At 67.9% G+C, this 196,381-nt stretch carries 147 protein-coding genes and 13 pseudogenes; 77 read left to right on the top strand and 83 right to left on the bottom strand.

From position 1 onward, the window contains the following. Positions 1 to 572 precede the first annotated feature (572 nt). The 9 genes from rpmH (at position 573) to JX552_RS30650 (ending at position 7,172) form a co-directional block, all read left to right on the top strand. Complete coding sequence (gene rpmH / locus JX552_RS30690; RefSeq protein WP_082986523.1) at positions 573 to 716, top strand: 50S ribosomal protein L34; 144 nt, start codon at positions 573 to 575, stop codon at positions 714 to 716. 22 nt (positions 717 to 738) lie between these two features. Further along, the gene (rnpA, locus tag JX552_RS30685) at positions 739 to 1,101 is read left to right on the top strand and encodes a ribonuclease P protein component (protein ID WP_205875523.1); all 363 of its coding nucleotides are present in this window, start codon (positions 739 to 741) and stop codon (positions 1,099 to 1,101) included. An 8-nt stretch (positions 1,102 to 1,109) separates the two neighbouring features. Further along, complete coding sequence (gene yidD / locus JX552_RS30680; RefSeq protein WP_431196023.1) at positions 1,110 to 1,460, top strand: membrane protein insertion efficiency factor YidD; 351 nt, start codon at positions 1,110 to 1,112, stop codon at positions 1,458 to 1,460. Continuing rightward, positions 1,444 to 2,583: a membrane protein insertase YidC gene (yidC, locus tag JX552_RS30675; RefSeq protein WP_205875522.1), complete on the top strand. Its 1,140-nt coding sequence runs from the start codon at positions 1,444 to 1,446 to the stop codon at positions 2,581 to 2,583. Before yidD ends, yidC begins: the two co-directional genes overlap by 17 nt. 117 nt (positions 2,584 to 2,700) lie before the next feature. Beyond that, entirely contained in the window at positions 2,701 to 3,258 is a 558-nt protein-coding gene (locus tag JX552_RS30670) for a Jag family protein (protein ID WP_205875521.1), read from the top strand. A 108-nt stretch (positions 3,259 to 3,366) separates the two neighbouring features. Next, positions 3,367 to 4,065: a 16S rRNA (guanine(527)-N(7))-methyltransferase RsmG gene (gene rsmG / locus JX552_RS30665; RefSeq protein WP_205875520.1), complete on the top strand. Its 699-nt coding sequence runs from the start codon at positions 3,367 to 3,369 to the stop codon at positions 4,063 to 4,065. A gap of 77 nt (positions 4,066 to 4,142) precedes the next feature. After that, the gene (locus JX552_RS30660) at positions 4,143 to 5,075 is read left to right on the top strand and encodes a ParA family protein (RefSeq protein ID WP_241011237.1); all 933 of its coding nucleotides are present in this window, start codon (positions 4,143 to 4,145) and stop codon (positions 5,073 to 5,075) included. A 3-nt stretch (positions 5,076 to 5,078) separates the two neighbouring features. Further along, complete coding sequence (locus tag JX552_RS30655; RefSeq protein ID WP_205875519.1) at positions 5,079 to 6,056, top strand: ParB/RepB/Spo0J family partition protein; 978 nt, start codon at positions 5,079 to 5,081, stop codon at positions 6,054 to 6,056. Between the two features lie 363 nt (positions 6,057 to 6,419). Then, positions 6,420 to 7,172, top strand: coding sequence for an acetyltransferase (locus JX552_RS30650; protein ID WP_205875518.1), 753 nt, complete (start codon positions 6,420 to 6,422; stop codon positions 7,170 to 7,172). Here JX552_RS30650 and JX552_RS30645 read toward each other — a convergent pair. The 8 genes and pseudogenes from JX552_RS30645 to JX552_RS30610 all read right to left on the bottom strand — a co-directional run bounded on the left by JX552_RS30645 (position 7,159) and on the right by JX552_RS30610 (position 18,067). Further along, the gene (locus JX552_RS30645; RefSeq protein WP_205875517.1) at positions 7,159 to 8,385 is read right to left on the bottom strand and encodes an N-acetylmuramoyl-L-alanine amidase; all 1,227 of its coding nucleotides are present in this window, start codon (positions 8,383 to 8,385) and stop codon (positions 7,159 to 7,161) included. The genes JX552_RS30650 and JX552_RS30645 overlap by 14 nt on opposite strands. A gap of 144 nt (positions 8,386 to 8,529) precedes the next feature. Continuing rightward, entirely contained in the window at positions 8,530 to 8,880 is a 351-nt protein-coding gene (trxA, locus tag JX552_RS30640) for a thioredoxin (RefSeq protein ID WP_205875516.1), read from the bottom strand. Continuing rightward, complete coding sequence (trxB, locus tag JX552_RS30635) at positions 8,877 to 9,863, bottom strand: thioredoxin-disulfide reductase (protein ID WP_205875515.1); 987 nt, start codon at positions 9,861 to 9,863, stop codon at positions 8,877 to 8,879. Before trxB ends, trxA begins: the two co-directional genes overlap by 4 nt. A 111-nt stretch (positions 9,864 to 9,974) precedes the next feature. Beyond that, the gene (locus JX552_RS30630; protein WP_205875514.1) at positions 9,975 to 10,682 is read right to left on the bottom strand and encodes a hypothetical protein; all 708 of its coding nucleotides are present in this window, start codon (positions 10,680 to 10,682) and stop codon (positions 9,975 to 9,977) included. A 33-nt stretch (positions 10,683 to 10,715) separates the two neighbouring features. Further along, the gene (gene sigM / locus JX552_RS30625) at positions 10,716 to 11,285 is read right to left on the bottom strand and encodes an RNA polymerase sigma factor SigM (RefSeq protein WP_205875513.1); all 570 of its coding nucleotides are present in this window, start codon (positions 11,283 to 11,285) and stop codon (positions 10,716 to 10,718) included. 47 nt (positions 11,286 to 11,332) lie between these two features. Then, the gene (gene murJ, locus JX552_RS30620) at positions 11,333 to 14,941 is read right to left on the bottom strand and encodes a murein biosynthesis integral membrane protein MurJ (RefSeq protein WP_241010784.1); all 3,609 of its coding nucleotides are present in this window, start codon (positions 14,939 to 14,941) and stop codon (positions 11,333 to 11,335) included. Next, a pseudogene (locus tag JX552_RS30615) lies at positions 14,938 to 17,330 on the bottom strand (hypothetical protein). Before JX552_RS30615 ends, murJ begins: the two are co-directional and overlap by 4 nt. Beyond that, positions 17,327 to 18,067: pseudogene (locus JX552_RS30610) on the bottom strand (NUDIX hydrolase). Before JX552_RS30610 ends, JX552_RS30615 begins: the two co-directional pseudogenes overlap by 4 nt. A gap of 280 nt (positions 18,068 to 18,347) precedes the next feature. On the opposite strand from JX552_RS30610, the pseudogene JX552_RS30605 reads away from it, so the two are divergent. The 10 genes and pseudogenes from JX552_RS30605 (at position 18,348) to eccA (JX552_RS30560) (ending at position 29,752) form a co-directional block, all read left to right on the top strand. After that, positions 18,348 to 19,798, top strand: a pseudogene (locus JX552_RS30605) (CCA tRNA nucleotidyltransferase). 123 nt (positions 19,799 to 19,921) lie between these two features. Beyond that, positions 19,922 to 20,427 (top strand): annotated as a pseudogene (locus tag JX552_RS30600) (pullulanase). 211 nt (positions 20,428 to 20,638) lie between these two features. Further along, a complete protein-coding gene (locus JX552_RS30595) occupies positions 20,639 to 20,965 on the top strand; it encodes a WXG100 family type VII secretion target (protein ID WP_205875512.1) in 327 nt (108 codons plus the stop codon). A gap of 57 nt (positions 20,966 to 21,022) precedes the next feature. Beyond that, positions 21,023 to 21,313 (top strand): WXG100 family type VII secretion target, encoded by a 291-nt coding sequence (locus JX552_RS30590; protein ID WP_205875511.1) that lies wholly within the window; start codon positions 21,023 to 21,025, stop codon positions 21,311 to 21,313. 65 nt (positions 21,314 to 21,378) lie between these two features. After that, on the top strand, positions 21,379 to 22,212 hold the full coding sequence (locus JX552_RS30585) for an ESX secretion-associated protein EspG (RefSeq protein ID WP_205875510.1): 834 nt from the start codon (positions 21,379 to 21,381) through the stop codon (positions 22,210 to 22,212). A 35-nt stretch (positions 22,213 to 22,247) separates the two neighbouring features. Next, complete coding sequence (locus JX552_RS30580; protein ID WP_241010783.1) at positions 22,248 to 23,249, top strand: MinD/ParA family ATP-binding protein; 1,002 nt, start codon at positions 22,248 to 22,250, stop codon at positions 23,247 to 23,249. Continuing rightward, on the top strand, positions 23,249 to 24,739 hold the full coding sequence (gene eccD / locus JX552_RS30575; RefSeq protein ID WP_205875508.1) for a type VII secretion integral membrane protein EccD: 1,491 nt from the start codon (positions 23,249 to 23,251) through the stop codon (positions 24,737 to 24,739). Before JX552_RS30580 ends, eccD (JX552_RS30575) begins: the two co-directional genes overlap by 1 nt. Further along, positions 24,736 to 26,379: a type VII secretion-associated serine protease mycosin gene (mycP, locus tag JX552_RS30570; RefSeq protein WP_205875507.1), complete on the top strand. Its 1,644-nt coding sequence runs from the start codon at positions 24,736 to 24,738 to the stop codon at positions 26,377 to 26,379. Before eccD (JX552_RS30575) ends, mycP (JX552_RS30570) begins: the two co-directional genes overlap by 4 nt. Next, complete coding sequence (gene eccE / locus JX552_RS30565; protein ID WP_205875506.1) at positions 26,376 to 27,914, top strand: type VII secretion protein EccE; 1,539 nt, start codon at positions 26,376 to 26,378, stop codon at positions 27,912 to 27,914. Before mycP (JX552_RS30570) ends, eccE (JX552_RS30565) begins: the two co-directional genes overlap by 4 nt. Then, a complete protein-coding gene (gene eccA / locus JX552_RS30560) occupies positions 27,911 to 29,752 on the top strand; it encodes a type VII secretion AAA-ATPase EccA (protein ID WP_205875505.1) in 1,842 nt (613 codons plus the stop codon). Before eccE (JX552_RS30565) ends, eccA (JX552_RS30560) begins: the two co-directional genes overlap by 4 nt. 2 nt (positions 29,753 to 29,754) lie before the next feature. On the opposite strand, the gene JX552_RS30555 is transcribed toward eccA (JX552_RS30560), so the two are convergent. After that, a complete protein-coding gene (locus JX552_RS30555; protein ID WP_205875504.1) occupies positions 29,755 to 30,930 on the bottom strand; it encodes a thiolase family protein in 1,176 nt (391 codons plus the stop codon). 97 nt (positions 30,931 to 31,027) lie between these two features. Continuing rightward, on the bottom strand, positions 31,028 to 31,492 hold the full coding sequence (locus JX552_RS30550) for a hypothetical protein (RefSeq protein ID WP_205875503.1): 465 nt from the start codon (positions 31,490 to 31,492) through the stop codon (positions 31,028 to 31,030). A 405-nt stretch (positions 31,493 to 31,897) separates the two neighbouring features. Here JX552_RS30550 and mycP (JX552_RS30545) point away from each other — a divergent pair, with 405 nt between their 5' ends. The 6 genes from mycP (JX552_RS30545) to JX552_RS30520 all read left to right on the top strand — a co-directional run bounded on the left by mycP (JX552_RS30545) (position 31,898) and on the right by JX552_RS30520 (position 39,982). Further along, entirely contained in the window at positions 31,898 to 33,253 is a 1,356-nt protein-coding gene (gene mycP / locus JX552_RS30545) for a type VII secretion-associated serine protease mycosin (RefSeq protein WP_205875502.1), read from the top strand. Beyond that, positions 33,250 to 34,647, top strand: coding sequence for a type VII secretion protein EccE (eccE, locus tag JX552_RS30540; RefSeq protein ID WP_205875501.1), 1,398 nt, complete (start codon positions 33,250 to 33,252; stop codon positions 34,645 to 34,647). The genes mycP (JX552_RS30545) and eccE (JX552_RS30540) overlap by 4 nt, the downstream gene beginning before the upstream one ends. Before the next feature lie 80 nt (positions 34,648 to 34,727). Beyond that, on the top strand, positions 34,728 to 36,113 hold the full coding sequence (gene espB / locus JX552_RS30535) for an EspB family ESX-1 secretion system-associated protein (protein ID WP_205875500.1): 1,386 nt from the start codon (positions 34,728 to 34,730) through the stop codon (positions 36,111 to 36,113). A 5-nt stretch (positions 36,114 to 36,118) separates the two neighbouring features. Beyond that, complete coding sequence (locus JX552_RS30530; RefSeq protein ID WP_431196022.1) at positions 36,119 to 36,457, top strand: YbaB/EbfC family nucleoid-associated protein; 339 nt, start codon at positions 36,119 to 36,121, stop codon at positions 36,455 to 36,457. A gap of 227 nt (positions 36,458 to 36,684) precedes the next feature. Then, positions 36,685 to 39,066: a secretion protein EspK gene (locus tag JX552_RS30525; protein ID WP_205875498.1), complete on the top strand. Its 2,382-nt coding sequence runs from the start codon at positions 36,685 to 36,687 to the stop codon at positions 39,064 to 39,066. 106 nt (positions 39,067 to 39,172) lie between these two features. Further along, positions 39,173 to 39,982 carry a hypothetical protein gene (locus JX552_RS30520; protein WP_205875497.1) on the top strand — a complete coding sequence of 270 codons (810 nt, stop codon included), beginning with the start codon at positions 39,173 to 39,175 and terminating at the stop codon, positions 39,980 to 39,982. On the opposite strand, the gene eccD (JX552_RS30515) is transcribed toward JX552_RS30520, so the two are convergent. The 14 genes from eccD (JX552_RS30515) to JX552_RS30450 form a co-directional block, all read right to left on the bottom strand. Continuing rightward, on the bottom strand, positions 39,979 to 41,514 hold the full coding sequence (gene eccD, locus JX552_RS30515; RefSeq protein ID WP_205875496.1) for a type VII secretion integral membrane protein EccD: 1,536 nt from the start codon (positions 41,512 to 41,514) through the stop codon (positions 39,979 to 39,981). The two genes, JX552_RS30520 and eccD (JX552_RS30515), sit on opposite strands and share 4 nt — an antisense overlap. Continuing rightward, positions 41,511 to 43,550 (bottom strand): MinD/ParA family ATP-binding protein, encoded by a 2,040-nt coding sequence (locus JX552_RS30510; RefSeq protein ID WP_205875495.1) that lies wholly within the window; start codon positions 43,548 to 43,550, stop codon positions 41,511 to 41,513. Before JX552_RS30510 ends, eccD (JX552_RS30515) begins: the two co-directional genes overlap by 4 nt. Before the next feature lie 116 nt (positions 43,551 to 43,666). Continuing rightward, positions 43,667 to 43,954, bottom strand: coding sequence for a WXG100 family type VII secretion target (locus JX552_RS30505; RefSeq protein ID WP_069435632.1), 288 nt, complete (start codon positions 43,952 to 43,954; stop codon positions 43,667 to 43,669). A 40-nt stretch (positions 43,955 to 43,994) separates the two neighbouring features. Further along, positions 43,995 to 44,297: a WXG100 family type VII secretion target gene (locus JX552_RS30500; RefSeq protein WP_065136810.1), complete on the bottom strand. Its 303-nt coding sequence runs from the start codon at positions 44,295 to 44,297 to the stop codon at positions 43,995 to 43,997. Positions 44,298 to 44,388: 91 nt separating this feature from the next. After that, positions 44,389 to 45,486: a PPE family protein gene (locus JX552_RS30495; RefSeq protein ID WP_205875494.1), complete on the bottom strand. Its 1,098-nt coding sequence runs from the start codon at positions 45,484 to 45,486 to the stop codon at positions 44,389 to 44,391. 220 nt (positions 45,487 to 45,706) lie between these two features. Next, positions 45,707 to 47,461 carry a type VII secretion protein EccCb gene (eccCb, locus tag JX552_RS30490; protein WP_205875493.1) on the bottom strand — a complete coding sequence of 585 codons (1,755 nt, stop codon included), beginning with the start codon at positions 47,459 to 47,461 and terminating at the stop codon, positions 45,707 to 45,709. Positions 47,462 to 47,555: 94 nt separating this feature from the next. Next, positions 47,556 to 49,820, bottom strand: a complete 2,265-nt coding sequence (gene eccCa / locus JX552_RS30485) for a type VII secretion protein EccCa (protein WP_205875492.1) — start codon at positions 49,818 to 49,820, stop codon at positions 47,556 to 47,558. Positions 49,821 to 49,850: 30 nt separating this feature from the next. After that, positions 49,851 to 51,296: a type VII secretion protein EccB gene (eccB, locus tag JX552_RS30480; RefSeq protein WP_205875491.1), complete on the bottom strand. Its 1,446-nt coding sequence runs from the start codon at positions 51,294 to 51,296 to the stop codon at positions 49,851 to 49,853. 3 nt (positions 51,297 to 51,299) lie between these two features. After that, positions 51,300 to 53,021 (bottom strand): type VII secretion AAA-ATPase EccA, encoded by a 1,722-nt coding sequence (gene eccA, locus JX552_RS30475; RefSeq protein ID WP_205875490.1) that lies wholly within the window; start codon positions 53,019 to 53,021, stop codon positions 51,300 to 51,302. Further along, positions 53,018 to 53,572: a DUF2694 domain-containing protein gene (locus tag JX552_RS30470; protein ID WP_205875489.1), complete on the bottom strand. Its 555-nt coding sequence runs from the start codon at positions 53,570 to 53,572 to the stop codon at positions 53,018 to 53,020. Before JX552_RS30470 ends, eccA (JX552_RS30475) begins: the two co-directional genes overlap by 4 nt. A gap of 38 nt (positions 53,573 to 53,610) precedes the next feature. Continuing rightward, entirely contained in the window at positions 53,611 to 54,465 is an 855-nt protein-coding gene (locus JX552_RS30465) for an ESX secretion-associated protein EspG (RefSeq protein ID WP_205875488.1), read from the bottom strand. A gap of 2 nt (positions 54,466 to 54,467) precedes the next feature. Next, entirely contained in the window at positions 54,468 to 54,779 is a 312-nt protein-coding gene (locus tag JX552_RS30460; RefSeq protein WP_205875487.1) for an ESX-1 secretion-associated protein, read from the bottom strand. Positions 54,780 to 54,868: 89 nt separating this feature from the next. Then, on the bottom strand, positions 54,869 to 56,236 hold the full coding sequence (locus tag JX552_RS30455; RefSeq protein ID WP_205875486.1) for an EspA/EspE family type VII secretion system effector: 1,368 nt from the start codon (positions 56,234 to 56,236) through the stop codon (positions 54,869 to 54,871). Between the two features lie 238 nt (positions 56,237 to 56,474). Beyond that, entirely contained in the window at positions 56,475 to 57,575 is a 1,101-nt protein-coding gene (locus JX552_RS30450) for an FHA domain-containing protein (protein ID WP_205878768.1), read from the bottom strand. 445 nt (positions 57,576 to 58,020) lie between these two features. Here JX552_RS30450 and JX552_RS30445 point away from each other — a divergent pair, with 445 nt between their 5' ends. Next, positions 58,021 to 58,311, top strand: coding sequence for a WhiB family transcriptional regulator (locus JX552_RS30445; RefSeq protein WP_205875485.1), 291 nt, complete (start codon positions 58,021 to 58,023; stop codon positions 58,309 to 58,311). Between the two features lie 123 nt (positions 58,312 to 58,434). Here JX552_RS30445 and JX552_RS30440 read toward each other — a convergent pair whose 3' ends face one another. After that, on the bottom strand, positions 58,435 to 59,481 hold the full coding sequence (locus JX552_RS30440) for a MinD/ParA family ATP-binding protein (protein WP_205875484.1): 1,047 nt from the start codon (positions 59,479 to 59,481) through the stop codon (positions 58,435 to 58,437). A gap of 37 nt (positions 59,482 to 59,518) precedes the next feature. Here JX552_RS30440 and JX552_RS30435 point away from each other — a divergent pair, with 37 nt between their 5' ends. From JX552_RS30435 to JX552_RS30425, 3 genes are all read left to right on the top strand, one after another. Next, positions 59,519 to 59,815 (top strand): hypothetical protein, encoded by a 297-nt coding sequence (locus JX552_RS30435; RefSeq protein WP_205875483.1) that lies wholly within the window; start codon positions 59,519 to 59,521, stop codon positions 59,813 to 59,815. 602 nt (positions 59,816 to 60,417) lie between these two features. Continuing rightward, positions 60,418 to 65,010, top strand: coding sequence for a glutamate synthase large subunit (gene gltB / locus JX552_RS30430; protein ID WP_205875482.1), 4,593 nt, complete (start codon positions 60,418 to 60,420; stop codon positions 65,008 to 65,010). Then, positions 65,003 to 66,469 (top strand): glutamate synthase subunit beta, encoded by a 1,467-nt coding sequence (locus JX552_RS30425; RefSeq protein WP_205875481.1) that lies wholly within the window; start codon positions 65,003 to 65,005, stop codon positions 66,467 to 66,469. The genes gltB and JX552_RS30425 overlap by 8 nt, the downstream gene beginning before the upstream one ends. Before the next feature lie 361 nt (positions 66,470 to 66,830). Here JX552_RS30425 and JX552_RS30420 read toward each other — a convergent pair whose 3' ends face one another. Next, positions 66,831 to 67,679 (bottom strand): LLM class F420-dependent oxidoreductase, encoded by an 849-nt coding sequence (locus tag JX552_RS30420; protein WP_205875480.1) that lies wholly within the window; start codon positions 67,677 to 67,679, stop codon positions 66,831 to 66,833. Positions 67,680 to 67,706: 27 nt separating this feature from the next. On the opposite strand from JX552_RS30420, the gene JX552_RS30415 reads away from it, so the two are divergent. Both JX552_RS30415 and JX552_RS30410 read left to right on the top strand, forming a co-directional pair. Further along, on the top strand, positions 67,707 to 68,132 hold the full coding sequence (locus JX552_RS30415) for a hypothetical protein (RefSeq protein WP_205875479.1): 426 nt from the start codon (positions 67,707 to 67,709) through the stop codon (positions 68,130 to 68,132). Then, positions 68,132 to 69,142 carry a PHP domain-containing protein gene (locus tag JX552_RS30410; protein WP_205878767.1) on the top strand — a complete coding sequence of 337 codons (1,011 nt, stop codon included), beginning with the start codon at positions 68,132 to 68,134 and terminating at the stop codon, positions 69,140 to 69,142. The genes JX552_RS30415 and JX552_RS30410 overlap by 1 nt, the downstream gene beginning before the upstream one ends. On the opposite strand, the gene dinB is transcribed toward JX552_RS30410, so the two are convergent. From dinB to JX552_RS33610, 3 genes and pseudogenes are all read right to left on the bottom strand, one after another. Next, positions 69,131 to 70,330: a DNA polymerase IV gene (gene dinB / locus JX552_RS30405; protein ID WP_205875478.1), complete on the bottom strand. Its 1,200-nt coding sequence runs from the start codon at positions 70,328 to 70,330 to the stop codon at positions 69,131 to 69,133. The genes JX552_RS30410 and dinB overlap by 12 nt on opposite strands. 24 nt (positions 70,331 to 70,354) lie before the next feature. Next, complete coding sequence (locus tag JX552_RS30400) at positions 70,355 to 71,002, bottom strand: TetR/AcrR family transcriptional regulator (RefSeq protein ID WP_205875477.1); 648 nt, start codon at positions 71,000 to 71,002, stop codon at positions 70,355 to 70,357. A 55-nt stretch (positions 71,003 to 71,057) separates the two neighbouring features. Next, positions 71,058 to 71,327 (bottom strand): annotated as a pseudogene (locus JX552_RS33610) (PE family protein); the annotation flags it as partial. Positions 71,328 to 71,378: 51 nt separating this feature from the next. Here JX552_RS33610 and JX552_RS30390 point away from each other — a divergent pair. Then, positions 71,379 to 72,848 (top strand): flavin-containing monooxygenase, encoded by a 1,470-nt coding sequence (locus tag JX552_RS30390; RefSeq protein WP_205875476.1) that lies wholly within the window; start codon positions 71,379 to 71,381, stop codon positions 72,846 to 72,848. A 14-nt stretch (positions 72,849 to 72,862) separates the two neighbouring features. Here the strand turns inward: JX552_RS30390 and rraA are convergent, their stop codons facing one another. The 8 genes from rraA to JX552_RS30350 all read right to left on the bottom strand — a co-directional run bounded on the left by rraA (position 72,863) and on the right by JX552_RS30350 (position 77,791). Beyond that, a complete protein-coding gene (rraA, locus tag JX552_RS30385) occupies positions 72,863 to 73,348 on the bottom strand; it encodes a ribonuclease E activity regulator RraA (protein WP_205875475.1) in 486 nt (161 codons plus the stop codon). A 2-nt stretch (positions 73,349 to 73,350) separates the two neighbouring features. After that, the gene (locus JX552_RS30380) at positions 73,351 to 73,818 is read right to left on the bottom strand and encodes an Rv3852 family protein (RefSeq protein WP_205875474.1); all 468 of its coding nucleotides are present in this window, start codon (positions 73,816 to 73,818) and stop codon (positions 73,351 to 73,353) included. Positions 73,819 to 73,898: 80 nt separating this feature from the next. Beyond that, a complete protein-coding gene (locus JX552_RS30375) occupies positions 73,899 to 74,168 on the bottom strand; it encodes a hypothetical protein (RefSeq protein WP_205875473.1) in 270 nt (89 codons plus the stop codon). Positions 74,169 to 74,200: 32 nt separating this feature from the next. Then, positions 74,201 to 74,854: a DUF6474 family protein gene (locus tag JX552_RS30370; RefSeq protein ID WP_205875472.1), complete on the bottom strand. Its 654-nt coding sequence runs from the start codon at positions 74,852 to 74,854 to the stop codon at positions 74,201 to 74,203. Positions 74,855 to 74,976: 122 nt separating this feature from the next. Then, complete coding sequence (locus tag JX552_RS30365) at positions 74,977 to 75,375, bottom strand: transcriptional regulator (RefSeq protein ID WP_205875471.1); 399 nt, start codon at positions 75,373 to 75,375, stop codon at positions 74,977 to 74,979. Between the two features lie 706 nt (positions 75,376 to 76,081). Next, positions 76,082 to 76,615: a hypothetical protein gene (locus JX552_RS30360; protein WP_055576933.1), complete on the bottom strand. Its 534-nt coding sequence runs from the start codon at positions 76,613 to 76,615 to the stop codon at positions 76,082 to 76,084. 234 nt (positions 76,616 to 76,849) lie between these two features. Further along, the gene (locus JX552_RS30355; RefSeq protein ID WP_205875470.1) at positions 76,850 to 77,473 is read right to left on the bottom strand and encodes a superoxide dismutase; all 624 of its coding nucleotides are present in this window, start codon (positions 77,471 to 77,473) and stop codon (positions 76,850 to 76,852) included. Between the two features lie 165 nt (positions 77,474 to 77,638). Then, positions 77,639 to 77,791: a hypothetical protein gene (locus JX552_RS30350; RefSeq protein ID WP_167544960.1), complete on the bottom strand. Its 153-nt coding sequence runs from the start codon at positions 77,789 to 77,791 to the stop codon at positions 77,639 to 77,641. Positions 77,792 to 78,318: 527 nt separating this feature from the next. Here JX552_RS30350 and JX552_RS30345 point away from each other — a divergent pair. The 3 genes from JX552_RS30345 (at position 78,319) to JX552_RS30335 (ending at position 81,730) form a co-directional block, all read left to right on the top strand. After that, positions 78,319 to 79,359, top strand: coding sequence for a DUF4328 domain-containing protein (locus JX552_RS30345; protein ID WP_205875469.1), 1,041 nt, complete (start codon positions 78,319 to 78,321; stop codon positions 79,357 to 79,359). Positions 79,360 to 79,363: 4 nt separating this feature from the next. Continuing rightward, positions 79,364 to 80,188, top strand: a complete 825-nt coding sequence (locus tag JX552_RS30340) for a glycerophosphodiester phosphodiesterase (RefSeq protein WP_205875468.1) — start codon at positions 79,364 to 79,366, stop codon at positions 80,186 to 80,188. Between the two features lie 150 nt (positions 80,189 to 80,338). Next, positions 80,339 to 81,730, top strand: coding sequence for a PE family protein (locus JX552_RS30335; RefSeq protein WP_205875467.1), 1,392 nt, complete (start codon positions 80,339 to 80,341; stop codon positions 81,728 to 81,730). Positions 81,731 to 82,980: 1,250 nt separating this feature from the next. On the opposite strand, the gene JX552_RS30330 is transcribed toward JX552_RS30335, so the two are convergent. After that, on the bottom strand, positions 82,981 to 83,925 hold the full coding sequence (locus JX552_RS30330; protein ID WP_241010781.1) for an LCP family protein: 945 nt from the start codon (positions 83,923 to 83,925) through the stop codon (positions 82,981 to 82,983). Here JX552_RS30330 and JX552_RS33015 point away from each other — a divergent pair. Continuing rightward, positions 83,924 to 84,127, top strand: coding sequence for a hypothetical protein (locus JX552_RS33015; RefSeq protein ID WP_241010780.1), 204 nt, complete (start codon positions 83,924 to 83,926; stop codon positions 84,125 to 84,127). The genes JX552_RS30330 and JX552_RS33015 overlap by 2 nt on opposite strands. A gap of 104 nt (positions 84,128 to 84,231) precedes the next feature. On the opposite strand, the gene JX552_RS30325 is transcribed toward JX552_RS33015, so the two are convergent. Next, positions 84,232 to 85,014: a DUF2470 domain-containing protein gene (locus JX552_RS30325; protein WP_241010779.1), complete on the bottom strand. Its 783-nt coding sequence runs from the start codon at positions 85,012 to 85,014 to the stop codon at positions 84,232 to 84,234. Between the two features lie 94 nt (positions 85,015 to 85,108). Between JX552_RS30325 and pheA the strand changes: the two genes are divergently transcribed. After that, a complete protein-coding gene (gene pheA, locus JX552_RS30320; RefSeq protein WP_205875464.1) occupies positions 85,109 to 86,038 on the top strand; it encodes a prephenate dehydratase in 930 nt (309 codons plus the stop codon). After that, positions 86,035 to 86,739: a histidine phosphatase family protein gene (locus JX552_RS30315; RefSeq protein WP_205875463.1), complete on the top strand. Its 705-nt coding sequence runs from the start codon at positions 86,035 to 86,037 to the stop codon at positions 86,737 to 86,739. The genes pheA and JX552_RS30315 overlap by 4 nt, the downstream gene beginning before the upstream one ends. On the opposite strand, the gene JX552_RS33010 is transcribed toward JX552_RS30315, so the two are convergent. Next, positions 86,716 to 86,931, bottom strand: a complete 216-nt coding sequence (locus JX552_RS33010; RefSeq protein WP_241010778.1) for a hypothetical protein — start codon at positions 86,929 to 86,931, stop codon at positions 86,716 to 86,718. The two genes, JX552_RS30315 and JX552_RS33010, sit on opposite strands and share 24 nt — an antisense overlap. Further along, positions 86,928 to 87,354, bottom strand: a pseudogene (locus tag JX552_RS30310) (metallopeptidase family protein). Before JX552_RS30310 ends, JX552_RS33010 begins: the two are co-directional and overlap by 4 nt. Before the next feature lie 787 nt (positions 87,355 to 88,141). Between JX552_RS30310 and JX552_RS33605 the strand changes: the two are divergent. Both JX552_RS33605 and JX552_RS33860 read left to right on the top strand, forming a co-directional pair. Continuing rightward, a pseudogene (locus JX552_RS33605) lies at positions 88,142 to 88,938 on the top strand (PE family protein); the annotation flags it as partial. Positions 88,939 to 89,163: 225 nt separating this feature from the next. After that, positions 89,164 to 89,286 carry a hypothetical protein gene (locus JX552_RS33860; protein ID WP_346779295.1) on the top strand — a complete coding sequence of 41 codons (123 nt, stop codon included), beginning with the start codon at positions 89,164 to 89,166 and terminating at the stop codon, positions 89,284 to 89,286. Between the two features lie 78 nt (positions 89,287 to 89,364). On the opposite strand, the gene JX552_RS30300 is transcribed toward JX552_RS33860, so the two are convergent. Then, positions 89,365 to 90,747, bottom strand: coding sequence for a septum formation family protein (locus tag JX552_RS30300; protein WP_205875460.1), 1,383 nt, complete (start codon positions 90,745 to 90,747; stop codon positions 89,365 to 89,367). Between the two features lie 89 nt (positions 90,748 to 90,836). Here JX552_RS30300 and serS point away from each other — a divergent pair, with 89 nt between their 5' ends. Next, complete coding sequence (gene serS, locus JX552_RS30295) at positions 90,837 to 92,096, top strand: serine--tRNA ligase (protein WP_205875459.1); 1,260 nt, start codon at positions 90,837 to 90,839, stop codon at positions 92,094 to 92,096. 107 nt (positions 92,097 to 92,203) lie between these two features. Beyond that, positions 92,204 to 93,298: a GGDEF domain-containing protein gene (locus tag JX552_RS30290; protein ID WP_205875458.1), complete on the top strand. Its 1,095-nt coding sequence runs from the start codon at positions 92,204 to 92,206 to the stop codon at positions 93,296 to 93,298. 10 nt (positions 93,299 to 93,308) lie between these two features. On the opposite strand, the gene JX552_RS30285 is transcribed toward JX552_RS30290, so the two are convergent. Continuing rightward, entirely contained in the window at positions 93,309 to 93,803 is a 495-nt protein-coding gene (locus tag JX552_RS30285) for a DUF2834 domain-containing protein (protein WP_205875457.1), read from the bottom strand. 80 nt (positions 93,804 to 93,883) lie between these two features. Here JX552_RS30285 and JX552_RS33000 point away from each other — a divergent pair, with 80 nt between their 5' ends. Beyond that, on the top strand, positions 93,884 to 94,507 hold the full coding sequence (locus JX552_RS33000) for a TetR/AcrR family transcriptional regulator (protein ID WP_241010777.1): 624 nt from the start codon (positions 93,884 to 93,886) through the stop codon (positions 94,505 to 94,507). Between the two features lie 60 nt (positions 94,508 to 94,567). Continuing rightward, the gene (locus tag JX552_RS30280) at positions 94,568 to 96,136 is read left to right on the top strand and encodes a phytoene desaturase family protein (protein WP_241010776.1); all 1,569 of its coding nucleotides are present in this window, start codon (positions 94,568 to 94,570) and stop codon (positions 96,134 to 96,136) included. A gap of 71 nt (positions 96,137 to 96,207) precedes the next feature. On the opposite strand, the gene JX552_RS30275 is transcribed toward JX552_RS30280, so the two are convergent. The 3 genes from JX552_RS30275 to JX552_RS30265 are packed head-to-tail and all read right to left on the bottom strand — an operon-like array spanning position 96,208 to position 98,866. After that, on the bottom strand, positions 96,208 to 96,546 hold the full coding sequence (locus tag JX552_RS30275; RefSeq protein WP_205875456.1) for a hypothetical protein: 339 nt from the start codon (positions 96,544 to 96,546) through the stop codon (positions 96,208 to 96,210). Further along, a complete protein-coding gene (locus tag JX552_RS30270) occupies positions 96,543 to 98,093 on the bottom strand; it encodes an MBL fold metallo-hydrolase (RefSeq protein ID WP_205875455.1) in 1,551 nt (516 codons plus the stop codon). Before JX552_RS30270 ends, JX552_RS30275 begins: the two co-directional genes overlap by 4 nt. A gap of 47 nt (positions 98,094 to 98,140) precedes the next feature. Beyond that, on the bottom strand, positions 98,141 to 98,866 hold the full coding sequence (locus JX552_RS30265; protein WP_205875454.1) for a phosphotransferase: 726 nt from the start codon (positions 98,864 to 98,866) through the stop codon (positions 98,141 to 98,143). Positions 98,867 to 98,939: 73 nt separating this feature from the next. Between JX552_RS30265 and JX552_RS30260 the strand changes: the two genes are divergently transcribed. The 7 genes from JX552_RS30260 to JX552_RS30230 all read left to right on the top strand — a co-directional run bounded on the left by JX552_RS30260 (position 98,940) and on the right by JX552_RS30230 (position 104,592). After that, positions 98,940 to 99,719 carry a lysophospholipid acyltransferase family protein gene (locus JX552_RS30260; RefSeq protein WP_205875453.1) on the top strand — a complete coding sequence of 260 codons (780 nt, stop codon included), beginning with the start codon at positions 98,940 to 98,942 and terminating at the stop codon, positions 99,717 to 99,719. Between the two features lie 3 nt (positions 99,720 to 99,722). After that, a complete protein-coding gene (locus JX552_RS30255; protein ID WP_205875452.1) occupies positions 99,723 to 100,478 on the top strand; it encodes a lysophospholipid acyltransferase family protein in 756 nt (251 codons plus the stop codon). Positions 100,479 to 100,499: 21 nt separating this feature from the next. Next, the gene (locus JX552_RS30250; protein ID WP_205875451.1) at positions 100,500 to 101,303 is read left to right on the top strand and encodes a lysophospholipid acyltransferase family protein; all 804 of its coding nucleotides are present in this window, start codon (positions 100,500 to 100,502) and stop codon (positions 101,301 to 101,303) included. Next, positions 101,281 to 102,111 (top strand): HAD family hydrolase, encoded by an 831-nt coding sequence (locus JX552_RS30245; RefSeq protein ID WP_205878766.1) that lies wholly within the window; start codon positions 101,281 to 101,283, stop codon positions 102,109 to 102,111. The genes JX552_RS30250 and JX552_RS30245 overlap by 23 nt, the downstream gene beginning before the upstream one ends. Before the next feature lie 82 nt (positions 102,112 to 102,193). Then, entirely contained in the window at positions 102,194 to 102,946 is a 753-nt protein-coding gene (locus tag JX552_RS30240) for a hypothetical protein (protein ID WP_241010775.1), read from the top strand. Continuing rightward, positions 102,943 to 104,109: a glutathionylspermidine synthase family protein gene (locus JX552_RS30235; protein ID WP_205875450.1), complete on the top strand. Its 1,167-nt coding sequence runs from the start codon at positions 102,943 to 102,945 to the stop codon at positions 104,107 to 104,109. The genes JX552_RS30240 and JX552_RS30235 overlap by 4 nt, the downstream gene beginning before the upstream one ends. Before the next feature lie 24 nt (positions 104,110 to 104,133). Next, positions 104,134 to 104,592: a DUF350 domain-containing protein gene (locus JX552_RS30230; protein ID WP_205875449.1), complete on the top strand. Its 459-nt coding sequence runs from the start codon at positions 104,134 to 104,136 to the stop codon at positions 104,590 to 104,592. Between the two features lie 10 nt (positions 104,593 to 104,602). Here JX552_RS30230 and JX552_RS30225 read toward each other — a convergent pair whose 3' ends face one another. From JX552_RS30225 to JX552_RS30215, 3 genes are all read right to left on the bottom strand, one after another. Then, entirely contained in the window at positions 104,603 to 106,150 is a 1,548-nt protein-coding gene (locus JX552_RS30225; RefSeq protein WP_205875448.1) for a PE family protein, read from the bottom strand. A 301-nt stretch (positions 106,151 to 106,451) separates the two neighbouring features. Further along, positions 106,452 to 107,927, bottom strand: coding sequence for a PE family protein (locus JX552_RS30220; protein ID WP_205875447.1), 1,476 nt, complete (start codon positions 107,925 to 107,927; stop codon positions 106,452 to 106,454). 81 nt (positions 107,928 to 108,008) lie between these two features. Then, entirely contained in the window at positions 108,009 to 109,322 is a 1,314-nt protein-coding gene (locus JX552_RS30215) for a cytochrome P450 (protein ID WP_205875446.1), read from the bottom strand. Between JX552_RS30215 and JX552_RS30210 the strand changes: the two genes are divergently transcribed. Continuing rightward, on the top strand, positions 109,321 to 110,430 hold the full coding sequence (locus JX552_RS30210; RefSeq protein WP_205875445.1) for an AraC family transcriptional regulator: 1,110 nt from the start codon (positions 109,321 to 109,323) through the stop codon (positions 110,428 to 110,430). The genes JX552_RS30215 and JX552_RS30210 overlap by 2 nt on opposite strands. Before the next feature lie 508 nt (positions 110,431 to 110,938). Next, entirely contained in the window at positions 110,939 to 113,749 is a 2,811-nt protein-coding gene (locus tag JX552_RS30205) for a PE family protein (protein WP_205875444.1), read from the top strand. Positions 113,750 to 113,781: 32 nt separating this feature from the next. Here the strand turns inward: JX552_RS30205 and JX552_RS32995 are convergent, their stop codons facing one another. The 3 genes from JX552_RS32995 to JX552_RS30190 all read right to left on the bottom strand — a co-directional run bounded on the left by JX552_RS32995 (position 113,782) and on the right by JX552_RS30190 (position 118,509). Further along, positions 113,782 to 115,695, bottom strand: a complete 1,914-nt coding sequence (locus JX552_RS32995; protein WP_241010774.1) for a spermine/spermidine synthase domain-containing protein — start codon at positions 115,693 to 115,695, stop codon at positions 113,782 to 113,784. Positions 115,696 to 115,704: 9 nt separating this feature from the next. After that, positions 115,705 to 117,300, bottom strand: coding sequence for an N-acetylmuramoyl-L-alanine amidase (locus JX552_RS30195; RefSeq protein ID WP_431196021.1), 1,596 nt, complete (start codon positions 117,298 to 117,300; stop codon positions 115,705 to 115,707). A gap of 225 nt (positions 117,301 to 117,525) precedes the next feature. Then, positions 117,526 to 118,509 carry a hypothetical protein gene (locus JX552_RS30190; RefSeq protein WP_205875443.1) on the bottom strand — a complete coding sequence of 328 codons (984 nt, stop codon included), beginning with the start codon at positions 118,507 to 118,509 and terminating at the stop codon, positions 117,526 to 117,528. A gap of 235 nt (positions 118,510 to 118,744) precedes the next feature. Between JX552_RS30190 and glf the strand changes: the two genes are divergently transcribed. From glf to JX552_RS30130, 12 genes and pseudogenes are all read left to right on the top strand, one after another. Next, positions 118,745 to 119,938 carry a UDP-galactopyranose mutase gene (gene glf / locus JX552_RS30185; RefSeq protein ID WP_205875442.1) on the top strand — a complete coding sequence of 398 codons (1,194 nt, stop codon included), beginning with the start codon at positions 118,745 to 118,747 and terminating at the stop codon, positions 119,936 to 119,938. After that, complete coding sequence (locus tag JX552_RS30180; protein WP_205875441.1) at positions 119,935 to 121,839, top strand: glycosyltransferase; 1,905 nt, start codon at positions 119,935 to 119,937, stop codon at positions 121,837 to 121,839. The genes glf and JX552_RS30180 overlap by 4 nt, the downstream gene beginning before the upstream one ends. Beyond that, the gene (locus JX552_RS30175) at positions 121,832 to 122,371 is read left to right on the top strand and encodes a phosphatase PAP2 family protein (protein WP_205875440.1); all 540 of its coding nucleotides are present in this window, start codon (positions 121,832 to 121,834) and stop codon (positions 122,369 to 122,371) included. Before JX552_RS30180 ends, JX552_RS30175 begins: the two co-directional genes overlap by 8 nt. After that, the gene (locus JX552_RS30170; RefSeq protein ID WP_205875439.1) at positions 122,368 to 123,318 is read left to right on the top strand and encodes a decaprenyl-phosphate phosphoribosyltransferase; all 951 of its coding nucleotides are present in this window, start codon (positions 122,368 to 122,370) and stop codon (positions 123,316 to 123,318) included. Before JX552_RS30175 ends, JX552_RS30170 begins: the two co-directional genes overlap by 4 nt. After that, on the top strand, positions 123,302 to 125,284 hold the full coding sequence (gene aftB / locus JX552_RS30165) for a terminal beta-(1->2)-arabinofuranosyltransferase (RefSeq protein ID WP_431196020.1): 1,983 nt from the start codon (positions 123,302 to 123,304) through the stop codon (positions 125,282 to 125,284). Before JX552_RS30170 ends, aftB begins: the two co-directional genes overlap by 17 nt. Before the next feature lie 392 nt (positions 125,285 to 125,676). Beyond that, positions 125,677 to 126,720 carry a diacylglycerol acyltransferase/mycolyltransferase Ag85A gene (gene ag85A / locus JX552_RS30160; protein WP_205875437.1) on the top strand — a complete coding sequence of 348 codons (1,044 nt, stop codon included), beginning with the start codon at positions 125,677 to 125,679 and terminating at the stop codon, positions 126,718 to 126,720. A gap of 153 nt (positions 126,721 to 126,873) precedes the next feature. Beyond that, on the top strand, positions 126,874 to 127,779 hold the full coding sequence (locus JX552_RS30155; protein ID WP_205875436.1) for an alpha/beta hydrolase-fold protein: 906 nt from the start codon (positions 126,874 to 126,876) through the stop codon (positions 127,777 to 127,779). A 178-nt stretch (positions 127,780 to 127,957) separates the two neighbouring features. Then, positions 127,958 to 128,971 (top strand): carboxylesterase Culp6, encoded by a 1,014-nt coding sequence (gene culp6, locus JX552_RS30150; protein WP_205875435.1) that lies wholly within the window; start codon positions 127,958 to 127,960, stop codon positions 128,969 to 128,971. A 331-nt stretch (positions 128,972 to 129,302) separates the two neighbouring features. Next, on the top strand, positions 129,303 to 131,192 hold the full coding sequence (gene fadD32 / locus JX552_RS30145) for a long-chain-fatty-acid--AMP ligase FadD32 (RefSeq protein ID WP_205875434.1): 1,890 nt from the start codon (positions 129,303 to 129,305) through the stop codon (positions 131,190 to 131,192). Positions 131,193 to 131,212: 20 nt separating this feature from the next. Further along, a pseudogene (gene pks13 / locus JX552_RS30140) lies at positions 131,213 to 136,548 on the top strand (polyketide synthase Pks13). Further along, positions 136,549 to 138,132: an acyl-CoA carboxylase subunit beta gene (locus tag JX552_RS30135; RefSeq protein ID WP_205875433.1), complete on the top strand. Its 1,584-nt coding sequence runs from the start codon at positions 136,549 to 136,551 to the stop codon at positions 138,130 to 138,132. A 182-nt stretch (positions 138,133 to 138,314) separates the two neighbouring features. Continuing rightward, positions 138,315 to 141,019: pseudogene (locus tag JX552_RS30130) on the top strand (PE family protein). A 29-nt stretch (positions 141,020 to 141,048) separates the two neighbouring features. On the opposite strand, the gene JX552_RS30120 reads toward JX552_RS30130, so the two are convergent. The 3 genes from JX552_RS30120 to JX552_RS30110 form a co-directional block, all read right to left on the bottom strand. Beyond that, the gene (locus tag JX552_RS30120; protein WP_205875430.1) at positions 141,049 to 142,821 is read right to left on the bottom strand and encodes an acyl-CoA dehydrogenase family protein; all 1,773 of its coding nucleotides are present in this window, start codon (positions 142,819 to 142,821) and stop codon (positions 141,049 to 141,051) included. Between the two features lie 28 nt (positions 142,822 to 142,849). Further along, positions 142,850 to 143,350, bottom strand: coding sequence for a hypothetical protein (locus tag JX552_RS30115; RefSeq protein WP_205875429.1), 501 nt, complete (start codon positions 143,348 to 143,350; stop codon positions 142,850 to 142,852). 126 nt (positions 143,351 to 143,476) lie between these two features. Beyond that, positions 143,477 to 144,316, bottom strand: coding sequence for an SGNH/GDSL hydrolase family protein (locus JX552_RS30110; RefSeq protein WP_205875428.1), 840 nt, complete (start codon positions 144,314 to 144,316; stop codon positions 143,477 to 143,479). A gap of 335 nt (positions 144,317 to 144,651) precedes the next feature. Here JX552_RS30110 and JX552_RS30105 point away from each other — a divergent pair, with 335 nt between their 5' ends. From JX552_RS30105 to JX552_RS30085, 5 genes are all read left to right on the top strand, one after another. Beyond that, positions 144,652 to 146,448, top strand: coding sequence for a serine/threonine-protein kinase PknD (locus JX552_RS30105; protein ID WP_205875427.1), 1,797 nt, complete (start codon positions 144,652 to 144,654; stop codon positions 146,446 to 146,448). Between the two features lie 458 nt (positions 146,449 to 146,906). After that, positions 146,907 to 147,266: a YbaB/EbfC family nucleoid-associated protein gene (locus JX552_RS33600; RefSeq protein ID WP_205875426.1), complete on the top strand. Its 360-nt coding sequence runs from the start codon at positions 146,907 to 146,909 to the stop codon at positions 147,264 to 147,266. Between the two features lie 28 nt (positions 147,267 to 147,294). Continuing rightward, positions 147,295 to 148,080 (top strand): sulfotransferase family protein, encoded by a 786-nt coding sequence (locus JX552_RS30095; RefSeq protein ID WP_205875425.1) that lies wholly within the window; start codon positions 147,295 to 147,297, stop codon positions 148,078 to 148,080. Between the two features lie 34 nt (positions 148,081 to 148,114). Beyond that, a complete protein-coding gene (locus JX552_RS30090; protein ID WP_205875424.1) occupies positions 148,115 to 149,179 on the top strand; it encodes a glycosyltransferase family 9 protein in 1,065 nt (354 codons plus the stop codon). A 323-nt stretch (positions 149,180 to 149,502) separates the two neighbouring features. Further along, positions 149,503 to 150,096, top strand: coding sequence for a DUF4254 domain-containing protein (locus JX552_RS30085; RefSeq protein WP_205875423.1), 594 nt, complete (start codon positions 149,503 to 149,505; stop codon positions 150,094 to 150,096). 10 nt (positions 150,097 to 150,106) lie between these two features. On the opposite strand, the gene JX552_RS30080 is transcribed toward JX552_RS30085, so the two are convergent. Next, complete coding sequence (locus JX552_RS30080; protein WP_205875422.1) at positions 150,107 to 150,958, bottom strand: hypothetical protein; 852 nt, start codon at positions 150,956 to 150,958, stop codon at positions 150,107 to 150,109. Positions 150,959 to 151,386: 428 nt separating this feature from the next. Between JX552_RS30080 and espB (JX552_RS30075) the strand changes: the two genes are divergently transcribed. Both espB (JX552_RS30075) and JX552_RS30070 read left to right on the top strand, forming a co-directional pair. Beyond that, positions 151,387 to 152,901 (top strand): EspB family ESX-1 secretion system-associated protein, encoded by a 1,515-nt coding sequence (espB, locus tag JX552_RS30075; RefSeq protein ID WP_205875421.1) that lies wholly within the window; start codon positions 151,387 to 151,389, stop codon positions 152,899 to 152,901. Positions 152,902 to 152,978: 77 nt separating this feature from the next. Next, entirely contained in the window at positions 152,979 to 155,222 is a 2,244-nt protein-coding gene (locus JX552_RS30070; RefSeq protein WP_205875420.1) for a WXG100-like domain-containing protein, read from the top strand. A 42-nt stretch (positions 155,223 to 155,264) separates the two neighbouring features. On the opposite strand, the gene JX552_RS30065 is transcribed toward JX552_RS30070, so the two are convergent. From JX552_RS30065 to JX552_RS30025, 9 genes and pseudogenes are all read right to left on the bottom strand, one after another. Beyond that, the gene (locus JX552_RS30065; protein WP_205875419.1) at positions 155,265 to 155,831 is read right to left on the bottom strand and encodes a hypothetical protein; all 567 of its coding nucleotides are present in this window, start codon (positions 155,829 to 155,831) and stop codon (positions 155,265 to 155,267) included. A gap of 249 nt (positions 155,832 to 156,080) precedes the next feature. Continuing rightward, positions 156,081 to 156,371 carry a WXG100 family type VII secretion target gene (locus tag JX552_RS30060; RefSeq protein ID WP_205875418.1) on the bottom strand — a complete coding sequence of 97 codons (291 nt, stop codon included), beginning with the start codon at positions 156,369 to 156,371 and terminating at the stop codon, positions 156,081 to 156,083. Positions 156,372 to 156,416: 45 nt separating this feature from the next. Then, positions 156,417 to 156,722, bottom strand: a complete 306-nt coding sequence (locus JX552_RS30055; protein WP_205875417.1) for a WXG100 family type VII secretion target — start codon at positions 156,720 to 156,722, stop codon at positions 156,417 to 156,419. A 30-nt stretch (positions 156,723 to 156,752) separates the two neighbouring features. Next, positions 156,753 to 157,958, bottom strand: a complete 1,206-nt coding sequence (locus JX552_RS30050; protein ID WP_205875416.1) for a PPE family protein — start codon at positions 157,956 to 157,958, stop codon at positions 156,753 to 156,755. Positions 157,959 to 158,190: 232 nt separating this feature from the next. Continuing rightward, a complete protein-coding gene (locus tag JX552_RS30045) occupies positions 158,191 to 158,811 on the bottom strand; it encodes a hypothetical protein (RefSeq protein ID WP_205875415.1) in 621 nt (206 codons plus the stop codon). Positions 158,812 to 158,906: 95 nt separating this feature from the next. Then, positions 158,907 to 159,721: pseudogene (locus JX552_RS30040) on the bottom strand (ESX secretion-associated protein EspG). Positions 159,722 to 159,723: 2 nt separating this feature from the next. Continuing rightward, positions 159,724 to 160,038, bottom strand: a complete 315-nt coding sequence (locus JX552_RS30035; protein WP_205875414.1) for a type VII secretion target — start codon at positions 160,036 to 160,038, stop codon at positions 159,724 to 159,726. A gap of 230 nt (positions 160,039 to 160,268) precedes the next feature. After that, positions 160,269 to 161,411: an EspA/EspE family type VII secretion system effector gene (locus tag JX552_RS30030; RefSeq protein ID WP_205875413.1), complete on the bottom strand. Its 1,143-nt coding sequence runs from the start codon at positions 161,409 to 161,411 to the stop codon at positions 160,269 to 160,271. A gap of 250 nt (positions 161,412 to 161,661) precedes the next feature. Beyond that, positions 161,662 to 161,982 carry a hypothetical protein gene (locus tag JX552_RS30025; RefSeq protein ID WP_205875412.1) on the bottom strand — a complete coding sequence of 107 codons (321 nt, stop codon included), beginning with the start codon at positions 161,980 to 161,982 and terminating at the stop codon, positions 161,662 to 161,664. Positions 161,983 to 162,111: 129 nt separating this feature from the next. Here JX552_RS30025 and JX552_RS30020 point away from each other — a divergent pair. After that, a pseudogene (locus JX552_RS30020) lies at positions 162,112 to 162,597 on the top strand (transposase); the annotation flags it as partial. Positions 162,598 to 162,800: 203 nt separating this feature from the next. Here JX552_RS30020 and embB read toward each other — a convergent pair. From embB to JX552_RS33595, 3 genes and pseudogenes are all read right to left on the bottom strand, one after another. Further along, positions 162,801 to 166,043: an arabinosyltransferase EmbB gene (embB, locus tag JX552_RS30015; RefSeq protein WP_205875411.1), complete on the bottom strand. Its 3,243-nt coding sequence runs from the start codon at positions 166,041 to 166,043 to the stop codon at positions 162,801 to 162,803. After that, positions 166,040 to 169,318: an arabinosyltransferase domain-containing protein gene (locus tag JX552_RS30010; protein WP_205875410.1), complete on the bottom strand. Its 3,279-nt coding sequence runs from the start codon at positions 169,316 to 169,318 to the stop codon at positions 166,040 to 166,042. The genes embB and JX552_RS30010 overlap by 4 nt, the downstream gene beginning before the upstream one ends. A gap of 102 nt (positions 169,319 to 169,420) precedes the next feature. Continuing rightward, positions 169,421 to 172,698: pseudogene (locus JX552_RS33595) on the bottom strand (PE family protein). A gap of 264 nt (positions 172,699 to 172,962) precedes the next feature. Between JX552_RS33595 and JX552_RS30000 the strand changes: the two are divergent. Continuing rightward, on the top strand, positions 172,963 to 176,118 hold the full coding sequence (locus tag JX552_RS30000; protein WP_205875409.1) for a PE family protein: 3,156 nt from the start codon (positions 172,963 to 172,965) through the stop codon (positions 176,116 to 176,118). A 396-nt stretch (positions 176,119 to 176,514) separates the two neighbouring features. Further along, on the top strand, positions 176,515 to 177,639 hold the full coding sequence (locus tag JX552_RS29995) for a BTAD domain-containing putative transcriptional regulator (RefSeq protein ID WP_205875408.1): 1,125 nt from the start codon (positions 176,515 to 176,517) through the stop codon (positions 177,637 to 177,639). A 313-nt stretch (positions 177,640 to 177,952) separates the two neighbouring features. Here the strand turns inward: JX552_RS29995 and JX552_RS33590 are convergent, their stop codons facing one another. The 6 genes from JX552_RS33590 to dprE1 all read right to left on the bottom strand — a co-directional run bounded on the left by JX552_RS33590 (position 177,953) and on the right by dprE1 (position 186,825). Further along, complete coding sequence (locus JX552_RS33590; RefSeq protein WP_205875407.1) at positions 177,953 to 178,951, bottom strand: hypothetical protein; 999 nt, start codon at positions 178,949 to 178,951, stop codon at positions 177,953 to 177,955. Further along, on the bottom strand, positions 178,948 to 179,184 hold the full coding sequence (locus tag JX552_RS29985; RefSeq protein WP_205875406.1) for a PE domain-containing protein: 237 nt from the start codon (positions 179,182 to 179,184) through the stop codon (positions 178,948 to 178,950). Before JX552_RS29985 ends, JX552_RS33590 begins: the two co-directional genes overlap by 4 nt. 326 nt (positions 179,185 to 179,510) lie before the next feature. Then, a complete protein-coding gene (locus JX552_RS29980) occupies positions 179,511 to 182,783 on the bottom strand; it encodes an arabinosyltransferase domain-containing protein (protein ID WP_205875405.1) in 3,273 nt (1,090 codons plus the stop codon). Further along, on the bottom strand, positions 182,783 to 184,675 hold the full coding sequence (locus JX552_RS29975; RefSeq protein ID WP_205875404.1) for a galactan 5-O-arabinofuranosyltransferase: 1,893 nt from the start codon (positions 184,673 to 184,675) through the stop codon (positions 182,783 to 182,785). Before JX552_RS29975 ends, JX552_RS29980 begins: the two co-directional genes overlap by 1 nt. 2 nt (positions 184,676 to 184,677) lie before the next feature. Beyond that, the gene (gene dprE2, locus JX552_RS29970; RefSeq protein ID WP_205875403.1) at positions 184,678 to 185,442 is read right to left on the bottom strand and encodes a decaprenylphospho-beta-D-erythro-pentofuranosid-2-ulose 2-reductase; all 765 of its coding nucleotides are present in this window, start codon (positions 185,440 to 185,442) and stop codon (positions 184,678 to 184,680) included. After that, positions 185,443 to 186,825 (bottom strand): decaprenylphosphoryl-beta-D-ribose oxidase, encoded by a 1,383-nt coding sequence (gene dprE1, locus JX552_RS29965; protein WP_205875402.1) that lies wholly within the window; start codon positions 186,823 to 186,825, stop codon positions 185,443 to 185,445. It abuts the gene before it with no gap. Between the two features lie 528 nt (positions 186,826 to 187,353). Between dprE1 and JX552_RS29960 the strand changes: the two genes are divergently transcribed. Then, positions 187,354 to 188,865 (top strand): PE family protein, encoded by a 1,512-nt coding sequence (locus tag JX552_RS29960; RefSeq protein ID WP_205875401.1) that lies wholly within the window; start codon positions 187,354 to 187,356, stop codon positions 188,863 to 188,865. A gap of 64 nt (positions 188,866 to 188,929) precedes the next feature. Here JX552_RS29960 and JX552_RS29955 read toward each other — a convergent pair whose 3' ends face one another. The 7 genes from JX552_RS29955 to JX552_RS29925 form a co-directional block, all read right to left on the bottom strand. Beyond that, positions 188,930 to 189,295: a GtrA family protein gene (locus tag JX552_RS29955; RefSeq protein WP_205878763.1), complete on the bottom strand. Its 366-nt coding sequence runs from the start codon at positions 189,293 to 189,295 to the stop codon at positions 188,930 to 188,932. A gap of 83 nt (positions 189,296 to 189,378) precedes the next feature. Continuing rightward, positions 189,379 to 189,864 (bottom strand): GreA/GreB family elongation factor, encoded by a 486-nt coding sequence (locus JX552_RS29950; protein WP_205875400.1) that lies wholly within the window; start codon positions 189,862 to 189,864, stop codon positions 189,379 to 189,381. A gap of 96 nt (positions 189,865 to 189,960) precedes the next feature. Further along, positions 189,961 to 191,061, bottom strand: a complete 1,101-nt coding sequence (locus JX552_RS29945; protein ID WP_205875399.1) for an SPFH domain-containing protein — start codon at positions 191,059 to 191,061, stop codon at positions 189,961 to 189,963. Positions 191,062 to 191,072: 11 nt separating this feature from the next. Beyond that, positions 191,073 to 191,306, bottom strand: a complete 234-nt coding sequence (locus tag JX552_RS29940) for a hypothetical protein (RefSeq protein WP_205875398.1) — start codon at positions 191,304 to 191,306, stop codon at positions 191,073 to 191,075. A 32-nt stretch (positions 191,307 to 191,338) separates the two neighbouring features. Beyond that, the gene (locus tag JX552_RS29935) at positions 191,339 to 191,839 is read right to left on the bottom strand and encodes a hypothetical protein (protein ID WP_205875397.1); all 501 of its coding nucleotides are present in this window, start codon (positions 191,837 to 191,839) and stop codon (positions 191,339 to 191,341) included. Beyond that, positions 191,836 to 192,366 (bottom strand): 6-carboxytetrahydropterin synthase, encoded by a 531-nt coding sequence (locus JX552_RS29930; protein WP_205875396.1) that lies wholly within the window; start codon positions 192,364 to 192,366, stop codon positions 191,836 to 191,838. The genes JX552_RS29935 and JX552_RS29930 overlap by 4 nt, the downstream gene beginning before the upstream one ends. After that, on the bottom strand, positions 192,359 to 192,805 hold the full coding sequence (locus tag JX552_RS29925; protein WP_205875395.1) for a GTP cyclohydrolase I: 447 nt from the start codon (positions 192,803 to 192,805) through the stop codon (positions 192,359 to 192,361). Before JX552_RS29925 ends, JX552_RS29930 begins: the two co-directional genes overlap by 8 nt. A gap of 153 nt (positions 192,806 to 192,958) precedes the next feature. Here JX552_RS29925 and JX552_RS29920 point away from each other — a divergent pair, with 153 nt between their 5' ends. Beyond that, complete coding sequence (locus tag JX552_RS29920) at positions 192,959 to 193,660, top strand: C39 family peptidase (RefSeq protein ID WP_205875394.1); 702 nt, start codon at positions 192,959 to 192,961, stop codon at positions 193,658 to 193,660. A gap of 3 nt (positions 193,661 to 193,663) precedes the next feature. Here JX552_RS29920 and JX552_RS29915 read toward each other — a convergent pair whose 3' ends face one another. Together JX552_RS29915 and JX552_RS34360 are read right to left on the bottom strand one after the other, a co-directional pair. Further along, a complete protein-coding gene (locus JX552_RS29915) occupies positions 193,664 to 194,503 on the bottom strand; it encodes a class I SAM-dependent methyltransferase (protein ID WP_205875393.1) in 840 nt (279 codons plus the stop codon). A gap of 1,301 nt (positions 194,504 to 195,804) precedes the next feature. Then, positions 195,805 to 196,326 (bottom strand): annotated as a pseudogene (locus tag JX552_RS34360) (PE family protein); the annotation flags it as partial. Positions 196,327 to 196,381: the final 55 nt, after the last annotated feature.

Here is a 196,381-nt window from a genome sequence, read left to right as displayed (position 1 = left end):
CGACGCATCTCCCTGGTCCGACGGTCGGAGTACAACGTTTTCGGTAGCAACAGCGCACCTATCCACATAGTTATCCACAAATGTGGAAAGGAGGGTCAATAGCAAGCCGCAGCCTACCGGCAACGGCTCGCGATCTTCGTGCTGGAGACAACCATGCGGTCGTCCGAACAGCTAGTCGATCCGCCATCCTCGCTTCGGTGTCTTTGTTGACCAAGTCCCAAATCCGTACCGGCTTGGAAACTACCCCGCCCGAAGCTAACAGTTTTCGCTCCGGCTGCCAACAGTTCTTTGTATTCTGCTGGCGTTCTTCATGATCCTGCTATCCGGTAAGCAGGGGGGCACCGTGTTCGGGCCCGCCGCGACGATTGTCCTGGGTCTGCTGAGACGGGCGAGGTTTGACCAGGCGAAGCCTCGTCAGTACCCTCAAACAGTCGCCCGAAAGTCGGCGATACGGCTGCGACCCGAATCAACACCCCGGGGACCGCGCCGGCCAGCAAGCGAGACACTGCCGCCCACGAGTTGCCGAGCATCAGCGGGCGGACTGTTATGCCATACACAGCGAGGAGAACGCGGTGGCCAAGGGCAAGAGGACGTTCCAGCCGAACAACCGGCGTCGAGCCCGCGTTCACGGCTTCCGCCTGCGCATGCGCACCCGTGCCGGCCGGGCGATTGTCTCCAACCGGCGTGCTAAGGGTCGCCGCGCTTTAACTGCCTGATCGCAATTCGGGTTTCCCAGCGGTGCTTTCCGCACGGAACCGCATGAGGCGGTCGACCGAGTTTGACGCGACGGTGAAGTACGGGATGCGCACGGTGCAGCCCGACGTCATCGTGCACGTTCGGCGGGCAAGCGAGCGCGAAGACGCCGAGGGTCCGCGGGTGGGCCTGATCATCGCCAAGCGAGTGGGTACCGCCGTGGAACGACACCGGGTGGCGCGACGGCTGCGGCACGTGGCGCGCCCGATGTTGGAAGGTCTGCATCCACGTGACCAGGTCGTGATCCGTGCCCTGCCCAGCAGTCGGAATGTGTCATCGGCGTGGTTGGAGCAACAGCTGCGCAGCGGGTTGCGGCGGGCATTCCACGTCGCGGGTACCGAGCGGTGACCACTTCGCTGTCCAACTCTGCGCGCGTGGTCCCGTCCGCCCGCGGGCTCGGCGCCCCGATCGCGGGTGCACTGATTTACCTCATTCAGCTTTACCGGCACATGGTTTCGCCGTTGCGACCGGCAACGTGTCGGTTCATGCCCACCTGCAGTCAATACGCCGTTGAAGCTCTCACTGAATATGGATTGATTCGGGGGAGCTGGCTGGCCGTGGTCAGACTGGGCAAGTGTGGTCCCTGGCATCGGGGAGGATGGGATCCGATTCCGGAGCGCTGTGGGTGCCCGGCCGACGTGGACGTCTCGCGCGGGGCGGTCGAGGACCGCTCGGCGAAGCAAGGGGAGAGTGAATCTGTTGTTTGATTTTTTCAGCTTGGACTTCGTCTACTACCCGGTGTCCTGGATTATGTGGCTCTGGTACAAGGCGTTCGCGTTCCTGTTGGGCCCGGACAACTTCTTCGCCTGGGCGCTGTCGGTGATGTTCCTGGTGTTCACCCTGCGTGCCTTGTTGTACAAGCCGTTCGTTCGGCAGATCCGCACCACACGGCAGATGCAGGAACTGCAACCGCAGATCAAGGCGCTGCAGAAGAAGTACGGCAAAGACCGCCAACGCATGGCGCTCGAGATGCAGAAGCTACAACGCGAACACGGCTTCAACCCGATCCTGGGCTGCCTGCCGATGCTGGCCCAGATCCCAGTGTTCCTCGGGCTGTACCACGTGCTGCGATCCTTCAACCGCACCACCGGGGGCATCGGTTTGCAGTCGATGTCGGTCGAGCAGAACAAGCTCATCGGTAACTACGTCTTCACCGCGGTCGACGTGCAGAACTTCTTGAAGGCAAATCTGTTCGGTGCCCCGATTGGCGCCTCGATGACCCAGCGCGGCGGGTTGGACGCCTTCGAACACTTCAGTCGTCCGGCTGTGATCGCGGTGGGCGTGCCGGTGATGATCCTGGCCGGTGTGGCCACCTACTTCAACAGCCGCGCATCGGTGGCCAGACAGAGCCCAGAAGCCGCGGCGAACCCGCAGACCGCGATGATGAACAAGCTGGCGCTCTACGTCTTCCCGCTGGGCGTGGTGGTCGGTGGTCCGTTCCTGCCGCTGGCGATCATCCTGTACTGGTTCGCCAATAACATCTGGACATTTGGTCAGCAGCACTACGTCTTCGGGATGATCGAGAAAGAGGACGAAGCCAAGAAGCAGGAGGCGCTGGCACGCAGGGCGGCGAACGCGCCTGCGCCGGGTGCTAAGCCCAAACGAGCCAAGCCGGCGTCGGCGCCCGGCGCGGGTTCGGCCTTGGAGACCGAGGCCACCGAGTCCGATGCGCCCGACGGGGCCGGAACCCAGGTGGACGCAGCCTCAGATGAGAAGCCGACCGGGAAGAGCTCGCAGGCTCCGTCGACCAAGCCGAACGCCGCGAACCGAACGACTGGCCCAGGCCGCACCCCGCGGCCCGGGGCACGGCCGAAGAAGCGCAAACGCTAGTACGCGCCTGAACTTGCCGGGGTTGACCTGCCAGCGCGGACAGCTCCAAGAAACCAATGCAAGAGACCGCGGCGTGAGGCCGCGAACACCAACCCGGGAATGAGGGGAGAGAAAGCCATGACGGACGCTGACACCACCGAGCTGGAATCGGATGCCGTGGCGGGCACGCCAGATGCAGAGGGTGCGGATTCTGCGGAGGATTCCGATGACCTTGAAGAGCGCTTGGTAGCCGAGGGCGAGATCGCCGGCGACTACCTCGAAGAACTCTTGGACCTGTTGGATTTCGACGGTGACATCGACCTGGACGTCGAGGGCAACCGCGCCGTGGTGAGCATCGACGGTAGCGATGATCTGAATAAGTTGGTCGGCCGCGGTGGCGAGGTTCTCGACGCGCTACAGGAGTTGACGCGCTTGGCGGTGCACCAGAAGACGGGCGTGCGTAGCCGGTTGATGCTGGACATCGCGAGCTGGCGCCGGCGTCGCCGCGAGGAGCTGGCGTCGCTGGGCGACAAGGTGGCGCGGCGGGTGGCGGAGACCGGCGAGCGCGAGGCGCTGTCGCCGATGACACCCTTCGAGCGCAAGATCGTGCACGACGCGGTCGCCGCGGTGCCTGGTGTGCACAGTGAGAGCGAGGGCGTCGAGCCGTCGCGGCGTGTCGTCGTGTTGCGTGACTGAGTCGTGACCGTCTGTGACCCGACCGTGATGGTCGGAGTTACAGAGATGTAGTTCGAGCGGACTCGGCTGCATGGGCGAGGATTCAACCGGGCCGGAAGAGCGGAGGGAATGTTTCACGTGAAACATGTCGATTCGCACGAGCCGGAAGCCACCCCGCCAATCGAAGCCGGGTCGGTTCCCGACGTCGTGTTTGGTGTCCGACGCGGAGTAGCTGAACGTTATGCGGAGATCCTGGCCACGGTCGGGGTGGAGCGTGGACTGATCGGCCCACGCGAATCCGATCGAATCTGGGACAGGCACATGCTGAACTCAGCCGTCGTCGGCGAACTGCTCGACCGGGATGCGCGAGTAGTCGACATCGGGAGCGGTGCGGGCCTCCCCGGGATACCCCTGGCGATTGCCCGACCGGATCTCGACGTGGTCTTGCTCGAACCGCTGTTACGGCGCAGTGAGTTCCTGACCGAGGTCGTCGACGAGCTCGGTTTGGCTGTGCGCGTGGTGCGGGGCCGTGCAGAGGAGCGTGCGGTGCGGGACGAACTAGGCGGCGCCGATGCCGTGGTATCCCGAGCGGTAGCAGCGTTGGACAAATTGACGAAGTGGAGTATGCCCTTGTTGAGGCAAGACGGACTGATGGCGGCAATGAAAGGCGAACGCGCTCCTGACGAAGTCGCGGAGCACCGGCGTGTAATGGTGGTATCGGGTGCCGTGGATGTCAGGGTGGTGAGGTGTGGCGTGAACATCGTGGAACACCCGGCGACCGTGGTTGCAGCGCGGCGCGCCCGGTCGGCCCGGAGGGCGGACCAGTGACCGCCACGAGGCGTGTCCGCGTCGACGCCGGCGTTTCGGCCGGCGACAACCAGTTCGCAGCGAGCTACGACGTGGTGATGACTACCGCGGGTGCGCCCAGCCCCTCGGTGAATGTTTCACGTGAAACATCCTCCGAATTCGACACCCCGATTGGCGCAGCGGCTGAACGCGCGGTGCGGGTTCTGCACGCCACTCACGACCCACTGCCACGGCCTCCGCAGCGGCGGCTGTTCACCATCGCCAACCAGAAGGGCGGGGTGGGGAAGACGACGACTGCAGTCAACCTCGCCGCGGCCCTGGCGGTGCAGGGGCTCAAGACGCTCGTCATCGATCTCGACCCCCAGGGCAACGCCAGCACCGCACTCGGAATCGCCGACCGCCAGTCCGGGACACCCTCGTCCTACGAAGTGCTCATTGGCGAGGTCACCCTGCGGGAGGCCCTGCGTCGCAGCCCGCACAGCGAGCGGCTGTTCTGCGTCCCGGCCACTATCGATCTGGCGGGTGCCGAAATCGAGTTGGTGAGCATGGTGGCGCGCGAGAACCGCTTGCGCAACGCACTGGCCCAACTGGACGACTTCGATTTCGACTACGTCTTCATCGACTGCCCGCCGTCGCTGGGACTGCTCACGATTAACGCGTTGGTGGCGGCCCCGGAGGTGCTGATTCCCATCCAGTGCGAGTACTACGCCCTCGAAGGTGTGTCGCAGCTGATGCGCAATATCGACATGGTGAAGGCACACCTGAATCCTCAGCTGGACGTCACCACTGTCATTCTCACCATGTACGACGGTCGGACGAAGCTCGCCGACCAGGTGGCCGAGGAAGTGCGTCGCTACTTCGGCGACAAGGTCCTGCGGACGGTGATCCCGCGCAGTGTGAAAGTCTCCGAGGCTCCCGGCTATAGCATGACAATCATCGATTACGATCCCGGTTCGCGTGGCGCGATGAGTTACCTCGACGCCAGTCGCGAACTCGCTCAACGCGATCGACCAGCCGCCGGGAGGGGATAAGCAATGACCAATCCGTCACGCAGGAAGGGCGGCCTCGGTCGCGGTCTGGCGTCGTTGATTCCCACCGGTCCGGTCGAAGGAGACGCCTCGACATTCGGGCCACGGATGGGTTCGGCGGCGGCCGATGTCGTGATCGGCGGTCCGCTGCCTGATGCCGCTGCGATGGGGGCGGTGTATCGGGAGATCGCGCCGTCGGATATCGAGCCCAATCCCCGTCAGCCGCGCCAGGTGTTCGACGACGAGGCTCTCTCGGAGTTGGTCCATTCGATCCGCGAGTTCGGTCTACTGCAGCCGATCGTGGTTCGTGCGGTCCAGGGATCGCAAGGCGGTGCGCACTATCAGATCGTGATGGGGGAGCGGCGGTGGCGGGCGGCCCAGGAAGCGGGCCTGTCGACCATCCCGGCCATCGTCCGCGAAACCGGCGACGACAACCTGCTGCGCGACGCCTTACTGGAAAACATCCACCGCGTTCAACTGAACCCGTTGGAAGAGGCGGCGGCCTACCAGCAGCTGCTCGACGAGTTCGGCGTCACCCACGATGAACTGGCCGCGCGCATCGGCCGCTCGCGTCCACTTATCACCAACATGATCCGCTTGCTGAAATTGCCGATCCCGGTGCAGCGCCGAGTGGCCGCGGGGGTGCTGTCGGCCGGCCACGCCCGCGCCCTACTGTCGTTAGATGCCGGGCCCGAAGCACAGGAGGAGCTGGCGAGCCGAATCGTGGCGGAGGGCCTTTCGGTGCGCGCCACCGAAGAGGCGGTCACCCTGGCAAACCGTGGCGATGGCGCGGCGCCCGCGCCGCCGCGCCGCAAGCCGATCCAGATGCCGGGCCTGCAGGACGTTGCTGAGAGGTTGTCGACCGCCTTCGACACTCGCGTGACGGTGGCCCTTGGCAAACGAAAAGGCAAGATCGTGGTGGAGTTCGGCTCGGTCGACGACCTCCAGCGAATCATCGATCTGATGACCGCGCAGCAGGCCTGAACAGGCATGACCCGACATATTCTGTAATTACGTCACTGTGACACTCAGCCGTTCCAGAGCCGTCTCGCGTCCGGCTGCGGGTGCCGCGATTCAACGGAGAAGTGGTGTGCATCAAGCGATTTCGTCTTCTTCCCGGCGGTCGCAACCGTCCGGTAGGCGCCCTCGAGCGCAACCGGCGGACAGCGTGCGCGCCACGGAGGAGTCGCAGCGCCAACACTGGCCGGACGGCGACCGACTCTCCTATTCTGGAAGGGTTGCCGGTGCGCATCCGCCTCACGACCGTCGGGCAGATAGCACTGCGGGCGGCCGCCCGCGCAAGAGTGAAGCCTTGGGCTCGGGTACCGCACGGAGGCTAGGAGACCAGTGTCAGCTCGGATTACAGCGCTGCGGCTCGAAGCCTTCGAGCAGCTCCCCAAGCATGCGCGCCGCTGCGTCTTCTGGGAAGTCGATCCGGCGACCCTCGGCAAGGACGAACACCTCGCCGACCCGGAATTCGAAAAGGAAGCATGGCTGTCCATGGTCATGCTGGAGTGGGGATCTTGCGGCCAGGTGGCGACGGCGGTACCCGACGAACGCAGCCAGACGGATCCGCCGTGTCTGGGATACGTCCTGTATGCCCCGCCGCGTGCCGTGCCGCGCGCCGGCCGCTTTCCCACCGCGCCGGTCTCGGCGGACGCGGTGTTGTTGACGTCCATGGGGATCGAACGCGGGCAGGCCGACGACGATCTGCCACATCAGCTGATCACCCGAGTCATCGAGGAGCTGATGCGCCGGGGTGTGCGGGCGCTGGAAGCATTCGGACGCACGCAGGCGGCGACCGAGCTACAGGAACCGGTGGATGCCGACGTGCGACCGGTGCTCGATGCCCTCGGCGACTGCTCGGTCGAACACTGCATCATCGACGCCGACTTCCTGATCGACGCGGGGTTCGTGGTGGTCGCGCCGCACCCGTATTTTCCGCGGTTGCGTCTCGAGCTGGAACAGGGGCTGGGGTGGAAGGCCGAAGTCGAGGCGGCCCTGGAGCGACTGCTGGAGAACGCTCAGTTGCAGCAGCCGGTCGGAGCGGCCTCTGCCGCTTCCGCGGGCAGCCACACCGCAGAGATCAGGAACCGCTGAGCCGGCTGGCCCGCTCGCGCTCCACGGACAATTCGTGGGCGAGCAGTTCGGCGAAGGTGAAAGTGCCCGTGGGACGGTCGTTCTTGCCCAACAGGTACAGCCGCTTGACCGCGGCAAGAATACCTTCGGCCACGGCGTCCCGGGTCTGCGTTGAGACGAGCATCTCCCGGTCACCCGGGTTGGTGATGTAACCGACGTCGACCTGGACGGTGGGCATCCTGGTCAACCGCAGCAGATCCCACGTCCGGCCGTGTACCCGGCAGTCACGTAATCCGGTGCGAGCCACCACTTCCCGCTGAATGAAATCGGCGAGGTTGCGCCCGATGGTGGATACCGAGCCGTGCGAATTGCCGAAGTGGAAGGACGCAACGCCGTTGGCCGACGGGCTGGTCTGGGTTTCGCAACGCAGGCTGATCATCAGGTCTGCGCCAACGGAATTGGCCGTGGCCGCGCGTTCGGCGTCAGACGGACTTCGGTTGGTCGGCCGGGACAGGAAGGTCTCCATGCCGATGGCATTCATCCGGCCCTCGAGCCGACTTGCCAAATCCCACAACACGTCTGCCTCGCTGATCGGGCCGGCCGGACCCTGGGTGATCAAACCGTGGTCGCCACCGCCGCGGCCCGGATCGATAATGATCCGCTTACCCGACAATTTGGGACCGGAGCTGCGCACCAGCTCTTCCTCGCGAATCGCGTGCGGCGAACCACCGCTGACCCGAGAACTCAGAAAGTACAGAGACCGCAACGTTTCCGGGCCGCAGATGCCGTCCGCGGACAAGCCGTACTCGCGTTGATAGGACATCAGCGCATTGTGCGTCTGCAAGCCGAAATGTCCGTCGACCAAACCGGTGTAGAAACCGAGGTCCTGCAACCGGGCCTGCAGCGTCGCCACGTCGTCGCCGTAGAGGGGGGCACCGAACTGGTGATACAGCGTGCGCGCACCAAGGCGGTAGGACGCTTCCTTCAGCGCGCGGTAGGTGGCCTCGCCGACGACGCCGTCGACCAGCAGCCCACGATGTTGCTGAAAGGCCCGCACCGCATGGTCGAGTTCGCCGTCGAACACGTCGACCGCCACGTGCCTGCCGGTGGTCAGGTCGTCGTCGGCGCTTTCCAGCATTCCCAGCGCGGCCAGCGCCGCCCGGATCTCGGTGACAGCGGACCCGCGGTCGCCGCAGCGCAGCGCGTCGCCGTCTTCGCGGCGCGGACTCGGCATACCAAGGGCCCTCCGGGACTCATTGACATCGCTGACAAAAGCAGCGCAGTTAATCGCTATTGTCGCAGATCCTCGCCGATATCGGGAAAAGCCCAGGCCAGTCCGGGGCTCGTTTCTGCAAGGAGAAGCGCGCGACAGCGGTACTCAGGACAGGTTGGGAACGGCGTCGGCGAGCTCGCGCAGCAACGCCGCCTTGCCCTTGGCGCCGACGATTCGTTTCACCGGCTCGCCGTCCTTGAACAGGATCAGCGTGGGGATGGAGACGACCTGGAAGTCGCGTGCGGTCTCGGGGTTGGCGTCCACGTCGATCTTGGCGACTGTGAGCGCGTCCGACCGTTCGGCCGCTATCTCTTCCAGCACTGGGGCCACCATCTTGCATGGCCCGCACCAGGTGGCCCAAAAGTCCACCAGCACAGGCTTATTGCTGGACAACACGTCGGTGCCGAAAGAGGCGTCGGAAACCTCGATCGTGGCGGACTTGCCGGAATCGCTCATCGTTGTGCTCCAATCAATTCGGTACTGTCGGCGGGTCCGGTCGCTTCGTGGTCGGCCAGCCACCGCTCGGCGTCGATGGCCGCCGCACAGCCGCTGCCGGCCGCGGTGATGGCTTGCCGGTAGGTGCGGTCCACCAGGTCGCCGGCGGCGAACACCCCATCCAGGGAGGTGCTGGTGGTGCGTCCTTGCACGAGCACGTAACCGTCCGGGTCCACCTCGACGGCGTCGCGGACCAGTGCCGAGCGCGGTTCGTGGCCGATCGCGACGAACACGCCGGTGACCGGCAGCGTCGTCTCCTCCCCGGTCACGGTGTCGCGCAGGCGCAGCCCGGTGACCGAGGTGTCGCCGTCGACCCCCAGGACGGCCTTATTGGTCAAGATGGTGATCTTCTCGTTGGCCTGCGCCCGGGCGAGCATGATCTTGGAGGCGCGGAACTCCTCGCGGCGGTGCACCAGGGTGACGCTGCGGGCGAACCGGGTGAGGAAGGTGGCTTCCTCCATCGCGGAGTCGCCGCCGCCGATGACGGCGATGTCCTGGTCGCGGAAGAAGAAGCCGTCGCAGGTGGCGCAGGAGCTGACCCCCCGGCCGAGTAGTTCCTGCTCGCCCGGCACCTGCAGGTAGCGGGCGGCCGCCCCCATGGCGAGGATCACGGCGCGCGCCCGGAACGTGTCGCCTTCGGCGGTCACGACGGTCTTGACCGGCCCCTCCAGCGACACCGATTCGACGTCCTCCATGCGCAGGTCCGCGCCGAACCGCAGCGCCTGCTCGCGCATCTGGTCCATCAGTTCGGGGCCGGTGATGCCGTCTCGGAACCCCGGGTAGTTCTCCACCTCGGTCGTGGTCATCAGCGCACCGCCGAACGAGATGCCCTCGAAGACCAGCGGCTTGAGTTGCGCGCGGGCGGTGTAGAGGGCTGCGGTGTATCCGGCCGGACCGGAACCGATGACGATGACATCGTGGATGGTGTCTGAGGAAGCGGTCATGCGTGCCTTTCGGAACGGAGGCTGATCAGTGAACGTGATCTGCAAATCCTACGAACGCCAGCGTAGGCGCGGGTGTTCCCGCCTGCGACGCACGACACTGACGCGTGCCGGCTAGGCGCGGGGGATCGCGGTCGTGGCCAGTAATCCGGTGTCGGCGGCGCTGCAGTTCAGCGCCACCGCGTAGGCCACCAGGGTGTCGGCGGTGTCGCCGCGCAGCACCAGCAGCACTCCGGGCCGGGCGTTGACTTCGACCGGCCGGGCGCCGAGCACCCGTTCGGTCGCGGGATAGCCCAGCCCGCCGAGGCAGGATGCGCGCTGGGAGGCGTTGCCCAGTGCGCCGAAATCGGGCGGGCGATGCGTCAGATCACGGATCTCCACATCGGACAGCGGGATCACCGGTACCGGAGTCGACACGGTGATGTGATCAGCGGTGACGGCCGTACTGGGCGCCGATTCCGGCTCGTTGAGCAGGGACGCGGTTCCGACGGCGATCGCCGCCACCGCCGCGCACAGGCCGGCGACGGCGGCGACGACACGAGCGGGGCGCAGGGGCGGTCGGGCGGCATGAGCGGCGCGCTGACCCCGCGGTGACTCGGCAACGGCGGCGACGACTTCCGGCGGAGCGTCGGGTGCCGGGGCCGTTGCGGCGGCGGCCACATCGCCGCGCACCCGCTGCAGTGCCTGCAGCGTGGCCGCCGCCTGCGGGTCGTGACGGATCCGCCGGCGCACGCGGGTCGCGGTGTCGTCATCGAGGAGCCCCGCCTGCAGATCGGCGAGGACCTCGACCGTCAGTGGCGGATCGTCCTCGGCGGCAGTCATCCGCACCAGTGTCCGCCATCGGCGGATCAGGGGCTAACTCGCCCCGACGGCGTTGGCACCGGCGCCGAGGTACCCCAGCAGATAGGCGAGCCTGGTGCGCCCGCGAGCGCACCGGCTCTTGACCGTGCCCTCGGGCACCCCCAACAGCCGCGCCGTCTCGGCGACGGTGTAGCCCTGCATATCGACGGCGACCAGCGCGGCGCGCTGCTGGATCGGAAGTCGCAGCAGTGCCCGCTGCACGACGATCGCCGTGTCCACCTGGGACGTGCGGTCGGCGACCGGGTGCACGTCCTGGAACTCGACGGTGGGTCGGGCTTGACTACGACGAAGCCGGTCCAGGCAGGCGTTGAGCACGATGCGGTGCAGCCAGGTGCCGACCGTGGCGTCGCAACGGAACGAGCTGGCACTGCGGTGCGCCGAGAGCATCGCCTCCTGGACCACGTCGTCGGCGTCTTCGCGGCTCAGGCTGGTCAGCCGGGCCAGCCGATAGAGCTGCCGGTGATGGCGGCGGAACAATTCGGCGAAGGCGTGGCAGTCGCCGGCCACATGTGCGGCCAGCAGTTCGGCGTCCGTGTGCTGTCGTCCCGCTCTGCAGAAACCCACCGCCGGACGGTAACCAATCGGTGGGCGCCCGGCACTTCACCCGAAGGTCAGGAGGCGGCCTGGATCGTGATGTCGGAGACGTCGGCGCGACTCTTACCGTCGGTGGTGCCCAGGGTGGAGATCCACACCAGCAGGTTCGACGTCGGCGCCGACGCGTTGACCTGAATGGTGTTGTGCCCGGGCTTGAGCGTGGTGGCCGGGGTCAGCACGGTGGTGTCCTCCAGCTTCGACGGACTCGGCGAGGAGGACGATCGGATCTCAACCTTGGTCCCGGTGCTGGAGATGTCGATGCCGACCACGCCGACCACCGTCGGCTTGGGCAGTTGCAACATCAAGCCGACCCCGTTCTTGAAGCCAGGGAAGGGCACGGCGTCGGAGTAGGTGTCGGTCTGCCACACGGTGGTCGGGTTGCCGTCGATCGCGTTACCCGCATCGCCGGGGTTGTCGGCGTCGCCGCCGGGGGAGAAAACGGTGGCTTTGGTGGGCTTGACGAAGCTGCCGGACGGCGTCGAGTTGCCGGGTGACTCCGAGGCTGCCGACGACGTCGGGTTGTTCAGGCCGAGCTGATCGCCCTTGAGGCCGCTGCCGACATCACCGAAGATCTCGCTGACCACCGAGGCGAGCACCAGCAGTGCCACCAGCAGGACGGCCGCTCCCGCACCGAGGCCGATCAGGATGTTGCGACGCCGGCGGGAGTAAATTTCCCCGCCGCGCTCGGCGGCGCGTCGCGGGGATGCCGGGGCCGGGGGTTCGGCGATCGGGCCGATCACCTCGGTGCGGTCAGCCACCGCGGTGGCTTGCTGTAGCAGGTTCAAAAGCGTTGAGGCGCTGCGTATTCCGCCGTCTTCCTGGACTGAGCGGACAGCCACCGCGGAGATCTGGAACGGGATGTCACGGTCGACCACGGTCGGTTCGACGGGGTGGCCGCCGGCGTCGCGGTCGGCCGGCGCCAGCCCGCTGCGTGTCCCGGACTCGGGCAGCGGCCAGCGGTTGACCAGCAACGCGTACAGCGAGGCCCCGATACCGCGGATGTCGTCTTGCGGGTTGGCGTCGGGCATGGTGGCGGGGTAGGCCAGCACCACGTCGCCGTCGATGCTCACCCGGACCCGGCCGGGATGGTCGATGGACAGCGCGACCCCGGCACGGTGTGCGGCGTCGGCGGCGGCCGCCAGCGACTGCATCGCCCGGATGGCCCCCACCGGCGACGGCGAGGTGTCGGCGACTTCCTGCAGGGACCCGCCGCGGATCCATTCCGAGACCACCAGACCGCCGGATCCGGTGTGCACGACGTCGAGGATGCGGGCGATACCGGGCTTGTCGATCCGGCTGAGCCGCAGGGTGCGGGACAGGATTTCCTGCAGCACGTCGTCGGGCAACGAGCCTTCGGGATCGATGAAGGTGAGGGCGACCTGCCGGTCCAGCGCGGTGTCCAGGGCCTGCCAGAAGTGCAGGGGCGGCGTGCCGCCGTGGGAGATGAGCAGCCGGTAGCGGCCGTTGGCGATGCGGGCCCCGGGCACCAGGTTGAGGTCGTCCTGCGGCGGGTCGGCGTCGCGTTCGCGGGGTGCATCGAACGGGATGGGTCCGCGCGGGTCCACCTCGCGGTGGAGTTGATCCCGTGACGTCGTGCCCCGACTCGGGATGTCGGGCTGGAAGTCGTCGCCCGCCATCGAACTCGGTGCTGCGTTATCCGAAGTGCGGTCGGTCACCTCCGGTCCTTTCCCTAGCCCGGCCCTGGCTACCGGAGGTCTGCGCCGGATCGGCTCCTGGACCGCATGTTCCCCCGGCAGGGACGAATTTCTTTGCTCAGGGTACGTGACGGGGCGACCCGCGGACGACACCGTCGCCTTGGCCGAGGGCGGCTGTCCGCGTCGGATTCGGCGGCGGACAGCTGCGGCGGCCGCCTGCGCTTCGGGGACACGCGCGCCCACCATCACCGCCGCCAGTATCGGCACCATGATCACGCCGAGCACGAACAGTCGCAGCAGTGAGCCCACGCCGCCGTGCTCGGTCCACCGGTGCAACCCGAGCAGTCGGTCGGCGACGTGGGCGACCAGCCCGGCCAGCAGCGACGCCGAGATCGCCACCAGGATCGTGCGCACCGTGCCGAGGTCGACCAGCGGACCGCCCTTGGGGCGTAGGCTGCGGCGCAGCAGGAAGTGCCCGACCACGGCGCCGGCCAGAAAGCCCAGCCCGTTGGCCGTTCCGAGGTAACCGGCGACCAGATCCTTGTTGTCGGTGACACGCGGGGCGAGCAACGAGCCGCCGATCTTCACCGCGGTGATCACCATGATGATCACGATCGGCGTCCACGGCTGCTCGCGGGCGTAGAAGACGCGCAGTTGCAGCAGCACCAGCGCGTAGGGGATCAAGGTGAACGCCGACAGCGCGATCGCCGCGCCCAGGTATCCGGCGTCCACCTGTCCGAAGTGCCCGTAGGCGAACAGCGCGCTGCCCATCGCCGGTCCGCCGACGGTCATGAACGCCACCGCCGGGATCAGCGTGATCATGGTCAGCCGGGTGGCCAGCGACAGGTCGGCCAGTACCGCCGGGATGTCGTCGGCGGCGGCGTTGCGGCTCAGCCGGGGCATCACCACCGTCAGGATCGTGACGCCGATCATGCCGAACGGCAGCATCAGCACCAGCCAGGTGTAGTTGTAGATCGCCGGACCGGACGCGGCGGCCGAGCTGGCGATCTGGTTGCCCACCACCAGGCCGAGCTGGCTGATCAACACGTAGAGCACCATGGCCGCGGCCATGGTGCCGAAGCGTTTGAGCCGATCGTCGAGTCCCCACAGTGGGCGCAGGCTGATGTGCTCGCGTCCGATGGCCACCAGCAACACCGCGGTTTGCGCGAAGACGCCCAGGGTGGTGCCGACGCCGAGCACCAGCAGCTTGGTGTTGCCCATCTCGACGGGATCTACCGACAGTTCGCCGGGAACGCCGAGATAGATGCCCAGCGTGGCGATCGCCACGACGTTGTTGACGACCGGCGCCCAGGCCGGCGGCCCGAAGACATTGCGGGTGTTCAGGATCGCCATGAACACCGAAGACAGGCCGTAGACCAGCACCTGGGGAAGCAGCAGATAGGCGAACGCGGTCGTCAGGGGTTCGTTGACCTCGGGGTTGCGGCCCAGCATCAGCCGCACCAGTAACGGGGCCGCGGCCACCGACAACACGGTGGCCACGATGAGCAGGGTGGTGGCCAAGGTGACCAGCCGGCGTACGAAGGCCGCACCGCCGTCGGGGTCGTCCTGCTCGGCGCGCGCCAGCACCGGTACGAAGATGGCGGTGAACGTCGCCTCCAAGACCAGGGCGGCCACCAGGTTGGGCAGCTGGTTGGCCACCGAGAACGAGCTGGACAGTGCCGCACCGAGAATCGCGGCCAGCAGGACGATCCGCGCGAAACCGGTGAGTCTGCTGATCAGTGTGGCGAAGGCCATGCCCCAGGACCGTGACACCACCGCGGCGTCGGACAGTTCTTCCTGGCGCGGCCGCTTGGGCGGGGCGGGTTGGCGTTGTTGCGGTGTCCAGCCCGGGCGCGGCGGCAGACCCGGCGGCGGCACCGTGCTTCGCGGTTGGGACAGCTGATGTCGGGGCGGTTGCGACGTCGGCCGCTGCGCGGCCGCCGGCTGCACCCCCCGGGGTGCGGGGTTCATACGCGATGCTCTTCGTGGACCCGTCGCTCGATCGCCGGCGGACCCGGCGCCCGCGTAGCCGGTCCTGCGGGCGGGGGGTCGGGACGGTCGAGGTCGGCGCGGTCCGGCTGGCCGCGGAAGCGGTGCCACAGTCGCCGCCCGGCCAGGGCGACCAGCACCGCCGCCGCGGCGAGCGTGATCGCGAACAGCACCTTGCCGTAGGCGTTGGAGTGCACCGACAATCGGACCGGCTCGCCCAGCACCGTCCCGTCGGGGGTCCGCAGGCCCACGTCGATGGCGACCCGCTGGGTGAAGTTGACCTCGATGGGGACCCGCAGCGGCAGGTAGCCCGGCGGCAATTCGATCTCACCAAGATCGGTGACCGTCATGCCGGGCGGCGCGTTGACCTGCAGCCGCACCCGGATGGGCACCGCAAGGCCGTTGTGCAACGCCAGCGGCAGCGGGCTGTGCTCGGTGGCCAGCGTGTAGGAGCCGCCCGGGTTGACGATCGTGACCGAGCCGAAGAAGTCGTTGATCGTGGTGCCCACCACCGCCAGACGTTGCTGGGCCAGGCCGTTGCGGGTGTCGGGTGGTACCGACTCGCTCAGCGCACGCAGCATGTCCTCGCGCAGCGGGGCGGTGTACTGCGGCCCGGTCAGGCCGGTGCGCTCATCGGTCATCAGGGCCGAGGTGAGCTTCCACAGCCGGCCCACCTGGCCGGCGATCTGCCCGGTGACGTCATCGCTGAACCTGCCCCGCTCCGACGGGTAGGCGCCGGGCGGCACCGGGGGTTCGATCCGGGCGGCGGCGTCGGCGACCAGCGCCGGCAGGGGCGGGGCACGGCCAGGCCGGAATGGATGGAGGTGGCCAGCGCGGTCAGGATGAACTGCGCGTCGTCGCTCTGCAGCGACCAGACTGCCGGCGGCACCAGGATCTGGGTGCGCGGAGCGGCTTCCGGGTTGAGGCTGCGCCACAGCATGGCCCCCAGTGCGTCCTGGCGCCGGGCGGTGACCGAATCGTGATTGACCCGGATGGACAGCGACGGGTCCAGATAGGTCGGGACGGTCGGGTTGGTCCCCGCCGCGGCCAGCGCGGCCCCGACGGCCGGGTCGAACGGCGCCGCCACGACCTGCGGTGAGAGCCGGCGCGGCGTGACGTTGGCGCTGCCGGCGTCGGCGGCGTCCTGGGCGGTCAGGTCGGCGGCGGCCACCGCGACCGTGTCGTCGTTGGCGTTGAGCAGGGTGACGGCGCGGCCGGTCAGCGGGCCGTCGGGCAGCAGCGCCGTGCCGCGGACGGAGGTCACGTCGAGGATGCGGTCGATGATCTCGCCGTTGCTGACAGTCGCGGTGGAGCTCAGCCCGGGGTCGTTGACGCGCTGCAGGGCGTCCAGGTCGGCCTGGGCATACGGCAGCGGTGCCACGCAGGTGCGGTGGGCCAGGGCACGCAACCGGTTGAGCCATGTCGTTGCGGCGGCCTGGCCGGTGCCCGGGTGGGTGGGGGTGCCAGGGAGTTGCGCGGGCCCGTCAGCTGAATTGGAGACCACGTAGCCGCCGGTCATCGCGTTGACGGTGACCATCAGGTCGGGGTCGACCGCCAGGCACAGCGCGCGCCCGACGGCGCCGTCGGGGTCGACGTCCCTGCTGGTCGCCAGTTCGGCCGCCGACAGCAGGGTGTCGAGGCGGCCGCCGTTGGCCAGGGAGTTGGCCAGGTCGTCGTCGACCAGTCGGACCGGGATGGTGCCGCCGGGGACACCCGGCGCGAGGCGGGGACGGTCGGCCAGGGGCCACAACATGGTGATCCACACCGGCTTGGTGGTCTCGGGAGCGACGGCGGGGGCGGCCTCGGCGCCGCCGGCTTTGTCCGGGGGGACACCCACCACCGGCAGCAGGAATCGCGCGTTATCCAGTCGTGCGGGCGCGCCATAGTCGGGAGTGCCGTTGACGTTGACCAGGACGGGGAAGATGCCGGGCTTGTCGACGGCCAGCGACGGCGTGGTGAGCGAGCGCAGCGGCGCGGACAGGGTGAACCCGGCTTGCTGACCGCGCTGCAGTTCGGGAGAGACGGTGAGGAAGTCCGCCGCGGCCTCGTACTGGTCCGTGCTGCCGTCCAGTGAGGTCCGCAGACCGGTCGAGGCGGAAACGGCGGAGGCGTGCTCGAGGCGGACCATCACGTCGCGGACTGGGCGGTCGCCGATGTTGGTGACCATGCCGCTGACGGTGACGACGGGGTCGCTGGTGGTGGTGACGACGTCCGGCGACACCTGATCGATGCGGACCTGGACGAAGGGGGTCGCGGTGGGTTCGCCCGCGCCGGCACGCGGTGCGGTGAGCAGCATCCCGAAACCGGCCAGGATGCCGATCACTGCGGCGAGACGCACCAACCTGGCCCAGCGGGAGAACGGCGCCGTCACGGCCCCCGCCCGTGACCGTTCTTCTTGCCCGGTTCCGGGTCGTTGGCGTGACGGGTGCGCGAGTGGGTCTGGGGCCGCCGAGGGGCGCTCGGCGGGAGCGGCGGAAGCGCCTGCTCGCCGTCGTTCTGCAGCTTGTCGATCAGTTCGTCGGCCCGTTCGGCCAGGCGGCGTTCGTCGGCGTAGGCCAGCCGGACGGCAGTTCCCGAATCGGCACCCACGCCACCTCGGCCACCTCCAGGTCTTCGTCGCACAACTCCCCACCCAAGAACCGCATCAGATAGTGGTGCACGGTCTTGTGCACCCGTCGTCCGTCGGTGACGAACCAGTAGTCGATGCGCCCCAGCGCGGCAAGCACGCCGCCGCGGATCCCGGTCTCCTCGGCGACCTCACGGATGGCGGTCTGCTCGGCAGTCTCACCCATCTCAATGTGGCCCTTGGGCAGCGACCACAGCATCCTGCCACGCCGGTCGATGCGCCCGATGAGGGCGGCCACCTGTGTTTCGCGGGGCCCGTCGATGCCGTCGATGACCAGCCGCCGCGGCGGAGGTTTCATGCACGGTGCGCATCCGGTCGGGGGCTCGACGGGGCCGGGGGCGCCGCTTGGCAGCGGCGGCCGGGGTGGGTACCGTGTCGGCGGCCGGCGGGCTTTCCGTATTGTTCTCAGCCGGACGTGCGCCGCCACGACCGCGACGCCGGCCCCGGCGTCTACGTGGTTTGGCTTGTTCGCCCTCCGACACCCAAGCGATATTAGCTGGCACGGGCCGGTGTTCCTGATGCACTCGCCGTCAGTGGGCACCTTTGGTCACCTGAGTCACGTCTGGCTCAGGCGTCACTCTGATCTCCGGATTGGTCGGTCGGGTGTTTGCCCGTGTTTGCCCATAGCGCTTCGAGTGTGCCGTGACGGCGGGATTCTGCCTGCCTGGGCGCCGTGGACGCACACCCGAAGCCGTGGACGCACACTCCAAGCGCCAGGACGTGCGCTGAGTCACCACGGCATTCCTATTAGGCTCACCGAACGTGGCCGAAACCATCCCGGATGCCGAACTGCTGACCGCCGCCGCGGTCGCGTTGCATCAATACGCGCCCCAGTTGCGCGAGCTGGGTGCGGCATTCGCGGCGGCCGGTCACGAGTTGTACCTGGTCGGCGGGTCGGTGCGCGATGCCGTGCTGGGCCGGCTGAGCCCGGATCTGGACTTCACGACCAACGCGCGGCCCGAGCAGATTCAGGCGGTGGTGCGCCCGTTCGCCGACGCGCTGTGGGACACCGGCATCGAGTTCGGCACCGTCGGTGTCGGCAAGGACGGGCACCGGCTCGAGATCACCACGTTCCGGGCGGATACCTACGACCAGGTGACGCGCCATCCCGAGGTGCGCTTCGGCGATCGGCTGGAAGACGACCTGGTGCGCCGCGACTTCACCGTCAACGCGATGGCGGTACGCATCACCGCCGAGGGCCTCGGGGAGTTCCTCGATCCCCTCGGCGGCCTGGTGGCTCTGCGGGCCAAGGTGCTCGACACTCCGATGCCCCCGGAGGTGTCTTTCGGCGATGACCCGCTGCGGATGCTGCGCGCGGCGCGGTTCGTCTCCCAACTCGGCGTCATCGTGGCGCCGCGGGTGCTGGTGGCGATCGAGCAGATGGCTCCGCAGCTGGCCCGGATCAGCGTGGAGCGGGTGGCGGTCGAGCTGGACAAGATGCTGCTGGGGGGCACCCGGTAGCCGGCATCGACCTGCTGGTGCAGACCGGGATGGGTGAGGTGGTGCTGCCCGAGATCGGCGGCATGCAGATGGCCATCGACGAGCACCACCAGCACAAGGACGTCTACCAGCATTCGCTGACCGTGCTGCGCCAGGCGATCGAACTCGAGGATGAGGGGCCCGATCTCGTGTTGCGGTGGGCGGCGGTGCTGCACGACATCGGCAAGCCCGCCACCCGGCGCCACGAACCCGACGGCGGGGTGAGCTTCCACCACCACGAGGTGGTCGGGGCCAAGATGGTGCGCAAGCGGATGCGGGCGCTGAAGTACTCCAAGCAGATGGTCGACGACGTCTCGCAGCTGGTGTACCTGCACCTACGGTTCCATGGCTACGGCGAGGGCAAGTGGACCGATTCGGCGGTGCGCCGGTACGTCACCGACGCCGGGCCGCTGCTGCCCCAATTGCACAAGCTGGTGCGGGCGGACTGCACGACCCGCAACAAGCGCCGGGCCGCCAGGCTGCGGGCGTCCTATGACCGGCTGGAGGAGCGGATCGCCGAGCTGGCCGCTCAGGAGGATCTGGACCGGGTGCGTCCGGACCTGGACGGCAACGAGATCATGAGGCTGCTCGACATCCCGGCCGGGCCGCAAGTGGGGGAGGCGTGGCGGTTCCTCAAGGAGCTGCGGCTGGACCGGGGGCCGCTGTCGAACGAGGAGGCGACGGCGGAGTTGTTGGCGTGGTGGACGACGCGCAAGTCCGACCGAACGCAGTAGTGCAGTAGTGCGACTCCGCTGAATACGTGAAGTCTTTCGCCGGCACCGGCCAGCGCGGCACCGACCGGGATCAGCACGGCATAGGCAGGGAACCTGTCGCCGCGGATTCCCGTCAAAACCGGCATGGATTACTGCTTGGGCGGAGAAGACGGTGCGGCATCCATCTGGAGTCGGATACCGGATCTGGACCTCGACAGCGATGGCACCCTCGACGCGATCGGGCTGGATCTGGACGGTGACGGTCTACGGGACGATGCACTGGCCGATTTCGATGGCGACGGCCTGGCCGACCATGCGGTGCTCGACGTCGACGACGACGGCACCCCGGAGAGCCATTTCGTAGACGACGGGTCGGGAACGTGGGCGGTCGCGGTCGACCGCGAGGGGCAGGTCCGGTGGTTCGGCCTGGATGGAGTGGAACACCACGGTGGTCCATTGGTCGACTTCGACGGGCACGGGCGTCCCGACGATCGGCTCTTCGACACGGACGGCGACGGGATGGCCGACCGGGTGGTCTGCGCCGGGGGGGAGTGACCGGATATCTCGATACCGATGGCGACGGGACCTGGGACCTTCGTCTGTCGGATACCGACGGTGACGGTTCAGCCGACGGCGCCGCGGCGGTATGAATTCATTTGAAATGGAGAACGGCTAATGATTCGGCACCAATAATTCGGTCGCTCCACGGTTTGACAGGCTCGCATTTCTCGTGTGCACTAAACCACCTGGTTAATGCCTGTGTATCAACGGCATTGAGTGAAGTGACAGCCCGCCGACGCTGGTCTACTTTTACGCAGACCCGAGCTCGGGGAGTGCAATTAATTGAGGGAGACGTAAATAATGGCAAACGCGACCGTTGTCACTCCGGAACTGCTGCGTAGTACTCAGCAGCGAATTGAAACACGATTGCAGGAGGCTGTGGCGATCGCCAATCAGTACCTCAGTGGTCACGAAAACATCATCAGCGCCACCGGGTGGGCGGGCGACGCCGGCTCGACCTCGCTGAACACGGCGGGTCAAATCCACCACGATCTGCAGCAGATCATGTCGGGTGGTCAGCGGCTGGCGCACGGACTCGGCCAGGCCGCGGTGCTGATGGAGAACCACGAGGCAGACGCGGCGCACGACCTCAACGGCGTCTTCGGCGGAGGAGCCCAAGCGGTCTGAATCGCATCGTTGTTTCGCTCCGGAATTGCTGAACCACCCACGTAAGGAATCACCGTCATGACAGATCAGATCGTTTACAACCACGGCGCCGTCATCGGCTTCGCCGGTGAAGTCGGTAGCCAGGCCGCGCAGCTGATGGAAATCCACGCCGACGTCCTGCACATGACCCAGGCGCTCGGCGACTTCTTCCAGGGCCACGGCGCGACGGCTTTCTTCGACGCCCAGCAACAGATGTTGCACGGGCTGGAAGACCTTATCCAGACCGTCAGCCGACACGCGCACACCGTGCAGAACGTGGACGAAATGGCCCAGGCTACCGATGCCCAGCTGGGCACCTTGTTCACCTAGCAGGTTTGAGCGGGCCGACGGGGCGCATGCATAGCGTGCGCCCTTGGCCTGCATTGAGGGACAACGTGTTAACGACCACCGTCGACGGGCTATGGGCCCTGCAAGTGCTCACCGGGATCGAGACGATCGCGCCTGAGCTGGGTCTGCGGCCGCATCTGCCCAGCGTGGAGCCCAGGCCACTCGCCCTGCACCATCCGGTCGCGGCCGAGTTGCGTGACGCCGGTGTCATCGACGGCGTCGATGCGGTGGATCCGGCGGTGGTGGAGTGGCTGACGGTCCTGTCACGCCGCGATGTCGCGCTGATCATGCAAGTCCGTGCGCCCGGTGACGGGGAACCGGCCCGGGTTTTGCTTGCCAGGTTCGCGCAGTGGTGGGTCACCCTGGAGCGGTCCGCGGATTTGATCCGCATCCGCGGCGCGGGTGTGGCGACCGCCGAGGCAACGGCGAGCACGGTGCTCAACAGAGAAATCGAGCGGCTGTGCGGCCAACACGAGCCGGCGCCGCTGCGGCCCGTAACCCTTGACGCCGCCGCGATGCGGGCCGCGGCGGCCGGCGGGCAGACACTGCACGATTTCCTGGCTGGACAGCGCCTCGACGCCGACCAGCTGCGACTGCTGACCCTGGCCGCAGACTCGAACCGGTCGGCACAAGCCTCGATCGTCGCCACCCAGTCGGGAGTGGAAACGGGGCGTTTCGGACGAACCCATATCGACCCGGGCGCGGTGACCATCGCCGACACCGAACAGGGGCGGTTGGTTGCCGAGGATGTCGAATCCGGAGGACAGCCGTGGATCATCATCGGCCCCGGCACCACCGGCAATATCGCCGCCGCGATCACCCGCATGATGCGGCGCCTGCCGGCTCATCAGGACTGGCACTCCTACCGCAAAGTTGTGTAGTCGAGAGGGATCACCGACGTGTTAGTAATTGCGCTGTGACGAATACGTGGAACGCAGGTCCGAACGCCGCCGAACCGACCGGGCGTTACCAGCACCAAGAATCCGTCTCGGGAACGCTACGCATTTCCGATATGGTGGCACCCCGCAAAGTCCCGCCCGGCTCGGGTTGGCGCAAATTCCTTTACGCAGTGTCGTTCCAGACCATCAATCTCGGGGAGTCGCCCGCCGAACGGCACTACCGGGAACTGCAGACGCGCATCCGGCGCCACATCCGCAAGCAGTACGTCATCGGAGTGATCTCCGGCAAAGGTGGCGTCGGCAAGACCACGATGACCGCCTGTATCGGTGGAGTGTTCCGGGAATGCCGCCCGGACAATGTGGTCGCGATCGACGCCGCCCCCGGGTTCGGGACGCTGGCCGGCCGCATCGACGAGTCTCCACCCGGGGACTATTCCGCTGTCCTGAACGACACCGACGTCCAGGGCTACGCTGACATCCGGGAACACCTGGGGCAGAACAGCATCGGGCTCGACGTGCTGGCCGGCAACCGCGCGTCGGACCAACCGCGGCCGTTGGTGCCGTCGATGTTCACCGGAGTGCTGTCCCGACTGCGCCGTACCCACACCGTCATCGTGGTCGACACCTCCGACGACCTGGAGCACCCGGTGATGAAGGCGGTGCTCGACGCGTGCGATGCGCTCGTGTTCGTCTCGGGTTTGACCGCCGACACCTCGCTGCCGGTGACACGCGCTATCGACCTGCTCCGCTCGATGGGTTTTCACGAATTGGTGTCCCGCAGCACCGTCATCCTCAACGACAGCCGAAATAAATACGATCCGGATGCCCGCAAATACCTCACCGAGCGCTTCCGGCAATCCGGGGCGACGGTCGAATTCATGCCTTACGACCCGTATCTGGCCAAGGGCGGCATCATCGACACCCGCCATGAACTCAGAAAGCAATCACGACTTCGGTTGTTCGAGATCACCGCTGGGTTGGCCGACAAATACATTCCGGACGCCGACAGGCCACGTTAATGGCGAAGGTTTCATTTCCGGCACGGTGTGCGGTTGCCGTCGTCTGCGGTGAGCACCTGCTGTCCCAGGTCTACCCGGCTTCGGTGCCGATCGAGGTGTTCCTCGACAATGCCGTGGAACTGCTCAACGACGAGCTCAAGCGCCGTGGGCTAAGCGGGCTGGACGCCGGCACCGGCTACGAGTTGCACAAGGCCAACGGGGTGCGGCTGGATGTGACCAAGACGCTCGACGAACTCGGCGTCGAGGATGGTGCCACGCTGACGCTGGTGCCCGCGGTTGACGGGGAGTCCTTCGAGCCGCAATACGAGTCGCTGTCCACCGGGCTGGCCCGGGTGGGTAAGAGGCTCTTCGAACCGGTCACGGTGCGAACCGCTGTCCATACGGCGCTGGCCATCACCGCGGCCGCCGCCGCCACGCTTGCGGGCCTGGCTGTGCGGCAACGCATTTCGACGGACGCGCTGACGCCCAGCATCCTCTCCGGAGGTGCCGGGCTGTTGACGGCCGGAGGGGCTGTCGTGGTGTGGCGGTGGTGGCCGCACCGAACGGACATGATCGACGGGCTGGGGTGGCTGGCCGTACCGCTGTTCGCGGTTGCCCTGGCCGGCGGCGCGCCGGGGCATCTCGGAGCGGCCCACATCTTCATCGCCGCGTTGACCGCCGCGGTCTCGACCTGGGCAATCACCGCCGCGACCGGACGGTACCTGAGTTCGGCAGCGGCGGTGGTGACGCTGTGCACCTTGGCGGGAACAGTCGCAGCCGTGCGGATGTGGTGCCCCGTTCCCGGCCAGTGGTTGGGCATGTGCACCCTGATCGCCCTGCTGTTCCTGCTGACCGTGGCACCGACGATCGCGCTGTGGATTGCGCGGATCCGCCCGCCGTACTTCGGCTCGATCACCGGGCGCGACCTATTCCGGCGCGGCTCGGGACTTCCTGCCGATGCCGTCTCTCCGGTGAGCGAGGGCAGCGAGGGCGCCGACGAGGACGCGAACCCCGACACCACTCCGCGGGGCGCGCAGATCGCCGCGGCCGCGATCCGGGCCAACCACGTGTTGACCGGAATCTGCGTGGGTGCCGCGGCAGCGTTGCCCGCCGCGGTGTGGTCCTCGCTGATGCCGGGCCGTCACCGCGCCACGGCCGCCGCGGTGCTCGCCGCGCTTTTCGTGGTGATCTTCATCAGCCGGGGGCGGGCCTTTGCCGACAAACGCCAAGCCGTTGCGCTGGTATCCGGGGCGGCGACCGCGACCTGTGCCGGTGTCGTCAAATATGTCGTGCACGAGCCGGCGTCGTCGGCCCAGGCACTCCTCGCGGCGGCCGTGTTGCTGGTTGCCTTCGCGAGTGCCGGGCTGTTGGCGGCGTTGCTCGTTCCGGTAACGAGGTTCACCCCGCTGGTCCGGATGGCCGCCGAATGGGTTGAGATCGCGGCCATTATCGCCGCACTGCCGATGGCAGCCTGGATCGGCGGCCTGTTCAACTGGGTACGGATGCGATGACCCGGCCAACTGCGACCGGTCGGCGGCTGTGCGCCGTTGCGCTGGCCGGTCTCGTCGTCAGCGTCTCCACGAGTTGTCCCGTCGCACAGGCGATTCCACCGCCGACGATCGACCCTTCCCGGGTCCCCGCGGACGGCAGGCCAGCCGCTGACCAGCCGATGCGACAAAGCAATATGTGCGCGCGAACGATCACCGTGGCCGATCCCAATGTTGCGGTCACGGCGCCGGGTTTCACGATGCTCAACATCGGCAAGGCCTGGCAGTATTCGACCGGTAACGGGGTGCCGGTGGCGGTCATCGACACCGGGATCAATCCCAGCCCGCGGCTTCGGGTGGTCGCCGGCGGCGATTACATCATGGGCGGCGACGGCCTGATGGACTGCGACGCCCACGGCACCATCGTCGCGTCGCTGATCGGTGCGGCGCCGCAGGGCAGCCCGATGCCCGCCCCGATGCCGGCCACCCCGGCCTTCCGGCCGCCGGCCGGACCGCCGCCGGTGGACAGCGCGCCGCCGCCGCCCGGGGGCCCGCCGGCGCCACCCGCGCCGCCGCCGGCGCCCACCCCCGTCACCGTCACCGAAACCAGACCGGCACCACCGCCACCGCCCGGTGATGAACCGTCCAACGCGCCCGGGGACCCCGGCGTCGGGGGGACCGACGTTGCGGAGGTGCCAGCCCCGCCGCCGGGAGCACCCGACGGCGTCGTGGGGGTCGCACCGCATGCCGTGATCATCTCGATCCGCCAGTCCTCGCGGGCGTATGAGCCGGTCAATCCCGGACCGGGCGACACGGAGGTCCGCAAGAAGGCGGGCTCCATCGCCACGCTGGCCAGCGCCATCGTGCACGCCGCCAACATGGGCGCCAAGGTGATCAACATCAGCGTGACATCCTGCGTGCCTGCCGCCGACCCGCTGGATCAGGCGGCAATCGGCGCGGCCGTGTGGTACGCCGCCACGGTGAAGGACGCGGTGATCGTCTCCGCCGCCGGCAACGACAGCGAAGACGGTTGTGCCCAGAACCCGTCGTTCGACCCGTTGGATGCCTCCGATCCCCGCGACTGGCACCAAGTGAAAACCGTGTCCTCGCCGTCGTGGTTCTCCGACTATGTGTTGGCGGTGGGGGCGGTCGACAACACCGGAGCGGTCATCGCCAAGAGCCTGGCCGGGCCCTGGGTGGCCGCGGCAGCGCCCGGTGTCGGCATCATGGGGCTGTCTCCGCAATCCGGTGGTCCCGTCAACGCCTACCCGCCGATCCGGCCGGGCGAGAAGAACATGCCGATCTGGGGCACCAGCTTCTCCGCCGCCTATGTCAGTGGCGTCGCCGCCCTGGTGCGGGCCAAGTATCCGGGTCTGTCCGCCCACCAGATCATCAACCGCATCATCCAGACGGCACACAATCCACCGCGTGGAGTCGATAACCAGGTCGGCTACGGAGTCGTCGATCCGGTGGCCGCGCTGACCTTCGACGTGCCTGCGGGGGAACGACTTCCGCCCGCGTCGCACAGCAGGATCGTCACGCCGGCGGCCCCGCCGCCCCCGCCCGATCACCGCGCCCGCACCGTCGCGTCGATCTTCGGGGCGCTCGTCGTCGCTGTCGTGGCGGCAGCGGCGCTGATCACCCGGGCACGGCGGGCACGATGACGCACCGCAGCGGGCCGGCCGTCATCGCCGGCATCTTCCTCGCCACTCTGATCGGCTGGGCCGGCGGCGGATATATCGGCGCCGCAACGGGTTTGGCACTCGGACTGGGTTTCGCAGTGGTGCCCTGGCGGGGCCAGACCGGCTGTTCGTGGCTCACCTTGTGGTGGCGGCGCCGCCGTACGTTTCGGTGGACCGACCCGCATACGGTGGCCAACGACCGGGCCGGCGGGGGCGTGCGCTTCCAGGACGGCATCGCGGTCGCCGCGGTGCAACTGCTGGGCAAGGCTCACACGCCCACCGTCTTCACCGGCTCCACCTCGACCCACACTGACAACGCGGTTGACATCGCCGAGTTGGCACCGCTGCTGCGGCAGAACCTGGGGCTACAGGTCCAGTCGCTCAGTGTCGTGAGCACCGGTGCCCGGCGGCGAGCCACCGGGGACTATCCCCGGGTCTACGACACGTTGATCGGCACCCCACCGTACGCCGGGCAGCGCGAAACGTGGCTCGTCGTAAGAGTTTCGGCGCTGGCCAACGTGGATGCGTTGCGGTCCAGAACCTCGGTGGGCACCGCGACGCTGGCCGCCGCGCAGCGGATCAGTGCGGCGATGCGGCAGCGGGGCATTCGCGCCAAGGTGGCAACAGCCACCGACATCGTCGAGCTGGAGCGCCGACTGGGCGCCTCGGCGCTAGACGTGCTGAACCGCCGGTGGGGTTCGGTGCGAGGAGAAGGGGGCTGGCTGACCACGTACTGGTACCGGCCGGCGGATATCAACTCCGAGAACCTGGCACAGGCGTGGGCGACCCGAGCCGACGGAATCACGCAGAACGTCACACTTTTCGACGACGGAAGCCTCACCGCTACGGTCACCATCCGCAGCGCGCAACCGCCGACGGCGCCGCCGGGCATGTTGTTGCAGACATTGCCGGGCGAGCAGGCCACGGCTCTGGCTGCCAACCTGTGCAGGCCGCTGCCGCAGCTGCGCGGCATCCGGCACGGGCCCTTGGCCGGCCCGCTTGTCATGCCGATCGGCCCCTCCGGAGTCCTGCTGGGCAAAGTTGAGGCCGGGAACAGGATGATGTTGCCGCTGGATGATCCGGGCGAATTCAGCCGGGTCCACATCGCCGCCCACGATGCACTTGCCAAACGCATCGTGGTGAGGTTGGCCGGAGCGGGCGAGCGAATCACGGTACACACTCGAAACACTAAGCGCTGGAACAGTGTTCGGACACCGGATATCGCCGTCACCGAACTGGCCAAACCGATGACGGGTACCACGGTCAGCGTGGTCGACGGAACCGTCACTCCCGCGCCCCGCCCGAATACGGTTGTTTCCGTGGGGGAGCCGGGTGCCCAGTACCGTGGCTCGGCGAATGTGCTGATCACCGAGGTCGGCCCGGCGACCCTGTCGGTCGTGGCCGGCGGCCGGGTTCACACTGTCGAGGTAGAGTTGTTTCGCGCCGAGAATCGTTATGTGTCAACCGAGCCCGGCAGTCTGCGCAGCGGGGACCTGGCAGCCGCGGATGCGCCATGACCAGCAGCACCATGACCGCCGCCGCACGCAAGCGGTTCGACCAGGGAATGGCCTTGCTGGACAGGGATCCGGTGGAGGCGGGGACCCGGTTCCGCGAGGCGACGGAGATCGATCCGTCGATGGCCGACGCCTGGCTGGGCCGGATCGCCGCGGGCGACGAGTCGTTGACGACGGTGCAGCAACTGTACAGCTACGGGTCGCGACTGCACCGGGAGACGAACCGGCTCGGAGTACGACTCGCTGCCCCGATCAAAGCCGGCCCTTATCTGTCGATTTCGGTGACGGAGGCGTCGCACGCGGGGTTGTCGTTGGCCAGCGCTCTGGTCGATGCGGGCCGGTACGGGGAGGCGGACACGCTGCTGGGTGATGCCGCCCTGCTGGACACTTGGGAAAATCACCAGTGGCAGCAGTACATTCAGGCGTATCTCATGTTCGCCACACAACGGTGGCCGGACGTGATTTCAGTGGCGGCAACGGTTCTCCCGCCACAAGCCATCATCATGTCCGCGGTCACCGCCGCCACCTGCACGCTGGCTGCGCACGCGGCGGCCCATCTGGGCCAGGCACGTGTTGCGCTCAGCTGGACCGATCGGGTGGAGGTACATCCGATTGCCGCCGGCCCGCGCCGTACCCGCAACGAGAACGCCATCACCGCAATCGATCCCGGAGACTATCCGCTGATCGCCGCCGACCTGGCTTATGTGCGGGGGATGGCCCACCGCCAGCTCGGCGATGAAGCACAGGCGCAGGAGTGGCTGTCCAGGGCCACTGTCAACGGTGCGTTGATGGTGTCCGCCAAGCAGGCGCTGGCCGACACCAGTCTGCAGCTGCTGATTACCGACGAGGAGACCATCGGCACCCGTACGGACAAGTGGGATTTCAGAACCCAGCGATCGGCACAGCAGCGCACCGATGCCGAACACGAGGAGCGGCGAAACCAACTGCTGCAAGAGGGTCGGGCGCTGCTCGACAACCAGGTCGGACTGGCCGAAGTCAAGCGTGCGGTCGCCGAGTTGGAGGACCAGATCGAGGTGCGGGCATTGCGCCTGGCCGCCGGATTGCCGGTGGCCAATCAGACCAACCACATGTTGCTGGTCGGTCCACCGGGTACCGGAAAGACGACCACCGCCGAAGCGCTGGGAAAAATCTACGCTGGCCTGGGCATCGTCCGTCACCCCGAGATCGTCGAAGTGAAGCGGGCCGACTTCTGCGGCGAGCACATCGGGGCTTCCGGACCGAAAACCAATGAGCTGATTGACCGTTCATTGGGGCGCGTGTTGTTCATGGACGAGTTCTATTCACTGGTGGAACGCCACCAGGACGGGCGGCCGGACATGATCGGCATGGAGGCAGTCAACCAGTTGCTGGTGGCACTGGAGGTGCACCGGTTCGACTTCTGCTTCATCGGTGCCGGGTACGAGAAGGAAGTCGACGAATTCCTCACGGTGAACCCGGGTTTGGCCGGACGGTTCAACCGCAAGCTGCGCTTCGAGTCGTACACGCCGCAGGAGCTGGTGGAAATCGCGGTGCGCTACGGCAACCCGAGAGCAACGGTGATCGAACCGGCCGCGGCCGAGGCGCTGGCGGCGGCCTGCGCGACCTTGCGTTCGTATCAGGCCCCGGATGGCACGCACGGCGTCGACCTCATGCAGAACGGTCGGTTCTCCCGCAACGTCGTGGAACGCGCTGAGCGGCTTCGGGATTCGCGGGTGGCCGCCCAACACCGCAGCGCCAGGGGATCGGTGACGGTCGATGACCTACGGACCCTGCGCACCCGGGATGTGATCACCGCAGTGCGCGAGGCCTGCGCCGAAAAGCACGTGCCGATCGAGCTGTAGGGCTACACCTCGACGACGACCGCCCCGCCCTGACCGCCGCCCGCGCACATCGCGGCTACGCCGATCCCGCCGCCGCGGCGCATCAGTTCATAGGTCAGCGTGGTCACCATCCGCGCGCCGGACGCCGCGATCGGGTGACCGAGACTGCAGCCGCTGCCGGAGAAGTTCACCTTCTTCTCGTCGATGCCGTACTCCCGGCAGGCGGCGATCGGGACCGAGGCGAACGCTTCGTTGATCTCCCACAACGCCACGTCGTCGACTGAGAGCCCGGCTCGCTGCAGCACCGTGCCGATCACCTTGACCGCGCCCAACCCACAGTCCCGGGGCGCCACACCGGCGGCAGCCCAGGCGCGCACGGTGCCCATCACGGTCAAGCCCTGCGCGGCGGCATAGTCGGCGTCCACCAACGCCACCGCCGCGGCGGCGTCATTGGTCCCGCTGCTGTTGCCGGCGGTGATCGAGAAGCCCTCGATCTCCGGGTGCAGCACCTTCAGGGCGGCCAGCTTCTCCACCGTGGTATCGCGGCGAGGGTGCTCGTCGACGGCGAACTCGGTTACCGAGCCGTCGAACTGGGTGATCTTCAGCGGCAGGATCTCGTCGGCGAACTTGCCGGCGTCCTGCGCGGCTACGGCACGTTGGTGCGAGCGGGCCGCCCAGGCGTCCATCTCCTCGCGGCTGATGCCGACCGACTGCGCGGTGTTCCACCCGACGGTGATCGACATGTCCTTGGCGGGGGCGTCCGGCGTCTCGACGTGGGTGGGTGGCATCCAGCGCTCCTCGAATTTCAGCTCGGGGCCGGGGATGCGCCAGTTGGTCAGCGGCGTCATGGACAGCGACTGCACGCCCCCGGCGATCAGCACCCGCTCCATTCCGGAGCCGATCTGCGCCGCGGCGTTGCCGATCGCGGTCAGGCTGCCGGCGCAGTGCCGGTTCACCGACTGGCCGGGCACGTGCTCGAGGCCGGTGGCGCTGGCCGCGTAGCGGGCGAGATCACCGCCGCCGTAGTGGGATTCGGCGAAGATAAGGTCGTCGATGTCGGCGGGGTCGACGCCGGAGCGGCGCACCACCTCGGGCAGCACCGCGGTGATCAGCGTCTCTGGCGGGGTGTTGACGAGCGTGCCCTTGAAGGACCGGCCGATGGCCGTCCGGACGGCGCCGACGATTACGGGTGTGGCCATGGTCTAACCTCGCACTTCCTGCCGGGGGATCAGGCCCTATCGTAGCAAGTACGGTATTTACAATAGTAATCTGTGATGTAACGCAGTCGCGCCGAAGTCAGCCGGCCCGTATTACCGGGGCGGCCGGGGGTGGCCCGGGCGGCGGGTAGCCCGGCGGTGGGTACTGCGGCGGCGGATAGTAGGGCTGGCCGCGAGGGAGTGGCGGGTACTGCTGCGGAGTGCCCTGCGGCGGGTAAGACCCGCCGGGCGGCGGGCATGGCCCGGGGCGGGCTGGCGGCAGGTAGTTCCGCGGTGCCGCGGGACGGTGTGGGGTGCCCTTGATCGCGCGGACGATCGCCCCGATCGTCACGCCCGAGCCGATTGCGATGAGGATCCAACCCATGCTGTGTTGGACGCTTCGTACGCGTTCGTACGACCGGGTGCCGTTCCGGTAGTCCCTGCAGTTCTCGCCGGGGTGGACCACCTTTTGGTGGCACGTCACCGGGGCCACGGTGATGTAGTACGCGCCGCCCAGGATTGCGGCCAAGCCGATGACCATCGCCAGCACGTGCGTGATTTTCATCGGGACCCTCCTGCACCGTTGATCCCGCCGATATCGTCGGCTGGTCATCGATACTGCGCCCGATGTGTCGGAGTGTCGGCTTTGCTGGCCCGCACTGCCCTCGTCACACCCGGCAGGGGCGCCGCTTGGATCCATCCGTGCGCTGAGTAGGACGCGGCGCTGCCGCGAAAGGCTATGTTGGACAATAACTTTAACCGCAAGGCGGCGCTTCGTCCGTACCCGGCCCGGTGCCGGCGACGGGCCGGGGGCACCCACGCGGGCCAGGCCGCAGGCCACCCCCGCCGCCTTTCGCCCAGCGCGCCCCGACCCGACAGCTCGATTAGTGCCGTTTACGCACCCGTTACGTCTAAACTGCTGCCAGGGTTTGACACGCCGCACGAACTCAATGAACGGAGTGATTCGGGGGTGCACCGGATCTTGCTGATGACGGTGGCGTTGGCCGTCGCTACGGCACCATTCACCGCGCCTCCTGCCCTGGCAATCACTCCGCCCCCGATCGACCCGGGAGCGCTGCCGCCGGACGTGACCGGACCCGATCAGCCCACCGAACAGCGCGTCCAATGCTCGGGCCCCACGGTCCTGCCGGATTCCACCTTCCACGATCCGCCGTGGAGCAACTCCTACATCGGTGTCGCCGAAGCCCACAAGTTCGCCACCGGTGCGGGGGTCACCGTCGCCGTGATCGACACCGGCGTCAACGCCTCGCCCCGCGTGCCGGCCGAGCCCGGCGGCGACTTCGTCGACCAGGCCGGCAACGGACTGTCCGACTGTGACGCCCACGGCACCCTCACCGCGGCCATCATTGGCGGCCGACCCGCCCCCACCGACGGGTTCATCGGCGTCGCGCCGGACGTTCGGCTGCTCTCCATTCGCCAGACCTCAGAGGCCTTCGAACCCGTTGGCACGCAATCGAATCCGAACGATCCCAACGCCACCCCGGCCGCCGGTTCGATCCGCAGCCTGGCCCGGGCGGTGGTGCACGCCGCCAACCTGGGCGCCAACGTGATCAACATCAGCGAAGCCGCCTGCTACAAGGTGACCAAGCCGATCGACGAGGCCAGCCTGGGTGCCGCGATCGACTACGCGGTGAACGTCAAAAACGCGGTGGTCGTCGTCGCGGCCGGCAACACCGGCGGCGACTGCGCGCAGAACCCGCTTCCTGATGCGGCCAATCCCGGCGACCCGCGCGGGTGGAACAAGGTGCAGACCGTCGTCACCCCGGCGTGGTACGCCGGATCGGTGATCGCTGTCGGTGGGATCGGTCAAACGGGCGTCCCCAGTACCTTCTCGATGCATGGACCGTGGGTCGACGTGGCGGCTCCCGCGGAGAACATCGAATCACTCGGCGACCGTGGCGACCCGGTCAACGCGCTGCAGGGCAAGGAAGGCCCAGTGCCGATCGCCGGCACGTCGTTCGCCGCGGCCTTCGTCTCGGGGGTGGCGGCGCTGGTGCGGCAACGGTTTCCGGAATTGACCGCACCCCAGGTGATGCAGCGGATCGAGGCTACCGCGCGACACCCGGGTGGGGGGGTGGACGACCTGGTCGGTAACGGCGTCGTCAACGCGCTCGCGGCGTTGACCTGGGACATCGTGCCTGGCCGCGGCACCATGCCCTACAACGTTCGCCGGATGCCCCCGCCGGTGTTGGCGCCCGCCCCGGACCGGCTGCCGATCACCGTGGTCACCCTGGCGATCGGTGGTCTGCTAGTGGCTCTGGCGCTCGGCTCACTGGCCGCGCGGGCGTTGAGGCGCCGGCGATGACGAGCCCGGTCCGCCTCAAGTTCACCACCGGGCACACACTGGTGTTGGCGGTGCTGGCACCGGCGGCCATCTTGTGGTTCCTGCCGACGAGATATTGGTGGACCGGCATTGCGCTGGCCTCGTTGGGTGCCGTCATCGCGTTCGTCACGTTCTTCGGACGCCGCATGACCGGTTGGGTGGCAACGGTTTTCGCGTGGCTGCGCCGTCGCCGCAAACCACCGGACATTCCGTCCGAGCCCGAGGTCGGGGCCACCGTGAAACCGGGCGATCACGTCGCGGTCCGGTGGCGACGCAGCCACCTGATCGCCGTCATCGAGCTCAAGCCGCGACCGTTCACCCCGACGGTGATCGTCGACGGGAAGGCCCACACCGATGACGTGCTGGACACCCGACTGCTGGAACACCTGCTGGAAGTGCACTGCCCGGATCTCGAGGCCGATATCGTCTCGGCCGGCTTCCGGGTCGGCAGAGCCGCCAGCCCGGACGTGGTGAATCTGTATCAGCAGGTGATCGGCGCCGATCCGGCCCCGGCGCATCGCCGGAGCTGGATCATGCTGCGTGCCCACCCGGAACTCACTCGCAAGTCTGCTCAGCGCCGGGACGAGGGCGTCGCCGGCCTGGCGCGCTACTTGGTGGCCTCGGCGACCCGCATCGCCGACAACCTGGCCAGCCACGGCGTGGACGCGGTGTGCGGGCGCAGCTTCGATGACTATGACCACGCCATCGACATCGGCTTCGAGGGCTTCGTGCGGGAGAAGTGGTCGATGATCAAGGGACGCGACTCCTACACCGCGGCTTACACCGCCCCGGGCGGCCCGGACCTGTGGTGGTCGGCGCGGGCCGACCGCACGGTTACCCGGGTGCGCATCAGGCCCGGCATGCCGCCGCGGGCGACGGTGCTGCTCACCACGACGGGCAAACCCAAGACACCACGCGGCTTCACCCGGCTGTACGGCGGCCAGCGCCCGGCCCTGACCGGCCAGAACCTCGTCGCCGACCGGCACTGTCAGCTTCCGATCGGGTCGGCCGGCGTGCTGGTCGGCGAAACGGTGAACCGGTGCCACGTGTACCTGCCCTTTGACGACATCGACGCCAGCCTCAACCTGGGTGACGCCCAGACGTTCACCCAGTTCGTGGTGCGCGCTGCGGCGGCGGGGGCGCACGTGACCGTCGGGCCGCACTTCGAGGAGTTCGCGCGGCTGATCGGCGCGCAGGTGGGTCCGGTGGCCAAAGTGGTTTGGCCGAACGCGACCACCTATCTCGGCCCGCACCCCGGGGTGGACAAAGTCGTCCTGCGCCACAACATGGTCAGCACGCCGCGTCACCGTCAGTTGCCGATCCGCCGTGTTTCCCCGCCCGAGGAAAGCCGCTACCAACTGGCCTTACCGACGTAGCGATCGTTGACGATTATTGGTGCAAGAACCTCGAATTTTAGCGACGATAATGGTTAGAGCATTAAGGAGGACGATCCGATATGACTCAGCCGCAGACCGTCAACGTGGATCAGCAGGAGATTCTGTCGCGGGCAAACGAGGTCGAAGCGCCGATGGCCACCCCGCCCAACAACGCACCGACGGCACCGTGCGGTCTCACCGCTGCCAAGAACGCGGCCCAACAACTCTCGTTGTCGGCCGGCAATATGGTGGACTTTCTTGGTGCAGGGCACCGGGAGCGGCAGCGTCTGGCGACGTCCTTGCGCAACGCGGCCAAGGCTTACGGGGACGTCGATGAAGAAAGTGCGCAGGCTCTGGACAGCGACGGCGGAGAGGTGGCCGGAGAGTCCGCGGGCGGCGCGGGCGGCGACAGCTCGGCCAGCCTGCAGGACACCGCGCAGGTAGCCGGCGCCGGTGACGACGGTTTCACCGACCTCAAGGCCGCCGCTACGAAACTCGAGTCCGGTGACCAGGGTGCGTCGCTGGCCGGCTTTGCCGACGCATGGAACCAACTCAGCTTCGCCCTGCAGGGCGACACCAAGCGATTCCGCGTCTTCGAGAACTGGACGGGTGACGCCGCCACGGCGTGCGAGGCATCGCTGGATCAGCAGCGGGAGTGGATCACCCACATGGCCAAATTGGCGACCTCGCTGGCCAAGCAGGGACAGTACATCGCCCAGCTACAGGTGTGGGCCAGGCGGTCGCATCCGACGTTGGCCGACATCGCGAAACTTGAAGAGCTGTCCAAGGATCCGGCCTACAAGGACCAGGCCATCAAGCTGTACGCGGAGTACCAGACCAAGTCCGAAGAGGTGCTCAACGAGTACAACACCAAGGCGCAACTGGAAGCGGTGAACCCGCCCAAGCCACCGGCCGCCGTCAAGATCGACCCGCCACCGCCGCCGCAGACACCGGGCCTGATTCCCAACCAGGTGATGCAGGCCGCCGCCATGGCCGGCGGCGGCGCCGGATCCGGTATGCAGGCGCCGATGATTCCGCCCACCGGAGGTGGTGCCGGTGGCGGCATGCCGTCAGGCGTGGGCGCGGACCTGGCCTCCGCTCGGGAAGCCGCTGCCAGCTTGGGCAAAGAGCCTGGGATGAAACCGATGTCGCTCGGCGGCGGCGGTGGCGGTGGGATGCCGTCGATGCCGCTGGCGCCGGCGACTGGTGGCCTGGATGCCGGCGAATCGGTGCGGCCCGCGGGCGCAGGCGAGCTCGGCGGCGTCGGTCAGAGCGGTGCCGCGGGTCGTGGCGCGGCCTCCGGCGGCGGCATGGGCATGCCGATGGGTGGGCACGGCCAGGGCGGGGGAGGGTCCAAATCCAAAGGCGCACAACAGGATGACGAAGCGCTCTACACCGAAGACAGGGCGTGGACCGAAGCTGTTATCGGTCAACGCCGCCGGCAAGACATGAAGGAGTCGAAGTGACCGACATGGAGATGGAACCGCATGTCGCGGCGGCCCTGGCGCTGGCAGCGCGGTTTCAGCAGGCCCTGGAGGGCACGCTGAACCGGATGAACAACGGCAACTTCCGGGGCGAAGACGAAGCCGAGACGGTCGAGGTGACCATCAACGGGCACCAGTGGCTCACCGGTGTGCGCATCAACGAGGGCCTGATCAAGGAGCTGGGCGCCGAGGTCGTCGGGGCGCGGATCAACGAGGCCCTGCAGAACGCGCAGCAGGCGGCGATGCAGTACAACTCGGCCGCCGGCGAACAGCTCACCGCGGCGCTTGAGGCCATGACCAAGGCCGCGGGGAATAACCACGGCTGAAATGCGCGTGAGTGTCCGCGTTTGTACAGCGACACGCCGTGGCATTGTGCGTACCTTCGCGCCAAGTCGGCGCCGGATCAATTGGCGAATGTGTACTGCCGATTAACCGGCCATCGAAGCCCGAAATTGCCGCAGCCAGCACACTTTAGCCTCAGTTAGGCTTGGTAATCAGATACCTAATCGGCAGTCGCGGCGACGTGCGGCCGCCGTTGCAAGGAGAGTAGGCAATGGGCATTCCCCGACCGACAGGCGAATATGCCAGTCAGATGCTGGAGGGCGGCTGGCCCGAGGCCGACGAGGACACCTTCTACGACCGCGCCCAATCCTTCAACGCGATGCTGCACAAGGTCACCGACGTCATCGACGCCGCCCGCCACCAGCAGGTCGAGGTGTTCCACGGCGGCGTCTGGACCGGCGGCGCCGCCGGGGCCGCCAACGGCGCCCTCGGCACGAATCTCAACGAAATGGGCACGCTGCAGGATTACCTCGCCACCGTTATCACCTGGCACCAGCACGTCGGCAATTTGATCGCAGCAGCGAAATCGGAAATCGGCAACAATGTCGACGGCACCCACCGGGAAATCTCCATCCTGGAGAATGACACCGAGCTCGAGCCCGAGGAGCGGCAGAACGCAATCAATGCACTCGTCCGGGCGGCCCGCCAGGCGAATGCCACTTTGATCGCCGAAGCCGCCGAGCAGGTGCTGGAGTCCAGGAATTGGAAGCCGCCGCACAATGCGCTCGAGGAATTGCTGCGCCAGGTGACCCCGCCGACGCCGGAAGTGCCGACCCTGGTGGTGCCCACGCCGGGCACGCCGACTCCGGTCGGCCCGGCCCCCACGCCGTTCGAGCCGGTGCCGGCCAACCCGTACGACCCGCTGAACCCCCGAACACCGGTGAACCCGATAACGCCCAGGCCGTTCGAGCCGGTGCCGGCCAACCCGTACGACCCGCTGAACCCCCGAACACCGGTGAACCCGATAACGCCCAGGCCGTTCGAGCCGGTGCCGGCCAACCCGTACGACCCGCTGAACCCGGCGCTGCCGGTGAACCCGGCGAACCCGTCGACGCCTATCACGCCCATCCCGCCGCTCAACCCGTCGACGCCCGTGACCCCGGTCAATCCGTCGATTCCGGCTAATCCGGTCACTCCGGTCAATCCGAAGCCCGACGACAAGCCCGCCAACCCGACCACGCCTACTCCGAGGCCGGCACCGGCGCCCGCGCCGTCCCCGGGTAGCCCGGCCACGGAAGTGACCCCGGCACCCGCACCCGCACCCGCACCCGCACCCGCGCCGGCTCCCGCACCGGTCGGTCCGCCGTCCCCAGGCCAGCCGTCGTTGCCCACCGATCCGGGCACGCCGTCGACGCCGTCCACCCCGGGTACCGACACCCCGCACGTCAAGCCCGCCGCCGCCGTGGACGCGCCGGCGCATCCCGGACAGGCGGCCGGCTCTGGCCCGTCGCATCGCGGTGACGATGCCTCCCCGGCCATGGCACCGGCGGCGGCGACCGGCATTCCGGCGGCGGCGCGTTCCTCCTCGACCGGGCTGGGAATGGGAGCCGCATCCTCGGGTGCGGCGCCCACCGCGGGCGCGGGAGCAGCATCAGGCGTCGGATCGCGTGCCGCGAGCGGGCGGGCGCCGTTGGGTGCGGCCGGCCGAGCACCGGGGACCGCGACACCTCGCGCGGCGTCGGCCCACTCCGCCGCACCGGCCCGCCCGGCTCCGCCCGAGCGCAAGGACGACACGCAGAAAGACAAGAACCCGCCGGCCGACGACGTCACGGCGTTGCCGTCGGTTCCGGTTTCGGCGGCCCGGGCCGCGCGCGACGCGGTGGCCGCAGCTTCGGCTCGCGGCGCCAAAAAGGACCCGCTGCGGTTGGCGCGCCGGGTCGCGGCGGCGCTCAACGCCCGAGACAGCGGCGGTGACGATGACTACGGCTTCTTCTGGGTCACCGCTGTCACGACCGACGGGGAGATCGTGGTGGCCAACAGCTACGGTCTGGCCTACATCCCGGAAGGTGTCGAGCTGCCTGCCAAGGTGCACTTGGCCAGTGCCGACCGCAATGTGCCCGTCGACGAAAAGGCCCGCAGCGCAACCTATCCGGCGATGGCGATTCAGTGCTGGGCCGCGTTCCACGACCTCAAGCTGCGCGCCGTGATCGGCACCGCCGAACAGTTGGCGAACACCGACGTGGGTGCGGCCAAGGTCATCCTCGAAGACGACGACATCCCGGAGAGCGGCAAGATGGTCGGCCGGCCGCGGTTGGAAGTCGTGGACCCCTCGGCCGCGGCTCAGCTGCAGGAGACCGATGATCTACATCTGGTGGACCTGCTGCCGCCCGCGCCGGCGGATGCCAAAGCACCCGACGACGAGCGGCACATGCTCTGGTTCGACCTGATGAAGCCGATGACCAGCACGGCAACCGGGCGTGAAGTCGCACACCTGCGAGCCTTCCATGCCTACGCCGCGCACAGCCGGGATCTGGCGCTGCACCAGGCCTACGCCGCGGCGGACCCGGAGGCGCAACGTCCGGCGGTCGTCGACTTCCTGTACTGGCGCTACGTGGCCGGACTGCTCGACAGCGCATTGACCGACATGTCCTGAGCGCCCGCGGCGCACGGCTGGCAAACCTCGACAAATTGCCGCACTGAGCGCTCCGGCAGAGCGGGTAAAATTTTCCCGATGGGAAACGTAGAGAAGGGACGCTGTGATGGCGGAACCGCTTGCCGTTGATCCCGGCCGCTTGATCGCCGCAGCGAGCAAACTCGGTGAACTGGTTTTCCCGGCTCCGCCGGCGCCGATGACCGTGACGGGCTCGGACGCGATGTCGGCGGCGATCAACCAGACCATGCCCGGCATCGAGTCACTCGTCAGCGAGGGCCTGCCCGGAGTCACCGCCTCCCTGAAGCGCACCGCGAGCAGCATGAGCGCTGCTGCCGACATCTACACCCGGGCCGATCAATCACTGGGACAGGCGCTTGCTCAGTACGGGTTCGGCGAGGAGGGGCAGTCGCTGAGCGCCAACGTGGCGACAGCCATGACCGGCCAGTCCAGTGGAGCGCTCGGTGCCGGCGCGGGTGCGGCCGCCGCAATGCTCGGCGGCCCGGCCGGCGCGGCGCAGCAATTGGTCGGTGCCGCCGCCTCCGGGGGGGCGGTGTCGCAAGTCGGCGCGGCGGCCAGTGCTCAGGCCGCAGCGCTGTCCCCGCAGATCGCCGCGACCATCCCGCAGCTGGTGCAACTCGCGCCGCTGGCACAGCAGATGGCGCCTATGGGCCAGCAGGTAGGCCAGAGCATCCAGCAGGCCGCATCGCAGGCGGGCCAGAGCGGCGGCAGCTCCGCTCAGCTCGCGAGTGACACCAAGCCCGCAGACGAAGAGACGAAAGACGACGACGGCAAGGGTGAGGGCGACGCTCCGGCAGCGGACGGCGCCGCAGCGGGCAGCGCCACGTTGGTCAGCGCGCCGGTGCAGGCCGCTGGGGGCGGCACGCCGGCGGCGGGTTCGGTCGCAGCCCCGATCTAGAAGCGCAGGTTGCGCACCATGTCGTAGACGCCGGTGATCCACAGCAGCAGCGGGATGATCGAGGCGACCACCGCACCGTCGATCAGCTCGGAGATGCGCTTCATCACCGGAGACAGCCGGCGAACCGGGGCCATGGCGCTGGTGATCAGCAACGCGATCACGAACAGCGCCAGGTAGCCGGCCAAAATCAGCCATGCCCACTGCGGGTACCAGAGGCTGAGCCGGACGGTCAGGCCGGTCGGAATCGCGACGGTCGCCGCCAGCAACGCCCAGGCGCACCAACGGTCGACGTAGAGCCGCGATCGGAATCCGGACAGCACAGTGAGCAGACCGGCCACCACCAGGCTGTGCGGGAAGAAGTGTCCGTGGACCACTACCGCGATCGCGCCGCAGGCCAGAATCACCGCACCCGCGGTCACGTAGCCGATCAGCAGTTGCTTAGCGAGCTTGCTCCGCTCGGTCAGACGCGTCGCGGATGCCGGCACCGACGCAATGATGGCCTGCCAGGTGGGCGTCTCGTCGTTGGTGGACTCGTCGGCGGTCACCGGGTCGAGCAGTTCCTCGTTGTCGACGGTCTCGCCCGGCACCGGGATCGGCGGCAACGCTATGCGGGCGACAGCGACGGTCAGCTTGGCCGCGGTGGTGATTACGAACAGCCCCAACGCGATGGCCCCCGCCGGCACCCACCGCTGGTAGCCGTAGCCGGTAGCCACCGAGGCGGCGATCACCGCGATCGTCGCGATGACGACGAACGAGCCCACCTCGTGACGATGGCGCGGACCGCCGCGCACCGCCAAAGTCAGGAACAACACCGCGGTGGCGGCCGCGGCCAGCTGCGGCGCCCCGAGCGTGCCGGCGCCCCGCGGCAACGGGACGGCGATGGCGGCAGCGGTGGCCAGCAGAGGGTATGCCGCGATCAGCAGGCATTCGGAGAGGTCGGCACGCTGGTAGAACCGCTTTGCCACGAAGGAGGCCACCAGAATCAGGACCGCGACCACCGCCATCGCCACCGGCCAATACCAGTGGCGCCCGGTGACCCACCAGGCCCGCATCGCGACGGCGGTGATGGGCAGGGTCAAGATCGGGATCGCGACGGCGATGAAGCGATCGACAGCCGTCCGGTCGAATTCGGGTGATTCGTCGAGTACCGCGATCGCGTCGATGACGTCTTCGACCAGCGGGCGGTATCGCTCGGTCCGGCTGGCTGAGACCAGCGTCAGTAACGATCCGTCGACCACTCCGGCCTCGTCGAGTGACTGGTCGAGCTTCAGTGGCGGGGAACCGGGCCGGGCGAAAGTCCAGACTCCCTGCGCGTCGAAGTCGAACCCGGCCAGTACATCGGCCGGGGTGTCTTCCAGCAGATCGGCCAGCACCGAGACGGTTTCGTCGATGTAGATGCCCATCGGCGTCGTGGCCGGCAGCACCAGATCGGTCATCCGTCTACCGGTGAGGATGGTGACGCGTGTGGTCGCGGGCCGGGCGGGGGCAGCCCCCGCGGCGGTCGAGCCGGCAGCTACAGCAGGTGCGCTCAACGACGTCCAGCCCTTTCAAAATCGTCGGACAGAGCCGCGGCCAGCTCGAGCACCCGCCGTTTGTAGACGGGGCTGAGCCGGTCGAGGTGAATCTCAGTACCTTCCGCGATGTGCTTGTCCCAGGGCAGCAGCACTACCCGGTTCGGTTTGACCAGCTGTTGGAACTGTCTCACCAACTTCTTCTCCGCGACGTTGGTTTCGCCAACCGCGACGTGATTGACGACGACGACGACACGGCTGAGTAGATCCTGGTAGCCGTTGTTACGCAACCATTCGAGGGCGCTCTCGGCTTGCCGCGCACTGTCCAGGGACACATTCGTCACGATCACGATCGCCGACGCCGTCTCCAGTACGCCCCGCGTTACCGGGTCGAACAGGCCGGGCCCGCAGTCTGCCAGCACCAGGTTGTAGAACTTCGAGACGGTGTCGACCGCGAAACGCAGGTCCTCGCCGCTGAGTCCGCGCTGGGCGGTGGTGTACTCCGCGGTCGGCAGGATCTCGAGGTTGTGGGCATTGACGCTGGTATGTGCCCGGACATCGTTGTAATGCGACAGATTCTCGTCGGCCACCAGGTCCACGATGGACGACGACGAGGTGCGACCCGCGCGCTCGGCCAGGTTGCCGCAGCCGGGGTCGGCGTCAAGGACCAGGATCCGGTCGCCGCGTACTTGGGCCAGCATCGTGCCCAGGGTGACCGTCGTGGTCGTCTTGCCGACGCCGCCCTTGAGGCCGAGCATTCCGATCTGATACGAGCCACGGGGCTGGCGGCTGACCCGCGCCCGCAACTCCAGTTCGTACTTCTCCTCGCGGGAGAGTCCGGCGTTGATCCGGGTGAATTTGTAGAGCGCGCGTCGCCAACCCCGCTGCGGCACATGTTTGGTTGGCCTGGGCGGGGGCTGTCTCGGCTCGGGCACCGCGACGGGCGCCATCGGCGGTTGTACCGGCGCCGGAGCAGTAGGTCGAGCCGGGGCCGGCGGCGCTCCCGCGGGCATCGGTGCCGCTGGTGTGGGTTGCGCGGGTGCTGGTACCGGTCTGGGTTCGACGAACCCGGGTGCCGGCCGCGGCCGCACCGGGATCGGACCAGAGGGAGCCCGGCGCCGGCCGCCCTGCCGGGGTGGCTGCGCCGTCGGCGGATGTCCCGGTTTCGGTTTGGGCGCGGCCGGCATCGGGACTCGGAAGTAGGTGCCGGCCTGCGGATCGGCTTCTCCGGACTCCGGGTCAGGAAGATAACGGTGACGGCGGCGCCCGGTGGCCGGTGGCGCTTCGGCCGCCGGCGGGGGCGGCGGGGGTTGTGGAGGCGGTCCTGGCGGGGGTACTCGGCGAACTGTCTCGGGCCGCCCGGGTGGCGCGTTACGAGTTGGTGCGTTGACCGGCATCGGGGTGGAGGAGCGGTCTCGCGGCCTCGGCGCGGACGCGGTGGGCGGGGGCGGTGGTGCGGGTTCACGCGGGGGCGGTGGTGCGGGTTCGCGCGGCGCGGGCGGTGCGGGCGGTGCGGGCGGTGCCGGTGGCGCCGGTGGCGCGGGTGGTGGTCCGCCGATCGGCATCGGGGGCCGGGCCGGCTTGGGCGTCGGTTCAGGGATAACCGGTTCAGGCTCGGTCGCAGCCGGCGGCGCGACGGACGGTGGCTCCGGGGTGAACTCCGGGAGTGCAGGCGGGGGCGGCGGCGGCGGACCGCCGATGGGCATCGGCGGCAGGGGAGACTTGGGCCCCGCCGCGGTGGGCCCGCTCGCCGGAGCCGCGGCCGGCGGCGGCTCGACGTCGACCCGCGGTGGCAACGGCGGCGGCTCGGGCGGCGCAGGAGTTGGGCCGCCGATGGGCATCGGCGGTAGCACGGGTGGTGGGGGAGGAGGCGGCTCTAGCGCAACGGGGGGAGGTGGCGGCGGCTGCGACCAATCGGGGGCAGCCCCGGCGTCGCCGTTGACGGCAGGTGGGCCGGCGAACGACGCATTCGGGTCGAAGAAGCTTTGTCCGGCATCGTCGTCGGGAAGGTCGGAATCCTCGGCGGGCCGAAAGAGCTTGTCATAGTCGGCCGGCATGAGAACCTCTCAGAAGTTCGCCAAATGAGGGAAGCACGAGAAGGGGCGAGATCCCCCGGATGGGTTGAACTCGCCCGATCTCGTGCTTCGAGATTCTACGCGTATAGAGACGCTTCTTATGCGAACAATCCGGTCACGCTGCCCTCGGTCGACTGCATGGCCTGGCTGGCCTCGCTGATCGTCCGGGCCAGGTTCTGCAGGGAGGTGTTGAGCTCCTGAGCGGTGCCGTCCCACTTCTGCTGAACGCTCTGGTAGGACTCCGAACCGCTACCACCCCACGCCGCGGCGAGCTTGGTCAGCGACTGCTTACCCTCGTCGAGCAGGGAGTGAATGCTGGACACGTTTCCCTGGATGGTGCTGGCCGCGGCCTCGATGCCGGCGAAATTCCACTGCTGTTCTGTCATGTCGTTGCTCCGTTTTCTGGTGGTATTTGGGGGATTTCTGTCAGATGCCCATTTGCGAGGACAGCGCCTGCTGCTGCTCCTCGTCGGCACGCTGGTACTGAACGCCGGCCTGACGGATGTTGGTCGAGATCTCGTCGAGCTCGGCCTTCTGCTTGTTGGCGGCTTCCTGGAAGCGCACGACGGCGGCCTGGGCTGCCTGGCCGGCGACACCGCGCCACTGAGCCTGCAGTGAACCCGCGGTGGACTCGATCTGGTCGATCTGGGTCTTCAGATCGCTGGAGATTCGCTCGAAGTTACCTGCCTCTTGCGCGAGGGCAGCGGCATCAGTCTTCATCTCTGCCATGCTGGACTACTTTCTCTCTTTCCATTCCTCGCCGTGGTTGGCAAGTCTTCCGGCCCGGTTGGCCGGGAAGTCTGTTGTGGCTGTGGGCCGGTCACCAGTCGTCCTCGTCGTCCCACAGGTCGTCTTCTTGTTCCTCGCGGTCCTGGGCGAGCGGCGCGGGGGCCGCCAGGCCCGGTCGGGAGCTACCGCCACCGCCATGCGCGCCCTGGCCCATGGCGCCCGCACCCACTGGGGCAGCACCGCTGGTGGCGGACTCGCCGGCGGCTGCCGCCGGCATCATCGCGGGGCCGACGGGCTTGTCGATCAGGCCGGTCATCAAGGGCGTGCGGGCCAAGGTGCCACCGGCACCGGGCAGCGCGTCGCCGCGCAGCAGTCCCGCGCCGACACTCGCGCCTGACCCACCCGCCAGGGGGTGGTTGGACAGCGGGCTAGCGCCGAGCAGGCCCATCTGAGCTCCGTCGTCGCCGAGTCCGGCTCCGGGGCCACCTGAGCTGCTGCCCATCTGGCCGAACATCGAGGTCATTTGCTGCGCCGGCTGGGCGAGTTGCTGCATCGGGCCGCTCAGTTCCGCGACCTGCCCCGCCGTGGCCTGCAGCTGGCTCGCGGTGAGGCTGCTCGGCATCGCCAACATCGGGGTCGACCCCATGCTCTGACTCATCCCCGGGTCGAGGATCGCCGCCATCGGCTCGATCTGGTCGAACATCGTGTTGGCCAGCGTCTCGGCCTGGTAGACGTCCATTGCGAGCGCGGCCTGCAGCCACATGCGCACGAAGTAGTCGATCTCGTTCAGCGCGATCGGGATCGTGTTGATGCCGAAGAAGTTGGTGGCCGTCAGCACCGCGGTGGTGACGTGGTTCATCGCGATCTCCGGCAACGACGGCGTGGTCGCCATCGCCTGGGTATAGGAGGCGGCCTGCGCGGTCGCCTGCATACCCCGGGTCTTCGCCTGCGTCGACGCGGTCTGCAGCCACGGAATCATCTGCTGGGCATTGGCGATCGCCTTGTCGCTGCTCCCGCCGGTCCACGCCTCGCCAAGTGAGTTCAGCCGCGCGGTCAACTCGACGGCCTGGGCGTCCAGTGCCGCGGAGAGTGCCTGCCAGCCCATGGCGGCGGCCAGCATGGGAGCGGGACCTGCTCCGGCCATCAGCCGTGCGGTATTCAGCTCCGGAGGCATGGCGTGCCAAAACATGTGATCAACTCCCCTCTGGTTCCTGTTCGGCGTTTACACCGGTGCGGGAAACGCTTTCCCATTTGTTCAGTTATGTCCGGTGTATTTGTCGTCCGGATTTAAACTTCGCCGTTTATAGCCGGAATAGCCGGTGGCTTAGCGTCCCCCTGGGGCTGGATTCCTCAGCTCCCGATCTGGCGCTGAAATAATCCTAACCGCGGGTGGGGGGTGGTCCGTGCACTTATTCTTGGAGCTCGTCAGGGGGCTCGATGTAGGGCGCCTGGATGACCTCCTTTCCGTCGGGTGACACGAGAAACGCCTGGCCAGGAGGCCGCCGCTTCACTTTGAACTCGCTGGAGGGGAACTCCTGTTTCTCGCCGGAGAGGAACATCGTCGGGGCGCCGGACCCGAAAGCGGCGCCGACGAACTTGTCCATCGTGGCCTTGTACGCCTGGCTCATCTGGCAGGTGACAATGATGTGCAGTCCGATATCCGCCGCGGCCGGTAATAGCGGAGCCAGCGGAGCCATCGGCGGCATGCCGCTGGCGGCGCCGACGATCATGTGCCAGTCGTCCACTAACAGCACAATGTCGGGTCCATTCCACCACGAACGCGAGCGCAGTTGCGCGGTCGTCAGATCGGGAGGCGGCAGCCGCTTTTTGAGATTGACCGCCAGCGCTTGCACGGCCTCGTCCAGGCTCTGGCTGTTGCGGTTGATGGCGCCGGCCTTCAGCAGGTGCGATTGCGGCACCGCGTCCAGCAGGCCGGAGCGGTAGTCGGCGAGCATGAACCGCACCTGGTCGGGACTGTTGCGGGCGCAGATCGCACGCGCGACGGCGTGGGCGATGGTGGTCTTGCCGGATTTCGCCGCCCCGAAGATCAGCAGATGCGGGTTGGAGTGCATGTGGCTGTAGGCCGGCGTCAGATCCGTCTCTCGCAGCCCGATCGGAACCTCCCAGCGGGTGCGGTAGTCCGACTCGGGGCCGGGCGGGTTCGGGTCGAGTTCGAAGAGGTGGATGCGCTCGGGCAACACCCGGACCGGGGGTGCTTTCTCGGTGGTCTGCGACGCGATGTGGTTGACCCCCGCGGTGATGGCGTCCACCAGGTTTTCGGTGCTGTGCACGCCGTCGAATCGGGGCACGCCGATCATCAGGTGGTGTTTCTCCATCGAGACCGCACGGCCCGGACGGTTCGCGGGGATCTCCCTGGTGATCCGGTCGATCTGGGTTTCGTTGACGTCGCCGAGCCGGAACTCGATCTTGGTGCCGAGGTAGTCGCGGATGCGTGACTTCAGCTCCGTCCATCGCGGCGTGGAGATGACGACGTGTACGCCGAAGGCCAGACCCTGCGCGGCCAGGTCCTGCACCGCGCCCTCGAGTTCGCTGAACTCGCTGACGAACCCCGGCCAGCCGTCGATGACGAGAAAAACGTCGCCGTAGGGGTCGGCCGCGACCGGTTGGTTCGGGTCGTCCCGCAGCTGGCGGTACATCGCCATCGAGCCCACCCGGTGCTCCTTGAACATCTGCTCCCGTTGCCGCATGACGGTCTGCATCTCGGCGACCACCCGCTGGACCTTGTCGGGCTCGGAGCGGTTGGCGATGCCCCCGACGTGCGGCAGGTTCTCCAGGTAGATCAGGCCGCCGCCGCCGAGGTCGATGCAGTAGAACTGCACGTTGCGTGGCGAGTGGGTGGCTGCCGCCGACATGATGAGTGTCTGCAGCAGCGTCGACTTGCCAGTCTGGGGCGCGCCCCCGATGGCGATATTGCCGCCCGCTCCCGAGACGTCGACGCCCCACACGTCCTGCAGGTGTCGGCGCGGCTCGTCCATGATCCCGAGCGGAAACCGCAACGGTTGCCGGCGGTCGCGGGCGACGAGCTCGTTGAGCGGCGTCGGGTCGGCCAGCGGGGGCAGCCACATCTTGTAGGCCCGCGATTCGCCGGTGCCGAGCTGGTCGAGCACCACCTCACGCAGGGCGCGTACCTCGGTATCGGTCATCTGCGCCGCTCCTCCTGATCGCTGCGTCCTCCGCAAGCGGGTGGGGGTACCTCCCACTTGCGGGGGCGTGCCCCCACCGCACCGTCGCCGGCGGTCATGGAATCAGCGCTCCGTCACCGTTCGGGGGTGTTGCCGCCTCGATTACCGGAGCTGCGGTGAACTGGTGGATCTTCACGGATTGCTTGACGGCCTGACCGCTGCGCTTACTGCCGTCACCGTTGGTTTGGGCCTTCGCTGGCGGGATGTAGGGGCCCCCGATGTAGAAGGTGCTGAACTTCACCGGGTCCTCCATGCCGACTCGCAGGAATCCGACGCCGCTTTCCTTATTGGTGATGTACTGCGCCTCCGGCGTCCCGATGACCGCCTTGGACTCGTGAGAGCTGGTGGTACGCAGCGCGATTCGGTAAGTCAGGTTGGGTTCGAGTTTGTCGATGCGGGCACCGCCGGTCTGCAGCGACTGGGTGGCTAGAAGCAGATGCACCCGAAGCGACCGGCCCACCCGGCAGATCCGGTCGAACAGCCCGATGAAGTCCGGGTGGCTCTGCAATAGTTCGGCGAACTCGTCGACCACCACGAAAAGCGTTGGCAATGGCGCCAAGTCGGCCCCACGCTCGCGGTACTTCTCGTATTCGGCGACACCGGACAGGGCACCGGCGGCACCGACCTGCATACCGGCCTGCCGAAGGATGTTCTGACGCCGGTCGAGTTCGCCGGTCAGCACTTCACCCATGCGGCTGACCAGTTCGGCTTCCTCGGCCATGTTGGTGACGACGGCGGCGGTATGCGGAAGCTTCTCCATGCCCAGGAACGTCGAACCGCCCTTGAAGTCGGTGAGCAGCAGGTTGACCTGATCGGGGTGCGTCATGGCGACCAAAGACAGGATCAGGGTGCGCAGGAATTCGGACTTGCCCGACCCCGTGGTGCCGATCAGCATGCCGTGCGGTCCGGCGCCGAACTCCGCACCCTCCTTGATGTCGAGATACATGATGTTGCCGGTCTTGAGCTCGTGACCGAACGGGATCTTGAGGCGGTCCCGGTCGGTGTCGGTGTACATCCGCCAGCGGCTGGGCACGATCTCCTCGACGCTCTTGGCGCCGACCATCTGGTGCCACTCGGTGACGACCTTCTTCTGCACCCGCTGCGTCTTGTCGAGAATGGTGCCGGTGATGGACCAGCCGGCCAGTTTGCGCGCGACGCGGGTGGCTTCCAGCGGCGTCATGCTGTCCGCGGTCGAGGTCACCAACCGGAACTGCTGGCCGGGCAGCCGGTCTTCGGCGGACCCGTCCTCGTTGGCCCGGATGCGGTAGGCCGACCCGCGGTGGTTGCCCAGGGTGACCACCGTGACGCCGGCCCGCCCGTCGGGTGGGAAACCGGCCTTGCCGCCGGTGAGGTCGACGACGACGACATAGGGCCCGGTGGGCAGGGTGTCGGGTGCGTGCGGACCGCGGGCGGCCAGATCGGCCAGGCCGTCCGGCCGGGTGTAGATCATCCGGACCGGCCCCGCGGCGTCGGTTTCGGTCTGGTGCTGAACGTGCGGGAGCCATTTGAGCCAGGACCAGTCGGGGTCATCCGGGTTCTCGGTGAGCACCCGGATCTGCAGCAGGTCCGGTGGATGAAAAACCGCCAGGTGGCAGATCATCGCGGCCAGCATCCGGTCGGCATTGGGCCGGTGACCACCCAGCGCGATCGTCGGAAAGGTGCGCAGCTGAAGCAGTTTCGGGCAGTCGTGAATAAGGCCGTGGGTGCGCAGGAACTTGACCACCCACATATGGCTGACCGGCTCCAGATACGGCTGCGGCGCCGCCGCCGAGGCCGCGAGTTCACCGCCGACGGCGGGCTTCAGCAGACGGTCCACCGCCGGCTGGTCGCCGATCCCGATGCGGGTGGCCGCGTAGAAGTCGCTGTTGGCCGGGCGCGACCACTGTCGTTGCGTCCCGACGATCGACAGCAGATCGTCCGGATGCGGTGCGTGGTAGCTGAAGAAGGCGACCTGAGAGGTGGCCGAGGAGGTCACCCGGCCACGCAGCCCGGCCAGGTAGCGCAGGTATTCCTTGCGGTCGGCGTTGATCTCCGGCACCTTCTTGCCGCCGCCGCCGGTGCCGCCGGCCATGCCACCGACCATCATCACGACCATCATCAGCGGCATCATCAGCATGTAGGGCGACAGCTGCTTGGTGCCGCCGGCCAGCATGATCGCGATCATGCCGACCATCGCTCCACCCATCACATAGGGAAGCGCCTTCTGGACGCCCGAGGGCGGGATGTCGACGCCGAGGTCATCCGGCGGGGTGAGGCTGATCTCGCCCGGCGTCAGTCGCGGTCCGCGGGTGATCGTCGGGGTGAACTTCTTCGTTGTCATCGTTCGTCCAATGTCGTCATCGTTGCGATGTCATTGCGGCGCTCCGGGTGTGCCGCCCGGGACCTTTCGCGGGGTCGGGTCGGCGGGCAGCGTCTCGTGCTCGAGCATCGCCGCCTCCTTGGAGAGCACCGGGCCGTCCACCAGCAGCCGGATGATTTCCCACGGCGCGGTTTTCGGCCCACTCAGACCCAGCGCCTTGGCCGAATCGGCGTTCGGCACCCCGTAGCGCACTCCCTCCGGGTCGATGTAGTACATCGATTCGCCGTACCGCGGGTCCGGCGACTGCAGCTGCACGAACTTACCGCCGTCAATGTAAACCGTTGCGCTGCCCTGGATTTGCTTGATTCCGTTGTTCATCAACGACGCCGGGATCGGGAGGTGACGCCCGGACAGGACGGTGGTCTTGGGTGCCTGGTCACCGGCCGAGCGTTCCCAGCTCCAGCACAGTGTCGGTTCGTCCGGTCGCGACAAGATCTTCAGCGGCTCGTTCGGCAGCGGCGAGGGGTACACCCGTTCCGGTATCCGCACGACCAGGCTCGGCACCACCGCGGGGGGCGCGACCAGACCGTGAGATTGGGTGGCGCGCAGGGCCGCTGCGGTGGTCGAGTTCACCATGGCGATGCCGTCGGGCAACACGACGTAGTACTGCGGGCCCTTTTCGGCGTGGATCTGGAATACCGAACCGATCACCAGATCGTCCGACAGGCCGAGGCTGTTGGGCGCGCCAGCAAAGGGTATCGGGGGCAGTTGCCAGGCCCCCTGGCTGGGCAAAGCGTTGAACATGCCCTCGGAGATGGGAACCGCCTTGGCGGTGACTGGTATGCCCATCGCCGACGTCAGCGCGCGATCAGCGAGATCGATGGAGTGGCGACCCTTTTCGGTGACGATCCATTCCTGGCCCTGATAGCTCGCCAGCATGGCCTCGTTGGACTCGACCGGGTCGATCGAGGGGTCGATCTGCAGCGGCATCGCGATCACCGAGGTCTGGATCGCCGGGGACGCGGTGTCGGCCCGGGCAACGGTGTCACACAATGTCCAGATCGAGGCGCTGCCGCCGGCTACCGGAGTGGCGTAGGGCGCACCCGGTATTCCGAGTGTCTGGCCGAGGGGTAGCTTGCTCAGTTCGGAAGACTTCACGGTGGCCGGACTCGACGGGCTGCCCAGCACCAGTCGCGCGGAGGTCAGGTTGTAGACCGGGTGCAGTTGTCCCGAGATGATCACGTACAGCTCGTTGGTCGCACGATCGGTGAGCAGCGTGGTGCCGCCGAGTTTGCCCTGGGGTTTGAAGAACGCCAACAGTCCGGCGCCCGCCAAGACGATGACGGCGATGACCACACCGAGCCACACCGAGCGGCTGTAGAACTGAAGGGGATCGTCGAACATGCGGGTGTCGCGCCGCACGATGGCGTGCTCGACTCGGCGAAGCAGGAATCGCCAGCCGCTAACCTGAACCTTGGTGGTCAGGCGAAGCCCCATGTCTCACTCTCTCATGTTGAGGTGTGCATGAACCGCGGCGATCGCCTCGGCCATGTCCGTGCCGTTGATCTCCTGTAGACGGTCCACGTCGAGAGCCTCGATGTCGAGACCCTGAGCCAAACGCATATCGCGGCTCTGCTCGGCGGCTTCGACCAATTGCCGCGCGTAGCGGCCGTTCCCGGCGATGTCCAGGGCCGGGCGGCCGCGCAGCGTCCGGTCGTGCAGTGTCTTCGCCGCGCCCAGCAGTTCGTCGGAGGCCTGCGGGCTCAGCGTCGAATCATTGGCAGCGGCAATGACTCTGGCGATCTCGAGAATTTCTTCGGGGCTGTAGGTGTCGAACTCGATACGGGTGGCGAAGCGGGAGCGCAGACCCTCGTTGGTCTCCAGCAGCCGGTCGATGTCGTTGCTGTAGCCGGCGATGATCACCACCAACCGGTCACGGTCGTTCTCCATCCGGGCCAGCAGGGTGTCCATCGCCTCCTGCCCGAACGGGTCGGTGCGCCCATCCCGTTCTTGGACCAGCGCATAGGCCTCGTCGATGAACAGCACACCGCCCAGCGCGGCATCGATCGTCTTGGCGGTCTTGACCGCGGACTGCCCCTCGTACTCGGCGACGAAATCCTTGCGGGACGTCTCGACGAGTTTCGGTTCGGCGATGACGCCCAGCCCGGCCAGGATGTTGGCCACCACGCGGGCGATCGTCGTCTTCCCGGTGCCGGGGGGGCCGGTGAAAATCATGTGCTTACTGGGCTGGGCGACCTTCATGCCCTTGGCGGCGCGAACCCGTGCCATCAGCGTGGCCGCCCGGTAGCGCTCGATCTGCGTCTTGACCCGGCTGAGCCCGATCTGGCGTTGCAGCTCGGCCTGGGCTTCCTCCAGCAGCCGGTCGCGCGCGGAGTTGTCGGTCACCACACTGCCCGGATCCCACGGATCCGACCGGGAGGTAATCTGCTCAGCCGTCGTCGTCTTCAACCGGTACGACGGGTCCTTCAGCGCCGCAGACACTTTCGGCTCCGGATGGGTGGTCTGCAACCATTCCAGCAGCGCGACGGCGGCATCCTCGTTGCCCTGGCTGCGCCGCGCCATCGCCAGGAACCAGGCGATGGCCCTTGCGCAGGCCTCGCCGGCCGGTGAGTCGTTGGCTTCGGTGAGTCGGCGTTCGGCTTCGGTGAACAGCCCGAGGTTGGCGGCGGCGACGCCGTGTGCGACGCCGGCGGCACCGGTGAGGAACTTGTCCGGCCATTTCCCGGCGCCCTTGACCTCGTCGATCACGTCGGTCCACCGTTCCGCGGCGCCGTAGATGACCGCCTTGAGCCAGGAGACCAGATGCTCGGAGCCCGACACCGCGCTGGCGTCCATGGCTTCCAGCGCGTCGGCGTAGTTGCCCTGCGCGGCTTCCGACGACGCGAAGCCCATGGTGACTGCCAGCGGGGAGGTGATCGGGTAGGTGATGTCGCCGTAGATCCCACCGATGGGGACCCGCGCGTTCAGGGTGCTCATCGAGATCTGGGCGGCACCGGAAAGTTGCCCGAAGTTGCGGCGCGAGTACCAGGCGCGGAACAGCGTCACCCGGTCGGTGTCCCCGCACCGGATCCGCCCCACCCAGGCGTCGCAGGCCGTCTCGTCGTAATTGGTGATCTCGGTGAATAGGTCGAGTGAGCGTGCCTCCGACAACGGCAGCATGCCGACGGCACTGTCGAACAGACCGGCCAGGCGATCAGTCATTTATCACCGTTGTAGCGGGCCGTGTAGTCCACCTCGTACCGGGTTGCGAACACCTCGGCCTCGCGTGCGGCCGCCTCTTCAGGTGTCGGCAGGTGCAGGGTGCTCTCGACGAACTCGTGCAGCAGCGCGCTCTGCTGGGGGTTGTCGCCGGCGATCTCACTCATGCTCTCGACCATGAAGGTGTGCTGAGCGGCCCGCGCTTTCTGCCGGGCCAGGTCGGCGATGACGAAGATCTCCTCCGCGAGCGCCGGCTCGGACATGCTGGACGCCTTGTCGGTGATGGTGATGTTCTGAACCCTGCCGTCCATCAGCGCTGTCACCGAGACCGACCCCTGTGGGTTGGTCACTGTGAACAAGGCCAACTCTTCTTCCTCGTCCTGCTCGGTCAGCCCCTCCAGGGCATCGAGCTCGGTACCGCTGTCCTCGGCCTCGGCTGGTGGCGCATAGTCGCCCAGCGCGTCCAGAGACGACTCCTCGACGTCGGTGCCGCCGCCGGAGAAGTCCAGCGCGCTGAGATCGTCGCTGTCGTAGTCGTTCCCGGGCAGTTCCACTGTCGGGTCCCTTTCTCGTATCGGAAGTAGGCAGCCTCTCAGGCGGAGGCTTGGGCGTGATCCAACCAGGAGCCGGCAGGTAGCAGCTCCAGCAAGCTGTCCAGGGCACGTTGCAGATTCTGCGGGGTGCCGGAAAGGAAGCTGCCGTACAACTCGCCGCCGACGCGACGGGGCAGCGAGACGAGTCGGCCGTGCTTGGAGTCGAGAACGCCTGCGGCAGCAGAGGTGTGGGTGGTGGTACCGCCGGGGTGGCGCTGGGTCGCGATGATCTCGACCCAGCCGGTGGGGTCGCTGACGATCTCGGTATAGATGCGCGCCTGGGTGGCCGAAATGCCGTGCCGCATGAGCTGCGCCGCCGTCGTGCATTCGGCCAGTTCGCTGGCGACGCCGGTCAGCGGTTCGACGCTCGCCGGGTCGGCCGATCCCAGCACGGTGTTCACCATTCCGGCGAGTCCGATCTGCGGCGCCACCATTTGCAGCACCAGCATGTCCTCGTCGCGCGCCGCGACTACATGGGTATCGTCCTTGCGGCACACCACAAATCGCACCATCAGACCGCCGGCGTCACCACCTCGGTCGCGGCGCCACCACCGGCATTCCAAGGTCCGGTCCGCCCGGCTGACCGTTTCGACCATCTTGGCGACCCCGGGGTGGGGCTGCCCGTTGTGGTCCAGGACGCCCTGTGCGGTGAGGTCGCGCTGGACTTGCTCCCAAACGATGTCCCGCAGGTCCTCTTGCGGAATATTGGGCCGGATCCCAAGGGCTACGGGGAAATCCACCAGGTGCAACCGGTCGGCGATGACCAGCATGCCGTCGATGGTCACCTCGACGCCGACCACGTCGTCGACCGGGCCCGCGAAGCCCGCGCGACCGGGAGCGAGCGGACCGGTCATGATCAGCCGAAGATCTTGTCGATGATGCCGCCGAGCCCCTGGTCGGAATTGAGGTACGCGGTGGCGGCCTGGACCAGGTTGGTGGCCAGGCCATTGCTGACGCCCTGCACGCCTTTGCCCGTGCTGTTGCGGTTGGTCTCCACGTCGCGAAGCGCATTGTTGAACTTCGACGTGAACGAACCGTGGGTCATCGAGACTTTGCCGCTGATCCCGTTGACCGTGTTGGTCGCGGTTCCGAATTGGCCGGCTATTTCGGTCTGCATGCCTGACAGCACCTTCAGGAACGAAGGTACGACTTCCAGAATTCCGGACATGGGGTAGACCCTCCTCTACGTCTAACTTTTTACTCGCTACGGCTTTGGCTGGCTATGGGTTTGGCCGTTTAGTGGCCGACTGTTTGCAATCAGAGGACGGTGCCCTGCTGGCCCTGCTGGCCGCCGGCTCCCGCTTGAACTGGCGCGCGCTCCCCGTTGGAGCCGGCCGCGGCGCCCTGTTGGTCGGACTGGTCGTCCTTCTGACCCACCTGCTGTACCTGCGAGGACACCATCTGGACCTGTTGGCCGGCCATGCTGCCCAGCTGTCCCGGACCGCCGCCCGCCGCCAAGAGCTGCTGCAACTGGCCCATCGTCGACGTGATCTCTCCGACCCCCGGCAATTGGGCGAAGCTGAGCAGGTTGCTGAAACTCAACGCCGGCATCCCGGCGAAGCCTCCCAAAAAGTCCGGGAGAGCGGCCAATTCGACCCAGGTGGGCAGCTTGCCCAGGTTGCCGACGCCGGGGAACAGGTCGCCGAGGCCCGGCAGGCCGGGGAACAGGTTGGGAATGCTGGGCATCCCCGGCAACGCAGGGAAACCGGGGATGAGTCCGCCGCCGCCACCGAAGCCGGGGAAGCCCGGGATGAGTCCGCCGCCGCCACCGAAGCCGGGGAAGCCCGGGATGAGTCCGCCGCCGCCACCGAAGCCGGGGAAGCCCGGAATGAGTCCGCCGCCGCCACCGAAGTCGGGGAAGCCCGGGAGGAGTCCGCCGAAGTCCGGCAGACCCGGGATGGTCGGCCACTGGAAGTCAGGCAGGCCCGGGATCGGCAGGTTGAAGTCCGGAATGCCGGGGGTGGGGGGCCAGGTGAACTCGGGCAGGCCCGGGATGCTGGGGAAGCCGGGGATCGGGATGTCCGGCAGCTTCGGCGGCCAGATGGTGTCGATGATCCCGTCGATGATCCCGGGGATCAGACCCGCGAGGGCCGGGAGGTTGGTCAGGATGTCGAGCAGTCGTCCGCCCAGTCCGATCATGCTGGCCGCGTTCATCGCGGTCATGATCGTCAGGTAGAGCAGCGCGCCGCCGGTGACGGCCATCGCGAGCGCGCAGGCCGGGATCGCGATGGCGATCGACAGGGCATCGCCGATCAGCCAGACCTTCTCCAGCTTCTTGCAGGCCTTGTAGCAGCCGTCGACCATGTTCTTCATGGCGCGCAGCACGCTGCGGGTGTCCTCAACGTGCTCGGCCTGGTTGGAGATCAGGTTGCCGGTCAGATTGTCGATGTCACCCATCAACTTGGCGCGGAGTTGCTGGGCGGTGTTCTGGTTCAAATAGGCATCCGCGGCCTGGCCGATCCAGTTGGTGCCCGGAATTGCCAGGCCGATCTTGTCGGCGACGCCTTTGAACAAGGATGAGCCGGCATTGAAAATGTCGCCCGGGTCGGGAATTCCTTCACCCAGCAGAAACAGCTGTGCGTAGATGAAGTTGCTCGTGGTCTTGCACATCGCGCTACCCGACATTTTCGTGATTCCTTACGTTGGCTTGTTGGTGTGCACGGTCAGTTGTTTATGCACCTTCGCACCGTATGTCGAGCTTAACAGCGCTCCGGCGGGGCTAGATGCACGAATTTTCGGGCGCGCCTGGCCTTTTCGGGCGCACGGCACGGGCAACTTCATAGCGGAATGGCCGGGCGGCGCAAGCCTTCCCCGGACGTTCAGACCCGAGCGCGCCAGCGTGTGATGCCGCCCGGGTTCCATGTCAATTGATCTGACTTATCAGTGCTTCGATCGCCGCGGCAGTTTCGGCCGGCAAGACTTCTTCGGCCTCCGCCTTGACGATCATTTCTTCGCTGACGCCAGCCGCTTGTGCGGTTTCCAGCGTGGAGAGATTCGCGCGGCGGCGCGCGGCATATAACCGTTGTGCCAGGGTCGCACCGGGTGCGGTGGCGCCCAAGGTCATCAATTGGTCGTGGTATCGCCGCACGGAACCCATTGCCTTGATGAGTTCCGGGGTGATTCGACTGATCCGCGTCGCCTGAACGGCGATCGCCTCGAGCTGGCGCAGGTCGGCCAGGATCGGTGCCGCCCGTTCGGTGAACTCCGGATCCTCCGGGGAGGGCAACGCGGCGATGGCCAGGCTGCAGGTGTCGACGGCGGCGGCTACGGCCTGGGCGATCAGCGAGGCCGGACCGTCGGCGGCCGAGGGTGCCTCGGCGACAGGCTCGACAGCCGGCGCCGGCGCCGACTGCTGATTGGCGGCGGCGTCGCCCTCGCGAATCCGGGCGATCGTGCCAGCGGGCCACTGCAGCACTTCCTCGAGCTTGGCGCGGGTCCGTTCCCGTGGCCAACTGCGGCCCTTCTCGAAGGAGATGAGCGCTCCGGCGTTGATGATGCCGTCGGCGGCCAGGCTGCGCTGGCTGATGTCGAGTTCCCGGCGGCGTGCCGCGGCGGCCGCGCCAGCGCGGACCACCCCGGGGTCGGCGTCAGCGGGCAGGTCGTCCGGACGGGGCTCTTCAGGCGCATTCGTCGGCCTGACGACTTCGAACGTCAACGCCTTGCCTCCAGGGGGATCGCCGAACGGGACGTCTTTCTTGTCGCTGACGGACGGGCTTCCACGCAGTCCGTCGACGAACATACCGCTCTCGCGCTCGCCGACGCGCTCGTCGGACAAGCGCCACTTTCCATCGTCGGGCACCGCCCGCAGGTTTGCCCCGGCGGCCCGCTGGTCATCGGGGCGCCTACCGGACCGGTGGCGGCGACCTATGTCCACGATGCTGTAGCCGGGGACGGTCCCACCGGCCGTCACGCCACTGAGTGCGGCCAGCGCAGCCGGCGTCACCGTCGATTCGGCGTTGGGCATCAGGGCGGAATCCTCGCTCATGGTGGTCGGGGCGGGCAGCGCGGAGGGCCATGAGGCACACCATTCGCTGACCAACATTCTAACCGTTGCACCCTTCTATTGCTATACCTTCGCTACGTTTTCCCCGCGGATGGCGGATGCGGCAAGCGCCGGCCCAAACCGGCCAACCGCTACGGTTAGTAGAGCGGCCAGCGCTTCCGCTGGGAGCATGTTGTCCAAAAGCTGTGGATGAAACCAGCTGATCAGCAGGCGATACACAGCCCATTGACAGGGTATAGACCCTGTTAATCGCAGGTTTGGTGGGTAGGCTCGCCGTTCGCGCTGCAAAGCTGTAGCACCCATTGTCAACCGCTGCAGAACGAACTGTTGCACTGCGATGGTTAGTGCGCTAGCCTTCTGGGCAGAGGGACAGAACGCGCAACGCTTTATGGAGGAATGCAGAGACATGACCGCAACAACTCTTTACGAGATCCCGCAGCTGGGCGTGTGCACGCAAGACCCCGACCGTTGGACGACGACCCCTGATGACGAGGCCAAGACGTTGTGCCGGGCCTGCCCGCGCCGCTGGCTGTGCGCCAAGGAAGCCGTGGAATCTCCTGGCGCTGAGGGCCTTTGGGCCGGTGTGGTCATTCCCGACTCGGGTCGCCCACGGGCGTTCGCCCTCGCTCAGCTGCGGTCTCTGGCCGAGCGCAACGGCTTCGCCGTGCGTGAGCGGGTGACTGCCCAGTCGGCGTGAGCCGCGAACCGCGTCGAACAGCGCGAGAAATCCTTCGATTTCTCGCGCTGTCTTGTGTTCGGCGCCTGCGTCGTTTCAATCCGATCGCAGCGCAGCGCAGCACGGCCGGCGCGCCCGACCGGGTCAAGCCGGCGTGTGGCCGCGCGGCCCTTCGGCACGGGAGGCGAAGTATCCGGTGATGGTCGCCGCTACCTGCAGAAACTTCAGCCGCGTCGCCGGTGCCATCTCGTGGGTGACGTCGATGACACCACCCGGTCGCAAGTGCGGATCGAACGGCACCTCGACGACCGGTTGCCCGTGGTCGATGAACTCACGAGCCAGTAGCGAGCGGGTTCGCTTGTCGGCGTGGCCGTCGGAATCGTTCAGGACGACGACGCTGCGTTGCAGCAGATTGCCGAGGTCGTGATCCGACAACCACTCGACCGTCTTGGCGGCGGCCGCGGCGCCGTCCGCCCACGGCGAGGAGACCACGATCAGAGCATCCAGATCACGCAGCACCTCGCGGGTGACCGCGGCGTCCATCGTCGATCCGCAGTCGATGACCGAGATCGCGAAATGCCGATCCAGCCGCAACGCGGCCTCGCGGTAGATCGCCGGATCGAGCACCCGGCGCGGACCAGACACGGGTTCGCCGCCCAGCACGTAGAGCCCGGTGGAGTTCCTGCCGATCCGAGAGGTCACGTCGGCAAAGGACTGCTGATTCTTGTCCGCGGTCAATTCCCAGAACGAACCGGTGGTCCGGGGATCGATCCTGCTGCTGAGTCGGCCGAACGCGGTGTCGGCGTCGATGGCCACGACGCGGTCCTGCTGACGCAGTTCGGCCAGGATCGAGCCCACGCTGGCGGCCACCGACGTCTTGCCTACGCCGCCCTTGCCGAGGACGCCGACCTTGTGGTTGCCACGCAGCGGAGTTCGGATCGTCGTCTCGAACTGCGCCGCGTCGCGTTGCGCCGCGGACGGGCCCGGCTTGACCAGGCCGAACGTCGCGGCCCGGACCATACGTCGCCAGCCGCGCTCGACGGGCCGGGCAGCGGCGGCCGGGCCGGCCGTCGCACCCGGCCAAGGGCCCGCCGGACCGGCGGGTCGCCGCGGCGGTGGACCGGATTGGTGCGGTGGTGACGGTTGCTGCGGCGCGTCCCGGTGCGGTGGTGGAGGTGCCACGGGCCGCATCGCGCGCTGCGGTGGTGGCGCGACCGGCGGGGCAGGAGTGGAGGGAGCCGGTGGGGCGGCCGCGGGGGGCGGGATCTTGGCGGCCGCCGGTGGGGGAGGCGTCTTGGGAGCCGCTGGCGGCGCTTGGGTCGCGGGCGGCGGGGGAGTGGTCTTGGGGGCCGGCGACGGCGGAGACTGCGATGGTTGGGGCGTCCGCTCGGCCGCGGGTGCGGGCGGCACCGGGTGCGAAACCGGTTGCTCAGGGCGCATTCGGTTGCGCAGAAATTCTGGGGGCTGGTTCATGGGCTCCTCGGGTGCACAGGCCTGTCGGCCAACGCCGGACGCTGACGTCTAGTATCGGTCACCGACTCGACCGCGCCAGCCGGGTCTGAAGCGCGCAAACTCAGCCGAGCCGTGGCCGTGGAGCCGGCGGCATGACATCCCGCGGCGCCGACGCCGGTTCCCTTGACTTTGCTGCCACGTCATATGACGCGCCGTGGTGCCGGTGTGACTGTCCGCCGTGATTCTTAGATTCACGGCAGATGCGGGTAGACGTCGCTTGCAGCAAACTCTACCGACCGGATCAGCGGCCACTGCCGCGCCATGCGATCCTCACCACAGTGCCGGACGATCTGCCGTGGTCGCAGGTCAGGTCGCAAGGCTGTCGATCGCTGGTAACAGCGAATTTACGGAGCTGCCAGCACAGAGGTTAGTATTGGTAAGTTGGCATGTCAGGCGGGTTTTGTCATATCGTTTTACGACTTGTCGAAATAGGTACGGGGCAACCGTTCAACGCTGCACGGACGAATCCCTGACCGGATTATCTCCGCTTGGCGGACAGCCAGTCGATGAGACCGAGGGGGTTCAGCCCCGCAACCTTCGGGTGCGGTCCCACGACCGGAGAACGTCGATTCGCAAAGCGGCCGTGCAGGAAGTCTGCTGAAGGGTTAGGTGGGAATGACGCCCAGGCGCGTCGGGCTGTATAACCCCGCATACGAACACGATTCATGCGGTGTGGCCATGGTCGTCGACATGCACGGCCGGCGAAGCCGCGACATTGTGGACAAGGCCATCACCGCGCTGCTCAACCTCGAGCACCGCGGTGCCGCTGGCGCCGAGCCGCGCAGTGGCGACGGCGCGGGCATCCTGATTCAGGTCCCGGACGCTTTCCTGCGTGAGGTCGTGGATTTCGACCTGCCCGAAGCGGGTAGCTACGCCACCGGCATCGCGTTCCTGCCGCAGTCGTCCAAGGACGCCGCCGCAGCGTGTGCCGCCGTCGAGAAGATCGCCGAATCCGAAGGCCTGCAGGTGCTCGGCTGGCGCAACGTTCCCACCGACGACTCTTCGCTGGGCGCGCTGTCGCGTGACGCGATGCCCACCTTCCGTCAGGTCTTCATGGCCGGCGCCTCCGGAATGGCGCTGGAACGCCGCGCGTATGTGGTCCGCAAGCGGGCCGAGCACGAACTCGGTACCAAGGGCCCGGGGCAGGACGGACCCGGCCGCGAGACCGTGTACTTCCCGAGCCTGTCCGGGCAGACGTTCGTCTACAAGGGCATGCTCACCACCCCGCAGCTCAAGGCCTTCTACCTCGACCTGCAGGACAACCGGATAACCAGCGCGCTGGGCATCGTGCACTCCCGGTTCTCGACGAACACCTTCCCGTCCTGGCCGCTGGCGCACCCCTTCCGCCGCGTCGCGCACAACGGTGAGATCAACACCGTCACCGGGAACGAGAACTGGATGCGCGCCCGCGAGGCGCTGATCAAGACCGATATCTTCGGATCGCACGAGGACGTCGAGAAGCTGTACCCGATCTGTACCCCTGGGGCCTCCGACACCGCGCGCTTCGACGAGGTGGTCGAGTTGCTGCACCTGGGCGGTCGCAGTCTGGCCCACGCGGTGCTGATGATGATCCCCGAGGCGTGGGAACGCCATGAGTCGATGGACCCGGCGCGGCGGGCGTTCTACGAGTACCACGCGTCTTTGATGGAGCCCTGGGACGGCCCGGCGTCCATCACGTTCACCGACGGCACCATCGTGGGAGCTGTGCTGGACCGCAACGGCCTGCGGCCCTCCCGGATCTGGGTGACAGAAGACGGCTTGGTTGTGATGGCCTCGGAGGCCGGCGTGCTGGACCTGGACCCGTCCACCGTGGTCAAGCGGATGCGGCTGCAGCCCGGCCGGATGTTCCTGGTGGACACCACCCAGGGCCGCATCGTCGCCGACGAGGAGATCAAGGCCGAACTGGCCGCCGAGCACCCGTACCAGGAGTGGCTCGACAACGGGTTGGTTCCGTTGGACAAGCTGCCCGCCAACAAGTACGTCCGGATGCCGCATCACCGGCTGGTCGTGCGGCAACAGACATTCGGTTACACCTACGAGGAACTCAACCTGCTGGTGGCTCCGATGGCCCGCACCGGCGCGGAGCCGCTCGGGTCGATGGGCACCGACACGCCGATCGCAGTGCTGTCCAAGCGTCCCCGGATGCTTTTCGACTACTTCCACCAGCTGTTTGCCCAGGTGACCAATCCGCCACTGGACGCCATCCGTGAAGAGGTGGTCACCAGCTTGCAGGGCACTACCGGCGGGGAGCGCGACCTGCTCAACCCGGATGAGTACTCCTGTCACCAGATCTCGCTGCCCCAGCCGATCCTGCGCAACTTCGAGCTGGCCAAGCTGATCAACCTCAATCCCGAGGACGAGGTCAACGGACGGCCACATGGCATGCGGTCCAAGGTGATTCACTGCCTGTACCCGGTCGCCGAGGGCGGCGCCGGGCTGGCGGCCGCGCTGGATGACGTGCGAGCGCAAGCGTCGGCGGCGATCGCCGACGGGGCGCGGCTGATCATCCTGTCCGACCGCAACTCCGACCAGACGATGGCGCCCATTCCGTCGCTGCTGGCGGTCTCGGGTGTGCACCACCACCTGGTTCGCGATCGCACGCGTACTCACGTGGGCCTGGTGGTCGAGTCGGGCGATGCCCGCGAGGTGCACCACATGGCCTTGCTGATCGGGTGCGGCGCGGCCGCGATCAACCCCTACCTGGCGTTCGAGTCGATCGAGGACATGCTCGACCGCAATGTCTTGGATGTCGGGGACGGCATCGAACGCAGCAAGGCGCTGAACAACTACGTCAAGGCCGCGGGTAAGGGTGTGCTGAAGGTGATGTCCAAGATGGGCATCTCGACGCTGGCCTCCTACACCGGCGCGCAGCTTTTCCAGGCCGTCGGTATCTCCGAAGACGTGCTGGACGAGTACTTCACCGGGTTGGCTTGTCCCACTGGCGGTATCACCCTGGATGACATTGCGGCCGACGTCGCGGCGCGGCACGCCCTCGCTTATCTGGACCGGCCGGACGAGCGGGCGCACCGCGAGCTCGAGGTGGGTGGGGAGTACCAGTGGCGCCGCGAGGGCGAGTACCACCTGTTCAACCCGGAGACCGTCTTCAAGCTGCAGCACTCCACCCGCACCGGTCAGTACAAGATCTTCAAGGAGTACACCCAGCTGGTCGATGACCAGAGCGAGCGAATGGCCTCCCTGCGCGGGTTGCTCAAATTCCGTGCCGGCCTGCGGCCGCCGGTGCCGATCGAGGAGGTCGAGCCGGCCAGCGAGATCGTCAAGCGCTTCTCCACCGGAGCGATGAGCTACGGCTCCATCTCTGCCGAAGCACACGAGACGCTGGCCATCGCGATGAACCGGTTGGGTGCCCGATCAAACAGCGGTGAGGGCGGCGAAGACGTCAAGCGGTTCGACGCCGACCCGAACGGCGACTGGCGGCGCAGCGCGATCAAGCAGGTGGCCTCGGGTCGCTTCGGTGTCACGTCGCACTACCTGACCAACTGCACGGACATCCAGATCAAGATGGCCCAGGGCGCCAAACCTGGTGAAGGCGGCCAGCTTCCGGGTCACAAGGTGTATCCGTGGGTGGCCTCGGTGCGGCATTCCACACCTGGCGTCGGGTTGATCTCACCGCCGCCGCACCACGACATCTACTCGATCGAGGATCTCGCGCAGCTGATCCACGATCTGAAGAATGCCAACCCATCCGCGCGCGTGCACGTCAAGCTGGTGTCCGAGAACGGGGTCGGGACGGTGGCCGCCGGTGTGTCCAAGGCGCACGCCGACGTGGTGCTCATCTCCGGTCACGACGGCGGCACCGGCGCGACGCCGCTGACGTCGATGAAGCACGCGGGCGCGCCCTGGGAGCTGGGGCTGGCCGAGACGCAGCAGACCTTGTTGCTCAACGGTTTACGTGACCGCATTGTCGTCCAGGTGGACGGCCAGCTCAAGACCGGCCGTGACGTCATGATCGCGACGCTGCTCGGTGCCGAGGAATTCGGTTTCGCCACCGCGCCGTTGGTGGTGGCCGGCTGCATCATGATGCGGGTTTGTCACCTGGACACCTGCCCCGTCGGGGTGGCCACCCAGAACCCGCTGCTGCGGGAACGGTTCGCCGGTAAGCCGGAATTCGTCGAGAACTTCTTCATGTTCATCGCCGAAGAAATGCGAGAGTACATGGCGCAGTTGGGCTTCCGCACCGTCAACGAGGCGGTCGGGCAGGCTGGCGCGCTGGACACCACGCTGGCGCGCGCACACTGGAAAGCGCATCGCCTGGACCTGGCTCCGGTGCTGCACGAACCGGAGTCGGCGTTCATGAACCAGGATCTGTACTGCAGTTCGCGGCAGGATCACGGCTTGGACAAGGCGCTCGACCAGCAGTTGATCGTGATGAGCCGCGAGGCGCTGGATTCCCAGAAGCCGGTGCGGTTCTCGACCACGATCAGCAACGTCAACCGCACCGTCGGCACCATGCTCGGCCATGAGGTGACGAAGGCTTATGGCGGACAGGGGTTGCCGGACGGCACCATCGACATCACGTTCGAGGGATCGGCGGGCAACAGCTTCGGCGCCTTCGTGCCCCAAGGCATCACCCTGCGTATCTACGGCGACGCCAACGACTATGTGGGCAAGGGCCTGTCCGGCGGCCGGATCGTGGTGCGGCCCTCCGACAATGCGCCGGAAGGCTATGTCGCCGAGGACAACATCATCGGCGGCAACGTCATTCTGTTCGGCGCCACCAGCGGCGAGGTCTACCTGCGTGGCGTGGTCGGCGAGCGGTTCGCGGTGCGCAACTCCGGAGCACACGCGGTGGTCGAGGGTGTGGGTGACCATGGGTGTGAATACATGACCGGTGGCCGGGTGGTCATCCTGGGCAGCACGGGGCGCAACTTCGCCGCGGGCATGTCCGGTGGTGTGGCCTACGTCTATGACCCCGACGAGCAACTGCCCAACAACCTCAACATCGAGATGGTGGACGCCGAGGCACTGGACTCCGACGACGCGGAGTTCCTGCACGGCATCGTCACGGCACACGTCGACGCCACCGATTCTGCTGTCGGCAAACGTATTCTGGCCGATTGGCGTAACCAGCAGCGGCACTTCGTGAAGGTGATGCCGCGTGACTACAAGAAGGTGCTGCAGGCGATCGCTGACGCCGAACGCGATGGCACCGATGTCGATAAGGCGATTATGGCGGCGGCACATGGCTGATCCAACTGGCTTTCTGAAGTACACCCACCGGGAGTTGCCGCAACGGCGGCCTGTTCCCTTGCGGCTCAAGGATTGGAAAGAGGTCTACGAAGACTTCGACACCGAGACCCTGCGCGAGCAGGCGACCCGCTGCATGGACTGCGGTATCCCCTTCTGCCACAACGGCTGTCCGCTGGGCAACCTGATTCCGGAATGGAATGACCTGGTGCGCCGGGGCCGTTTCCGTGAAGCGATCGAGCGGCTGCACGCGACCAACAACTTTCCCGACTTCACCGGCCGGCTGTGTCCGGCACCGTGTGAGCCGGCCTGCGTACTGGGGATCAACCAGGATCCGGTGACGATCAAGCAGATCGAGCTCGAGATCATCGACAAAGCATTCGACGAAGGGTGGGTGGAACCCGTACTGCCGCACTGCGACACCGGAAAGACGGTGGCCGTGGTGGGCTCGGGCCCGGCCGGTCTGGCCGCGGCGCAACAACTTACGCGTGCCGGACACCAGGTCACGGTCTTCGAGCGAGAGGACCGGATTGGCGGACTGCTGCGGTACGGCATCCCGGAGTTCAAGATGGAAAAGCGGGTGCTGGACCGCCGGCTGGCGCAGATGACCGCCGAGGGCACCCAGTTCCGAGCCGGTGTGAACGTCGGCGAGGACATCACCGCCGAGCAGTTGCTGGCCGACTTCGACGCCATCGTGCTGGCCGGGGGTGCCACCGCGTGGCGCGAGCTGCCGATTCCGGGTCGCGATCTCGACGGCATCCACCAGGCGATGGAGTACCTGCCCTGGGGCAACCGGGTCCAGGAAGGTGACGACGTGGTGGGGCAGGACGGCGAGCCGCCGATCACCGCCAAAGGCAAAAAGGTCGTGATCATCGGCGGTGGTGACACCGGAGCGGACTGCCTGGGCACCGCGCACCGTCAGGGCGCGGCCCGCATCCACCAGTTCGAGATCATGCCCCGGCCGCCGGAGACCCGCGCCGCGTCCACCCCGTGGCCGACCTACCCGCTGATGTACCGCATTGCCTCGGCGCACGAGGAGGGCGGTGAGCGGGTGTTCTCGGTCAACACCGAGGAGTTCCTCGGCGAGGACGGGCGAGTGACGGCGCTGAAGGTCCACGAAGTGACGATGCAGGACGGGAAGTTCGTCAAGGTCGAGGGCACCGACTTCGAGTTGGAGGCCGACCTGGTGTTGCTGGCGATGGGATTCGTCGGGCCGGAGAAGCCCGGCTTGCTCACCGAGCTGGGGGTGAAATTCACCGAGCGCGGAAACGTGGCACGGGGCGATGACTACGAGACCTCCGTTCCCGGCGTGTTCGTCGCCGGCGACATGGGGCGTGGCCAGTCGCTGATCGTCTGGGCGATTGCCGAAGGCCGCTCCGCGGCCGCGGCGGTGGACCGCCACCTGATGGGTGCCAGCGCCCTGCCGGCGCCGATCAAGCCCACCGCGGCGCCGCTGACGTAACCACACCAGTCACATCTGAAACATTTGATAAACCTTCGGCGCGCCGCCGAAGGTTTGCCAGAGCGGGGGTGTCTAATAACTTCCTGTGGGCTCCGTCACACAGAGGCACGCTCGGGCCGCCTAGGAGCCACGGTTGCGTTAGTTCGATCGCAGGAGTGATCACCGTGCACATGAACCCAGTTCCCCGGTCAAGGATGGGGCGAATCGCCTGGTCTCTGGTCCGTCACCCGGTGAAGAGCCGCGAGTTCCCGGCGCGGAACGAGCGTCTGGTGACGGCCGAAGAGATGTTGCGATTCGCCATTTGACCCTGGCGGGTCAGCGTAGGCCGCCCCTCGCCGTAATCCGCAGTTTGTTTGCTCAGCTAGCTCAGCAGGCCCGAGTCCCGGATCGCCTCGGCCAACGGCTCCAACACGGCAGGGTCATGTGGCGGGGCGATGTAGACGATTCCCAAGTCGAGGCCCTCGGCCCCCAGCGCCGCCGCGTTGTCGATGACTTGCCCGTAGCCGCGATCGGGTCCAAGCCCCAAGTGGGCCGACAAAGTGATTTCCTTCGGGTCGCGCCCGATGTCGTGGCAGCGGGCGGCCAGCACGTCGCGCTTGCGCGCGAACTCCTCCGGTGTGCCCCCGGCGAAGTTCCAGTGTTGCGCGTAGCGCGCGGTTAGCGGCAGAGTCCGTTTCTCGCCACTACCGCCGATGGCGATCGGCGGATGCGGCCGCTGCGGGCCCTTGGGCTCATTGCGGGCGTCCCTGAGTTGGTAGTACTTGCCCTCGAAGGTAGTGGTCTCGTCGCTGAGCAGGCCGACCAGCACCTGGCAGGCTTCCTCGAACCGGTCGAATCGTTCCCTGATGCTGCCCAGCTCGATGCCGTAGGCGCCGGATTCCTCTTCGTTCCAACCGGCGCCGATGCCGAGTTCGAGGCGCCCGTTGGAGACGACGTCGAGCGTGGCCGCCATGTTCGCCAGGACCGCGGGGTGGCGGTAGTGGATGCCGGTGACCAGAGTGCCGAGCCGCAGCCGCTTGGTGGCCTGCGCCAGGGCCGCAAGCGTCGTCCAGCCCTCCAGGCAGGGTCCGGTCGAGTCGGAGAAGATCGGATAGAAGTGGTCGAAGGTCCAGCCGGATTCGAAGAGGTCGATGTCGTCGGCGGCCTGCCAAACGGCCAGCATGTCGGCCCAGGTGGTGTTCTGAGGTGAGGTCTTGAATGCAAAGCGCATGAACTCGACACTAGACTCGGCCAGACAATGGTTCTCGGACTCGATACCAAACTGACCCTGCTGGCGACGGGGCTGATCTTTCTGCTGGCGCTGGCGCTCGGCGTCTGGAAGTACCGCCAGATCATGGTCGCCGAAGATCATCGCGCGCACGTCTATGTGGACATCGCCCATCGGGCGGCATTGTTGTACGCATTCGCCACGCTGTTGTTCGCGCCGTTCGTCGAACTCAGTGTGTGGCCGGCCTGGGTCAATCTGACCGCGACAGCCGTGGCGGTGTTCTTCTTCGTCGGAGCGATCGTCGGCTACATCGTGCACGGGGCTCGCCGCGACACCGAGAACCAATTCGACCCACCAGTGCGGGGAACCGGCTTCTTCATGGCCCTGCTCATCATTGGCGAGATGGGCGGTTTCGGCGTCGTGTTCGCCGGGTTCATCGCCGGTCAGTTGCTGTGATAGATCCGGTCTTCGCGCTGCGCCAGATCGCGTACTACAAGGACCGCAGCCGCCAGGATTCCCGGCGGGTGATGGCGTACCGCAACGCCGCCGACATCATCGAGCGTCTCGACGAAGCCGCGCTGGAGCGCCACGGCCAGGCCAACAGCTGGCAGTCGATCCCAGGCATCGGCCCCAAGACCGCGATGGTGATCGCGCAGGCGTGGGCCGGGCAGGAGCCGGATCAACTGGCCGAATTGCGTGCCGGCGCGGAGGATCTCGGCGGGGGTGAGCTCCGCGCGGCCTTACGTGGTGATCTGCACCTGCATTCGAACTGGTCCGACGGGTCGGCGCCGATCGCGGAGATGATGGCCACCGCGGCAGCACTCGGGCACGAGTACTGCGCGCTGACCGATCACTCGCCGAGGCTGACGATCGCCAACGGCCTGTCTCCGGACCGGCTGCGCAAGCAGCTTGACGTGATCGACGAGTTGCGGGAGAAGTTCGCGCCGTTGCACATCCTCACCGGGATAGAGGTCGACATTCTCGACGACGGCGCGCTGGACCAGGAGAGCGAGCTGCTAGACCGCCTCGACATCGTGGTCGCCAGCGTGCACTCGAAGCTGTCGATGGAACCCGCGGCGATGACCCGACGGATGGTGCGGGCGGTCTCCGACGGTCACGTCGACGTACTGGGTCACTGCACCGGACGCCTGGTCTCGGGGAATCGCGGCATCCGGGCGGAGTCGAAGTTCGATGCGGAGAAGGTTTTCACCGCGTGCCGCGACCACGGCACTGCGGTAGAGATCAACTCTCGCCCCGAACGCCGGGACCCGCCCACCCGACTGCTGAATCTGGCGCGTGACATCGGCTGCGTGTTCAGCATCGACACCGACGCGCACGCGCCGGGCCAGCTGGACTTCCTGGGCTACGGCGCGCAGCGGGCGCTGGACGCCGGCATCGACGTGGACCGCATCGTCAACACCTGGCCGGCGGAACGCCTGGTGGAGTGGGCCGGCTCAGTCGGGTAGCCGCGGCATCTCCGGTCCCGGGTCGCGACCGACGAGCACGGCCCGCGTCAAAGCGGACTTGCCGTAACGGCGATGCACCTCGTCGATCGCTTCGTCGACCGCCGGCGTCTGCCCGTCGAACGGCAACATCAACTGCTGGGCGCCGCTGCGATCGATACCCGAGACAGCGAAGCCCACCAGCGTCAGGCCCCGTTCGTCGATCAGCGGCGCCGCCGACGCCACCAGTCGGCGGGCGGTGGCCAGGATGGGGGCCGTCGAGGAGGTGGCCCGCGGCATCGTCTGGGATCGGGTGGCCCGGGTGAAGTCGTCGAAGCGCAGCCGCAGCACCACGGTGCGCCCGGTGCGTCCCGCGGCCCGCATCCGGCCGGTGATCCGGTCGATCAGATTCACCACCACCGCGTCGATCTCGGTGGCTGACATCGCGGTGCCGGCGCGGCCCAACGCGCGCTGGGCTCCCACCGAGCGTCGCCGTACCCCGGTGGTCACGCGCCGGCGGTCGATGTTGCGGGACAGGGCATACAGTTGGCGGCCCATCGCTGGACCCACCATGGACGCCAGCATCGACTCACCGAGTTCGGCGACCTCGGCGACGGTGGTGATGCCGTGGCTGTGCAGCTTCTCGGCGGTCACCCCACCTACGCCCCACAGCCGGCGCACCGGCAGCGGATGCAGGAACTCCAGCTCGCGATCGGGTGGCACCAGCAGCAGACCGTCGGGCTTGGCCTCCTGGCTGGCGACTTTGGCCAGGAACTTGGTCCGGGCGATACCGACGGTGATGGGTAGGCCGACGCGGGCGCGCACGTCCCGGCGCAGCCGCGCGCCGATCTCGGTGGGCGTGCCGGACACCCGGCGCAGGCCGGCGACGTCGAGGAACGCCTCGTCCACCGACAGCGGCTCGACTTGCGGCGTGCAGTCGCGGAACACCTCGAACACGGCGTCGCTGGCTTTGGAGTAGGCGCTCATCCGCGGCGGGACCACCACCGCGTGTGGGCACAGCCGGCGCGCCTGCGCACCACCCATCGCGGTGCGCACCCCGTACGCCTTGGCCTCGTAGCTCGCGGCCAGCACGACCCCGCCGCCGACGATCACCGGGCGGCCCCGTAACCCGGGGTCGTCCCGCTGTTCGACGGAGGCGTAGAACGAATCCAGGTCCGCGTGCAGAACGGACGCCTCACAGCGCACGAACATATGTTCGCATGCGGTGCCGACAGGTCAGCGTCGTTCGCCGTAGATGGCGCTGACCCAGATATGCACCAGGGTGTCCAGCACGGTGGCCTCCGGCACCGAGGGTTCCTCGGCCAGGAAGGACGCCGACAGTGCGCGCTCGTTCATCAGGTTCAGCGCCGTGGCCAGTTCCCCGGCGGGCAAGGTGTCGGGCGCGGCTCCCCGCTCTCGCTCGGCCTCGATGATGGACGCGGTGTGGGCGATCCACTTCTGCATGAACGCCGACCACAACTCTCGGGCTTCAACATTGATGGCCCGGACGCCCTGACCGCCGCGGATGACGGCGCGGTGCGCTCCGAACGTCTGCACGAACACGTTGATCCCGGTGCGCCACATGTCGTCGCGGCCGGCCTCCAGCCGGTCGGTGAGGGCCTGCAGGGCCGAGTCGGCCTCGTTGACCACCCGGTCCAGCAGGGTCAACAGCACCGCTTCCTTGGACGGGAAGTAGAAGTAGAACGTAGGCCGGGAGATGCCGGCGCCTTTGGCCAGGTCGTCGACCGAGATGTCAGCCAGCGGGCGATCTTCCAACAGCTTTTCCGCGGTGGCCAGGATGGCCAGCTCCCGCTCGTCCCCGGACGGACGTGCGCTGCGCCGTCCCCGTGGGAGCGAAGCCTTGTTCGCCGGGGAGGTGGTCACGCAGGCAGCTTACACCGCGTTGAGACTCTCGACAGTATGTCGACAAGTAGCCCCGGCCGTGCGCGGAGAATGGCGCCGCGATCGCTGCCGAGACCTCGTTCCCGGCTGCCGCCACCAGCCGAATCGTGCCGGCGGCCGCGACGAAGGTGGCCTCCGCCAGGCTCGAACCAAGAGTCACCAGGCCTGCGCCGAACGAATCCAGGGCCTCCGGCAGCGATAACGAAGGACACGTGCCGTACCCGCTGGCATGTCGCTCGGCGGAACACAACGTCGCCGCTGCGTGGGCAACAGCGTATCCCCAGCTCTCGTGCGGTTCTACTGCCATGCGTCGACACCTCGTTGACCGACTCGACACGGCGTTGATAACCTGGCCGGCATGACTGAGCACCTTGACGTCGTCATCGTCGGCGCCGGCATCTCGGGGGTAAGCGCGGCCTGGCATCTGCAAGACCGCTGCCCGACGAAGAGCTACGCCATCCTGGAAAAGCGGGCCGATATGGGCGGCACCTGGGACCTGTTCCGCTACCCCGGCATCCGCTCGGACTCCGACATGTACACATTGGGCTTCCGCTTCCGGCCCTGGACCGAACGCCAGGCCATCGCGGACGGCAAGCCGATCCTCGACTACGTCAAGAGCACCGCCGCCATGTACGGCATCGACAGGCACATCCGCTTCCAGCAGCGGGTGGTCGGCGCGGACTGGTCCAGTGCCGACAACCAGTGGACCCTGCATGTGGACAACGGTGGCGCGCGAAGCGTGGTGACCTGCTCGTTTTTGTTCCTGTGCAGCGGCTACTACAACTACGAAGAAGGCTATGCACCCAAGTTCGCCGGTGCCGAGGAGTTCACCGGCCCGATCATCCACCCGCAACACTGGCCCGAGGATCTCGACTACCAGGGCAAGAACGTCGTCGTGATCGGAAGTGGCGCAACGGCTGTCACTCTGGTTCCGGCACTGGCGAATTCGGGTGCCAAGCGGGTCACCATGCTGCAGCGCTCGCCGACCTACATCGTGTCGCAGCCGGAGGCAGATGGCATTGCCGACAAGCTCAACCGCTACCTGCCGGAGAAGGCCGCCTACACCGCGATCCGGTGGAAGAACGTGGTGCGCCAGGCGGCGGTATACGGGGCCTGTCAGAAGTGGCCGCGACGGATGCGGAAGATGCTGATGGGTTTGGCCCAGCGCCAGCTGCCCGAAGGCTATGACGTCCGGAAGCATTTCGGGCCGCACTACAGCCCGTGGGATCAGCGGTTGTGCCTGGTGCCCAACGGCGACCTGTTCCGCGCGATCCGCCACGGCAAGGCCGAGGTGGTGACCGACACCATCGAACGGTTCACCGCGACCGGTATCCGGCTCAATTCCGGCACCGAGCTGCCGGCCGACATCATCGTCACCGCAACGGGTTTGAACCTACAATTGTTCGGCGGCGCGACCACCAGCATCGATGGCGAGCCGCTGGATCTGACGAAGACGATGGCCTACAAGGGCATGATGCTGTCCGGCATTCCGAACATGGTCTATACGATCGGCTACACCAATGCCTCGTGGACGCTGAAGGCCGACCTGGTTTCCGAGTTCGCCTGCCGTCTAATGAATTACATGGACGGCAACGGCTACGACACCGTGGTGGTCGACGAGCCGGCTCCCGACGTCGAGGACCGCCCGTTCATGGAGTTCACTCCGGGATATGTGTTGCGTTCATTGGACGAGTTGCCCAAGCAGGGCTCGCGTACTCCGTGGCGGCTCAACCAGAACTATCTGCGGGACATCCATTTGATCCGGCGCGGCAAAATCGCCGGCGAGGGTCTGCGATTCGCGAAAAAGCCCGCGCCGGTAACTGTCTAGTAGCTGGATGCGGCTCAATCTCCTGCAGCGACGACGACAACGCCGTCGTCGTCGCTGTAGGCCACCTCGCCCGGCGCGAAAGTGACACCGCCCAGAGCGATTTCGACGTCCCGGTCTCCTTCGCCGGTCTTGGTGCTCTTGCGGGGGTTGGTGCCCAGCGCTTTGATGCCGATATCGATGCCGCGCAGTGCCGCGGCGTCGCGCACCGCCCCGTTGACGATCAGTCCCGCCCAGCCGTTGGAGCGGGCCAGTTCGGCGATCAGATCGCCGATAAGCGCCGTGTGCAGTGAGCCGCCGCCGTCGACGACCAGGACCCCGCCCGCACCGGGTTCGGACAGGATCGACTTCAGCAGCGCGTTGTCCTGAAAGCAGCGGACAGTGGTGATCGGCCCGGCGAATTGGGTGCGGGCGCCGAACTGGCGCAACTGCAGATCGCAGCTGCGCACCGCGGGGCCGATGTCGTCGACCAGGTCGGCCGTCGGGCGGAACGTCACCGCCATCGTCAGTGGCGACGCAATTGTCGGACCAGCAGCATGGCCAGCACGCTCAGCGCGACCGCGACCAGCCACGGGCCGGGGGATTGCAGCGGCGACGATTCGGGCGGCTCCTGCGGGAGCGGATTCTGCGCCCGCTCGACAGTCGATTTCGCCTGTGCGGCAGCATCTTTCGCGGCGGCGAGTTGTCCGTTGGTTTCCGCGTGCTGCCGCAGGTCGGCGGGCGCCTCGACGGGCTGCTCGACCAGGTTCGGGGCGGGGGGTTCCGCCTTCTTGGCGGGAACCTTCTTGGCCGGCGCCTTCTTCGCGGGCGCCTTCTTGGCCGGCGCTTTGGCGGGCGCTTTTGCGGAGGCGGCCTTTTTCACCGGTGCCTTCTTGCCCGGCGCCTTACCGGTGGCAGCCTTCTTCGCGGGTGCCTTCTTGGCCGGCGGGCCGGATTGCGGCTCGCCGACGGGTCGATCCTGCGGGTCTGCCATGCGGCCGCTCCTTTGCAGCTTGGGTAGTCGCTAGTAGGTCGCTCGAGGCTCGGGTCCCATCATGCCAGCACGGCCGCGGGCTACGGCCTGCGCCGTACGGACCAGATCGCGACGACGGCGACCGCGGCGATGGCTCCCACCGCGAACGGCCAGGCGGGTAGCTCGCCGTCCGGATCCGGCGGTTTGGCTGTCGGCTCCGTTGTGCCCGCGCCGGCCTCGCTGAGCAGTAACGACCCTGGCACCGCGGTCGTCACCACCGAAGTGTCCGGCGAGACCCGCGGGGTATCTGCCGACGCGGCCCCGGCCGTCAGGACGGCGGTCGCGGTGGCGACGGCCCACAGCAGAGCCACCGGCGCGAGGAATGCAGACCGACGGGCTGCCATCACAGGCCGAGACGGGCCAACAGATCGCCCTCGATCCCGTCGAGTTGCGCCGAGATCGCGGCATGAGCTGCCCGTCGCCGCTGGGTCGGCATGTTCTCGGCGGCGGTGATGGCCGCGGACAGGTCGCCAAGGCGCTCACTGATGGCCGCTACGAATTGTTTGGTCTCGGGGTCCTTCGGTCTTTTCTCCTGAACCGCGCGCAGCGACTGCTCGGCACCGGCTACCCGGGCCGACATTCGGGCGCCGTGCCCGGAGAACTGGCCGATCTGGGCCAACGGAATGCCGAGTTGATCGGCCCGGCGCTGGTCGATGAATCCGCGGGCGGCGATGGCTGCCCGGTAGATCAGCGGGGTCAGCACCGGTGCCAACAGCCGGGACACCGTCAACGTCCGGCGGATCCGGGTGGGTGACAGGAGCTTGCCTTCACGGGCCGCCTTGAGTTCGGTCTCGGCAACCTTCAGCGCGACCCGGTCACTGTCCTTCTGCGCCTTGAGCTGTGCAGCGAACGCCTTGTCGGCCGCCTTCTGGGCGGACTTGATGCGGCGCCTCTCGTTCTTGGCCGACAGGCGGGCCTCCAGCTTGGCGCGGGCCTTGATCGCCCGGGCTTCGGCGCGACGGGTCGCACGGCTCTTTCGCTTGCGGAACAGGCCCATTCCCGGCTGCCCTCCCGGTTTCTCGTGAACTGACGCGATGCGTGTGCGAGCGCTGGGCCAACCCTAATCCGAGCAGGCCGCGGACGGCCCGCCAGGTCACGTGTGGACCGACGGGCCGTGGGTCAGGCGTCGAGTCCTTCGGTGCGGCGCAGCTCGTCGATGCGATCCAGCACCTTCTGCTGAGCCTCCGGGGACAGTCCGTGTGCCCGCGCGGCAATGCGCCGGACGCCGTCGTCGCGCACGGTTGCGTAAAACTGCAATTCCTTATCGAGCTTCTCGTAGTACTCGTCGTCGGTGAAGTACGCCGACCTGATCCGGAAGAAGTTCGCGAGCGCGGCCATGGTTGCTGTCGACGGGTTCGTGCGGTTACCGGAACGTAGCTGCGAGAGGTAGGGAGCCGACATCGTGACGCCCTCCGCCTTGAGCGCGGCGATCACCTCCGCGGAGGTGTGCGGGCCGCGCCCCGGCGGATACACCGTGTCGAACAGGCGGTTCAGGCGGGCAGCGAACGTCGTGCTCATCGATATGACCTCCACCGGGGCTAGAAGAGCAAACGGTCCAAATAGGTATTTGCTGATCATGGTAGCGACTGATGCTGTACACCACCAAGTGCAAACCTGATCGTAACCGGTTGCAGCATGCAGGGCGACCGGGCTCGGTGCCCCCGACGAGCATCCGAACGAATCGGGCGGGTGTCCACAAATCGACCGGATTTCACAGGTTATCCGCAGAATACACGGTCTGATCGCGCGTTGGGTTGCGCTGTAGGCGTCGCGCCCAGCCGCAGCCGTCGGCGCTGACGAAGCTTGGCCGGATGACTTCGGGCAACCAGCGGCCAGCTGAAAAGCGACCACCGGTCACTTTGCTGTCCGGTTCTGGTGACGCGGCCTTTGCAGATCACCGGCCTGGCCGGAACCCCTCGCCGACGGTGGCGCGGGCGCAGTCGGAGCGCCAGAGGGGCGTTGGGTGGCGCCGACTCGGGAAATGCGGCGCCCGGGGTTTCGGGAGTCGGTGTCCGGCTCGGGGCGCCCCTGAGATCCCCGCTCGGCGGAGTTTGCGCCGCGGCCACTCGCGTCGCCACCACCGTGGCCGTCGTGGTTAGCAGCAGGCGGGGCCGGGTCGCGGTCGAGCCGCTCTCGGGCAGCCCGTGGGGCGACTCGCGTGCGATGACACCGCGCGGAAAACGATTCGGCCGCCCCGCGGGTATCAAGAGTGGCCGAGCACGTCCTACGCGGCCAGCAGCATCGCCAGAATGGCGGTGTCGGGGTGGCTGATCGGGTCCACACCGACGCGGCTCACCATCGATGTGATGGTGCCGTCGGCTTCCGCCTCCACCCACGCGGCCCGGTGTTCCAGACCCAGGTACGGCAAGCCGGGCAGCAGTACGCACCCTGATGCGGCACCGGTGCATTCCGGAAGTGACGGCGTGGTCTCCGACGGCGGATGCAGCATCAGCAGTGCGGGAGGCTGGTGGTCGGCGAAATACCCTGGCTGGATCGCGGTTTCACCGAAAACGGTGCCCTCAGCCAGGACCAATCCGACGGTGCCGGGCTCGGGCTCGTCCGGAAGCTCCTCCCGGGCGCCGAACACCGTTGTGGTGGACAGCAATCCAGGCAGTGATGCGACCCGCACGGCGACCATCAACAGCTGCGCCCATTCCTTGGTGGAATCGGGCCAACGGCCGGAGATCACAAACCCTTTCAGGGCACCGCGAGCATGAAAAGGGGACACCCCTATAGGCCGACCTGACCCAGCATCCATCTTGCCCTCCGTGACGCCTTCATCCGAAGTAACCACGCTGGTAGCTCGAACAAATGGTAGCTCGAATGATCAAGCATGCGCGGGGTTTTGGCTCCGCGCAACTCGACACGGGCGTTTGCGGGTGGCGTCATTGGTAAACCCCGATGCCCGCGGTGCGTTCCGCACCAATGGACCGCCAAAGGACAAGGGCGCCGCGCGATATCGCGCGACGCCCTCGTTCTTCGAGACAGACGGTCAGGGGAAGATCAACCCGGAGGTCTTGGATGTGGCCGCCTGATAGCGGGATTGGACGTCCGCCCAGTTGACGACGTTCCAGAAGGCTTTGACGTAGTCGGCCTTGACGTTCTTGTACTGCAGGTAGAAGGCGTGCTCCCACATGTCGACCTGCAACAGGGGAATAACGCCGAGCGGGACATTGGCCTGCTGGTCGTAGAGCTGGAAGGTCAGCAGTCGCCCGCCCAGAGTGTCGTAGCCGAGCACGGCCCAGCCCGAGCCCTGCAGACCATTGGCGGCGGCGCTGAACTGAGCCTGAAACTTGTCGAACGAACCGAACTGGTCGTCGATCGCGGCGGCCAGGTCACCGGTCGGCTTGTCGCCGCCGTCCGGCGAGAGGTTCTTCCACCAGATCGAGTGGTTGACGTGACCGCCCAGGTGGAAGGCCAGGTTCTTCTCGTTCAAGAAGATCGCCGAGTGGTCGCCCTTGGCGCGGGCCTCCTCGAGTTTGGCGACCGCGTCGTTGACGCCTTTGACGTACGTGGCGTGGTGCTTGCTGTGGTGGATCTCGTTGATCTGACCAGAGATATGCGGCTCTAGTGCTGCGTAGTCCCAGTCCAAGTCGGGCAGGGTGTATTCAGCCACGGCTTTCCTTCCTTCGATGAGCGGATCGTCTGTCATGTCATTCGCGGGGTCCCGCCACGCGGCAACCTGGCATGTTCAACCCTGCTCCATGACCGCGCGTGCCGCAAGGACGACCCCCTGCTTACCCGCCCCGAGTACCCCGAGTCTGGGGCGATCAAGCTGGAATTAGGACAGTGCAATGAGGGCGAGGATGGCCAGCAGGGCAAGTGCGATCAGTCCGGCACGCAACGCGGCGACGACATAGGCCTGGTTCCAGGCGGGTGATCCCGAGTACGAGTTCGACGGTGTCGAACCCGGGCCGAACGAATGAGTGGCCATCAAATGCCTTCCGACTGCACGTCCACCTCGCCGCGCCGACAGGTCGAGTGAGGTGAGTCACAATGAAGCTGCGCGTGTCCGCGATCATAACGCTAGAAACTCTGCTTGGAAAACCGGACGCGAACGCGCCCGGGCGGCGGGGCCCTGCGACGCCGGACCGGGCGTTTGCCGTGGTCGGCGGCCGTCTCGGTGGCAACGAATTGGATGCCGATGGTGCGTTTCGACGGCCCGGACGGTGGGTATTCACTCGATGCCGGTATGCATTCGCTCGGAGCGCGTTGAGGCTGTCGATCGGCAGACCTGGTTACCCCGGCGTTATCCACAGTTCTGTCGAGATCTGGCCGATAGACGCTGCATCCACCACCCCTCCTATCTGTGGATAAACCTGTGGAAATTGTGGATAGCTCGGTTTGACTGTGGCCTACGTCACGCTTACCGACGGTGTGGCGCCGGTCGGGCTCCGCAGCGAGTGTGGTAGGGGGCCGCCGATCCCCGGCATTCCGGTCGGCACCCATTAGGCTGGTCCGGTGATTCAGGTGTGCTCCCAGTGCGGCACGCGGTGGAATGTGCGCGAACGCCAGCGCAGCTGGTGTCCCCGCTGCCGGGGTGCCCTCATGGCGCCCCTGGCCGACTCGCCCCCGGGTGATCCTCGGTGGAGCCCGCAAGCCGGACCGCAGCTGCCGGTTGGCCCTGTCGCGCCACGCACGCCGCCGCGGCTCCCACCGGGATTCCGGTGGATAGCGGTGCGTCCCGGTGCCGCACCGCCGATACGCCGCATGCGGCGGCCGCTCGGCCCGACACCGCGCTATACGGCGATACCGCGCTGGGGTCTGGTCGACCGTGTCAGTCCGGCGGCGATCACGACGCCGGACGCCGCGGTCAAGCCGGGACCCGCGCCCGAACTTGTGCGTGTGGCGATGTTCGCGACCCAATTGGTCCTCGCTATCGCCGCGTTGGTGTACGTGGTGCGCTACGGGCTGCTCATCTACAACCGCAATTCGCTGCTGAACAACGTGGTCGCCATCGCGGCGGACTGGCTGGGGGTTGCCGCCAGTGTGGCCGCGCTGGCGGCTCTGCTGGGATGCTTCATTGTGCTCGTCAATTGGTTGATCGCTCGACGCGCTGCCGCCTTCAGTTACCACGGGCTGCCCGAACATCGCTCGACCCGCCGGTTGTGGGCCGGTTGCCTGCTGCCGTTCGCGAACCTGGTGATGGCGCCCGTCTACGTCATCGAACTCGCGCTCGTCGAAGATCATTACGAGCGGGCGCGCAAACCGATCTACCTGTGGTGGCTCGCGTGGGTCGTCAGCTACACGGTGTCGCTGTTCGCCATCGCGACCAGCTTGTCCAGCGACGCCCAGGGCATCGCCAACAACACCGTGATGGTGGTGGTCGCGTACGCGGCCGCCGCGGTCACCGTCGGCGGGGTTGCACGGGTCTTCGAGGGATTCGAACGCAAGCCGGTCGAGCGGCCGGCGCACCGCTGGCTCGTGGTGGAATCGGATCGGCCTGCGCCCCCAGTACCTGCCGCTCCGGTTGAGCCGGAGGGACAGGAACCGGCAGCATAGGCCTATGACGCGGGTGGATGAGGTCCTCGCCGGGCATCCTTTCGTGGTTGCCCACCGGGGCGCGTCGTCATCCCGCCCCGAACACACCCTGGCCGCGTATGACCTCGCGCTGAAAGAGGGCGCCGACGGTGTGGAATGCGACGTCCGACTGACCCGCGACGGCCACCTGGTGTGCGTGCATGACCGCCGCTTGGACCGAACCTCGACCGGAGAGGGACCGGTCAGCACCACGACGCTGGCAGAGTTGCGGGAACTGGAATACGGAGTGTGGCACGACAGCTGGCGTCCGGACGGCGCGCACGGCGATACCGGTCTGCTGACCCTGGACGCACTCGTGGAAATGGTGCTCGACTGGCACCGTCCAGTGAAGATCTTCGTCGAGACCAAGCATCCGGTCAGGTACGGCTCCCTGGTGGAAAGCAAATTGCTGGCGCTGCTGCACCGCTTCGGCATCGCCGCACCCCCGTCCGCGGATCGGTCACGGGCGGTGGTGATGTCGTTTTCCGCTGCCGCCGTCTGGCGGATCCGCAGGGCCGCGCCGATGCTGCCCACCGTGTTGCTGGGCAAGACCGGCCGATACCTGACCAGCAGCGCCGCCACCGCCGTCGGGGCCACCGCGGTGGGGCCTTCGCTGGCTGCGCTGAGGGACTACCCGCAACTGGTGGACCGTTCGGCCGCCCAGGGCAGATCGGTGTACTGCTGGACCGTCGACGAGTATGACGACATCGATTTCTGCCGTGAGGTGGGCGTGGCGTGGATCGCCACCAATCATCCGGGCCGCACCAAGGCATGGCTGGAAAAGCGGAAGGCCAGCGAAAACAGCGGCTGATCGCAGGGCCTTTCGCGCCGTTGCACCCTTGCGTGCCACGCAAAACAGCATTCGCAAATTTCTGCTGGTTCCACACATCTGAGCTGCTTACTTTCATCGCAGACGCGAACACGCGCGGGTTATCGACCTCGTATCGCCCGGAGGTGCAGGATGTCGTTCGTCACCGTAATGCCCGAAGCCTTTGTCGCCGCAGTGTCGGATTTGACCGGCGTTGCAACGGTGGTCGAACAGGCCAACGCCGCCGCGGCCGGTGCAACAACCACTTTGCTGGCCGCCGGTGCTGATGAGGTATCGGTGGTCGTCGCGACACTGTTCGGCAGCCACGCCGAGCAGTACCAGGTCCTTAGCAGCCGGGCCGCCGCGTTCCACGATGAGTTCGTGCGCTCGTTGGCGCAGGCAGCGGGCTCATATGCCGGCGTCGACGCGGCGAACGCGACCGCGTTGGCGCTCGCAGGCCGCCCCCTGATCGGCAACGGGGCCGACGGCACGGCTCCCGGACAGGCCGGTAAACCCGGCGGACTGCTGTATGGAAACGGCGGCAAGGGGGCAGCCGGGCTGAATCCCGGTGTCGCCGGCGGTGCGGGCGGCGCCGCGGGATTGATCGGAAACGGTGGCGCCGGAGGTGCCGGCGGAGCCGGTGCCAACGGCGGTGCGGGCGGTACCGGCGGCTGGTTGCGGGGCAGCGGCGGCAGCGGCGGTGCCGGCGGGTCCGCCGGTGCGCTCGGCATGGCAGGAGGTGCCGGCGGGGCCGGGGGAAACGCCGGTCTGTCGGGCAACGGCGGTGCGGGCGGCGCCGGTGGCAGCGGCTACCTCGGTGCCCAAGGTGCGGCAGGGACCAACGCGTCCGGCGGCGGCGCGGGCGGCACCGGCCAGGCGGGTGGCGCCGGCGGGGACGGCGGAGCCGGCGGACGCGGTGGGCTGTACGGGGGAGACGGCGGCGCGGGCGGTGACGGCGGGGCCGGCGGAGCGGGCGGCACCGGGGGTACCGGCGCCACCGGCGCCACCGGACAAAGCGCCGGCGCCGATGGGGGTCGCGGTGGCGACGGAGGCACCGGGGGTGCGGGCGGGGCCGGAGGTAAGGGGGGTCTGGGTGGGTCGGCCAGCAAGGGCCACGTCGGCACCACAGGTGCGGGCGGGGCCGGTGGCCACGGTGGCGACGGAGGTGCCCAGGAAACGGTGGCAACGGTGCCGACGGCAGCGTCATCGCGCCACACGGCGGCGTCGGCGGCACTGGTGGCAATCCGGGCGCCGGGGGCACGGGCGGAGTCGGCGGCGCGGGTTCGATCGCCGGCGCTACCGGCGCCGGCGGCAGCACGCCGATGTCTGCTGCCGGTCATGGTGGTAACGGCGGCAATGGCTACAGCCCGGTGGTCTGGGGAGCTAGCGGTGGAAATGGTGGTGCCGGCGGTAACGGTGGGCTCTACGGCAATGGCGGCAATGGCGGCAACGGCGGCGCCGGCGTGGCGGGGTCGTCCGCTATGGGCGCTACCAACAACGGCGGCAGCGGCGGCGACGGCGGTGCCGGCGGCAGCAGCGGCTTGATCGGCGACGGCGGGGCCGGCGGGTCCGGAGGAGCCGGCGCCAACGGAGCGGTCGGCAGTGCCGGCATCAGCGGGGTCAACGCGGGAGCCGGCGGGTCCGGCGGCAGCGGCGGCAACGGCGGCAACGGCGGCGCCGGCGGCAGTAGCGGAGGGTCCGGTAAGGGCGGCGCCGGTGGCGTTGGCGGTGCGGCCGGCGCCGGCGCCCGCGGCGGTGACGGTGCGGCCGCCAGCGGTGACGGTGGACTGACTGGCGACGGCGGCGACGGCGGGGTTGGCGGTGCGGGTGGAACCGGCGGCAGCGGTGGTGCCGGGGGTGCTGGCCGAGACGCGGTGGGTGACACCGGCAATGGCAGCAATGGCGGCAACGGCGGTACGGCGGGCTCCGGAGGAGCCGGCGCGGCGGGTGGCGCCGGTGGCAGCGGTGGCTCCGTCTCAGGTAACGGCGGAGCCGGTGGAGCCGGCGGCAAGGGGGGTGACGCAGGCGCCCTCGGCCAGGGCGGCAGGGGAGGCGACGGCGGCTCGATCTCTGGTGACGGCGGCAACGGCGGCACCGGCGCCGGCGCCGACTACCGCTCTAATTCCGCCGCGGGCGGGGCAGGTGGCGCAGGCGGCGCCGGCGGCGCGGCACCCGGGACGGTGGGGCATGGGGTTGCCGGGTCGGGCGGTGCCGGAGGCAACGGCGGCGACGGGGCCGCGGGTGGCGCCGGTGGCAGCGGCGGCAACTCCGGGTCGACTGCCGGTAAAGGCGGTTTGGGCGGCTGGGGTGGCGCCGGTGGCAACGGCGGTAAACGCGGCTGGGGAGGGGCCGGCGGAACCGGCAGTACCACGAACGCGGGAGGGAACGGCGGTAACGGCGGTACCAGTGGAAATGGCGGCGCCGGCGGTAACGGCGGTAACGCCGGTCATGGCGCGACCCTCAACGGCTTCCCCGGTCCGGGCAGAGAAGGGGGGCACGCCGGCAATTTCCTCGACAATCTCACTAAGAGCGGCGGAGATGGCGGAGCGGGCAATGCTGGTGGGAACGGCGGCAAGGGCGGCAACGGAGGCAATGGCGGGGCAGGGGGCAGAGCGGGGATACGAGCACCCTTCGGTGCCGGTACCAACGGCGGAGCCGGTGGCGCTCGCGGTCTTGCTGGTTCGGGTGGAGCCGGCGGAGCTGGTCTTGGCGGAGGCAACACCGGAAGCACCGGAAGTGCTGGCAGCAACGGAATCTGGGGAGCTAACAACAACTACTCATGATCGGTGCCGTCGTCACGGCTGGTCCTGCAGAGCAGCGGTCGGCACCGGCGCATCCACGGCCAGCGCTTCGAACAGTTCCCGGGCGGCGTCGTGATTCCACACCACCACCGAGCCCACGCCGGTGTCGGTGAACTCCCCGATGGGAACCGTCATTGGCGTCGTCGCACCATGCAGCGCCCAGCCGAGGCGGGCCAGATCCCAGGCATGGTCTCCGCTGTCGACGGTCAACGCGCTTGCAGCGGCGTGCGGGACCGCGTACCAACGCCACGGGTTGAGCCATACCGCCGGGCTGGTCGCACGCTGCAGTAGCGCTGACATGAACTGCCGTTGGTGGATCATCCGGTCCAGGTCCGCTCGCGGGGTAGCCCGCGTTCGGACGTAGCCCAGCGCGCTGCGCCCGTCGAGTTGCTGGCACCCGGCAGGCAGATCCAAGCCCGCCAACGGATCGCGAATCGGCTCGGTGGGGCACACGGTAACCCCGCCCAGAGCGTCGACCAGAACGGCGAAGCCGCCGAATCCCACCTCGGCGTAGTGGTCCAGACGCAAGCCGGTTGCCTGTTCCACGGTCTGTGCCAGCAACGGCGCGCCGCCCATGGAGAACGCGGCGTTGATCTTGTCGCGGTCGTGCCCGGGAATCGGCACATAGGAGTCGCGCGGTATTGAGACCAGCGTGGTCCGCGCATTGGATCCGAGCCCCGGAATGTGCACCAGCATGATCGTGTCGGTACGGCCGGTCCCGGCATCGCCACCGGTGGACAGTTGCTCCTGCTGTTCGGGGGACAGGTCCTGGCGGCTGTCGGAGCCGACGAGCAGCCAGTTGGTGCCGCGGCCAGCGGCCGGCCGGTCCGCGTAGCCGGTCAGCACCGCCTGGCGGTGCACGGCGGAGTCGAACCACAACATGCCGCCCAGTGCGCCCGCTGTCGCCAGTAGCAGCAGAACCACCAGGCTCAGGGACATGGTGCGTAGCCAGCGGCGCTTGCCGCGCTTTTTTCGGCGCGGCTTCGGCGGGGGCGGCGCCTGGGTGCGGGGTGGTGGCGCGGGGGTGCGGGGTGGTGGCGCGGGGGTGCGGGGTGGTGGCGCGGGGGTGCGGGGTGGGGGTGGCGGCATCGCGGCTCGTCCCGGTGCGTGCGGCGGCCGCGGATCCCGGCGAATGACCTGAGAGGGTTCCGGTGGAACTGCCGGCCGCGGCTGCGGCCTGCGCGATCCGGGCGGCTCGGGTGGTCGATCGCCGTTCACCCGGCTAACTTACGTCGCCGGAGCCGGTTAGTGGCGCGCGCGCAACCCATTGACGAAGGGACATCCCATCAGAACGCGAATCGCTTGGCGCAGACCGTGCATATCGTCGACCGGCTTGTGGAACGGCAGCCGGACGTCGCGGTCGCCGTCGTCGCCTTCGACGCGGAACCGTACGCCGTAGCGGTCCAGTCCGAGCGGGCGTACTTGGCCGCGGCGCAGCGGCGCGGGCAGGCGTGAGACGAGCCGGGCAATCACATCGTTGTGCGCGGTAGCGAGGTGCCACAGCAACGTCGACTCGATCTCGCAGAAGGGATCGGGGCGCGCCGCGAGCAGGTCGCCGACCGGGACGGGCTCGGCGCCGGTGGCGTCGGTTACCACCACGGATTCGATCATCAAGCGCAGGAGGTTATAGCGCGGTTCATCGCTGTCCTGTGGCACGGAGCTGGGCGTATCAATCTGGAGCAGCACCGGATCGGGGTCCTCGGTGGCGATCAGATCCAGGATTTTGGACACCGCGCCGGGCGGGATCCGGTGCAGCCGGCCGCGCACCCAGACCAGCGAGCGGACGGGTTCGCGCACCGGCAGCGGTGCGTAGTCGGTGAGCTCCAGCAACGCTTGAGTGTCACATCTGAGGCCGTCGGCACCGGCGCTGGGGACCGCGACGGCGAAGGTGCCGTCATGGAGCAGATGGTGCACCGGCGTGGCGACCGGTTCCTGGCCTTCCACCGCCAGCAGGGCACCGTCCGCGCGCGAGCAGGCGCTGCGAATGCGTTCTGCGGTCGTAGGCGTCGGATATGTCGCCAGGGGCACCCAACCCACCTCCTTATTAGGTAAGCCTAAGATAACTTGGTGGCGGCTTGATGGCAAGGGCGGGCGGGGCCGCCGCGCCGTTAGGGTTGTGAGCGTGGCCCGCATCGCATATCTCGGTCCGGAGGGGACCTTTACCGAGGCTGCGCTGTTGCAGATGACGGCCGACGGGCTGGTCCCCGGCCACCGCGACGATGCGTTGCAGCCCTTGCCGGTGGACAGCACGCCCGCCGCCCTGGACGCCGTGCGAGACGGTGTCGCGGACTACGCATGTGCTCCGATAGAGAATTCGATCGACGGGTCGTTGGCACCCACCCTGGACAGCCTGGCGCTCGGGTCGCCGCTGCAGATTTACGCCGAGATCACGTTGGATGTGGCGTTCAGCATCGTCGTGCGGCCCGGCCACAGCGCTGCCGACCTGCGCACGCTGGCCGCCTTTCCGGTGGCCGCGGCGCAGGTGCGGCGCTGGCTCGGCGCCAACCTGCCCGACATCGAGCTGAAACCGGCCTATTCCAACGCCGACGCCGCTCAACAGGTGGCGGACGGCCTGGTCGACGCGGCGGTCACCTCTCCGCTGGCGGCGGCGCAGCGGGGCCTGGAGGTGGTAGCCGAGGGCGTGGTCGACGAATCCAACGCCCGCACCCGCTTCGTGCTGATCGGTCGGCCGGGTCCGCCGTCGGCACGCACCGGCGCAGATCGCACCGCCGCGGTGTTGCGGATCGAGAACGTTCCCGGGGCGCTGCTGCAGGCGCTGACCGAGTTCGCCATGCGCGGCATCGACCTCACCCGCATCGAGTCCCGGCCCACCCGGACCGGGCTCGGCACCTACATGTTCTTCGTGGACTGCGTCGGCCACATCGACGACGATGCCGTCGCCGAGGCACTCATGGCGCTGCACCGTCGTTGTGCCGATGTGCGTTATTTGGGTTCCTGGCCGACGGGCCATGCTGCGGGGGTGCTGCCGCCGTCATCGGCCGAAGCTTCGAGCTGGCTGGAGGGGTTGCGAAACGGGGACACGCAGCGATGAGCGGCCGGTTGGTGTTGGTGCGGCATGGACAATCGTTCGGCAACGTCGAACGCCGGTTGGACACCTTGCCTCCCGGAGCGGCGCTGACCCCACTGGGACGGGACCAGGCCCGGGCGTTCGCACGGGGCGGGCAGAGCCGGCCGGCCATCCTGGCGCACTCGGTAGCTGTCCGCGCGTCGCAAACGGCGGCGGTGATCGCCGCGGAGCTCGATCTCACGGCCCAGGAGGTGGCGGGCATCCACGAGGTCCAGGTCGGGGCGCTGGAGAACCGCAATGACGACGACGCGGTCGCCGAGTTCAACTCCATCTACAAGAGGTGGCATCTGGGAGAGTTGGACGTCGCGCTGCCCGGCGGCGAGACCGCCAACGACGTCCTGGAACGGTACGTGCCGGTGCTCACCGAACTACGGATGCGCTACCTGGATGACGATGGTTGGGACGGCGACATCGTGGTGGTCAGCCACGGCGCGGCGATCCGGCTGGCGGCGGCGGTGCTGGCCGGCGTGGACGGCACCTTCGTGCTGGACAACCCATTGGACAACGCCGAATCGGTGGCGCTGGCACCCATCACCGACGGGCGGTGGAGCTGTGTGCGCTGGGGTGCACTGACGCCGCCGTTCTACCCGGCCCCCGGCACCACGGACCCGGCGAAGGAAGCCGGGAAAGACCCGGTCGTGTCAAGCACCGATCCCATGCGCTGACCTCATCAGATCGCTAGACGGTTCCGCGCAGGCACAACCCACCACGTCGCAGTCGACGACGAGTACGTGGTTGAACAGTTCCGGAGCGACGCAGTCCGGATCGGTGCATTCCGGCCTGCCCAGCCAGTGACGAATAACGGTGCCGTGGCAGTGGTCTAAGCCGGCCCGGCAGTCGCGGCAGCCTGTGCTCATAAGCCGTTCATAGCACCGGGCGCCGACAGAACCCGGCTGCCGCGCCCGGTCGTACCCGTAAAAGCCTGGCGATCAGGCCCAGCCCAGCTCGTCGAGTCGGTCGTCGTCGATGCCGAAGTGGTGGGCGATCTCGTGGATCACCGTGATCGCGACCTGGTCGATCACGTCGACGTCGGACTCGCAGACGTCCAGCAGCGCATCGCGATAGATGGTGATGGTGTCCGGCAACGCTCCGGCATAATCGGAGTCACGCTCGGTCAGCGCCACCCCTTCATAAAGCCCGAGCAGGTCATCGTCTTGTGGGTGGCGGTCGGCGACCAGTACGACCACGTTGTCCATGGCGGCAGTCAACTCTGCCGGGATCAGGTCGAGTGCATCCGAAACCAACTCGTCGAACCGCTGCGGGTCCATCCGCACGGCCACGAGCTAACCGTGGCCCGAAGTGCGAAACACGATGGCCTCAGTCCCTTCCCGAACACGTGCACTGAGGCCATCTTCCCCGAACAGCACCGACACCCGCCGTCGACGCGCGGGCCATTCGCGTCGAAACAGCCTGGCGCCGTTGCTGAAGTGGCCAAGGTCGTTTCTGATCCCTGAGACAAGCGCCAACCACGCTGTCGGTCGTTGTCGCAGGTCGTGGCAGCGACGTTGAGACGGACCGTCCTCTGCAAATAGGTGCGGCCGGATTCAACATCCAGCGATGCACTTGACGGCACGACGGGAGAGACTGACGATATAGCTGTCCGGATACGCAAACTCGAACTGAAATATTTGATCTGAAGTACGATTCGGCTTGGCGTACCACATGCTTAGCCGATCCGTTGGCTAGCGAGCGACGTGCAATGGATGCCAAGAAATTTTTTGGAATGACCATAGCTGTACGTCTGTTAACTAGGCATATAGCCGCTACGTTTGGATCTGCCTGGCGTGTAAAGAAGATAAGTGTAGGCCCGCGCTTTTGACGACTCGAACAGCCCTTTCAGGCCGAAATTGATGGTCTCTGCAAGACCTGTCAGCTCGGTGGGTCAACCCGTTGCGTCACTGCGCAAGCAAAATGAGCGGTTTGCTTGACAGTTATCAACGGGCACCATCCAGCGCCCTGAAGAATAGCCTTGGCCATTTTCGAAGAATGTAAGTGTGAGAACATGCTCGTATTTCCGTCGACGGCAGCGGCCGTCGGCCGGGTTGCGCACTGAAGCGAAAGGATTTCATGTCTTTTGTGATTGCGGTTCCGGAGTTGGTGACGGCAGCCGCTGCGGACTTGTCAGGTTTGAGTTCGGCGCTACGGCAGGCCAACGCGGAGGCGGCCGCGTCAACGACCGGGGTGCTGGCCGCTGCGGAGGACGAGGTGTCGGCGGCGATTGCCGCGCTGTTTTCTGCGCACGGCCGCGCTTATCAGTCGCTGAGCGCCCAAGCTGCCGCGTTTCATGCCCAGTTCGTGGAGTTGATGAACGCCGGTTCCGGGGTCTACGCCAGCGCGGAGGCAGCCAATGCCGCCATTGTCCAGAATCTCCTGGACGCGGTTAACGCGCCTGTGCGGGCACTGACCGGATATCCGCTGATCGGTGATGGCGCGGACGGAGCCCCGGGCACCGGGCAGAGAGGCGGTGCGGGTGGGTGGCTGATCGGCAATGGTGGGGCCGGCGGTTCGGGTACCGCCGACGTGCCTGCCGGCGCCGGCGGGCCCGCGGGGTTGATCGGCAATGGCGGGAGGGGCGGAACGGGCGGTAGTTCGGCCACAGGTAACGGCGGCGCCGGGGTCCCGGTGGGAGCGGCGGGTTGTGGGGGCGTGGCGGCGTTGGCGGGACCGGTGGGGCCACGACGGCAGCCGGTGCGGTGGGCGGGCAAGGTGGGGTCGGTGGCGCCCCCGGCACCGTATTCGGCAGCGGGGGAAATGGTGGGGTTGGCGGGCATGGCGGGGCTACCGGACGCGGTGGAGAAGGTGGGAGTGGGACTGGCGGTGGCACGTTGAGCGGGCTGGTCGGTGGCGGCGCTGGAGCCGGTGGGGCGGGCGGGTCCGGCCTTGTCGGGGTGATGGCGGCCGCGGTGCCGGTACCTTTGGCTTTCCGCTCTTTAGTAATGGCGGCGACGGTGGGGCGGGCGGGAATGGTTACGTCGCGGCGGGCAAGGGCGGCTCACCCGGAGCGGGCGGCTTGCTGTTGGGCACCGGCGGCCGACCCGGAGCGCCCGGCTTGCTGCTAGGCAAACATGGGTAACGGAGGGCTAGGCGGGATGAGCAACACGGGATCGGGCGGGGCAGACGCAGGCGGAGCACCTGCCTCCTCCGGTAGTGGCGGCAACGGCGGTCTGGGTGGTTCGGTGTTCGGGCAACCGGGGCGCAACCGGTTGGGATAACTTCGTTGGGCGAACGCGACGCCGACGCCACAATGAGGGCGTGCCGCGTCGAAATGGCTGGACGGCGCGGCGTTGGGGCTAACTGGGTGGCGGCTCGTTGGCCGGCGCACTGTCGGGCCCCTGCGCCGGCGCACCGCCATCCGCCGGCGGCGGCGCCTGGGTGGGGGACGGTGCTTGGCTGGCCGGTGACGACGGCGCGCGGGTGGGCGTCACCACGGGCTGCTGATTGGGTAGGTGCTGGTCGCCCGTCGGTGTGGGCGGAGTCTGTTGCTGCCGGGGCTGTTGCTGTGCCGGGGGTTGCTGGGTCGGCAGCGGCACCGGGATCTGCGGCAGCGTCAGCCGCTCCTGCGGGATGTCCGGCGGGGGGACCGGTGCCTGGCCGTTGATCAGCAGCGGACCCTTGGCGCTGTTCAGCAGGGTGGCCCAGCCGCCGTTGCCCAGGGTCGCGCCGATGCTGCACGCGACCTCCCGGCTGCCCGCCGACCAGCTGGGCAGTGAGATCGTGGGGTAGATCAGGGTCAGCGTGGTGGTCCGCAATTTGATGGGCGCGAGATAGGCGTCCGTCATCTTGGTGCAGGTGTCCTTGATGAACGTGTCCTGCTCGGCTTCGGGTGGCAGCGCATTGGGGAACTTCTCGGCCAGGTTCACGGTGCCGGTGACTTCCATCGCGTGCGGGGCCGAGCAGTCCACCGGCACATCGACCGGTTGGTTCGTGGTCGGGTCGATACCCAGGCAGGTGCCCGCCGGCCAGACTTTCGACTGGTCGATCTCGGCGATCTTGCCCTTGAACGCGACCTGCTCGTTGTTGGGGCCGGGCAGTTGCAGGCCGCAGAGCATGCGGCGCTCCCCGTTCTGCCGCCATGCCCGGTCGCCCGACCACAGCATGCTGACGGTGAACTTGCTGTTGGGGTCGAACTTGGGACCCAGGTAGCGGCGGACGGCCGGATCGCACTGCTCGGCGTTGATCTGCTGGATGCGGGCCGGCGAGGGGGGCGCGGCACTGGGGCCGTACTCCGAGCCGGGGAACGTGCGCATGTCGACCGACTCGGCGACCTCGAAGCGGTGGTCCTCGGCGCAGCTGACGATGGTGGCCGACTCCGGGGTGCCGTCCGGCCAGTTGAGGCAATCTCCGCTGGTGGCCCGGGCGAACGCGGGGTTGCCCTTGGATGCGGTGCTGGGCACCGGGTTGCTGTCGATGAAGCCGGCCAGCCGTCCCGGCCCGGTGCCCACGGCAGGCAGCGCGGTCACCAGACCGGCGATCAGCAAGCCGCCCAGAGCGGTGAGTAGCAGCGCCCGCCGCGTCGCGGACGCCTGCAAGGAGCGCGGCCAGCGGAACCCGGCGGAGGGCGGGCGAGGGTCCGTAGCACCCGCGGCCGGCGATTCCTCAGCGGCCGACGCCTCTGCCGCCTCGCCGGTGGCGGGGTCGTCAGGTATCGGTTCCTTTTCGGGCGCGTCCAACATCGCCTCCATTCTGACAGGACCGACGCCGCGGCGTGAAAATCGTTGCTCATGTGAGATCGGGCGGCGCGCTGGGAAGTAGTCTTGCGGCCGTGATCGACCTGAAGCTCCTCCGGGAGGAGCCCGACGCCGTACGACGCTCACAACTCAGTCGCGGCGAGGATCCGGCCCTGGTAGACGCCCTGTTGAGTGCCGATACGGCCCGCCGCGCGGCGATCTCGGCCGCCGATGCACTGCGCGGCGAACAGAAGGCCGCCAGCAAGAGCGTGGGCAAGGCGTCACCGGAGGAACGGCCGGCGCTGTTGCAGCGCGCCAAGGATCTCGCCGAGCAGGTCAAGGCCGCCGAAGCGGAGCAGGCCGCAGCCGAAGCGGCATTCACCGCCGCGCACATGGCGATTTCCAACGTCATCATCGCCGGGGTGCCCGCCGGGGGAGAGGACGATTACGCGGTCCTGGAAGTCGTCGGTGAGCCGCCGACGCTGGCCGAGCCGAAGGATCACCTGGAGTTGGGCGAGTCGCTGGGGTTGATCGACATGCAACGCGGCGCCAAGGTGTCCGGTTCGCGGTTTTACTTTTTGACCGGACGCGGTGCGCTACTACAGCTGGGGCTGCTGCAGCTGGCTTTGCGGGTGGCCGTCGAGAACGGCTTCATCCCGATGATTCCGCCGGTGCTGGTGCGCCCCGAGGTGATGGCGGGCACCGGTTTCCTGGGTGCCCACGCCGACGAGGTCTATCGCCTCGAGGCCGACGATCTGTATCTGGTGGGCACCTCGGAGGTGCCGTTGGCCGGCTACCACTCCGGGGAGATCCTGGACCTGGCTGACGGCCCGCTGCGCTACGCCGGCTGGTCGTCGTGTTTCCGCCGCGAGGCCGGCAGCTACGGCAAGGACACCCGCGGCATCATCCGGGTGCACCAGTTCGACAAGGTCGAAGGTTTCGTCTACTGCCGGCCCGAAGAAGCAGAAGCCGAACATCAGCGGCTGCTGGGCTGGCAGCGCGAGATGCTGGCCCAGATCGAGGTGCCATACCGGGTGATCGATGTGGCTGCCGGTGACCTCGGCTCGTCGGCCGCGCGCAAATACGACTGCGAAGCCTGGGTGCCGACGCAGGCGACCTACCGCGAACTCACCTCGACGTCCAACTGCACTACCTTCCAGGCGCGGCGGCTGGCCACCCGCTACCGGGACGCCAACGGCAAGCCGCAGACCGCGGCCACCCTCAACGGCACGTTGGGCACCACCCGGTGGCTGGTGTCGATCCTGGAAAACCACCAGCAGCACGACGGCAGCGTGCGCGTGCCGGCAGCGCTGGCACCATTCGTCGGCACCGAGTTACTGGAACCGTCCGGCTGAGCAATAACAAGTGACAAATGTGGGCACTCTGTGTCAACTGTCATTTTGCTGAACTGAGCCGGCGACCGCGCTGCGATTCCCCGGAGCCGTTGGTTGGGGGGATCGCGATGGGGCGGCTTGGCCTGTGGTGGTGGCAGCCCGACCATTTCGACCACCTGGCGTCGCTGTTGCAGTCCCGGGGCATGGCAGGTCGCACCCGGGCCACTATCGCGCTGATCGGCGCGTCGCTGGCCCTCCTCATCCTGGCCACCATCTGGAGCGACACGGGGCCCCGCGCGCCCGCACAGCTGGCGTGCGCGCTCGCCGCAGCGGCCGGAGCGGCCTCCGGCGCGCTGCTGTGGACGCTGCGCTGGCCGACTCGCCGCCAAGCCATGGGCTTCGCGCTGTTGTCCAGTGCGAGCATCGGACTGGCCGCGATGGCGCAGAGCGATCCGCTGGTAGCCATCCTCGCCTGCACGATCCTGGCGACGATGGCCGGATACATCGCGGTTTTCCACGGCCCGCCGCTGATGCTCTTCAATTTCGCGATCGCGGCACTGGCGGGTGCGGTGCAGGCGGTGCGCATCACCGCCGGCTCGGGTGTGGTCAGCGCCCTCTGCGCGTACACGGTGATCCTGACGCTGAATCTGTCGGTGCCGTTCGGCATCCAAGCGGTCGCCCAGGTGCTCGGCGTCGACGCCATCCGAGCCGAACGCGATCAGCTCACCGGGCTGCTGAACCGGCGTGCGTTCCACCGGCGCGCGTCCCGGCATCTGCAGCGTGACCGCACGCTACCGGAGCAGCTGGTGGTCACCGTGATCGATCTCGACCGTTTCAAGCAGCTCAACGATCGGCATGGGCACAGTGCCGGCGACGCCGCGCTGGTGGCGGTGGCGTGTGCGTTGCGCGAGTGCGTCGCTGACACCGCGGTGCTGGCCCGGGCGGGCGGCGAGGAATTCGTCATCGCCGACGCCTGCGACCCCCGTGAGGTCGGCCCGCAGGCGCAGCGGATCTGCGACGCGATCGCGGCGCTACCGTTCGGCTTGACCGCCAGCGTCGGCACCGCCGGCGTTGATCGGCTGCCAGATGCACACGACGCTCATGCCTGTATCGACAAGCTGATCTGCGCGGCCGATGCCGCCATGTACATCGCCAAGCGCCGGGGCGGCAACCAGATCTGGCACCACCAGAGCGACTACCGCGAAGACGGCGTCAGCGCTTGACCCTATTCGGTCAAGCGGAAATCTTGGGTGCCCGCACGACGGCCGCGCGTTGGTGCCGGTGCTGGCGCTCGATGGTGGCGAAATAGAAGGCGAATGCGAACGCGAAGCTGGTGAACAGGCTGCTTACGAAGAACAGCCAGGGCCGCTTGAGCCCGCGCCGATAGCCGTCGGTGATGGAGAACAACGGCAAGAGGATCACGTTCGCGATCGTGTAGTCCTGGCCGGCCGAGCCTGCCGCCGGGTTGGTGAACATCAGCTGGATGTATTGCGTCCAGCTGCCCGGCCCCCAGATGGGATTGTGCGAACCATGGGCGTACTCCTGCACGAACCTGATGTTGAAGTACCAGCCCAGCGCGATGGAGGCGACGCCGACGGCGTAGTACACGACTTCCAGTGGTGAGAACGCCGGACCGACCGCCGGCCGCGCGTAGACCTGCCGGTTGGAGGCGACGATCCAGCAGACGACGGCGACACCGAGGACGGCGTGGGCGATGAGAGACACCATGGGCGCAGTCTCGTCCGGCAAGCGAAGTTTTGTCAATATTGTCATAACTATTCCCTAGGCGGCTGGGGTACCTTACTGCCATGGTCAGGCCGGCGCAGACGGCACGGAGCGAGCGCACCCGGGAGGCACTGCGCCAGGCGGCGGTGGTGCGGTTCCTTGCGCAGGGCGTGGAGGACACGTCGGCCGAGCAGATCGCCACGGATGCCGGGGTGTCGTTGCGGACGTTCTACCGACACTTCGCCTCCAAGCACGATCTGCTGTTTGCCGACTACACCGGCCTGAACTGGTTTCGTGCCGCGTTGGACGCCCGCCCGCTCGACGAGGCGGTCATCGACTCGGTACAGGCGGCCATCTTCGCTTTTCCCTACGACGTGGAAGCGGTGACCAAGATTGCGACCTTGCGCGGGGGCGAGCTGGACCCCGGCCGGATCGTCCGGCACATCCGGGACGTCCAGGCCGATCTGGCGGAGTCCATCCAGGAGCAGCTCCTCCGCCGTGTCGTCACGAATGATCAGGCGTCCGATGCGCGGTTGCGCAGCACCGTGATCGCCCGCTGTATCGCGGCGGCGATCTTCGGCGCCATGGAGGCCTGGATGTTGGGCAGTAATCGGTCGCTCGGCGAACTGGCCCGGATGAGCCACACGGCGCTGGAGTCGCTGCGCTGCGGCCTCAGTGACTCATGGAGCACGTGGGCGAACCCGTAAAGTTTCGTCATTATTGACAAAACTTTGAGGCCATGCCAGCCTCCCACTCAGGAGGTCGGCATGTCTGAAACGGGAAACCAGTACGACGCGATCGTCGTCGGCGCGGGCCACAACGGATTGACCGCGGCGGTGCTGCTGCAGCGGGCGGGCCTGCGGACGGTGTGCCTGGACGGCAAGCTCTACGCCGGCGGCATGGCCTCCACCGTGGAACTGTTCGACGGCTACCACTTCGAAATCGCCGGATCGGTGCAGTTTCCGACCTCGGCGGAGGTCATCGGAGAACTCGGCCTGGACACACTGCCGACGGTGGACCTGGAGGTGATGTCGGTCGCGCTGCGCGGAGTCGGCGATGATCCGCTGGTCCAGTACAGCGACCCGATGAAGATGTTCGCCCACCTCAACGAGGTGCACGGCGCCGACGCGGTAGCCGGCATGGGCGGTCTGCTGATGTGGGCCCAGGCGCCCACCCGCGCGCTGGGCCGCTTCGAGGCCGGCACGCCGCCCAAGACCTTCGACGAGATGTATGCCTGCGCCACCAACGAATTCGAGCGCTCGGCGATCGACGACATGCTGTTCGGCTCCGTCACCGACGTGCTGGACCGCTACTTCCCGGACCGCGAGAAGCACGGCGCCATCCGGGGATCGATGACGGTGCTGGCCGTGAACACGCTCTATCGCGGTCCGTCCACGCCTGGCAGCGCCGCCGCGCTCGCGTTCGGCCTCGGCATCCCCGAGGGGGACTTCGTGCAGATGAAGAAGCTGCGCGGCGGCATCGGCGCGCTCACCGCACACCTGGCCCGGGTCTTGGAGGACAACGGCGGCGAAGTCCGGTTGCGCTCGAAGGTGACCGAGATCCTGGTCGCCGACTCCCGGGTGACCGGCGTTCGCACCGAGGCCGGGGAGACCCTGACCGCCCCGATCGTCGTCTCCTCGGTGGCCCCTGACGTCACCCTCAACGACCTGATCGATCCGGCGGTCTTGCCCGCCGACATCCGGGAACGCTACGCACGCATCGACCACCGGGGCAGCTACCTGCAGATGCACTTCGCGCTGGAAGAAGCGCCGCAGTTCGCCGCGCCCTACGAGGCACTCAACGACCCCATCATGCAGGCGTCGATCGGCATCTTCTGCACGCCGGAGGAAGTCCAGCAGCAGTGGGAGGATTGCCGGCGCGGCATCGTTCCGGCGGACCCGACGCTGGTGCTGCAGATCCCGTCGGTGCACGATCCTGATCTTGCACCCGAAGGCAAGCATGCCGCGTCCGCCTTCGCGCTGTGGTTCCCCATCGAAGGGGGCGCCGACTACGGCCGGGCGAAGGTCGCGATGGGTCAGCGGGTGATCGACAAGATCACCCGGCTGGCGCCGAACTTCGAACGCAGCATCATCCGCCACACCACCTTCACGCCCAAGCACATGGGGGTGATGTTCGGCGCGCCGGGCGGTGACTACTGCCACGGCCTGCTGAGCTCGAACCAGATCGGCCAGAACCGTCCGGGCCCGAAAGGCTATCTCGGAGCGCCGATTCCGATCCGTGGGCTGTACCTGGGCAGTGCCGGGTGTCACGGTGGTCCCGGAATCACCTTCACCCCGGGCTACAACGCCGGGCGGGCGGCACTCGAGGACCGCTAGCCGCTCACCGAGCGTGAACTGACGGCGGATAATCGGCGAGAAATCCGCCGTGGCTCACGTTCGGCGAAGAGTCAGCCGCGCTTGTCGAGCAGTTCGTCCAGACAGGCCAGGAATTCGTCGGGCCGCGCCGGCGTGAACGCCGGCTGTGACCCCGGTATGTCGAGGGTGATCAGAGTCGACTTCAGCGGCCGATACAGGTCCAGTGGCAGCCAGCGGCGCAGGTCCGGGCTGCCCCAGATATTGAACCGGACCGTGAGCAGGCCGAGTGGCTGGGCGTGGTAGCCCCGGATCTGGTCCAGCCCGATCACCTTCGCGGTGCCCGAGGGAAAGTGGTAACGGCGCAACGTGACCGCCATCCGGTCCAACTGGACGGCGCCGTCGTCGTAGCACAGGTCCGCTTGGGTGCTCATGCCCGGCAGCTCCGTAACTGGTGACCGCGGGTGGTCAGGCAGCGGCCGTCCTCCAGTCGCCATTGCCAGCCGTGCAGGTTGCAGGTCAACGTATCGCCCTCGATCACACCGAATTTGGACAGATCGGCCTTGAGGTGAGGACAACGCCGCTGAATCTCCCAGCCGTCCAGTGCGATCGACGCGGAGTCGTCATGGCTTTCGGCGAACCAGCCGTCGGCGTAGGCGATGCGTTCGTCGGTCAGGCACTTGAAGAACGTGTAGAGGTATTCGTTGTAGCCGCCGACGCGCCAGGCCCGGAAGCGGGTCGACAAGAAGATGGTGTTGACCCAGTCCGGCTCGTTGTCGCGCAGCACCGTGCGCACCAACTCCGGCGCGATCTCGAATCCGTAGCGGAACTTCTCGTCGGGAATGCTTTCCCGCACGGCTCGTTTGGGGAAGTCCAGGATCACCGTCTCCGAGCCGATCACCAGTTCCACCGGATATCCGATGCCGTCGCAGATCTCGTCGCTCTGCAGCATGATCGGTTCGAACAACGCGCGCAGCGGCTCGAGTAGCGGCTCACCGACCGCCGGAGCCCAGCCGGCCTTCTCGGCGGTCAGTACCGGTGCCATGCGCTGCGCGTAGTCGGCGATGTAGTCGGCCTTGCCGGTGGTGAAGATGGCCTCGACCTGATCGGTGGGCAGCGGATGCCGCAGCGAGTTGAGCTCGGATCCGGCGAAATCGGCAACCGACCCGGGCATCATCAGCAGCCCCCGGTCATGGCCGTGGGCGCGCATCTGTTCCAGGAAGACCATCTGATCGGGGAAGATGTTGGCCGGATCGTCGCGGTCGTCGTTGAGCTGGCGCAGTTCGGGGTCAAGGAAGGCGGGTGGGCCGGCCGACGGCACCACCCAGGTGGCGCCGACCTGTGCGATGTATTGCCGCGCCCGGTCCATGCCGCGCTGCCGCTTCTGGGTGGCGAATGCCTCCTTGGCGCGGGCCGGCATGTCATACACCATCGGGTACCAGATCGCGCCCGAGTACTGCAGCAGGTGCACGTCGATGTGCCCGAAGTCGGCGCCCAGCACGTCCAGATCGACCGGACGCGCGTCGTTCATGTTGAACACCGTGGTCTCCCCGTCGGCGACCACCAGCGCCGAGTCACCGATCGGCCCGTCGGCCGGTGCCCGCAGGGCGATGATCATGATGTCCAGCTCGCCCTTCGGGCCGGACACCTGGTGGGACACCGAGTCCGTGGTCTCGAAGAAGCGGTGGAATCCCAGATTCTCCAACTCGTGTCGCAGGTCGAGCACCGGGAAATCGGGCAGCAGCACCACGGCGTCCTTGTTGACATGGGCGTCCAGCAGCTTGGCGTCGAAGTGGTCCTTGTGCAGGTGCGAGACGTACAGGTAGTCGCAGTCGCCCAGGGTGTCCCAGTCCAGGGCGCTGTTATCCGGGAACGGGAACCACGACCCGAAGTATGCCGGGTTCACCCACGGGTCACACAGGATGTTGCCCGCCCGGGTCTGGATCAGAAAGCCGGCGTGGCCGACGCTTGTTACCTGCACAAATACCTCTCGGGACCTGGTCTTCAGACGCCCGAGTTTAGCTTGACTCAGAGCGCCGGGTCTTCCCACAGCCGTCGGTAGTAGTCGATGCGCAGCGGGTCGGGGTCGACGCCGTAGGCGGCGAAGAAGTCCGGCTCCCAGTTCCGGCCGGGGTAGTTCCAGCCCAGTGACAGCGTTGCCACCGCCAGGTCGGCCCACCGGTCAGCTACGCCGAGCTCACCCAGATCCACATGTCCGCAATAGCGGCCGACGTCGTCTATCAGGGTGTTGGGGGCGCAGGCGTCGCCGTGGCAGACCACCAGGAGGTCGATCGGCGGTGGATCTGCGAGGTTGCCTCGGTGCGCCGGATGCAGCACGGGCAACCGGCTGGCCACCGACCAGTCGAACGGACACGACGCGACCGGCAGGCGGTCGTGCATTGTGCGCAAACCCACAGCGATCGCAGCGACCGCGACAGCCGGTGCCGCCTGCCAGCGGGGGTGCACCGCGGACACCCCCCGCAGACCGCGGGTGCGCAGCCAGGCCCCGTCGGCGTGGACGCCGAAATCGATGACAGGAGGCACCGGGATGTGGGGCGCGGCCCAACGCAACCGGTGCGCTTCGGCCGTGAAGTCGCGCGAGTGGACCCCGCCCACCTTCACGAACTCCGCACCGTCACCCACCCGGAAGGTCACATCGCCCAGCTCGTTGCGCCATACCGCGCGCACCGGCCGCCCGGCGGCCAGTCGGTGCACCAGGTCGGGGACCGGGGGCGGCGACAGCGGGAAGGACAAGACTCACCTCCTTTAGCTACGCGTTTTGCCCAGTTGGGGTATCTGGCAGCCCGGAGCACTAGGCTGAATTGCTGTGGAACCTGCATACGGCACCGCCATCACCCTCGCCCGAATGATCTTCCGCTTGCAGGGTCTCAAGATCACCGTGACCGGGGTCGAGAATCTACCCACCCGGGGTGGCGCCGTGGTCGCAATCAACCACACCGGTTACCTCGACTTCACGCTCGCGGGTTTGCCGGCCTACCGGCAGGGTCTCGGGCGCAAGGTGCGCTTCATGGCCAAGCAGGAGGTTTTCGATCACAAGATCGCCGGCCCGCTGATGCGCTCTTTCCGCCACATTCCGGTGGACCGGGAGAGCGGCGCCGCGTCGTATGCCGCGGCCGTCGACAACCTCAAGGCCGGTGAGCTGGTGGGCGTCTACCCCGAGGCGACGATCAGCCGCAGCTTCGAGATCAAGGAATTCAAGACCGGCGCCGCCCGAATGGCGATCGAAGCCGGCGTGCCGATCGTCCCGCACATCGTCTGGGGCGCCCAGCGCATCTGGACGAAGGGCCATCCCAAGAAGATCTTCCGGCCCAAGGTGCCGATTCAGGTGATCGTCGGCGAACCGATCGAACCGACCCTGTCCACCAATGACCTGACCGCGTTGTTGCACTCCCGCATGCAGCACCTGCTGATTCGGGCCCAGGAACAATACGGGCCGCATCCGGCGGGTGAATTCTGGGTGCCGCGGCGCCTGGGCGGCGGCGCCCCGTCGCTGGCCGAGGCGGCGCGCATGGACGCCGAGGAGGCGGCGGCCAAGGCGGCTCGCCGCGCGGAGCGGGCACACCCCACGGGAGCCCCGGAGCAGTGACCGATGGCGGAGCCCATTTACCGCGCTTGCGAGATCCTGGCTCAATTGCTGGTCCGGGCCACCGGGACGCAGATCACTTTTGTGGGCGAGGAGAACATACCCGCCCGGGGCGGGGCCGTGGTCGCTATCAACCACACCAGCTACGTCGACTTCATACCGGCCGCCCTGGCCATGCGCCGTCGGCACCGGCGGCTGCGGTTCATGATCAAGGCCGAAATGCAGCGGGTGAAGATCGTCGACTTCCTGATCAAGCGGAACGGTGCGATCCCGGTGGACCGGGGCTCCGGCGCCGATGCCTACGCCGCGGCGGTGCAGGCGTTGCAGGACGGCGAGCTGATCGCGGTCTACTCGGAAGCGACGATCAGCCGCAGCTTCGAGCTCAAGGACTTCAGGACCGGCGCGGCACGAATGGCCATCGAAGCCGGTGCGCCGATTGTCCCGCTGATCGTCTGGGGCGCCCAACGCATCTGGACCAAGGGTCTGCCCCGACAGTTGGGGCGCAAGAAGGTGCCGGTCACCGTGGCGGTGGGCCGGCCGCTGCGGGCGGAGCAGGACGTCGCGCGCACCAACGACGTACTGCGGGAATCGATGACTGTGCTGTTGCAAGAGGTGCAGCAGCACTATTCTCATCCAGCCGGCGAGTGCTGGGTGCCACACCGGCTGGGCGGCGGGGCGCCAACCTTGGACGAGGCCGCGCAGATGGAAGCTGAGGAGATCGCGGTGAGAGCCGCACGCCGCAAGCCGCATCAGTCGCGGTAGGGGTTGAAGGAGAGTCAACAAATGGCTGAGCCATTCTTCCGTTTCATGGAGTTCTTTGTTCCGTCGGTGGTCGCGTTGAACGGGAACAAGATCACCTACCAGGGCTTGGAAAACATCCCTGCGAGCGGCGGCGCCATCATCGCCCTCAATCACACCAGCTATGTGGACTGGATCCCGGCATCGCTGGCCGCCAAGGAACGCAAGCGCCGGCTGCGCTTCATGATCAAGGCCGAGATGCAGGAGGTGAAGTCGGTCAACTACGTGATCAAGCACACCCAGCTGATCCCGGTGGACCGCAGCGTCGGGGCCGAGGCCTACGCGGTTGCCGTGCAGCGCCTCAAAGAGGGCGAGATCGTCGGCATGCACCCCGAGGCCACCATCAGCCGCAGCTTCGAGCTCCGCGAGTTCAAGACCGGGGCGGCGCGCTTGGCGATCGAAGCGCAGGTTCCGATCGTGCCGATGATCGTCTGGGGCGCCCACCGCATCTGGCCCAAAGACCACCCGAAGAAGTTGCTGCGCAATCGCGTTCCGATCAGCGTCGCAATCGGCCCGCCGTTGTGGCCGCGGGGCACCGCCGAGGAGTTCAACGCCGTCCTGCGCCAAGCTATGGAGGCGATGTTGCACTGGGTGCAGGAGCAGTATCCCCACCCCGAAGGCGAATACTGGGTACCGCGAAGGTTGGGTGGCAGCGCACCCACGCCGGACGAGTCCAGGGAATTCCGCATCGCCGAACTGGCCGAGCGGGCGCAGAAGCGAGCCCAGGGCGGCGCGACGCCGCGCAAGCGCAGAGAAGGGAACCGAGCTGACAACACCGGCCAGCCGTAAGCCTGCGCTCATCGGGTGCGATGTCGATGGCACCCTGCTCAACGACGAAGAAACCCTCAGCCCGCGCACGCGTGCCGCGGTGCATGCCGCGGTCGCCGGGGGAGCGCACTTCGTGCTGGCCACCGGTCGGCCGCCCCGCTGGATCAGGCCCGTCGTGGAGGCCCTCGGGTTTGCGCCGATGGCGGTCTGCGCGAATGGCGCCGTCATCTACGACCCCGAGCACGACCGGGTGTTGTCGGTGCAGACGCTGTCCGTCGAGACCCTGGCCACGCTGGCTGACATCGCCCGACGAGTCATTCCGGGCGTCGGGCTGGCGGTTGAGCGAATCGGCGAACGGGCCCACGACACCGCGACCCCGCAGTTCATCAGTTCCCCGGGCTACGAACACGCGTGGCTCAATCCCGACAACACCGAGGTGTCCTTCGACGACCTGTTGAGTGCGCCGGCGATCAAGCTGCTGATCCGCAAGGCCGGAGCTCGCAGTGCAGACATGGCGGCCGCGATGGCCGGGCACATCGGCGATGTGGGCGATCTGACCTACTCCACCAACAACGGTCTGCTGGAGATCCTGCCGCGCGGCATCAGCAAGGCCACCGGTCTGCGGGAGGTCGCCGAACCGCTGGGCATCGCCGAGTCGGAGGTGGTCGCTTTCGGCGATATGCCCAACGACGTGCCGATGCTGCGGCAGGCCGGGCTGGGCGTGGCAATGGGCAATGCGCACCCCGAAGCGGTGGCCGCTGCGGACGAGGTCACGGCACCCAACAGCGCGGACGGCGTAGCGCAAGTGCTGGAGCGTTGGTGGTCTTAGCCACCCGGACTGCGACGATGTGGGAGACTGCCCGCGTGTTCAGGAATGCGGGTCAGGATGACTGGGGACTAGAGGGGACCTAGTGGATTCCGAAGCAGACCCGCCCGAGGGCGGCGGGACCGAGGAGACCAAGCCCGAGCCGCGTGAGTCGGCGGGCGATCGCCCGCGCCGGAGTTCGTTCGGCGCCAACCGGCCGGACAAGGGTGCGCCGCCGCCGGACAAGGCTGCCCCGGCCCCGCCGAAGGATGCGCCGGACGAGTTGCCGGGCGGGCTCGGTCCACCGCTCGGCAAGCCCGGCAAAGACTCCGCGCCCAAGCTAAAACCCCTGGGCAGCATCCAGTTCCAGGACGCCGCCACGACCAAGCCCAGGCCGCCGACACCGGCCGAGTTGCGGGCCCGCAAGAAGCACGAAGAAAAGCAGCGCGAACTCGAAGAGGCACGGCAAGCCGCCGAGGCCAAGCGGCAGAAGCAGAAGCGCATCCTGATGGGTTCGGCGGCCGCCGTCGGCGTGGTCGGCCTCGTGGCGGGTGTCGGTTACTGGTTGCTGAGGCCCGATAATGTCACCGCGCAATGCGTCCAGGACGATCCCAACGGCCAGCCGGTGATCGTTCCCGACAGCTACTGCACCGGTCATACGCCGGGCATGAACGGCTTCTTCTTCTGGGGTGGGCATTCCTACCGCTACTACTACGGCAGCACCGGTTCGATCGGGCAGCGACCGATCGGGGGATCGACCAGCATCCCCAAGGGGGCGAACGTCACCACGAAGTCGGGCACCACGATCCAGCGCGGCGGCATCGGCGGCAGCGGCGGCAAGGGAGGCGGCGGCTCGTGAAACGCGCCAGGTCCCAGCCGCGGGCGAACTGGCAGTCGATCGTCGAATCGCAGGGACTCGTCTACGGAACTCCGGCGCGCGACGCCCGCGGCGCCGACCGGCCCTACTGGGACGAGTCGGTCTATTACGAGTTCGAGATGGACGAGATCCTGGCTCTGGAAGCCGACGTCGAACTCCTGCACTCGATGTGCCTGAACGCCGTCGAACAAGTGATCCTGATGGAGCGGTACGCGGATTTCGGCCTGCCGGAATGGAGTTGGCCGCACGTCGCTGAATCGTGGCGCCGCTCGGATCCGCATGTTTACGGCCGCTTCGACCTGCGCTATGACGGCCGGCGCCCCGCGGTGCTGCTGGAGTACAACGCCGATACGCCCACCACGCTGCTGGAAGCCGCGATCCTGCAATGGTATTGGCTCAAAGACAAGTTCCCCGCTGACGACCAGTGGAACTCGTTGCACGAACAACTGGTCGATCGCTGGAAAGCGGTGCGGGATCTGTTGCCCAGCAACGAATTACACTTCGCCTGGTCGGGGGTGGAGGCGACCGGCGAGGACCAGATCACCACCACCTACATGCAGGAGACCGCGGCGGAGGCGGGATTTCAGACCGTCGGTCTGTTGATCGAGGACGTCGGCTGGGACTCGGCGCTGGAGCGATTCGTCGATCTGGAAGAAGAACCGATCCAGGCGATTTTCAAGCTGCACCCCTGGGAGTGGGTGCTCGACGACCAGTTCGGCAAGTACGTGGTGCAGACGCTGCCGCAGACGATGTGGATCGAACCGTTGTGGAAGACGCTGTTGTCCAACAAAGCGATTCTGGCTTTGCTGTGGGAGATGTATCCGGGACACCCGAACCTGTTGCCCGCCTATCTCGACGACCCGCACGAACTCACCGAATATGTGCGCAAGCCGAAGCTCGGACGCGAAGGTGCGAACGTCACCGTCGTCGGGGCCGGCATGGAGACGGCCACCGGCGGCTTCTACGGCGAAGAGGGATTCGTATACCAGTTGTTGGACCCGCTACCGGAGTTCGACGACATGCGGCCGGCCTTGGGGGCGTGGGTGGTCGGCGATACGGCTGCGGGTCTCGGCATCCGCGAGACCGCCGGACTCATCACCGATGATGGCGCGGCGTTCGTTCCACACCGAATTCCACTGAGATGAACCTATGAACGGAGCTGATCTTCGATGACGACGACGATTGTTGCGCTGCCGCATTCAGACTACTGGAGTTGGCTGGGGCGAGGCGCCGGTGCCATCGTGCTCTACTCGATCCTTGGGCTGGTGCTGATGATCATCGGCTTCTACGCCATCGATCTGACCACACCGGGGCCGCTGCGCAAGATGGTCAACGCGGGTAAGCCGAACGCCATTCTGGTGGCCGCGGCCGGCATGGTCAGTATGGCTTTCATTGTGGTGGTTGCCATCTACTCTTCCTCGGGCAATCTGCGCGAGGGGCTGCTGGCTTCGGCGGTGTTCGGGTTGGTCGGCATCGCCTCGCAGGTGGTGATGATGCGGATGGCGACCGTGGTGATGGGCATCGATATGGAGGCGCTCTTCCACTCCGAGGAGTTCGGCTACCACGCCCTGATGGTGGCGGCGGCGCAGTTCGCCCTGGGCATCGTGGTGTCGGTCGCGATTCTGTGAGCGCGCAGCGCTAAGGACCGGGTTTGATCGACGACGCCAGCTGTTGCGGGATGGAGTTGAGTAGCAGCGGAACGATTCCCGAGAACGGCGTGCCGAAAATCTCCTCGGTGAACGGGAAACCGGGAATCGGTCCTGATCCGGGCAGGCTGATGGTCGCCGACGCCTGATGGGGAGGAACGAGTATCCCGTCGGCGGGTAGGTGCAGGGTGATCCCGACCGTCTGGGGCAGGAAACTCGGCAGATTCGTCGGCACCAGGATGGTGGAATCGATGGGCGTGTTGCCGTTGAGGAACGCGTCGAGGGCGACGGCTGGAGCGTCTGCCAGCGCACCCACGGCCCCCACGTAGTTCCCGGCCTGCCACGCTTGCTGAATCGTCTGGGCGCTTTCGGCGAGCGCATCCCAGGTCGCCAACGGAGCGCCTGCCGCGGCATAGGTGAGCACCAGCGGCAGTCCGAAGAACGCGCTGACGGTACTGGTCGTGGGGTTGGCGATCGGCACAGTCAAAGCGGCTGAGATAGTCGGATCGGACAGCGTGGCAAGGATGTTGGTGAAGTTCTGCGCCATCTGCCGCGGAATCGACGGTGGCATCAGGTTGGTGAGGAATTGCGCGTCCTGGCTGGGAATGGTCATGGCGGTGAACACGTCCCCCAACGGCCCCAACAGAATCGGCTGCATCGTGACGGTGGCGGTCGTCGTCGCGAAGTTGAAGTCGAACGTCAGATTCTCGATGTTGAACCCGGTGACCAAGAGTTGAGCAGTGGCCTGCGCGAGGTCCGACACCGCGATCGTGTAGTTGCCGAGCGCGACTTGCTGGAAGGCCGTTTGAAGACCGAGATCGAAGTTCGGCAGGCCGGCTCTCAAGCTTGTGGCCGCCTGATTCATTGTGCTGCCGAACAATTGGGCATACCCGAGCTGGGTGGAGATGACCTGCTGGGTGTAATACGAGGCGTTGAATGCCAGCAATTCGTGGATTGCGGCGGGGACGGTCACGGGCAGATTCGCCACGATGGTGGGGAAGTTCTGGATGTCGGTGGCCAGCGCGGCAGCGATCTGCCGTGCGTAGGACTGCTGGTTAGCCAGGAACTGCCGCAGCAGCGGGAACGGGTCGGCGGCCCAGTTGACACCCAGGGATTGCAGATTGGTGGCAGTATTGACGATCAGCTGCCCGTAGGCGCCGCCCGGGAGCACGGCCGGCCCGGACGCCCCAGCGCCCCGCTCCGCCCCCAGCAGCGTCTGGGCCGGTGTGCCGTCGGCGAGCGCGAGACCTTCTCTTGCGTTGGCGATCTCGGTGCTGAGGTACGCAGCGGCTGTCCCGTGCAGCAACTCCACCAGATCGGCGTGATACGTGGCCATCTGGTTGCTGAGGGCTTGGAATTCCTGGCCATAACCGGCGAACAGTCGCGAGACAGCGGCTGACACCTCGTCTGCGGCGGCAGCTGCGACCGTAGTAGTCGGTGCCGCCATCGCCGATGTTGCCTCCTGCAGGGTTGAGGCGAAACCCGCCAAACTCCCAGCTGCGGTGGTGAGCAATTCCGGTGCTACGGCTATGAACGACAAGGCGATTCCCTCCAGCGGCGTTTGACTGCTTCACCCGCCCGGTGACAAGGAATGGAGGATACTGCCCCGTCTGCCTTTGCGTCGCAGATCGCGAAGATAGGGACACTACGCCGCCAGATTCTTCCGGTACGTATCCGACGGCGGAGACGACGGCGGGGTGGACGAGGCCCGCGCCGGGAGCGCAGGCCGGGGGCTGCGCGCCGGGCCACCACGTCGTGCCTGCAGGAGATTCACTCCTGCGTTCAGGACCTAGGTACGGCCGGGTGACATCACGGGTGGGTGACGCAATCGCAGACCGGGGCTAAGCAGCCGGCTTGATCGCCGCCGCGAGCTGTTGCGGCGTGTAGTTCACCAGCAAGGGAATCAGTCCCGAGAACGGCGTACCGAAGATCGTCACGGGAAGTGAGAGAGCAGGTGTCAGGGGGGCTTGGGGCACGTTCACCGTCGCGGTGGCCGGATGGGGAGGAACAAGGAAACCGTCGGAGGGTAGGTGCAGCACTATTGCGACATTGGCGGGCAGGAAGTTCGGATCCAGGCCAGTCGGCACGTTGATGGTCGTATCGATGGGGACGTTGCCGTTGAGGAAGCCGTTCAACGCCGCCGCCGGCGCCTCGAAGAGCGTGTTGGCCGCCCCAAGATAGTTGCCGGCCGCCATGGCCTGCTCGAAACTCTGAGCGCTGCCGGCGATCGCATTCAGCGTCGCCAGCGGAGCGCCCGCAGCGGCATAGGTGGCCACGAGCGGCAGCCCGAAGAAGGCTTCGAGGGTTCCGGTCTGTTGCAGGACAGCCAGCCCGGCTTCCGCTCTGATGCTGGGGACCGTGAGCGTGTTGAGGATGTTGGTGAAGTTCTGGGCCATCTGTCGCGGAATGGACGGCGGTATCAGGTTGGTGAAGAACTGCGCCTCTTGTCCGGGAATGTTCATGATGGTGAAGAACTCACCCAGCGGCCCGAGGATCCGGGGATTTATCGTGGCGGTGAAGCTGAGGGTGGCCAGGTCCACGACCGTCGAAACGGGCCCTGTATCGACTCCCGTGACCAGCAGGCTGAATGCGGCCCGTCCGAACTCAGAGACGGCACCGGTGTAGTCGCCCGTTAGCAGGGTTTGGGCAGCAACCTGAAGCCCCGATGCGAAGTTCGGCAGCCCTATCGCCAAACCGTTGAACCCGTTGATCGCCGAGGTGACGAATGTCTGAGCGAAGCCGGTTTGCGTGGCGACGAACTGCTGTGCAAACAACGCGCCGTTGAACGACGAGGCTTGCTGGACGGCCGCTTGGATGTTGGTCAGCAGACTCGGCAAGGTGGTGATGACGGTGGCGATTTGCTGTGCGTAATCCGCTTGATTGGCCAGGAACTGCCGGGATAGCGGGAAGGGATCGGCGGCCCAGGCGCTGCCCAGTGCCTGCAAGTTGGTGGCCGTATTGGCGACGAGCTGCCCGTAGGCGCTGCCTGGAACGGCGGCGGCCGCGCTGGGCGAATTCACGAGAACCATTCCGGCATTGGCGATTTCGGCGTTCAGGTAAGCCGTCGCGCTGCCGCCGAGCAAGCGCACGAAGTCGGCGTAGTACGAGGACGCCTGGGCGCTGACGGCTTTGAACTCCTCCCCGAAGCTGCCGAAGACGTGCGCGACCGTGGCCGACACCTCATCGGCGGCTGCGGCCGCGATCCCGGTCGTGAGAGCCGATGCCGCCGTAGTTGTCGCCTGCAGCGACGAACCGATACTCGCCAGATCTCCCGCAGCTGCCGTGACCCAATCCGGCGTTGTGACCAAGTAAGACATGGTCGAATCCCCTCGAATGACTTCCCCGCCAGGTGCAGCGTAATGCGCGGCGTCGTTCGCGCGCAGGGGATTCGGCGATTCTCAACGCCGGTTCAGGCGCAGTGGCACCGAGATCGGTCCGCGCAGCGACGGCGTGGTGCTCCATCGCACGGGCCCGGCGAGTTCGAGGCCGTCGACTTCGTCGAGTAGGCAATCGATGGCCGCCGCCGCCTCGAGGCGGGCCAGATGCGCTCCTAGGCAGAAGTGCAGGCCGTGCCCGAACGCCAAATGGCCGGTGGTATCGCGGTGGATGTCGAAGCGGTCGGGGTCGGCGAACTTGGCAGGATCCCGGTTGGCTGACGCGTAGAACAGCAACGTCCTTGCGCCCTTTGGGATTACCACGTCATCGACCCGGTAGTCAGTGGTGGCGGTCCGCGTCACCCATTGCACCGGCGAACCCCAGCGGGCCGTCTCTTCGATCGCCGCGGGCAGCAGGCTGCGGTCGGCCTTCAGCTCGGCGAACAGATCCGGGTCTTGCGCCAACTGAACCAGCAGCACACCCAACAGGTTGGTCGTCGTCTCGTTCCCCGCGACCAGCAGAACCAGCACGTACAGGAAGGCCTCATGATCGGTCAACTCGCCCGCCGCCATCGCCGCCTGCAACCGGGTCAGCAGGTCGTCGGCGGGATGCTCTGCCCGCAAACGTAATTCGGCGTCAGAGAAGCTGCGCAGTCGCAGATAGGCCTGCATTGCCGATCCCATCAGCCGCACGACCTCCGGCAGCGAACGGGGACTGAACATTTGCGCAAACCGTTCCGATACCGACCGGAATGCCGGCCACTGCTCCCGCGGTATCCCGAGAATCTGCGCGATCACGTTGATCGGCATCGGGATGGTCAGCGCCGGAACCATGTCGACCACCTCGCCGCGGCTGAGGTCCGCGACCGCCGCCTGGGCCAACGCTTGGATATCGCTGCGCCACGTCTGCACCGCACGCTTGTTGAACAGCGGCGCGACGATGTGCCGCAGCCGGGTATGGTCCGGCGGGTCGGTGAAAATGACCATGCTTGCCACGAACGAGCGCAACATGATGCCGTCCCTCGACGTGAAGGCGGCGCTGTCCCGGACGATGGTGTGCACGTCGTCGTAGCGGCCGAGCATCCACACGCCGAGCCGCTCATTGACCGTCACCGTGTGCTCCCGAAGCCGTTTCAGCTCCGGATACGGATCGGCGATGCTGCGCAGGAGCGTCGGGTCGAACGTGGTGCGCGGTACCGAGGCGGGGGCCGAATGCGGCCGTGGCCGGCGCAGGTCGCGGTATCCGCCGGTCGCGACGGGACGCCACAGGTCGGCCACCGAGCTGCGGGCCGCCGAGACGAGCGCCAGTGGAGCGGGCCGAAGCAGATCGGTTGCCATGAACAAGACGGTAGAGTGGCGCCTCGAGTCCGGTAATGCTCGATTCGGACACACATTTGATATTTTCGGACGCATGCCGGGCGCCGAAGCTCAGATCTGGGACGTCGCGCTGTCGTCGGCCACCGGTCGGCACATCCTGGAAACGGCCCGGCGGCACGGCGTCGACGCAGCGGTGTGCCTGTCGGGCACGGGCCTGACCACGGCGGAACTACACGATCCGGCCACCGAGATCTACGCCAGCCAGGAGCTGACGATGATGCGCAACCTGATCGGCCGCCTCGGTGACCGACCCGGGCTCGGCATGGAAACGGGGATGCAATACAACCTCGCGGACACCGGGATCTTCGGCTATGCGCTGATGGCCAGCCCCACCTTCGGTGATGCGATCGACGTCGCGTGCCGCTACGCCGCGCTGACCGATTCGTATCTGTGCCTGGCCGCTCCTGAGGTGACGGCTGCCGAGGCGGTGATGGTCTTCGACGACAGCCGTATTCCACGAGATGTCCGGCGGTTCGTGATCGAGCGGGATTTCGCGATCATGCTCAGACTGTTGCCTTTGTTGCTGGGAACCAGCGCCACCCCGTTGACGGTGCGGATGGAGCTGGCGGATCTGCAACTGCCCGTCAGCACCGTCGAGTTCGACAATCTGACCGTCATCGTGCAGACCGGCCCTCGCAGCGCGCTGATCATGCCGGCGGACCTGATGCAGCGCAGCATGCCCGCTGCCGACGCGCAGACCGCCGCGATCTGCATCCGCCAATGCGAAGAGCTGTTGAACCGGCGACGCACCCGCCGTGGCTTCTCCGCGACCGTCCGCACCCGGCTGATCCAGGATTCCTCGGCGATTCCGTCGATGTCGGTGATCGCCAACGAGCTGTGTATCACCGAGCGCACCCTGCACCGACGGTTGGCCGCCGAGGGCACCAGCTATCGCGCGCTGCTCGACGAGGTGCGTGCGACGTTGGCCGGTGAGTTGTTGAGGTCCGGGCTCACCGTCGAGGAGACCGCACAGCGGCTCGGCTATTCCGAGACGCCCGCATTCACCCGCGCACACATTCGGTGGAACGGGCATCCGCCGAGCGCGCGGAGGCGGGTCGCACCCCGGTGAACCTCTCGGCCGGCATCTTGGCGTGATTCTTGCGCGCCGGTCCAGGGGCTGGTGAGCGGAGGAGGTGGTGGCGCGCGCCGTGTCTTGCGCGTCGGTGGCGAATCGGTTGATCTTGATCACGAAGATTGTGAGGCTGTGCGCTGGTCATCGGGCCCAATATATGAGCGAAATGACCGCCGGTTTCTCGTTGGCTGTGACTGCAATTAACGCCCGTGCGAAATTGGCTTGGGAAATTTGATCGGTTCGGGTAGCCGCTCGTTCGGGGTATATCTCGCGCGTGTGCCGGACCGCCGATTGCGCTGGTGCGAACCAATTTAGAAGCGCGTTCCGGAAGGTGGATGGATCGGCCGGTTTCATTCCGACGGCTTGCCGGGGCTACCGACGCCCGAACTTTCTCGGCGCGGAAATTGGACTTCTTCCAATCAAATAGCGAGTGGGGCAAGACCTATTCTGTTTGCCTGAACAGTTGTACGGTGCTGTTGTCGGGATGTATTCGGAGGCCGTGCTCATGTCGTATCTCTTTATCGCTCCGGATGTCGTAACGGCGGCGGCCCAGGACGTGGCGCGGATCGGGTCGCAGGTGGGGGCGGCCAACGCGGCGGCAGTGACGCAGACGACGTCGGTGGTGGTCGCGGCTGGGGATGAGGTGTCGGCGGCGATTGCTGCGCTGTTCGGTGCCTACGGGCAGCAGTATCAGCAGCTCGGTGTGCGGGCCGCAGAGTTTCATGAGCAGTTCGTGCGGGCCTTGTCCGCGGGGGCGGGGGCGTATGCGGTGGGTGAGGCGGCTAGCGCGTCGCCGTTGCAGGCGCTGCAGGACGCGGTGCTGGGGGCGATCAATGCGCCGACGAACCTGCTGCTGGGGCGTCCGCTGATCGGGGATGGGGCCAATGGAGCGCCGGGCACCGGGCAGGCCGGTGGGGCCGGCGGGATCTTGGTGGGCAACGGCGGCAGCGGCGGGTCCGGGGTTCCTGGTGGGGCGGGCGGAGCGGGTGGGGCGGCGGGGTTGATCGGGCAGGGTGGTGCCGGCGGGGCCGGCGGCGCGGGTGTGGGCGGGGTGGGCGGTGTCGGTGGGGCTGGCGGGAGCGGTGGCTGGTTGTGGGGCGCCGGCGGTGCCGGTGGTGTGGGTGGCACGGGCGCCGCCGGTGGGTTCTCCGGCGGTGCAGGCGGGGCGGGCGGCGCCAATGGGCTCTTGGGTGGCGCGAGTGGGGCCGGCGGGGCCGGGGGAGTGGGTGGGGCAGGGGTAATCAGCGGAACGGGTGGGACGGGCGGAACGGGCGGGGTTAATCGCGCGCTGGTGGGTGGGGTGGCGGGCATGGGTGGCGCAGGCGGGGCGGGCGGCACCGGTGATCTGGGCGACGCGGGTCTGGCCGGCCCCGGGATCGCCGGGCCAGGGGGCGCTGGTGGCGCTGGCGGGGCGGGCGGAGTCGGAGGAGCCAACCGGGGGCTGCTCTTCGGTGCTGGGGGCGCTGGTGGTGCGGGGGGAGCCGGAGGTACCGGCGGAGCCGGCGGAGTGGGCGGTAGCGGGGTGGGCTTGGAGCTGGCCGGCGGTGCCGGCGGGGTCGGGGGAGACGGCGGGGCGGCCGGTGCAGGAGGAGCAGGCGGGGCTGGCGGAATATTCGGGACCACAGGCCTGACTGGCGTCCCAGGCGTCGGTGGCTCCGGCGGAGCGGGCGGAGCCGGGGGAGCGGGTGATGTCGGGGTTGCGGATTTGTCGAAGGGCGGAAGCGGCTTTGCGGGCGGCGCCGGAGGCGCGGGTGGGGCCGGTGGGGTTGGACTTGGCGGCGGCAACGGCGGCAACGGTGGCGATGGGGGCGCCGGCGGCGCCGCCGGTAACGGCGGTTTCTCGCTGCTTGGCAGCGGCGGCGCAGGCGGCGACGGCGGTATCGGCGGGGTGGGCGGTGACGCCAGCGATGGCGGGGCTGCGGGCAAGGGCGGGGGCGGTGGTGCCGGCGGGGCCGGTGGCGGCGCTGGCGCCGGCGATACGGGCAACGACGGTGGTGACGGTGGGTCTGGGGGAGCTGGCGGGGCCGGCGGGGCCGGCGGCAACAGTGGTGTCGGCAGCGTCAATGGGTCCGGTGGGGCTGGTGGAGCCGGCGGTGCCGGTGCAGCCGGTGGATCCGGTGGTTCCGGTGTGGGTGCCGGTGTGGACGGTGGGGACGGCGGCGCCGGCGGGGGCGGCGGTGATGCCGGCGCGGGCGGCGCGGCGGGTACCGGGGGCAGCGGTGGTGTCGCGGGACAGGCCGGAATCGGCGGCGCAGGCGGAGCGGGTGGCGACGGCGGAACCGGGGATGCCGGGAAAAGCGGCGGCAACGGCGGAGCCGGCTTTGCCGGCGGGGCGGGTGGCGCCGGAGGGGCCGGAGGCGCCGGCATCGGCGGCGTCAATGGCGGAGCTGGCGGTGGCGGTGGCGCGGGCGGGGCTGGCGGCGGCGGTGGTGATGGCGGCGACGGCATCGGTACGGCCGACGGCGGGTTAGGCGGTGGCGGTGGTAAGGGCGGTACCGGCGGGGACGGGGGTTCGGCAACGGACGGCGGCGACGGCGGCAGTGCTGGCGATGGCGGTGACGGAGGCAAGGCCGGGAAGGGCGGGCAAGCCGGTTCTAGTGGCGGAGCCGGTGGCAGCGCCGGTCGAGGCGGGGACGGTGGCGCCGGTGGCGCGGGTGGTGGCGCTACCGGAGGCGGCGACGGTGGGGCGGGCGGAAAGGGTGGGTCCGGCGGGCTTGGTGGCCTAGGTGGGACTGGCCGCAACGCCGGCGGTGCCGGCGGTAGCGGCGGCTTCGGTGGCGCCGGCGGTGAGGGCGGTAGCGCTATCGGCGGCGGCGACGGCGGCTTCGGTGGTGACGGCGGGAAAGGTGGCCGGGCCTTTACCGGCGGAAATGCGTCATTCAGCGGTGGCGCGGGAGCTAACGGCGGCGTTGGTGGCTCTGGCGGCGCTGGCGGCGGCGGTGGTGCCGCTTTCGGCGGTGGCAACGGCGGTAACGGTGGCGCCGGGGGCAGCGGCGACTTCGGCGGCCTTGGCGGCCTGGGCACCGGTACGGGCGCCAGCGGCAATGGCGGTAGCGGCGGCTCCGGTTCAATCGGCGGTAACGGCGGTGCGGCAATCGGTGGGGGCATCGGCGGTAACGGCGGAATCGGCGGTGACGGCGGCTCCGGCGGCAACGGTGACGTCGGGCGGAGCCTCGGCGGCAACGGCGGATTCGGCGGCAACGGCGGCAACGGCGGCACGATCGGGGGCTTGGGCGCCGCCGGCGGCACTGGCGGCGCGGGTGGCCAGCCCGGAGGCACCAAAGGTGGCAACGGCAGCCCCGGCAGTAATGGCTGAGCTGATTTCGCAACCGTTGCGGGCTGAAGTCGTCAGCCCCGCAACGCCTTCGGCGGCACGGTGGCTGCGATCAGCGAATGGGCATCGATCGTGCGCGGTCGGTAAGCCAGTGCGGGCAGCCGCTGGGACATGAGGCCCACGGGGTCAACTGTCGGATCTGAAAGGCCGGACAGAAACGCCCACTCGTGCTCGTCGCTGCCGAAATAGACCACGGTGCAAAACGTTTCGCGAAATCGCTGCCACGACGAGCGTAGCGTCTCGTTGCGCCACAGCGTCGGGCAGCCCGCCTGGCCGACGACCACCCGGCCGATCCGGCGGCACCTGCTCAGAAAGACGCTGCCGTACAAGCGATTGTGTGGCGCGGCCTCGGCTCGCTCGTCGGGTAGGTCGACCACCACGATGTCATACCGGCCGCTGTGGTGTTCCACGAACTCCCAGCCGTCCCGGTAGTGCATCGTGATCGGACCCAATCCCGCTTCCGCTCTGCGCAATTCGGCCATCGAATAGCCGTAGGGCAGGTGTTCGGCGCACAACCGCACCGCGTCGCGGTCGATGTCGACGTGGTCGACGTGGCCGGCCCCGGCTGCGACGGCCAACTGACTGATGACGCCCTCGCCGGATCCGATGATCAGTACCCGCTCGATCCTGTCGGCCAGCAACAGCGCGGGTACCAGCAGCGCCTCGTGGTAGACCAGCTGACTGAACTCGGTGCTCTGGCGTTCGCCGTCGCTGAAGAGCGCCACGCCCTGCTCGGTGCGGCCGATCACCAGTTCCTGGAAAGGAGTTCGCACGTCGCAGATCACCTCGGACAGCGTCCAACTGCGGGTGAGTCCCGGCGCCAACGGTTCGACGATCGTCCGGCCCGGATTGTCGACTGCGCCGAAGATGGTTGGCAGCGGTGCGAATCCGTTGAACTCCACCGAGGCGTAACTGCCGGTGTAGGCGCCGGTATCACAGATCTCGACTGCGTCTCCCGCGCGCAGCGTGACCGGCAGCGCATAACGCTGGTACAGAACGTCGTCACCGTCGCACGTCGGTCCCGCCAGCACGGCGTCCGCGACCTCGTCACCGTCGCGCTGCGTCCGCACCAGGTAACGGATGTACTCGTTCTCGGTCTCCGCGAGCCCGCTGTAGCGGCCGACATCGAGGTAAACCCAGCGCCGGCCGTCGGTTCCGGTGCGTACCGACACCACCTCGCACGCGATGGTGCCGGCGGCGCCGACGATCACCCGCCCCGGCTCCACCGCCAACCTGGGCGGCTGTGAACCGAAATAGCGATGCAGTGCCCCCATGATGGTGTCGGCGATCAGCTCGGGTTCCGGTGCGGCTCCGGTGTAGGGCAGCGGGAAGCCGCCGCCGGCGTTGATCGTCGTCAGCCCGCCGACGACGTCGAATATCGAAGCGGCACAACGGATGCCGATCTCCCACGCAGCAGCGTCGAGCTGCTGCGAGCCGACGTGGAAGCTCACGCCCGCGGCGACCAGCCCCGCCGACCGGGCGCGGTCGAGCAGTTCGGCGGCCTGATCGGGGGCGCATCCGAACTTATCCCCGAAGGGAGTCACTGAGGCCGGAAAAGCCGGAGCGACACGACATTCCACCCGAGATCCGGGTGCGTGCTCGGCCAGCACAGCCAGGTCGTGCGGGGTGTCGAAGGCAAACAGACGTACCCCGCGCGCGTAGGCCGCCGCCACCGCCGCCGGCTTCTTGATGGTGTTGCCGAATGCCAGCCGATCACCTCCGATTGCCACGCTGATGCAGGCATCGGTCTCGCCGACCGAGGCGACGTCGAACCCGGACCCCTCATCCGCCAGCAGCCGCAGGACTGGCAGGGCGGGATTGGCTTTGACGGCATACCGGATGTCCGTGTCGGGCAGTGCGGCACGCAGCGCCCGGAAATTGGCACGCACCCGGTCCAGATCGATCCTCAGGTAGGGCGTTTCGTGCACCTAGTGAGACTAGTTGGGCGGGTGTGCGGGCAGTGAGAAGTGCTCGGGCGGCACGTTCGGCCCGCTGGGGGGCTGGGTGGACAGCGGCGTCGCGATCCCGTCGAGGACCTGCGTCATGTTGCCGGTCAGCCGTTCGAAGTTCAGCGTTCCGTGCACGAAGTTCTGCGTGATGCGCAGCGGCTCCTGGATCTCTGCGCTGGTGGGCAACCCGAGCGGGCCGTGCTCATAGCTCTGCGCTGCCCAGGCGTCGTAGATGGCGCCGGTGACCGGTTGCACGCCGGTGGCCGGCGACCAGTACATTGCGCCCTTGGCGAAGGTGACGAACCGCGATCCGTCGGCGCCGTCGGCCTCCGGTGCGGTCGGCGCCCCGAGCACGCTGTTCATGCCGCCCATCGCCTGCCAGTGCTGGTAGATCGCGCCGCCCTCCAGCGCCTTGATCAGTTCTTCCGGCGGATCGTTGAAATGCGCCGCGATGTCGCGGATCTCGTCCATCAACGCGTAGGCGGCGTTGCCCGGGCAGTCGGTGTTGCCGACGTCGCGGTGGGTGAAGATGGTCGGCAGCTTGGCGATCGCGCCGCCCGGGTAGGTGGTGTAGGAGCTGCCCGCGGACACCAGCTCCACCGTGCCTTTGGGGTCGACCTCGGCCAGCCCGAGGCGCCAGCCCAGCAGCCGTCCGATGGTGCGGATCTGGATCGGGGTGGGCGCGACGTCGTCGAAGTTGCCGAGCATCGCCACGCCCCAGGTCTCCCGGTTGAACCCGCCGGTGTGGAACGCCTCGACCGGCTTGGTGAGTCCGCCGGCGCTGCCTTCGAAGACCTGGCCGTACTTGTCGACAAGCGCGTTGTAGGCGATGTCACACCAGCCCAGCGTCTTGCTGTGGTAGGTGTAGATCGCCTTGACGATCCCCGCGGATTCCAGCGGCGAGTAGTCGTTGCTACCCGCGGTGTGGTGGATCACGGCGGCACGCACGCTGCGGTCGTATTCCGGGCTGCCGCAGCGCAGCGACTCGTCGGCGCCCCACTCCGCGCGGCTGATGATCTGCGGCGCCTGGCCCGGCATGGTGACGCCGGTCGGCGGCGTCCAGTGGGTTTCCGCGGGCGCGCGCGGCGGCGAGATGAGGATCGCGTTGATGTTCTGCCCGAACGGCTGTTCCTTGGTGGCCGGCCGGTAGCCCAGGCCGCCCTGTTGCGACGGCATGGGCGGCGGTTGGGTCACCGGCGCGCCGACCGGTCGCGTGACGGCGATCTGCACCGCCGTGGTGGTGCCGACAAACACCGGATCGGTGCTGCGCGGCTCGTCGGCCGATCCGGCGCCGTCGGGTGCGGAGGTCTGGTACTCGGTCTGATACCAGGGGCCCCACGACCCGTCGGGCTTCTTGGCGCGCACCCGGGCGGAGGTGCCGGCCAGGTCGCCGGTGAGCGCGACCAGGGAGAACGGCGTGTCTTGGGTCAGTTCGCGGACGGTGACCCCGCCGCCGAGGCCGATCAGCGGTTGCTCGGCGAGCTGGGTGTCGGGTGCCGGGGCGGGGGGGTGGTTCGCGGCGGGCGGACGCATCAGCACCCACGACACGATGACGACCGTCGCCAGGGCGGCGGTCAGCAGCATGGTGGGTGCGCGGCCGCGGGACACCAGCCGATGTTACGTGTGAGCCTGATGTTTCTTATGGGGCGACACGGTGTTTGGCGCGAGCAGACGCAGAAGCACCCGGGAGCATGCGCTCCTAGGTGCTTTTGCGTCTGCTCGCGAGGGTGGGGCGGGCTCACCCGGAAAGCTGTCGACGACACCGCAGAGGATTACCGACTCTGCGGTGCCGTCACGTGACAGGCTTCGTTACACCGGTGGCGCCTCCGCCACCGCCGCCACCGGCGCTGCCGGTGCTGCGGCCGCGGGCACTCCCGCCGCCGCGGGTATCGCGGGCACGCCGGGCGCACCCGCCGTGGGCAGGACCGGCGCGAGACCGCCCGCGCCGGGCACGCCGGGCAGCGCAGGCGCGGCACCCGCCGCTGCCGGAGCGCCCGCGGCCCCACCTTGTACCTGCTGCATGATCGCCGGCATGATCAGGCCCTTGAGCAGGTCGATGGCTTGGCTGGCACCCAGCTGGTTGGCCGCCTGCATCAGGTCGCTGACCAGTCCGCCGCCGCCGCTGCTCCCGGCGCCGGCTGGAGAGACCGGTGACAGGCCGGTGCCCCCACCGCCGAGCCCGGAGGTGTCACCCAGGATCGGGTAGGTGCCGTCGGCGCCCGGGTCGAGCCCGACTGGTGTCGAGATCGGAACTTCACCGGTGGCGGTGGCCGGGCTCAGCGCCGACGGGCTCGTCAGGCCGGGCGCCACCCCGGCGGGGCTGGTCAACGCGGGGTTGGTCAGGGCCGGGTTCACACCGGCGCCGGTCCCAGGGGTCGGCGGTGTGAGCGCGCTACCGGGCAGCGGCAGGGCCCCGGGCGTGGTGGGAGTCAGGCCGGGGGTGGCGAGGCCGGGCGCGGTGCCCAGGCCGGTGGTGCCGAGTCCGGGACTGGCCAGGCTTGGGGTGGTGCCCAGACCGGTGGTGCCCAGGCCGGTGCTCGCCCCGCTGGTTCCGCCGAGCGCGGGAACTGGCGGCAGGTTGACGCCGAACTGCGACAGGCCCTGCGACAGGGCGGAGATCAGCTCGTTGGGCAGATCGGCGACACTGGCCGCCCGCTTGAACTCGTGGTGTTCCACCGGCTTGGTGTCGCCGGTCGATTCGTAAACAAGAAAGTAAGCACACGGACTTGCGACGGCCAGGGCGGCGACCGCGCTCATAGTCTTCGAGAGCTTGCGTCGGCGTCGGTTCGGCACGGAAGTCTCCTCAATCTGGATTATGTGGAGTCGGGGTCGGAGACCCACACGACCGATGGTACGAGTGAGAATGATGTGACTACTGTGACGAGACCGAATCGTGAGGGGAGTGGTTCACAGGTGTGACGTTGGCCCGACGGCACGCCGTTGTTCTGGCCGGCACCTGGGAAAACCGGGGCGGGGCCGACCCGCCAAGTCGGGTTTTGGCAGCAAGGTCGGATACCCTAGGCAACCGATGACCGCTCGATTTGACCTCTATGTCGTCGGCTCCGGCTTTTTCGGCCTGACGATCGCCGAGCGCGTGGCTACCCAACTCGACAAGCGGGTTCTCGTTGTCGAGCGGCGCCCGCACCTCGGCGGTAACGCCTATTCCGAACCTGAGCCGCAGACTGGGATCGAGGTCCACAAGTACGGCGCGCACCTGTTCCACACCTCCAATAAGAAGGTGTGGGACTACGTGCGGCAGTTCACCGACTTCACCGGTTACCAGCACCGCGTCTACGCCATGTACAACGGGCAGGCTTACCAGTTCCCTATGGGCTTGGGCTTGGTGTCACAGTTCTTCGGCCGGTATTTCAGCCCCGAGGAGGCCCGCAAGCTCATCGCCGAGCAGGCTTCGGAAATACGGGCGAGCGACGCCGCAAACTTCGAAGAGAAGGCCATCTCGCTGATCGGCCGGCCGCTGTACGAGGCGTTCGTCAAGGGCTACACCGCCAAGCAGTGGCAGACCGACCCCAAAGAGTTGCCGGCGGCCAACATCACCCGCCTGCCGGTGCGCTACACCTTCGACAACCGGTACTTCAGCGACACCTATGAGGGCCTGCCGGTCGACGGCTACACGGCCTGGCTGCAGAACATGGCCGCCGACGACCGCATCGAGGTTCGGCTGGACACCGACTGGTTCGACGTGCGCGACGAACTGCGCGCCGCAAGCCCCGACGCCCCGGTGATCTACACCGGACCGCTGGACCGCTACTTCGACTACGCCGACGGACGCCTCGGCTGGCGCACCCTGGATTTCGAGCTGGAAGTCCTTCCGATCGGTGACTTTCAGGGCACCCCGGTGATGAATTACAACGATCCAGACGTCCCGCATACGCGTATTCATGAGTTCCGGCACTTCCATCCCGAGCGTGACTACCCGTCCGACAAGACGGTGATCATGCGTGAATACTCTCGCTTCGCCGAAGACGACGACGAGCCCTACTATCCGATCAATACCGAGGCCGACCGCGCCCTGTTGGCCGCCTATCGGGCCAGGGCGAAGTCCGAGACCGCGGCGGCGAAGGTGCTGTTCGGTGGACGCTTGGGCACCTACCAATATCTGGATATGCATATGGCCATTGCCAGCGCTTTGAGCATGTACGACAACGTCCTTGCGCCGCATCTGCGCGACGGCGCACCCCTGGCAGCGGAGGCCGTCTCATGACCGCCGTGAGCCTGCTGTCGCGCATCATCCTGCCGCGTCCCGGCGAGCCCCTCGATGTGCGCAAGCTGTACCTCGAGGAGTCGACCACCAACGCTCGGCGGGCGCACGCGACCAGTCGCACCTCGCTGCAGATCGGCGCCGAGTCCGAGGTGTCGTTCGCGACCTACTTCAACGCGTTCCCGGCCAGCTACTGGCGGCGCTGGTCGGTCTGCGACTCGGTGGTGCTGCGCGTCGAGTTGACCGGCACCGGGCGCATCGACCTCTACCGGACCAAGGCAACCGGGGCCCGGATCTTCGTCGAGGGACGCGGTTTCAGCGGCTCCGATGACCACCCCGCGGTGCTGGAAATCGAGGTCAGCCTGCAGCCGTTCGAGGACGGCGGCTGGATCTGGTTCGACATCACCACCGACACCAAGGTCGAATTGCTCAACGGTGGCTGGTACGCGCCCACCGCTGCGCCCGGGACGGCCAACATCGCCGTCGGCATCCCCACGTTCAACCGGCCCGCGGACTGCGTCAACGCTTTGCGAGAACTCACCGCTGACCCGCTGGTGGACGAGGTGATCGGCGCTGTGATCGTGCCGGACCAGGGCACCCGCAAGGTGCGCGACCATCCGGACTTCGCAGCGGCGGCCGAAAGATTGGCTGACCGACTCTCGGTACACAACCAGCCCAATCTGGGCGGCTCCGGCGGCTACAGCAGGGTGATGTACGAGGCGCTGAAGAACACCGACTGCCAACAGATCCTGTTCATGGACGATGACATCCGCATCGAGCCGGACTCGATCCTGCGGGTGCTGGCGATGAGCCGGTTCGCCAAGACTCCGATGCTGGTCGGCGGCCAGATGCTCAACCTGCAGGAGCCGTCACACCTGCACATCATGGGCGAGGTGGTGGACAGGTCGAACTTCATGTGGACCGCCGCGCCGCACGCCGAGTACGACCATGATTTCGCCGAGTACCCGCTCAACGACAAAGAGGACAAGAGCAAGCTGCTGCACCGGCGCATCGACGTCGACTACAACGGCTGGTGGACGTGCATGATCCCGCGGCAGGTCGCCGAGGAGTTGGGCCAGCCGCTGCCGCTGTTCATCAAATGGGACGACGCCGACTACGGTTTGCGGGCCGCTGAGCACGGCTATCCGACCGTCACGCTGCCGGGCGCCGCGATCTGGCACATGGCGTGGAGCGACAAGGACGACGCCATCGACTGGCAGGCGTATTTCCACCTGCGCAACCGGCTGGTGGTCGCCGCAATGCACTGGGACGGTGACGTCTCCGGCCTGGTCCGCAGCCATCTTAAGGCGACGCTGAAACACCTTGCCTGCCTTGAATATTCGACAGTCGAGATCCAAAACAGGGCGATCGACGACTTCCTGGCCGGCCCCGAGCACATCTTCTCCATCCTGGAATCGGCGCTGCCGGAAGTGCGTCAGATGCGCACCGCCTACCCGGATGCGGTGGTGCTGCCGGCCGCCAGCGAACTGCCTGCGCCGCTGAACAAGAACAAAGTGATGAAGCCGCCGGTGAACCCGGCGGTGATCGGCTACCGGCTGGCCCGGGGAATCCTGCACAACCTCAAGGCCGCCGACCCGGCTCACCACCAGCGCCCCGAGTTCAACGTGCCGACCCAGGATGCGCGCTGGTTCCGGCTCTGCACGGTCGACGGCGTCACCGTCACCACCGCGGATGGCTGCGGCGTCGTCTACCGGCAGCGTGACCGGGCCAAGATGTTCTCGCTGCTGCTGGCGTCGTTGCGCCGCCAGCGCCAGTTGGCGCGGCGCTTCGACGAGATGCGCCGCGTCTACCGCGAAGCACTGCCCGTGCTGTCCAGCAAACAGAAGTGGGAGATGGTGCTGCCTGTCCATGGCTCGGCCGACGCTGCGGCCAGCCATGGTTGAACCGGCCGAGCCGCCGCGCGGTGAGGTCGCAGCGATGGTGGCCGTCCAGTCAGCGCTGACCTGGCGTCCAGGGGTACTTCCGGTCACCCGCGCCATGTCGCACTTCGGTGAGCACAGCATCGGCTGGCTGGTGATTGCGCTACTGGGTTCCGCGCTGGATCGGCGCCGGCGCCGGGACTGGATGGTGGCCGCCGTCGGCACGTTCGCCGCACATGCCGCCGCGGTCGTGGTCAAGCGGGTGGTCCGGCGCCAACGGCCCCACCATCCGGCCGTCACGGTCAACGTCGGCACACCCAGCCAGCTCAGCTTCCCGTCGGCGCATGCCACGTCGACGACGGCCGCGGCGATCCTGCTGGGCCGGGTAACCGGGCTGCCGCTACCGGCGGTGTTGGTACCGCCCATGGCGCTGTCGCGAATACTGCTGGGTGTGCACTATCCCAGCGACGTCGCCGCCGGCGTGGCTCTCGGTGCCGGGGTTGCCGTAGCAGCCGTCCGGGTGGACAGCGCGGCCCGACGAAGGTGGGTGCGATGAGCGACGATCTGATGGAAGTGAGCGGAGCCCCGAAAAACCTGGTGAGCGGGGTCATCAAAGCGGTCCGCCCGCGGCAGTGGGTCAAGAACGTGCTGGTGCTGGCCGCGCCGCTGGCCGCGGCGGGCAGCGGCGACCACACCCGCCCCCGCGACGCGACCGGCCGCGTCGTGCCGTACGACTGGGGCGCTATGGGCGTCAAGGTGGCGATCGCCTTCGTGGTGTTCAGCCTCGCGGCGTCGGCGATCTATCTCATCAACGACGTGCGTGATGTCGAGGCCGACCGGGAGCACCCCACCAAGAGGTTCCGGCCCATCGCCGCCGGTGTGGTGCCCCCGTGGCTGGCCTACACCCTGGCGATGGTGCTGGGCGTTGCTTCGCTGGGTCTGTCCTGGTGGCTGACGCCCAACCTCGCCGTGGTCATGGCGGTCTACCTGGTGATGCAACTGGGGTACTGCTACGGGCTCAAGCACCAAGCCGTGATCGACATCTGCATCGTGTCCTCGGCGTATCTGATCCGGGCGATCGCGGGGGGCGCGGCCACGGGCATCCCGTTGTCCCAATGGTTTCTGCTGACGGCGGCATTCGGCTCACTGTTCATGGTCGCCGGCAAGCGTTACGCCGAGTTGCAACTGTCTGAGCGCACCGGAGCTCAGATCCGCAAGTCGCTGGAAAGCTACACCAGCACCTATCTGCGCTTCGTCTGGACGCTGTCGGCCACCGCGGTGGTGATGTCCTACGGGCTGTGGGCGTTTGAGCGCGACCGTTATTCCGGGTCCTGGTTCGCGGTCTCGATGATTCCGTTCACCATCGCGATCCTGCGCTACGCGGTGGATGTCGACGGTGGGCTGGCCGGGGAACCCGAGGACATCGCGCTGCGCGACCGTGTGCTGCAGCTGCTGGCCCTGGCGTGGATCGCAACAGTTGGTGCTGCTGTTGCCTTCGGCTAGCGAAAGGTTCAAGGCCCTCCAGGCCGCGGCTCTCGCGCGGCGACCGTCGGTCCGGCGGGTCAAGTGGCCGGTCTTCCCTTATACCGCCACGGTGCGGATCAGCCTGTGGGTGAGCGTCGCGCTGATCGCCCTGCTGTTCGGCTGGGGCGCCTGGCAGCGCCGCTGGATCGCCGACGACGGGCTGATCGTGCTGCGCACCGTGCGAAACCTGTTGGCGGGCAACGGCCCGGTGTTCAACGCCGGTGAACGGGTGGAGGCCAACACCTCGACCGTCTGGACCTACTTGCTGTACGTCTGCAGCTGGGTCGGCGGCCCACTGCGGCTGGAATACGTGGCGCTGGCCGTGGCCCTGACGCTTTCGGTGTTGGGCGTGGTGCTGTTGATGCTGGGCACGGGCCGGTTGTACGCGCCGAGTCTGCGCGGCCGCCGAGCGATCATGCTGCCGGCCGGAGCGCTCGTCTACATCGCGGTGCCCCCTGCGCGTGACTTCGCGACCTCGGGCCTAGAGAGCGGGCTGGTCATGGCCTATGTCGGTCTGCTGTGGTGGATGATGGTTTGCTGGGGGCAGTCGTTGCGGGTGCGTCCGGAAAGCCAATGGTTCATCGGTGCACTGGCGTTCGTCGCGGGCTGCAGCGTGCTGGTGCGGCCCGAACTGGCGCTGATCGGCGGTGCCGCGCTGATCATGATGATGATCGCCGCCCGCAGCTGGGCGCGCCGTGGGCTGATCGTGCTGGCCGGTGGCCTGCTGCCGGTCGCCTATCAGATCTTCCGGATGGGGTACTACGGGCTCCTGGTTCCGGGCACCGCCCTGGCCAAGGACGCGGCCGGGGACAAGTGGTCACAAGGCCTGATCTACCTCGCCAACTTCAATGCGCCGTATTCGCTGTGGGTGCCGGTCGTCTTGCTGGTGCCGCTGAGTGTCGTGGTGCTGATGGCGCGACGCCGTCCGTCGTTCATGCGCCCGACGCTGGCACCCGGCTACGGGCGGGTGGCCCGCGCGGTGCAGAGCCCCGCCGCGGTGGTGACGTGGATGGTGGTCAGCGGCCTGCTGCAGGCCCTGTACTGGATCCGCCAGGGCGGCGACTTCATGCACGGACGGGTGCTGCTGACTCCGTTGTTCTGTTTGCTGGCGCCGGTGGCCGTGGTCCCGGTGGTGATTCCGGACGGCAAGGACTTCTCGAAGGAGGCCGGCTACTGGGTGGCCGGCGGCGTGAGCGCGCTCTGGCTGGCGGTGGCCGGGTGGTCGCTGTGGGCGGCCAATTCACCCGGCATGGGCGACGACGCCACGCACGTCAGTTACTCCGGCATCGTCGACGAACGCCGTTTTTATGCCCAGGCCACCGGGCGCGCGCACCCGCTGACGGCCGCCGACTACCTGGACTACCCCCGGATGGCGGCCGTGCTGGTGGCGCTCAACAACACCCCGGACGGTGCGCTGCTGCTGCCGTCGGGCAACTACACGCAATGGGACCTGGTGCCGATGATCCCGCCGGGCAGCGCTCCCGGAATACCCGCGGACCTCAAGCCCCAGCACACGGTCTTCTTCACCAATCTCGGCATGCTGGGCATGAACGTCGGCCTCGACGTCCGGGTCATCGACCAGATCGGGCTGGCCAACCCGCTGGCCGCGCACACCGAGCGACTCAAGCATGGCCGCATCGGGCACGACAAGAACCTGTTTCCGGACTGGGTGGTGGCCGACGGACCGTGGGTGAAGTGGCCGCCGGGCATCCCGGGCTACCTGGATCAGCAGTGGGTCGCCGAGGCGGAGGCGGCGCTCAAGTGCCCGGCGACCCAGGCGGTGCTCAACTCGGTGCGGGCCCCCATGACCCCGCGCCGGTTCCTGTCGAACCTGCTGCACGCCTACGAATTCACGCAGTACCGCATCGACCGGGTGCCGCGCTACGAACTGGTCAAGTGCGGACTCGAGGTGCCGAAGGTGCCGCCGACGCCGCCGCGCGAGTGAATCCCGGTTTCGCAGACGAAATCCGTATCCGCCCGAAGCGGCGGCTCAGAATTTTTTTAAGAATCCTTATGTGCCGTGTCGGCGCGCCCGATCGGGCCCGCCGCGCAGACTGCCAGCAACATCACAAGTGAGCCGCCACCAGCGTGCACCCGTCGGTAGGCACATGCGCAAACGCCTCTGCCGGACGCGGATCGACGCCCCGAAAACGCGCCGGAACCCGGCCGGATGACCCCGGAAGCGCCGTCCCGGAGGAGATCGTGAGCCGCAATATGTGGTTGACTACGGGTGCACTGCAGCGCCGCGTGCGTGCAGTCTGACCCAATTCGGGACACGCCCCCAAGCGCAGCGATGCGCAAGGATGTGCCCACAAGGATGAGGATGAGGAAGCAAGGATGAAGCTTGTTGACAGGTTTCGGGGCGCCGTGACGGGTATGCCGCGCCGCCTGATGGTGGGTGCCGTGGGTGCGGCGCTGCTGTCTGGGCTGGTCGGCTTCGTCGGTGGCTCCGCGACCGCGAGTGCGTTCTCGCGTCCGGGGCTGCCGGTGGAATACCTGCAGGTGCCCTCGGCGGCGATGGGCCGCAACATCAAGGTCCAGTTCCAGAGCGGTGGAGCCAACTCGCCGGCACTGTACCTGCTCGACGGCATGCGTGCCCAGGACGACTACAACGGCTGGGACATCAACACCCCGGCGTTCGAGTGGTACAACCAGTCTGGTATTTCCGTGGTCATGCCGGTCGGCGGCCAGTCCAGCTTCTACAGCGACTGGTACAACCCGGCCTGCGGCAAGGCGGGCTGCACCACCTACAAGTGGGAGACCTTCCTGACCAGCGAGCTGCCCGCGTACCTGGCCAGCAACAAGCAGGTCAAGCCGAACGGCAGCGCCGCCGTCGGTCTGTCGATGGCCGGTTCGTCGGCCCTGATCCTGGCTGCCTACCACCCCGACCAGTTCATCTACGCCGGCTCGCTGTCGGCACTGCTGGACCCGTCGCAGGCGATGGGCCCGTCGCTGATCGGCCTGGCCATGGGTGACGCCGGCGGTTACAAGGCGTCGGACATGTGGGGTCCCAAGGAGGACCCGGCGTGGCAGCGCAACGACCCGACCCTGCAGGTCGGCAAGCTGGTCGCCAACAACACCCGGCTGTGGATCTACTGCGGCGACGGCAAGCCGTCGGACCTCGGTGGCAACAACCTGCCCGCCAAGTTCCTCGAGGGCTTCGTGCGGACCAGCAACCTGAAGTTCCAGGAGGCGTACAACGCGGCCGGTGGCCACAACGCGGTGTTCAACTTCGACGCCAACGGCACGCACGACTGGCCGTACTGGGGTGCGCAGCTCAACGCCATGAAGGGTGACCTGCAGAGCACGCTGGGTGCGACCCCCGGCGCCGGTCCTGCCACCGCTGCTGCGGTCGGTGTGAACCAGGGCACCGGCACCTAAATCGCGCTGGCGATAACCAACCGTCTGACGGCGGCGACCCACTCGGGTCGCCGCCGTTAGCGTCAGCTCCCCTTTATCCCGCTGTGCAGGGTGTGGTTAGCTACCTGCGGGCTAGGTCTTGTCGTGCACCGCGTCACACCATGGAGGGTGGACATGAGGGGTCTGTCGGTAGTGCTACGGCTGTTCTGTGTTGCCGTGTTGTCGGTTGCGTTCGGAGGCGTGTCGGCGTCGCTGGGCTCGGAGGTGACGGCTGGGGCGGCCGGGTTCGAGACCCTGATGGTGCCGTCGGCCGCGATGGGCCGCGACATTCCGGTGGCCTTCATGGCCGGCGGGCCCCACGCGGTCTACCTGCTGGACGCCGCCGACGCCAACCCGGACGTCAGCAACTGGGTGACCGCCGGCAACGCGATGAACACCCTCGCCGGCAAGGGCATCTCGGTCGCGGCACCAGCGGGTGGGGCGTTCAGCATGTACACCAACTGGGAGCAGGACGGCAGCAAGCAGTGGGACACCTTCCTGTCCAGCGAGCTGCCTGACTGGCTGGCCGCCAACAAGGGCCTGGCGCCCGGTGGGCACGGCGTCGTGGGCGCGTCGCAGGGCGGCTACGCCGCTTTGGCGCTGGCCGCCTTCCACCCCGACCGGTTCGGCTTCGCCGGCTCGCTGTCCGGCTTCCTGTACCCCTCCAACACCTTCACCAACGGCGCGATCCTGGCCGGTCTGCAGCAGTTCGGGGGGGTCGACGGCAACGGGATGTGGGGAGCCCCACAGCTGGGCCGCTGGAAGTGGCACGACCCGTACGTGCACGCCGCGCTGCTCGCGCAGAACAACACTCGGGTCTGGGTGTGGGCACCCACCAATCCGGGCGCCAGCAACCCCGCGGCCATGCTCGGCGCCGGCGGCGAGGCAATGGGGAACAGCAAGGCCTTCTACCAGCAGTATCGCGACGTGGGCGGGCACAACGGCCACTTCGACTTCCCGGGCGGCGGCGACAACGGCTGGGGCTCGTGGGCCGGCCAACTGGGCGCCATGTCAGGCGACATCTCCGGCGCTATTCGCTGATCCTGGTTCGTTCCGCGGGCCGGTACCGTGTAGGGAGTGCAGCAGAGGGCGGTACGTCCGCATCACCACGCTGCGCGGGTGAGTAGGGCGCGAAGGTGCGTTACCTGGTAAAGCACTTGCCCAACCCATTCGCCGGGATCCGATGAGGGTCCCTGCCGGACTCTGTTAGCGGGAGAAGATGGCCAAGAACAGCGCACGGCGCAAACGCCACCGACGACTTGCCTGGGCGGCAGCCGGCTCGATGGCTCTGGTGGTGGCCCTCGTCATCATCGGCGGCGTGATGCTGTTGCGTCAGCCCAACGTGCCACCGAGTGCGGTTCCCCCCGGTGTGTTGCCTTCGGGCCCGACCACGTCCCACCCGAAGAAGCCGCGCCCGGCATCCCAGGACGCCTCCTGTCCCGATGTGCAGTTGATCTCGGTGCCGGGCACCTGGGAGTCGTGGCCGACGGACGACCCGCTGAACCCGACACAGTTCCCGAAGGCCTTGCTGCTCAACGTGACCGGGCCGATCAGCCAGCAGTTCCAGCCGGGTCGCGTGCAGACGTACACCGTTCCCTACACGGCGCAGTTCCGCAATCCGCTCAGCGCCGACGGTCAGATGAGCTACAACGACAGCCGGGCCGAGGGCACCCGGGCGACGGTGAAGGCGATGACCGACATGAACAATCGGTGCCCGCTGACCAGTTACGTGATCGTCGGGTTCTCCCAGGGCGCGGTGATCGGCGGCGACGTCGCCAGCGACATCGGCAACGGCCTCGGTCCCGTGGACGAAGACCTGGTTCTGGGTGTGACGTTGATCGCCGACGGCCGGCGTCAGGAGAGCGTGGGCAACAACGTCCCGCCGACCCCGCCGGGCGTCGGTGCCGAGATCACCCTGCACGAGGTGCCGGTGCTGTCCGGGCTCGGTCTGACGATGACCGGTGCGCGGCCGGGCGGTTTCGGCGATCTGGACAACCGGACCAACGAGATCTGCGCCGAGGGCGACCTGATCTGCGCCGCACCCAAGGAGGCCTTCAGCCCCGCGAACCTCCCGACCACGCTGAATACCTTGGCTGGCGGCGCCGGGCAGCCCATCCACGCGATGTACGCGACTACTGACTTCTGGAATTCCAACGGCCTGTCCGCCACCCAGTGGACGTTGAACTGGGCCCAAACCGTGCTGGAAAAGGCGCCGCATCCCAAGCACAGCTGAGCCGGTGGGTCGCAATTCGATAGCTGAGCTATCGGACACGGCCGCGGTGTGATGGTAGTAGCAGGGATCAGGCGTACCTTGTGATTTGGTCTGCCGCCTCTGGCCCCTTAACATTAAGAGAAAATTAAGAGCATGTGGTTGACCCGGGTGGGTCGAAACCGGTTACGACAGGCGCCCGCGCGTGTGGGCGACGGTCGTAACCGGGCTGCGCGCGCAGAGCTTTTCGGTCGGCTTCGCACTTGCCCGTTGACCGTCGGCCCAAGCCGACAAAGAGAGAAGTACCCGTCGGTGTAGCCGACAACACCGTGAGTTTGTGACAGGAGAGGGCGTCATGGCGTACCACAACCCGTTTATCGTCAACGGCAAGATCAGGTTCCCGTCGAACACCAACCTGGTTCGTCACGTCGAGAAGTGGGCGAAGGTGCGCGGCGACAAGCTGGCGTACCGGTTCCTGGACTACTCCACCGAGCGCGACGGCATCGAGCGCGACATCTTGTGGTCGGAGTTCAGCGCCCGCAACCGCGCGGTGGGCGCCCGGCTACAGCAGGTCACCCAGCCGGGTGACCGCATCGCCATCCTGTGCCCGCAGAACCTGGACTACATGGTGTCCTTCTTCGGCGCGCTGTACTCCGGCCGGATCGCGGTTCCGCTGTTCGACCCCTCCGAGCCCGGCCACGTCGGTCGTCTGCATGCGGTGCTCGACGACTGCACTCCGTCGACGATCCTGACCACGACCGAATCCGCCGAAGGTGTGCGCAAGTTCATCCGTGCCCGTTCGGCCAAGGAACGTCCTCGGGTCATCGCCGTCGACGCGGTTCCCACCGAGGTCGCCTCCACCTGGGTCGAGCCCGACGCCGACGAGACCACCACCGCCTACCTGCAGTACACCTCCGGCTCCACCCGCACCCCGACCGGTGTGCAGATCACCCACCTGAACCTGCCCACCAATGTGGTGCAGGTGCTCAACGCGCTGGAAGGCCAGGAAGGCGACCGCGGCGTCAGCTGGCTGCCGTTCTTCCACGACATGGGACTGATCACAGTCCTGCTGACCTCGGTGCTGGGCCAGAGCTTCACGTTCATGACGCCGGCCGCCTTCGTACGCCGCCCCGGCCGATGGATCCGCGAACTGGCCCGCAAGCCCGGCGAGACCGGGGGAACGTTCTCGGCCGCACCCAACTTCGCCTTCGAGCACGCCGCGGTGCGCGGTCTGCCCCGCGACGACGAGCCGCCCCTGGACCTCAGCAACGTCAAGGGCATCCTCAACGGCAGCGAGCCGGTGTCGCCGTCGTCGCTGCGCAAGTTCTTCAAGGCTTTCGAGCCCTACGGCCTGCGGCCGACCGCGGTCAAGCCGTCCTACGGCCTGGCGGAGGCGACGCTGTTCGTCTCCACCACGCCGATGGACGAGTCGCCCACCGTCATCCACGTCGACCGCGACGAATTGAACCAGCAACGCTTCGTGGAGGTGGCCGCTGACTCGCCGAAAGCTGTCGCGCAGGTCTCCGCGGGCAAGATCGGCGTCGACGAGTGGGCGGTCATCGTGGACGCCGAGGCGGCCAGCGAGCTGCCGGACGGCCAGATCGGCGAGATCTGGCTGCACGGCAATAACCTGGGCGTCGGCTACTGGGGCAAGGAAGACGAGACCGCCAACATATTCAAGAACATCCTCAAGTCGCGGGTCAGCGAGTCGCACGCCGAAGGCGCCCCCGACGACGCGCTGTGGGTGCGCACCGGTGACTACGGCACCTACCACAACGGCCACCTGTACATCGCCGGCCGGATCAAGGACCTCGTCATCATCGACGGGCGTAACCACTACCCGCAGGACCTCGAGTTCACCGCGCAGGAATCCACCAAGGCGTTGCGGGTGGGCTACGTGGCCGCATTCTCGGTGCCGGCCAACGAGTTGCCGCAGAAGGTCTACGACGACCCGCACGCCGGGCTGAAGTTCGACGCCGAAGACACCTCCGAGCAGTTGGTGATCGTCGGCGAGCGGGCCGCGGGCACTCACAAGCTCGAGTACCAGCCGATCGCCGACGACATCCGCGCGGCCATCGCCGTCGGGCACGGGGTGACGGTGCGCGACGTGCTGCTGGTCCAGGCCGGCTCGATTCCCCGAACCTCCAGTGGCAAGATCGGCCGCCGCGCCTGCCGCACGGCCTACCTGGACGGCAGTTTGCGCAGTGGTGTGAACTCCGCGACCACCTTCGCCACCTCTGACTGATCGACTGAACAAGGTAGCTGATGTCTGACACAAGCCAGGAGAATTCGCCCGCGAATAAGCCGGAAATGACGGTCCCCGAGATGCGCAAATGGTTGCGCGAGTGGGTGGGCAAGGCCGTCGGGAAGTCCCCGGACTCGATCGACGAGTCCGTGCCGATGGTGGAGCTGGGTCTGGCGTCGCGCGATGCCGTCGCGATGGCCGCCGACATCGAGGACCTGACCGGTGTCACGCTGTCAGTGGCCGTGGCCTTCCAGCACCCGACCATCGAGTCGCTGGCCACCCGCATCATCGAGGGCGAGCCCGAATCGGCCGAGGATGACTCCGACGCCGCCGACTGGACCCGCACCGGCCCGGCCGAACGCGTCGACATCGCGATCGTGGGTCTGTCCACCCGCCTCCCCGGCGACATGAACACCCCGGACGAGACCTGGGCGGCGCTGATGGAAGGCCGCGACGCCATCACCGACTTGCCCGAGGGCCGCTGGTCGGAGTTCCTGGAGGAGCCGCGGCTGGCCGAGCGGGTCGCCCAGGCCCGCACCCGGGGCGGCTACCTCAAAGACATCAAGGGTTTCGACTCCGAGTTCTTCGCGGTCGCCAAGACCGAGGCCGACAACATCGACCCGCAGCAGCGGATGGCGTTGGAACTGACCTGGGAGGCGCTCGAGTACGCCCGCATTCCGGCGTCCAGCCTGCGCGGTGAATCGGTCGGCGTCTTCGTCGGGGTCACCAACAACGACTACGGCTTCCTGGCTATCTCGGACCCGACCGTCGCGCATCCGTACGCGATCACCGGCAACTCGGGCGCGGTCATCGCCAACCGGGTGTCGTACTTCTTCGATTTCCGCGGCCCGTCGGTAATGGTCGACACCGCCTGCTCGAGTTCGCTGGTGGCGATCCACCAGGGCGTGCAGGCGCTGCGCAACGGCGAGGCCGACGTGGTGGTGGCCGGCGGCGTGAACGCGCTGGTCACTCCCGCGGTGACGCTTGGTTTCGACGAGATCGGCGCGGTGCTGGCGCCGGACGGCCGGATCAAGTCGTTCTCCGCCGACGCCGACGGCTACACCCGCTCCGAGGGCGGCGGCATGCTGGTGCTCAAGCGCGTCGACGACGCGCGCCGCGACGGCGACCAGATCCTGGCCGTCATCGCCGGTAGCGCCGTCAACCACGACGGCCGCTCCAACGGCCTGATCGCGCCCAACCAGGACGCCCAGGCCGAGGTGCTGCGCCGGGCCTACAAGGACGCCGGCATCGACCCGCGCAGCGTCGACTACATCGAGGCGCACGGCACCGGCACCATCCTGGGTGACCCGATCGAGGCCGAGGCGCTGGGCCGCGTCGTCGGCAAGGGACGTCCCGCGGACCGGCCTGCGCTGCTCGGCGCGATCAAGACCAATGTCGGACACCTGGAGTCCGCCGCCGGCGCGGCCAGCATGGCCAAGGTCGTGCTGGCGCTGCAGCACGACAAGCTGCCGCCGTCGATCAACTTCGCCGGACCCAGCCCCTACATCGACTTCGACGCCATGCGCCTGAAGGTCGTCGACCAGGCCACCGACTGGCCCCGTTACGGCGGCTACGCGCTGGCCGGGGTGTCGAGCTTCGGCTTCGGCGGCGCCAACGCCCACCTGGTGGTGCGCGAGGTGCTGCCGCGCGACGTCATCGAGCGGGAGCACGAGGAGCCGGTGGCCGCGCCGCAGGCCGCCGTGGTGTCCGCCGGTGGCGAGCTCACCGAAGGTGTCGGTCACTCGCTGCGCTTCGACGAATACGGCGAGATCATCGACGACGACGCGCCGGCCGCCGCGGAGGACGCGTACGAGCTGCCGGGCGTCACCGAAGAGGCCCTGGCGCTCAAGGAAGCGGCGCTGGAAGAGCTTGCCGGGCAGGAACTTCCGCCCCCCACCATCCCCTTGGCGATCTCGGCGTTCCTGACCTCGCGCAAGAAGGCCGCGGCCGCCGAGCTCGCGGACTGGATGGAGAGCCCCGAGGGGCAGGCGTCGTCGCTGGAGTCGATCGGCCGCTCGCTGTCGCGCCGCAACCACGGCCGCTCGCGCGCGGTGGTGCTGGCCCACGACCACGAAGAAGCGATCAAGGGACTGCGCGCGATCGCCGAGGGCAAGCAGCGGCCGAACGTGTTCAGCACCGACGGCCCGGTGACCAACGGCCCGGTCTGGGTGCTCGCCGGTTTCGGCGCGCAGCACCGCAAGATGGGCAAGAGCCTGTACCTGCGCAATCCGGTGTTCGCGGAGTGGATCGAGAAGGTCGACGCGCTGGTCCAGGACGAACTGGGCTACTCGGTGCTCGAGCTGATCCTGGACGACTCGCAGGACTACGGCATCGAGACCACCCAGGTCACCATCTTCGCGATCCAGATCGCCCTCGGTGAGCTGCTCAAACACCACGGCGCCAAGCCCGCCGCGGTGGTCGGGCAGTCGCTGGGCGAGGCGGCGTCGGCGTACTTCGCCGGCGGCCTGTCGCTGCAGGACGCCACCCGCACCATCTGCTCGCGTTCGCACCTGATGGGCGAGGGCGAGGCGATGCTGTTCGGCGAGTACATCCGGTTGATGGCGCTGGTGGAGTACTCGGCCGACGAGATCAAGACGGTGTTCTCCGACTTCCCGGACCTGGAAGTATGCGTCTACGCCGCGCCCACCCAGACCGTCATCGGCGGCCCGCCCGAGCAGGTCGACGCGATCATCGCCCGCGCTGAATCCGAGGGCAAGTTCGCCCGCAAGTTCCAGACCAAGGGCGCCAGCCACACCCAGCAGATGGACCCGCTGCTCGGCGAACTCGCCGCCGAGTTGCAGGGCATCAAGGCGATGAGCCCCACCTGCGGCATCTACTCCACGGTGCACGAGGGCCGCTACATCAAACCCGGCGGCGAGCCGATCCACGACGTCGACTACTGGAAGAAGGGGCTGCGGCACAGCGTCTACTTCACCCACGGCATCCGCAACGCCGTCGACAGCGGGCACACCACCTTCCTGGAGCTCGCACCCAACCCGGTGGCGCTGATGCAGGTCGGTCTCACCACCGCATCGGCCGGGCTGCATGACGCCCAGCTGATCCCGACGCTGGCCCGCAAGCAGGACGAGGTCGAGTCGATGATCTCGACCATGGCGCAGCTGTTCGTGCACGGCCACGACCTCGACGTGCGGACGCTGTTCACCCGGGCCAACGGACCGGAGGACTACGCGAACATCCCGCCGACCCGGTTCAAGCGCAAAGAGCACTGGCTGGACGCGCATTTCGCCGGCGATGGCTCGATCTTGATGCCGGGCGCCCACGTTGCCCTGCCCGACGGTCGCCATGTGTGGGAGTACTCCCCGCGGGAGAAGACGCCCGATCTGGTGGCGCTGGTCAAAGCGGCCGCGTCGGCGGTGCTGCCGGACGCAACGCTGACGGCCGCCGAACAGCGCGCGGTGCCCGGCGAGGGTGCCCGGTTGGTGACGACGCTGACCCGGCATCCCGGCGGCGCCTCGGTGCAGGTGCACGCCCGCATCGACGAGTCCTTCACCCTGGTCTACGACGCGCTGGTCGCTCGTGGCGGTTCCGAGGCGGTACTGCCCGCGGCCGTCGGGGCCGGCACGGCGATCGCGGCAGCCGAGTCGGGCACGTCGTCGGTGGCGGTTGTGGAAGAGGACGACGCCGAGACGCTGACCGATAGCTTGACCAACCGCTACCTGCCGTCGGATGTCGGCCGCTGGTCGCCGGACTCCGGCGAGACGATCGCCGAGCGGCTGGGCACCATCGTGGCCGCGGCGATGGGGTATGAGCCGAGGACCTGCCCTGGGAGGTGCCGCTGATCGAGCTCGGCCTGGACTCGCTGATGGCGGTGCGGATCAAGAACCGCGTCGAATACGACTTCGACCTGCCGCCGATTCAGCTGACGGCGGTGCGCGACGCCAATCTCTACGCGGTGGAGAAGCTGATCGAGTACGCGATCGAGCACCGCGACGAGGTCGAGCAGCTGCACGAATACCAGAAGACGCAGACCGCCGAGGAAATAGCGCGGGCGCAGGCCGAGCTGATCAGTGGGGCATCACCGGCCAACCTGGTGGCGCCGGCGCCCGACCCGCAGGCCGAGCCGCAGACCCAGCCCGAACCCGTGGCGGAGGCAGCGCCCTCGGATGGGTCGCCACCCCCGTCGGACGTGCCGATCCCGCCGCCACCGACCAATCCCACCGGCCCGGGCACCAACGGCGCCGCCGGGAACGGCGAAAAGCCCACGGCGGGTGCACTCAGCCAGGAGGCCGTGGCCAAGGCGCTCAACTCCGATGTCCCGCCCCGGGACGCCGCCGAACGCGTCGTCTTCGCGACCTGGGCGGTGGTCACCGGAAAATCCGCCGGCGGCATCTTCAACCCGTTGCCCAAGCTCGACGACGAGAAGGCCGCCAAGATGGCGCAGCGGCTCTCCGAGCGCGCCGAAGGGCCGATCACGGTCCAGGACGTGCAGAGTTCGGACACGATCGAGGCGCTGGCAGAGAAGGTGCGTAACTACCTGGAGGCCGGCGTGATCGACGGCTTCGTGCGCACCCTGCGGCCGCCCCAGGAGGGCAGCTCGCGCACACCGGTATTCGTGTTCCACCCCGCCGGTGGCTCGACGGTGGTGTACGAGCCGCTGCTCAAACGGTTGCCGTCGGACACGCCGATGTACGGTCTCGAACGAGTCGAGGGGTCGATCGAAGAACGTGCCGCGCAGTACGTCCCGAAGCTCGTCGAGATGCAGGGCGACGGGCCCTACATTCTGGCCGGCTGGTCGCTGGGCGGGGTGCTGGCCTACGCGTGCGCGATTGGGTTGAAGCGCCTGGGCAAGGACGTCAAGTGGGTCGGCCTGATCGACGCGGTGCGCGCCGGCGAGGAGATCCCGCAGACCAAGGAAGAGGTCCGCAAGCGCTGGGACCGTTACGCCAAGTTCGCCGAGAAGACGTTCAACGTCACCATCCCGGCGATCCCGTACGAGCAGCTCGAGGAGCTCGACGACGACGGCCAGGTGCGTTTCGTGCTGGACGCCGTCAGCCAGAGCGGCGTGCAGATCCCGGCCGGCATCATCGAGCACCAGCGCACGTCGTACCTGGACAACCGGGCGATCGACACCGCCGAGATCCAGCCGTTCGACGGCCACGTCACCCTCTACATGGCCGATCGATACCATGACGACGCGATCATGTTCGAGCCGCGGTACGGCATCCGCAAGCCCGACGGCGGCTGGGGTGAGTACGTTGCCGACCTGGAGGTCGTTCCGATCGGTGGCGAGCACATTCAGGCCATCGACGAGCCGATCATCGCCAAGGTGGGCGAGCACATGAGCCGCGCGCTGGACGACATCGAATCTGAACTGGCTAGTGAGGTGGGGAAGTAAGTGACGGAATTAGCTCCAGAACCGGCTGCAATCGTCGTACATTCCACTGCCGAGAAGCTGGCCGAGCTACGCGCTCGTCTGGAGCAGGCCAAGGAACCGGGCGGCGAGAAGGCCGCGGCCAAACGGGACAAGAAGGGCATCCCGAGTGCGCGAGCCCGTGTGCACGCGCTGGTCGACCCGGGCACTTTCTTCGAGATCGGGGCGCTGTGCAAGACCCCGGGTGACCCCAACGCGCTCTACGGCGACGGCGTGGTCACCGGCCACGCGCTGATCGACGGCCGCCCGGTCGGGGTCTTCTCGCACGACCAGACCGTCTTCCAGGGCACCGTCGGGGAGATGTTCGGCCGCAAGGTGGCCCGGCTGATGGAGTGGTGTGCGATGGTCGGCTGTCCGATCGTCGGTATCCAGGACTCCGGTGGCGCCCGCATCCAGGACGCGGTCACCTCGCTGGCGTGGTACGCCGAGCTGGGCCAGCGTCACGAGGCGCTGTCCGGGGTGGTGCCGCAGATCTCCCTGATCTTCGGCAAGTGCGCCGGGGGAGCGGTGTATTCGCCGATCCAGGACGACCTGCTGGTCTCGGTGCGTGACCAGGGCTACTTCTTCGTCACCGGTCCCGACGTGATCCGCGAGGTCACCGGTGAGGACGTCACGCTCGACGAGCTCGGTGGCTCCGACGCGCAGGCCCGCTACGGCAACATCCACCAGGTGGTGAACTCCGAGGCCGAGGCGTTCCAGTACGTGCGCGAGTTCTTGTCGTTTCTGCCGTCCAACTGCTTCACCAAGCCGCCGGTCATCAATCCCGGGCTGGAACCGGAGATCACCCCGACCGACCTGGAACTCGACTCGATCGTGCCGGACTCCGACAACGCGGCCTACGACATGCACGAGATCCTGCTGCGCATCTTCGACGACGGCGACTTCCTGGAGGTCGCGGCGCAGCACGGGCCGGCCATCATCACCGGTTATGCCCGGGTCGACGGCCGCCCGGTGGGTGTGATCGCCAACCAGCCCATGCACCTGTCCGGGGCGATCGACAACGAGGCTTCCGACAAGGCGGCGCGGTTCATCAGGTTCTGCGACTCGTTCCAGATCCCGCTGGTGTTCGTGGTGGACACGCCCGGGTTCCTGCCGGGCGCCGAGGAGGAGAAGCGGGGCATTATCAAGCGCGGCGGCCGGTTCCTGTACTCGGTGGTCGAAGCCGACGTGCCGAAGGTGACCATCACCATCCGCAAGTCCTACGGCGGCGCCTACGCGGTGATGGGTTCCCGGCAGCTGACCGCCGACTTCAACTTCGCCTGGCCCACCGCGCGCATCGCGGTGATCGGCGCAGAAGGTGCCGCGCAGCTGCTGGTGAAGCGCTTCCCGGACCCGACCGCGCCCGAGGTGCAGCAGATCAAGAAGGATTTCATCGAGGGCTACAACCTCAACATGGCTATTCCGTGGATCGCCGCGGAGCGCGGGTTCATCGACGCGGTGATCGACCCGCACCAGACCCGGTTGCTGCTGCGCCGGTCATTGCATCTGTTGCGGGACAAGCAGAGCTGGACACGGCTGGGGCGTAAGCACGGGCTCATTCCGGTCTAGTCCGGTCTGCTCGGCGCAGGCTAGCGGTATCACCCGCGTTGGGTCAACAAGTGTGACCCGACTGATACAGATGCGTTTGATGCGCGCTTGACCCAGCGTTATGATCCGCACCTGCCCGCCGGTGATCGCACGATCCCCGGCCCGGCATGACAGAGCGGTCATGGCGTGGTGGGAGGTGTCCGATGTCCTATGTGATTGTCGAGTCCGAAGCGGTGGCGGCATCGGTCGCGGACATTGCCCGCGAGGGTGCCCTGATGACGACGGCGAGTGCGGCCGCGGCATCATCGACGACGGGGGTGCTGGCCGCCGCAGCGGACGAGGTGTCGGGGGCCATCGCGGCGCTGTTCTCCGCCCACGGCCAGGCATATCAGGCGCTTAGCACGCGAGCCGGCGCATTTCATGCCCAGTTCGTGCGGCTTCTGTCGGCTGGAGCGGGTTCGTATGCCTTGGCTGAAGCCACCGCCGCGGCGCCCTTGCAGAGCCTGCTCGACGTCGTTAACGCGCCGGTCCAGGCGTTGACCGGGCGCCCGTTGATCGGTAATGGCGGCAACGGCGCGGCGGGGACCGGGTCTCCCGGCGGGCCGGGTGGCTGGTTGATCGGCAACGGTGGGGCCGGTGGGTCCGGAGCGGCGGGCACGGGCGGGGCCGGCGGTGCCGGCGGACCGGCCGGGTTGCTCGGCGCGGGCGGCGCGGGCGGAGCCGGCGGGTCTTCGACGGTCGGCGCCGGCGGGCGCGGTGGCGCCGGCGGGGCCGCGGGCTTGTTCGGGGCCGGTGGGTCCGGCGGGGCCGGCGGGTTCTCCACAGGCGGGGCCGGGGGCGCCGGTGGGGCTGGCGGCGCTGCGGGCCTGCTGGCGGGGCCTGCCGGGGTAGGCGGTTACGGGGGGGTGTCGGACGGTGGTGGCGCCGGTGGCGTCGGTGGGTCCGGCGGCGCCGGCGGATGGTTTAGCGGAGGTGGCGCCGGCGGGGCCGGCGGTCGCAGCGACGGTGCAGTCGGTGGGGCGGGCGGGGCCGGTGGCGCCGGCGGGCTGTTTTCCAGCGGCGGGCCCGGCGGCATCGGGGGCTACGGCAACGGCGGCCCCGGCGGGCCGGGCGGCGCCGGCGGGGCCGGCGGCCTGTTCGGCGGCGGGGGGGACGGCGGGGCCGGCGGGTTCAGCAGCGGGGCTGCGGGGGCCGGCGGACCCGGCGGCAACGCAGGCATGCTCTCGGTGGGTGCCGCCGGCGGCGCCGGCGGAGCGGGCGGGCAAAGCGGCTCCGCGATCGGTGGGACCGGCGGTGCTGGCGGGCCCGGCGGCAACGCCGGCATGTTGTTCGGCACCGGTGGCGCGGGCGGTGCCGGCGGGTTGAGCCGCTTCGCCGCCGGGCAAGGCGGAGCAGGCGGTGATGCAGGCTTCCTCGCCGGCTCCGGCGGGGCTGGTGGATCCGGTGGTACCGCTGGGTTTAACAACGGCGGCTCCGGCGGTGTCGGCGGCAAGGCTGGCCTGATCGGCAACGGCGGCAACGGCGGTGGCGCCGGGACATCCGGGTTCGGAGGCGCCGGCGGCAATGCCGTGCTGATCGGCACGGGCGGTAACGGCGGGACCGGGGTAACCCTTATCCGGACCGGTGCCGGCGGGATCGGTGGGCTGCTGTTGGGTCTGGACGGCTCCAACGCTGCGGTAAGCACCTCACCCTTGCACGCCGTGCAGCAACAGGTGCTCAACACCGTGAACGCGCCCGTTCAGGCACTCACTGGACGCCCCTTGATCGGCAACGGCGCCAACGGGCTCGCGGGTACCGGGTCACCGGGCGGGCCCGGCGGGTGGGTGTTCGGCAACGGCGGCAACGGCGGGTCCGGACCGATCGGGGGCATCGGCGGTGCCGGCGGGCCCGGCGGGACCTTCTTCGGCAGCGGTGGCGCCGGTGGGTTGGGTGGTGCTAACGGGGCCGGACCGGGTGGGGCCGGCGGCGCCGGCGGCGCTGCATTCCTGTTCGGAGCAGGCGGTACGGGAGGGGCGGGCGGATCCGCGGCGAACGGTTCCGGCGGTGTAGGCGGCGTGGGCGGCGGGGGTGGATTGTTCGACGCCGGCGCGGCCGGCGGAGCGGGTGGGCTCAGTGTGATCGGCGGTGCCGGTGGGGCCGGCGGAGCCGGCGGTGGTGGTGGGCTGTTCGCCGGCGGCGGCGGGGGCGGGGTCGGCGGTACGGGTGTGGCGGGCACCGGCGGTGTCGGCGGGGCGGGCGGCGCCGGCGGGCTGTTCGCCGGCGGCGGTCTGGGCGGGGTCGGCGGGCACGGTTTCAGCGGCGCCGGCGGCGCGGGCGGTGCCGGCGGTGCCGGCGGGCTATTCGGCGGGGTGGTGGCGGTGGCGCCGGCGGATTCGGCGCCGGTGGCTCTTTGTTCGGCGGGGCTGGGGGCGCCGGCGGCAATGCCGGCCTGCTCGCTCTGGGCGCCGCCGGCGGCGCCGGCGGGGTGGGCGGGACTTGTTTGGCCACAGGCGGGGCTGGTGGCGTCGGTGGCAACGCCGGCCTGTTGTTCGGCTTCGGCGGCGCTGGCGGGCTGGGGGGGTTCGGCGCCGGCAACGGTGGGGGTGCCGGCGGCGCCGGTGGCAGCGCCGGCATGGTCTTTGGCTCGGGCGGCGCCGGAGGGGCAGGCGGCGCCGGCGGCGCGGCCACTAGCGGCGGCGCCGGGGGCTCGGGCGGCAAGTCCGGACTGATCGGCAACGGCGGTGACGGCGGGGCCGGAGGGGAAGGCTTAGGCAGCGGTGGTGCTGGCGGGGCGGCTGGCGCCACCGTGCTGATCGGCAACGGCGGCAACGGGGGTAACGGTGGGACCGGTGCGCCAGCGGGCAAAGCCGGCCAAGGCAGCCCCGCCGGGCTGCTGTTCGGCCGCGACGGGTACAGCGGGCTACCGTAGACGGGGCCAGTCGGGTAGCGGGCAACCGCTCAGAGTCGCAACGCTCCGTCGGCCAGTTCCTCGAAACGGTCCATCGCCTCCTCGCCGTCGGCGTCTATGCCGCGCAGCGGACCGCGATCGGCGAGGTAGCGCTGGGCGTACAACCGCGCCACGAGCGCCTTGCGGTCAGCGCCACGCGTCTCCCGTTCCCAAGCCGCCTGCTCGGTCAACAGTGCGCCCGCGTACACGTCGCCCATGAACTGAGCGAGCGGGAACAGCCGCGCCTCGGACACCGCGTCGTCCAGCTTCTCCCACGCGGTGACGGCCGCCTCCAGGTCGTCGATCCGCTCGGCCACCAGGCCGGTGGTCTCGTCGTCGTCGGACACCGACACCGCATCACGCAGCCGGGTCAACAACGCTTCGTGGGCGCGCGATTGCCGGATGCCGCGGCGCACGTCCAGGCACAGGATGTTGTCCGGCCCCTCCCAGATGGTGTTGACCTGACCGTCCCGCAAAAGCCTTGCCACCGGCCAGGTTTCGATGTAGCCGTTGCCGCCGTGAATCTCGATCGCGTCGGATGCCGCCGTGATGCCCAGGCGGGCGACCTTGAGCTTGGTGACCGGCACCGCGATGCGCTGCCGGATGCTGCGCGGCTGGCGGTGATTCGCCGCTCCGGTGCCGTCGAAGACCAGCGCCTGGGCGGCTTCGACGTCGACGATCAGCTCGGCGAGCTTGCGCCGCATCAACGGCTTGTCGATCAGCGCTCCACCGAAGGCCCGGCGCTGACGCGCATAACACAGCGACTCGACCAGGGCGCGGCGCGCGTTGGCCAGCCCGAACAGCGCGATGCCCAGGCGCGCGGAGTTGGTCAGCTCCATCATCCGGCCCAGGCCCTTGCCGTCGGACGGTCCCGACTCGCCGGACGGCTCACCGGAGAGTAGAAAAGCTTCCGCATCGACGAATTCGACCTCTCCGGAGGCGACCGAGCGAGTGCCGAGCTTGTCCTTCAGCCGGCGAACCCGCACCCCGTTGCGCGAACCGTCCCGACGGGTGCGCAGCACCAGAAAGTTGGCGACACCGCGGCTGGAATCCGGCGCTCCCTCGGGCTTGGCCAGCACGACGAAGGCCTCCCCGGCGCAGTTCGACGCGAACCACTTGAAGCCGTTGAGCACCCACGCGTCGCCCGAGCGCCGCGCGGTCGTCTCCAGCGCACCCAGATCCGAACCGCCGGTGCGTTCGGTCAGCAATTGCGCTGTCTCGCCTGCCCATTCGCCGGAATCGAATTTCGCCAACACATGGTCGCGCACGTCGGCCGGCGCGTACGCGGCCACCAGCGACTGCACCATGCCGCCACCGGTTCCCAGCGCACAACCCATCCCGATGTCGGCCTGGTTCAGCAGATAGTTCGATGCGAACATCGCCAGGGACGAGCGAAAACCGGCACCTCGACACGCATCCCGCAACGATCCCTGGGCATCGAGCACCGCGCGCTTGGCGGCGGTAAACGACGGCGGCATCACCACCCGGCTGACGTCATGGCCCCAGCGGTCATAGCGCTCCAGCCGCGGTGGATTGCGGTCGGTCTCTTCTGCCCAGCGGGCGACCGGCCCGCCCATCAGGTCGCCGATCCCGCTCAGATGGGGTTCCACCACGGCCAGCTCGTCGGCCGTGAGGTAGTACGCCATGGTGAATTTCAGCGTGGGGTCGGTGCGGTACCAATTGAGGCCGACCGCGCCGGTGTAATCCTCGGTCCGGTAGCGCTGTGACTTCTCCGGGGTCGAGAAGGGCAGCCGATCCACGCCTTCGAGCTCGTAATCGCTCATGCCGCGACCGTATTACAGATTTGCCGGCTTACACGGGTGCCACGAACTCCGAGGTGTAGTACTCGCCCGGGGCCTGGTTATGCGGGTTCGGGGTCGTGACCGTGACCCAGACGCCGGTGGTGCCCTGCTGAAGAGGCGCGGTGATGGTCACGTTCGCTTGACCGGACGGGTCGGTGTCGACGCCGCTGTAGGCGGTGCCCGGGTCGCCGCGTCCACAGGTCGCCGACGCCGGGCGTGGCACCTGAATCAGGCCGACGTCGTAATGCATGCCCGCTTGGTTGGAGATGACCAGGTTGATGTCCGCGCTCACGGTCGAACCCGTCGTACGGAAGAGGACCACGCCGCGACCCAGCGAAGTGCGCGGTGCCTGGATGGCCGTTTTGACGACGCTGGCGTCGCAGTTTCGCAGCACCGAACTGATCGGTACCGGACCCGTTGCGGCCGCCGTGCCCGCCCCGAGGGTGGCCGTCGAAGCCGTCATCACAATGAGCGCCGAAGCACAAGTCCCGAAGCCAGTCAGCGTGCGCATCTGCCCGTCCGTTCCACCGTCAAGTGCCCTCCCAGACCCGGGTTAGATATTGACTCCGAGTTGCACGGCTAAACCTGTGCCGAAGATGGCTGTGCCGTGTCAGCGCCGCTGCGGCGCGAATGATCCCTATCGGTTCTCCGATAGGACCAGATAGTCGGTCAGCGCATTGCCCAGCGCCACCGCTCCCAGCGCGGTGGGGTGCAGCGGCACGCTACTGCCCTCGGTGATGTAGCCCTCCACGTAGCGTTCGCTCGCCGGGGCGCACATGTCGTGGCCCTCGGACAGCGATCGGGTGTCGAAGAACTCCACCCCCTTGTCGGCGGCGAGTTGGCGTTGCCGCTCGTCGAGCTCGTCGACCTTGGCCTGCAGGTAGTTGGCGTCGCTGGGCAGCAGCGGTTGGGTGGGAAAGCAGCCACCGGGGCGGACGAAGATTCCGTAGCCCACCAGGATGATGCGCGCCCTGGGCGCACCGGCTCGCATCTGGTCGATCATCGCGGCCCACACCGGGACCTGCTCGCTGATGCTGCTCGAGACGCGGTCGATGTTGTCGACGACGAACGCCGCGGTACAGGGCCGCGGATTGGCCGCTTTGACCTGACATGACTCCGCGTCGCCCGCCAACCCGACGTCGTTGGCGCCGATGGTGATGGTGATCAGGTCCGTCGGCGGACCGACCATGTCGAGTTGGCGAGGGATCAGCCCGTGGTCTGTCCGCTGTTCCCGGTTGACGACATCATCGGTGGTGGCTCCGCTGCACGTGACGTCGTGGAACGCGGCGGCCGCGAGACGACGGGCCAGCACGGCCGGATAGTTGTTGGTCGACTTGTGACAGCCGCGCGGCGCCGCCGGCTCCGGCACGCCGGGCGCTGCCGCGAACGAATCGCCCATCGCGACGTAATTGGACCGGGCGGCCGAGCCGGGGCCGGCTGTGGGCGGCGCCACGCAACCGGCGGACGCAACACTCACAAGCATGGTGATGCCAACGCCCCTCGCCCACATGCCATCCAGTGTTTCATCTCGGTTCGAGACCGTGCCTGATGCAATAACCCCGGCGGCAGACCGCAGAAGTGAACTCCTCGAAGGGGATTGATGGCCGGAGAAATGTCGCGGCGGCAACTCGGTGTCGCAGCGGGAGCAGCGCTGACAGCCGTCGTTGCCGCGTGTGGCGCCTACGACGACACGCCCGCCCCGTCCCCGAGCCCCACCACGCCCCCGAACACCGAGATCTCCGCGTCCTTGGTGGGCTACGTCGGACGCCGCCATTGCCCCACGCGGGCCGAATCCGGGCTTATGGTGATGCGGTGCAGGGGACGCACTTCGGGCGCTACCGGTTGCAGAGTGTTCTGGGCCAGGGCGGCATGGGTGAGGTGTGGCGCGCCTATGACACCGAGACCAACCGCGTCGTGGCGGTCAAGCTCCTGCCCCCGCAGCTGGCCACCGACCGGACGTTCGTGCGGCGATTCCGCCGCGAAGCGGAGGCAGCCGCGCAGCTCAACGATCCGCACATCATCCCGATCCACCACTACGGTGAAATCGACGGCCGGCTGTACGTCGACATGCGGCTGGTCGAGGGGCGTGACCTGGAAGAAACCCTGGCGAACGGGCCACTGGCCCCCCGGCGGGCGGTACACATCGTCGAGCAGGTCGCCCGGGCGCTGCGCGCCGCGCACAAGATCGGCCTGGTGCACCGCGACGTCAAACCGGGCAACATCCTGGTCGGCGAGGACGATTTCGCGTATCTGATCGATTTCGGCATCGCCCGGGGCGCAGACGATGCCGGACTGACCGGCTCCCGGGAGATGATCGGCAGCTGGCCGTACATGGCACCGGAGCGGTTGATGGCCGCAGACGCCGACGCCCGGGCCGACATCTACGCCCTGACGTGTGTGCTGTACGAGTGCCTGACCGGCAACCGGCCCTTTCCGGGCGACTCGCTGGAAAGTCAGGTCACCGCGCACCTGACGTTGCCACCGCCGCGGCCGTCGGCAACCCGGCCTGACCTGCCGGTCGAACTCGACGCCGTCATCGCCAAAGGCATGGCCAAAGAGCCCGGCGACCGGTACCAGACCGTCACGGAACTGGCCGCCGCCGTTCAAGAAGCGCCGCTCGATCCCGAGACCGCCAGCAGTGCCCCGACCCTGACCGCGACCCCGGCGGTGACCGCCGTCGATGCCAAGCCACCGCTGTTCGCCCGGATGAGCCCGCGGGCGCGGATCGCGCTCGGCGCTGTTCTGGTCACCCTGGTCGCGGCCGTCGTCGTCACCATCACCGTCCGTGTCCACGCTGTCCGCACCCAGTCGCCCCCGGCAGCGGCTTCGAAGCCGTCTCCACCGCCGTCCCCGGTGCCGGTCGAGGTCGTGCTGCCGTTCGCCGGGCTCAACGGCCCGCTCGGGGTCGCGGCGGACGGCGCCGGCAACATCTACGTTGTCGACAACGGCAACAACCGGGTGGTGAAGCTGGATGCGGCCACCAGGGAACAGAGCGTGCTGCCGTTCCGCGACCTCCGGTACGCGGTCGGGATCGCGGTCGACGGCCGCGGCAACGTCTACGTCACCGACTCCTACAACGAGCGGGTGATCAAGCTGGCACCCGGCGCGGCGGGCCAGACCGTGGTGAAGCTGGAGCGGCTAGGTCCGCACGGCGTGGCGGCGGACGGCGTCGGCAACCTCTACGTCGCCGACTGGATCAAGGATCGGGTGCTGAAGGTGGCGGCCGGTACGGGGGCCCAGTCGGCGGTGCCCCTCACGGGACTGGACGGACCCGAGGGGGTGGCGGTGGATGGCGCCGGTGACGTCTATGTCGCCGATCTCGGCGACGGACAGGTGATCAAGCTGACCACCGCCACCGGCGCCCAGACGACGGTGCCGTTCTTCGGGCTGGTCAAGCCCTATGGCGTGGCGGTGGACGGCGCCGACAACGTCTACGTCAGCGATTCGGGCACCGGCCGGGTGGTGCGCGTGGCGGGCGGTACCGGTACCCAGACGGTGCTGCCCTTTCCCGAGCTCGACGGTCCGCGCGGCCTGGCCGTGGATGGCGCCGGGAATCTCTACGTCGCCGAGACCGGCAAGAACCGGGTGCTGAAGCTGCCGAAGGCTTGATCAGCCTGATTCATCACCTCCTCGGGACGCGGACTCTCTACGCGATCGTCGGCAAGCAGAGGGGAGCGCTGTCAATGAGGGCACAGACACTCGTTCATCGGCGCGACAGTGGTCGGAAAGTCGATATTCACCACGTGGTTGTTCGGCGTAGCAATCATCAGGTCAGCCAGGGAGAAGGCCGCAGCAATCAGGCCCGCTGTCCGGAGAGGACTCGTCGGTTGGTACGGCTGTCGGGATGCCGGCGAGACTGACTGTGCTGCATCGCCCTTGATCGGTCAGCCGAACCAGTGGAATGGAGCGACCAGTGGTGCACAGCTTGCGTGACGGGGAGTGCATCCACCGGACCACTACGAGGTCGGCGGCGATCAACAGGTGTTGCCCCCGCAGCGCCCTCTTGAGGCGACGGATCGAGACCACCAGTGCAGCAACGTTCGACACCATGAATTAAGGGAGAACAGATGGGCATCGACCCGGCGCCGCAGCACCACCAGGTATCCGAGACGTTGGAGCAATTGAAACGATTCAATACCCTTCTCGAGAACCAGATGATCCAGTCCGAGACGGGATCCTTCACTGCCTCGGATGAAGAGAAGACGGTCACCGCCACCATCAACGGGCACCGCTTGTTGACCGGTTTGTCCATCGAGGAGGGCATGCTGCGGCTGGGCGCCGAAACCGTCGAGCAGCGGATCAACGAGGCGATTGCCAACGCGCAGGCTGAGGCGACGGCAGCCATCGCCGGAAAGCAGCAGCAAATGATCGCATCCCTGATCGAAGTCACCGCTAATCTGGCGAAATCGGTGGGCCTTTCCCTCTGAGGCGCCGCGACCGACTGCGGCGGCCGCCGTGCAGCTTTTCATCGTAGGAGCGCCGAGATCGGGGACCACGATCGTCACCCAGTACCTCAATTTTCACTGCGATGTGCAGCTTTTCGACGAGATCGACCTGCTGCAGGTCAGTCGACGCGGCTCGTCGGTGGTGGGAACTCTACGGTCCTTCCTGACTGATCGCGGCGTCTACGCCGACTTTCGGCGATATGCGAGGGAAGCGGCCGATCCAGCTCATGCCTTGCGCAGGGTGATGAGCGAGTTCACCGGCCCGGGCACCATCTGGGGTGAGAAGAACCCTTGGTATGCGACCCAACTGAGTGCGCTGCGCCGGGTGTTTCCGGACGCTGTGCCCGTCTTCGTGCTGCGAGACCCGCGCGAGGTCGTGAATTCCATGTTGGCGCACCGGGACTCGCCCATGCGCAGGTCCGTCGACTTCTGGATCAAGGACACGGTGCCAGGGGCCTTGGAGCTGGTCAGGAAGTGCCTGCAACCGCTCGACACCGATTCGGACCAATTGGTCGTACTGAACTACGAGGCCTTCGCGGCTCGACCGGCAACGACCCTTAATGCCGCTTTGAGTCGGTGCGGTCTGACGTTCTCCGACCAGGCTCCTGACGTCGCCTATTCACCGCCTGAGACCGTCGGTGATCACCAGTTCCTCCGCAACGGCTCCCTCCTGCCATGGAAGGTCGGCAATCTGTGTCCGCTGCACCCGGCGGCGCCCGCGCGGGATCGCGCGGACGCCGGCGATCCAGCCTGGAAAGAGGTGGATGTCCTCGCGCGAAACCTGGGTTTCGATTGACGTGGAAAGTTCGCCGCGATCTACATTCCCCGGGATGGCGCTCACGCCTGATTCAACGGCCGGCCCTTCCGGTGATGACACCGAACCTCATCGCGTCCCGTTGAGCCACGCATTGCAAGCTCACCGGCCCGCGGTATGTTTCATCGCCAACATCGGGGACGCCTTGCTGACGCTACCGACGCTGCGGGCTTTAGGTGAACTATTCACCGCCCCAATCACTTTGATCTGCCCGAAGGTCGTCTTCGACCTGTGCTTTCGAGAGGTAAGTCAGCTTCATGTGGACACCACCGGGTTACCGCTGACCGGACCGCACCCAGTGCCGGGGGTACCCTTGCGATCCATCGATCACCAGACGCTGGCGGAACAAATCGGTGCCGTCGATGTATTCATCGATACCCTGGCATGGAACTCGTTGTCCAATGTCGTTATCCGCCCACTCGTGGAACGTCTTGCCCCCACGACGACGATCGGATTCCGCACCAAGCATGGCTACGACTTCGTAGTGACGAAAGAGGAATGCCACGCCGCAGATCTGACTTTCAAGCTGGCGCGCCTTTTCGATGCGTCGCTGCGCATCGAGAACTACGCTCAGCCAGTAGCCCTCCCGTCGTCCGTATGGGACCGGGTCCGGTCGATCCGGTCCGCCCTGCCTGATGGCACCAAGGTCCTTGCGGTACACGCCGACACGAATTGGGCCGAGAAGCGTTGGTCTGCAGAGAACTTCATTGAACTGCTGGACCGCTTTTTGTCGCGCCATCGCGACTTCGTCGTCTGGATCGTGGGAATGGGGCACGAGGAACTCAAGACCGGGCGCGAACGGGACCGGGTATTTCCCTACCTGGGAATGCCGCTCGATCTCGCCGTGGGCATGGTCTGCCGCGCGGATCTCTTCCTTGGGATCGATTCCGCTATGCTCCATGCCGCGGATTTGGGGGGCGTTCCCGGCGTTGGGCTCTTCGGTCCCACGCGCAGCGCGACCTGGGGGTTCAGATTCGAACACCACCGGCACGTTGACATGGCCACTATGGCAGACATCTCGGTGGAAGCTGTGCTCGATGCACTGGAAGAACTCGTCGATGACGCAGCCTCGCGGCAGTGACCATTGCCACTTATCCCTGATATGACACAGTTTGGGCAGGAGCTTAGACTTAAGGAAACGAAGACGGGTTCCAGGGAAATGCAATGTTGGGCGACGACAACTTCGAGGCCCTTGCGTGGCGGATGTTCGTATTAGCGAAATGCGCGGCGCCCCAGCGCCGTTGATAAGTAAGCAGCATCGGGGCTGCACCGCTGGGAGCTGAGTTCACGATGCGCCTCGAATCGGTGCCTGGCGGCATGGCAGAGTTCAGCCTGCATGGCGCCGGCGAACCGCCGCGATGTGGTTGCGCGGCAACGAATTTGACGTGCAGGAGCCGTGACTTGATGCCAGACGTCGATGCTGATCCTCAGCACGAGACGACGCTGGTCGACGCGTGCCTACTGGCCGCTGTGCGCCAGTTCTATGACTGCGCACTGTCATGGCACGATGTCGAACGCATTGCCGTCGCCGGAGATGGCGTCGAAGCAAAGGCGTTGCTGCTGCACGCTTTGAATTTCGATCTCTGGCATCACGAAGACGCGGTTCACCGAGTTGGTGCCGGCGACCACGAGATCGCTCGCAGGAAGCGTTGCATCGACGACCTAAACGGCCGGCGTTGCGCGACAATCGAAGACATCGACGTCACCCTGCTGGAGGGTCTCGATCCGAACCCGCGTGCTCCGCTACACACCGAGACGCCCGCAACCGTCGTTGATCGTCTATCGGTACTGGCACTGCGGATCTTGCACGCGAAACGAGCAACGGATCACCATTCGCGCGTTGTGCTGCTCCAAGAGCAATACGACGACCTGCTGGGGGGACTCGGAGAATTGCTGGCCGGCCTGCGGGCCGGCACCGCGAACTTTAAAGTCTATCGGCAATTCAAATCGGCCGGGCAGCGAAATTACTGCGGGCTCTTCGAGAAGCGCGAGACATGACCGTTTGAGCTTAGTAGGCGGCCGATTCCCACCATTCCCTCCAGTCCAGGTAAGGGTCAATGTGCTGTTCGTATTGCAGATGCAGAGCTAGCGAAGGGATCGGTGTGAAGAGTGTGACCTGCTCCCGCCAGATTCGGTTGATTGTCGAGGCTTCAAAAATATGCATAGCTTCTCCGTAGGGCGTGCTCGAATGCAGCGCAAGTAACTCAAAGAGTTTCCAATTCCGTCGGAGCGTTTCGATTTCCAACCAGCATGTGTTTGTCGTATGGGTATTAGTACGCCAATGCCGTCTCGTGCCCTGCAATACCCGGCAAGGCTCTTGCCGAAAAATCCTGCTCCAGTAGTTTTTCGGATCATCATAGGGGTGCAGCGCGACTTCCCGGCCGCCGAGTTGATTCTTGAACAGCGCATGCGCCTCCTGCATCTCCAGGATCGCCGACGGTGCGTGTAGGTAGTCGTCCTCGGCAAAATACACCAGGTCAGCAGCCTCGTCACGAGCCTTCGAGAAGGATGCTAAGCACGACGCGTTGTAACCGCTGTCTTTGAGGGGAACAAACTCGACCGCATGTCTGCATGCGGCGAGTATCCTGTGCAGCTTCATTATGGCCGCTGGCGAAGAATGGTCGTCGAAGACCCTCAATATGATATTGCCCTCGGCGCGATTGATCGCAGTGACGAGCGACTGCGCACAGCGAAGCATAATCTCACTCTTTGGTGCGCCGACATATCGGTGAGCGCCATGCACGCTGATATCCGAATGGGTTTGCAGATGTACGTCGAGGTTCATGTCGGTGGCTAGCTTAGCCCCCACCCACTGGTTGTGCGGATATGACAGCGATTCGCCCTCGGCGCCGCTGGGCATAATACGCGTGCACCCATTGTTCGGCGATTCGTGGTAGAGGTGATTTCACGGACGACTGGTGGAAAATCACAAAGTATTGACGCGGCAGTAGGACCGGGGCGGCGCATGCGGGCCTCGCTCCATCAGCGTGTGAATGAATTTTGCAAGCAGGCGGCGGTCATTGTGTTGATCCGTTGCTCGGGTGAGATGACCCTCGACCAGCCGCATACGACACGCCGGTCCTCGCCCAACGGCCCGACTCAATACACCACGTTCGCGGACGCAACGGATCGGACTGGGTGATAGTTAACCTGCGCGACGCCCGGCGTTGCCCTGCCGTTTCGGCGGCGAGCCGACGGAGATGCAATTCTCTATTCTTCCAACAGTTTCCGGCGCACCACCGCAGCGGATCGGACAACGGATGACATGACACAAGGAGAACCAGTGGCATGGCGCAGACCCTGAAGGTTGAATACGAGGAGCTGATGGCGCGGGCGGACGAGATCGAGCAGCCCATACCTCGCGTACCGTCGGTGAACCCGCAAGCGCCGTGCCGGCTCCAATTCGTCGACGATTCTGCGGTTCAGATTGCGCTGTCCGCTGACGCGATGCGGTTGTACCTGCGAGCGGGCGAACGGGAGTGGAAGAAGCTGGCGACATCCCTGCGGAATGCGGCCAAGGCATATGAATCGGTCGACGACGGTTCCGCTGCGGCCCTCAATACGGTCGCATTTGATGGCTCTGGCACCACGGCGGGTGCCGCCGCCGACAACCAGATGAGCGTGGTGTGTGATCCAGATGAGGATTTCGGTGGTGCGCTACCACCGCCCCCCGCCCCGCCGCCGTTTCAATTCCCGTACTACGAGGTCAGAGAGGCGGCGACGCTCATCACAACGGGTGACGCGGGGCAGGCGTATGAGGCATTTGCTGCTGAATGGGATGCATTTCAGCGAGCCTTGCAGGCGGAGACGTATCGTTTTCGTCCGTTCAATTCCTGGGAGGGCGCATCCCAAATAGCCGTCGAGGCGAATTTTGACGCTCAGCGGCAATGGATATACAGCATGTCGGCCCTGTGTGCCAACTTGAGCCAGCAGGTTCTGCGGGTAGTGGATGCCCACAAAAAGGCATCAGTGTACGGCCAACATGGGACGTGGGATCAGCAAGGTAACCGCGCAGTTCCGGCGGAACATCCGACCACCTACGAGGTATCGCAGTGTGACTACTGGTACCGGTATTACGTGAGCACGAATAGTCCGTATCTGAGTTATGCCATTGAGTGGTACGAGGAGTTGCAGGCGCAATCGGAGACCTCGCTGCAACTTTATACGGCCAATGCCGGCATCCCCCTGCCGCCGGTAATACCTGCGACTCCGCCTGGGGCCTTTCGGATCGCCCCGCCAGCCGATACACCCGACCCGGACACCCCCAATCCAGGGGATGTGCCCGACGGCGTCACACCGACGCCTGACGTTCCGGCTGCCGATGATCTTTCTGGGAGCAGCTTGTCCGACCTGGCGAACACGACCACACCCTTCACCGGGATGCCCGGCGGCATGTCGCCGCCGCCGCAGAATGACCCGAAGCTGACCGAGGCGATCGACAAGCTCGGAAAAGCCACTGGCGGTGCCGCTGTCAACCCGGCGGGACTGGGAGGCTCCGGTGGTGGCGCAGGCCTGCCGAAAATGCCGCTGGGGGCGGCAGCGGGTACCGCAGGCGCGGGCCCGGCAGCTGCCGCTGCAGGTAGGACGGGCCTGGATGCGGTGATTTCCGGCTCAGCCGGCAGAGGTGGCGCGGGTGTAGGCGGCATGCCGATGGGAGGTGCCCCCGGCGGTCAGGGGAAAGACGGTAAACAGGGCAAACGCGTCGGGTCCGAGGACGAGGCGCTCTATACCGAGGAACGGGCCTGGACCGGTGGCGTCATCGGGCGCCGTCGGACAAAAGACGACGGGGACCAGGCAAGCTGATGCAGATCGTGCTCGACGTCAACCGGTGGTCGACCAACCACTCTCCGCATCCATCCGGTGGAATCGGAGGTTAGGCCATGGGCATCCCCAAGCCGTTCGGCGGCCACGCCGAGCAGATGCTCGAGCCCGATGCATGGCCGGAAGCCGACGAGGACGTTCTCTTCGACCGCGCGCATGCGTGGACGCGCATCTTGCACCAGGTTGACGAAGTGCTGGGAGCGAACCGCCGGCACCGGGCGGAAATGTTCGAGTGCGACGGCTGGAGGGGCGCTGCGGCTGCCGCCGCGGCCGACGAGCTCAGCCGCAACATCGATCAGTTGGTGGCTCTGCAGCACATGCTGGCAACCGTCATCACCTGGCAGCGTCACGTCGCCGGCTCGATTGTCGATGCCAAAGCTGCAATCAGCGACAACGTTGAGATCGCGAACCAACGAATCAACGTCATCGTCAACGATCCCCGGCTGACGGCTCACTCGCGACGCACGGCCATCGATGCGCTGGTCGGCGAGGCGTACTTGGAGAATGCCGGTGTTGTCGCCGCAACCGCCGAACTAATCCAGGTGAGCAGATCGTGGCAACCCCCTAATGGCGCCCTGGAAAACCTGCTCGACCAAAAGGTCCCGCCGACGTTTACCGTTGCGGTCCCTGACTGGGAATCGACGACGCTTGGGAACGGAGATTCGCCGGCCGGCCAACGCCCCCCGCCGCCCGTGCCGGACAACGCGGCACCGTCTCCACCGCGGGTGGATGCGGACACAATATTGCCCGTAACGCCGAAGCCAACACCCGTGGACCCCGCGCCGGGAGAGGGGACTCGGCCGCCGGCACCGGCGACGCGTCCGCCAAACTGGTCGGGTCCGACCTCGTCGAGTCCGGTCAACGCGCCAGTCGGGGCGACTTCGGGGGGCTGGCCCGGTCCGATACCCTCGACGACCCCGTCGGGTCAGACCGTACCATCGCGGCCGGCGACGCCGTCGGCTCCGACAGGTCCGGCGAAACCGTTGTACCCGGCGACTGCGACGAAACCGCCGGCCACGGGCGAGCACAGCCTCGAGGCGGCGGGGGCGGCGCCGGTAGCGGCGCAATCGTCGTCGCATCTCGCGGGGGAGCAGGCGTTGTCGGCGACGAGCAACATGGGCGGCATGCCGATGGGACCGATGGCAGCTCCCGCGTCCAGTGCTGCCGGGGGTGGTCGTTCGGGTGGGGGGACAGCACCCGCAGTCAGCAACGGTTCGGCCAAGCCTGCCGCTTCGGTACGCCAGGCGGCGGCTAACCGCGCGGTAGAAACCTTTCGGATGGCAAACGATGACCTGATCGGTTCAGGGGACCGCGAGCAACCGGCCGAGCACGCCCAGGATGGCGCCGCCGCAATGATCCCTGTCTCGGCGGCCCGGATGGAGCGCGATGCGATCGCCGAGGCTGCGGCTGCCGATGCCGCGCGCCGCCAGGGGACAGATCCGTTGCGGTTGGGTCGGCGCATCGCGGCGGCGTTGAACGCGCCGGGCAAAGGTCGCCCAGTCGATCTGGGGTTCTATTGGATTACCGCGGTGACGGCTGACGGCGCCATTGTCGTAGCGAACAGCTACGGGCTGGCCTACCTGCCGGATGGCATGCGGTTGCCTGACGAGGTCCATATGGCCAGCGCGGACTCGACGATCCCAGCAGCCGTGCGGGCGCGTTGGGCCACCTATCCCGTAATGGCAGTGCAGGGCTGGGCGACGCATCACGACCGCAAGCTGCGTGTTGTGATTGGTACTGAGCAGCAACTGGCCAACTCGGACTCCGGTGCGGCCAAAATCGTGCTACAGCCGGACGACATCCCAGCCGCGGGCGACATGCCCGGTAGAACCCGACTCGAGGTGGTCGATCGGGCAGCGTCCGACCTGCTCGCTGCGACGACCGATGCGCGGTTGATCCAATTGTTGCCGCCGGCACCAACGATTGCCGAGCAACGCCGCTCGCGCGAACCGGCCGGGTCCGAGGAACCGGGGAAGGGTGCACCGATGGTTCCCGCGCGGCTGGCCAAACGTTTAAGGGATATCGCACCGCCGCCCCCGCAGCCAGCGACCGCCAGTCGACGGGATGAACAGCTCACCAGGTTGTGGTTAGCCGTGTCGAAGCCGCTGGCCAGCAGCCATCCTGACCGCCAGGCTGTTCACCTCGGCGCGTTCCGCACCTACGCGGCTCAGGCCCAATCGGTGTTGCTCATTGAGGCGCGCCAGGCAACCGATCCGGTTGCCCAGCGAGTCGCCGTAGCCGACTGGCTGTATTGGAAATGCATCGCTCGACTCATGGATGCCGCCCTGGCCGACGCTGCGTGAATCGGCATAGGCGGCTCTACTGCAGGCCCCGGGCGCGCGTCGCTAAGCCAGACGACCCATCTCGAGTCTGTCGCTCGTCGCCGACGGGAAAGTGTTCGGTAGTGACTGCCTGCCCGAGCCGCCGCCCTCGTCGTCCGGATTTACCTGCTCGGACGGGTGTGTCGGGTTGTCGGGCTCTGTCGCGTTGTCGATGCCGGCGCTCTGGACAGCCCCTTGTATGGCCGACGTAACCGCTTGAACGCCTTGCGCGGTCGGACCTACAGCCGTTGACACCTCGGAGACCTGACCCAGCTGCGCAGGTGCGGCGTCGAACTGCGGCAGCGCCGCGGAGGGGGCGGTGAGTGCCGGTCCGTATCTCGTCACATCGTCGGGTGACCACGAGATCCGGCCGCCCGGCACCCGGCTCGCGTCCGGCGGCCGTGTACGGCTCGTAGGACTGATTTCGACCTGGCTGAGGTAGCTGCCCAGTGCCCGATCAGTGTCGGCATAGATGCCGGCAGCGACGGCGAGGCGGGACCCTGTCGCGTTATTTGCGGCTTTGATGGCGGGAAGCCCGTCGATCACCGGCATCTCGATGATGGGCATTGTCTTGTTAATCGCGGCCGACACTGGATCCCTGCCCGGAAGGTCGAACGGAGACAGCGGCGCGGGATAAATCAATTCTTCCAACTCAGTCGCGGCAGCCCGCAGGAGCGCCGGATCAACGGTCAATTTCTCAGTCACAGGGGCTTTCTCCGAAATTGGCTCGCGCTTCACGGCGCAGGCCCGAACACGATATTGCCGACCTGCGAGTGCTGGGCGCGATCGACGTTCAAAATGGCGAATCCGCGCAGTCTGGGATTCACTTTTCCAGCGTTGCTATTGAAACATTCCGGTAATCTTGGACTCCGTCAGCAGCATCGCCTCGCGGGCCTCCTTGATGCGCAACGCCAGGCTTTGTAGCGAGTCATTGAGCTCCGTCGACGTGCGGTTCCAGCGTAGCTGGACTGCCTGGTAGGCATCCGAGCCGTCGCCGGCCCACGCTGCCTCAAGATTGTTGAGGGCTTGGGTGCCTCGGTCGAGAAGTCCGGCGGTCTGTTTTACCGCTTTGTCGATAGAACCGGCACCGGCCTCGATCCCGCCGAAATTCCATGTCTGTTCGTCTGACATCACTGTTCTCCTTTACGGGCTGAAGCCGAGTCGTGGGCTGGTGCGTCAGCCGAAGTTCATCTGCGCGGCCAAGCTGGTTGCTTGTTCGTCGTCAGATTTGCCGTATTGGACAGCAGCCTCGTAGATGTTGGCCGAGATGTCGGTCAGTGCGCTGATCTGCGCTTGCCCCGCTTCGCGGAACCGTGTCAGAGCCTGCTTTGCGGCCGCGCCCGCCTTGCCCCGCCATTGGCCGGACAGTTCGCCACTAACGGTCTCGACCATGCGGATTATCTGCTGCAATTCCACCGAAATTTGATCGAAGTTCGCTGCCTCCGTGTGGAGCTTGGCGGCATCAGCTTTCATCTCTTTCATGGGGGGCTCCTACTTGTTGGATGTTGGTATTCACCAGTCGTCCCCATCGTCGAAACCGACGATTTGGCCTTCGTTGGAATGATCGGCGACCAGTGCGGCGGTCACCAGACCCGATCCGGCGTCCGCCTCGGACTCTGCGCCGCCTGCTGGCAGGGTCCTCGGCGCTGCGCCCCCGCCGGTCGACAGACCAGGACCGGCTCCCGGTGTCGCAGGTGAGGCCGTCTCGGCCGGCCTCTCGATCAGTTCCGACACCAGCGCGGTGCGGGCCTCCGATCCCGCCGCCCCCGGCAGTGCTCCGGCGTGAATCAATCCGGGGCCCAAGGTGGGGCCCGAACCGCCGGCGAGTGGATGATTGGACAGCGGGCTGGCACCCAGTAGACCAAGCTGTCCCAATTCCTTGCCGGCAAGAGTGCTGGAAGAGCCACCAGCAGTGGCGGCGCCGAATTCGCTGCCAGCCATGTCGCTGCCTGCGATGCCGCTGCCAGCCATGCCGCCCGTCTGGCCGACAAGCGACGTCAACTGCTGGATCGGCTGCATGAGTGTCTGCATGGGCCCGGTCAGCGGTCCCAGTTGCTCTAGTTGACTCAGCAACTGCATGGCTTGCTCGTCGCCAAACGCAGCCCAACTCGGGACAAAACCCGTCAAGCGTTGTGCCGAGGCCTCGCTCAATACCACCCCGACACCCTCATTAAGCACCTCACCCACTTCGGGCTGCAGGATGGGCTGCAGCGGCAGCAGCGGCTCGAAGACTGTGTTGGCCTGGGTCTCCGCTTGGTAGATGTCCATTGCCGCGGCGGCCTCGTTCCACATACGGACGAAATAGTCGGTTTCGTTGGCACCGATGGGCATCAGGTTGATGCCGAGGAAGTTGGTTGCGAGCAGTACCGCGTGCGTGACGTGATTCACCACGATATCGATCAGCGACGGTGTCGCCGCGAGAGCGGTGAGGTAGGCGTCAGCCTGTGCCGACGCCTGTGCGGCACGTTGCTGTGATTTGTTCGCCGCGTCGTTAAGCCAGGCCACCATGGGTGTGAGCGCCGCCATCGCCCGTTCGCTGCCGGCGCCGGCCCAGAAGCCCTGCAGCGCAAAGAGGGCTTCCGCCAACCCGGCTGCCTGAGCCTCGAGGGCGTTTCCGAACCCCGCCCACCCCGCGGCGGCCTCCAGCATCGGGCCGGGGCCGGCGCCGGCCATCAGGCGAGCGGTGTTCAGTTCGGGTGGCAGCGAATGCCAGAACATACTCAGCCGCCCCTCTTTCGTGGCGAATCACTCTGCAGGAAGCAATTGTCGGATGCGGAGCATGCGCCGACCTCACCAATTGCGGAAGGACCTAAAATGGAATACGAATCTAATGTGAACACTATCGGAATTCTTCACATCGACTAAGAGCGGCACGGATGGCGACGTTGCCATCATATTTATATTCAGCTGCGCACTATTATGTCTACGACAAGTGACCGAACTCATGCTGCTACTGCTGGTATCGGGCTGCGAAAACTTCGGCCTGAGCATCTTGGGCTTGTTCCGGTGTCGGCAGCTGCATACCGCTGTCCATGAATGCTTGGAGGATTTCCTTGCCGTCCAGGCCGAAATCGCGGACCTCTTGAAGCCCTTCAGTTTGAGCTGCGTTTTCGAGCAGGTAAGTACGCTGGCCTGCTAGGCCTTTCTGTCGAGCCAACTCAGCAAGGATGATGATTTCTTGCGCGAGTTCGGATTCGGTCTGTTTGAGCGCCTCCGGAGACAGCTTGACCCGCTGGGTTCTGCCGTCCATAAGCGCTGACACCAGCACCGAGTCGGAGGGGTTGACCACCGAGAACAGCTGAACGCCTGCTTCCTCTTCGCCGTCGGCCTGTGCCTCCTCGGGCTCGGTCGACGCGTCGATGGCGTCCAGTGCGCTGCATGTGTCTTGCGATACCGGCTCATCCTGCGCTGCATAGTCGTTGTCCAGTGGGTCAACAACTGACTGCACGAAAGCCACGTCCTCATCGGGCAGCTCCAGCACGTCCGGATCTGCCGAGCTATCGCGGTCGACCTCGTCAGCATCGAAGATGTCGAACGCGTCGAGGTCGTCGTGCTCGCGGGGATCTGGCATCGCGTCGTCTTCTTTCTGGGTATTAGCGATCGGAGTCAATGTCAGGAAAGACGGATTTCGACGGACAGTGGAGCCATGGAGTTGTGGTGGTTGGGTTAGTCGAACCAGGTGCCGGCAGGTAGAAACTCCATCAGGCCATCCAGCGTCCGCTGAAGATTCTCCTGACTGCCGGGCAGGAAGCTTCCGTACAACTCGCCGCCGACGCGTCGGGGCAGCGCGACACCACCCGGCCCCAGGCTGAGTCGAGCACCCCCGCGGCCACGGCGGTCTGAGTGGTCGTCCCGCCGGGATGACGTTGGGCAGCAGTGATTTCCGCCCAGCTGTCCGGGGCGGCGATGAGTTCGGAATAGACGCGGGCTGAGGCAACCCCCACTCCGCGTTCCATCAAATGATGTGGGGTGGTGCACGCGGACAACTCCGCCGCCAAGCCGGTAAGCGGCTCGACGCTAGCGGGTTTGGCATTGCCGAGCACGACGGTCACCATTCCGGCCAGTCCCACCTGGGGAGCGCAAAGCTGCAGAACCAATATGTCGCCGTCCCGCGCGGCCACTACATGGCGGTCGTCCTTGCGGCATACGACGAATCGCACCATCAGGCCGCCGACGTCTCGCCGAAACCAGCGGCCCTCCAGCACCCGGTCCGGTCTGCTCACTGTGTCGACCATCGCCGCCACCGTCGGGTGCGGGCGGCCATAAAGGTCCAACACGCCCTGGGCGGTGAGGTCGCGCCGCACCTGATCCCAGACCAGGGTACGCAGAGCCTCTTGCGGGATATTCGGCCGAATTCCAAGCGCCGGAGGAAATTCGGATAGGTGCAGCAGGTCGGCAATCACCAACAAGCCGTCGATGGTGACCCCTACGCCGACAACGTCGCCAACGGGCCCGGCGCCGGTGGCAATGGAACTGGACATGACTACTTGTCGAGCATCTGCGAGTCGAGGTTGTCGGCCAGTTCCCCGTCGACGCCCTCATAGGCGGCCTCGGCAGCCCGGAGCTTTGCGGCCAGGCCGAGACTGGCATTGACGAAGGCCGTCCCCGCGGCTTGCCGGATCGTCTCGATAGTGTCGAACGCCCCGTTGCTGGATCCGCTGATCACCCCATGGCTGATCCAGCAGTCCTTGCCGGTCCCGGACAGGGCGTCCGCCCCGGCCTGCGCGTAGCCCGCCGCGTCCGTCTGGTTCTTTGCCAGTGTTTCCAGGGTTGCCGGTGAGACGTGTAGAACGGTCATATCGTCGTTCTCCTATCGTTCGTGCCTACCTCGAAAGCATTGGCGCGCTACGGTTTCGGCGAACCGCCCAACGTCAGAGGACCCGCTCGCTGCCAGTCGCGGGCCCCTCGGTGCTCTCAGACCGGGCATCGATCGGTGCACGCTCGATGCCACCCCCTTCACCCGACGCAGCCGCCGCCACCGCGGTGTCCTCGTCACGGTCGGGTACGCCGTGATTCTCATCGGCAGCGTCAGCGCCGCCAGGGCTGTATTGCTGGCCCATCTGGGTGATCTGCTGGACCTGTTGCATGGTCTGGTTGAGGGGCTGGGAGACCGTCTGCGAGAGTTTGGAGGCCATGCCCGCCATCTGAGAAACCTGCGCCGCCAGGTGGTGGCGTGACCGTTGGGAAGGCCGCGGCGGGGGCTGCGACCGGCGTGGCGGGTGCCGCTTCCGCCGGCACTTCGACCGCACTGAGTCCCGAGGCCTCGGCTGCTTCAGATGCGTCCAGCAAGGCCCGTTGTGACGGGAGCGCGCTGCTTCCGGCGGCCACGGCCAATGCAGATACGCTTGGCGCGGCGGAGAAGCTTGACAAGCCGTCGGAGATCTTTTTGAAGTCGGAGAGCTTGGACGAGGTCTCGCCGGCAACTGCGCCAGCGATCTGCCCATAGGTGCCCGCCATCTTCGCCTCGACCTCACTGCCGAGCGCGACATACTGTTGCGCCAAGGCGGCCACCTCGTTGGCCAGTGACATCGAGTTCGCTAGCGTCAGCATCTCGATCACCAGGACTGCCGAACAACACGCGAAGGCGGCGATGATCTGCCACGCCAACGATACTTCCGGACCGACGACGGGAATGAGGTACAGAGCGAGGGCCACGCCTGCCGCGGCCGTCAGGACGGCCACGTTGACGGTGATGCACATGTGGGCGCGCTTGATTTCGGCGGCCTGGTTCTTCAACTGCCCCTGGAGCTTCTGGTCGTACCCATTCATCGTTGCCACGTAATTCTTGAGGGTGTTGACCTGTTCGGTGTATGCGGTTGCGGCAGGACCGGACCAGTCCCTGGAGTCCGGGACGCACCCCGGCACCAGGGTGGTGGTGTAAAGGTTGAATTTGTCCGACGCCGTCGACACTGCGGCCCCGGAGTTGGGAGTGCCGAAGCCGTTGAGAAAGTCCACGACTAGCAGTGCGATCGCCGCAGCGTCGACGATCGCTGTTGGGGTCGGCAACATTTTTGTGCCGGAAGTCTTCAAGGCGTTGGCGAGAGTCGTGCTCTGCTTACTCGCGTAAATCAATCCTTTACCGACGATCGTGCCCGCGCTCGCGCCCAGCGAACCCCAGTCCTGGTTCTGGACTGCGCTACCGCCGGAGTACAAGCTCTTTACCACCGTCATAAGGTCTGAAGCACCATTAAGCCATGACATCCGGGAGGTCCCTTCGCGCTAGCGCATTCGTGCACCCGAGCCGCGCACTGAGGGGAGCGTAGCAGCGTTCGAACGAGCCTGCATGGCGGGAATGTCAGGTGCGGCAACAGATTTGGGAGCAGTGCGCCAATGGTTGGCCGTAGCGTGGCGTGCGGGTGACAGGGCGGCAAATTGTGGTAGAACACGGTGCTCGAACACCCAGATGTGATCTGGCCGAGAACTAAAACGGCAACGGGCTTGCCCGCAGGTTATTGATCGAAGCATTCGATGCCCGCAAGAATTGGCCCGTGGTGAGCACTACCGCGATCGTCCGGGAGCTGGCCGGCTGGTGCTGGTCGCTGGCCGTCCTCGAAACCTGAGCACCGGCCCGATATTTGTCCGAACTGAACCCTGACTGCGGCAGCGCCTGGGCGCGACCCGCGAACGCCCTATGAGCAATCGCGTTGTCCGGCAACGTGACACCCGCATCGACAATCATCGACACGCTCGCCCGGCAAGGTTTGACCCGGCCAACGGAAGCGGACGCCACGACGATGGTCATGGCGTCCGCTTCCGCCTGCTATTGCCGAATGGATCTATGTACCAGGGCGGCGCTGTTTAAGTCAGCGGATTTCGGCGTGCCTAGAGCGGATTTGCCGGGGTCCGGATTAGGCCGATGGAGCCACCCTCGAATGAGCAGACCAGGCGCGGTCTGGACATACGCGCCGAGGCACCCCCGGTTCGCAACGCCAACGGCTATTCCAAAGATCAGTTCCGCATCGACCTGACTGACGGCACTCTCACCTGCCCGGCCGATCACAGCGTGGCCATCGGCACCGGGCGGCGTCAGCAGACAGCTCGCTTCGGTTGGTTGTGCGGGTCGTGTCCGCTGCGGGCGCAATGCACCAATGCCCGCCGCGGCGGGGTCATCACCAGTCATGCCGATGAAGCCGCTCTGCAGCACGCCAGGGCCCGCCAACGCGATCCAGGCTCGCAGGCCGATTACCGGGAGTATCGGCCGGTCGTGACGCAAGATCAGTCACTTCACCCGCCGCCCTTGGGGCAAAGCACGCTGTCGGGGAGAAAACGGATCCTGACCGACATCCTGGTAAGAGCGGGAGCCATCAGCCTCGCTCGATTGGCCGTCCTGGGCTTGCGTTTAGATGCCGTGTGCTGGCCATCGCCTGATCTACGCCCACCAGGCCAACAGGCCGCCTGGCGATCTCACTGGTATCAGCTGGCAAAAGCCCCTCCAACCGTCAAAGACCCCGAAACCGCGACATCCCCGCCCTGCCGGGGGGCACTACGTCAGCGCCGTCGTAGATCGGCAGTTGGGTGAGGACCGGCGTGACTGGCCACCCGGTGGTGGTACGCCAAATATCAGGGCTTGATCCGGATCTGCCCCGGCGACCACAACCCGCTGCGCGTCGCCTCGCCCAGATCCAGCCGCGCCGGCGGCGCGTCGACCAGGGTGTCGAACTTGCGCAGCGAGCCCCAGTCGCGGGCCCAGTCCCGCGACAGGTAGGTGGCCATGACGTGGGCGCGCAGCAGCAGGTCGGTGATGCCGAGCAGGCCGCCGTTGACGCCGTCCTCCCAGGTGTCGGTGTCCAGCTTCTTGGCCGAATAGTCCGGCGTGATGCGGAACCGCGGAATCTCGGTGACGCCGTTGGTGTGCAGCATCGGCTGCTGGCACGGGAAGGCCAACCCGACCGCCCAGTCCAGCAGCACCGGCTGCGTCGAGCCGACATACTCCTGCAGCGAGCGCAGCTCGGGCACCCGCGGCGGCGTCACCGCGATCCAGTCTTCCGGCGTCAGCGACAGATCCTCGGCCACCACCCGGACCGCCACGGCGTCGGCGGGCATCTTGTCCCGGGCGAAGCGCAGGTTGCGCCACGCCTTGGGCTGCTCGCCGTACAGGTCGTCCGGCACCATCCGCCCGGCAGGTACCAGGGCGCCGGATCCGGGCCGCGCGTATTCCAGGACGACGGTCTGGCCGCTGGTGTAGTGGTGCAGGACGCTGTTGCCGGCGATCTTGCCGGCTGCGGTGATGACGACCAGCGGATGCCCGTCATCGGGCTTGGGCAGCTGGTACCAAGCCGACGCCAGCCGGCTCTGCTGCTGGGCGCCCGTCGTATAGGTTCCGGCCAGCGGCACCCGCGCCGGGTCGAGCTGGTAGGGCAGCGGCACGGTTGAGCCGTTGATTCCGGGTGTCTTCAGTTTGGTGGGCGCGTCCCAGTCGTAGTCGGTGCCGGGTTGGTTCGGCTTCATCACCATGGCTTCGGCGACGGTGTGCTCGGGCACGCCGTTAGGGGAGAAGCCGACCGGATCGCTGCCGCCCAGCGGGCCCAGCGGTCCGTAGTTACCGGGCAGCGGCGTCATGAAGCCCGCGTTCGTGTCCGGTTCGACGAGCACGTCGTCGGCCAGGCCGCAACCGCCGGTGAATGCCCGCAGATTCGACCAGCCGTTGGAGTAGGTCGGGTACTGCCGCACGATGCCGATGCCCATCGAGGCGACGAACACCAGCGCCATGAAGCCGGCCGCCAGCGACACCGGGGCAGCGGTGAGCCAGCGGGCCACCCGACCCTCGCCGCTGCCCCGGGGTGCGAAGTGCAGCCAGGCCGCATAAACGGCCGCCAGCACGAACAGCGCGAAAAACACTGTGCTGACCGTGATTCCGCCGACCTTGGGCATGGTGCTGTTGAACGGCACGCCGTAGCTCGACACATACCACCACCCGTTGGTGGTGGCAAAACACAGCGCCACCACGAAGAACACCGCAGCCAGGAATGCCATCCGGTTACGCGACCAGCGCAACACCGCAGGCGACACCAATACCGTCGTCAACGCTGCCATCGCCGCGCCCACCGCAGCGAACAAACCGAAGTGGTGCACCCACTTGGTCGGGGCGAACATCAGGAAGAACATGGTGCCGAAGATGACGCCCATCAGCCGCCACGCCGGACCTCGCGCCACACCTGGCACCCGCTTGCGCCGCAGCATGATGAACACCGCGGTGAACAGGCACAGCGCGGCGATCAGGAAGCCGAACCGGCGCGACAGCGAGCCGTCGACAGTGGGCAGGAACAGGTAGTAGTAGCGCAGGTTCTCGGTGTACCAGGCTTGGCTCGGGCCGATCTTGCTGCGGACCCGGGTGGCCTCCAGCACCGTCGACAAGGTCTGGTCGGCGAAAACGACGGTCAGGATCACGGTGCCCGCGGCCAGCAACGGCGCCAGCAGCGGCAGGGTGCCCACCATGCGGCGGCGTTTCACCAGGATTCGCAGGATCGGACGACCACCGGCCACCAGCGCGGCCACCGCGATCAGCCCGGTCGGCTGCACACCCAGGGTGAACGCCGCGGTGATGATCGCCAGCGCGGCCGGCGTCAGGCGGCTGTACCGCATCGAGCGCTCGATCAGCACATAGGTGACCAGCGATCCGACCGCGATGATGCCTTCGGGGCGCAGCCCGTTGTTGAACGGCATCCAGGCGGTCAGCAGCACCATCGCCGCCGCCCAGTTGGCCGGTCTACTGGCGGCCACCGCCGGCCCCAACCGGGGCAGCACCTCACGAGAGAGCAGTAGCCAGCAGACCAACCCGGCGACCAGGTCCGGCAGCCGCATCCAGATGCTGGCGTCGCTGACGTGGGTCATCAGCGCCAGCAGGTTGTAGTACCACCCGAACGGGTCTTCCGGGCTGCCGAACCAGCGGAAGTAATTGGACATGTAACCGGCGTGGTCGGCGACGCGCGCCATGCCGAGGATGTAGCCGTCGTCCGAGGAGTTGGCGCCCATCACATGCCAGAGCAGGAAGGCGAAGATCACCACGCCGTCGAGCAGCGTGAAGGTGCGCCAGTTCGCCGGAATCCAGCGGCGCATGCGGTGGCCGTCGAGCTGGTCGAGCCGCCACAGGGCGATCAGCGCGACGATGGTGGCCACGATCGCGCCGACCATCGCCAGCAGCTTCAGGGTGGTCGGGGTGCTGGAAAAGCGGGTGTCGATGGTTGCCGACAAGCTCAGCTGGGGCGGCGCCGGGCCGGTCAGGTCGGTGAACACGCCGACGATCTGCGGCCGCAGGTTCGGGTCCGGGAAGCCGCTGCGCAGCGGCGCGCCACGGGGATCCTTCAAGCCGATGAACTCCGCGAACGTGCCGGCATGCGTCGAGCTGATGTCGATGCGCTCACACTGGGGCGACCGCATCAGGTCGCGCGGCACCGACAGGATCACGACATTGCGGTCGGTGACGTCCACCCGCTGCGCGCTGACCACGACGAACAGCGCGTTGAGGTTAGCGTCCTTACCCTGCTTGGGCGCGGTGCCCAGGATGACGCCGCCGCCCGGCGGCATGTCGCGCTCGATGCTGCACGGCACCGAAGCTTTGAAGTCGACCGGCGTGAGCGAGATCAGCGGCGACGTCACACTGTTGAGCTGGCCGTTCTGCGGCCAGTTGAGCATCGCGGTGGTTTGCACGACCGGCAGCAGCGGCGTGGCGACCGACAACACGAACCCGATCAGTCCGGCAATCGTCGCGACCCACCGGGTCACCTTTGTGTCGCGAGCAGACACAGAAGCACCCGAATTCGCACCATTAAGGGGGCTTTTGCGTCTGCTCGCGCTGAGGGTCATGGGAGAGCCCTAATCGGTCCTTGCCGGCTCCAGCCGGGCACTGTGATCGCACCTTGCACGACGGCGGCTTCGGGTGCCTGGTCGGCAGGCACCAGCCGGTGATACTGCTCGACCGAGCCCCAGTCGCGGTACCAGTCGCCGCTGAGATACGTCGAGATGGTCGACGTCCACAACAGTCCCTGGGTGAACATGAACGGTCCGCCGGTCGACGCGGCCTGCCACAGGTTCGATGACACGGCGGTCTGCTTGTGGTCGGGCAGGATGCGGTATTCCGGCAGCTCCGCGATCCCCAGGTGCTCGGAGAACGGGCGCTGGCACGGGAAGTTCGCGGCCGTCGCAATGTCCATCAGCACCGGGGTCTGCGATCCGATGAGCCGCTGCAACGGCTCCAGTTCCGGCACCCGCGGCGGCGTGAACGCGAACCACTGCTCGGAGCTCAGGTTCGGGTCGTAGGCGACGATGCGGGCCACGTTGGCTTCCGGTGGGGCCCAGGCGAACGGGAACCGCAGGTTGCGCCAGGCCGGCTGCGGCCCCAGGTCGATCGGGAACACTTCACCCAGCGGCTGGGTGCTGCCGTCGGGCTTGGCGATGCCCCACTGCAGCTTCAGCGACTGGCCGTACATGAAGTCGCCGTCCTCTTTGTAGGACCAGATGGCGCCGGCAGCCGAGACCACCACCAGCGGGCGATCCGCGCGACGCGGCGGCAGCTGATACCAGGCCGAGGTGGCTCGTGCGGCGAGGGTGTTCTCGCCGTAGCTGCCCATCACCGGTGTGCGTGCGGGGTCGAGCCCGAACGGCAGTGCCGCGTGCGAGCCGTTGACGCCGACCGGGCCCTTGCCGCCGGCGGTACCCGCTGAGTCGGTGATGGCGGCGTTGGGTTTGTTGGGCGAGGCGTCGGAGTTGACGACGCCGGGCTTGCTCACCACCGGGTCGGACTTCAGGTCCTCACCGACGCCCTCGGGTTTGAAGCCCACCGGGTTGACGCCGCCGAGCGGGCCGTCGGGTCCGAACTCCTGCCCCGGAACCGGTTGCAGCATCCCCGCGTTGGAGTCGGGTTCGGCAAGCACGTCATCGGCCATGGCGCAGCTGGTCGGCGACGTGACGGCGGCCAGGTTGGCCTTGGCGGTGGTGTAGAGCGGGTAGCGGAACGCCGCGCCCTTGGCCAGCGAACCGACCTCGCCCGCGACCATGATCACCGCCACCACCAGCAACGGGGTGGACGCCAGCACCCGGTTGCGCCGATTGTTCTTGACCTCGGTGTGGCCTGCGTAGTCCATCCGGAAGTGGTACCAAGCCGCCAGTAGCCCGGTGAGGATCGACAGAGTCAGGAACATCGACGTCACGGGATGGCTGGCGATGACGGGCTGGATGTCATACCACGGGACGCCGTAGTTGCCGACGTAGAACCAGCCGTTGATGCCGGAAGTCGCCCAGGCCAGCACGAACAGCAGTGCGGTGACGTATAGCGCCAGGTTGCGCCGGCTGTGCAGGCCGATCCGCGCGACGGTGAAGGCGGTCAGGCCACCCAGCGCGCCGGCCAACGCGGCGAAGGCGCCGAACTGGATGGCCCACTTGGTGGGAGTGAACGTCAGCAGTAACAGGGCGATGGCGGTGGTGCCGACCAGCCGCCACGCCGGCCCGGTGGCTAGCCCGGCCACCCGGCCGCGGCGTAGCAGCACGAACAGCATCCCGAACATGCACAGCAGCAGCACCAGCACCGCGAACCGGCGCGACATCGAGCCGTCGGCGTTGCTCTCCACGGTGAGGAAGTAGTAGCGCAGGAAGTCCTGGTACCAGGCGATCGTCGGGCCGACCTTGTACTTGATCCGCGCCGACTCGGCGGCGGTGGCCAACGTCTGGCTGTGGAACACCACAACGGTGATCAGCGACAACGACGCCGCCAGGGTGATCATCGGCGCCAGCCGGCCATCGGTGGCGCGTCGGCGCCGGATCGTCTGGGCAATCGCGCGGGCACCGGTCAGCAGCGGGGCCACCGCGATCAGCCCCTGCGGCGCCAACGTCACGGTGAACATGGCGACGATGATCGCGACGGCGGCCGGAGCCAGTCGGCCCAGCGCAATCGACCGCTCCACCAGCAGCCAGGTGAGGATGACGCCGAGGGCGATCAACGGCTCCGGCCGCAGCCCGTTGTTGAACGGGATCCAGGCGGCGACGAACACCGCCCCGGCCGTCCACACCGCCACCCGGTTGGCCCCCAGCCCGCCGCGCGCCGGGCCCAGTCGGCGCAGCACGCAGTGGCTGATCAGCAACCAGCAGGCGATGGCGGCCAGCGTTGCCGGAAGCCGCATCCAGACGCCTGCGCTGCTGACAGCGGCCATCCTCGAGAGCACGCTGAAGTACCAGTCGAACGGCGCGTCGGTGGTGCCGAAGTAGCGGTAGTAGTCGACGGTGTAGCCGGCCTTCGGGGCCACCCGGGCGATGGTCAGGTTGTAGCCGTCATCCGACGTCGTGGCGCCGATCATGTGCCAGAGCACTAGGGTCCCGATCACCACGACGTCGGCGAGCCAGGTGGCCAGACCCGCCCTGAACTTCGGCACCTGGGGACGCCACGTGCGCAGCGTCTCACCGCGGCTCAAGCGGTCCAGTGCCGCCAGGGCCGCGATGGCACTGAGCACCGCGAGGGCGCCCAGCACCATCGCCAGCGTCTTCAGGGCGGTGGGCTGCAGGATAAAGCGGGTATCGACGTCGACTTTCGCGGAAAGTCCCGGCTGTGCGGGCACCTTCAGATCCGTGAAAATGCCGCCGACCTGGGGCTTCTTCTCGGGGTCGAGCCTTCCGGCGGCGCCCGGGATGCCGGCGAACTCCGCTCCGGCGCCGCCGGCGTCGGCCCAGGCGTGCAGGACGGTGCAGCCGCCGGCCGCGATCTGGGCGCGGGGGGCCACCGCGGCCACGGTGTCGCGGAACGCGACGACGACGGAATCCTTGTTCGCCCGGACGAACAGACCGTGCTTGCCGGTCTGGAACCCGTCGGTGGGCAGCGTCGAGACCACCAGCCCGCCGCTGGCGGGCAGGGTGGCGATGGCCGAGCAGGGTATGGAGATGTCGAGGTCGCGCGGCGCGCCCGACACCAATGGCGCCGTGATCTGGCTGATGTTGCCGTCCGGGGTGGTGCCTTGCGGCCACAGGATGGTCGCCGTGGTCTGTCGTACCGGAAGCAGCGGGACCAGCAGGCACAGCACCAGGCCGGCGATGCCGGAGACGACGGCTACTAGCCGGGCGATCCGATGGGATCGCTCATTACCGTCGGGGGACACGAGGCTCGATCGTAGGCGACGTTACTGAGTCCGTTGAGGACGCGGGGCCGCGCTGCAGCCCGAAGCGGGGTGCGCAACCCGTCCCGCGTGGCCCAGTCGGAGTCAGGAACCCCCGGTGCCCCCGACACCACCGGACCCGCCTGAGCCGCCGGCGCCTCCATTGGCAGCGCCGGGTCCTCCACCGGCGCTGCCGGGGTTTCCGGTGCCGCCGTTTCCGCCCGTGCCGCCGGTGCCGCCGGTACCGCCAGGTCCGCCGGGGCCGCCGACTGCGCCGGCGCCACCGGCCGAACCGCCGGTTCCGCCCACGCCGCCGGTGCCGCCGGTGCCGCCGTCACCGCTGCCCAGGACGAGGCCGCCGGATCCACCAAGTCCGCCCGACCCACCAGCGCCGCCCGTGTTGCTGGCAGTGCCGCCGGTGCTGGTGCCGCCGGTTCCGCCCTGCCCGCCGGGGCCGCCGGTCCCGCCGGTGCCACTGGTGAGAATGAGGCCTCCGGTGCCTCCTATTCCGCCGGCGCCGCCATTACCGCCCGTTTCGGCGGCGTCGCCGCTGCCACCGGCGCCGCCGTCGCCGCCCATCCCGCCGACGCCACCCTGGCCGCCGTTACTGCCGGCCCCGCCGGCGCCGCCCACGCCGCCCGTGCCGCCCGCGCCGCCGGTGGGACTGACGACGGTGCCGCCGGTGCCGGCGGTGCCGGCCGCACCGCCGTTCCCACCCGTGCCGCCGCTGCCGCCGGTGTTGCCGTCGCCGCCGCCACCGCCGGCACCGCCGGTTCCGCCAGCGCCGCTGGCGCCATTGGTACCACCGACGCCGGAGGCGCCGCCGGTGCCGCCGCCACCGCCAGCTCCGCCGTTTCCGCCGGTGGCGCCGGTGCCACTCGGCGCATTGAGTCCGGTGCCGCCGGTGCCGCCGGTGCCGCCGGTGCCGCCCGTTCCGCCGCTACCCCAGGTGGTCGCGCCGGCGCCCCCGGCGCCGCCGGAGCCGCCCAGGCCACCGGCCCCGCCTCCGGTTGAGGTGGAGCCGACGGGGAAGCCGCCCGCACCTCCGGCTCCACCGGTGCCGCCTGTGCCGCCGTCGCCACCGGTGCCGTTGCCGCCGTCGCCGCCATTTCCGCCGCTTCCACCGGCACCGCCGGCATTACCCTCATCGCCCGGGTTGACGGCGGCTGCGGCGCTCCCGGCACCGCCGGTGCCGCCGTCGCCACCGGTGCCGTTGCCGCCCGCGATCGCCCCGGCACCGGAAAGTCCGGCGGCACCGCCATCGCCGCCGTCGCCGCCGACGTTGCCACCGCCACCGGTGTCGTTGCCGCCAGTGCCGCCATTCCCGCCGCCCCCACCATTGCCGGCGTTGCCGCCGACGCTGCCCGCCCCGGTCGCGTCGCCGCCGTCGCCGCCCTTGCCGCCGGCACCGCCGGCGTGGCCGATGCTGCCAGCCGCGCCGGTGTTGCCGGCGCCGCCGGTTCCGCCCGTCCCGCCGCCGCCGCCAGTTCCGCCCATTCCCGAAACTGCGCCCGTGCCGGCTACTCCGGCCGCGCCGCCCTTGCCGCCGTCACCGCCGGCGGCGCCGACCCCGCTACCGGCGCCGCCGGTACCGCCGTCACCGCCTTGACCGCCGCTGCCGGCATTTCCGCCGGTGCCCGTCGGGCCGCCGCTACCGCCATCTCCGCCTCTGCCGCCGGCGCCGCCGCCGTCGCCGTCGATGCCTACGTTGCCGGGGTTGCCCTTGCCGCCGTTGCCGCCGTTGCCGCCGTCGCCGCCAACTCCACCGGTGCCTGCGAAGGCGCCGGCGCCGGGGGTTCCTGCCGAGCCTCCGGCACCGCCGGCGCCGCCGGAAGGTGCCGATGTCCCGCCGATGCCGGTGTCGGTTCCGCCGTGGCCACCGTCGCCGCCGGCACCACCGCCACCCGCGTTGCCACCGGCGCCCTGGCTGCCGCCGGTGCCTCCGGTTCCGGAAGCACCGCCGGTGCCGCCGCTGCCGCCGACCCCCCCGATACCACCGGCCCCGCCGGTGCCGCTGCTGAGGCCGTCGCCGCCGTTGCCCCCGGCGCCGGCCGCTCCACCGGCTCCGCCGGTGCCGCCCGTGCCGTTGATTCCACCGGCCCCGGAGCTACCGCCGGCGCCCCCGGTGCCACCCCATCCGCCATTGAAGCCATTGAAGCCGTTGACGCCCGGTCCTCCCTTGGCGCCCGCATCACCTGCCCCACCCGCTCCGCCGGTCCCGCCGCTACCACCGTTGCCCGTGTTGCCCGCGGCGGGACCCGGTAATCCGGGGCTGCTGCCAAGGCCGGCGGCGCCGCCGCTGCCGCCGGCGCCGCCCGCACCGCCCGTGCCGCCGGTGCCACCCGCTACGCCGAAACCGGTGCCGTCGCCCCCGGCGCCTCCGGCACCACCGGCACCACCTTCGCCGCCGCCGCCGCCCTGTCCGCCGAAGCCGACCAGCGCTTGGTTGGCGCCCCCGGCGCCGCCGGCGCCGCCGGCGCCGCCGGCCAAGCCGGAACCGCCGGTGGCGCCGGGGGCACCCGCGGCGCCTGTGTCACCGGCGCCGCCGGGCCCACCTGCCCCGCCGGCCCCACCAAATCCGCCCGGCGCCAGGTTGGTGCCACCGGCGCCGCCCGCTCCGCCGGTCCCGCCGGCCACGCCCAAGCCCACACCAGAGCCGCCGGCCCCGCCGCTTCCGCCGGCTCCGCTGAGGCCGCCGAAAACTCCGCTGCTGCCGCCAGGGCCGCCTACCCCGCCGGCTGAACCGCCGACGGCTCCGGGGCCGCCGGCCCCGCCGGCCCCGCCATTACCGAGACAGAGGCCCCCGTTGCCGCCGGCCCCCCGGCGCCGCCGACGCCGGCAAGACCGACTCCGCCCGCTCCGCCGGCCCCGCCATTGCCGAACAAGCCCGCAGAGCCACCCGCCCCGCCCTTGCCGCCGGGCGCACCTGAACCGCCGTTGCCGCCGTTGCCGCTCAGCCAGCCGCCGGCGCCCCCGTTCTGCCCGGTGCCCGCCGCCCCGTTCGCTCCGTCACCGATCAGCGGTCGCCCCGTCGCAACCTGGCTCGGCGTGTTGATGACGCCGAGCACGTTCTGCTGGAGCGTCTGCAGCATCGAAACATTGGCGGCCTCAGCGCTGGCGTATCCCACCGCCCCTGCGCGTAACGCCTGCGCAAACTCGTCGTGCCACAGCGTCGTTTGGGAAACCAGCGCATGGTATTCCTGCCCGTAGCTACCGAGTACCTGTGCGATAACGGTCGACACGTCATCGGCTGCGGCGGCGACAATTTCCGTCGTCGTACCCACCGCGGTGGCATTGGCCATCCTCATCGCCTCGGCGATTCCGCTCAGCTTCGCCGATGCTGCGGCCAGAACCTCCGGTGCTGCGCTCACGGTTGACGGCATCTGCGGGCTCCGATCGTTCGGGAGGGTAAGAGCGTGGAGAAATCGGCTAGATATGGCGAGCACGCTATTGCCGAGGCAAGAGGTCTCCAGTCGATTGTCAGATTTGTTGCCATCTTTGCCTCACGCGGTCCTGTCGCAGGCCGATCAGTTGCGACCGGCGGGACAGTTCATTCCACAACTTGTGATAGACGCCGTACGCGCGCCGAGTGCACGCTTCGGGAGAACCGATCTCCTGGCCGATGTGTGGGCGGAAGGGCGTGTCCGATGTCATTTCTGCAGGTGGTGCCTGAACTGGTGGCGAGTGCTGCCTCGGAGTTGGCGGGCGTTGGTTCTGCGGTTCGCGAGGCTGGCGCCGCCGCCGCCCTGCCCACCGCTGCCTTGGCGGCCGCCGGCGCCGATGAGGTGTCGGCGGCAGTTGCGAGCCTATTCGGCAGCTATGCCGGTGACTTCCAAACCGTCCATGCCCATGCCGCGGAGTATCACCAGCGGCTGGTGCGCGAACTCGCGGCCGCCGGCGCTGCCTACGGGGCCGCCGAGGCGCAAAACTTCGGGCTGTTGCAAGCCGCGGAGCGCGACGTGCTCAATCTGGTCAACTTCCCGACCCAGGCACTGCTGGGCCGCCCGCTGGTCGGCGACGGTGCGCATGCGACCGTCCCAGGACAGGCGGGCGGGGCCGGTGGACTGCTCATGGGCAATGGTGGCAACGGGGCGCCGGGAACGGCTGGAATCGCCGGGGGCGCCGGTGGGGCGGCCGGGTTGATCGGTAACGGCGGGGCCGGCGGCGCTGGCGGTGACGGCGCAACAGGCGGTTCCGGCGGGACGGGCGGCTGGCTGTGGGGTGCCGGCGGAGCGGGCGGCACCGGTGGCGCCGGCGTTGGTGAGGCTAACGCCGGCGGGCTTGGTGGCAACGGCGGCAACGCGGGAGTGTTTGGTCGGGGCGGCCTCGGCGGTGCCGGCGGGCGCGGCGGAACTGGTTTCGTCGGCGCTGCGGGCGGTGCAGGGGGCCCTGGCGGTCCCGGCGGAACCGGCGGCGCCGGTGGGACCGGTGGCCTGCTGTGGGGTGACGGCGGTGCCGGTGGAACCGGCGGGCTCGGCGGCACCGGCGGGTACGGCGGGCAGGGTCTCACTGCCGCCGAACCGGCTGGACTTGGAGGGGCCGGCGGCGACGGTGGCGAAGGCGGCGGCGGCGGACACGGCGGTCCCGGTGGCGCCGCCGGACCCTTCAACCTCGGGCAGCTGAGTGGCCAGCACGGGGCCGGCGGGGCCGGCGGTGCCGGTGGAGCGGGCGGGATCGCCGGGGACGGTGGCACCGGCGGCGCGGGCAGTTGGAGCGTCAAGAACGGGGTCGGCGGCCCGGGCGGCACTGGCGGAAACCCGGGCGCCGGCGGCGCCGGCGGGGCCGGCGGCCTCGGGGGTGCGGGTTCCAGCACCGGTTCGGCGGGGGCGAACGGGGCGACTCCCACCAGCGGCGGCGACGGCGGGAGCGGCGGAGCCGGCGCTGACGCGACTTCTCCTGGCGGCACGGGGGGCACCGGCGGCGCCGGTGGCGACGGCGGGCTGGTCGGCAATGGCGGCACCGGTGGTGCCGGCGGCAGCGGCGGAGTCGGCACCACGGGGGCCAACGGCGCTCCGGCAGGGGTTGGGGGATCGGTAGGTGCCGCCGGAGGCAACGGCGACATCGGCGGTGCGGGCGGCACCGGTGGCGCGGGCGGCGTCGGCGGCGCCGGAGGGGCTCACGCGGGTAAGGGAGGTGCCGGTGGTGTCGGTGGCACGGGCGGGACGGGCGGAGCCGGCGGCAGTGGGGCCGACGGTGGCCAGTCCTATCTCTCCTCTGGCAACGCAGGTGGGCGTGGCGGGGATGGCGGCGCCGGCGGCACCGGCGGTACGGGCGGGGTCGGGGGTGCGGGGGGTACCGCCACCCACGGCGAAGCCGGCGAGCAAGGCACGGGCGGGGCCGGTGGAACCGGTGGAGCCGGCGGCATTGCCGGCGACGGCGGCCCTGGAACCAGGGGCCGTTGGAGTACCACCAATGGCGTCGGGGGTACTGGCGGCGACGGCGGCGACCCGGGCATCGGCGGGGCCGGCGGCGCTGGCGGGGCCGGTTCGAGCAACGGAACGACGGGTGCGTCCGGCGCCACCCCCACCAGCGGTGGCAACGGCGGCGCCGGCGGCCCTGGTGCTGACGCCGATGACCAGCGCGCCCCGGGGGTCACCCCCGACAGCACCGGGGGCACCGGGGGAACCGGAGGCAAGGGCGGCCTCGTCGGCAACGGCGGCCAGGGCGGCACCGGCGGCAAGGGCCGAACCGGTAGCACCGGCGCCAAGGGCGTCGAGTACGTCGGCTATTACGCGGGCCAAGATGGCGGCGATGGTGACGCCGGCGGCACTGGCGGTTCGGGTGGTGCCGGCGGCGCCGGAGGCGCCGGCGGGGCTCTCGCCGGCAACGGTGGCATGGGTGGCACGGGTGGCACGGGTGGCACCGGCGGTGCCGGCGGCGCCGGCGGCCGCGGGGACGACGCCTCTGCTGATCTGCTTCGTCCGTACGCGCTACACGGTGGCGACGGTGGCGACGGCGGGGCAGGCGGCGGCGGAGGTATCGGCGGCGCTGGCGGCGCGGGGGGTAATGCGACGCGGGGCAACCCGGGGGTTCAAGGCATCGGGGGGGACGGCGGCACCGGAGGATCGGGCGGGGCGCCTGGTGACGGTGGCCGCGGTAGCGACGGCACCGGCTTCAACCTCACTCCCGACTACAACGGGAACGGTGGTGACGGCGGCGACGGCGGTAACGCCGGGGCGAGCGGGCCTGGCGGGATAGGCGGCGCCGGCTCCATACCGGGGGCGTCGGGCCGCGCCGGTGACACCCTGCACCCGGGCGGTCGGGGCGGGGATGGCGGCACCGCCCTCTACCAGGAATGGGGGCCGCCCGTTACGGGCGGCAATGGCGGCAACGGCGGTGCCGGGGGCAGCGGTAGGTACGGCGCGGCTGGAGGCGCGGGTGGCGACGGCGGTGCCGGCTCGATCGCCAGTCTGCCGGATAACTTCCCGGTCTCGTCCGGGGGGCGCGGCGGCGCCGGTGGTGCCGGCGGCGTCGGGGAGATTCGCGGCGGGACCGGAGGGGCGGGGGGTAGTGGTGGAGTCGGAGGGGTCGGCCTTGTCGACATTGATGGCGGTGCCGGGGTGCCGGCGGGCCCGGGGGGGCCGGCGGGACTGGAAACCTCGGCGGCAGCGGAGGCAACGGAGGTGACGGCGGGGATGGCGGCGACAGCGCCGGGCGAACCGGCGGCGACGGCGGCCAGGGTGGCGATGGCGGTTCCGGCGGTGCGGGCACATCCGGGCCGGGCGCCAGCGGATTCTCCGGGAGCCCCGGCAGATCCGGGAGTCCCTTCGGCGCCGGCGGGGCTGGTGGAGATGGCGGCGTAGGCGGCGGCAATCAAGGTGGCGGGCTCGTCTAGGGCCGTTTTCCGGACCACTTAATCAGGTGTCGCCGGGGTGCCACGCCCGCACACGACTCGTCGTGCCACAGCGCCGGCTGGGCGGCCGGCGTCCGACACACCTGCCCGTAGCCGCCGAGTAACCCCGCGAGTGAATGTCGACTCGTCATCGGCCCGGGCCGCTACATTTCCCGGTCATACTCGCAACGGCGTTGACCGATCGTTCCGGGGGTCCCACGAATTCGTCTGTTGTTGCTGCTAGCGGGGAATTGCCGGCCGCAATAATCGTTGCAGCCTCCGATGTGTTCCCCCGAACCGGGTGCGGAGGTCACAATTGGACCCATCGATATGGCCCGAGACGATTTCCCGGGAGGCTGGCAGCGCCATGACGAACTCGGCTCTCGGGTTTGGTGTGCTGGGACCGCTGCAGCTGTTGGTGAACGGCGACCCGGTATCGGTCGGCGCCGCCAAGCAGCGTGCGGTGCTGGCGGTGCTGTTGATCGATCGCAACCGCCCGGTGTCGGTCGACTCGCTGATCGACGCGGTGTGGGACGGCTCCCCGGTGCCCGCGGCACGCACGAGCATCCAGTCCCACATCTCCAATCTGCGCCGGCTGCTGCGCGACGGCGGCGCTGACCCGGTGCGGGTCCTGGCCAGCGCACCGCCGGGTTACCAGCTCAACGTCGCGGACACCGACTACGACCTGGGCCGCTTCGTCGCCGCCAAGGCCGCCGGGGTCGAGGCTGCGGCGGCGGGCCGGTTCGAGGAGGCCAGCAGCCACCTGTCCATCGCTCTGGCGGAATGGCGCGGCCCGGTCCTGGACGACCTCCGCGACTTCGATTTCGTCGCCCCGTTCGCCGCCAAGGTGCTCGAGGACAAGGTGGCCGCGCACAGCGCCCGGGCCGAGGCCGAAATCGCCTGCGGGCGTGCCGATGCCGTGATCGGTGAGCTGGAGGCGCTGGCCGCCGAGCATCCCTACCGCGAGCCCTTGTGGGCGCAGCTCATCACGGCCTACTACGTCACCGAGCGGCAATCCGACGCGCTGGGCGCCTACCGGCAGCTGAGGACGGCGCTGGCCGAGGGGTTGGGTATCGATCCCGGCCCGACCGTCAGCGCCCTGCATGAGCGCATCCTGCGCCAGGAGCCGATCGTCACTAAGCAGGCGGTCAAGAGCACCCGCAAGCGCAGCCGGATCGACACGAGGCCCACGCTGTCGACGGCGGTCACCGCGGCCCTATGCGACCGCTTCGGACATCGTTATCAGCTCAACGGGGCTACCACCCGGATCGGGCGGTTGGCCGACAACGACATCGTGCTCGACGACAACGATGTCAGCCGCCACCACGCGGTCATCGCCGATACCGGGTCGGGTTTTGTCATCACCGACCTGCGCTCGACGAACGGGGTCGAGGTCCGTGGTGAACTGATCCGGGGGAGCGCCGCGCTTGAGCACGGCGACAGTGTCTCCATCGGGGGTTGCGGGTTCGTCTTCGAGATTCGGCCCGCCTGACGGCGGAAGTCGCCCGTGCCTGGCGCGGTCAGCCGTGGCTGCCCACCGTACCGTCGATACCCACCCGGCCGGGGTCTCCGTCTAGGCCGGTCCGGCCGTTGCCGCCGCCGAGACCGCCACCGGCGCCACCGGGCCGCCGACACCGCCGTCCCCGCCACTGCCGCCGGCGCCGGCGGCGCCGCCCGCTCCGCCTGCACCGGTGCCCGACGGACCGACACCGCCGGGCGCGCCGTCGCCGCCGTTACCGCCTGCACCGCCACTGGCGCCATGACCGCCGTTACCGCCGTTACCTCCGAAGCCGGCCTCAATGTTCTCACCCAGGTTCGCTCCGCCTCTGCCGCCGAGCCCGCCGTTGCCCCCGTCGGCGCCAACGCCGCCCTTGCCTCCCGCGCCGCCGATGCCGCCGGCGCCCCCGGCGACATCGGTCAGATCGCCCACGGTGCCGGCATTGCCGCCCATGCCGCCAGTGCCGCCGGAGCCACCTATGCTGAGGGTCCGGCGGCGTCGCCGCCGTTGCCGCCACTGCCACCGTCTCCGCCGAAGACAAGCCGATGCTGTAACCGCCGTTGCCGCCGTTGCCGCCGTTGCCGCCGGCGCCGCCGGCACCGCCGGTGCCACCCGTGCCACCCATGCCACCGTTGCCGGCGAGAGCCCCGCCGGCACCACCCGAAACCGCCAGTGCCGCCGGCGTCACCATCGCCGCCATCTTGGCCCGCGTAATAGCCGACGTACTCGACGCCCTTGGCGCCGGTGCTACCGGTTGGCCCCTGCCGCCGGTGCCGCCCTGGCCGCCGTTGCCGACGAGGCCGCCCTTGCCTCCGGTTCCCCCGGTGCCCCCGGTGCTGTCGGGGGTGACCCCCGGGGCGCGCTGGTCATCGGCGTCGGCACCAGGGCCGCCGGCGCCGCCGTTGCCACCGCTGGTGGGGGTGGCGCCGGACGCACCCGTCGTTCCGTTGCTCGAACCGGCGGCACCCGCGGAGCTGTCAGCTCCGCGGGGACCGGCGCCGCCGCTTCCCCCCGCGCCGCCGGTGCCGCCGTCGCCCGCAGTGCCGATGTTGCCGTCGGTGCCGCTTGCCGCGCGGCCGCCCGCGCCGGCATGTCCACCGACACCGCCGTCGCCGCCGTCGCCGCCCCGCGAACCGGTGGTCGGGCCGGTGGCGCCATTGCCGCCTCGGCCGCCGGTGCCGCCGGTGCCCCCGCGTCCACCGTCGCCGCCGGTGCCGCCGGGGCTTCCGGGCGGGGTCCCGGGCGCGCCGATACCCCCGGTGCCGCCGCCGCCACCGGAACCGCCGGTGCCGCCGGTCCCGTTCATCCCGCCGGGGCCGGAGTTTCCGCCAGCCCCACCGTCACCGCCCGCGCCGCCCTCAAATCCTGGCGCAGCCGCGGCTGCCGAGCCTGCTGCCGCATTCGCGCCGGGCGCGCCGCATTGACTGCGCTCCACATTGTCAGTTGCGCGTTGGCCGACTCGGCGGTTGCGTAGGAGTTGGCGCCGCCGGCCAGCGCGGCAAGGAAGTCCCGGTGAAACACCGCGGCCTGGGCGCTCATCTGCTGATATGCCTCGCCGTGGGTGTTGCGCAGTCGCGATCACATCCAGTGAAGCTAAGGCGAATCCCATTGACGCACCCCTGTCCGGAAGACTTCTCACCGTGGCGCCGAGGCGTTGGCCGGCCTTCAGGAACTTCAGAACAGCCGCGGTCGCGAGTGCTTCCGGGCTGCCCGACGTCAACGGCATCGGATGGTTCCTCGACGCGAGTGCGGTTACGAGCGGTTGCTCTGGCTATCACCTTGGGGCACTGGACGCCGCGGGTCTCTCGGCCGACCAGCCGATTTGATGGATGAAATTGTCTCCCCCGGTTGGAGGAGGCCGCAGGCTAGCTCTTGCGCAGCGGCGCCGGATCCCACAATCCGCTGCGCGTCACGGTGCCCAGCTCCAGCCGGGCGGGCTTGGCGTCGGGGTAGAAGGGCGTCAGGCGCTGCAGCGCACCCCAGTCCCGGAACCAGTCGTCCTTGAGGTAGCTGGCCACGGTGGTCGACTGCGTCAGCAGTTCGGTGATGCCCAGCGGGCCGCCGCCGAGGTTGTCCATGACGGGGGAGTTGGCCTCGGCGCCGAACCGGTCGGGCAGGATGCGCCACTTGGGTGTCTCGTCGACACCGTTCTGATGGCCGAACGGCCGCTGGCAGGGGAATGCCAGCCCGACCAGCCAGTCCAGGAACACCGGATCCGCCGAACCCACCACATCCTGTAGCGTGCGCAGCCGCGGCACCCGCGGCGGAGTGAGCCCGATCCAGTGTTGCGGGGCCAGATCGTCGTCGTCGGCCACCAGGCGGATCTGGGTGGCGGAATCGGGGATCGCCGACAACGGCGCGCGCAGGTTGCGCCAGGCCGGTGCTGCCCCTACATCGGCGAATCCCATTGAGCCGCTGTGCTTTCCGGCCGCAGCCTCGTCGTCGGTGGCCCACTGCACCTGGACCTCGCGGGCGTCGAAGCGGCCTGCGGCCGTCACCACCAGCAGCGGCGTCTTGTGTCGCTCCTCCTTGGCCGGCAGTCGGTACCAGCCCGACCGCAACATTGCCGGCACCTGAATGCCGGCGCGCCAGCTGCCCAGCACCGGTGTGCGGGCCGGGTCCAGGTTGAACGGCAACCGGGCCCGGGAGCCGTTGATGCCCGGCGCGGCCGTGGTACCGCCTTCGGTGCCGGCCTCGGTGCCGGTGATCACCCCGTCGTCGTTGGCGAAGTTGCGGTCTCCGGGGCGCTCCATTACCGGGTCGGCGGAGACGTCAGCGGGAATTCCGTTGGGAGTGAACGCTTCCGAGAGCCCGGCGCCCAGCGCGTCGCCCACCGGCGCGGACACCGGCGCCAACATGCCGGCCTCGGGATCCAGTTCGACCAAAACGTCTTCGGCCAGCCCACACGTTTTTCCGGTCAAGGCTTGCAGGTTCGAGCGGCCCACTGACCAAGCCGGATACTGGAAGATCATCGCCTGGGTCAGCGACACGACCTCCATCAGAACCAACAACCACGTCGCAATCGCCAACGGAGACTGCAGGATTCGTGACAGTCGGACGCCAAACCGGGTGCGCGGTGGCCCGTCGTCATTGGTGGCGACGAAGTGGAACCACGCCGCGATCAACAACACGACGACCGTCAGCTCGAGCAGCGCCGTGGTGAGCGACCAGCGCCACTTGGGGAACGAATTAGACCACGGCACACCGAAATTGGACACATACCACCAGCCGTTGACGCTGGCGAAGGACATGGCCATCACGAACAGCACGACGGCGGCGAACACGGTGCGGTTGCGTCGGGATCGCATCGCGGCCCCGGTCACCGCCACCGCAGCCAGCGCACCCAGCGAACCGGCCAACCCGGCGAACACCCCGAAGTGATGTGTCCATTTGGTGGGCGTGAACATCATCGCCAGGAAAGAGATGATGGTGATGCCGATGATGCGGCGGCTCGGACCGGCCGCGGTGCCGGGAATTCGCCCCTTGCGCAAGGAGATTGCCACTGCGATCGCCAGCGCGAGGATCAGCGCCAGCACCGCGAACCGCCGCGCCACCGAGCCGTCCGGGCTGGGCATGAACAGTCGCTCGTAGCGGATGTGTTCGTCGAACCACTTGAGGCTGGGGCCGACTGCTTGCTTGAGCACGGTGGCCTGGGCTTCACCGGCGAATGTCTGGTCGCGGAAGATCAGGATGGTGGTGACGGTGGCGGCCGCCAGTATCGGCGATATCAGCGGCAACAGGCCGAACCGTTTCGATCGGCGGTGCAGGATGGTCCGCAGCGGCCCGATCGCCACCAGCAACGCACCGATCGAGGCGATGCCGGTCGGGCCGGAGAACAAGGTCAAAGCGCCCAGGATGCACGCCGCGGCCACCGGCAACAGCCGACTGGTCGCCACCGCGCGCTCCACCGAGCACCAGGTCAGCAGGATGCCCAGGGCGATGATCGGCTCCGGCCGCAGGCCGTTGTTCAGGGGCAGCCAGACCGCCAGGAACATCCCGGCCGCCGTCCACGCCGCGGCCCGGCTCTTCTTGACGGAATGGCCGAGCCGCGGGATCACCTCGCGGCTGATCACCCACCAACAGGTCAGCGCCATCAGCAGGGTGGGCAGCCGCATCCAGATGCTGGCAGTGGTGACATGGGCCCACATCGCCAGCAGGTCGTAGTACCAGCCGAACGGCGCCTCGGGGGTGCCGAACCAGCGGTAGTAGTTCGCCATGTAACCGGCGTGTTCGGACACCCGGGCCATGGTCAGGATGTAGCCGTCGTCGGAAGTGTTGGCGCCCACGAAGTGCCACCACACCAGCACGGCGATCACCAGTGCGTCCAGCCCGCCGATCGACCACCAGCGCGACGGTAGGAAACGGCGGTGCCGGGTGCCGTCGGCGGTGTCCAGGATGTGCAGTGCTACCAGGGAGGCGGCGGTCAGCAGCACCCCGAGGATCATTGCCGCCAGCTTCAGCGCCGTGGGGTCGCTGCTGTAGCGGGTGTCGACGGTCGCGGTGAGGCTCAGGCCGGGCGGGGTCGGTCCGGCCAGATCGGTGAACACCCCGACGATCTGGGGACGGAAGTCATAGCCGCTCTTCTCACCGCGCAGCGGCTCGCCGGGATGCTCGGTGGTCGGTCCCTGCTTGAGGCCGACGAATTCCGCGATGACCCGGTCCGCGTGCGCGGTGAACGTCAGGCGCTGACAGTCCGGGCCCAGGACCTGACTCATCGGCGCCGCCACCACCGGGACGTTGCGCACGATCAGTACCAGCTCGCCGTTGACCCGCTGCAACAGCAACCCGCGGTCGATTGCCTTGGGTGCCTGTTTGGGCACCGTCGACAACAGCACCGTCTTGCCGGCGTTCTGCGGTCCGTTGAGCCCCGCCGCGGCCTGACACGGGACGCTGATGTCCAGGTCGGTGGCCACGTAGCTGATCAGCGGCGCCTCGACGCTGCTGAAGGTGCCGTTCTGGGGCCAGTTGAGCTGGGCGGTGGTCTGGTTGACCGGCAACAGCGGGGTCGCCAGCGCCAGCACCGTCCCGAGCAGCCCGGCGACGACGGCAACAAGGCGAGCGATCCGGTAGTTTGCTCCCGCGTCGCTCACGGAGGTAGATGGTAGCCCGGCCTCGCGGCCTGGGTCTTCGCTGGCCATCAGGGGCCCGGCACCGGCTTACGGATGGCCACCACGAAGGGCCCGATGGTCTCGACGGCGAAACGCGGGTCGCTGAACAGGGCTGCCTTGAGGTCCACGGTGTAGCGACGGACGTTGGGCTGGTTGGGGTAGACGTCCTCGGCCAGTCGCAGTGTGTAGGTGTTGCCGGCGCCGCGGCGCATGATGAACACGGTGGGCGGCGGCCACGGCAGCTTGTCCAGTGCACCTATCAACTCGTCGGCGGTCTTCAGCTTCGACCAGCTCTCGATCTGGGCGGCGCGTTTGTCGAACTGGGCCAGCGGATTGGCGTAGTGCGACGTCAGGCCCTGAAAACCCCAGTACGGATAGAACGACAGGAAGCTGTAGTCGGCCGTCATCACGACCGTCTGATCGCGCGGTCTACCGGTGACCTTCGCGATGGCGGCGTCGACGGCCGGGTAGTACTTCTCCGCGCTGGGCGGTCGCCGGTCACCACGCTGTCCGTCACCGTCGGTGTCGGTGTAGGCGATCGTCAGGTCGGGTCGCAACACGTCGGGAATGTCCTGGCTGAACGCGATCGCTGCGGCCATCCCCAGCGCCGCGGCCACCGGCAGCACCGCCCGGCTGCGCCCGGCCAGGGCCTGAGCCGTCTCGACGAAGCCGAAAACCCCGGCCGCCACCAGGAGCACGCTCAGAGTGGGCTGTAACCGGAACGACAACAGTGTCGTGCGCGCCAAGGTGGTCAGCATCGACAGCAGCGACCACGCGTAGACCGCGAGCACGCCGATCGCCAGGCCGCCGGCCCGCACCGACGAACGCGCCCGCGTCACCAGCCACAGGGTGCCCAGCAGACAGCCCGCACCCAGCAGCGAGAACTGCAGCATGGGGAAGGTCAGTTCGGCCCCGTCGGCGGGCAGGTAGTGAAAGGCGCTGCCGCTGTTGCTGGTCGGCGAACTGAGCGTCCGGAGCAGATAAGGCAGCCAGGTGATCGACGCGATCGCGGCCGCGATCACTCCGATGACGACCAGCCGGCGCAGCGGGTCCGCAGCTGCCCGGACACCGCCGGAGCGCCACCGGGACACGGCGAGACTTAGGGCCATCAGCGTCACGGTGAAGGCGCTGTAGGCGACCAGCAGGGTGTACCAGGTCGCGGCGAAACCCAGGAAGACGCCGGCGCCGACGATAGCCGCCCAGCCCCCGCGCTCGCTCCCGGCGGGGAGGCGACCGGCGGCCCGCAGTCCCGACCACGTCAGCACGAACATCGGCGGCAGCAGCACGGTGATCATCGCGGCGTAGGGCTCCGGTGAGCTGTAGGCCAGCGTCACGGCGGCGGTCGCGATGGTCACCAGCAGCGCGTACTCGAAGCGGACCATCCGCGACCACAGCACCAGCGCGACGGCCACCGCGACGGTGATCGACGTGATCGCCCACGGCTTGAACATCTCCCACGCCGGCGTCCCGCTCAGCGCCGCCGCGCGTCCGCCGATCCAGAACCAGCCCGGTGGGTACAGCGGCGGCAGCCCGACATAGGTCATGTCGTGCAGCGCCGGGCTGTCGGTGAGCCGGGTCAGGTACTCGGTGCGGAACTGTTGGTCGACGGAGATGCCGAACAGGTACAGCTTGGTGGCGCCCAACGGCATGCCCAGTGTCACGACGGTGAAAGCGGAGAGGAACACCACCCCGCCCAGCTGTGCCAGTCGCCGCAGGCGTTTGCGGCGGTGCACCCAGCCGACGGCGAACAACCCGGCCAGGCAACCCACCTGACCGACCGTGGTCAGCGCGTGCAACTGGTTGGACGACGGGAAGGCGGGCCACTGCACCTGCGCTATTGCCATCAGGGACACCACGGCGACCACCACGGCAACGAAAGTCGCCGCGGCCATCTGGCCCAAGGTGGCCAGCGCGTTGCGCATGCTCAGATGGGCAGCTTGCGGAAGACGCTCCGCGGAATGTGACGCAACACCATCATCACGTAACGGAATGCTGTTGGCGCCCAAACCAATTCCTTACCTTTTGCCGACGCGGTCACCGCGAGATTGGCGACGTACTCCTTGTCGACGGTCAGCGGTGCTTCCTTGACATGGGCGCTCATCCTGGTTCGCACCTGGCCCGGGCGGATCACCAGCACCCGGACTCCGTACTCGCGCAGCGCCTCGGACAGGCCCAGGTAGAAGCCGTCGAGGCCGGCCTTGGTGGACCCGTAGACGAAGTTGGATCGGCGCACCCGCTCGCCGGCGACCGTGCTCATCGCGATGATCTGGCCGAACCCCTGGGCGCGCATCTTCTCGGCCAGCAGCACGCCCACCGATACCGCTGCGGTGTAGTTGATCTCGGCAATCTGCACGGCTTTGCGCTGGTTCTGCCAGAGTTCCTCGGCGTCACCCAGCAGGCCGAACGCGACGATCGCCACATCGATGTCGCCATTGCCGAAGCACTCGTCGATCACCTTGGGGTGGGTGTCGGGTTCCAGGGCGTCGAAGTCGACGAGTTCCACCGACCGGGCACCGGCGGCCTTCAGCTGCGCCACCGCGGCGTCGCGCCCCGGGTCTTCGGGCATGGCCGCCAGGACGATTCGTGCGGCCGCGTTCTGCAGGTAGCGCTCGCAGATGGCCAGCCCGATCTCGGAGGTCCCTCCGAGCAGCAGAATCGACTGGGGATTTCCTACGGCGTCAAGCACCATCTAGAGCAGCTCCAAGCGTCGGGCCATGTCGGAGGCGAACACCCCGGACGGATCGACCTTGCGGCGCAGGGCGATCCATTCGTCGATCCGCGGATACATGGCATGAAAGGTCTCCGCGTCGGTGCGGGAGTCTTTGGCGGTGTAGAGCCGGCCGCCGAATTGCAGCACCCGCCGATCGAGTTCGCTGACAAACTCGTTGAGGCCGGCCTTGATCGGGAAGTCGACGCAGATGTTCCAGCCCGGGATGGGAAAGCTCAGCGGGGCCTGATTGCCGGGTCCGAAGAGCTTGAACACGTTGAGGAACGAATAGTGGCCGCTGGCCTGGATGTCGCGGATGATCCGCTTGAACTCGTCGACGGCCTCGGTGGGCACCACGAACTGATACTGCAAGAAGCCGGCCGGGCCGTAGCCGCGGTTCCATTCCCCGAACATGTCCAGCGGGTGGTAGAACTGCGTCAAATTCTGGATTTTGTTCCGGTAGGTGCCGGATTTGCGGTACCAGAGTTCGCCGATCGGTCCGAACGTGTACTTGTTGGCCAGCCCGTTCGGAAAGATATCGGGAAACGTAAGCAGTTGGGGCGCATCAAATTTCAGCGGATTGCGGGCCAGCTTGTCGGGGAGCTGGTCAAGTGTGGCCAGTGAGCCGCGAGACACCGCCGCCCGGCCCAGCTTCGGCGGCGCGCTGATCGCGTCGAACCAGGCGCTGGAGTAGGTGTAGTTGGCTTCGCTGCCGTCGCTGTGCAGCGCGATCGTTTCGTCGAGGGTGGCGGTGACGTCGCCGTCGGCGATGAAGTAGGCCGTCTCCGTCGGCGTCATCTCGATGGTGGCACGCACGATGATCCCGGTCAGTCCGTTGCCGCCGACGGTGGCCCAGAACAGCTCGGCGTCGTCGCCGTCCGGCGTCACCCGCCGGATCTCGCCGCTGGCCAGCAGCAGGTCCAAGCTGCGGACGTGATTGCCGAAGCTGCCGGCGCTGTGGTGGTTCTTGCCGTGAATGTCGCAGCCGATGGCGCCACCGATGGTGACCTGGCGGGTGCCCGGCAGCACCGGTACCCACAGGCCCAGCGGCAGCGCCGCCTTCATCAGCTGATCCAGGTTGACGCCGCCGTCGACGTCGGCGAGCCGGGTCTCGGCGTTCAGCGAGTGGATCTTGTTCAGCGCGGACATGTCGATCACGAGGCCGCCGCCGTTTTGCGCGTTGTCGCCGTAGGACCGGCCCAGCCCGCGCGCGATCACGCCGCGGCCGTCGGACTCGCCCGCTCGGATCACCGCCTTCGCGATCACTTCGACGTCGGGGGTGCGCAGCACGTCGGCGACCGACGGCGCCGTTCGTCCCCACCCCGTCAGCCGGGTAGGCGTCGTGGTCATATCGTTGCTCGACATCGTCAAAGAGGGTACCGCGCGCCATCCCGCGCAGAAGCCGCCTCGTGACCGGGCACCCGTTTCGGGGCCCGCTTGGTGATCGCGGCGCGACACGCGACCGCCGCTGGCTCGGCGAGCATGCATTCTCCGCGTGGTGGGCAACTGTACCAAATCTAGCCGAGCGTTCGGTCTGCGCCGCCATATCAGGTCCGGTTGAATTAACTCTATGAATAAATTCCACGTCTGAAGAAGATTCAGTGATGAAGTTGGTTGAACGATCTGCGGATTTTGAATTGGATCTTCAGTATTGCTCGATGCGAGTTATGTCGCACCGAGCAGCTATCGGCTAAAGATGGGTTGAACTGCAGTGATAGAGCTCAATCCGCCAATCCACTGGCCGTATTCCGCAATTCGTGTATGTTGCGAAATGAAGCGCAATGAGCATGATGTGAGTGCGTCGGGACAATGATTGTCGACAAAAGGCGGAGGACCGCTGTCGCGCTCCCTCGGAGAGCAACTGATAAACCTTGGAAAGGAAGGTTAGGTTCTATGTCTTTTGTCGCGGTGGTTCCCGAGATTCTGCAGGCTGCGGCGCAGCAAGTGACGAGTCTGGGCGAGTCGCTGAGCGCGGCCAACACGTCCGCGGCAGCATCCACAACGGTAATCTTGGCTGCCGGCGCCGATGAGGTCTCGGAGGCTGTTGCTGAGCTGTTCAGCGTCCACGCCAGGCAGTATCAGATCTTGGGTCAGCAGGCCGAGGCGTTTCAGCGAACTTTTGTTGACGCGCTGAGCACTGCCAGCGCGGCCTATGCGGGCGCGGAAGCGGCCAATGTCGCACCGCTACAGGCGTTGGAGCAAAACCTGCTGGGTGTGATCAACGCCCCTGCCGAGGCGTTGCTGGGGCGACCGTTGATCGGCAACGGCGCCAACGGAACAGCGACGAATCCCAATGGCGGTGCAGGTGGGATCCTGTACGGCAACGGCGGAAACGGATTCTCTCAGACCACCGCCGGGGTCGCTGGTGGTGCCGGCGGCGCTGCGGGGCTGATCGGCAACGGTGGTGGCGGTGGTGCGGGCGGCGCCGGCGCGGTCGGCGGCGCCGGCGGGAACGCCATGTTGCTCGGCCGGGGCGGCAGCGGCGGTGCTGGCGGTGCGACAGCCCTGTCCACGGAAACCGGGGGTGTTGGCGGCCGCGGAGGCTCGGGAGGGTTGCTGTTCGGTGCCGGCGGCACCGGCGGCGCCGGTGGCGCCTCCGCGGATGGAACGGGTGGGGCCGGAGGCGCCGGCGGTATCGACCGCGGCCTGCTCGTCGGCGTCGGTGGGCAAGGCGGCGCCGGTGGGAACGGCAATGTTTCCGGGGGTGCAGGGGGCGCAGGGGGCGCCGCGCAAGGCATGCTATTCGGCCTGGGCGGAGCAGGCGGCGACGGCGGCGGCGCGTTGGGGTCCGCCTCCAACGGCGGTGCTGGCGGTGCCGGCGGCGATAGCTCCGCGTTCTTCGGCTACGCCCAGGGTGGTTCAGGCGGCCTTGGTGGCTTTGGCGTCAACACGAGCGGTTTGGGCGGCCAGGGCGGTATCGGTGCTTCGTTGATCGGCGTGGGTGTTGGTGGCTTCGGCGGCGCCGGCGGTGACTCCGGCAGCGGCGGCATGGGTGGTCAGGGGGCGGCGCTGGTAGGCCTCGGCATGGGCGGTGCAGGCGGCTCCGGCAGTTTCGACGGTGGCAATGGTGGCGGAGGCGGGCAGGGCGCTGCGCTCCTAGGCGTCGGCGTCGGAGGGGCAGGCGGTGCCGGCGGCGACTTCGGCGGCAATGGAGGTGCCGGCGGCGACGGTGGTGGTCTGCTGAGTTTCGGCGTCGGCGGTGACGGTGGTGATGCCGGCGCCGGCGACGGACCTGCCACCGGCGGCAATGGCGGCAACGCCGGAATTATCGTCGACGGCGCGCTGGCTCGGGCGTTCTTTGGCATCGGCGGCAACGGCGGCAATGGAGTCGGTGGTGGTGCCGGTGGCACCGGTGGCACCGGTGGCGTATTGGGCGGTGGCAGCGGGACCAACGGATCGTCGTGATGCGTTGAAGTTCGAGCCGACGGGTGGGACCTATCGCCCTTTTCACCGCGGCCGGCTCGCGAAGTCAGCGGATGCGGAAGATCACGGCTCGCTGCACGATGAAATTGATCACCGTCGCGGTGCCCTGCGCCACCACGAATGCGACGGGCACCGCCCAGCCCCGGTAATGCAGTAGTTCGAGGCACAGATGGTTCAGCCCGACCTGAACCGCGAAGGTGATGGCGTAGAGCGCCATCACCCCGATGAACCGCGCAGTGCTCGGTGACGCCTGGAACGTCCAGCGCCGGTTGATCAGGTACGCGGTAATGGTGCCGACGATGAAGCTGATGGCCTTAGCCAGGTCGACCTGTACGCCGAACGCCTTGTACAGGATCAGATAAAGCCCGAAGTCGACGACCGCCGAAAAAGATCCGGTGATGATGAAGCGCATCGCCTGCGTCGTCAGATGCAGATGCTGGTGCTGTCCTGGGTGTTCGGCATCTGGCTCCGGCGGCGGGATCATCGAGTCGGAGTCTAGGTGGGCAGCTTCACCGAGAGCAGCTCGACCTGGCTGGGACCTTGCGGCGTGGAGTAGGTCACGGTGTCGCCCGCCTTATGGCCGGCCAGCGCCTGCCCGAGCGGGCTGCGTGCGGTCAGCGTCTCGCCCTCGTGGCCCACCGGCGTCTCTTCGACGATGGAGATCACGTACATGGTGACCACTTCACCGTCGGCGAACCGCAGTGTGACCTCGGTGCCTCCGGGCAACGTGTCGGAGCTGTCCGGAGTCGACGGGCCGGACTTCAACCGCCGGTCTAGCTCGTTGATCCGGTCGGCGAGCACCGCGAGCTCGTCGGCCCGCTGGATCGCCTCGGCCGCGTCCCCGTGATCACCGACCATCCCGCGGTCGTTCTTGACCTCGATCTCCAGGCGGTCATGTCGCTGCTTGAGCCGGGCCAGTTCGGCGGCGAGGTTGTCGCGCGCAGCCGCTGCCGGATCTGTGGACTGGGCTTCTTCGCTCACGACCACCCCTTTCGCCGAGCACCTATCGGGCGTTTCAGTGATACACCACAAAAGGCCGGCCGTCACTGATATATCGCAGGCGTTTACCGGCGCGTATCACTGCGGGGCGTCCTCGTCGTCGTACTGCGAGAGCCCGTTTCGCACGGCGTCGAAAATAGCCAGACCCTGGGACACCAGGCCACTGGTCACCTGACTGATCCCCTCGGCGCCGTTGAGCACGGTCAGATTGGACCCGGCCAGCCCGCGCGCCGCCTTGTCCACGATCTCGGGAAGTTGGTCGATGATCATCCGGTCCAGCGCCACCCGGTTGTGCGATGCGGCGGCCTCGGCCTGAATCTTCATCTTCTCGGCGTCGGCCACGGCCAGGATCCGGACCCGTTCGGCTTCGGCCTCGGCGGGCTTGACCACCTCGGCGACCAACTCCTGCTGACGCAGTTCGGCCGCCCGCTGGGCCAATTCGGTGCGCATGGCCAGCACCTCACGCTGGGCTTCGGCCTCGGCCAGCGGGCCCGCTTGAGCCGCCTCCGCCTGGGCCTTATCCACCTCGGCCTTGTATTGAGCCTTGACGATGGCGGTCTGCCGGGCGAACTCCGCCTGCTTGCGCTGCGATTCCTGTTCGGCCTCGGCGGCCTTCTGGTTGGCCTGGGCCTGAGCGATCTGGGCCTGCTGCTGGACGGCGGCATTGTGGGGGGCTGACATCGCCTTGATGTAGCCCAGACCGTCGTCGTCGATGGATTGGATCTGCAGCGCGTCGACGTTCAACCCGATGCGAGCCATCTCCTCCTTGGAGCCATCGAGCACCTCGGTGGCCAGCTTCTGGCGTTCCCGGATGATCTGCTCGACGGTCATCGAGCCGATGATCGAGCGCAGGTGCCCGGCGAAGATCCGGCCGGTCAAAACCGACATCTGATCTTGTTCGGACAGGAAGCGCTGCGCCGCGGCGATGATGCTCTCCGGGTCGTTGCCCACCTTGAACGCGATGACGGCCCGGACGTTGAGGGTGATGCCCTGCTGGGTGACGCATTTCTCGGCCACCTCGGCCTCGCACATCGCCAGCGTCAGGAACGCGGCCTTGCGGAAGAACGGGATAACGAAGGCGCCGTGCCCGGTCACCACCCGGAACGGCGCATTGCCTTTGGCCTTACCGCCCGAAATCAGCAGCGCCTCGTCCGGCGCGGGTACTCGGTATCCCAGCATCGTTGTACTCCTTAAATTTTCGATTCGTAGGGGAAAGTCGGGACGTGCCAGGGCTCGACGACGACGGTTCGTGGCCCGTGAGCCTGCACGACGAGCACGTGGGTGCCCTTGGCCAGTGGTTCGTCGGAGCGGGCCAGGAACGTCTCCTTGGTGCCTCGCACGGTCAGCAGTACCTCACCGGCGCCCTCGGCGCCGCGGGTCGGCACGATCAGGGTGCCTACGCAACCGATGACAGAGGCGCTCACGGTCGCATTCTCCACCCTGGGCCAACCGCGGGTTACATTTCCAGATCGATTCCGACGACCTGCGCGGAATGAGTGGCGATGTCGTATGCCGGGGACGCACCGGCGACGACGTTCGGCAGCGGGCCACCGGGGCGGCCGGCGAGCTGTGGGCGAACGGTCCAGGAGCCGAGACTGATGGGCACCAACGCGATACGGGTGGCGTTCGGGTCGGGCACGTCCTGGTCGTAGCGCACCAACTGCCAGTTCTCCTGGTGCGGATCGGCCGCAACCGCGTAGACGCGATCGAGGTGCCAGGCCGTCATCAACCACTGCGCGTCCCGGCCGGGAAAGCTCAACGTCGTCCCCGGTCCCTGCGAAACTTCCGGTGGCGCCGCGGCGAGTGCGGCGCGCAACTGCTCCGGCGAACCGGCCGATATGAGCGTCGACGGCAGGCCAGTCAGAAAGCTATCGAGATCCGGTGCGGCCACGGCCTTTCCGCAGCCCACACCCACCAGACCCGCGGCGACGACGAGCAGTGTCGCAATCGCCCTCACACCCAGTCCTTGACCGGCAACGCGGTGAGCGTGAACACCCGGCTGCCGCTCTCCTGGGCGTCGATACGCGACACCCACACCCGGCCGGCCGCCGCCTCCGCGACGATCCGTTCCACGTTCTCGAATACCCAGGCGGCCGAGGCGTCCAGGGCGGTGCCGTCCACGATCCGCATGTCGACCAGGTCACGTTCGGCGAGCAACTCGAACAGGTCGCGTTGCGGGTCGTTGGTGGTGATCAACGTGGTGTGGCCGAACTGAGCCGCAAGCGCGGCGCGGATGTCGTCGAGGCACTCGCCGCTGAGCACCCGATCGTCTGCTTGCCTTTCGTCGCAGGCGAATTCGATCTCGAAGCTGAGCGCATAGCCGTGCAGGAAGAGTCGCTTGCCGTTGTCGGACCAGGACCGGCGGCAGCAGTGCAGCCCACCGAACCGCTTGCGCAGGTGAAAGCGCGCCGTGCGTCCTACGGGTGCGTCATCGCGGTGCATGGTGGCCGTCTGGGCAGGGCCGGCGAAGGTGATCTCAGGCATGAGTGTGAGTCTTCTTTCTTGTTGCGAGAGTGATGAATTCACGTTGCTGATCGGCGTTGTCGCGCATCGAGCCATAGAAGGCCATGGTGGTCGTGGGGCCGGCCAGGGCGGCGCCCTCGCGCACCGGCGTGCAGGCGTACCCGCCTTCCACCAGCACACCGAGGCCGCGCGGGGCGAGCTGGTGGTGCAGCCACAGGCCGATGCGGGTCGTCATCTTCTCCTGCACCTGGACGCCGATCGCGCACGCGTCGACGATGCGAGTGAGTTCGGTCTGGCTCAACCGCTGGTCGCCGCGCAGGTACCCGATGTGCACGACACCGTAGAACGGCAACAGGTGCTGTTCACAGATCGCGTGGAACGGGATGGCCCGCAGCAGCACCGGCCGGTCGAGCCGCAACTGCAGGATGCCGCTGTCGGGGCGGACGAGGGTTTGAGGCACCGCGATAGTGTCCGGGCGCGGCCTTGGAGGATTCTAAAAGGATCCTTGGCGCGGCTGCTGCGATGCCGCAGCCCGGTGCCGGTGGTGCGCCGCGCGAACGTGCGCCAAGAATCCGCAGAGCTTCTCAACAGAACGGTGTTCGAGCCTGCTCGCATGCGCACCATCGAGAACCTTCGCGGCTCTGTCGTCAAGCTGACTCTGGCCATCGCCGGCGTGGCGGTCACGCTGGGCCTGGCGACCGGCCTGGCGCACGCCGCCGCATCCGCGCCGCACAGCGAGGCGCCGCGAATGTACGGCAACCCCGCCGCCGCCGCCCAGTACTGGCGCAAGCAGTCCTTCGACGACTGCGCCCTGATGGCCGCCGCCGACGTGATCGGCGAGCTGACCGGTCGCCAACCGTCCGAGGACGAGATCGTCGCGGTGGCCCAGCGGCTGGGCAGTCGCGTCCACCCGGGACCGATGTACAGCGCGGGTTACGGCACCGATCCCGGCGATATCCCGGTACTGCTCTCGCAGTACGGCATCTACGGGGTTGCCACCAGCCAGGGCGAGGCCGCCGCGACCGGACTGGACTCGGGGATGGAAGCGCTCGAGCGCTACCTGGCCGACGGCCACCAGGTGATCGCCGGGGTCAACGCCGAGATGATCTGGGGGCTGCCCATTCAGACCAAAGACAACCGCGGCCACCCGATGAGCGACCACGCCGTCGTCGTGACCGGCGTCGACCTGGTCAATGGCACGGTGCACCTCAACGACAGCGGAACCCGCGCCGACGAGGTGGTGTCACTCGACGTCTTCCAGCGCGCCTGGGCGACCGGCAACGACGAGCTGGTGGTGACGCGGGAAACACGTTGAGCATCAGCCGAATTCAAGCAGCGTGTAGGCGCCTCGGAATTGTCTGATCGGCGGGAACTGCCAGAGCGCGGGGTATAACGTCCCGAAGAACCAACCCCGTCCTTTGGGCATCGGCATGTCGCGCACCGCGCGGATACCGGGAACGGTGGTCGCCAGATCGGCGAGTTGGCGCGGTGAGAGACTGAACGGCATCGGCGGTACCCGGTACTGCCTAGACGACCGCACTCCGTTGCGCGCCACCTTCTTGACGATCGTCGGTGGCACGTCGAAGAACATCTCTCCGCCGGGAAACCGCTTGGCGCACTCTGTGATCAGTTGCATGGCCTCGGCCGGCTGCAGGTACATCAGCAATCCCTCGGCGGTGATGAACACCCCTTCGCTGCTGTCGATCCGGGCCGTCCAGGAGTAGTCGAGCGCGGACTGCGCGATCTCGGTGATCCGTGGCGAATGCGGCAACAGCCGTCGGCGCAGCTCGATCACCGGAGGTAGATCGATTGACAACCAACGGAATTGGGCATCCGGTAGGGCGCTGTTCAGCCGCCAGAAGCTGGTCTGGAAGCCTTCGGCGAGCGCGACGACGGTGGCCTTGGGATGCGTGGTCAAATACGCCAGCGCGCAGGTGTCGACGGCCAGTGAGCGCAACGCCATCTCCTGGCCCTTGCGGCGACCGAACTTCGCGAAATCAAAGTCGATGGAATCGACGAGTTTGATCGCCATCGGGTCATCAAGGATCGCGTCCGGGTGGGCGGCCTGGGAGGCCCGGCCGCTCAACGTGAGCAGGGCCGTCTCGGAGACGCCGGTCAGCAGGCTGGCATCGACGCGGTCCGGGCCAGGGAGACTCATGGCGCCAACGTACCGGCCACCACGGACTATCCGGGCGTGCCGTCGATCCCGTCGGCGCCGGCTGTGCCGGACCCGCCGACGGCGCCGCCGACACCCGCACCGCCGGTCAGGACACCGCTGGACCCGCCGCTGCCGCCGGCCCCGCCCGTTCCGGCGGCACCGCCGTTGCCGCCGTCCCCGGCGCCACCGCCACTGCCTGGTGAGCCACCGATGCCACCGCTGGCGCCGCCGTGGCCGCCGTTTCCGCCGTGGCCGCCCGCGCCACCTACGCCGCCGAGGCCTCCGGCTCCGCCCACGCCGCCGGAGCCGAACAAGAGACCGCCGGCACCACCCGCGCCACCGATACCGCCGGCTCCGCCATCGCCTCCGTCACCGCCTGCAGCGCCATCGCCGCCTGGGCCGCCACTGCCGGCCGCGCCGGCTGATGAAGGATTCACTGTGCCGCCCTGGCCGCCCGCACCACCGGCACCACCGGTGTCGCCGGCACCACCGATTCCGCCGGCTCCGCCGGCTCCGCCGATGCCACCGTTGCCGATCAAGAAGCCGCCATGCCCGCCGTTGCCCCCGGCGCCGCCGGTCCCGCCTGCGCTGCCCGCGGAGCCCGTGGCGCCCCCGCCGCCGCCGCCCCCGATGCCGCCCTGGGCGAAGCCCTGGTAATTCGTGACCGTCGCGCCGGCGCTACCCCCGAACCCCCCGGCACCGCCCGCTCCGCCAAACGCTCCACCGGGCGCGCCAAACCCGCCGGCGCCGCCGATGGCTTGAGCAATGGCCCCGCTGCCAACCAGATCTTCCAAACTGGCTGCGCCACCGTTGCCGCCGAGACCTCCCGTTGCGCCAATGCCTGCCGTACCGCCGTTACCGCCCGGTCCGCCAAGGGCAAACACCAGGTTGTTGTTGACGGCCCCGGTGGCCTGGGCCGAAGCCGTACCCCCTTCACCGCCGGTGCCTCCGGCGACCCCCGGTCCTCCGGCGCTGCCGGTACCCCCGGTGCCGCCGGCCGCCTGGATAAGCCCGCTGCCCGTTACGAACGCTGCACTGCCGCTGTTTCCTCCGATGGCGAAGTTGTTGGTGGGCGTGGGGTTGACTCCGTTCTGGCCGGCCAGCCCGGTTCCGCCCTGCCCGCCAACGCCGCCGCTGCCGAACCAGATCGCGCTGCCGCCGTCGCCGCCACGGCCGGGATTGCCGCCGTTGACCCCCGCCAACGCGGCCCCGCCGATGCCGCCGGCCCCGCCGTTGCCGTACAGCAGTCCGCCAACGCCGCCCGCCCCGCCGCTGCCGCCGGCCCCGCCCTGACCACCGGCGCCGCCGTTGCCGAGCAAACCCGCACTGCCCCCCACGCCACCGGCCGCACCGACAGCCGTGCTGGTGCCGCCGACTCCACCGTTACCGAACAACAAGCCGCCGGCACCACCCGGCTGCCCCACTCCGTTGACCGTCCCCCCGGCGGCGCCATCGCCGATCAGCGGTCGGCCCAACAGCGTCTGGGTGGGTGCGTTGATCACGGTGAGTACCGTCTGCTCCAAAGGCTGTAAGGGAGACGTGCTTGCCGCCTCAGCGGAGGCGTACCAGCCGCCAGCCGTCTTGAGTGCCTGGACAAACTGCTGATGAAAGGCTGCCGCCTCGGCGCTCACCGTCTGATAAGCCCGCGCGTGGTCTCCGAAGATCGCCGCGATCCCGGTCGAAATCTCGTCGGCGGCCGCCGCGAGAACGTCGCTGGTCGGAGCTGCGGCGGCCATACCCGCCGCCCGCAGCGAAGACCCGATTTCCGCGACATCCTGGGCCGCCGTCGCGACGAGTTCCGGAGTTGCGAAGACAAAAGCCATGGCGTTCCTCCACCGCGTGACCGTTCGGTGATTGCCCGATCAATCGCCGACGACG

It is taken from the genome of Mycobacterium gordonae (genome assembly GCF_017086405.1).
In the GTDB taxonomy this organism is placed as follows: domain Bacteria; phylum Actinomycetota; class Actinomycetes; order Mycobacteriales; family Mycobacteriaceae; genus Mycobacterium; species Mycobacterium gordonae_D.
The sequence above is the reverse complement of the archived record's forward strand: the minus strand, read 5'-3'. Positions and strand labels throughout refer to the sequence as shown.

Coding starts and splice junctions, on each gene's coding strand:
- JX552_RS30670 (WP_205875521.1), top strand. CDS start 2,701: ATGACGGACGCTGACACCACCGAGCTGGAATCGGATGCCGTGGCGGGC.
- rsmG (WP_205875520.1), top strand. CDS start 3,367: ATGTTTCACGTGAAACATGTCGATTCGCACGAGCCGGAAGCCACCCCG.
- JX552_RS30660 (WP_241011237.1), top strand. CDS start 4,143: ATGACTACCGCGGGTGCGCCCAGCCCCTCGGTGAATGTTTCACGTGAA.
- JX552_RS30655 (WP_205875519.1), top strand. CDS start 5,079: ATGACCAATCCGTCACGCAGGAAGGGCGGCCTCGGTCGCGGTCTGGCG.
- JX552_RS30645 (WP_205875517.1), bottom strand. CDS start 8,385: ATGCCGAGTCCGCGCCGCGAAGACGGCGACGCGCTGCGCTGCGGCGAC.
- trxA (WP_205875516.1), bottom strand. CDS start 8,880: ATGAGCGATTCCGGCAAGTCCGCCACGATCGAGGTTTCCGACGCCTCT.
- trxB (WP_205875515.1), bottom strand. CDS start 9,863: ATGACCGCTTCCTCAGACACCATCCACGATGTCATCGTCATCGGTTCC.
- JX552_RS30630 (WP_205875514.1), bottom strand. CDS start 10,682: ATGACTGCCGCCGAGGACGATCCGCCACTGACGGTCGAGGTCCTCGCC.
- murJ (WP_241010784.1), bottom strand. CDS start 14,941: ATGAACCCCGCACCCCGGGGGGTGCAGCCGGCGGCCGCGCAGCGGCCG.
- JX552_RS30595 (WP_205875512.1), top strand. CDS start 20,639: ATGGCAAACGCGACCGTTGTCACTCCGGAACTGCTGCGTAGTACTCAG.
- JX552_RS30590 (WP_205875511.1), top strand. CDS start 21,023: ATGACAGATCAGATCGTTTACAACCACGGCGCCGTCATCGGCTTCGCC.
- eccD (WP_205875508.1), top strand. CDS start 23,249: ATGGCGAAGGTTTCATTTCCGGCACGGTGTGCGGTTGCCGTCGTCTGC.
- mycP (WP_205875507.1), top strand. CDS start 24,736: ATGACCCGGCCAACTGCGACCGGTCGGCGGCTGTGCGCCGTTGCGCTG.
- eccE (WP_205875506.1), top strand. CDS start 26,376: ATGACGCACCGCAGCGGGCCGGCCGTCATCGCCGGCATCTTCCTCGCC.
- eccA (WP_205875505.1), top strand. CDS start 27,911: ATGACCAGCAGCACCATGACCGCCGCCGCACGCAAGCGGTTCGACCAG.
- JX552_RS30555 (WP_205875504.1), bottom strand. CDS start 30,930: ATGGCCACACCCGTAATCGTCGGCGCCGTCCGGACGGCCATCGGCCGG.
- JX552_RS30550 (WP_205875503.1), bottom strand. CDS start 31,492: ATGAAAATCACGCACGTGCTGGCGATGGTCATCGGCTTGGCCGCAATC.
- eccE (WP_205875501.1), top strand. CDS start 33,250: ATGACGAGCCCGGTCCGCCTCAAGTTCACCACCGGGCACACACTGGTG.
- espB (WP_205875500.1), top strand. CDS start 34,728: ATGACTCAGCCGCAGACCGTCAACGTGGATCAGCAGGAGATTCTGTCG.
- JX552_RS30530 (WP_431196022.1), top strand. CDS start 36,119: ATGGAGATGGAACCGCATGTCGCGGCGGCCCTGGCGCTGGCAGCGCGG.
- JX552_RS30525 (WP_205875498.1), top strand. CDS start 36,685: ATGGGCATTCCCCGACCGACAGGCGAATATGCCAGTCAGATGCTGGAG.
- JX552_RS30520 (WP_205875497.1), top strand. CDS start 39,173: ATGGCGGAACCGCTTGCCGTTGATCCCGGCCGCTTGATCGCCGCAGCG.
- JX552_RS30510 (WP_205875495.1), bottom strand. CDS start 43,550: ATGCCGGCCGACTATGACAAGCTCTTTCGGCCCGCCGAGGATTCCGAC.
- JX552_RS30505 (WP_069435632.1), bottom strand. CDS start 43,954: ATGACAGAACAGCAGTGGAATTTCGCCGGCATCGAGGCCGCGGCCAGC.
- JX552_RS30500 (WP_065136810.1), bottom strand. CDS start 44,297: ATGGCAGAGATGAAGACTGATGCCGCTGCCCTCGCGCAAGAGGCAGGT.
- JX552_RS30495 (WP_205875494.1), bottom strand. CDS start 45,486: ATGTTTTGGCACGCCATGCCTCCGGAGCTGAATACCGCACGGCTGATG.
- eccCb (WP_205875493.1), bottom strand. CDS start 47,461: ATGACCGATACCGAGGTACGCGCCCTGCGTGAGGTGGTGCTCGACCAG.
- eccCa (WP_205875492.1), bottom strand. CDS start 49,820: ATGACAACGAAGAAGTTCACCCCGACGATCACCCGCGGACCGCGACTG.
- eccB (WP_205875491.1), bottom strand. CDS start 51,296: ATGGGGCTTCGCCTGACCACCAAGGTTCAGGTTAGCGGCTGGCGATTC.
- eccA (WP_205875490.1), bottom strand. CDS start 53,021: ATGACTGATCGCCTGGCCGGTCTGTTCGACAGTGCCGTCGGCATGCTG.
- JX552_RS30465 (WP_205875488.1), bottom strand. CDS start 54,465: ATGACCGGTCCGCTCGCTCCCGGTCGCGCGGGCTTCGCGGGCCCGGTC.
- JX552_RS30460 (WP_205875487.1), bottom strand. CDS start 54,779: ATGTCCGGAATTCTGGAAGTCGTACCTTCGTTCCTGAAGGTGCTGTCA.
- JX552_RS30455 (WP_205875486.1), bottom strand. CDS start 56,236: ATGTCGGGTAGCGCGATGTGCAAGACCACGAGCAACTTCATCTACGCA.
- JX552_RS30450 (WP_205878768.1), bottom strand. CDS start 57,575: ATGCCCAACGCCGAATCGACGGTGACGCCGGCTGCGCTGGCCGCACTC.
- JX552_RS30445 (WP_205875485.1), top strand. CDS start 58,021: ATGACCGCAACAACTCTTTACGAGATCCCGCAGCTGGGCGTGTGCACG.
- JX552_RS30440 (WP_205875484.1), bottom strand. CDS start 59,481: ATGCGGCCCGTGGCACCTCCACCACCGCACCGGGACGCGCCGCAGCAA.
- gltB (WP_205875482.1), top strand. CDS start 60,418: ATGACGCCCAGGCGCGTCGGGCTGTATAACCCCGCATACGAACACGAT.
- JX552_RS30425 (WP_205875481.1), top strand. CDS start 65,003: ATGGCTGATCCAACTGGCTTTCTGAAGTACACCCACCGGGAGTTGCCG.
- JX552_RS30420 (WP_205875480.1), bottom strand. CDS start 67,679: ATGCGCTTTGCATTCAAGACCTCACCTCAGAACACCACCTGGGCCGAC.
- JX552_RS30415 (WP_205875479.1), top strand. CDS start 67,707: ATGGTTCTCGGACTCGATACCAAACTGACCCTGCTGGCGACGGGGCTG.
- dinB (WP_205875478.1), bottom strand. CDS start 70,330: ATGTTCGTGCGCTGTGAGGCGTCCGTTCTGCACGCGGACCTGGATTCG.
- JX552_RS30390 (WP_205875476.1), top strand. CDS start 71,379: ATGACTGAGCACCTTGACGTCGTCATCGTCGGCGCCGGCATCTCGGGG.
- rraA (WP_205875475.1), bottom strand. CDS start 73,348: ATGGCGGTGACGTTCCGCCCGACGGCCGACCTGGTCGACGACATCGGC.
- JX552_RS30380 (WP_205875474.1), bottom strand. CDS start 73,818: ATGGCAGACCCGCAGGATCGACCCGTCGGCGAGCCGCAATCCGGCCCG.
- JX552_RS30370 (WP_205875472.1), bottom strand. CDS start 74,854: ATGGGCCTGTTCCGCAAGCGAAAGAGCCGTGCGACCCGTCGCGCCGAA.
- JX552_RS30365 (WP_205875471.1), bottom strand. CDS start 75,375: ATGAGCACGACGTTCGCTGCCCGCCTGAACCGCCTGTTCGACACGGTG.
- JX552_RS30360 (WP_055576933.1), bottom strand. CDS start 76,615: ATGGATGCTGGGTCAGGTCGGCCTATAGGGGTGTCCCCTTTTCATGCT.
- JX552_RS30350 (WP_167544960.1), bottom strand. CDS start 77,791: ATGGCCACTCATTCGTTCGGCCCGGGTTCGACACCGTCGAACTCGTAC.
- JX552_RS30340 (WP_205875468.1), top strand. CDS start 79,364: ATGACGCGGGTGGATGAGGTCCTCGCCGGGCATCCTTTCGTGGTTGCC.
- JX552_RS30335 (WP_205875467.1), top strand. CDS start 80,339: ATGTCGTTCGTCACCGTAATGCCCGAAGCCTTTGTCGCCGCAGTGTCG.
- JX552_RS33015 (WP_241010780.1), top strand. CDS start 83,924: ATGGTGCGTAGCCAGCGGCGCTTGCCGCGCTTTTTTCGGCGCGGCTTC.
- JX552_RS30330 (WP_241010781.1), bottom strand. CDS start 83,925: ATGTCCCTGAGCCTGGTGGTTCTGCTGCTACTGGCGACAGCGGGCGCA.
- JX552_RS30315 (WP_205875463.1), top strand. CDS start 86,035: ATGAGCGGCCGGTTGGTGTTGGTGCGGCATGGACAATCGTTCGGCAAC.
- JX552_RS33010 (WP_241010778.1), bottom strand. CDS start 86,931: ATGAGCACAGGCTGCCGCGACTGCCGGGCCGGCTTAGACCACTGCCAC.
- JX552_RS33860 (WP_346779295.1), top strand. CDS start 89,164: ATGAGCAACACGGGATCGGGCGGGGCAGACGCAGGCGGAGCACCTGCC.
- JX552_RS30300 (WP_205875460.1), bottom strand. CDS start 90,747: ATGTTGGACGCGCCCGAAAAGGAACCGATACCTGACGACCCCGCCACC.
- JX552_RS30290 (WP_205875458.1), top strand. CDS start 92,204: ATGGGGCGGCTTGGCCTGTGGTGGTGGCAGCCCGACCATTTCGACCAC.
- JX552_RS30285 (WP_205875457.1), bottom strand. CDS start 93,803: ATGGTGTCTCTCATCGCCCACGCCGTCCTCGGTGTCGCCGTCGTCTGC.
- JX552_RS33000 (WP_241010777.1), top strand. CDS start 93,884: ATGGTCAGGCCGGCGCAGACGGCACGGAGCGAGCGCACCCGGGAGGCA.
- JX552_RS30280 (WP_241010776.1), top strand. CDS start 94,568: ATGTCTGAAACGGGAAACCAGTACGACGCGATCGTCGTCGGCGCGGGC.
- JX552_RS30275 (WP_205875456.1), bottom strand. CDS start 96,546: ATGAGCACCCAAGCGGACCTGTGCTACGACGACGGCGCCGTCCAGTTG.
- JX552_RS30255 (WP_205875452.1), top strand. CDS start 99,723: ATGGCGGAGCCCATTTACCGCGCTTGCGAGATCCTGGCTCAATTGCTG.
- JX552_RS30250 (WP_205875451.1), top strand. CDS start 100,500: ATGGCTGAGCCATTCTTCCGTTTCATGGAGTTCTTTGTTCCGTCGGTG.
- JX552_RS30230 (WP_205875449.1), top strand. CDS start 104,134: ATGACGACGACGATTGTTGCGCTGCCGCATTCAGACTACTGGAGTTGG.
- JX552_RS30220 (WP_205875447.1), bottom strand. CDS start 107,927: ATGTCTTACTTGGTCACAACGCCGGATTGGGTCACGGCAGCTGCGGGA.
- JX552_RS30210 (WP_205875445.1), top strand. CDS start 109,321: ATGAACAAGACGGTAGAGTGGCGCCTCGAGTCCGGTAATGCTCGATTC.
- JX552_RS30215 (WP_205875446.1), bottom strand. CDS start 109,322: ATGGCAACCGATCTGCTTCGGCCCGCTCCACTGGCGCTCGTCTCGGCG.
- JX552_RS30205 (WP_205875444.1), top strand. CDS start 110,939: ATGTCGTATCTCTTTATCGCTCCGGATGTCGTAACGGCGGCGGCCCAG.
- JX552_RS30195 (WP_431196021.1), bottom strand. CDS start 117,300: ATGCTGCTGACCGCCGCCCTGGCGACGGTCGTCATCGTGTCGTGGGTG.
- glf (WP_205875442.1), top strand. CDS start 118,745: ATGACCGCTCGATTTGACCTCTATGTCGTCGGCTCCGGCTTTTTCGGC.
- JX552_RS30180 (WP_205875441.1), top strand. CDS start 119,935: ATGACCGCCGTGAGCCTGCTGTCGCGCATCATCCTGCCGCGTCCCGGC.
- JX552_RS30175 (WP_205875440.1), top strand. CDS start 121,832: ATGGTTGAACCGGCCGAGCCGCCGCGCGGTGAGGTCGCAGCGATGGTG.
- JX552_RS30170 (WP_205875439.1), top strand. CDS start 122,368: ATGAGCGACGATCTGATGGAAGTGAGCGGAGCCCCGAAAAACCTGGTG.
- ag85A (WP_205875437.1), top strand. CDS start 125,677: ATGAAGCTTGTTGACAGGTTTCGGGGCGCCGTGACGGGTATGCCGCGC.
- JX552_RS30155 (WP_205875436.1), top strand. CDS start 126,874: ATGAGGGGTCTGTCGGTAGTGCTACGGCTGTTCTGTGTTGCCGTGTTG.
- culp6 (WP_205875435.1), top strand. CDS start 127,958: ATGGCCAAGAACAGCGCACGGCGCAAACGCCACCGACGACTTGCCTGG.
- fadD32 (WP_205875434.1), top strand. CDS start 129,303: ATGGCGTACCACAACCCGTTTATCGTCAACGGCAAGATCAGGTTCCCG.
- JX552_RS30120 (WP_205875430.1), bottom strand. CDS start 142,821: ATGAGCGATTACGAGCTCGAAGGCGTGGATCGGCTGCCCTTCTCGACC.
- JX552_RS30115 (WP_205875429.1), bottom strand. CDS start 143,350: ATGCGCACGCTGACTGGCTTCGGGACTTGTGCTTCGGCGCTCATTGTG.
- JX552_RS33600 (WP_205875426.1), top strand. CDS start 146,907: ATGGGCATCGACCCGGCGCCGCAGCACCACCAGGTATCCGAGACGTTG.
- JX552_RS30090 (WP_205875424.1), top strand. CDS start 148,115: ATGGCGCTCACGCCTGATTCAACGGCCGGCCCTTCCGGTGATGACACC.
- JX552_RS30085 (WP_205875423.1), top strand. CDS start 149,503: ATGCCAGACGTCGATGCTGATCCTCAGCACGAGACGACGCTGGTCGAC.
- JX552_RS30080 (WP_205875422.1), bottom strand. CDS start 150,958: ATGCCCAGCGGCGCCGAGGGCGAATCGCTGTCATATCCGCACAACCAG.
- espB (WP_205875421.1), top strand. CDS start 151,387: ATGGCGCAGACCCTGAAGGTTGAATACGAGGAGCTGATGGCGCGGGCG.
- JX552_RS30070 (WP_205875420.1), top strand. CDS start 152,979: ATGGGCATCCCCAAGCCGTTCGGCGGCCACGCCGAGCAGATGCTCGAG.
- JX552_RS30060 (WP_205875418.1), bottom strand. CDS start 156,371: ATGTCAGACGAACAGACATGGAATTTCGGCGGGATCGAGGCCGGTGCC.
- JX552_RS30055 (WP_205875417.1), bottom strand. CDS start 156,722: ATGAAAGAGATGAAAGCTGATGCCGCCAAGCTCCACACGGAGGCAGCG.
- JX552_RS30050 (WP_205875416.1), bottom strand. CDS start 157,958: ATGTTCTGGCATTCGCTGCCACCCGAACTGAACACCGCTCGCCTGATG.
- JX552_RS30045 (WP_205875415.1), bottom strand. CDS start 158,811: ATGCCAGATCCCCGCGAGCACGACGACCTCGACGCGTTCGACATCTTC.
- JX552_RS30035 (WP_205875414.1), bottom strand. CDS start 160,038: ATGACCGTTCTACACGTCTCACCGGCAACCCTGGAAACACTGGCAAAG.
- JX552_RS30030 (WP_205875413.1), bottom strand. CDS start 161,411: ATGACGGTGGTAAAGAGCTTGTACTCCGGCGGTAGCGCAGTCCAGAAC.
- JX552_RS30025 (WP_205875412.1), bottom strand. CDS start 161,982: ATGACCATCGTCGTGGCGTCCGCTTCCGTTGGCCGGGTCAAACCTTGC.
- embB (WP_205875411.1), bottom strand. CDS start 166,043: ATGACCCTCAGCGCGAGCAGACGCAAAAGCCCCCTTAATGGTGCGAAT.
- JX552_RS30000 (WP_205875409.1), top strand. CDS start 172,963: ATGTCATTTCTGCAGGTGGTGCCTGAACTGGTGGCGAGTGCTGCCTCG.
- JX552_RS29995 (WP_205875408.1), top strand. CDS start 176,515: ATGACGAACTCGGCTCTCGGGTTTGGTGTGCTGGGACCGCTGCAGCTG.
- JX552_RS33590 (WP_205875407.1), bottom strand. CDS start 178,951: ATGAACGGGACCGGCGGCACCGGCGGTTCCGGTGGCGGCGGCGGCACC.
- JX552_RS29985 (WP_205875406.1), bottom strand. CDS start 179,184: ATGAGCGCCCAGGCCGCGGTGTTTCACCGGGACTTCCTTGCCGCGCTG.
- JX552_RS29980 (WP_205875405.1), bottom strand. CDS start 182,783: ATGGCCAGCGAAGACCCAGGCCGCGAGGCCGGGCTACCATCTACCTCC.
- JX552_RS29975 (WP_205875404.1), bottom strand. CDS start 184,675: ATGCGCAACGCGCTGGCCACCTTGGGCCAGATGGCCGCGGCGACTTTC.
- dprE2 (WP_205875403.1), bottom strand. CDS start 185,442: ATGGTGCTTGACGCCGTAGGAAATCCCCAGTCGATTCTGCTGCTCGGA.
- dprE1 (WP_205875402.1), bottom strand. CDS start 186,825: ATGTCGAGCAACGATATGACCACGACGCCTACCCGGCTGACGGGGTGG.
- JX552_RS29960 (WP_205875401.1), top strand. CDS start 187,354: ATGTCTTTTGTCGCGGTGGTTCCCGAGATTCTGCAGGCTGCGGCGCAG.
- JX552_RS29955 (WP_205878763.1), bottom strand. CDS start 189,295: ATGCGCTTCATCATCACCGGATCTTTTTCGGCGGTCGTCGACTTCGGG.
- JX552_RS29945 (WP_205875399.1), bottom strand. CDS start 191,061: ATGCTGGGATACCGAGTACCCGCGCCGGACGAGGCGCTGCTGATTTCG.
- JX552_RS29930 (WP_205875396.1), bottom strand. CDS start 192,366: ATGCCTGAGATCACCTTCGCCGGCCCTGCCCAGACGGCCACCATGCAC.
- JX552_RS29920 (WP_205875394.1), top strand. CDS start 192,959: ATGCGCACCATCGAGAACCTTCGCGGCTCTGTCGTCAAGCTGACTCTG.
- JX552_RS29915 (WP_205875393.1), bottom strand. CDS start 194,503: ATGAGTCTCCCTGGCCCGGACCGCGTCGATGCCAGCCTGCTGACCGGC.